This is a genomic window from Qipengyuania algicola (assembly GCF_042492175.1).
Taxonomy (GTDB): Bacteria; Pseudomonadota; Alphaproteobacteria; order Sphingomonadales; family Sphingomonadaceae; genus CAJXSN01.
In genome coordinates this window covers 337,807-568,492 of record NZ_CP170453.1, presented here as the reverse complement: position 1 = coordinate 568,492, position 230,686 = coordinate 337,807, and the positions used below count along the sequence as shown (strand labels likewise).

At 62.7% G+C, this 230,686-nt stretch carries 203 protein-coding genes, 2 tRNA genes and 1 other RNA gene (2 of these 206 running past the window's edge); 119 read left to right on the top strand and 87 right to left on the bottom strand.

All coding sequences use genetic code 11. From position 1 onward, the window contains the following. The 5 genes from ACFCW2_RS02755 to ACFCW2_RS02735 form a co-directional block, all read right to left on the bottom strand. Positions 1-1,104, bottom strand: the 5' portion of a protein-coding gene (locus ACFCW2_RS02755) for a sulfotransferase (RefSeq protein WP_379548014.1). The gene continues 870 nt to the left of window position 1, outside the view; the window shows 1,104 of its 1,974 coding nt (coding positions 1-1,104); it begins with the start codon at positions 1,102-1,104; its stop codon lies off the left edge, out of view. Between the two features lie 93 nt (positions 1,105-1,197). Beyond that, positions 1,198-3,846 carry a TonB-dependent receptor gene (locus tag ACFCW2_RS02750; protein ID WP_379548013.1) on the bottom strand — a complete coding sequence of 883 codons (2,649 nt, stop codon included), beginning with the start codon at positions 3,844-3,846 and terminating at the stop codon, positions 1,198-1,200. Between the two features lie 395 nt (positions 3,847-4,241). Continuing rightward, entirely contained in the window at positions 4,242-5,960 is a 1,719-nt protein-coding gene (locus ACFCW2_RS02745) for a BCCT family transporter (protein WP_379548012.1), read from the bottom strand. A gap of 159 nt (positions 5,961-6,119) precedes the next feature. After that, the gene (locus ACFCW2_RS02740; RefSeq protein WP_379548011.1) at positions 6,120-6,800 is read right to left on the bottom strand and encodes a DUF4230 domain-containing protein; all 681 of its coding nucleotides are present in this window, start codon (positions 6,798-6,800) and stop codon (positions 6,120-6,122) included. Next, complete coding sequence (locus tag ACFCW2_RS02735) at positions 6,785-7,657, bottom strand: MBL fold metallo-hydrolase (RefSeq protein WP_379548010.1); 873 nt, start codon at positions 7,655-7,657, stop codon at positions 6,785-6,787. Before ACFCW2_RS02735 ends, ACFCW2_RS02740 begins: the two co-directional genes overlap by 16 nt. A gap of 70 nt (positions 7,658-7,727) precedes the next feature. On the opposite strand from ACFCW2_RS02735, the gene ACFCW2_RS02730 reads away from it, so the two are divergent. Next, positions 7,728-9,194, top strand: a complete 1,467-nt coding sequence (locus tag ACFCW2_RS02730; protein WP_379548008.1) for a glycerol kinase — start codon at positions 7,728-7,730, stop codon at positions 9,192-9,194. A gap of 7 nt (positions 9,195-9,201) precedes the next feature. Here the strand turns inward: ACFCW2_RS02730 and ACFCW2_RS02725 are convergent, their stop codons facing one another. Next, positions 9,202-9,675: a DUF1465 family protein gene (locus tag ACFCW2_RS02725; RefSeq protein WP_379548006.1), complete on the bottom strand. Its 474-nt coding sequence runs from the start codon at positions 9,673-9,675 to the stop codon at positions 9,202-9,204. 412 nt (positions 9,676-10,087) lie between these two features. After that, complete coding sequence (locus tag ACFCW2_RS02720) at positions 10,088-10,285, bottom strand: YdcH family protein (RefSeq protein ID WP_379548911.1); 198 nt, start codon at positions 10,283-10,285, stop codon at positions 10,088-10,090. A gap of 186 nt (positions 10,286-10,471) precedes the next feature. Between ACFCW2_RS02720 and ACFCW2_RS02715 the strand changes: the two genes are divergently transcribed. From ACFCW2_RS02715 to tilS, 5 genes are all read left to right on the top strand, one after another. After that, entirely contained in the window at positions 10,472-10,627 is a 156-nt protein-coding gene (locus ACFCW2_RS02715; RefSeq protein WP_379548004.1) for a YdcH family protein, read from the top strand. 98 nt (positions 10,628-10,725) lie between these two features. Then, positions 10,726-12,996 (top strand): phosphoenolpyruvate--protein phosphotransferase, encoded by a 2,271-nt coding sequence (gene ptsP / locus ACFCW2_RS02710; RefSeq protein ID WP_379548002.1) that lies wholly within the window; start codon positions 10,726-10,728, stop codon positions 12,994-12,996. Between the two features lie 136 nt (positions 12,997-13,132). Next, positions 13,133-14,062 carry a helix-turn-helix domain-containing protein gene (locus tag ACFCW2_RS02705; RefSeq protein WP_379548000.1) on the top strand — a complete coding sequence of 310 codons (930 nt, stop codon included), beginning with the start codon at positions 13,133-13,135 and terminating at the stop codon, positions 14,060-14,062. Positions 14,063-14,249: 187 nt separating this feature from the next. Next, positions 14,250-15,233: a tetratricopeptide repeat protein gene (locus ACFCW2_RS02700; protein WP_379547998.1), complete on the top strand. Its 984-nt coding sequence runs from the start codon at positions 14,250-14,252 to the stop codon at positions 15,231-15,233. A 1-nt stretch (position 15,234) separates the two neighbouring features. Then, positions 15,235-16,257 carry a tRNA lysidine(34) synthetase TilS gene (tilS, locus tag ACFCW2_RS02695; RefSeq protein ID WP_379547996.1) on the top strand — a complete coding sequence of 341 codons (1,023 nt, stop codon included), beginning with the start codon at positions 15,235-15,237 and terminating at the stop codon, positions 16,255-16,257. Between the two features lie 22 nt (positions 16,258-16,279). Here tilS and ACFCW2_RS02690 read toward each other — a convergent pair whose 3' ends face one another. The 3 genes from ACFCW2_RS02690 to ACFCW2_RS02680 form a co-directional block, all read right to left on the bottom strand. After that, entirely contained in the window at positions 16,280-17,089 is an 810-nt protein-coding gene (locus tag ACFCW2_RS02690; RefSeq protein ID WP_379547994.1) for a L,D-transpeptidase family protein, read from the bottom strand. A 93-nt stretch (positions 17,090-17,182) separates the two neighbouring features. Continuing rightward, entirely contained in the window at positions 17,183-17,842 is a 660-nt protein-coding gene (eda, locus tag ACFCW2_RS02685; protein ID WP_379547992.1) for a bifunctional 4-hydroxy-2-oxoglutarate aldolase/2-dehydro-3-deoxy-phosphogluconate aldolase, read from the bottom strand. A gap of 65 nt (positions 17,843-17,907) precedes the next feature. Further along, complete coding sequence (locus ACFCW2_RS02680; RefSeq protein WP_379547990.1) at positions 17,908-18,708, bottom strand: transglutaminase-like domain-containing protein; 801 nt, start codon at positions 18,706-18,708, stop codon at positions 17,908-17,910. A 170-nt stretch (positions 18,709-18,878) separates the two neighbouring features. Between ACFCW2_RS02680 and ACFCW2_RS02675 the strand changes: the two genes are divergently transcribed. From ACFCW2_RS02675 to ACFCW2_RS02665, 3 genes are all read left to right on the top strand, one after another. Next, positions 18,879-19,745 carry a hypothetical protein gene (locus ACFCW2_RS02675; protein WP_379547988.1) on the top strand — a complete coding sequence of 289 codons (867 nt, stop codon included), beginning with the start codon at positions 18,879-18,881 and terminating at the stop codon, positions 19,743-19,745. 129 nt (positions 19,746-19,874) lie between these two features. Beyond that, positions 19,875-20,180: a hypothetical protein gene (locus tag ACFCW2_RS02670; RefSeq protein WP_379547986.1), complete on the top strand. Its 306-nt coding sequence runs from the start codon at positions 19,875-19,877 to the stop codon at positions 20,178-20,180. Between the two features lie 175 nt (positions 20,181-20,355). Further along, positions 20,356-22,020, top strand: a complete 1,665-nt coding sequence (locus ACFCW2_RS02665; RefSeq protein ID WP_379547984.1) for a hypothetical protein — start codon at positions 20,356-20,358, stop codon at positions 22,018-22,020. A 12-nt stretch (positions 22,021-22,032) separates the two neighbouring features. On the opposite strand, the gene rimO is transcribed toward ACFCW2_RS02665, so the two are convergent. Next, entirely contained in the window at positions 22,033-23,418 is a 1,386-nt protein-coding gene (gene rimO, locus ACFCW2_RS02660; protein ID WP_379547982.1) for a 30S ribosomal protein S12 methylthiotransferase RimO, read from the bottom strand. A 68-nt stretch (positions 23,419-23,486) separates the two neighbouring features. Here rimO and ACFCW2_RS02655 point away from each other — a divergent pair, with 68 nt between their 5' ends. Then, complete coding sequence (locus ACFCW2_RS02655; RefSeq protein WP_379547980.1) at positions 23,487-23,885, top strand: DUF1761 domain-containing protein; 399 nt, start codon at positions 23,487-23,489, stop codon at positions 23,883-23,885. On the opposite strand, the gene ACFCW2_RS02650 is transcribed toward ACFCW2_RS02655, so the two are convergent. The 4 genes from ACFCW2_RS02650 to serS all read right to left on the bottom strand — a co-directional run bounded on the left by ACFCW2_RS02650 (position 23,882) and on the right by serS (position 27,990). After that, on the bottom strand, positions 23,882-24,997 hold the full coding sequence (locus ACFCW2_RS02650) for a potassium channel family protein (RefSeq protein WP_379547979.1): 1,116 nt from the start codon (positions 24,995-24,997) through the stop codon (positions 23,882-23,884). The two genes, ACFCW2_RS02655 and ACFCW2_RS02650, sit on opposite strands and share 4 nt — an antisense overlap. Before the next feature lie 47 nt (positions 24,998-25,044). Then, a complete protein-coding gene (locus ACFCW2_RS02645; protein ID WP_379547978.1) occupies positions 25,045-25,824 on the bottom strand; it encodes a LysM peptidoglycan-binding domain-containing protein in 780 nt (259 codons plus the stop codon). Next, positions 25,821-26,582 (bottom strand): 5'/3'-nucleotidase SurE, encoded by a 762-nt coding sequence (gene surE / locus ACFCW2_RS02640; RefSeq protein WP_379547976.1) that lies wholly within the window; start codon positions 26,580-26,582, stop codon positions 25,821-25,823. The genes ACFCW2_RS02645 and surE overlap by 4 nt, the downstream gene beginning before the upstream one ends. A 127-nt stretch (positions 26,583-26,709) precedes the next feature. After that, positions 26,710-27,990, bottom strand: coding sequence for a serine--tRNA ligase (serS, locus tag ACFCW2_RS02635; protein ID WP_379547974.1), 1,281 nt, complete (start codon positions 27,988-27,990; stop codon positions 26,710-26,712). A 113-nt stretch (positions 27,991-28,103) separates the two neighbouring features. Here serS and ACFCW2_RS02630 point away from each other — a divergent pair, with 113 nt between their 5' ends. The 7 genes from ACFCW2_RS02630 to ACFCW2_RS02600 all read left to right on the top strand — a co-directional run bounded on the left by ACFCW2_RS02630 (position 28,104) and on the right by ACFCW2_RS02600 (position 34,151). Then, entirely contained in the window at positions 28,104-29,417 is a 1,314-nt protein-coding gene (locus ACFCW2_RS02630; RefSeq protein ID WP_379547973.1) for a sulfotransferase family protein, read from the top strand. Beyond that, positions 29,389-29,709, top strand: a complete 321-nt coding sequence (locus ACFCW2_RS02625; protein WP_379547972.1) for a hypothetical protein — start codon at positions 29,389-29,391, stop codon at positions 29,707-29,709. Before ACFCW2_RS02630 ends, ACFCW2_RS02625 begins: the two co-directional genes overlap by 29 nt. 30 nt (positions 29,710-29,739) lie before the next feature. Continuing rightward, positions 29,740-29,991 (top strand): hypothetical protein, encoded by a 252-nt coding sequence (locus tag ACFCW2_RS02620; protein ID WP_379547971.1) that lies wholly within the window; start codon positions 29,740-29,742, stop codon positions 29,989-29,991. 242 nt (positions 29,992-30,233) lie between these two features. Continuing rightward, positions 30,234-30,605, top strand: a complete 372-nt coding sequence (locus ACFCW2_RS02615) for a response regulator transcription factor (RefSeq protein ID WP_379547970.1) — start codon at positions 30,234-30,236, stop codon at positions 30,603-30,605. Next, complete coding sequence (locus ACFCW2_RS02610; RefSeq protein ID WP_379547969.1) at positions 30,602-31,747, top strand: YaiO family outer membrane beta-barrel protein; 1,146 nt, start codon at positions 30,602-30,604, stop codon at positions 31,745-31,747. Before ACFCW2_RS02615 ends, ACFCW2_RS02610 begins: the two co-directional genes overlap by 4 nt. Beyond that, positions 31,747-32,724 carry a HEAT repeat domain-containing protein gene (locus ACFCW2_RS02605; protein WP_379547968.1) on the top strand — a complete coding sequence of 326 codons (978 nt, stop codon included), beginning with the start codon at positions 31,747-31,749 and terminating at the stop codon, positions 32,722-32,724. The genes ACFCW2_RS02610 and ACFCW2_RS02605 overlap by 1 nt, the downstream gene beginning before the upstream one ends. After that, entirely contained in the window at positions 32,721-34,151 is a 1,431-nt protein-coding gene (locus tag ACFCW2_RS02600; RefSeq protein ID WP_379547966.1) for a glycosyltransferase family 2 protein, read from the top strand. Before ACFCW2_RS02605 ends, ACFCW2_RS02600 begins: the two co-directional genes overlap by 4 nt. Before the next feature lie 58 nt (positions 34,152-34,209). Here the strand turns inward: ACFCW2_RS02600 and ACFCW2_RS02595 are convergent. Both ACFCW2_RS02595 and sppA read right to left on the bottom strand, forming a co-directional pair. Further along, positions 34,210-34,284, bottom strand: a tRNA-Val gene (locus tag ACFCW2_RS02595). A gap of 73 nt (positions 34,285-34,357) precedes the next feature. Further along, a complete protein-coding gene (gene sppA / locus ACFCW2_RS02590) occupies positions 34,358-36,232 on the bottom strand; it encodes a signal peptide peptidase SppA (protein WP_379547964.1) in 1,875 nt (624 codons plus the stop codon). A gap of 111 nt (positions 36,233-36,343) precedes the next feature. On the opposite strand from sppA, the gene ACFCW2_RS02585 reads away from it, so the two are divergent. Genes ACFCW2_RS02585 through ACFCW2_RS02575 form a run of 3 tightly spaced genes read left to right on the top strand, consistent with a single transcriptional unit; the run spans position 36,344 to position 38,970 of the window. Beyond that, positions 36,344-37,402, top strand: a complete 1,059-nt coding sequence (locus ACFCW2_RS02585) for an aspartate carbamoyltransferase catalytic subunit (RefSeq protein WP_379547963.1) — start codon at positions 36,344-36,346, stop codon at positions 37,400-37,402. Positions 37,403-37,412: 10 nt separating this feature from the next. Then, the gene (locus tag ACFCW2_RS02580) at positions 37,413-38,645 is read left to right on the top strand and encodes a dihydroorotase (RefSeq protein ID WP_379547962.1); all 1,233 of its coding nucleotides are present in this window, start codon (positions 37,413-37,415) and stop codon (positions 38,643-38,645) included. Continuing rightward, positions 38,632-38,970, top strand: coding sequence for a hypothetical protein (locus tag ACFCW2_RS02575; protein ID WP_379547961.1), 339 nt, complete (start codon positions 38,632-38,634; stop codon positions 38,968-38,970). The genes ACFCW2_RS02580 and ACFCW2_RS02575 overlap by 14 nt, the downstream gene beginning before the upstream one ends. A gap of 98 nt (positions 38,971-39,068) precedes the next feature. Here the strand turns inward: ACFCW2_RS02575 and ACFCW2_RS02570 are convergent, their stop codons facing one another. From ACFCW2_RS02570 to ACFCW2_RS02560, 3 genes are read right to left on the bottom strand one after another with little or no spacing between them, the layout of a single operon-like run. After that, entirely contained in the window at positions 39,069-40,436 is a 1,368-nt protein-coding gene (locus tag ACFCW2_RS02570) for an SPOR domain-containing protein (RefSeq protein ID WP_379547960.1), read from the bottom strand. A gap of 49 nt (positions 40,437-40,485) precedes the next feature. Continuing rightward, positions 40,486-41,067 carry a hypothetical protein gene (locus ACFCW2_RS02565; RefSeq protein WP_379547959.1) on the bottom strand — a complete coding sequence of 194 codons (582 nt, stop codon included), beginning with the start codon at positions 41,065-41,067 and terminating at the stop codon, positions 40,486-40,488. Positions 41,068-41,095: 28 nt separating this feature from the next. Beyond that, on the bottom strand, positions 41,096-41,812 hold the full coding sequence (locus tag ACFCW2_RS02560) for an AAA family ATPase (RefSeq protein ID WP_379547958.1): 717 nt from the start codon (positions 41,810-41,812) through the stop codon (positions 41,096-41,098). Between the two features lie 238 nt (positions 41,813-42,050). Here ACFCW2_RS02560 and ACFCW2_RS02555 point away from each other — a divergent pair, with 238 nt between their 5' ends. The 4 genes from ACFCW2_RS02555 (at position 42,051) to bfr (ending at position 45,691) form a co-directional block, all read left to right on the top strand. Then, positions 42,051-43,232 carry an SPOR domain-containing protein gene (locus ACFCW2_RS02555; protein ID WP_379547956.1) on the top strand — a complete coding sequence of 394 codons (1,182 nt, stop codon included), beginning with the start codon at positions 42,051-42,053 and terminating at the stop codon, positions 43,230-43,232. 128 nt (positions 43,233-43,360) lie between these two features. Continuing rightward, positions 43,361-44,656, top strand: coding sequence for a DUF418 domain-containing protein (locus tag ACFCW2_RS02550; RefSeq protein WP_379547954.1), 1,296 nt, complete (start codon positions 43,361-43,363; stop codon positions 44,654-44,656). Between the two features lie 226 nt (positions 44,657-44,882). Then, the gene (locus ACFCW2_RS02545) at positions 44,883-45,071 is read left to right on the top strand and encodes a (2Fe-2S)-binding protein (RefSeq protein WP_379547952.1); all 189 of its coding nucleotides are present in this window, start codon (positions 44,883-44,885) and stop codon (positions 45,069-45,071) included. Between the two features lie 131 nt (positions 45,072-45,202). Then, positions 45,203-45,691 carry a bacterioferritin gene (gene bfr, locus ACFCW2_RS02540; RefSeq protein ID WP_379547951.1) on the top strand — a complete coding sequence of 163 codons (489 nt, stop codon included), beginning with the start codon at positions 45,203-45,205 and terminating at the stop codon, positions 45,689-45,691. 39 nt (positions 45,692-45,730) lie between these two features. Here the strand turns inward: bfr and ACFCW2_RS02535 are convergent, their stop codons facing one another. Genes ACFCW2_RS02535 through der form a run of 3 tightly spaced genes read right to left on the bottom strand, consistent with a single transcriptional unit; the run spans position 45,731 to position 48,647 of the window. Next, positions 45,731-46,609, bottom strand: coding sequence for a hypothetical protein (locus tag ACFCW2_RS02535; protein ID WP_379547950.1), 879 nt, complete (start codon positions 46,607-46,609; stop codon positions 45,731-45,733). 45 nt (positions 46,610-46,654) lie between these two features. After that, positions 46,655-47,188 (bottom strand): DUF2721 domain-containing protein, encoded by a 534-nt coding sequence (locus ACFCW2_RS02530; RefSeq protein WP_379548910.1) that lies wholly within the window; start codon positions 47,186-47,188, stop codon positions 46,655-46,657. Positions 47,189-47,198: 10 nt separating this feature from the next. Beyond that, positions 47,199-48,647 carry a ribosome biogenesis GTPase Der gene (der, locus tag ACFCW2_RS02525; protein WP_379547949.1) on the bottom strand — a complete coding sequence of 483 codons (1,449 nt, stop codon included), beginning with the start codon at positions 48,645-48,647 and terminating at the stop codon, positions 47,199-47,201. Positions 48,648-48,787: 140 nt separating this feature from the next. Here der and ACFCW2_RS02520 point away from each other — a divergent pair, with 140 nt between their 5' ends. Beyond that, a complete protein-coding gene (locus tag ACFCW2_RS02520; RefSeq protein WP_379547948.1) occupies positions 48,788-49,564 on the top strand; it encodes a CHAP domain-containing protein in 777 nt (258 codons plus the stop codon). Positions 49,565-49,579: 15 nt separating this feature from the next. On the opposite strand, the gene ACFCW2_RS02515 is transcribed toward ACFCW2_RS02520, so the two are convergent. Beyond that, the gene (locus ACFCW2_RS02515) at positions 49,580-49,906 is read right to left on the bottom strand and encodes a DUF3297 family protein (RefSeq protein WP_379547947.1); all 327 of its coding nucleotides are present in this window, start codon (positions 49,904-49,906) and stop codon (positions 49,580-49,582) included. A gap of 240 nt (positions 49,907-50,146) precedes the next feature. Here ACFCW2_RS02515 and ACFCW2_RS02510 point away from each other — a divergent pair. The 3 genes from ACFCW2_RS02510 to ACFCW2_RS02500 all read left to right on the top strand — a co-directional run bounded on the left by ACFCW2_RS02510 (position 50,147) and on the right by ACFCW2_RS02500 (position 53,416). Continuing rightward, positions 50,147-50,231 (top strand) — tRNA-Leu (locus ACFCW2_RS02510). A 66-nt stretch (positions 50,232-50,297) separates the two neighbouring features. Beyond that, positions 50,298-51,932, top strand: coding sequence for a trigger factor (gene tig / locus ACFCW2_RS02505; RefSeq protein WP_379547946.1), 1,635 nt, complete (start codon positions 50,298-50,300; stop codon positions 51,930-51,932). A gap of 227 nt (positions 51,933-52,159) precedes the next feature. Further along, positions 52,160-53,416, top strand: coding sequence for an acyltransferase family protein (locus ACFCW2_RS02500; protein WP_379547945.1), 1,257 nt, complete (start codon positions 52,160-52,162; stop codon positions 53,414-53,416). Positions 53,417-53,421: 5 nt separating this feature from the next. On the opposite strand, the gene ACFCW2_RS02495 is transcribed toward ACFCW2_RS02500, so the two are convergent. Both ACFCW2_RS02495 and ACFCW2_RS02490 read right to left on the bottom strand, forming a co-directional pair. Continuing rightward, on the bottom strand, positions 53,422-54,813 hold the full coding sequence (locus ACFCW2_RS02495; RefSeq protein ID WP_379547944.1) for a cation:proton antiporter: 1,392 nt from the start codon (positions 54,811-54,813) through the stop codon (positions 53,422-53,424). Positions 54,814-54,891: 78 nt separating this feature from the next. After that, positions 54,892-57,009, bottom strand: a complete 2,118-nt coding sequence (locus ACFCW2_RS02490) for a TonB-dependent receptor plug domain-containing protein (protein ID WP_379547943.1) — start codon at positions 57,007-57,009, stop codon at positions 54,892-54,894. 271 nt (positions 57,010-57,280) lie between these two features. Here ACFCW2_RS02490 and ACFCW2_RS02485 point away from each other — a divergent pair, with 271 nt between their 5' ends. The 3 genes from ACFCW2_RS02485 (at position 57,281) to ACFCW2_RS02475 (ending at position 59,829) form a co-directional block, all read left to right on the top strand. Beyond that, a complete protein-coding gene (locus ACFCW2_RS02485; RefSeq protein WP_379547941.1) occupies positions 57,281-57,985 on the top strand; it encodes an ATP-dependent Clp protease proteolytic subunit in 705 nt (234 codons plus the stop codon). A gap of 223 nt (positions 57,986-58,208) precedes the next feature. Beyond that, positions 58,209-59,477 (top strand): ATP-dependent Clp protease ATP-binding subunit ClpX, encoded by a 1,269-nt coding sequence (gene clpX / locus ACFCW2_RS02480; RefSeq protein ID WP_379547940.1) that lies wholly within the window; start codon positions 58,209-58,211, stop codon positions 59,475-59,477. 4 nt (positions 59,478-59,481) lie between these two features. After that, a complete protein-coding gene (locus ACFCW2_RS02475; RefSeq protein ID WP_379547939.1) occupies positions 59,482-59,829 on the top strand; it encodes a hypothetical protein in 348 nt (115 codons plus the stop codon). A 119-nt stretch (positions 59,830-59,948) separates the two neighbouring features. On the opposite strand, the gene ACFCW2_RS02470 is transcribed toward ACFCW2_RS02475, so the two are convergent. The 5 genes from ACFCW2_RS02470 to mtgA form a co-directional block, all read right to left on the bottom strand. Further along, entirely contained in the window at positions 59,949-60,518 is a 570-nt protein-coding gene (locus ACFCW2_RS02470; RefSeq protein WP_379547937.1) for a fasciclin domain-containing protein, read from the bottom strand. Between the two features lie 98 nt (positions 60,519-60,616). Continuing rightward, a complete protein-coding gene (locus ACFCW2_RS02465) occupies positions 60,617-61,348 on the bottom strand; it encodes an anti-sigma factor (protein WP_379547936.1) in 732 nt (243 codons plus the stop codon). After that, positions 61,345-61,938 (bottom strand): sigma-70 family RNA polymerase sigma factor, encoded by a 594-nt coding sequence (locus ACFCW2_RS02460; RefSeq protein WP_379547935.1) that lies wholly within the window; start codon positions 61,936-61,938, stop codon positions 61,345-61,347. Before ACFCW2_RS02460 ends, ACFCW2_RS02465 begins: the two co-directional genes overlap by 4 nt. Then, complete coding sequence (locus ACFCW2_RS02455) at positions 61,932-62,852, bottom strand: cation diffusion facilitator family transporter (protein ID WP_379547934.1); 921 nt, start codon at positions 62,850-62,852, stop codon at positions 61,932-61,934. Before ACFCW2_RS02455 ends, ACFCW2_RS02460 begins: the two co-directional genes overlap by 7 nt. 4 nt (positions 62,853-62,856) lie before the next feature. Then, positions 62,857-63,525 (bottom strand): monofunctional biosynthetic peptidoglycan transglycosylase, encoded by a 669-nt coding sequence (gene mtgA / locus ACFCW2_RS02450; protein WP_379547932.1) that lies wholly within the window; start codon positions 63,523-63,525, stop codon positions 62,857-62,859. 107 nt (positions 63,526-63,632) lie between these two features. Between mtgA and ACFCW2_RS02445 the strand changes: the two genes are divergently transcribed. Then, a complete protein-coding gene (locus tag ACFCW2_RS02445; RefSeq protein WP_379547930.1) occupies positions 63,633-64,988 on the top strand; it encodes an amidohydrolase in 1,356 nt (451 codons plus the stop codon). Between the two features lie 16 nt (positions 64,989-65,004). On the opposite strand, the gene ACFCW2_RS02440 is transcribed toward ACFCW2_RS02445, so the two are convergent. The 3 genes from ACFCW2_RS02440 to ACFCW2_RS02430 all read right to left on the bottom strand — a co-directional run bounded on the left by ACFCW2_RS02440 (position 65,005) and on the right by ACFCW2_RS02430 (position 67,943). After that, positions 65,005-65,880: a toll/interleukin-1 receptor domain-containing protein gene (locus ACFCW2_RS02440; RefSeq protein WP_379547928.1), complete on the bottom strand. Its 876-nt coding sequence runs from the start codon at positions 65,878-65,880 to the stop codon at positions 65,005-65,007. 84 nt (positions 65,881-65,964) lie between these two features. Next, positions 65,965-66,876 (bottom strand): RNA polymerase sigma factor RpoH, encoded by a 912-nt coding sequence (gene rpoH, locus ACFCW2_RS02435; RefSeq protein ID WP_379547927.1) that lies wholly within the window; start codon positions 66,874-66,876, stop codon positions 65,965-65,967. A gap of 122 nt (positions 66,877-66,998) precedes the next feature. After that, positions 66,999-67,943 carry an RluA family pseudouridine synthase gene (locus tag ACFCW2_RS02430; RefSeq protein WP_379547925.1) on the bottom strand — a complete coding sequence of 315 codons (945 nt, stop codon included), beginning with the start codon at positions 67,941-67,943 and terminating at the stop codon, positions 66,999-67,001. Between the two features lie 17 nt (positions 67,944-67,960). Here ACFCW2_RS02430 and ACFCW2_RS02425 point away from each other — a divergent pair, with 17 nt between their 5' ends. The 7 genes from ACFCW2_RS02425 to ACFCW2_RS02395 all read left to right on the top strand — a co-directional run bounded on the left by ACFCW2_RS02425 (position 67,961) and on the right by ACFCW2_RS02395 (position 73,033). Then, positions 67,961-68,362: a Mov34/MPN/PAD-1 family protein gene (locus ACFCW2_RS02425; RefSeq protein WP_379547924.1), complete on the top strand. Its 402-nt coding sequence runs from the start codon at positions 67,961-67,963 to the stop codon at positions 68,360-68,362. A gap of 178 nt (positions 68,363-68,540) precedes the next feature. Then, entirely contained in the window at positions 68,541-69,200 is a 660-nt protein-coding gene (locus ACFCW2_RS02420) for a histidine phosphotransferase family protein (protein ID WP_379547923.1), read from the top strand. Continuing rightward, positions 69,200-69,928 carry an N-acetylmuramoyl-L-alanine amidase gene (locus ACFCW2_RS02415; protein ID WP_379547922.1) on the top strand — a complete coding sequence of 243 codons (729 nt, stop codon included), beginning with the start codon at positions 69,200-69,202 and terminating at the stop codon, positions 69,926-69,928. Before ACFCW2_RS02420 ends, ACFCW2_RS02415 begins: the two co-directional genes overlap by 1 nt. Then, positions 69,925-70,848: an alpha/beta hydrolase gene (locus ACFCW2_RS02410; protein ID WP_379547921.1), complete on the top strand. Its 924-nt coding sequence runs from the start codon at positions 69,925-69,927 to the stop codon at positions 70,846-70,848. The genes ACFCW2_RS02415 and ACFCW2_RS02410 overlap by 4 nt, the downstream gene beginning before the upstream one ends. 174 nt (positions 70,849-71,022) lie before the next feature. Further along, positions 71,023-71,745, top strand: a complete 723-nt coding sequence (gene aqpZ / locus ACFCW2_RS02405) for an aquaporin Z (protein WP_379547920.1) — start codon at positions 71,023-71,025, stop codon at positions 71,743-71,745. A 63-nt stretch (positions 71,746-71,808) separates the two neighbouring features. Continuing rightward, positions 71,809-72,203: RNase P RNA component class A (gene rnpB, locus ACFCW2_RS02400), an RNA gene on the top strand. Positions 72,204-72,244: 41 nt separating this feature from the next. Next, positions 72,245-73,033, top strand: coding sequence for a hypothetical protein (locus ACFCW2_RS02395; RefSeq protein ID WP_379547919.1), 789 nt, complete (start codon positions 72,245-72,247; stop codon positions 73,031-73,033). Between the two features lie 3 nt (positions 73,034-73,036). On the opposite strand, the gene ACFCW2_RS02390 is transcribed toward ACFCW2_RS02395, so the two are convergent. Further along, entirely contained in the window at positions 73,037-74,359 is a 1,323-nt protein-coding gene (locus tag ACFCW2_RS02390) for a UDP-glucose dehydrogenase family protein (RefSeq protein WP_379547918.1), read from the bottom strand. Between the two features lie 62 nt (positions 74,360-74,421). Then, positions 74,422-75,225: a metallophosphoesterase family protein gene (locus ACFCW2_RS02385; protein WP_379547917.1), complete on the bottom strand. Its 804-nt coding sequence runs from the start codon at positions 75,223-75,225 to the stop codon at positions 74,422-74,424. 262 nt (positions 75,226-75,487) lie between these two features. Between ACFCW2_RS02385 and ACFCW2_RS02380 the strand changes: the two genes are divergently transcribed. Both ACFCW2_RS02380 and ACFCW2_RS02375 read left to right on the top strand, forming a co-directional pair. Next, complete coding sequence (locus ACFCW2_RS02380; protein WP_379547916.1) at positions 75,488-76,243, top strand: TorF family putative porin; 756 nt, start codon at positions 75,488-75,490, stop codon at positions 76,241-76,243. Positions 76,244-76,315: 72 nt separating this feature from the next. Continuing rightward, positions 76,316-76,753: a VOC family protein gene (locus ACFCW2_RS02375; RefSeq protein ID WP_379547915.1), complete on the top strand. Its 438-nt coding sequence runs from the start codon at positions 76,316-76,318 to the stop codon at positions 76,751-76,753. Positions 76,754-76,793: 40 nt separating this feature from the next. Here ACFCW2_RS02375 and nhaA read toward each other — a convergent pair whose 3' ends face one another. Next, positions 76,794-78,011: a Na+/H+ antiporter NhaA gene (gene nhaA, locus ACFCW2_RS02370; RefSeq protein WP_379547914.1), complete on the bottom strand. Its 1,218-nt coding sequence runs from the start codon at positions 78,009-78,011 to the stop codon at positions 76,794-76,796. Positions 78,012-78,102: 91 nt separating this feature from the next. On the opposite strand from nhaA, the gene ACFCW2_RS02365 reads away from it, so the two are divergent. The 5 genes from ACFCW2_RS02365 to ACFCW2_RS02345 all read left to right on the top strand — a co-directional run bounded on the left by ACFCW2_RS02365 (position 78,103) and on the right by ACFCW2_RS02345 (position 84,200). After that, positions 78,103-79,515, top strand: a complete 1,413-nt coding sequence (locus tag ACFCW2_RS02365; RefSeq protein ID WP_379547913.1) for a glycosyl transferase family protein — start codon at positions 78,103-78,105, stop codon at positions 79,513-79,515. Further along, positions 79,512-80,675 (top strand): hypothetical protein, encoded by a 1,164-nt coding sequence (locus ACFCW2_RS02360; RefSeq protein ID WP_379547912.1) that lies wholly within the window; start codon positions 79,512-79,514, stop codon positions 80,673-80,675. Before ACFCW2_RS02365 ends, ACFCW2_RS02360 begins: the two co-directional genes overlap by 4 nt. Positions 80,676-80,728: 53 nt before the next feature. Next, entirely contained in the window at positions 80,729-81,643 is a 915-nt protein-coding gene (locus tag ACFCW2_RS02355; protein WP_379547911.1) for a sulfite exporter TauE/SafE family protein, read from the top strand. Between the two features lie 13 nt (positions 81,644-81,656). Next, on the top strand, positions 81,657-82,412 hold the full coding sequence (locus ACFCW2_RS02350) for a TIGR02186 family protein (protein WP_379547910.1): 756 nt from the start codon (positions 81,657-81,659) through the stop codon (positions 82,410-82,412). An 81-nt stretch (positions 82,413-82,493) separates the two neighbouring features. Beyond that, complete coding sequence (locus ACFCW2_RS02345; RefSeq protein ID WP_379547909.1) at positions 82,494-84,200, top strand: ATP-binding protein; 1,707 nt, start codon at positions 82,494-82,496, stop codon at positions 84,198-84,200. Here ACFCW2_RS02345 and ACFCW2_RS02340 read toward each other — a convergent pair. The 3 genes from ACFCW2_RS02340 to ACFCW2_RS02330 all read right to left on the bottom strand — a co-directional run bounded on the left by ACFCW2_RS02340 (position 84,197) and on the right by ACFCW2_RS02330 (position 88,771). Continuing rightward, on the bottom strand, positions 84,197-84,943 hold the full coding sequence (locus ACFCW2_RS02340) for a 7-carboxy-7-deazaguanine synthase QueE (RefSeq protein ID WP_379547907.1): 747 nt from the start codon (positions 84,941-84,943) through the stop codon (positions 84,197-84,199). The genes ACFCW2_RS02345 and ACFCW2_RS02340 overlap by 4 nt on opposite strands. A 157-nt stretch (positions 84,944-85,100) precedes the next feature. Beyond that, positions 85,101-85,916 (bottom strand): zinc-dependent peptidase, encoded by an 816-nt coding sequence (locus tag ACFCW2_RS02335; protein ID WP_379547906.1) that lies wholly within the window; start codon positions 85,914-85,916, stop codon positions 85,101-85,103. Between the two features lie 62 nt (positions 85,917-85,978). Next, positions 85,979-88,771 (bottom strand): valine--tRNA ligase, encoded by a 2,793-nt coding sequence (locus ACFCW2_RS02330; protein WP_379547903.1) that lies wholly within the window; start codon positions 88,769-88,771, stop codon positions 85,979-85,981. A gap of 92 nt (positions 88,772-88,863) precedes the next feature. Here ACFCW2_RS02330 and ACFCW2_RS02325 point away from each other — a divergent pair, with 92 nt between their 5' ends. The 4 genes from ACFCW2_RS02325 to ACFCW2_RS02310 all read left to right on the top strand — a co-directional run bounded on the left by ACFCW2_RS02325 (position 88,864) and on the right by ACFCW2_RS02310 (position 92,526). After that, positions 88,864-89,976 carry an ABC transporter permease gene (locus ACFCW2_RS02325; RefSeq protein ID WP_379547902.1) on the top strand — a complete coding sequence of 371 codons (1,113 nt, stop codon included), beginning with the start codon at positions 88,864-88,866 and terminating at the stop codon, positions 89,974-89,976. Beyond that, on the top strand, positions 89,976-90,839 hold the full coding sequence (locus tag ACFCW2_RS02320) for an ABC transporter ATP-binding protein (protein WP_379547901.1): 864 nt from the start codon (positions 89,976-89,978) through the stop codon (positions 90,837-90,839). The genes ACFCW2_RS02325 and ACFCW2_RS02320 overlap by 1 nt, the downstream gene beginning before the upstream one ends. A gap of 74 nt (positions 90,840-90,913) precedes the next feature. Next, positions 90,914-91,894: an MlaD family protein gene (locus tag ACFCW2_RS02315; protein WP_379547899.1), complete on the top strand. Its 981-nt coding sequence runs from the start codon at positions 90,914-90,916 to the stop codon at positions 91,892-91,894. Positions 91,895-91,902: 8 nt separating this feature from the next. Beyond that, complete coding sequence (locus ACFCW2_RS02310; RefSeq protein WP_379547898.1) at positions 91,903-92,526, top strand: ABC-type transport auxiliary lipoprotein family protein; 624 nt, start codon at positions 91,903-91,905, stop codon at positions 92,524-92,526. Positions 92,527-92,542: 16 nt separating this feature from the next. Here ACFCW2_RS02310 and ACFCW2_RS02305 read toward each other — a convergent pair whose 3' ends face one another. The 5 genes from ACFCW2_RS02305 to ACFCW2_RS02285 are packed head-to-tail and all read right to left on the bottom strand — an operon-like array spanning position 92,543 to position 95,787. Next, entirely contained in the window at positions 92,543-93,274 is a 732-nt protein-coding gene (locus ACFCW2_RS02305; RefSeq protein WP_379547896.1) for an ATP12 family chaperone protein, read from the bottom strand. Further along, positions 93,271-93,480, bottom strand: a complete 210-nt coding sequence (locus tag ACFCW2_RS02300; protein WP_379547894.1) for a hypothetical protein — start codon at positions 93,478-93,480, stop codon at positions 93,271-93,273. Before ACFCW2_RS02300 ends, ACFCW2_RS02305 begins: the two co-directional genes overlap by 4 nt. Further along, positions 93,477-94,151, bottom strand: a complete 675-nt coding sequence (locus tag ACFCW2_RS02295) for an HAD-IA family hydrolase (protein ID WP_379547893.1) — start codon at positions 94,149-94,151, stop codon at positions 93,477-93,479. Before ACFCW2_RS02295 ends, ACFCW2_RS02300 begins: the two co-directional genes overlap by 4 nt. After that, complete coding sequence (locus tag ACFCW2_RS02290) at positions 94,148-95,368, bottom strand: RluA family pseudouridine synthase (protein ID WP_379547891.1); 1,221 nt, start codon at positions 95,366-95,368, stop codon at positions 94,148-94,150. Before ACFCW2_RS02290 ends, ACFCW2_RS02295 begins: the two co-directional genes overlap by 4 nt. Beyond that, positions 95,365-95,787, bottom strand: a complete 423-nt coding sequence (locus ACFCW2_RS02285) for a CrcB family protein (RefSeq protein ID WP_379547890.1) — start codon at positions 95,785-95,787, stop codon at positions 95,365-95,367. Before ACFCW2_RS02285 ends, ACFCW2_RS02290 begins: the two co-directional genes overlap by 4 nt. A 214-nt stretch (positions 95,788-96,001) precedes the next feature. Here ACFCW2_RS02285 and rpsU point away from each other — a divergent pair, with 214 nt between their 5' ends. The 11 genes from rpsU to ACFCW2_RS02230 all read left to right on the top strand — a co-directional run bounded on the left by rpsU (position 96,002) and on the right by ACFCW2_RS02230 (position 104,913). Next, a complete protein-coding gene (rpsU, locus tag ACFCW2_RS02280) occupies positions 96,002-96,202 on the top strand; it encodes a 30S ribosomal protein S21 (protein ID WP_067611817.1) in 201 nt (66 codons plus the stop codon). Positions 96,203-96,346: 144 nt separating this feature from the next. Further along, the gene (locus ACFCW2_RS02275) at positions 96,347-96,937 is read left to right on the top strand and encodes an FKBP-type peptidyl-prolyl cis-trans isomerase (protein WP_379547888.1); all 591 of its coding nucleotides are present in this window, start codon (positions 96,347-96,349) and stop codon (positions 96,935-96,937) included. A gap of 26 nt (positions 96,938-96,963) precedes the next feature. Continuing rightward, complete coding sequence (gatC, locus tag ACFCW2_RS02270) at positions 96,964-97,266, top strand: Asp-tRNA(Asn)/Glu-tRNA(Gln) amidotransferase subunit GatC (protein WP_379547887.1); 303 nt, start codon at positions 96,964-96,966, stop codon at positions 97,264-97,266. Positions 97,267-97,393: 127 nt separating this feature from the next. Further along, positions 97,394-98,875 carry an Asp-tRNA(Asn)/Glu-tRNA(Gln) amidotransferase subunit GatA gene (gene gatA / locus ACFCW2_RS02265; protein ID WP_379547885.1) on the top strand — a complete coding sequence of 494 codons (1,482 nt, stop codon included), beginning with the start codon at positions 97,394-97,396 and terminating at the stop codon, positions 98,873-98,875. Beyond that, positions 98,875-99,678, top strand: a complete 804-nt coding sequence (locus tag ACFCW2_RS02260; RefSeq protein ID WP_379547883.1) for a hypothetical protein — start codon at positions 98,875-98,877, stop codon at positions 99,676-99,678. The genes gatA and ACFCW2_RS02260 overlap by 1 nt, the downstream gene beginning before the upstream one ends. Positions 99,679-99,717: 39 nt before the next feature. Further along, complete coding sequence (locus ACFCW2_RS02255; protein ID WP_379547882.1) at positions 99,718-99,858, top strand: hypothetical protein; 141 nt, start codon at positions 99,718-99,720, stop codon at positions 99,856-99,858. Positions 99,859-100,000: 142 nt separating this feature from the next. Beyond that, positions 100,001-100,792 (top strand): FkbM family methyltransferase, encoded by a 792-nt coding sequence (locus ACFCW2_RS02250; RefSeq protein ID WP_379547880.1) that lies wholly within the window; start codon positions 100,001-100,003, stop codon positions 100,790-100,792. After that, entirely contained in the window at positions 100,789-102,291 is a 1,503-nt protein-coding gene (gatB, locus tag ACFCW2_RS02245) for an Asp-tRNA(Asn)/Glu-tRNA(Gln) amidotransferase subunit GatB (RefSeq protein WP_379547878.1), read from the top strand. The genes ACFCW2_RS02250 and gatB overlap by 4 nt, the downstream gene beginning before the upstream one ends. A gap of 3 nt (positions 102,292-102,294) precedes the next feature. Next, on the top strand, positions 102,295-103,281 hold the full coding sequence (locus tag ACFCW2_RS02240; RefSeq protein WP_379547877.1) for an esterase-like activity of phytase family protein: 987 nt from the start codon (positions 102,295-102,297) through the stop codon (positions 103,279-103,281). 186 nt (positions 103,282-103,467) lie between these two features. Then, on the top strand, positions 103,468-104,220 hold the full coding sequence (locus ACFCW2_RS02235; protein WP_379547875.1) for an OmpA family protein: 753 nt from the start codon (positions 103,468-103,470) through the stop codon (positions 104,218-104,220). 111 nt (positions 104,221-104,331) lie between these two features. Next, complete coding sequence (locus ACFCW2_RS02230; RefSeq protein ID WP_379547873.1) at positions 104,332-104,913, top strand: hypothetical protein; 582 nt, start codon at positions 104,332-104,334, stop codon at positions 104,911-104,913. Positions 104,914-105,001: 88 nt separating this feature from the next. Here the strand turns inward: ACFCW2_RS02230 and ACFCW2_RS02225 are convergent, their stop codons facing one another. Beyond that, positions 105,002-105,304 carry a hypothetical protein gene (locus ACFCW2_RS02225; protein ID WP_379547872.1) on the bottom strand — a complete coding sequence of 101 codons (303 nt, stop codon included), beginning with the start codon at positions 105,302-105,304 and terminating at the stop codon, positions 105,002-105,004. A gap of 93 nt (positions 105,305-105,397) precedes the next feature. Beyond that, a complete protein-coding gene (locus tag ACFCW2_RS02220; protein ID WP_379547871.1) occupies positions 105,398-107,629 on the bottom strand; it encodes a penicillin acylase family protein in 2,232 nt (743 codons plus the stop codon). Positions 107,630-107,823: 194 nt separating this feature from the next. Here ACFCW2_RS02220 and clpB point away from each other — a divergent pair, with 194 nt between their 5' ends. Genes clpB through ACFCW2_RS02205 form a run of 3 tightly spaced genes read left to right on the top strand, consistent with a single transcriptional unit; the run spans position 107,824 to position 113,124 of the window. Further along, entirely contained in the window at positions 107,824-110,409 is a 2,586-nt protein-coding gene (clpB, locus tag ACFCW2_RS02215; protein ID WP_379547870.1) for an ATP-dependent chaperone ClpB, read from the top strand. A gap of 34 nt (positions 110,410-110,443) precedes the next feature. Continuing rightward, complete coding sequence (locus tag ACFCW2_RS02210; protein ID WP_379547868.1) at positions 110,444-111,301, top strand: class I SAM-dependent methyltransferase; 858 nt, start codon at positions 110,444-110,446, stop codon at positions 111,299-111,301. Between the two features lie 11 nt (positions 111,302-111,312). Further along, positions 111,313-113,124, top strand: a complete 1,812-nt coding sequence (locus tag ACFCW2_RS02205; RefSeq protein WP_379547866.1) for a tetratricopeptide repeat protein — start codon at positions 111,313-111,315, stop codon at positions 113,122-113,124. A 435-nt stretch (positions 113,125-113,559) separates the two neighbouring features. Here ACFCW2_RS02205 and ACFCW2_RS02200 read toward each other — a convergent pair whose 3' ends face one another. Continuing rightward, positions 113,560-116,460: a TonB-dependent receptor plug domain-containing protein gene (locus ACFCW2_RS02200; RefSeq protein ID WP_379547864.1), complete on the bottom strand. Its 2,901-nt coding sequence runs from the start codon at positions 116,458-116,460 to the stop codon at positions 113,560-113,562. Between the two features lie 390 nt (positions 116,461-116,850). On the opposite strand from ACFCW2_RS02200, the gene ACFCW2_RS02195 reads away from it, so the two are divergent. Next, complete coding sequence (locus ACFCW2_RS02195; RefSeq protein WP_379547862.1) at positions 116,851-118,023, top strand: acetyl-CoA C-acetyltransferase; 1,173 nt, start codon at positions 116,851-116,853, stop codon at positions 118,021-118,023. A 178-nt stretch (positions 118,024-118,201) separates the two neighbouring features. Further along, positions 118,202-118,987, top strand: coding sequence for an SDR family NAD(P)-dependent oxidoreductase (locus tag ACFCW2_RS02190; protein WP_379547861.1), 786 nt, complete (start codon positions 118,202-118,204; stop codon positions 118,985-118,987). A gap of 97 nt (positions 118,988-119,084) precedes the next feature. Here ACFCW2_RS02190 and ACFCW2_RS02185 read toward each other — a convergent pair whose 3' ends face one another. From ACFCW2_RS02185 to ACFCW2_RS02170, 4 genes are all read right to left on the bottom strand, one after another. Then, on the bottom strand, positions 119,085-119,456 hold the full coding sequence (locus tag ACFCW2_RS02185; protein ID WP_379547860.1) for a DUF6768 family protein: 372 nt from the start codon (positions 119,454-119,456) through the stop codon (positions 119,085-119,087). Then, positions 119,453-120,049 (bottom strand): RNA polymerase sigma factor, encoded by a 597-nt coding sequence (locus tag ACFCW2_RS02180; protein ID WP_379547859.1) that lies wholly within the window; start codon positions 120,047-120,049, stop codon positions 119,453-119,455. Before ACFCW2_RS02180 ends, ACFCW2_RS02185 begins: the two co-directional genes overlap by 4 nt. Before the next feature lie 130 nt (positions 120,050-120,179). Beyond that, positions 120,180-120,845 carry a potassium channel family protein gene (locus ACFCW2_RS02175; RefSeq protein ID WP_379547857.1) on the bottom strand — a complete coding sequence of 222 codons (666 nt, stop codon included), beginning with the start codon at positions 120,843-120,845 and terminating at the stop codon, positions 120,180-120,182. Next, positions 120,835-122,163 carry a TrkH family potassium uptake protein gene (locus ACFCW2_RS02170; protein ID WP_379547856.1) on the bottom strand — a complete coding sequence of 443 codons (1,329 nt, stop codon included), beginning with the start codon at positions 122,161-122,163 and terminating at the stop codon, positions 120,835-120,837. Before ACFCW2_RS02170 ends, ACFCW2_RS02175 begins: the two co-directional genes overlap by 11 nt. A gap of 243 nt (positions 122,164-122,406) precedes the next feature. Here ACFCW2_RS02170 and ACFCW2_RS02165 point away from each other — a divergent pair, with 243 nt between their 5' ends. From ACFCW2_RS02165 to ACFCW2_RS02155, 3 genes are read left to right on the top strand one after another with little or no spacing between them, the layout of a single operon-like run. Further along, positions 122,407-123,279: a crotonase/enoyl-CoA hydratase family protein gene (locus ACFCW2_RS02165; RefSeq protein ID WP_379548909.1), complete on the top strand. Its 873-nt coding sequence runs from the start codon at positions 122,407-122,409 to the stop codon at positions 123,277-123,279. Between the two features lie 8 nt (positions 123,280-123,287). Then, entirely contained in the window at positions 123,288-124,154 is an 867-nt protein-coding gene (mtnP, locus tag ACFCW2_RS02160; RefSeq protein ID WP_379547855.1) for an S-methyl-5'-thioadenosine phosphorylase, read from the top strand. Between the two features lie 4 nt (positions 124,155-124,158). Next, positions 124,159-124,614: a MarR family winged helix-turn-helix transcriptional regulator gene (locus tag ACFCW2_RS02155; protein WP_379547854.1), complete on the top strand. Its 456-nt coding sequence runs from the start codon at positions 124,159-124,161 to the stop codon at positions 124,612-124,614. 9 nt (positions 124,615-124,623) lie between these two features. Here ACFCW2_RS02155 and ACFCW2_RS02150 read toward each other — a convergent pair whose 3' ends face one another. The 7 genes from ACFCW2_RS02150 to ACFCW2_RS02120 form a co-directional block, all read right to left on the bottom strand. Next, entirely contained in the window at positions 124,624-125,655 is a 1,032-nt protein-coding gene (locus tag ACFCW2_RS02150) for a type II secretion system F family protein (protein ID WP_379547852.1), read from the bottom strand. Positions 125,656-125,669: 14 nt separating this feature from the next. Then, complete coding sequence (locus ACFCW2_RS02145) at positions 125,670-126,641, bottom strand: type II secretion system F family protein (RefSeq protein WP_379547850.1); 972 nt, start codon at positions 126,639-126,641, stop codon at positions 125,670-125,672. 74 nt (positions 126,642-126,715) lie between these two features. Then, on the bottom strand, positions 126,716-128,005 hold the full coding sequence (locus tag ACFCW2_RS02140; RefSeq protein ID WP_379547849.1) for a pilus assembly protein CpaE: 1,290 nt from the start codon (positions 128,003-128,005) through the stop codon (positions 126,716-126,718). A 3-nt stretch (positions 128,006-128,008) separates the two neighbouring features. Beyond that, positions 128,009-128,656, bottom strand: a complete 648-nt coding sequence (locus tag ACFCW2_RS02135) for a CpaD family pilus assembly protein (protein WP_379547848.1) — start codon at positions 128,654-128,656, stop codon at positions 128,009-128,011. A gap of 13 nt (positions 128,657-128,669) precedes the next feature. Continuing rightward, a complete protein-coding gene (locus ACFCW2_RS02130) occupies positions 128,670-130,238 on the bottom strand; it encodes a type II and III secretion system protein family protein (RefSeq protein ID WP_379547847.1) in 1,569 nt (522 codons plus the stop codon). Between the two features lie 79 nt (positions 130,239-130,317). Then, on the bottom strand, positions 130,318-131,349 hold the full coding sequence (gene cpaB / locus ACFCW2_RS02125) for a Flp pilus assembly protein CpaB (protein ID WP_379547846.1): 1,032 nt from the start codon (positions 131,347-131,349) through the stop codon (positions 130,318-130,320). A gap of 132 nt (positions 131,350-131,481) precedes the next feature. Continuing rightward, on the bottom strand, positions 131,482-131,970 hold the full coding sequence (locus tag ACFCW2_RS02120; RefSeq protein ID WP_379547845.1) for an A24 family peptidase: 489 nt from the start codon (positions 131,968-131,970) through the stop codon (positions 131,482-131,484). A gap of 25 nt (positions 131,971-131,995) precedes the next feature. Here ACFCW2_RS02120 and ACFCW2_RS02115 point away from each other — a divergent pair, with 25 nt between their 5' ends. From ACFCW2_RS02115 to ACFCW2_RS02105, 3 genes are read left to right on the top strand one after another with little or no spacing between them, the layout of a single operon-like run. Then, the gene (locus ACFCW2_RS02115; protein ID WP_379547844.1) at positions 131,996-133,033 is read left to right on the top strand and encodes an alpha/beta fold hydrolase; all 1,038 of its coding nucleotides are present in this window, start codon (positions 131,996-131,998) and stop codon (positions 133,031-133,033) included. Positions 133,034-133,051: 18 nt separating this feature from the next. Next, the gene (locus tag ACFCW2_RS02110; RefSeq protein ID WP_379548908.1) at positions 133,052-134,158 is read left to right on the top strand and encodes an NAD(P)/FAD-dependent oxidoreductase; all 1,107 of its coding nucleotides are present in this window, start codon (positions 133,052-133,054) and stop codon (positions 134,156-134,158) included. Positions 134,159-134,197: 39 nt separating this feature from the next. After that, positions 134,198-134,374 (top strand): YegP family protein, encoded by a 177-nt coding sequence (locus ACFCW2_RS02105; RefSeq protein ID WP_379547843.1) that lies wholly within the window; start codon positions 134,198-134,200, stop codon positions 134,372-134,374. 23 nt (positions 134,375-134,397) lie between these two features. Here ACFCW2_RS02105 and rnhA read toward each other — a convergent pair whose 3' ends face one another. From rnhA to ispH, 3 genes are read right to left on the bottom strand one after another with little or no spacing between them, the layout of a single operon-like run. Further along, positions 134,398-134,838: a ribonuclease HI gene (gene rnhA / locus ACFCW2_RS02100; RefSeq protein WP_379547841.1), complete on the bottom strand. Its 441-nt coding sequence runs from the start codon at positions 134,836-134,838 to the stop codon at positions 134,398-134,400. Between the two features lie 27 nt (positions 134,839-134,865). Continuing rightward, on the bottom strand, positions 134,866-135,837 hold the full coding sequence (gene thrB, locus ACFCW2_RS02095) for a homoserine kinase (RefSeq protein WP_379547840.1): 972 nt from the start codon (positions 135,835-135,837) through the stop codon (positions 134,866-134,868). Between the two features lie 13 nt (positions 135,838-135,850). After that, positions 135,851-136,840, bottom strand: a complete 990-nt coding sequence (gene ispH, locus ACFCW2_RS02090; RefSeq protein ID WP_379547839.1) for a 4-hydroxy-3-methylbut-2-enyl diphosphate reductase — start codon at positions 136,838-136,840, stop codon at positions 135,851-135,853. A gap of 101 nt (positions 136,841-136,941) precedes the next feature. Between ispH and ACFCW2_RS02085 the strand changes: the two genes are divergently transcribed. The 9 genes from ACFCW2_RS02085 to tatC all read left to right on the top strand — a co-directional run bounded on the left by ACFCW2_RS02085 (position 136,942) and on the right by tatC (position 144,488). Next, positions 136,942-137,592: a hypothetical protein gene (locus tag ACFCW2_RS02085; protein ID WP_379547838.1), complete on the top strand. Its 651-nt coding sequence runs from the start codon at positions 136,942-136,944 to the stop codon at positions 137,590-137,592. Between the two features lie 87 nt (positions 137,593-137,679). Further along, positions 137,680-139,449, top strand: coding sequence for an arginine--tRNA ligase (gene argS / locus ACFCW2_RS02080; protein ID WP_379547837.1), 1,770 nt, complete (start codon positions 137,680-137,682; stop codon positions 139,447-139,449). A 2-nt stretch (positions 139,450-139,451) separates the two neighbouring features. Beyond that, complete coding sequence (locus ACFCW2_RS02075; RefSeq protein WP_379547836.1) at positions 139,452-140,309, top strand: SPOR domain-containing protein; 858 nt, start codon at positions 139,452-139,454, stop codon at positions 140,307-140,309. Positions 140,310-140,410: 101 nt separating this feature from the next. Further along, positions 140,411-141,433, top strand: coding sequence for a beta-N-acetylhexosaminidase (nagZ, locus tag ACFCW2_RS02070; RefSeq protein WP_379547835.1), 1,023 nt, complete (start codon positions 140,411-140,413; stop codon positions 141,431-141,433). Next, positions 141,430-142,242, top strand: coding sequence for a segregation and condensation protein A (locus ACFCW2_RS02065; protein WP_379547834.1), 813 nt, complete (start codon positions 141,430-141,432; stop codon positions 142,240-142,242). Before nagZ ends, ACFCW2_RS02065 begins: the two co-directional genes overlap by 4 nt. Then, positions 142,239-142,889, top strand: coding sequence for an SMC-Scp complex subunit ScpB (gene scpB / locus ACFCW2_RS02060; RefSeq protein WP_379547833.1), 651 nt, complete (start codon positions 142,239-142,241; stop codon positions 142,887-142,889). The genes ACFCW2_RS02065 and scpB overlap by 4 nt, the downstream gene beginning before the upstream one ends. 81 nt (positions 142,890-142,970) lie before the next feature. Further along, positions 142,971-143,213 carry a twin-arginine translocase TatA/TatE family subunit gene (tatA, locus tag ACFCW2_RS02055; protein ID WP_379547831.1) on the top strand — a complete coding sequence of 81 codons (243 nt, stop codon included), beginning with the start codon at positions 142,971-142,973 and terminating at the stop codon, positions 143,211-143,213. Between the two features lie 23 nt (positions 143,214-143,236). Further along, on the top strand, positions 143,237-143,668 hold the full coding sequence (gene tatB / locus ACFCW2_RS02050) for a Sec-independent protein translocase protein TatB (RefSeq protein WP_379547830.1): 432 nt from the start codon (positions 143,237-143,239) through the stop codon (positions 143,666-143,668). Position 143,669: 1 nt separating this feature from the next. Beyond that, complete coding sequence (gene tatC / locus ACFCW2_RS02045) at positions 143,670-144,488, top strand: twin-arginine translocase subunit TatC (RefSeq protein WP_379547829.1); 819 nt, start codon at positions 143,670-143,672, stop codon at positions 144,486-144,488. Positions 144,489-144,636: 148 nt separating this feature from the next. On the opposite strand, the gene ACFCW2_RS02040 is transcribed toward tatC, so the two are convergent. From ACFCW2_RS02040 to ACFCW2_RS02025, 4 genes are all read right to left on the bottom strand, one after another. Continuing rightward, complete coding sequence (locus ACFCW2_RS02040) at positions 144,637-144,864, bottom strand: hypothetical protein (RefSeq protein WP_379547827.1); 228 nt, start codon at positions 144,862-144,864, stop codon at positions 144,637-144,639. A 209-nt stretch (positions 144,865-145,073) separates the two neighbouring features. After that, the gene (locus tag ACFCW2_RS02035) at positions 145,074-145,298 is read right to left on the bottom strand and encodes a hypothetical protein (RefSeq protein ID WP_379547826.1); all 225 of its coding nucleotides are present in this window, start codon (positions 145,296-145,298) and stop codon (positions 145,074-145,076) included. A gap of 196 nt (positions 145,299-145,494) precedes the next feature. Next, complete coding sequence (locus ACFCW2_RS02030; protein ID WP_379547824.1) at positions 145,495-147,147, bottom strand: amidohydrolase; 1,653 nt, start codon at positions 147,145-147,147, stop codon at positions 145,495-145,497. Beyond that, a complete protein-coding gene (locus tag ACFCW2_RS02025) occupies positions 147,144-148,040 on the bottom strand; it encodes an NAD(P)-dependent oxidoreductase (RefSeq protein ID WP_379547823.1) in 897 nt (298 codons plus the stop codon). Before ACFCW2_RS02025 ends, ACFCW2_RS02030 begins: the two co-directional genes overlap by 4 nt. A gap of 139 nt (positions 148,041-148,179) precedes the next feature. Here ACFCW2_RS02025 and ACFCW2_RS02020 point away from each other — a divergent pair, with 139 nt between their 5' ends. The 4 genes from ACFCW2_RS02020 (at position 148,180) to ACFCW2_RS02005 (ending at position 157,085) form a co-directional block, all read left to right on the top strand. Continuing rightward, positions 148,180-149,418, top strand: coding sequence for a threonine ammonia-lyase (locus tag ACFCW2_RS02020; protein WP_379547821.1), 1,239 nt, complete (start codon positions 148,180-148,182; stop codon positions 149,416-149,418). Positions 149,419-149,576: 158 nt separating this feature from the next. Then, positions 149,577-150,428 carry an arginyltransferase gene (locus ACFCW2_RS02015; RefSeq protein ID WP_379547819.1) on the top strand — a complete coding sequence of 284 codons (852 nt, stop codon included), beginning with the start codon at positions 149,577-149,579 and terminating at the stop codon, positions 150,426-150,428. Between the two features lie 13 nt (positions 150,429-150,441). Beyond that, positions 150,442-152,583, top strand: a complete 2,142-nt coding sequence (locus ACFCW2_RS02010; RefSeq protein ID WP_379547817.1) for an autotransporter assembly complex protein TamA — start codon at positions 150,442-150,444, stop codon at positions 152,581-152,583. Then, on the top strand, positions 152,583-157,085 hold the full coding sequence (locus ACFCW2_RS02005; RefSeq protein ID WP_379547815.1) for a translocation/assembly module TamB domain-containing protein: 4,503 nt from the start codon (positions 152,583-152,585) through the stop codon (positions 157,083-157,085). The genes ACFCW2_RS02010 and ACFCW2_RS02005 overlap by 1 nt, the downstream gene beginning before the upstream one ends. A gap of 108 nt (positions 157,086-157,193) precedes the next feature. On the opposite strand, the gene glnA is transcribed toward ACFCW2_RS02005, so the two are convergent. The 5 genes from glnA to ACFCW2_RS01980 form a co-directional block, all read right to left on the bottom strand. Further along, the gene (gene glnA / locus ACFCW2_RS02000) at positions 157,194-158,603 is read right to left on the bottom strand and encodes a type I glutamate--ammonia ligase (RefSeq protein ID WP_379547814.1); all 1,410 of its coding nucleotides are present in this window, start codon (positions 158,601-158,603) and stop codon (positions 157,194-157,196) included. A 55-nt stretch (positions 158,604-158,658) separates the two neighbouring features. Further along, positions 158,659-158,997 carry a P-II family nitrogen regulator gene (locus tag ACFCW2_RS01995; protein ID WP_379547812.1) on the bottom strand — a complete coding sequence of 113 codons (339 nt, stop codon included), beginning with the start codon at positions 158,995-158,997 and terminating at the stop codon, positions 158,659-158,661. Positions 158,998-159,230: 233 nt separating this feature from the next. Next, positions 159,231-160,166 carry an N-acetyl-gamma-glutamyl-phosphate reductase gene (gene argC, locus ACFCW2_RS01990; RefSeq protein WP_379547811.1) on the bottom strand — a complete coding sequence of 312 codons (936 nt, stop codon included), beginning with the start codon at positions 160,164-160,166 and terminating at the stop codon, positions 159,231-159,233. Positions 160,167-160,176: 10 nt separating this feature from the next. Next, positions 160,177-160,518 (bottom strand): hypothetical protein, encoded by a 342-nt coding sequence (locus ACFCW2_RS01985; RefSeq protein WP_379547809.1) that lies wholly within the window; start codon positions 160,516-160,518, stop codon positions 160,177-160,179. Positions 160,519-160,617: 99 nt separating this feature from the next. Continuing rightward, positions 160,618-162,021, bottom strand: coding sequence for a leucyl aminopeptidase family protein (locus tag ACFCW2_RS01980; RefSeq protein WP_379547807.1), 1,404 nt, complete (start codon positions 162,019-162,021; stop codon positions 160,618-160,620). Positions 162,022-162,116: 95 nt separating this feature from the next. Here ACFCW2_RS01980 and map point away from each other — a divergent pair, with 95 nt between their 5' ends. Then, entirely contained in the window at positions 162,117-162,944 is an 828-nt protein-coding gene (gene map / locus ACFCW2_RS01975; RefSeq protein WP_379547806.1) for a type I methionyl aminopeptidase, read from the top strand. Here the strand turns inward: map and ACFCW2_RS01970 are convergent, their stop codons facing one another. Together ACFCW2_RS01970 and ccmA are read right to left on the bottom strand one after the other, a co-directional pair. After that, the gene (locus ACFCW2_RS01970) at positions 162,945-163,604 is read right to left on the bottom strand and encodes a heme exporter protein CcmB (protein WP_379547804.1); all 660 of its coding nucleotides are present in this window, start codon (positions 163,602-163,604) and stop codon (positions 162,945-162,947) included. It lies immediately after the preceding gene. Then, positions 163,601-164,176, bottom strand: coding sequence for a heme ABC exporter ATP-binding protein CcmA (ccmA, locus tag ACFCW2_RS01965; RefSeq protein WP_379547803.1), 576 nt, complete (start codon positions 164,174-164,176; stop codon positions 163,601-163,603). Before ccmA ends, ACFCW2_RS01970 begins: the two co-directional genes overlap by 4 nt. A gap of 67 nt (positions 164,177-164,243) precedes the next feature. On the opposite strand from ccmA, the gene ACFCW2_RS01960 reads away from it, so the two are divergent. After that, positions 164,244-164,534 carry a 4a-hydroxytetrahydrobiopterin dehydratase gene (locus tag ACFCW2_RS01960; RefSeq protein ID WP_379547801.1) on the top strand — a complete coding sequence of 97 codons (291 nt, stop codon included), beginning with the start codon at positions 164,244-164,246 and terminating at the stop codon, positions 164,532-164,534. Between the two features lie 7 nt (positions 164,535-164,541). Here ACFCW2_RS01960 and ACFCW2_RS01955 read toward each other — a convergent pair whose 3' ends face one another. The 3 genes from ACFCW2_RS01955 to ACFCW2_RS01945 form a co-directional block, all read right to left on the bottom strand. Then, a complete protein-coding gene (locus ACFCW2_RS01955) occupies positions 164,542-165,348 on the bottom strand; it encodes an SDR family oxidoreductase (protein WP_379547799.1) in 807 nt (268 codons plus the stop codon). Positions 165,349-165,442: 94 nt separating this feature from the next. Beyond that, on the bottom strand, positions 165,443-167,524 hold the full coding sequence (locus ACFCW2_RS01950) for a S9 family peptidase (RefSeq protein WP_379547798.1): 2,082 nt from the start codon (positions 167,522-167,524) through the stop codon (positions 165,443-165,445). 98 nt (positions 167,525-167,622) lie between these two features. Continuing rightward, positions 167,623-168,243 (bottom strand): DNA-3-methyladenine glycosylase family protein, encoded by a 621-nt coding sequence (locus ACFCW2_RS01945; protein ID WP_379547797.1) that lies wholly within the window; start codon positions 168,241-168,243, stop codon positions 167,623-167,625. A 129-nt stretch (positions 168,244-168,372) separates the two neighbouring features. Here ACFCW2_RS01945 and ACFCW2_RS01940 point away from each other — a divergent pair, with 129 nt between their 5' ends. From ACFCW2_RS01940 to ACFCW2_RS01805, 28 genes are all read left to right on the top strand, one after another. Continuing rightward, positions 168,373-168,690, top strand: coding sequence for a 2Fe-2S iron-sulfur cluster-binding protein (locus ACFCW2_RS01940; protein ID WP_379547796.1), 318 nt, complete (start codon positions 168,373-168,375; stop codon positions 168,688-168,690). A 42-nt stretch (positions 168,691-168,732) separates the two neighbouring features. After that, positions 168,733-169,746 carry a cysteine synthase A gene (locus tag ACFCW2_RS01935; protein WP_379547795.1) on the top strand — a complete coding sequence of 338 codons (1,014 nt, stop codon included), beginning with the start codon at positions 168,733-168,735 and terminating at the stop codon, positions 169,744-169,746. Positions 169,747-169,887: 141 nt separating this feature from the next. Continuing rightward, positions 169,888-170,196 carry a hypothetical protein gene (locus ACFCW2_RS01930; RefSeq protein ID WP_379547794.1) on the top strand — a complete coding sequence of 103 codons (309 nt, stop codon included), beginning with the start codon at positions 169,888-169,890 and terminating at the stop codon, positions 170,194-170,196. 3 nt (positions 170,197-170,199) lie between these two features. Then, complete coding sequence (locus ACFCW2_RS01925; protein WP_379547792.1) at positions 170,200-171,003, top strand: Gldg family protein; 804 nt, start codon at positions 170,200-170,202, stop codon at positions 171,001-171,003. Between the two features lie 292 nt (positions 171,004-171,295). Next, positions 171,296-171,808, top strand: a complete 513-nt coding sequence (locus tag ACFCW2_RS01920) for a division/cell wall cluster transcriptional repressor MraZ (RefSeq protein ID WP_379547791.1) — start codon at positions 171,296-171,298, stop codon at positions 171,806-171,808. Beyond that, positions 171,805-172,752: a 16S rRNA (cytosine(1402)-N(4))-methyltransferase RsmH gene (gene rsmH / locus ACFCW2_RS01915; protein WP_379547790.1), complete on the top strand. Its 948-nt coding sequence runs from the start codon at positions 171,805-171,807 to the stop codon at positions 172,750-172,752. Before ACFCW2_RS01920 ends, rsmH begins: the two co-directional genes overlap by 4 nt. After that, on the top strand, positions 172,749-173,300 hold the full coding sequence (locus ACFCW2_RS01910; RefSeq protein ID WP_379547789.1) for a hypothetical protein: 552 nt from the start codon (positions 172,749-172,751) through the stop codon (positions 173,298-173,300). Before rsmH ends, ACFCW2_RS01910 begins: the two co-directional genes overlap by 4 nt. Further along, the gene (locus ACFCW2_RS01905) at positions 173,297-175,018 is read left to right on the top strand and encodes a peptidoglycan D,D-transpeptidase FtsI family protein (RefSeq protein ID WP_379547787.1); all 1,722 of its coding nucleotides are present in this window, start codon (positions 173,297-173,299) and stop codon (positions 175,016-175,018) included. Before ACFCW2_RS01910 ends, ACFCW2_RS01905 begins: the two co-directional genes overlap by 4 nt. Continuing rightward, a complete protein-coding gene (locus ACFCW2_RS01900; RefSeq protein ID WP_379547786.1) occupies positions 175,015-176,514 on the top strand; it encodes a UDP-N-acetylmuramoyl-L-alanyl-D-glutamate--2,6-diaminopimelate ligase in 1,500 nt (499 codons plus the stop codon). Before ACFCW2_RS01905 ends, ACFCW2_RS01900 begins: the two co-directional genes overlap by 4 nt. After that, the gene (locus tag ACFCW2_RS01895; RefSeq protein ID WP_379547785.1) at positions 176,511-177,989 is read left to right on the top strand and encodes a UDP-N-acetylmuramoyl-tripeptide--D-alanyl-D-alanine ligase; all 1,479 of its coding nucleotides are present in this window, start codon (positions 176,511-176,513) and stop codon (positions 177,987-177,989) included. Before ACFCW2_RS01900 ends, ACFCW2_RS01895 begins: the two co-directional genes overlap by 4 nt. A 33-nt stretch (positions 177,990-178,022) precedes the next feature. Beyond that, a complete protein-coding gene (gene mraY, locus ACFCW2_RS01890; protein WP_379547783.1) occupies positions 178,023-179,093 on the top strand; it encodes a phospho-N-acetylmuramoyl-pentapeptide-transferase in 1,071 nt (356 codons plus the stop codon). A gap of 7 nt (positions 179,094-179,100) precedes the next feature. After that, positions 179,101-180,510: a UDP-N-acetylmuramoyl-L-alanine--D-glutamate ligase gene (gene murD / locus ACFCW2_RS01885; protein WP_379547781.1), complete on the top strand. Its 1,410-nt coding sequence runs from the start codon at positions 179,101-179,103 to the stop codon at positions 180,508-180,510. After that, positions 180,507-181,733 (top strand): FtsW/RodA/SpoVE family cell cycle protein, encoded by a 1,227-nt coding sequence (locus ACFCW2_RS01880; protein WP_379547780.1) that lies wholly within the window; start codon positions 180,507-180,509, stop codon positions 181,731-181,733. Before murD ends, ACFCW2_RS01880 begins: the two co-directional genes overlap by 4 nt. Next, positions 181,730-183,043, top strand: coding sequence for a UDP-N-acetylglucosamine--N-acetylmuramyl-(pentapeptide) pyrophosphoryl-undecaprenol N-acetylglucosamine transferase (locus tag ACFCW2_RS01875; protein WP_379547778.1), 1,314 nt, complete (start codon positions 181,730-181,732; stop codon positions 183,041-183,043). Before ACFCW2_RS01880 ends, ACFCW2_RS01875 begins: the two co-directional genes overlap by 4 nt. Continuing rightward, on the top strand, positions 183,043-184,482 hold the full coding sequence (murC, locus tag ACFCW2_RS01870; protein ID WP_379547776.1) for a UDP-N-acetylmuramate--L-alanine ligase: 1,440 nt from the start codon (positions 183,043-183,045) through the stop codon (positions 184,480-184,482). Before ACFCW2_RS01875 ends, murC begins: the two co-directional genes overlap by 1 nt. Further along, complete coding sequence (gene murB / locus ACFCW2_RS01865) at positions 184,479-185,456, top strand: UDP-N-acetylmuramate dehydrogenase (RefSeq protein WP_379547774.1); 978 nt, start codon at positions 184,479-184,481, stop codon at positions 185,454-185,456. Before murC ends, murB begins: the two co-directional genes overlap by 4 nt. Beyond that, complete coding sequence (locus ACFCW2_RS01860) at positions 185,456-186,439, top strand: D-alanine--D-alanine ligase (RefSeq protein WP_379547772.1); 984 nt, start codon at positions 185,456-185,458, stop codon at positions 186,437-186,439. Before murB ends, ACFCW2_RS01860 begins: the two co-directional genes overlap by 1 nt. Next, positions 186,426-187,331, top strand: a complete 906-nt coding sequence (locus ACFCW2_RS01855; protein ID WP_379547771.1) for a cell division protein FtsQ/DivIB — start codon at positions 186,426-186,428, stop codon at positions 187,329-187,331. Before ACFCW2_RS01860 ends, ACFCW2_RS01855 begins: the two co-directional genes overlap by 14 nt. Beyond that, positions 187,331-188,587 (top strand): cell division protein FtsA, encoded by a 1,257-nt coding sequence (gene ftsA / locus ACFCW2_RS01850; protein ID WP_379547770.1) that lies wholly within the window; start codon positions 187,331-187,333, stop codon positions 188,585-188,587. The genes ACFCW2_RS01855 and ftsA overlap by 1 nt, the downstream gene beginning before the upstream one ends. A 134-nt stretch (positions 188,588-188,721) precedes the next feature. Next, positions 188,722-190,503: a cell division protein FtsZ gene (ftsZ, locus tag ACFCW2_RS01845; protein WP_379547769.1), complete on the top strand. Its 1,782-nt coding sequence runs from the start codon at positions 188,722-188,724 to the stop codon at positions 190,501-190,503. An 83-nt stretch (positions 190,504-190,586) separates the two neighbouring features. Next, entirely contained in the window at positions 190,587-192,806 is a 2,220-nt protein-coding gene (locus ACFCW2_RS01840; protein WP_379547768.1) for an SPOR domain-containing protein, read from the top strand. 180 nt (positions 192,807-192,986) lie between these two features. After that, positions 192,987-193,490 (top strand): YbjN domain-containing protein, encoded by a 504-nt coding sequence (locus ACFCW2_RS01835; protein WP_379547766.1) that lies wholly within the window; start codon positions 192,987-192,989, stop codon positions 193,488-193,490. A gap of 31 nt (positions 193,491-193,521) precedes the next feature. After that, positions 193,522-194,337 (top strand): pyrroline-5-carboxylate reductase family protein, encoded by an 816-nt coding sequence (locus tag ACFCW2_RS01830; protein ID WP_379547765.1) that lies wholly within the window; start codon positions 193,522-193,524, stop codon positions 194,335-194,337. 125 nt (positions 194,338-194,462) lie between these two features. Then, positions 194,463-195,206, top strand: coding sequence for a Bax inhibitor-1/YccA family protein (locus ACFCW2_RS01825; protein ID WP_379547764.1), 744 nt, complete (start codon positions 194,463-194,465; stop codon positions 195,204-195,206). A 163-nt stretch (positions 195,207-195,369) separates the two neighbouring features. Next, positions 195,370-196,248 (top strand): hypothetical protein, encoded by an 879-nt coding sequence (locus ACFCW2_RS01820; RefSeq protein ID WP_379547763.1) that lies wholly within the window; start codon positions 195,370-195,372, stop codon positions 196,246-196,248. 163 nt (positions 196,249-196,411) lie between these two features. Beyond that, the gene (gene obgE, locus ACFCW2_RS01815; RefSeq protein WP_379547761.1) at positions 196,412-197,467 is read left to right on the top strand and encodes a GTPase ObgE; all 1,056 of its coding nucleotides are present in this window, start codon (positions 196,412-196,414) and stop codon (positions 197,465-197,467) included. A gap of 21 nt (positions 197,468-197,488) precedes the next feature. Further along, a complete protein-coding gene (gene proB, locus ACFCW2_RS01810) occupies positions 197,489-198,622 on the top strand; it encodes a glutamate 5-kinase (RefSeq protein WP_379547760.1) in 1,134 nt (377 codons plus the stop codon). Next, on the top strand, positions 198,619-199,539 hold the full coding sequence (locus tag ACFCW2_RS01805) for an NAD-dependent epimerase/dehydratase family protein (RefSeq protein WP_379547759.1): 921 nt from the start codon (positions 198,619-198,621) through the stop codon (positions 199,537-199,539). The genes proB and ACFCW2_RS01805 overlap by 4 nt, the downstream gene beginning before the upstream one ends. Before the next feature lie 10 nt (positions 199,540-199,549). Here ACFCW2_RS01805 and ACFCW2_RS01800 read toward each other — a convergent pair whose 3' ends face one another. From ACFCW2_RS01800 to ACFCW2_RS01760, 9 genes are all read right to left on the bottom strand, one after another. After that, complete coding sequence (locus tag ACFCW2_RS01800; protein ID WP_379547758.1) at positions 199,550-200,341, bottom strand: phosphoadenylyl-sulfate reductase; 792 nt, start codon at positions 200,339-200,341, stop codon at positions 199,550-199,552. Then, a complete protein-coding gene (locus tag ACFCW2_RS01795) occupies positions 200,334-200,798 on the bottom strand; it encodes a DUF934 domain-containing protein (protein WP_379547757.1) in 465 nt (154 codons plus the stop codon). Before ACFCW2_RS01795 ends, ACFCW2_RS01800 begins: the two co-directional genes overlap by 8 nt. Further along, complete coding sequence (locus tag ACFCW2_RS01790) at positions 200,791-202,419, bottom strand: nitrite/sulfite reductase (RefSeq protein WP_379547756.1); 1,629 nt, start codon at positions 202,417-202,419, stop codon at positions 200,791-200,793. The genes ACFCW2_RS01795 and ACFCW2_RS01790 overlap by 8 nt, the downstream gene beginning before the upstream one ends. Beyond that, the gene (locus ACFCW2_RS01785) at positions 202,420-202,716 is read right to left on the bottom strand and encodes a DUF2849 domain-containing protein (protein ID WP_379547755.1); all 297 of its coding nucleotides are present in this window, start codon (positions 202,714-202,716) and stop codon (positions 202,420-202,422) included. After that, positions 202,713-203,471, bottom strand: a complete 759-nt coding sequence (gene cobA / locus ACFCW2_RS01780; RefSeq protein WP_379547754.1) for a uroporphyrinogen-III C-methyltransferase — start codon at positions 203,469-203,471, stop codon at positions 202,713-202,715. The genes ACFCW2_RS01785 and cobA overlap by 4 nt, the downstream gene beginning before the upstream one ends. Before the next feature lie 128 nt (positions 203,472-203,599). Further along, on the bottom strand, positions 203,600-204,826 hold the full coding sequence (locus tag ACFCW2_RS01775; protein ID WP_379547753.1) for a mechanosensitive ion channel family protein: 1,227 nt from the start codon (positions 204,824-204,826) through the stop codon (positions 203,600-203,602). Further along, positions 204,823-206,043: a cystathionine beta-lyase gene (metC, locus tag ACFCW2_RS01770; RefSeq protein ID WP_379547752.1), complete on the bottom strand. Its 1,221-nt coding sequence runs from the start codon at positions 206,041-206,043 to the stop codon at positions 204,823-204,825. The genes ACFCW2_RS01775 and metC overlap by 4 nt, the downstream gene beginning before the upstream one ends. Further along, positions 206,040-206,888: a sulfurtransferase gene (locus ACFCW2_RS01765; RefSeq protein WP_379547751.1), complete on the bottom strand. Its 849-nt coding sequence runs from the start codon at positions 206,886-206,888 to the stop codon at positions 206,040-206,042. Before ACFCW2_RS01765 ends, metC begins: the two co-directional genes overlap by 4 nt. A gap of 79 nt (positions 206,889-206,967) precedes the next feature. After that, on the bottom strand, positions 206,968-208,266 hold the full coding sequence (locus ACFCW2_RS01760) for a hypothetical protein (RefSeq protein WP_379547749.1): 1,299 nt from the start codon (positions 208,264-208,266) through the stop codon (positions 206,968-206,970). A gap of 122 nt (positions 208,267-208,388) precedes the next feature. Between ACFCW2_RS01760 and queF the strand changes: the two genes are divergently transcribed. The 4 genes from queF (at position 208,389) to ACFCW2_RS01740 (ending at position 227,759) form a co-directional block, all read left to right on the top strand. Next, the gene (queF, locus tag ACFCW2_RS01755) at positions 208,389-208,862 is read left to right on the top strand and encodes a preQ(1) synthase (protein ID WP_379547748.1); all 474 of its coding nucleotides are present in this window, start codon (positions 208,389-208,391) and stop codon (positions 208,860-208,862) included. 147 nt (positions 208,863-209,009) lie between these two features. Next, positions 209,010-225,587, top strand: a complete 16,578-nt coding sequence (locus ACFCW2_RS01750) for a leukotoxin LktA family filamentous adhesin (protein WP_379547747.1) — start codon at positions 209,010-209,012, stop codon at positions 225,585-225,587. A 145-nt stretch (positions 225,588-225,732) separates the two neighbouring features. After that, on the top strand, positions 225,733-227,334 hold the full coding sequence (locus tag ACFCW2_RS01745) for a ShlB/FhaC/HecB family hemolysin secretion/activation protein (protein ID WP_379547746.1): 1,602 nt from the start codon (positions 225,733-225,735) through the stop codon (positions 227,332-227,334). A gap of 11 nt (positions 227,335-227,345) precedes the next feature. After that, the gene (locus ACFCW2_RS01740; RefSeq protein WP_379547745.1) at positions 227,346-227,759 is read left to right on the top strand and encodes a YbjN domain-containing protein; all 414 of its coding nucleotides are present in this window, start codon (positions 227,346-227,348) and stop codon (positions 227,757-227,759) included. A gap of 9 nt (positions 227,760-227,768) precedes the next feature. Here ACFCW2_RS01740 and ACFCW2_RS01735 read toward each other — a convergent pair whose 3' ends face one another. Next, positions 227,769-230,069 (bottom strand): TonB-dependent receptor, encoded by a 2,301-nt coding sequence (locus ACFCW2_RS01735; protein ID WP_379547744.1) that lies wholly within the window; start codon positions 230,067-230,069, stop codon positions 227,769-227,771. Positions 230,070-230,100: 31 nt separating this feature from the next. Continuing rightward, on the bottom strand, positions 230,101-230,686 hold the final stretch of the coding sequence (locus ACFCW2_RS01730; RefSeq protein ID WP_379547742.1) for a winged helix-turn-helix domain-containing protein. 962 nt of this gene lie beyond the right edge of the window; 586 of the gene's 1,548 nt are visible here — the last part of the coding sequence; the start codon falls outside the window, past its right edge; its stop codon occupies positions 230,101-230,103.

Here is a 230,686-nt window from a genome sequence, read left to right as displayed (position 1 = left end):
GTAATGGGCGAAGCTGTCGGCGTATTCCTCGCGGTCCTCATACGCCTTGCCGAGGGCGAAGGAGAGATGAACCTTGTCCATGAAAGCCAGATCAGGCCTCTCCAGCTGGGCGCGCATGGCGGCGATTTCGTCATCGGTGAAGCGATAGGTCTTGAGATTGGCCAGCGCATACCACGCATCGCCGTGATCGGGCTTGGCGGCAAAGGCAGCGCGGTAGCTGGCGACGGCGTCCCCGGTCTGCCCCGTCGTCTTCAGCGCATGACCCCGGCTGGTCAGCGTTGCGGGATCTTCGGGCAGCTTTTCCAGCACGGCGTCGAACAGCGTGAAGGCGCGCTCGTAATCGCCCGTCTGCATGCTCTCGACCGCCAGATGCGACTGGAACAGCGGGCTGTCGGGGTCGCGGCTGTACAGCGCCTCGGCCTGCTCACGCGCCTGTTCGAATTTCTGGCGGCGGCGCAGCGCGTCAATATAGTCGAGCCGCAACTGCACATTGTCCGGCTCGAATGTGACGGCGCTTTCCAGCAGGAACTCGGCATCGTCCAGAATGCCCAGCTTGATCCCTATCTGTGCGAGCAGCCGCATGCCTTCCACATTGCGGGGATCTTTGAGCAAGAAGGCGCGGCAGATCTGCTCGGCATGGAGCACGCGCCCTTCGTGCAGATGATGGGTCACGGCGACCAGTTCGCGCGGCAGAGCGCGCAGGCGCTGGCTCTGGGCGGCAGCGGCCTCAGCCTCGGCAGTGTACCCGGCGGCGGCCAGCAATTCGCTCTGCGCGCGCCAGCTTGCCTCCAGCGCCGGATTGAATTTTACCGCACGGCCATAGGCGGCAATCGCGATATCGTTCTTGCCCTGATCTCGCGCGAGATGGCCGGCCTCCTGCCATGCGCGCCCGAATTCGGGCGATGCGGTGTGAAGCCGGGAAAGCACGGCATCGGCCTTTGCGTATTCCTTGCAATAACGATGCGCGACTGCGGCGATGTAGAGCGCCTCGATGTCATCGGGCGCGCTGGCCAGCACGTCCAGCGCGCGGTCGCGACCGGCCGCGAAATCGCCGCTCTGCAGCGCTTTTTGCGCCACTGCCAGATCATCGTCTCGTGTGCTCATGTCCGCCCCAGTGCCAGAACGTGCGCGAAACGCAAAACGGCGGGCAAGGCTGTTCGCCCGCCCGCCGCTTCGCGTGTTCCTTGCGGGAACCGATCAGTAGTCGAAGCCGACCCGGATGCCGACAGTCGCCGGACGGTTGGTCGTAATCCGCTCGCGGTCATTGATGAAGTTGCCGGCAATTTCGGCGCGTTCGTCAAAGATGTTGTCGGCGAACAGCTCGATGTTCCACTGGTCCTTCTTGACACCCATGGAGAGGCCAACCGTGGTGTAGCTGTCCAGCTCGATCGTGTTGATCGAGATGATGTCGGTCTTCTTGCTGGACGAATGCGTGGCCTGCGCTTGCAGGTGATATTCCAGCGGGCCGGAGAACCACTCGTAACGTGCGCGGGCATTGCCCTGGAAGCTGGGCGCATAGGCCAGATCGCTGCCCACGATCACATCGGTGGTCGGCGTCAGAACCTCGGTAATCTCGGTATCGAGGAAGCTGAACGCGCCAGTGACGGTCAGGCCGGGCACCGCATAGGGTGCGACCGTGAATTCCCCTTCGACGCCCTTGATCTCTGCATCGGCAGCGTTGTCGCTGAAGAACAGATTGGTGATGCTGGGGTCGAAGATCGTCGTCTGCAGGCGGCTGATATCGACATAGAAGGCTGACGCGTTGAAGCGCAGCTGGCCGTCCAGAAGGTCGAGCTTTGCACCCAGTTCGTAGTTCTTCACCTCGTCGGTTTCGAGCTCGAACGGAACGGTGAAGCCCGCGCCATTGGTCGCGCCACCCGGACGGTTGAGCAATCCGGGACGGAAGCCTTCCGAATAGGTGGCGTAGAACAGCGTGTCCGGCGTCGGCGTCAGGGTAATGGTACCCTTGTAAATCGCGCCTTCGGCCTTCGCCACGTCCGGTGCCTGCAGCGCGTTGAACACCTGCTGGGCCTGACCTGCCGACAGACCGGCGGCCTGAATGTCGGCAATCGTATCACCGGCATTGAACGTCTGGCGCAGGGCCGGGTTACAGCTACCGATAAAGGTGAACTGGCCGTCGCCATCATACAGATCGTTGATATCCGTACCGAACGCGTTCTGGTCGGTCGCGCTGAAGCTGTTGCAGAACGAGCCGTTGGCGCTGCCTTCGAAATCGACTTCGATGTTGTAATAGCGCGCGCCGAAAGTGAACGTCAGCAGATCGGGCACGATGTCGAAGCTGGCTTCACCGAACAGGCCGAACTGCTCGTCCGTCCGGCGGATATCGTTGCGGAAGATCGTGTCTGCCGGGAACGGGCCGGGCTCGGTGGTGAAACCTTCCTGCGGGAAGTTCGGTTTGAACGGGCCAAAGGGCTGCGCGATAACGTTGCCGGGATAGGCAAAATCGTTGCGCTCTTTCAGTTCCAGATCGGAATAGAATGCACCGGCGGTTACGCGGAAGCGCCCGTCGGCAGGCGTGTTGAAGCGCAGTTCCTGCGTGAACACGGTCGTCTCGCTGTCCGAGGTGACATACAGGTTCGGCGGTTGACACACGCCGGACGGTGCAACGCCCGTGCCGGGGTAGGTCACGCTGCCGTCACAGATGTAATAGGGCAGATACTGGCCGACAAACAGGTAGTCGGTATAATCGACGCGCTGCTCGGTCTGACGATCGGTGTAGGCGCCGGTGTAGACGATATCGAGCATCGCCAGTCGGCCTTCGACCGTCCAGCTGGTGTTCGAGAAGTCGTCTTCCAGATCATCGTCTTCGAAACGCTGGACATTCAGCCCGTCGAGACCACCGAGTTCCGGATCGGCAAAAAACACACCGTCGCTTTCGACGCTCTGGCGCGCGTGGCTGACGGTCAGCTGCCAGTCGGGCGTCATTTCCCAGCGCGCGCTGGCGCGGAAACCGGCATATTGTGTGTCGTTGAAATCTTCCTCGACCAGCCCGTCATTGCGGGTGCGCAGGAAGCGAACACCGCTAAGGTCCTGTCCGGCCTGGAAGCCGCCGCGAAGAGTGTTGACTGGTACGCCGTTGCGACGGACGGTTCCCGCGGGGCGGAAGCGAGCGCTACGGGCTGCGGAGCGGACGCCTGCGACATTGTCGATATAGCCGCCCTGATCGTCGAGATAGGCCACGAAACGCAGGCCGACACTGTCGGTCACCGGCACGTTGACCATGCCTTCGGCCTTGTAGCTGGCTTCGCCGCCTTTGGTGAAGGACGTTTCCAGATCGAAACCGGCATCGAAGCCGCTCAGGTCGGGCTTGGCAGTGATCAGGCGGACCACACCGGCCTGCGAGCTCGCGCCGAACAGCGTGCCTTGCGGACCTGCCAGAACTTCGATCCGCTCGAGGTCGGCAGCGTAGACATCGAGGTTACGTCCCGGCTGCGCCAGCGGCTGGTCGTCAAGATACAGCGCGACGTTGGGGGCGAGGCCCGCAACACCGGCGGTGGTCAGGTTGGGCGTAGTGGAGGCGAGGCCGCGCACATAGATTGTGCTTTGGCCCGGGCCGGAACCGCCAGCTGTGACGCTGGGCAGTTGCTCCAGGTAATCGTCGAACGTGGCAACGCCCAGCTCGTCGAGAGCTTCGGCACCAATGGCGTTTACCGAAATGGCAACGTCCTGCAGGTCTTCGCTGCGCTTGGTTGCGGTCACGACGATCGTCTGGACGCCGCCCTGACGAGCTTCGGTTGTTTCAGAAGCGGCGTCTTGGGCGAAGGCTGGCGTGGCAGTTACGGCTGCAAGCACGCCCAGCGAGACGCTGGCGCGGAGAGATTTCATGGATGTGTTCCCTGTGTGGACTGTGGCGGTCACGCGAAATTTGCGAACCAGGCCGTGCGACAAAATGAAAAGGCGGAATTTCTGACGATTCCGGTTCTGTGACACGGCAGCTAACAAGCAGAATCGGCGTAGGCCACCGCAGTTCTTAAGATTAGCGGCATCAATGCCAGTGTGTTGTAAAATGACAACAGGATTTCGGGCGGGCGTTGATTTTGTGTATCAGGCTTCTGTAATTTTGATGATCGCCAAGAGGGGGCGTATTGTCTTAAAAGCAGCCTTCAGAAGGTCTAGTAATATATAATAATGGCAAATCTTTATTTATATTAATCTAGTTGATCTGATGTAGCTCGGCAAGTGCGGGTCATGAAAAGAAAATTCGCGACTTGGCTTGGACTTCACGAGGCTTTGGCCGCGGCCTCTTCCAGAATCACGGGGCAGTGGGTTTCCACCCCGTCACGCTTGCGCCGCACGTCATAGATCACCGCTTTCAGGATAGAGACCGCCATCAGCGCGACTACTACAGAGAATGGCAGTGCGCCGATGATCATCGTGATGCGGATCGCATCGATCCCCCCGAGGATCAGCATACTGCCCACAACCAGCGCGATGGCAGCGCCCCAGAACAGAATGTGATGGCGCCGTTCGGTTCCTTCTTCCCCTTCGCCGCCCGCGCCGTTGATCGTGTTGACGATCAGGATCGCGCTGTCGGCCGAGGTGATGAGATAGGTCATCAGCAGTATGACCACGAGCCCCGACAGCAGGCTGGCAATGCCGGAGCTGAACAGGCTGGACAGCGTGGCGTAGAGCTGGTCCGAAATTGTGGCTGCCATGATCGCACCATCGTCCGCGCCCGAAAGAACCAGCTCGATGGCCGTTCCGCCAGCCAGCGCCATCCAGATGAAGCACATAAGGGAGGGCACCAGAACCACTCCGAAAACATACTCACGGATGGTCCGGCCCCGCGAGACACGGGCAATGAACATGCCCACGAATGGCGCAAAGGCGATCCACCAGGCCCAGTAGAAGACCGACCAGTCCAGCTGCCACTGGGCAAGCGCATCGCCGGTTTCGGTGCCATCGGCTGTCCACAAAGTGAGCGCGTCGCCCGGTAGAGAAACAAGGTAATCGGCGATCGAGGTGAACAGCAGCGTGACCCCGCCAATCCCCGATCCGAAAATGAGGAAGACGGACAGCAGGATGAAGCTGAGTGTCATGTTGAGATTGGAGAGCCATTTGATTCCGCGCCCCACGCCCGAAATCGCCGAGAGGGTCGAGGCCCCGACCAACACAATCAGCGCCACGATAATCGCCGCGACAGAAGCCGTGCCCGCTTCATTCAGCAGCCAGTCGCCTAGGCCCAGACGGCTGAGTCCAGCAACGAATTGCTCCACGCCCAGGCTCATCGTGACCGCGACACCCAGAATGGTCGCCACCACCGCCACCAGGTCGACCAGATGCCCCCAGAAGCCGGACATGCGCAGTCCGAACAGCGGAGCAAGACCCGAGCGGATGGTCAGCGGCAAGCCGCGGCGATAGGCGACGTACCCCACCGCGAGCCCGACCAGAGCGTAAGTCGCCCAGGCGGCAAAGCCCCAATGCAGGAAGGTGTAGCGATAGGCGGACTGGATAGTCTCTGCCGACATCGGCTCGACCACGCCGCGAATGGTGTCGGGATTGGTGCCGAAATGCGATAGCGGCTCGCCCGTGGCATATGTCAGCATACCGATGCCGATCCCGGCACCGAACAGCATGGCGAACCACGAGAAGCGGCCGAATTCGGGTTTTTCGCCGGGTGCTCCGATGCGCAAGGATCCCGATTGCGGGACGATAGCCAGCACTAGCGCGACCAACATCAGGAACGCGACCAGATAGACATACCACCCGGCAAATTCGCGGATCAGTGTAGCATTTGCGAGGGCCAGCGTGTCATTTGCATGGACTGGAAACAGGATCGCCCACAGGATCAATGCTGCGACGATCACCTTGGCGGAGATCGTCACAAGCTTATTGAACCCGTGGTAAAATCCGCTGTCTGCCGTATTGATTGGCAAATCGCACAGGGGCGGGACCATCGCATCGGTAGGGGCGACGTTATCAGCCGGTTGCGTACTCAAAATAGACCCTCTTTCCCGTCAGGCGCGCACGCCGCCGGGATGGCAACAGGCACGAATTCCTCGCAGCGTATGGCGTGCTGCGCCGGTTATCGTTGGCAAGCTGTTGCCAGATTAAGGGTAGGTAGGGCAACCCCGCCTTTGGTGACTGCCTGTTTCCGCTCAGTTTCCGGCTGGGGTGCTTTGCCCTTCAAAGCGCACGTCCACTTTGACATCGCCATAGCCCGCCACCTGCATCGGGATGGCTAGGTTTTGCTGCACCGCAGCCACCGCTGCCTCGCGTGCCATAGCCAGAATTTCCGGGTTCTTGGCAAAGGCGCTGGCCTTACGCTCTGCCTGCTGCGAATTGTTGCGCGCCAGATCGGTCGAGGCATCGCGGGTGACCCAAGCGCCCTCGGTAAAGACCCGCGCCTGTGCCTCGTCGATATTGGGCTTGCTGGTCTGGATCTGTGGCAGCGTCACTGTCAGCGTTTCGCCCTCGGCGTCCCATGCAAAATTATCGCGGTCCATACCGGACAGGTCGAGCCGGTATTCCACGCTTGCCGGGACAATGGTCGCTTGGCGCGACTGCAAAATCGGCACGCCCAAGACGCCGCGTGTATCTTCGCTTTCCGCCACGACCTCGAACCGCGAACTGAACACGGTGAGGGCATTCTGCTTCTCGAAAGCGAGCATGGCGCTGCCGACCGGATCGCCTTCCTCCTGATAATAGAAAGCGCGCCAGCCCAGCCATGCGACTGCCCCCATCAGCGCAATCACTATCAACCACGGCACTGCTTGCACGCGGGCTAGACTTGCGGATTTGGTGTCTGTCGGTTCGGAAGTCTTCAGATCGTTTGCCATGTTTCATCCGAACGGCTGACCATGCCGCGACGTTCCAGATCGATCAGATGTGCACTTACGCTCATCTGTGCGGCCTTGTCCAAACGGGGGTCCAGCCCTTTGTACATCAGCGGGATAAATTCAGGCAGAGTGCGCGGTGCCTCGCCCAGAAGGCGCAGGATCTGGTTCTCGCGCTGGCGGCGGTGGCCCATCATGCCGCGCACCAGCTGGCGCGGTTTTTCCATCGGTGCGCCGTGAGCTGCATAGTAGACGCGGTCTTCCCGCGCATAGAGCTTCTCCAGACTGGACATGTAATCACCCATATCGCCATCGGGCGGCACCACCACGCTGGTGGACCAGCCCATCACGTGGTCGCCGGTGAACAGCGCGCCGGTTTCCTCCAGCGCGAAGCACAGATGGTTCGACGTATGGCCGGGCGTGTGGACCGCGCGCAGGGTCCAGCCCGGACCGGTCATTGCCTCGCCATCCTCCAACACCCTGTCGGGCGCATAGGTGGTGTCAAAGCTTTCATCCAATCGCGGGCCCTCACCCTCCAGCACCAACGGTGCACAGCCGACAATGGGCGCGCCAGTGCGCTCTGCCAGCGGCGCGGCAGCGGGCGAGTGGTCGCGGTGGGTGTGGGTGCACATGATGGCGGCGATTTTGGCTTCGCCAACCCCGGCGATGATAGCGTCGATATGGTCCGGCTCGTCCGGCCCCGGATCGATTACGGCCACAGCGTCACCGGTGCCGACGATGTAGGTCTGGGTGCCGGTAAAGGTGTAGGGCGAAGGATTGGGCGCGAGCACGCGCCCGACCAGAGGCTCGGGGCGTTCGACAAGGCCGGTGGGCCACGGTTTGGGCGGTATTTCTGCCATGATCTTGCATATGGGGGCCAAGCTGCGCCATGTCACGCCGCGGACGGAATTGCGTGTTTTGGGGAGAGTTATGGCGGATCTCATTCTGGTGCTGGACGAGGGGACCACCTCCACCCGCGCCATCCTGTTCGGGGCCGATGGTAAGGTCCACGGCACTGCGCAGCAGGAACTGACGCAGCATTACCCGCAGCCCGGTTGGGTGGAACATGATGCGGGCGAGATATGGGAACGCACGCTGGCCTGCGCGAAGGAGCTGGTGGGCAAGGTCGGAGCTGACCGGGTCGCCTGCATCGGCATCACCAACCAGCGCGAGACTGTGGTAGCGTGGGATCGCGTTACGCTGGAGCCACTCGCACGCGCGATTGTCTGGCAGGACCGGCGCACGGCGGATTTCTGCGCAGAGCTGCGCGAAGCCGGTCATGAGGAGGCGGTGCAAGAGAGCACCGGCCTGCTGCTCGACCCGTATTTCTCCGGCACCAAGATGCGCTGGCTGATCGATCACGAGCCTGCTGTGGCGGAAGCGGCCAAGGCGGACCGGTTGGCGCTCGGCACCGTGGAAAGCTGGCTGGTCGCCAAGCTTTCCGGCGGCACGCATATTTCCGATGCCAGCAATGCCAGCCGCACGCTGCTGCTACCGCTGGAAGGGGCGGAGTTCGATCCCGCACTGTGCGATTTGCTCGGCGTGCCTGCGGACGCATTGCCGCGGGTCACCGATACCCATGGCCCGCTGGCAGAGACAGATGCGGCTCTGTTCGGGCGGGCAATTCCGATAACGGCCATGGTCGGCGACCAGCAATCGGCCACTATCGGGCAAGGCTGCTTCGCGCATGGCGAAACCAAGGCGACCTATGGCACTGGCGCCTTCGTGCTGGCGAATAACGGGCAGGTGCCGCCCCGATCCACCCACCGCATGCTGGGCACGGTTCTGTATCAGGAAGACGGCGCGCGGACCTATGCGATCGAGGGGTCGGTTTTTGTCGCGGGCAGTCTGGTCCAGTGGCTGCGCGATTCGCTGGGCATTATCGGCAGTGCGGCGGAGACGGAGGCGCTGGCCCGCTCGGTCGAGGATAGCGGCGAAGTGGTGATCGTGCCCGCGCTGGCGGGGCTGGGCGCGCCGCATTGGCGGGCCGATGCGCGCGGGGTGATTGCCGGGCTCAGCTTTGCCAGTGGCAAGGCGCAGATCGCGCGCGCGGCGCTGGAGGCGATGGCGCATCAGACGCATGATCTGGCGCAGGCCTTCGCCGCCGACGGAGCCGAGTGGAAGACCCTTCGTATCGATGGCGGGATGAGCGCGAATGACTGGATGGCGCAGGATCTGGCCAATATGCTGGGGCTAACCGTGGAGCGGCCTGACTTCGTCGAAACAACCGCACTGGGCGCGGCAATTGCCGCATCGGTGGGGGCCGGCCTGCATCCCGATTTGCCGAGCGCTGCTCAAGCCATGCGCGGCGGCGTACGCAGCTTTGAGCCGGCGATGGGGAATGCTGTGCGCGATGCCCGGCTCGCCCGCTGGAAGAAGGCGCTCGCGGCAGCCTGAACCGTGCTTAAAGCCGGGTGACAGCCTGACCGAGGCGCTCGCGCAGACGGTGGATTGCACTGGTCCCGTCGGGATTTTGCTGTGCGCGTTCCGCCTGCCAAGCGGCATCGAGACGTGCGACGCGCGTATGCAGCCGTGTCGTGTCGACAATCAGTTCGCGCGTCATCGGCTCCAGCATCATCAACGATTCGGGATCGGGCGCACGGTCGGGCGGCAAATGGCCGGTGCGCTGGAGCTGGAACTCGGACATATCGCCTTTCAGATAGGCCCGCTGGTTCAATAGCCATGCCAGGACATGCATCACGCGGGTGGTGGCCTTCAAACCCTCGCTCGACAGCGCAATGCGCCAGTGATCGCGCGGCAGGCCGGTTTCCTTTGCAGGCGCCAGATCGAACGCCGCACGCACATCATCGGCGAGCACCAGCGCCTCTCCGTAAAGCGATTCAATTATCGCTGGATTGATGTTGCCTACGCCCGTCATTTGTATCCGCCGCTAAGCCTGTGCAGCGATGCTGGAAAGGCCCGCGAACGGGATATCCCGCAACGGGACCGAGCCTGTCCCGCGTTGAAACGGTTTTGAAGGGAGTGGGGAGGGGGAGGTGTTTGAGCGCGGGTGTTTGTTTGTAGATTTTTCTCGTGCGGGAGATTTTGTTTCATGCGTCCACATCTGTGGGCGCGTCCTCGGGGCTGTTCCTCCGCTTCGCTACGGGCCCCTGTGGGCGGGCGGTCGCCCTTGCGGCCTGCTGGTCGCAGACCGTGCTCCGCAGCGATATCAATGGCTTGGAACGGACCGGGGCCGAGAGGCCCCGCAAAGGCCGACCGGCCGCCCGCAGCGACGCGCCTGAAAGGCGTGTGAGCGAGGAGATCGCACCCCGGATGGGGTGCGCAACAAACTACGCAATTATATCGGGGATCAGCTGATCTTCGACCATCGCGATCTTGTCACGCAATTGCAGTTTGCGCTTTTTCAGCCGGGCGATTTGCAGCTGATCGGTTGATCCGGTGGCCTGCAGAGCGGTGATGGCGGCATCCAGATCGCGGTGCTCCGTGCGCAGCGTGTCGAGCCATTTGCGCAGTTCTGCCTCGCCCATCATATCCGTTCCCTAACGTGCCCGCAGACAGCGCATATGCACGCAAAACACTTCGTCGCGCAAACGCCTTTAACCGCCGCATCCGTATTTGTCAGGGCTTCGCAAAGGCCCTGCTTTATGATTGTATGCAATTACGCGGCGCGCCCGCGATGGGCGAGTCGCTTTCACTTGAAGGAGAGCACATCCATGGCATCGTCACACGTCAACGCGCTTCAGTCCAAGCATGCCGGCCTCGAGGCCCAGATCGCTGCGGAAATGAACCGTCCGGCCCCTGACGAGACTGCCCTGCGAGAGCTCAAGCGAAAAAAGCTGCGCATCAAGGAAGCGATTGCCGCGCAATAGAGCGCCGTCTTAACACGGGTCTCAGGGGCTTTAGCTTTCAGCGCCGAAACAAACCGGCGTTTCCCAAAATTCGCGCGATGCGGTAGGTGCTTTGATCTATGAGCGCTGCCGCATCCGCCCGCGAGATTCTGACCCGCCTTCACGAGGTAATGGCCTCGCGCATGCACGCGCAAGGCAAGCTCGATCGCGTCGTCGATATCGTCGGGGAAACGCTCGATAGCGAAGTTTGCTCGATCTACCTTCTGCGCGAAGGCATGCTGGAACTGTATGCGACCCGCGGCCTCAACAAAGAGGCTGTGCACATCACCCGGATGGCGATGGGCGAGGGGCTGACCGGAACGCTCGTCAACAACAACGAAACGCTCAACCTTGCCGAGGCGACGGCGCACCCTGATTTCCAATACCGGCCCGAAACCGGCGAAGAGAAATTCCATTCCTTCGCCGGTGTGCCGATTGTTTACCGCGAACGGGCAGTCGGCGCGATCAATGTGCAGCATGTCGAACCACGCCGGTATGAGGACGTCGAGATCGAGGCGCTGCAGACATGCGCCATGGTCCTGTCGGAACTGATCGCCAATGCAGAGCTGGTGGACGGCGAGGCCGTGGCCGATCTGGATGACCGGCCCACCGGTCCGCAAACGGTCAACGGGCTCACTCTTGTGGGCGGATTGGCCAGCGGCGTGGCGGTCTTCCACCAGCCCCGTGTCACCATCGATCAGGTGGTGGCCGACGATATCGAAGTGGAGCGCCAGCGGGTCTACCGCGCCTTCGCCAAAATGCGCGACCAGATCGACGGCATGGCCCGCGATGTCGAATTCGGGGCGGGCGGGGAACACGAAGAGGTCCTGCAGACCTACAAGATGTTCGCCTATGACGAGGGGTGGGGCCGCCGCATCAATGAAGCGATCGACAGCGGCCTGACGGCGGAGGCCGCGATCGAGCGTGTCCAGCAGCGTACGCGGATGCGGATGCGCGAGATTGACGATCCGCTGCTGGCCGACCGGATGCATGATCTGGAGGACCTCTCCAATCGCCTGCTGCGGATCGTGTCGGGGCAGTTGGGCACCGCTGCGACGCAGGGCCTTCGCAAGGACGCCATTCTGATTGCTCGCAATCTGGGACCGGCGGAATTGCTGGAATATGACCGACGGCGCTTAAAAGGCGTGGTGCTGGAAGAAGGCTCGCTCACCGCGCATGTCGTGATCGTCGCACGGGCGATGGGTATTCCGGTGATTGGCCGTGTGCAGGGCCTTCGCGGAATTGTCGCAGAAGGCGATCAACTGCTGGTCGATGCCACAGTCGGTGTGGCGCATGTCCGCCCCGCACCATCATTGCTCGAGGCGTTCGAGGCGCGCTTTGCGAAAACGAAGGAGCGTCAGGCAACCTATGCTGGCCTGCGCGATGTGGAGCCTTTTACCCGCTGCGGAACGCGCATTCAGGTGATGATGAATGCCGGTTTGCGCGATGATATGGCCACACTGCCACTGGTCGGCGCCGACGGGGTTGGCCTGTTTCGCACGGAGTTTCAGTTTCTGGTGTCCGCCACTCTGCCCCAGCGCGAGCGGCAGACGCGGCTTTACCGCGATGTGCTGGATGCCGCGCAGGGCAAGCCGGTGATCTTCCGCACGGTCGATATCGGCGGCGATAAAGCCGTGCCCTATCTGATCGACCATACGGTGGACCCTGACGAGAACCCGGCCATGGGCTGGCGCGCCTTGCGGCTTGCGCTGGATCGCGGCGGGCTGCTGAAGGCGCAGGCGCGCGCATTGCTGGAGGCGAGCGCGGGCCGGCCCCTGTCGGTGATGTTCCCGATGGTGTCCGAGCCATGGGAATTCGACGCGGCGAAGGCGGTGTTCGAGGACCAGGTGGCGTATTTCCGCAAGTCGAAGAAAGTGCTGCCGGAAAGCATTTCCTACGGCGCGATGCTGGAGGTGCCTTCGCTCGCCGAAGTGCTCGACCTGCTGATGCCGAAACTGTCGTTCCTGTCCGTCGGCACCAATGATCTGACCCAGTTCCTGTTCGCTGCCGACCGGTCGAACCCGAAATTGGCGGAGCGCTACGATTGGCTGAGCCCTGCGGTCCTGCGGTTCCTGCAGCGGATTGCGCAATCGACGCTGGGCCACCCGGTGGATATCGGCGTGTGCGGTGAAATGGGCGGGCGGCGGCTGGAGGCTCTGGCGCTGCTGGGGCTGGGCTATCGCCGCCTGTCGATCACGCCTGTGTCCGTCGGCCCGATCAAGGAATTGATCCGGCGGGTGGATTTGAAAGAGATCGAGGCAGCCATGACCGGCTGGCTCGCCGCGCCGCCGGCTTCCATCCGCGACGAGTTGACCCATTGGGCGGCTGAACGCGAAATCGAGGTGGATTGAGGGTAGCCTGCTCAGGACTCCGACAGGTTTGACCTGTTACCGTATTAATTCCGACGCCGGACAAAATGCCCGCTTGACAGGGTGGCAGGCGGCGGCGGAGAACAGGGCAAAAGAATAACGGGTCCACGGGGAAAACATGGTTCAGGAAACCGACCACGGCGCTACGCCGGATGGTGAAGATATGGATGGTGACGTCAGTGGTGGTGACGTGATGGACGACGGCGATCCCGGTCCCGATGCCGTGCCGGACGAACCGCGCACAGCGGGTGAACGCCTGCATGCTGCCCGCGAAGCACAGGGCCTGACGCTCGCTCAAGTCTCCGCCAAAACCCGTATCCCGGAACGCCATCTGGAAACGGTTGAAGCGGGCGAATTTTCGCAGCTCCCCGGCAGAACCTACGCCGTTGGTTTCGCTCGTACTTACGCCAAGACTGTTGATCTCGATCAGCAGGAAATTGTCGAACTGGTACGTCAGGAAATGGGCGTCGAAGAGACCGGCCGCGTCGCGGAGACCCGTGAAGGCAAGCTGGAGCCGGGCGATCCCACCCGCGTTCCCTCGCGCGGCTTGGCGTTGCTTTCGGTGCTGGCTCTCGCGCTTTTGGTATCCGGTGGTTTCCTGTTTTACCGCACCTACTTCGTCGCCGGGTCCGGACCTGGCTCGCTGCTGACCGCAGAGCAACAGCGCGAGGCCGCTGCCGCTGCTTTGGAAGAACGTATGGCCGCACGCGGTGAGGGTGCAGGCACCGCTGCCGGCCCGACCGGCGGCGCTGTGGTCTTCACTGCGCTGGAAGAGGACACGTGGGTCAAATTCTACGACGCCAATGGCGATCAGTTGATGCAGAAGGAGATGGCCAAGGGAGAGCGCTACACAGTTCCTGCGGATGCCGAGGGGCCGCAAGTATGGACCGGGCGTCCGTTTGCATTGGCGATCACAGTCGGCGGGCAATCGGTGCCCAAGCTGTCGGAAGTGGACGAGATTGTGAAAGATGTGCCGGTCACGGCAGAGGCGCTGCTGGCGCGTGCGCAATCGGGCGGGGCAGGCGAGGCATCCGCAATCGGACAGTAATTCCCTGCAATCCCGCGCGGCGTGGCGGCTGACCCTTGGCCGCACGCATTTCCACGGATATCGGGCCATTAACCATAGACACGGGCGGCACGCTGCGTAATCCTGAAAGGGCATATCCGCCCATTCGTTCATTCGTGGTTCGACCGCGCCCGGGCATGGTCGAAAGATGAGTCACAGGAGCCCCCGCATGAAGATTGCCGCCCGTCACCTGATGTCCGCCGCTGTAGGGGCCGCATTGCTGGTGCCTGCGACCCCCAGCTTCGCGCAGAACGACGAACAGGCGCGCATCCGCAAATTGGAAGCGGAAGTGAGCGCGCTGCAACGGCGCGTGTTCCCGGGCGGGGATGGCCGCTATTTCGAGCCGGAAATCGGCGGCACCGCCGCGCCCAGCACTGCGGCAGCCGGAACGCCTTCGACCACCGCACTCACCGATATTCTGGCGCGGCTCGATGCCATGGAAGCCTCGCTGCAGAGCCTCACGGGTCAGGTCGAAGTGAACAACAATATGCTGCAGGGGCTGAATACCCGGATGGCTGCGCTGGAAGGTGGCGGCACGGCTGTCGCGGCCGCTGGCACTTCTGCTCCAACGCCGACACCGGCACCGGCCAGTTCGACTTCCACCACCACCGGATCTTCCTCAGGTAACAATCTTCTGGCGATGACTGGCGGTGCTTCCGCCGCTGCTCCCGCTCAGGCAGCTACGCCCGCCGCGGCAAGCAGTGGCCCCAGTGCAAGCCGGCTCGCCGCAGTGCAGGCCATCGCGAAACCCAAAACCGATGATGCAGCGGATGACGAATATTCCTACGGCTTCCGCCTCTGGAACGCCGGCTTCTACCCCGAAGCGCAGCAGCAGTTGACGATGTTCGTGGAGAAATATCCGAGCCATTGGCGCACCACCTATGGCCGCAATCTGCTGGGCCGGGCCTATCTCGACGATGGCAAGCCGCGCGAAGCGGCGCCGTGGTTCCTCAACAATTATCAGGCCGACCGCAATGCGGCCCGCTCGCCCGACAGCCTGCTTTATCTGGCCGAGGCGATGATCGCGATGAACGACACCAACCGCGCCTGCATCGCGCTCGCTGAATTTGGCGAGAGCTATCCGGCGGTCGCAGCAGGCCGCTTGCAGAGCCAGTACGAGGCCAACCGCGCCAAGGTGACCTGTTCCAATTGACGTGACTGCGCCCTCGGCCGGGCAGGTCGAGCGGTTTCGCGCCGACCTGCTGGACGTCTGGCCGCTGGAAGACCGCACTCCGGAGCATGACGGCACCCATCTGGGCCTCGCCGTATCGGGCGGGGCGGACAGCCTAGCGCTGCTGCTGCTGGCCCATGCCGCGCTGCCCGGACGGATTGTCGTGGCCAGTGTCGATCACCAATTGCGGCCCGAAAGCGCGGACGAAGTGGAGTTGGTGGCCGGCATATGCGCCGATCTCGGCATTCCCTGTCATAGGCTGACGGTCAATCTCGGCACCGGCAATCTGCAAGACCGGGCCCGGCGGGCACGCTACGATGCCATGTTTGCTGCACTGGCTGCCGAGAATATTGGCGCCATTGCCACGGCTCACCATGCTGATGATCAGGCGGAAACTTTGCTGATGCGCCTTAATCGCGGTGCGGGGCTGCAAGGTCTGGCGGGCGTGCGTCCGCGAAGCTGGTACGGCGTCAATGATCCCCCGCTGGAAGGAATACTGGTGCGCCCGCTATTGGGCTGGAGACGGGCCGAGCTGGCGCAGATTGTGTCGGGCGCAGGGCTGGCTCCAGCGCGCGATCCCTCGAACGAAGACGAGCATTACGACCGCGTGCGTATCCGCAAAGCGATTGCCGAAGCGGATTGGCTGGACCCGCTGGCCATGGCGCACAGCGCGCGGCATTTGGCCGATGCTGAGTATGCAATTAGGGAGACCGCGATCAGTGTCCGCAACCGGTTCACATTTCGGCAGGGCGACGGGAGCGTTTACTTCCACTGGGGCCATCCGGACCTGATCGAGATCGAGGTCGTCCGGATGATCCTGAAAGACTTTGGCGCAGCGCCCGATCGCTCGGCAGTGGCGCGCATGACCGCGCAATTGAAGGCAGGCAAAGCGGCGTCTCTAGGTGGAGTGCTGGCGAAGCGCGCCATGCATCACAAGGATGCTTCCACCTCGTGCGACGCGTGGCATTTCCAGACCGAACCGCCACGCAAAGCGGGCGAATTCTAGTGCCCGCCACCGTACGAGCGCCTTAGAGGATCTGCTCGCCCATGCTGAGCGTTTCGCCGCGGGTGATGATGACCTTGTCGCCCTTCTTCGCCACCGCGAAGACCTTGGCCGCAAAATCGTCAGGCATGCCCACACAGCCATGGCTGGCATAGCCGTTCTGAACGTCGGAGCCGTGCAGCGCGATGCCGTCCGATGTCAGAAACATGGAGTATGGCATCGGGGCATTGTCGTACTTCTCCGACACATTGTGCCGCATCTTGTAGCGGATTGGGAAGGTGCCCAGCGGGGTCGGGTGCTTGTCCGTGCCCAGCAGCACCGCAGATGCGCCGATTTCATGCCCGCCCTTAAAGACCGAGATGACCCGTGCATCGAGGTCCACGGTCATGACGATCTTGCCATTGGCCGGTGCGCGATCGGTGTTCCAGTGCCACTCGCCATATTTGATGGGGCCGTTGATCGGCAGAATGGATTTGACCCGGAATTCTTCGCTGTTCTGGCTTGCCTGCTGAAGGCGCGCCTGGCCGCTGGCCTGACCGGGTGCGGCGTCGGCTGATGCGGCGGTGGCCATATCCGCAGTGTCAGTGTCGGCCATGTCGCCAGTGTCGGCGTCCAGCGGCATTTCCTCGTCCGAGATCGCCTCGATTGTCGCGCCGTCTGCCGAAAGCATCGCCTCGTCGACCGGAATCGCAGTATCCATCGCCGCGATTGCAGGGGCCGTGTCCATCGGATCGGCCGCAATTGGGGCAGGTGTTTCCATCATAGATCCAGCAAGGGTTGCCCCGCCAAAGACCAGAAGCGTTGCGGCGGTCGCGCCGCCAATCCATTTGAGCATCGGTGTCATGCCCACGGATATGTCGCAATTTTCGGCCTCGCGCCAGTGTGCTGCAGGCCTGCGTCCCGTGGCGAGACGCCCAATCGCCAAAAGTTAACGCGCCAGATTGGCCGCCTGACGCGCGGTTTCGGCAATCGCGATGTAATCGGGCGATCCGCTGTCGGTTTTCGGAGCGCAGACCCAGCTGCCGCCCACGCACAGGACGGGATCGAAGGCGAGCCAGTCCGCCACATTGTCCGGCCCGATCCCGCCTGTGGGGCAGAACCGGCATTGGTGAAACGGCGCGGCGAGGGCTTTCAATGCGGGCAAGCCTCCTGCTGCCATCGCTGGAAAGAACTTGAAATGATCGAGCCCCAGATCCAGCCCGCGCATGATGTCACCGGCATTGGCGACGCCGGGGAGGAACGGTACGCCTTCGCGCACGGCTGCCTTGGCCAGTGGCTCGGTCAGTCCCGGGGAGACGATGAATTCGCTGCCGGCATCGAGCGCTGCTGCCAGATCGTGCTGGCCGGTCACCGTGCCGGCCCCGACAATCGCGCCCTCGACCGATTTCATGGCCCGGATCGCGTCCAGCGCGGCATCGGTGCGCAAGGTGACTTCCAGCACGCGCAGGCCGCCTTTCACCAGCGCCTCGGCCAGCGGGACCGCCTGCCGCACATCGTCGATCACAATGACCGGGATGACGGGCGCGTCCTGCATCAGGTCGGCGATGTTCCGATGCCCGGGCGTGGGGCTATTGTCGGTGGTGCTCATCAGGTTCGGATACCAGTGCAGGGCCATGTCCACCAGCCCGGCGGATAGCTATTCAGGCGGCGGTTTTAGCCGGTCTGTTTGACGCTGACGGTCTTCTCCAGAAATTCGGTCAGACCGAAACTGGTCATGAAGCTGACATCGGCGGCATCGCGGCCCACGCCGATCTTCACGATATCGGCCGGCTCGGCCATGCCCGTCGCATCCACCAGATACCACGCCCCGCCGCCCGGCGTGGTGGTGTCTTCCAGAAACACCTCGGCCACGGCGTGGAAATCCTGCGGAGTGACACCGGGTGCAAAGCAGCTGACAAACCGCGCGGGAATGCCCGATGCGCGGGCGAGGGTAACTATGACATGCGAATAATCGCGGCAAATGCCCCGCCGCTCCACAAAACTGTCCAGCGCGGTCGTATTGGGTCCGCTGGCCCCGGGCACATAGGTGAAATGGTCCGCAACCCAGTCATGGATCGCCAGTATCAGCTTGCCGCCCGTCAGGTCGCCAAATTCGTCATCCACGAACGAATGGAACTGGCCCGCCGCGCAATAGCGGCTGTCGAACAGATATTTGATCGTATCTTCGGGCAGAGTGTGCGGGTCCATCTGGCGTAGACCACCCAGGGGCGTAAGCAGGCGATCAACCGCGACCTCGGCGCTGTAGCCCACTTCAAAGCGGCCCTCCGCGCGAATCCACACGCGTTCGCCAATCGCATCCTGCGCCGGAAGCCGCGCGATATGCGGGCTTGGCGACAGGTCGGTGTGATGGCGCAGATGGTTCTGCTCGGGAATCATCGCCCCTTCGAAATGCAGCAGCACATCGGTTGGCTGGTCGGCCTGAAAGGCGAAGGAGACGTCAATGGCGAGAGGCATGGTGGGGATACGGTTGCCACCCGTGGAAGGTTTCCGCCCGTGGCAAGTTTAATCGCAACCGCAAAATAATCTGCTGATTTTGTATCCCTTTGTACCATGTGGGATATTCAGCGCCGCTGATGCCGCCCGTATCCGGTCCTTATTGCAACCTACAGTTCAAGGGATCGAACATGAAAAACCTGATTATCGCCGCCGCAGGCATTGCGCTTGCTTCCACCACAGTCACCCTCGGCACGAGCGCCCAGGCAGCCGAAGGACCGTTTAGCGGTCTCAAAAAAGCAGCTAAGAAAGTAGAAAATGCCGCCAAAGACGTGGAGCGCGCCGACCGCGCTGTGAAAGAAGCAAAGCGCACCAAGGGGCGCTCCGTGCTTCGCGGCGCAGCAAGCGCAGCAACTGGCGGCTATGTCGGAACAACAGCCGGATCGAACTACCCCAGAACGGCCAGCCGGGGGGACTATCTGGGGCGCCCCGGCGCGGCTCCGGCCAAATATGCCAGCATGACACAGTGCGCCAACACCGGTCTGGGTAACGCATTTGTTGCAGTTGCCCGCGACTACACCTTCTCCAAAGGGCTGAGCACCGAAACGCGCAGCGGCCTGATCGAGCGTGAGCCTGTCTCCCCGTCGAATGGCTGCGTGCTGCCGGGCATGGGCTCGGGCGAGGTGGTGTATCTCGAGGTCGATACGGCCAAATACAACAAATACGACTATGCACTCCAATGCATATCATTCGATGGCAGCGAGCAGCTCGACAACACCAACGCGCCCCGCACCAACAATTACAGCGGCCAGCACGTCATGCTCCATACCGGCCACTCGCTGGGCTACACACCCACCGCCAGCGGCCGCAATTCGGATCGCGGCGCGGCCTATGACAAGCATCTTGAATCGCGCGGCCGGTCGATGATCACCTTCAACATGCCCGAATTGCACACCGACAAGGGCGGTACGGATTTCTATTGTCAGCATTACAACGAGAAAACCGGCCAGAGCCTGGTGGCGTTCACCTATCGCCGCGGCCCGGTCGGCCGCCCGTAATTCCGCTCAACATCGCGTAGCGCCGGATAGCGATCCCTCCGGCGAGACAGGGCGCATCGGCACGACTGACCCCCGCCGGTGCGCCCCACCCAGTTTCCCGAAATCCGGGATCGATACGGAGAATTCCAGATGAAATACCGCATCCTCACGCTCGCCGCAGCCCTGACTGTCGGCACCATGCCGCAGGCCGCCATGGCCCAGTCCAGCAGCACGGAAGTGCCCAAGAACGGCTCCTGCCCGACAGGCTTCAAATCGAGCGGTTCCAGCTGCGTTTCGACCAATGGCGATGTCGCCATCGTCAAGGTCGGCAGCTGCCCCAGCGGCTTCAAATCCTCGCAGAAATACTGCGTCGGCGACAGCGGTGACTATGCCGAAGTGCGCAATGGCAGCTGCCCCAGCGGCCTGAAGACGTCGATGAAATACTGCATCAAGTAAGGTTGTCTGTCTGCGACCCAGGCGACCCCAAGGGAAGGGCGTGTCTCCATGGCACGCCCTTTTCCCGTTGAATTGCAGCGCTTTTCGCAGGCGATTATTGCCCCGCAAGTTCTAATCCCCCACAAGCAGCCCCGCATGCGCTGTATCTGCCGCACCCGCCCTTTGGAGATCTGCCATGTCAAGCAAGGCTGAACCCGATCTGGAAGCGGTGCTGGCGCGCGCTTATTCGGTTATTTCGCAGCCGGGAGACGCGGTCGATCTGCTGGAGGAATTGGCGCAAGTTGGCCGGGAAGCAGGCGCTTTGGGCGAGACGGCAGAGATGCATTTCAGCAATGCCGCCGACATTCTGGAAAACGTCTATCCCAACGACCAGGTCGATTACGGCACGCTGGACACCCAGCCATCGGACCGGCCCAATTGCGATCTGGCGCTGGATCGCAATTTTCGCGTTGTTTTCGCCAATCCCATGGTGTTCGAAAAGCACGTCCCGGCAAAGAACGAGGCAGCCCCGGAGTGGCTATTCGATCCCGCGACCTACTCCGCCGATCGTGAGCGCATGAAGGCACTGGAGGAGCAGAAGGACGGTGAGTTCATCCGGCTGTTCACCGATCCGGACGATGAAAGCGGGCGGTGGTTCACGGTCCGCGCGGCGCGGGCGCGAGAAAGAAATGTCATCGCGTTCGACGCGGTTCGTCTGCGCTGGAGCGAACGGAGCGGTAAGGCTTTCCGCGAGGCGCTGAACCTCACGGAAACGGAAATCGCGCTGGTCAAGCATATGGTCGGCGGCGGGACGGTGCGCCAGTTCGCCGATCTGCGCGGCCGGTCCCTCGGCACGGCGCGCAACCAGCTAAAGGCGCTCCAGCGCAAGCTATCGATCAATTCCAAGGAAGATCTGCTGCTGCTTTATGCGGGCTTCCTCCATTCGCTGGAATTGCCGCCGGAAAGCGTGTGGGTCGATGTGCATCGCTGTCAGAATCTGTGGCAATCGGGCGATGGTCAGGTCATCGGATGGGAGGAATACGGTGATCCGTCGGGCGCGCCGGTGCTGTTCTTCCATCCGATCGAAGGCGCGCTGCTGACCGAACCTCTGGCGCAAATTGCAGCCGAAAACGGCCTCAGGATAATCGTGCCGTGGAGGCCGTTTCACGGCGATACGACCGGAACCGTTCAAGGGCACAAGACGCCGGAAGATTTTGCCGACAGGCTGCCGGGATTTCTGGACCATCTGGATGTGGACCAATGCACCGCGGTCACCACCCATGCCGGTGCGCCCTATATGTTTGCCTTTGCCCAGGGGCATCCCGCGCGGCTGAAAGCGGCTGTCGGCCTAGGTGCCTTCGTGCCGATTTACGATGCCGAGGGGATGGTGATGCTGCGTAAGGCCCACAGGAAACAGTTGCGGCTTGTCCGCATCGCGCCGGCCTTTGCGAAAATCTATATGCGCGCCATGCTGGCGACCATCGGGACCGGCGAATTCCACCGGTTCGTGCAGGAGTTTTATCAGGGCTGCGAGCGGGAGCTGGCCAGTATGCAAAGCCCCGCAATGGTCAGTCTGCTGCGCAGTTCGGCCAGCTATGTCGTGCGCGGGCGGTTCACCGGCCTTGTCGATACGATGCTCAACTGGGCCGCCGACTGGAGCCCTTTGTGCAGGAACATTCAGGTGCCCGTGCACATGATCTACGGGTCCGAGGATGCCACCACGAGCGCTGAACTCGCGCACAAAGCGTGCGACGCATTCGGCTTTGCGGAGCCTGAATTCGTGCCCGATGCCGGCAGTTTCCTGCTGCTTGATCAGCCGGAGATTGCATGGGCGCGGGTGCGGGCGATTGCCGCCGAGTGATCCGGGGCGAGCTTAGACGGGCACGCCGAACAGATCGTGGGCGTCGGCGTCTTCGATCGTCACATCGATGATATCGCCAGCGGCCAGCGTGGCGGCGACATTGCGCAAATACACCGCTCCGTCGATTTCCGGCGCATCGGCTTGGCTGCGACCAGTCGCACCGATATCGCCATCTTCGTCGGGTTCGCCCACTTCGTCGATGATGACCGGCAGGGTCCGTCCCACCTTCGCTGCCAGTTTTTCGGCGCTGATCCGGGCGGTCAGTTCCATCAGCCGGGCGTATCGTTCTTCCTTCAGAGCCTCAGGCACGGGATCGGGCAGGGCATTGGCCTGCGCGCCCTCGACCGGCTCGAAGCGGAATGCGCCCACGCGGTCGAGCTGCGCTTCTTCCAGCCAGTCGCACAGATATTGGAAATCGTCCTCCGTCTCGCCGGGGAAGCCGACCACGAAGCTGGAGCGCACGGCGATGTCGGGGCAGATATCGCGCCAGCTCTTCAGGCGTTCGAGCACCTTGGCTTCATTTGCGGGCCGCTTCATGCGCTTGAGCACAGACGGGCTGGCATGCTGGAACGGGATATCGAGATAGGGTGTGAGCAGCCCCTCCGCCATCAACGGGATCACCGCATCGACATGCGGGTAGGGGTAGACATAGTGCAGGCGGACCCAGGGGGGCGAGCCGTTCCCGATGTCGAGCCGGCCCAGCTCACGCGCCAGATCGGTCATGTGAGCGCGGGTTTCGCGGCCCTTCCACATCCGCGTCTCGTGCCGAGTATCGACCCCGTAAGCGCTGGTGTCCTGACTGATCACCAGCAATTCGCGCGTGCCCGCCGCGACCAGCTTCTCCGCTTCGCGCAGCACCGCATCGATCCGCCGGCTGGCCAGCTTCCCGCGCAAGTCGGGAATGATGCAGAACGAACAGGAATGGTTGCAGCCCTCCGAAATTTTCAGATAGCTGTAATGGCGCGGGGTCAGCTTGATGTCGGGTTGTGGGATGAGGTCCACATATGGCCCCTGCGAAGGCGGCGCGTGCTCGTGCACCGCCTCGACCACCTGCTCGTATTGATGCGCACCGGTCACCGCCAGCACCTGCGGATGGGCGGCGCGGATGGCATCTGCTTCGTCGCCCATGCAGCCGGTCACGATGACGCGCCCGTTTTCGGCAATCGCCTCGCCAATCGCGGCAAGGCTCTCTTCCTTGGCAGAGTCGAGGAAACCGCATGTGTTGACCAGCACCACATCCGCACCTGCATAATCGGCGCTCATCGCATACCCGTCCGCCCGCAGCCGGGTGAGGATGCGTTCGGAATCGACCAGCGCCTTGGGGCAGCCGAGCGAGACCATGCCGACCTTCTTGGCGTCGGGGAGCGTTGTTGCCGGGGCTTGCGTTGCAGTGTTCATGATGGCCGCGCCCCTACACCTGCTTGGCTCTGCGCGCTATAGGGCAGGTTTGGATAGGGAGAGAGACGATGGGCGAGATGAGCCTTCTGACAATAGTTCTGGCGGCGCTGGCCTTCTTTGTGGTCGGCGCGCTGTGGTACGGCGTGATCTTCGGCAAGGCCTGGCAGAAGGCGGCGGGGATGAGCGACGAGCAGATCCAGTCCGGCAGCATGCTGAAAATCTTCGGGCTGACTTTCCTGTTCGAACTGCTGATCGCCACCGTGCTGGCGCATCAATTCGCCATGACCGGGGCGAGCGACCGCGCGATCATGATGATTTCGGTCGGCTTTGCCGTGGGCGTGATGATCCCCGCCATCGGGATCAATTACCTCTATCTGCGCAAGACAGCGGCGCATTTCTTTATCGATGCGGGCCATTTCATCGTCGGCATGACCGCGATGGGCAGTGTGTTTGCGCTGATGAACTAGTCGGAGCTGTCCGCGTGGCGGCCGTTATGCCCGTCGCCGCGTTCTTCGCCTGACGGGGTGGGGACGATTTCGACGATGATGTCGCCCTTTTGCAGGTTCTGGCAGGCGTCTTCCCAGAAGCCCAGCGCCTTGCCGCCGCGATAGACGCGAAGGCCCCGGCCACCCGACGGCAGATCGGAAATGGAGCAGCCGCATTCCTCGTCGGTGACTTCGCGCTCCACCAGCTGGACGCGGCCCGAAACGGAGGCAAGATCGGCAAGATATTCGGCGATATGCGCGCCCTTTGCGCTGCCTGCCAGCAGCAGGCCGGTAAAGCGCACCGGGTTGATGACATTGTTCGCGCCCGCCTGCCGGGCGATCTGCTCGTTATCGTCTGCGCGTACCACCATGCTGATCGGCACATTGGGGGCCAGCGCGCGCACGGTCAGCACGATCAGTATGGAGGTGTCGTCGCGCCCTGCCGAGACAAGCACGTTCTGCGCTCTCTCGATCCGCACCGCCTGCAATGTGCCATCGCGTGTGGCATCGGCGGTCATCACGTTGCAGCCTTGCGCTTCGGCCTCGATCAGGCGTTCCTCGCTGGGATCGACCACCACGATCTGCGCCGGATCGGTCCCGCGCTCGATCAATTCCGCCACCGCTTCGGAGCCGGAGATGCCGTAGCCCAGCACCACGATATGGTCCGAAAGCTGTTCCTGAATGCGAGCCATGCGGAAGCTCTCCCAACTGCGTTTGATGATGAAATTATAAGCGGTGCCGACGAAGATAAAGAACACGGCGAAACGGATCGGCGTGACGATCACGGCCTCCACCAGCCGTGCCCGGTCGGTGATCGGGGCGATATCGCCAAAGCCGGTGGTGGTGATCGAGATCATGGTGAAATAGATCACGTCGGTGAAGCTGACTTCACCGTCGAGATTGTCGACCAGCCCGCCGCGATCCCACCAGTGGATCATGACGACGATGGCAATCAGAAACAGCGCCAGCCCGATGCGGATCACCAGATCGCCCCAGACGGGTATATCGACCGCGCGGCGCAGCGGCTTGAATTTCGGCCCACGATAATGGCGCTCGCGCGGGCCGGTGCCGATCCTGTCTATCTGATCGCTCATTAAACTTTGCCCGCCCCTGGAAACGCCGTCCGGAAGAGGCGGTTAGCTCAATTCCCGCGTGCGGGCAATTTGGTTGCCGGATCGACGTCGCGGCCGTTGTGGCGGATTTCGAAGTGCAGTTCGGGGCGGGTGGCAATACCGGCATCGCCCGCCAGCCCGATCCGTTCGCCAACTTTCACGACCTCGCCCTTGCTCACCGTGATGCGCGACAGGTGGCCATAGCTGGTCTGCCAGCCATTGCCGTGGTCGATCAGCACCTGCCGGCCAAAGCGGGTTTTCTCCGGCGCGGCGAACACCACCGTGCCGCTGGCAGCCGCGCGCACCATGTCGCCCATGCCGGTTTCGATATCGATCCCGTCATGACCGCGCCCGAAGCCGAGCATCACGCGCCCATCATGCGGACGGCGGAAATAGGGCGTCGTCCGGGGCGTTTGCGGGCGGATGGTGGTGTTGATGACGGCGGGAATGATGACTTTCTGCCCCACGCGCAGCGAATAGGGCGCGGCAATATTGTTGGCCAGCGCCAGATTGGTCATCGCGACGCCATACCGGTTGGCAATTCCGCCCAGCGTGTCGCCCGATTTCACGGTGTGGACCCGCTGGCGGGGGATCGCCAAAGTCTGGCCCTTCTGGACGTAATATGGCTCCACCAGACCGTTGACTGCGGCAATCAGCGATGCGTCCACACCGGTGCGATTGGCGATGCCGCGCAGCGTATCGCCCTCTTTCACTGTGTAGGTGTTCGCGGTTGCCGGATTGGCGGCGGCGGGGCTGGCGATCAGTAGAGACGCGGCAGCGGCGGTGGCCATGGCAAGAAGGCGCGTCATGCGAACCGCTCCCCCAATTCGCCCAGAGATGCGTGGTGCGTCAGGTCCAGTTGCAAAGGTGTCACTGCGATATACCCCTCGTCGATGGCTTCCAGATCGGTGCCGTGATCCAGCGTGTGCTCGATCGCCTGCAAACCAAACCAGTAATAGGTGAAGCCGCGCGGGTCACGCCCCTCCACCACAGTTCCCCGCGAGTAATCGTGAAAACCCTGCCGTACAGCGCGAATTCCCTTCACCTCGGCGGAGGGAAGGGCGGGGAAATTGACATTGACCAGCGTGCGAGCTGGCAGCGGTGTGTCGAGCAGCGGCTGCAAAACCTTCGCGCCCCACCGGCGCGCCGCGTCGAAAGTGTCGGCATCGGCAGCCCCGTCGCGCGCGATGACCTGGCTCATGGCGATGGAGCGAATACCGGCCAGCGCGCCCTCGATGGCGGCAGACACAGTGCCCGAATAAGTGATGTCGTCCGCCAGATTGGCCCCGCGATTGACGCCGGACAGGATCAGATCGGGCGGGCCGTCCATCACCTGACGCAGGCCCATGGTCACGCTGTCCGTGGGCGTGCCGGTGACGGAGAACCGCCGCTCGTCGTGCTGGCGCAGCCGGACAGGCCGGGTCAGAGTGAGGGCGTGGCCCATGCCCGATTGCTCCTCGTCCGGCGCACAGATCCAGATGTCGTCGGAAAACTCGGCCGCGATGGCTTCCAGCACTTCGAGGCCGGGGGCGCGGATACCGTCATCATTGGTCAGGAGGATTTTCACGAATGCCTCCCCTCCCTTGAGGGAGGGGCCGGGGGTGGGGTTGCCGCGTTTGCCTGATGCGCCGAGCACCCCCACCCGGCCTCCCCCTCAAGGGGGAGGAGAATGGCGCAAAGCTTCATGACGGTGTTCATGGATGGGGCTCCAGCCGCGTCACCCCGCCCATATAGGGCGCGAGCACCTCGGGCACGTCCACACTGCCATCGGCCTGCTGATAATTCTCCAGCACGGCCACCAGCGTGCGGCCCACCGCGAGGCCGGAGCCGTTGAGCAGATGGAAGAACTCGGTCTTTTTCGCATCCTGCGGGCGATAGCGCGCATTCATTCGGCGCGGCTGGTAGGCCCCGCCATTGGAGCAGGAACTGATCTCGCGGTAAGCGCCTTGTCCCGGCAGCCAGACTTCAAGATCGTAGGTTTTCATCATCGTCGCGCCCAGATCGCCCGAGCACAGCTGCATAACGCGGTAATGCAATCCCAGCTTTTGAAGAATGCCCTCGGCATTGGCGGTGATCCGCTGCAGCTCCTCTTCGCTATCCTGCGGCAGCGCCGCGACAATCATTTCGACCTTTTCGAATTGGTGCTGCCTGATGAAACCGCGCGTGTCGCGCCCGGCGGCCCCGGCTTCCGAACGGAAACATGGCGTGAGAGCGGTGATCCGCATCGGAAAATCGCGTTCTTCGTAGATCGTCTCGCGGAAGGAATTGCCGAGCGACATTTCCGACGTGGAAATCAGATAACGGCCATCGGTGGTCTGAAACAGATCCTCGGAGAATTTCGGCAATTGCCCGGTGCCGTAACCGGCTTCTTCCCGAATGAGCAGAGGCGGGTTGCATTCGGTAAAGCCATACTCGCCAGTAACCGTATCGATCATGAATTGGCCCAGCGCCCGGTGCAGCCGGGCCATCTGTCCGCGCAAGAAGGTGAAGCGTGCGCCGGCAATGCGGGCACCGGTTTCGAAGTCCATGCCCAGATCGGGCGCGAGCTCGGCGTGTTCCTGCGGGTCGAACGCGAAATCGGGCTTTCTCCCCCATTCGCGCAGATAGACATTGTCTTCCTCGCCCTCTCCATCGGGGGTTTCGGCGGCAGGCAGATTGGGAAGAGCCAGCAGGATGTCCTGTAACCTGTTGGCGACCTCGCTCTCTTCTTTTTCCAGCGCGGGCATCGTCTGCTTCAACTCGGCCACTTCGGCCTTCAGCTTCTCGGCGGTTTCCGTGTCGCCCTTGCCCATCGCCTGCCCGATGGCCTTGGAGGCCTCGTTGCGGCGGGCCTGCGCTTCCTGTGCACGCGTGGTGAGCGCGCGGCGCTTCTCGTCCAGTTCCAGGATGGAGTTGGCAACAGGTTCCAGCCCCCGGCGGGCGAGGGCGGCATCGAAGGCGGCGGGATCGTCGCGGATCAGGCGAATGTCATGCATGCGGCCAGCCTATGCCGCCCCATTCGCGCCCGTGCAAGGAACCCGCACCGGTCTTGAACGCTGTGTTGTTTTCTTTAGAGCAAAATCTCTTCATGCGACCCGGGGGCAAATACTTGGCATTCAATCCGACAACGCCCCCACGCCGGACGCCATTCATCGATATTATGGACAAGGGACTGCGCGCTGGACGGCGTCTGGGTGCGATTGCGCCTGCCCGGCTGGACGCGGATTTCCTGAAAGAGCAGGCGATAGAGCAGGCTGGCGGGCTGGAGGATTTCGGCGATCCGTGGTTCGAACAGCCGCTGCAGAAGCTGCTCGACGCGATCGAAAGCGAAGCGCGGCTGAATGCGGCGGGCGATCTGTCGGCCATGCTGCAGTTCCGGCAGGTCCTGTTCCACCGTCTGCTGAGCGAATACTGGTTCAGACGGCATCCGGAAATCCTCGAGCGACCGATGCGCAGCCCCGTCGTGATTGTCGGCCCGATGCGGTCGGGTACAACGCGAATGCACCGGCTGTTGGCGAGCGACCGGCGCTTCAGCCACATGCGCAGCTTCGAGACGATCAGCCCGGTCCCGCGCCGCGATTTCGAGGCGGTGCTGGCAGGCGAGGCGGAGGATTTCCGCCCCGTATTGGCAAAACGGATCATGCGCGTCGCCCGGCTGGCCAATCCGCGCACCTTGTCGATCCACCCGACCGGCCCGATGGAGCCCGAAGAAGAGCTCGGCCTGCTGGTCGCCAGCATGTACGGGATGAAGCACGAGGCGCAGTGGCAGATTCCCAGCTATGGTCGCTGGAGCGAGGGCGTGGATGCCACCCCCGCCTATGCCTATATGGCCGACCAGCTGCGCCTGATCGGGTGGAGCCAGCAAGTCAGCAGCATCCGCCCGTGGATATTGAAAACGCCGCAGCATATGCTTGATCTGCCCGCATTGCTGAACGTCTTCCCGGATGCTCGCCTGATCTTCACCCACCGCGATCCGCAGCAGGTGACAGGCAGCGCGGCCAGCCTCGCCTGGAACCAGACGATCATCTATTCCGACGATGTCGATCCGAACGCGGTGGGGCAGGAATGGCTGCGCAAGACCCATTTGCAAGTCACCCGCATGATGGAGGCGCGCAAGACGATTGCGCCGGAGCGGATGATCGACGTCCAGTATGACGACATGGACCGCGACTGGCGCGGCACGATGGACCGGGTGTATGATTTCCTCGGCCTTGAGATCGAACCGGCGGTTCCGGCGATGGAGGACTATCTGGAGCGCAGCCGCGCCCTGAAGCGCAAGCCGCATCGCTACAGCCTGGAAATGTTCGGCCTGACACCGGGCGAAGTGCTGGAGCGGATGGGCGATTATATCCGCGCTTTCGATGTGCCGATGGAAAGCAATTTTGGCGGGGGCGATGGCAAGCGGGCCGCGCGCAGTCGGTAAGGGCTCCGCCACTCCATCTGGCAAGTCTCCTCCACGCCAAGCGCGACTGGTGCATTATGTCGGTTTTCGCGATGGTCCCGGCGGCATCCGCGCCGCCAATGCCGCCCGGATCTACGGCCCGCCCGACATGGTTCACTCCAATTGGGACGTATACGCCGCCAATGATGTCGCACCGGACGATATCGTGATCCATGCGGATGGCGAATGGGACCGTCCACCCCGCAGCTTCAGCACCGAAGCCGCGCGAAACCGCCGCGCACGAAAGGCAAACTCCGGAACCTCACACGGGTGAAGCCGTTGATTAGGCAAAGGAGATTTGAATATGATCGGCAAGATTATCACAAGCTATATCGGCGGCAAGGCGGCCCAGAAATCCAGCGCAATCGGCGGTCCCGCGGGCATGGCGCTGGGCTTTATCGCGCCCATGATCCTGCGCCGCATCAGCCTGCCCGCCATGGCGGCGATGGCAGCGGGCGGATATGTCATGAAAAAGGTGCTCGATAATGGCGAGCGCGAGAAGGCTCCCCAGCCGATGAAGCGCGCCAAACCCGTGACCACCGCGCCCGGCGCGTAAACGCCTTCAAACACTGCTTGAAACGACGGCCTGCTCTCATGCGAGAGCGGGCCGTTTTGCTTTCCGCGTTAAGCACAGATTGTAACCAGTTGTAACCAAGGCCTGCTGTCGGGACTCCCCGACTGCGATACCTCTGAAAATAGGCGATTTTTAATTCTGAGACTCGCGTGATTCCCTGAGGCCGGTCTTGTCGATGAATTAACTTAATTCCGGTAGTCAGAATACCAACTCCGGAGGCCCACTTGGCAAAGATACTGATCGCAGACGATGACGCGATCCTGACGGAAATGCTCCGTTTCAGGCTCGAAGGCGCTCGCCACCAGGTCGTCACGGCTGCAGACGGGATGGAAGCGCTGGAAAAGGCGGGATCGGAAGACCCCGACCTGATTATTCTCGATTCCATGATGCCCGTGGTCGCTGGCCCGGAGGTTCTCGCCCGGCTGAGGGACGATCCGCAGACCGCACGCACCCCCATCGTGATGCTGACCGCGCGCGATGGCGAGAAAGACGTGGTTGCGGCCCTGAAGAGCGGGGCGAACGAATATATGACCAAGCCCTTCATTCCCAAGGAACTGATGGTCCGGATCCAGAAATTGCTGGTGCGGGCGGCGTGATCGGCGTGAAATCCCGCGCTCCTGCGATGCTTGTCTGGCTCGCACTATTCGCTGCGCTGCCCGCGCAGGCGCAGGCACAGGCGCAGCCTGCTGCGGCTGATCGCGAGGCGGCACACCAGGCCTATGTGGCCGGTGATTTCGACCGGGCAGATGGTATATTGCGCAAGCTTTTGCAGGACAACCCGGGCGACGCAGACCTGCTTCGCCGCCATGCCGCTGTGCAGGCGGCCTTGGGCGATGTCGGCGCGGCACAAGGCACAATCGACCGCGCCATTGCCCTGTCACCCGGCGATCCCGACATCCAGCTTGCCCGTGCCAACATCCTGTTCTGGCGCGGTCAGCTTGCGGAAGCGCAGGCCCAGGCCGATCAGGTTTCGGCGCAATATCCCGGATATCCGGGGCTCGACCGTCTCTCCGCCTCGCTTGAGCAGGCCAGAAAGGACCGCAAACTCAGGCTGCGATCGATCAGTGTGGGCGGCTCTGTCTCGGACGCGACCTTTGCCTCGGGCCTTGATCAGACATGGTATGTCCAGCGCGGCGCGATTGCTGCCGGGTGGGGCAACGGGAATGTCGCGGCCTTCGGAATCGAGCGCGAGGAACGGTTGTCGACCGATACGCGGCTCTCGGCCCGGGTCGATTTGCCCGGCGGCACGAACCGGTATTTCATTGCCGGCGGGGTTACGCCCAATGCCGATTTCCGGGAGAACTGGAGTCTGGGGGGCGGCGCGGAATTCGGCGTCAGCCGGTCAACCACTCTGCTGGTCGACGGGCGGTTCGCCGAATATCGCAGCGATGATGTCGTGGCATTGGGTGCCGGATTGCGGCAGCGCTTCTCGCCGACGCTGGAACTGACAGCCAGCTCGATCCATCTGATCGGCGGCGGCGAGGACTACCGGCTGGGCGGAGCTCTGCGTGCGGATTATCGCCATCCCCGCCTGCCCGAGATGTTCGCCGTTCTTGCCAGCTACCCTGACGCAGAAGTCGACGGGACGCGGCAATTGCGCGCAATTGCCGCAGGTGCACGGTTCGATCTGTCCGACACCCTGATGCTGGGCCTTACTGGTGAATACGAGTCTCGGGAGGACAGCTATGAACGCTCTGCTCTCTCGCTCGATTTGCGCTGGCGTTTTGGGGAGCGATAGTGGGGGCGCAGTTCGTCTTTTTTGTTTCCGCGATGGTGGCGTTGGTGATGCTGGTTGCCTTCGCCATCCTGTTGCTGCGCCGGTGGTATCAGGAGCGGTGCAAACGGGCCGAGAAAGACAAACTTACCGCGATCACGCGAAGCTATATGCGCAGGGTCTCCGGGCAGGCGGATAACGAAGCGCCCGCAAAGTGGAGCGACGAGCTCAAACTGGAGGCTGTCAGCCATATCCATCTGCTGCTGCGTGGCGGAGAGCGCCACCGGCTGATGCAGATGGCCGAGCTCGACGGGCTGCTGAGAGCCACATTGCGGAAATCGGAAAGCTGGCGATCGGCCCGCCGGATCGACGCGATCCGTCTGCTTCAACAATTCGGTAGCGAGGCCTGCATCGCCCGGTTGCGGGAGATATTTGCGCGCGACCGCAACAAGGCGGTCCGGCTGGAAGCGGCCTTTGCACTGGCTGCCGTCCATGCCCTGCCGCCGCCGCGCGAGACAATCCGTATCCTCGGCATGTTCGAGCGCAAGATCAACCGGTTGGACAAGGCGCTGTTCCGGGCATCCGCGCCGCACTACTCCGAAGAATTGGCGCTCTTGCTTGAAGACGATATTTCTCATGACCACCGCGCCCTGATCATTGATGCACTCGGCTGGTCTGAAGACCCGGACGTGCTTCCGCTCCTCAGGAAGGCGAGCCGGATGAACCATGCCGAGCTGAGAAGCGCCGCGCTGCGGGCCGCAGGGCAGCTTGGCGTGCCAACTGTGGAGCCCTGGGTGCTCGAGCGCTTGCGCGACCCGGTGGAATTCGTGCGCATTCAGGCGGTCAATTGCTGTGCGGCTCTGGGTTTGCACGGCGCGATCCCGCATTTGCGGCTCTTGCTGGAGGATGAGGCCTTCTGGGTTCGCCTGCGGGCAGAGCACGCGCTGGAAGTGCTCGAAGAGCAATGGCCCGATCACGAGCAGCCGAGGCTTCGCGCATGACCTGGGCGGACCTTCAACTGGCGGCCGCTAATGCCGTTCTGTTTCTGGCTTTTGGCTGCTTTCTGGTGGTCGCGGCCCGCAACGGGATCAGCCTGTTGCAGCTCATCGTCGCGGGCTGGGTATTCGCCACGCGCACAAAGCCGGGGCGCAATGCGGTCGAGCTGTGGAACCGCTATGGCGACCTGGCATTTCCGGTGTCGGTGATTGCGCCAGCGTTTAACGAGGAGCTGTCGATCGTCGACAGCGTGAAGGCGCTTCTGGCGCTCGAATATCCGCATCACGAGGTGATCGTCGTCAATGACGGTTCGAAAGACGATACGCTGGGCGCGCTGATCCGGGGCTTCGAAATGGAGCCCTATGAGCGCGAGCAGATTGCGGAACTTCAAACGACTAAAATCCTCGGCACATACCGTTCCCGCCGCTTTCCAAATCTCTTTGTGGTCGACAAGGAAAATGGCCGGAAAGCCGATGCGGCCAATGCCGGGATCGGCTTTGCGCGCACTCCGCTGGTCTGCGTGATCGACGCGGATTCCATCATCGAGAGAGACGGACTGTTGCGCGCGGCCGAGCCTTTCATGCATGATGACGGGCGTCTGATTGCCGTGGGCGGGACCATCAGGATCGCCAATGGCTGCGAAATCGAAGGAGGCGCGCTGCGCAAGATCGGCGTGGACAAGAAATTGGTCCCTCGCTTTCAAGTTGTCGAATACTTGCGCGCCTTTCTTTCGAGCCGCGTTGCCAATGCGCATACCGACACGCTGTTGCTGATTTCCGGTGCTTTCGGGATGTTCCGGCGCGATGTGCTGATCGAAATCGGCGGGTATCGCCACGATACCGTCGGCGAAGACCTCGAGCTGGTCGTGCGCATGCACCGGTACATGCTTGAGCAGAAGCGCGACTACGCGATCAAATTCGTGCCCGACATCGTCTGCTGGACAGAGGCACCGGTTAACCTTGCCGGGATCAAGGGACAGCGCTCGCGCTGGCAGCAGGGTGCGCTCGAGACATTGCAAAGGCATCGCCGGATGATCTTCAATCCGCGCTATGGCCGCATCGGCATGATCGGGATGCCGCAACTGATACTGGAGGACATTATCGGTCCGCCCGCGGAGGTCATCGGCTATCTGGTCGTGCCTGCTGCAGTCCTGCTCGGCATTCTCGATCCGATGATGGCGCTGGCCTTTCTCGGCGTGACGGTGCTGTTCGGAACGGGGCTCAGCTTTGGCAGCCTTGTGCTTGAAGAAATCCAGTTGAGGCGGCTCCAGAGCGCCCGCGATCTCTACCGGATCGGCGAAGCTGCCCTGCTGGAGAATTTCGGCTTCCGCCAGATGAATCTGATCTACCGCCTGCGCGGCATCCGTAGCTTCTGGCGCAATGATACGAAATGGGAAGCCGTGCCTCGCATAGGCTTCGATCAGGCCAGCTGAGCGCGGCGATCTGCGCGCGGATGCGCGAATGCCGACTCTTTCAAGCCACGGGCATTTATGGTGGGCGCGGCAAGGATTGAACTTGCGACCCCACCCGTGTGAAGGGTGTGCTCTACCACTGAGCTACGCGCCCGTATGGCGGCCTGCGCGGCACACCTTACGAAGGGCCGCGCCTTTGCCACCTGGGCGGCGGGAAGGCAAGCGGGTTAGTCGAGCAGTTTGAAGAAACGCTCCAGCAGGCTCGCTTCGGAAGCCTTGGCGGATCGCTGCACCGGCGCCGGGCATTCGAGGCAATAGGCCTGCATTCCCCGTGTGGTCAGCAGGCGGCGGGCGTCGTCTTGCAGCCGCGCGATGGTGCGGCTCTGGCGGTTGGACATCAGCGCGAAGACGTCCTGCGAAGGAACCCGCGCAGCATCCGGCGTTATCAGCGAGCGCAATACAGTGTCATAGGTCGCATCGCTTTCGCCCAGATAGGTCAGGTGCCAGCCATCTTCGGCGACACCGGCCTTGGCTGCGACCCATTCGGCGGCCGCGTCCAGTCCGCCATATTGATCGACCAGACCGATCTGGCGTGCAGTGCCACCGTCCCACACGCGCCCTTGCGCGATGCGGTCGACTTGCTCGGTGGTCAGGTTGCGCGAGGCGGACACCCGCTCCAGAAAATCGGAATATCCATCGGCGATGGAGCTTTGCAGGATGGCGTCCACTTCGGGTGTGAAGCCGCCGATCAGGTCGGGCTGGCCCGACAGGGGCGTGGTGCGCACACCGTCCGAATTGACGCCGTATTCGGCAGCCAGATCCTCGAAGGTCGGGATGACGGCGAAAATCCCGATGGAGCCGGTGATGCTTTCCGGTTCGGCGAAGATACGGTCAGCGGGTGTCGCCACCCAGTATCCGCCGCTGGCCGCGACATTGGCCATGCTGACCGCCACCGGAATGCCCGCCTCGGAATGCCGCTCTATCGCTTCACGGATCAGTTCGCTGGCCAGAACCGATCCGCCCGGCGAATCCACCCGCACGATCAGCCCGGCCAGATCGGTGTCGAGCGCGTCGTCGATCAGCGCTGCGATCCGGTCTCCGCCGGCAAGCCCGGGGCCGGCATCACCGTCAACAATCTCGCCCGCGATGGTAACCACGCCGATGGCGCTGCCCGATGTGTCGGGCACATTGTCGGCCAGCCATGGCTCCAGCTCGGTATAGGCATAGCTGCCGGGGTAGGAGCCGTAGGAATCCTCGCCGACGATTTCTGCGACCCGGTCACCGAATTCGACATAGCTGCCCAGCTTGTCGACCAGCCCTGCTTCCAGGGCGGCGGTGGCCAGATCGCCGGACGCGCTTTCAATCCAGCCTGCCGGATCGGAAGTGACCGTGGCGATATCGGTATCGGGGCGGGCCTTCTTCACATTGGCCTGCCATTCTTCCCACAGAGCGCCATAGAGCGCCGTGTAGTTTTCGCGCGCGGGTTCTGACATGGCGCTTTCGAGATAGGGCTCGACGGCCGATTTGTAGGTGCCGACGCGGTAGACGCGGGCGTTGATGTTCAGCTGTTCCAGCAGCCCGGCATAATACAGCCGTTCCCCGCCCGGCCCGGCGATAATCGCGCCGCCCAGCGGGTCGAGCCACACTTCGCTGGCATGGGCAGCGAGCATCATCCCGTCATCGGCATAACCCACGGCATAGGCCAGCACCGGCTTTTCCGCCGCGCGCACCCGGTCGAGCGCCGCGCCGATGTCCTGCAAATGGGCCTGACCTGCGCCAAGGAAGCCCGACAGATCGAGCACAACCGCACCAATCCGGTCATCATCGACTGCGCTGTCGATCGCATGGACCAGATCCTGCACATCGTATTCGCCCACCGGCGCTTCGCCCGAAATCAGCGCGTCGATGGGATCGATGACCGCGCGTTCTTCCACCACATAGCCATTCAGCTCCAGCAGCAGCGCACCTTCGCGCACCTGTGCGGGCGAGGGGCGGGACGTGAGCACAGCGTAAAGCGCCATGAAAAACAGCAGCATGAAGATCAGGACCAGCGCGTCCTTGATGCCCCTCAGCAGGCGCCAAACCGATTTTGCGAATGCCATGCGTGTCCTTTGCGGGTTATCCTTCTGAAACCGACATAGGTGGCACGGGGCCGTCATGCCACCGCTTTCCCCTTGAGCGCCCCACGGGGCTCGACTAGAGGCGTGGGCTTAATGACATCGGCAGCATCTTCAGCAGGCGGGGCCGGGGGCGGAGGCAGCCGCTATCCGGCGGGCGGCCATGCATTCCCGCACCGCGATCTGACCGGCATTGCCCAACTGGAACGGCACGAAATCCTCTATCTGCTGGACGAAGCCGAACAATGGGTGGAACTGAACCGCAGCGCGAACAAGCGGGCGGAGCACCTTTCTGGCCTGACCATCATCAATGCGTTTTTCGAGAACTCCACGCGCACGCTGCTGAGCTTTGAAATTGCGGGCAAACGGCTGGGTGCGGATGTGGTCAATATGCACGCCGCGACCTCCAGCACGAAGAAGGGCGAAACGCTAATCGACACGGCGATCACGCTCAATGCGATGCGCGCCGATGCCATCGTGATCCGCCATCGCAGCAGCGGCGCAGTGGACCTGATCGCCAGCAAGGTGGACTGCCCGGTGCTGAACGCAGGCGATGGCAGCCATGAACACCCGACGCAGGCCCTGCTGGATGCATTGGCGCTGCGTCACGCGCTGGAAGAACGCGGCGAGGGGGCGGAGGACTTTACCGGCCTGACCGTCACGATCTGCGGCGATATCCTGCACAGCCGGGTCGCGCGCTCCAATATACTGTGCCTGCAGGCGATGGGGGCCAGCGTGCGCGTCTGCGCTCCGCCGGCGCTGATGCCTGCCGCGATCGAGCGGATGGGGGCCGAACCGTTTCATGATTTCGATGCGGCGCTCGCGGGCAGCGATGTGGTGATGATGCTGCGTCTGCAGAGCGAGCGGATGGCGGGGCAATTCATCCCCTCCGCGCGCGAATATCATCACCTTTACGGCCTGACGGCAGACCGGCTGGACCGCGCTGCGCCCGACGCGCTGGTGATGCATCCCGGCCCGATGAACCGGGGTGTGGAGATCGACAGCGATGTGGCCGACCGGCTCGACCGGTCGATCATCACCCGGCAGGTGGAAATGGGCGTCGCCATTCGCATGGCTTGTCTGGATATTCTGACCCGGCGGGCGCGCGGGATTGATGGCTGGTCGGGCGAGCTCGGCAAGGGCCAGTGGGTGTGAGGGCGCGGGAATGAAACAGCAGCGCGCTCTTACGATCACCAATGCACAATTGGTCACGCCCGGCGGCGTGGTCGATGGTTCGCTGCGCTGCGCCGATGGCGCACTTGTCGCGGTGGGCGATGTTGCTGCGGAAAGCAGTGATGAAACCGTCGACGCTAGGGGCAGACTGGTGCTGCCCGGCCTCGTCGATTTCGGCGTCTTCACCATCGACAAACCGGCGTTTCATTTTGGCGGGATCACCCGCGCGGCGCTGATGCCCGACCAGTCGCCGCCGCTCGATCTGCCGAGCCGGGTCAGCTATATTGCCAAGAGCGGGAAGCCGGATCTTTGGGTGCATCCGCTGGCCGCTGCAACGCGCGCTCTGGATGGTGAACAACTGGCTGAACTGGGCCTGATGCAGGCGGCGGGTGCGCGCGGCATTGCGACAGGCCGCCGCTGGATTGCCGATAGCGGAACGATGCTGCGCGTGCTGCAATATGCCGCCATGCTCGATCTGGTGGTGGTTGCCCATGCAGAGGATGCCGCGCTGGCCGGGAATGCTGCGGCCACGGCGGGCGAGATGGCCACCCGGATGGGGCTGCCGAGCGCGCCCCCCGAAGCAGAAGCTTTGGCCGTGGCCCGCGATATCGCGCTGGCCGAGATGGCCGGTGCACAGCTGCATTTCCGGCAAGTCACCACACGCGCCGCGCTCAATCTGGTGCGCTCGGCCAAGGCACGGGGGGTGGCCGTCACTGCTGGCGTTACACCGGCGCATTTCATGTTGTCCGATCTGGAAACCGGCGGCTTTCGCACCTTCGCCCGCCTGTCGCCGCCTTTGCGCAGCGAAGCAGACCGGCAGGCGGTCCGCGAGGCGATTGCCGACGGGACGATCGACGTTATTTCCAGCGGTCACGATCCGCGCGGGGTGGAGGACAAGCGCCTGCCCTTCGCCGATGCCGAGCCCGGTATGGCAGGCGCGGAAACCCTGCTCGCCCTGTCGCTGACACTGGTGCGTGACGGCGTGATCGACCACGCGCGGCTGGCCGACTTGCTCTGCGCTGCTCCGGCGCGGCTCTTAGGGATAAATGCGGGGTCCCTGGCACCCGGCACCGAAGCCGATATTGCTTTGGTCGATCCCGATAAGCCATGGATAGTGAGTAGCGCCCGCATGCAGGCAGCGGCCGGGAACACCCCGTTCGACGGCCAGCCGGTGCAGGGGCGGGTAACAGCATTGTGGAAAGGCGGCGTGCATGTCGGCGGATGAAGGCCACAAACCCCGTGCAGAACGCGCCACCGTCGGCGTTCAGGGCAAATACCGCCGTGGTTCCGGTGTTGCGCGCGATGTCTGGATCACCGATCTCTCGCAATCGGGCTGCCGTTTTTATGACCGTTTCGGCACCATGAAGCAGGGCACAGAAATTACTCTCCGGCTGGGCACATTCGGCCCGATCCCCGCGATAGTGCGGTGGTGGGACAACCAAGTTAACGGCGTGGAGTTCGTGGAGCCGCTGCACATCTCCGTGTTCGAGCATGTCTGCAAGCAATTGTCGGACAAGCCGGTCGACCGGCAGGATCTCAGCAGGCTCTAGGCCGCGCCGCTCCGCCCAGACAAAAAAGCCCCTCCCGGCATGTGGACCGGAAGGGGCATGGTGCGGGAGTGATCCGCTTTAGATGATCTGTTGCTGCCTTAGCGGCTGGCCATGCGAACGCCGGTTTCCACGGCACCGGGCAGAGGCGCATTCCTGGCCCAGGTGATGCAGCCCTGACCGCGGGTCTTCACAGAAGAGCACATGGAACGCGCGCTGCTGTTATCGAAACCGGCAGCCGAGACGCGGAAATAGGTCTTCCCGCGCACCACAGCCTTGGTGATGACCATCTGGTGGTCGGAAAGCTGCGAATAGCGCTTGGCGTAAATGCCCCAGGCGCGCTTTGCACCGGCTTCGGAACCGAAGCTGCCCAGCTGGACCAGATGGCTGCCATCGCTGCGCGAAACGGCTGCGCTGGAGGCGATGCTGCGCGTTTCGGGCTTGGCACCATTACGCACCGGCATCGTCTGGACGACCGGGTTAGAGACGAATTTGAGAGCGTTCGTGGCGACTTGCGCAACCGTGGCACCTTGCGGAGCCGGAGCGGCGAAGGCCTCTTCGAAGTCTGCCGGCGGCGCTACCGCCGGAGCCACATCGGCCACCTGCGGAACAGCGCGCGGTGCGGGAATGTCGGTCAGCGGCGGCAATTCACGCGGCGAAGACTGCGCAACGAAACCGGTCGGTGCCGGAGTAGCCTGTGCAGGCACTGCCGGGGCCATTGCGGCGGCTTCTGCGAAGCGCTGCTCTTCACCCGGAGCGATATTCAGCGCGAGTGCGGCGGGCTGGCCGGGATCGCGGGTCACAGGCACATTCAGCAGACCGGCAACCCGTTCCTGATGCGCGCCATCGGTGGCGGTGCGCGCCCAGTCGGACAGGCGTTTTTCCAGCATATCGCCGGGAACGTCCTCTGCGGCCATTACGCGGGCAGCACGCCAATTGCCCTGCAGGGCGTAAGCATAGGCCAGATTCTGGCGAACCTTGGCGTTGTTCTGGCCGCCGCGCAGGGCGTTGGCGAGAACATGGACACCGCGATCGGGATCGCCTGCCAATGCCAGCGCAAGGCCGCGATCAGCGGCCGGGATATCGTCGCGCCAGTCCGACAGCACGCCCAGAGCTGCGGTGCGATCACCCTTGCCGATCAGCGCGAGGGAATAGCCAAGCGCGGTGCGGGGCGAAGTGTCGCCGAGCGAAATCGCGTCCTGAAAGCTGGTCGCTGCCGAGGCGAAGCGGCCGGCGTCGAGATAGGCTGCGCCGAGCATTGCGCGGTAGGTCGCATTTCGCGCTTCCTGAGCCACGGCAGCTTCTGCATTGGCAACCGCGGAGGCCGATTTGCCTTGGGCAATCGCAACCCGTGCATCGCTGGCCGATGTATCCGCTCGCTTGCCGCCGGCTGCGGTGCAACCCGCGAGGGCCACTGTGGCGAGCGCGCTTGTCAGGGCAAGGCGGGTAAAGCTGTGCTTGCGGATCATTGGTATTCCCCTTGGGCGGTCATCATGCGTGCAAATGAGGGAGCGCGGGTCATTTGCCCGCGCCTTGATGTGGGACCTGTGCGGCCATGCTGTCGACTTCGGGCATGTCGCCCAGCAACTTGTCCAGCGCTTCGGTCACCAGTGCCTGAGCGCTGCGGCCGCGAATGGTGCTGGCCAGACGCAATTTCAGGTGGCGGTCGGAATCGAGCCGCAGGGTGAAGGCAGCACGCTTGCCGCGAGAGGCAGCGGACCGCCGCGGCTTTGCCGCCGGCGCATCCCGATTTTCTGGGCTGTCATTGGAAGCAATGCGGGTGGCCAGCTCCTCGATCTGTTGCTTTACCGGCGGAACAGGCATCGGGGCCTCCGCTGGCGAGACTGCGACCACAGAAGGTTTGGCTGGTTGCGGGGCGGGTTCCGGTGTCAGGCCAGCGTGGCCATCCGTCGGCTGGTCCGTTTCATGGGGCTCGCCCATGTCATTCCAGCCCAGATCTTCCAGATTGGCAGCCAAAGCAGCGCCGCCGTTCGGGCTTTCGCCGTGCACGGGAGCGATCTGCGGACGCATGGCAGGCTTCGCGCCGCCCTTGCGGGCCAGCAGCGTAGGGCTGAGAGAGGCGAAGCTCGTTTCTGTCATGGTGTTTCCTGTCCCCTGAAAGGCGCGCTTAGGACGCTACGCGGCGGCCGAAGCCACCTGCGGGACGGTAGCCGCCCGAGGGTTGCTGCGCCGCTTGCGGAGCAGCAAAGACGGTGCGGCGGAAATTCTTCTCCAGCCGGTCAGCGAGATAGCCCCACAGGGCGGTCACTTCGGCGGCGGAGCGGCTGTTCGGATCGACTTCCATCACGGTGCGGCCATCGATCATCGAGGCGGCAAAATCGGTGCGATGATGCAGCGTGATCGGTGCAACGGTGCCATGCTGGCTGAGCGCAACAGCGGCTTCGGAAGTAATCTTGGCCTTGGGCGTGGCGGCGTTGACGCAGAACACCAGCGGCTTGCCTGCACGTTCGCACAGATCGACCGTAGCGCCCACGGCGCGCAGATCGTGCGGGCTGGGGCGGGTGGGGACGACAATCAGTTCGGCCACACCGATAACCGACTGGATCGCCATCGTGATGGCAGGCGGTGTATCGATGACGGCCAGTTTGAAGCCCTGCTGGCGCAAGGCCTGGAGATCGGTTGCCAGCCGCGTGACAGTGGTCTGGGCGAAAGCGGGATATTCCGCCTCACGCTCGTTCCACCAATCGGCCAGAGAGCCTTGCGGATCGATATCGATCAGCACGACGGGTCCTGCTCCGGCGCGCTGCGCCTGAACCGCCAGATGGCCTGAAAGGGTGGTCTTACCCGATCCGCCTTTTTGCGAAGCTAATGCCAGTACACGCAAGGACTGGTCCCCCGTTAAATCCAAATGGTCCCCAGCGCCTGTCGCCGGAGGTCACTTACGGAAATCGCAGGATACCCCTAATTTTGGGTTAACACTGGCAGTCATGAATGCGCATGTGAGGCCCCTTAACGCTCTCGATTGCATGTTTTCAGCGACGATAAACCCTTTGCTAACGGGGTGTTCACTATGTCAGTCTACCAAGACATCGACTTTCACTGTGAACGAAAGGGCCACTCCCATGGCCAGATCCTCTGCCCTAGGTGCCGCACTGCTGGCGCTTTGTATCGCTGTCCCCACGCCTGCGCTCGCCGATGTGAAGGCAGGCGTCGATGCGTGGAGCGCGGGCAATTACGCCGCAGCCGTTGCGGAATGGCGCGGGCCAGCCGCCAGCGGTGATGCCGATGCGCAGTTCAATATGGCGCAGGCCTACCGGCTGGGCCGGGGGGTCGAAGCCAACGCCAAGCAGGCGGAGGTGTTTTACGCCAAGGCCGCAGCGCAGGGCCATCTGAAAGCGGCCGACAATCTGGGCCTGCTGATGTTTCAGGACGGTCGCCGTCAGGAAGCCATGCCCTATGTGCAAGCCGCAGCGGGACGCGGTGATCCGCGCGCGCAATATCTCCTGGGCATCGCCCACTTTAACGGCGATCTGGTGGAGAAGGACTGGGTCCGGGCATATGCCTTGCTGACACTGGCGAATTCCGCCGGCCTGCCGCAGGCCGCTCCCGCAATCGCGCAGATGGATGATTTCATTCCGCTCGCCCAGCGTGAGCAGGCGCAAATTGTCGCGGTTGACCTCAAACAAAAGGCCGATGCGCAGCGGGTGAGCCAGCTGGCCGCCGCCGATCTGAATGGCGGTGCAGCCACCAGTGTCGCGCCGCCTCCTGCGCCGGTTCGTTCTGTCGCTGCTGCGCCCGTCCGGCAAAATCCTGGCGGTGCCGCTGCCATCCCGCGCCCGATCCCGACGACATCTGTCGCTCCGTCCGTCGCTGCCGCTCAGGCTGCTGTGGCCGAGGCGCAGCGCGTCACCGGCACGGAAAGCCCGGCCGAGGCAGGCGCACCCTATACCCGTCCGACCAGCGCACCGCCGGTGCGCAGCGCTGCGGCTTCTCCCGTTCGGACGCCGGCTCCAGCACAGGCTCGGGCACCCGCGCCGCAGCCTCGACCTGCACCTGCCCCGGCGGCAACGGCGTCCTCCGGCCCTTGGAAAGTCCAGCTGGGTGCATTCTCGGTAAAGAGTAACGCCGAGCGCTTGTGGTCGCGTCTGGCATCGCGCAGCGAGTTGTCCGGCAGCAGCAAGCTGCTTGTCCCGTCGGGCCGCGTGACCCGATTGCTGGCCGCAGGCTTCGCTTCGCGCGGCGATGCGCAATCGGCTTGCACGGCGCTGAAACGCGGCGGGCAGGACTGCCTCGTTACCCGGTGATCTGCTCGGCTGATCGATAGTCTTCGGTCCGCCCACGCCAGCACTTCATCGACGGAATGTTCCCTTGTGCCGAGCGTGCCGATACAGCGCGGACTCCCGTATGGTGCGGGTGATAGGGGACGGGCATCATGACAAGCGACGCGCAGCTGGCCGGACTGGCGGACATTGCTCCGCCTGACGAGGCCAAGCCTCTTGCGGCGGGCACGAATGATCGCATCGCCAGCCTCGATTTTATTCGCGGCATCGCCGTGATGGGCATTCTGGCGGCCAATATCGTGATCTTCGGTCAGCCGTTTAACGCCTATATCTATCCGGAAGCCTTCCTCGTTCCGACCGGTGACCCCGGTGGCTGGCAGTGGATCGCGCAATTGGTGCTGATCGACGGCAAGATGCGGGCGCTCTTCACGCTGCTGTTTGGCGCGGGCATGGTTCTTTTCATGGAGCGTGTGTGGGCGCGGGGTGGATCGCGCGCGCTTCAGGCCAAACGGCTGGCAATCCTGGCCGTGTTCGGGCTGATCCATTTCTTCTTTATCTGGATCGGCGACATTCTGTTTTTCTACGGGTTGTTCGGCTTTCTCGCGCTGGCCTGCCTCAGGTGGAAAGCCAAAACCCAGCTCTATGCCGGGATTATCGGCTACGTCTTTGGCGCTCTGCTCTACGCAGCGACGATCACCTTTCCGTTTCTGGTCACGGATACCGCGATGGGTGATGCGCCCCAATTCGCCGAAATGCGTGGCGACATGCTCGCCGGTATCGATGAGGCGCTGGCCGACGATGCGGAGACGACGCAGCTGAAGCAGAGCGGCGATTATGCGGGCCTGGTCGAGAAACGGTTCAAGCAGGAATGGTTTCTGCCGCTGGCCAATGCGGGGTTCTTCATATTCGAAACTCTGCCTCTGATGCTGCTGGGCATGGCGCTTTATCGCTACGGGTTTTTCAGCGGAGCACTGGATAGGGGCCGGATGGTCCTGTGGGGCTGGATCGGATTGCTTGGCGGAGGCCTTGCGCATCTGGCGATCGGTCTGTTCGTACAGTCGGGCGGGTTCGCGTTCTACACCGCCACGGCCGCCTTTGTGGGATGGAGCCCGCTGCCCCGATTGGCGATGGCGCTGGGGCTGGCGGCGCTGCTGGTGGTCTATTCACCGGCATGGACGGGCTGGTTGGGGCAACGCATTTCCGCCGCGGGGCGGACGGCGTTCACCAATTATCTCGGCACATCGGTGGTGATGATGTTCGTCTTCCATGGCTGGGCATTGGGTCTCTACGGCGAATTGAACCGCCCGCAATTGTACGGCGTGACGGTTGCCGCGTGGGTGATGATGCTCGCTTGGTCCAAGCCGTGGCTGGACCGGTTCCGCTATGGCCCGCTGGAATGGCTGTGGCGCTGCCTGACCTATGGGAAGTTGTTCCCGATCCGGCGCTAGAGATTCGGACCTCGCTAACGCCCGTGTTTTTACGAGAAACCAAACGGCCCGTCAGGGCCGCAAGCGCGACCGCGCGCCCGCAGCGACGCGACCTTCTGGTCGCATGAGCGAGGAGGCTAGGGGCACGGACGTGCCCCGCCCGCAGCGTTCAACAAAAATCCACTTGCTATTGAGAATAATTCGCATAAATATGCTCTTGCGAATCAATCGCAGGAGACGCCGAAGCATGTATGTTTGCATCTGCAATGCCATCCGCGAAACAGAGCTGCGCCGCGTGGCGCGCCTCACGAATGGTGATGCCGAAGCGGCCTATGCCAAGCTGGGCAAGCGGCCCAATTGCGGTTCCTGCCTGAACGAGGCTGACGCCATCCTGTTCGAAGAGCGCGAAATGGGCCTTCAACCGGCCCCGGCCTGACGCATTTTCCCGCTACTGAAAACCATTCGCAAATGGCGGTTTTCTGCGGTTTTTTGACATTTTGACCCTTGCTTTCATGACTGTATGGCCCGCATAAGCGCGCCACATTCAGTCATCAGGAGCACACCGCCATGAAGGGCGATCCCAAGGTCATCGATTTTCTCAACCAGGCTCTCACCAACGAGCTGACGGCAATCAACCAGTATTGGCTGCATTACCGCGTTCTGGATGATTGGGGCGTTGCGAAACTGGCTGCTTACGAGCGCAAGGAATCCATCGAGGAGATGGAACATGCCGACAAGCTGGCCGAGCGGGTCCTGTTCCTCAACGGGCTGCCCAATTTTCAGGCGATCCACAAATTGCAGGTCGGTGAAACGGTCGAGGAAATCCTCAAGGCCGATATGGCGCTGGAAGAGAAAGCCATTCCGCTGCTGCGCGACGCGGTCGAATATTGCGAGAGCGTGCGCGACTATGTCAGCCGCGACCTGTTCGCCTACATCCTCGACAACGAGGAGGAGCATGTCGACTTCCTCGAAACGCAGTTCGACATGATCGAGCGGATGGGCCTGCAGAATTACGTCCAGCTACAAAGCAGCGCCGCAGGCGAGGGCGAGAAGTAGGGATGTCAAAAGGGGCCGGTACGCCGTGCGCGCCGCCCCCTATTCCCCCGAGATCATTGGTTGCAGTTTTTTCGCATCCATTATGACGGACACAGGCAGGCTTTCGGTAAATGCCGGAAGACTGGTGCCGTCCAGCAGATACGCAGCAGCCGTGTAGGCACCACCATCACCCCGATCATGCACGAAGCACAGGTTCTTCTCGCCGATCTGATCGAGGAAAGCGACAAACCCTGCATAAAACAGCAATTCGTCGGGAGACCATTGTGTATGCGGCCGTTTTACATGGAGGACAACGCCGAGGTCGCCAGTAACGCACCGCGCATTGCCGCGCCCCGCAACTTCCTGCACGGTTTGCAACCACACGCCCGGTAAGACGCTGAAAAATGCTCGCTCCGTGCTTTGGGCATCAGGCTCCGGCTGCAAGATGTAGCTCGTGAATCCGCTGAAGTCCGCGCGCGCCAGACCCGACGGATCGCCGACGGCATTAGAATCGGCTCTGGTGTCGCGGAGCAAAGCGGGGATTTGTCCGTCTCCCGCAGCCTGCAGCTCCGCAATGATGTCAACGCCCTGTTGCTCCCAGCCATCGACCTTGGGGCCTTCTGTAGACATCATCTCGATTATGGGAGCATTGCGTTCCCTTATCGCGATGTCTCCGCTTAGCGCCTTGAAATATTCTACGAATTCGTCGTTGGTAGCAGCGGTGAGCGCGCCGTTCACGGCTATCTCAATGGGTGTCGACGATCGCTGAGCTTGCTCACCGTCGGCAGACTGCTCGATCTGAGGATCATCCTGCGCCCTGAGCGGAGAAGTGAGCGCCAAACTCAGGCAAAGCACTGAGAGCGTTCCGCCAAGAAGTGCGCGGCGTATTCTCTTATCGCGAGAAGAGGGGGGCTGAGTGCAGTTCTGAATGCTCATCATCGTGTTGTCCTATCTGCGTCGGCCCTCACCGCGGGAAATCTCGCCTCAGCCCTTGTTCTGGTTGCTCTCCGCCCGTGCCATGCGCTGGCGCGTGCGCTCTTCCTTCAATCGCTCGCGGTTGCGGTGGGCGGCGGTGCGGGCCTCCAACGCGAACATCGACAGGCCGATCATCAGGAACACCATCGTGATGATCCAGACAATCGCGGTGAGATAGCCGATCTGCGGGGTGATGAAGGCCGACACGAACAGCACGGTAATCACCACGCTGATGCTGAGCGCGGCCAGCGTGCTGAACATCAGCGCCGATTGCGCATAGCCGCGGCGCTTTTCGAGCGCGGGCAGATCGTCCACCGCGCTGCCTGCGCGCCCTTCTTCGTCCATCATCGTGATCCGCTCGATCCGGTTCGCCACCCAGATCAGCCGATTGGTCATGACATTCATGATTGCCCCGATCCCGGCGAGCAGGAAGGCCGGGGCGAGCGAGAGCTGGACGATCGACTGGACGCGCGCGGTGCTGGAGGTCCGCTCGATCAGGTCTGTGGCGAGGCCGGTGGCGGCAAAGGCGAGCAGGTCTTCCATCACGCGCGTATTACCCCTTGTCCGAACCGCCGCTGTAATTCCCGCCTCCGCCTTTGTTGGCGTTGTAGGGGTTTTTCGGGCTCTTCAATGACACCCGCACGGGCACGGCATCGAAACCCAGTTTGGACCGGATGCCGTTGACCAGATAGCGTTCGTAACTGGTCGGCAGCGATTCCAGCCTGGTCCCGAAAATCACAAAGCGGGGCGGGCGGGTGCCGACCTGCGTGATATAGCGCAGTTTGACCCGTCGGCCCTTGGGCGCGGGCGGCGGGTTGGCCTCCATCGCATCGTCGAACCAGCGGTTGAGCGCGGCGGTGGGCACGCGCTTCGACCAGCTTTCGCGCAATTCGAATGCAGCGCTCAGCATCTGGTCGATGCCTTTGCCGGTCTTTGCGCTCACGGCCAGCAGCGGGAGCCCGCGCACCTGTGCCAACCCGTCATCCAGCGCGGCACGCACGCCGTTGAACAGTGCGCTGGCATCCTCGGCAATGTCCCACTTGTTGATTGCCACCATCAGCGCCCGGCCTTCTTCCAGCGCCATGGCCGCGATTTTCAGATCCTGATGCTCCAGACCCTGGGTGGCATCGAGCAGCAACACGACAACCTCTGCAAAATCGACTGCGCGGCGGGCATCGGCCACCGAAAGCTTTTCCAGCTTCTCGGTCACATTGCGTTTCTTGCGCATACCGGCGGTGTCGATCAGGCGGATGTCGCGCACGCCATCATCGTCGGGTTTCGCTTTGGGATCGGTCCATTGCCAGTCGATCGCAATCGAATCGCGGGTAATCCCCGCTTCCGGCCCGGTCAGCAGACGGTCCTCGCCCAGCATCTTGTTGATGAGGGTCGATTTGCCCGCATTGGGGCGGCCGACGATGGCCAGTTTCAGCGGACCGAGCGGGGCGTCTTCTTCAGGATCGTGATTGTCCAGCCGTTCCTGATGGGCCTCTTCCTCATCGTCGGCATCCTTGCCGATGATCGGCCACAGCCCTTCGAAAAGGTCGGCAATCCCCTCGCCATGTTCGGCAGAGATACCCGCCGGATCGCCCAGACCCAGCGCATAGCTTTCCAGCATACCCGCCTCGCCGGCTTTACCCTCGGCCTTGTTCGCCACCAGCACCACCGGCACCTCTACCGTGCGCAGCCAGCGCCCGATTTCCTCGTCCAGCGGGGTCAGGCCCGCGCGTGCATCGATCACGAACAGCACTGCGTCCGCGCCCTCGACGCTGACCTCGGTCTGCGCGCGCATCCGGCCCGGCAGCGATTCGGCGTCGTCATCCTCCCACCCGGCGGTATCGACGACGGTGAATTTCATCCCCGCCAGCTCGGCATCGCCCATCCGGCGATCGCGGGTAACGCCCGGCTGATCGTCCACCAGAGCGAGCTTTTTGCCCACCAGACGGTTGAACAAAGTGGACTTGCCGACATTGGGCCGGCCGATGATGATGACTGTAGGACGCATTTCACCCGCGCAGGTGGCCCCTGCCGCACGGATTGGCAAGCGTTGCGGCGTTTCTCGCGGGTTTCTGGCAAGTTATGGTGTATTTGCGTTAACCGTGATGCGAAGGGGGGCGTGAAGGTTACGCGGCCATTTAGGCCAATATGTTACAACGCTTTACACGCCCACTCGCCGCTCTCGCACTCCTTGCTTCGGGTGGTGTCGCCGCGATTGCCGCACCGTCCGCCGCACAGGCCAGCGAACTTCCCGCCTATCTGCAATGCGTGCCCTATGCGCGCGAAGTCAGCGGCATCCAGATTTTCGGCGATGCGCATACGTGGTGGGAGCAAGCTGCAGCGAAATACGAGCGGGGCAACACACCGCGTGTCGGCGCCGTCATGGCGTTTCGCCCGCATCGCAATATGCGGCTGGGCCATGTGGCGGCGGTCAGCAAAGTGATCGATTCGCGGACCGTCCTGCTCGACCACGCGAACTGGTCGCCGATCAACGGTCGCCGTGGCCAGATCGAGAAGGACGTGAAGGCCGTCGATGTCAGCCGGAACAATGACTGGAGCCAGGTGCGCGTGTGGTATCATCCGCAGGGCGGGCTGGGCGTATCGCAGTGGCCGATCCACGGGTTCATCTACGGCGATGGCAAGGCACGCCAGCAACCGCGCCGGATTGCACCGCCTACGCGGATGGCTGTGACCAAAGCGCCGTCAAAGACCTTTGCCAGCGCGTTCGCCGGCATGAAGCCCAAAGCCGCCCCGGCCAGCTATCGCAAGGCTCCGGCGCTTCAGCCGGTCCGTGGCCAGGTTCAGGCGCGGTCGGGATACCGCAAGGCCACGCCGCTCGCGCCCGTGCGCCGTCCGGCGCCAGCGTCCAAGGCGAACACCGGCGATCCGTTCGCGCAGGTCATCGCCCGCTACGATAGCAAATAGGGCGGTGCGCCCAGCTCAGTCCGCTTTGGCGACGGGCGCATCGTCGCCCAGATCCTCGAACCACGCCTCGACCGGGCCTTTCAACTTCAGCAGCAGTGGGTTGCCCTTGCGGTCCACCGTCTTGCCGGCCTGCACCCGCACATAGCCTTCAGGAATCGAATATTCCTCGATATCGGTGCGCTGACGCCCCTTGAACCGGATGCCGACACCGCGCTGCAGAACTTCCTGATTGAAATGCTTGCTGCGCGGATGGACCGAGAGGACCATCGGCGGCATATCGGGCGTGGCAGCTGCCTTTTCGGGCGTGCTTTCCGGGGTGGATTCGGTTTTTTCGTCGCTCATGCGCGCAGCCGATAGGCGCGGGAGGGGCATCTGACAATCGGCGTTCGCGTGTCCGCACACGGAGCATGGGGTCTCTATCGGGCCGGTAAGATGTCGCCCGTCGCCAAAGGCAGGCGCGCGGAGCGGTAAGAACGCGCGCGAAACACCCCTTCCATGCTTGCCCTTTGCCCCCTTGCATCCTACAGGCGCTCGTTCAACGCGTGCGGGCCTGCCGGTTCGCGCGCGAATTCGTTCAGGCTTGCGGGCGTGGCGGAATTGGTAGACGCGCTGGTTTTAGGTACCAGTATCGCAAGATGTGGGGGTTCGAGTCCCTTCGCCCGCACCAATCCGCCGCCTTGGGCAGGAGCGGAACAGATTCACACCGATTACCTTGAGGTTCAAAGGCACAGCCATGCAGATTACCGAGACCACAAACGAGGGCCTCAAGCGCGCCTATGCGCTGACCATTCCGGCTTCCGATATCGAGAAGAAAATCGATGCGGAGATCAAGAAGGTCGCTCCGCAGATGAACATGCCGGGTTTCCGCCCAGGCAAGGTTCCGGCCAATCTGGTCCGCAAGATGCACGGCGAGCAGCTGCACGCGCAGGTCATCAACGACACGATCCGCGATTCGGTCGATGCGCTGATGAAGGACAAGGAACTGCGTCCCGCAATGCAGCCCGCCATCGAGCTCGGCCAGGATTACGAGCAGGGCAAGGATGCGGTCGTTACCGTCAATCTGGAAGTCCTGCCCGAAGTCGAGGCCCCCGAAGTCGAGGGCATGAAGCTGGAGCGTCTGACCGTTCCGGTGGAAGATTCCGCTGTCGATGAAACCATCGGCCGGATCGCAGAAGGCAACAAGAGCTACAAAGACGCCGCCAAGACCCGCAAGGCGAAGGACGGCGACCAGCTGATCATTGATTTCGTCGGCCGTGTGGACGGCGTGGAATTCGAAGGCGGCAAGGCCGAAGACACTCCGCTGGTGATTGGCTCCGGCACGTTTATTCCCGGCTTTGAAGACCAGCTGACCGGCGCGAAGACGGGCGACGAGAAGACCATCACCGTCACCTTCCCCGCCGATTATCAAGCCAAGGATCTGGCCGGCAAAGAAGCCGAGTTCGACATCACGGTGAAGGCAGTCAAAGTCGAAACCGAAAGCAAGATCGACGACGATTTCGCCAAGGGTCTGGGCCTGGAAGGCATCGACAAGCTGAAGGAACTGGTGCGCGGCCAGCTGGAGCAGGAAACGGCCGGCCTCACCCGCACCCAGATGAAGCGCCAGCTGCTCGACACGCTGGCCGCCGGTCACGATTTCCCCGTGCCCGAAGGCATGGTAGACGCCGAATTCCAGCAGATCTGGGCCCAGCTGATGCAGGAAGCGCAGGGTGAAGAAGACACCGAAGCCGCGCTGAAGCAGATCGAAGAAGAAAAAGACGATTACCGCTCAATCGCCGAGCGTCGCGTGCGTCTGGGCCTCCTGCTGTCGGAAATCGGCCAGAAGAACGGCGTGGAAATTTCCGGTCAGGAAATGAACATGCTGATGCAGCAGGCCGCGCAGCAATATCGCGAGGAAGACCGCGAGCGGTTCCTGCAATATGTCCAGCAGGACCCGATGGCCGCAGCCCAGCTGCGCGCACCCTTGTACGAAGACAAGGTCGTCGACTTCCTGTTCGAGAAGGCCGAGATAACCGACCGCGAAGTGACGCGCGAGGAACTGGAAGCCGCGATCGAAGCGGATGCCGAGGAAGAAGCAAGCAAGGCCAAGAAGCCTGCTGCGAAGAAAGCTCCGGCGAAGAAAGCAGCGGCCAAGAAGGCACCGGCTAAGAAAGCTCCGGCCAAGAAGGCGGACGACGCTGAAGCCAAGCCGGCCGCGAAGAAGGCACCGGCCAAGAAGCCAGCCGCGAAGAAAGCTCCGGCGAAGAAGCCTGCTGCCAAAACCGCAGCAGCAAAGCCTGCAGCGGCCAAGAAGGCTCCCGCCAAGAAGGCTCCCGCCAAGAAGGCTCCCGCCAAGAAGGCTCCGGCAAAGAAGCCTGCTGCCAAGAAATAATCGGTCCCGCGAGAGCGGGTGAGCCGAACAAGAGGGCGGGGCTAGCCGGTTGGCTTGTCCCGCCCTTTCTGCGTCCGGGCCGCTCGCGGCATATTAACGTTTCGCGGTTAAGAAGTCCCCCTGCGAGACCGGCTGCGCCCTGCACTTGATCGTGCAGGCTGCATCTGTTCGCTGGAAAAGCACACGACCGACCGGACGGAAAATCCGGGAACGAACCGGGACCGATCATGACCGCAGAAGCTGGCCGCAAACATTATCATGATATCGACGGAGCGCGCTCGGTCCTGATGTTCCTTTCCGTCGCGCTGCATGCGGGGACGGTTTACGCGCCTGCGCGCCCGTGGATTACCGGCAATACGGAGCGGCATGATTTCTTCGACTGGCTGATTTTCGGCTTCCACCTGTTTGTGACGCCGACATTCTTCTTTGTCGGCGGGTTCTTTGCCGTCCTGCTGCTGTCGCGCCGGGCGGTGGGCGATTTCTTCACCAACCGTCTGCTGCGCACCGGAGTGCCGCTGGTCACCATCGCGCTCAGCCTGAATATGGTCGAGCATTATTTGCGCTATGTCGATGCGGCAGCGCCGGGCGCGGCGGCCAGCTTTTTCGGCTGGGTCGGCAGCCCCGAATTTGTCGCCATCTGGGCCGACGGGACATGGGCGCTGCATCTGTGGTTCCTGGTCAGCCTGATGCCGATGTTCCTGCTCGCAGGGCTGGTGCAGGCGGGGCTTCCGGCGAATTCCGGCCTGCGCAGCCTGTCGGTGAAATTCTCGGATCGGCTCGCAACATTGTTTGCGGGTAGCGCGGCTTTTGCGCTGTTCCTGCTGCTGCTGGCCGGAGCGAACACCGCCAATTACGTTGTCGCGGGCCAGATACCGGGCAGCTATCAACTGATCTTCCCCGGCTTCCAGAGCTGGTACAAGCTGGTCAGCGAATTCCCGTTCTTTGTGATTGGCGTGATGGCGGCGCTGTCCCCGACGCTTTTGAAAACGCTGGTGACGTGGCGGCCATGGATGCCCTTTGCCGCCGCTGCCGCGCTCTATTTCCAGCCCTATGCCAATCCCGATCAGGGAATGCTGGAAAGCCTCGCCATGCTGTTTGCAAACCAGCTATCGATCTGGGTGCTGGTGCTGTTCATTCTGCAATTCTTCCACCGCTTCTTCCTCGATGGCGGGCCCAAGACCAGCTGGCTCGCCGATTGCGCGCTGTCGATGTATCTGTTCCACCACTGCCTCGTGTATATTTACGGGCGCTGGCTGGTGCCGGTGGATTGGCCGATTGCGCTGGAGTTCACCCTGCTGACGATTGCAGCGGCAGGCACGGTGATCATGATCCACGAATTCGCCGTTCGCCGGATCGGCTGGGTCCGCCTGCTGTTCAACGGCAAGACGGATATCGAGGCCATCCGCGCACGGCGGGCGAAACAGGCGGGCAAGAACGCCCCTCTGCCTCCCGCCCCCGAACGACAGGCGGGCGCGCTGGGCTGAGCAGTTCAGCCCTGCTCCTGCCGACCTTCCACCTTTACCGGACGACGAACGCCGGGTGACAGCCCCTCCAGCGTGGGGTGCTGGCCGCGATGGATGTGCCCGCCGCGCCCTTCCACCATCCGCATCAGCGGGGCGCTCAGTACGCCGTGAATGACGATGGAGGCGAGGATGGCAAAGGCGGTCACGGCCCACAGCGCATCCAGATCGCTGAAGGTCGCATGGTTCTGGCCGTAGGCGAGATAATAGACCGACCCCATGCCGCGAATCCCCAGAAACGCGACGGTCAGCTTGCCGTGCCAGGGCAGGTTGCAATTCAGTTCGGCCAGAAAGCCGCCAATCGGGCGGATGATGAAGATCAGCGCCAAAGCCAGCATCGCACCCGGCCAGGTCAGCGCATCGAGCACGCCGCTCGCCAGCATCCCCCCGAATGCGAACAGCACACCGACCAGCACGATCTTCTCTATCTGGTCGATAAAGTGATGGCTGATCTTGTGATAGCGGCTGGCGTTCTCGCGCTGGCGGGCAGTGACTGCGCCGACGAACACGGCGAGGAAGCCATAGCCCTCGACCAGTTCTGCCGCGCCGTAGGCCAGCAGCAAGGTGCCGAGCACGACCAAGCCCTCTGAGGTCGAATATTTGAGCGCGACGGACGAAGGATGCCCGTCTTCATCGACGTCATCATCTTCACCCATTTCGGCCATGCCCGCATCGGCCTTGCGCTCGAACACGTACCATGCGCCCGCCCGGCCCACAGCCCAGCCCATCGCGATACCGGCGACAATCCGCCACACGAAATCCAGTGCAAACCATTCCAGCGTCCAGCCGCCGACCGCCGTCATCCCGACAGCGGCAATCGCCAGATAGGTGAAGGGGAAGGCCAGCCCGTCATTCAGCCCGGCCTCCACCGTCAGCGAGAAACGGATATCGTGCCGCTCGCTCTCGCCCGGCGGCCCGACTTGCACGCTGCGCGCCAGCACCGGATCGGTCGGAGCCAGCACAGCGCCCAGTAGAATGGCGCTGGCAGGCGCAAGGCCCAGACCCCACCAGCCCAGCACCGCCACCGCGACAATCGTGACCGGCATGGCAATGACCAGCAGCGGCCAGATTTGCGCCCAGTTCTTCCAGCTCACCGGGCGGTCAATCGCAATTCCGGCCCCAGCCAGAGAGGCGATCACGATGAATTCGGTGACATATTCCAGCGTAATCGCATCGAATTGACTGGCCGTAGGATTTATCCGCGGCAGACCGAGCGGCAGGGAAAACACCGCCCAACCGATGCCGACATAAAGCAGCGGCAAAGAGAGATATTTCCGGCTGAGCCAGCGCTCCAGCCCGACTGCGGCGATCAGGCCGAGGCCAAACAGCACGAAAAGCAGAATGCGCGGTTCGAAATCCATGGGAGCAGCGGGTAAAGCCCGAGGGGCCGCCCGTCAAAGCCGCGCAATCCAATCACGCCAAATGTCTGTTATCGCCGCCTAAAAACTGCCGCTGACGGAGAACCGGAAAATCGGCCCGATCCGGCGATCTTGCACTTCATTGAACAGCACCGGAGCATTCGGGCGGGAGCCATCGAACACGGTGCGCACGAAATCGTTGCGGGCATTCAGGACGTTCGCATAGGTTGCATTGACGGTCAGGCCGAACACGTCCTTGTGCTCGATGAATATGTCCGCGAACACCGGGCCCTCCGATCCACGCCCGGTTTCGAACCGGCGGGAATAGAACGCCTGATTGTTGGTGAAGATGCCCGCACCCCACGCCCAGTCGCTGCCCGGCACATCGTGGCGCAAATCCATTTCCAGCAGGTCGATCAGGTCGTTGGAGAACGGCCGGTCTTCTCCGGTGAACGGGTCGGTCACGCTCATCCAGCGCTTGATCGCCTGAACTTCCAGCCGCGCGCCGGTCCAGCCCAGCGGATCGAATTGCAGCGTCGTGTTGAGCTCGAGATGGGTGCGCGACGCATCGCCGATATTGCCGCGTGCCTCGCTGCCATTGGGAAGCGGGAAGAACTCGATGAAATCCTCGAACTCGGCGTGGCGCAGCTCCAGCTTTACCGAGCCCCATGCGCCCAGCCCCTTGTTGACCTCCAGATCGAAATTCCAGCTCTGGTTGGGGACCAGCTCGTTATTGCCGCCGCGTTCCTGTTCGTCGTTCAGGTCCACACTGGAGAGGAAATCGCCGAACGAGAGCTGGCCCACACTGCGGCGCACCTCTGCCGCGATGTCGAAATCGCTGCTGGGTTTCCACGAGAGGGAGAGCGACCCTTTGGGCCGTTGGAACGACCGGGAATTCGCCGCCACACCGGTTTGCGAAAGTTTGGAATATTCCGCGCCGCCGGTCGCCTGCAGGGCGAGGGTGGGGGTCAGCTGCTTGCCGAAGCTCAATATCGCTTCATAGCGATCCTCTGTCACGCCGCCCGTTCCGCCATCGAAGGGCAGGGCGACGAAAGTCTCGTTCGCATCCAGCTCCAGCAGGCTGGCGCGCCGGTTCAGCCGGTTGAAGGCCGCCTCGCCGGACAGCTGCCAATCCGCATCCCACAGGTTCCAGCCATATTCGAACCGGCCGATCCGCTCGCCTTCATTGCTGGTCTGGATGAAGCGCGATCCGATGGCCTGCGTGCCGTCATCGAAGCGGTCGATCAGCTGGGATTCGAAATTGTCCCGCTCGAACCGCTCCAGCCCGATCAGCTTCATGCTGCCGGGGCCGAGGGGAAATTCGATATCCGCGCCAACTTCGTATTCCGGGCCATCCGATCCGCGCGACGCGGCGCGGGTCCGCACGGGGCCAGTGGCGGGCATGCCGATCTCGCTGTCGGTCCGCTCGAAATAATCGATCTGGTAGCTCATATTGAGATTGGCGATCACATCGCCGCCAAAATCATAGGTGAAATTGGTGCTCAGATTGGGATTGTCATAGCGGCCGGAAAACTGGCTTTCCTGCAATTCTATCAGATCGCCAGCGGCATCGGTGATGAAGATCGGGCCATCCGCGCCGAACCGGTTGTTGTCGTTTGCCAGAGCGACTGTGTAGTCGAAATTCCCGCTGCTGCCGGTGACCGAAATCTCCCCGCCATAAAGCTGGGCAGAGGTATTGTAGGCGCGAAAGCCGCTGCGCCAGGTGAACTGGCCCGAAGTACCGCTGCTCTTGCGGATGATATTGGCAACCTGACCGTTCAGGCCCGGAATATCGAGCGCATTGCCCTCGACAATTTCGATCCGGATCACCGTGTCTGCAGGGATCCGGCGCAGCTGATCGCGCAGGCTGTCGGATTTGCTGGCGAGGCGCTCGCCATTGACAATCACGTTCTGGCTGGCCTGCCCGAGCCCCCGGCCATTGTCATCATCCGATATGGTGAAGCCCGGCACGCGCGAGAGCATATCGAGCGCATTGCGCGGCGCAAACTGGGTGAAATAATCCGGCTCGAACACGGTCGCGGAGGATTCCGGAGCATCGATCACGGTTTCATCGGCCACCTCGGCAGGGGCGCTTGGAGGGTCCGTTTCCTGCGCAAAGGCGGGCGCGCCGTGGGCAATCAGGGCGACAGACACGGCCAGTGCGCTGGCAGCCCGGTGGCGGGCGGTACGATTTTGCAACTTACTCTCCCCGCGCGAACCCCGCGCAAACCTTGCGCGACACTCGCCTTGCGCTTGGTCCAATGCTCTGGCTGCGTCACATCCTGTTCGACAGGCCGGTTGAAACCACCGACCAGCGGTGAGTTTCATTGTCTTGCGCAACTCATATAGCGTTCATCTTGTTGGACCTTCTGACCCGCGCTTCTAAGCGGGGAAGGTTAAGCCTCTTGAACATCGCGGGCAGAGCGCCGACATTGCCGGTCAACCAACGACAAATAGGAAAACACCGCCCATGATCGATCTGTTCGGCTCCGAAGCCTATGGCACCCAGGGACAATTCACCCGTGATCCGCTGACCGGCGCTCTGGTGCCCATGGTGGTGGAGCAGACCAGCCGGGGCGAGCGCAGTTTCGACATTTTCAGCCGCCTGCTGCGCGAACGCATCGTGTTCGTGACGGGTCAGGTGGAAGACGGCATGGCTTCGCTGATTCAGGCACAGCTGCTGTTCCTCGAGAGCGAAAACCCGTCCAAGCCGATCAGCATGTATATCAATTCGCCGGGCGGCGTGGTGACTGCCGGCCTCGCGATCCATGACACCATGCAGTACATCAAATCGAAGGTTTCGACCGTGTGTATGGGGCAGGCCGCATCGATGGGCAGCTTTCTGCTCGCTGCGGGTGAGCCCGGTATGCGGATTGCGCTGCCCAATGCGCGGATCATGGTCCACCAGCCCAGCGGCGGCGCACGCGGCATGGCCTCCGACATTGAAATTCAGGCGCGCGAGATCTTGCGGATCAAGAAGCGCATGAACGAGATGTATGTGAAGTTCACTGGGCGCACTCTGGAAGAAATCGAGAAGGCAATGGACCGCGACACCTTCCTCGAAGCCGAGGAAGCGATGGAATTCGGTCTGGTGGACAAGGTGTTTGCCTCGCGTCCGGAAGGCGATGAGCCGACCAAGGACGAGGACAAGGGCAGCGGCGGCGCACCCGAATAAGCCTCCACGCAAACCATTGGTGCAGCGTTTCGGGCCGGTTCTGCCCCCGGCCGGGACATTTGTGTCAAGCAATTGGCAACTGTGTGCTTTCAGGTGGGGCTAAGACGGCTCTGCTAGGCAACATTGCTTGTAATATGGAAATCCAGCGATAGGTTGGCCGAATCCGCAGTCCCCACGGGCTGCTTGGGGATCGCGACCAGCGCAATCGGGACGGACTTGGGATATGACGAAATTGAGCGGAACCGATAGCAAGAGCACGCTGTATTGCAGCTTCTGCGGCAAATCGCAGCACGAGGTGCGCAAGCTGATTGCCGGCCCCACCGTTTTCATCTGCGATGAATGCGTGGAGCTGTGCAACGACATCATCCGCGAGGAAACGAAGGCGGGCCTGACCGGCCGCAAGGAAGGCGAAGTGCCGCCTCCGTCCGAAATCTTCGGCACGCTGAACGATTACGTGATCGGTCAGGACCGCGCGAAACGCGTGCTGTCGGTCGCCGTGCACAACCATTACAAGCGCCTGAAGCATGCCGGGAAATCCGGTGATGTGGAGCTGGCGAAATCGAACATCCTGCTCGTCGGCCCGACCGGCTGCGGCAAGACGCTGCTCGCCCAGACGCTGGCGCGTACCTTTGATGTGCCGTTCACCATGGCCGACGCGACCACGCTGACCGAAGCTGGCTATGTGGGCGAGGATGTCGAGAACATCATCCTCAAGCTGCTGCAGGCGAGCGACTACAATGTCGACAAGGCGCAGCACGGCATCGTCTATATCGACGAGATCGACAAGATTACCCGCAAGGCGGAAAACCCCTCCATCACCCGCGACGTAAGCGGTGAAGGCGTTCAGCAGGCTCTGCTGAAGCTGATGGAAGGCACGACCGCCAGCGTTCCGCCGCAGGGCGGGCGCAAGCATCCGCAGCAGGAATTTCTGCAAGTCGACACGACGAATATCCTGTTCATCTGCGGCGGCGCGTTTGCCGGTCTGGACAAGATCATTGGTGACCGCCTGCAAAAGCGCAGCATCGGCTTCGGCGCGCATGTTGCCGATCCGGACAAGCGCCGCGTGGGCGAGCTGCTGGAGAAGAGCGAGCCGGAAGATCTGTTGAAATTCGGCCTGATCCCCGAATTTGTCGGCCGTCTGCCGGTGATCGCGACGCTGCATGACCTGGATGTCGACGCGCTGGTGACGATCCTTCAGGAACCCAAGAACGCCATCGTCAAACAGTACAGCAAGCTGTTCGAGCTCGAAGATGTTGAACTGACCTTCACCGACGACGCTCTGCGCGCAATTGCCGAGCGGGCGATCAAGCGCAAAACCGGCGCGCGTGGCCTGCGCTCTATCGTGGAGGGCATCCTGCTCGACACCATGTTCGACCTGCCCGATCTCGACGATGTGAGCGAGGTGGTGATCGACAAGGATGTGGTCGAAGGCCGTAAGGAACCCGTCCGCGTCGTCAGCGGCAAGGGCAAGACCGAGGAAGAGGCTGCCTGAGGCAATGCAGCAGTGGCTACCACTGCTCGTTTCGCTCCCCATCATCGCCGGACTTCTATGGTCCGGTTGGTGGACGAATAAGCGTTTTTCGAACCTCGACGAACTGCCCGGCCATTATGGCCTGAATGGAGAGGCGACTTATATGGCACCGCGCCGCGTGATGGCGTGGGCTTTACCGGTGCTCTACTCGATCTTCCTTCTTGTTCTTGCGCTCGCCGTTCTTCTGGTTCCGGCCGAGCATCAGGATGGCAGCGCGTTACCCGGTGTCGTCTTTGCTGGCATCGCATTCGGTGCCGCGCAATGCCTCGTCATCTGGCTGCACGGCCGGTGGGCCCGCAAGCAACGCCCCTGATCTGATCACACGAACAAAACCCCGCCCGGCCTCTGATGAGCGCCGGGCGGGGCCTGTTCGCATCGCCGGAAAATGGGGGAGAAACCGGCGACGCTGTGGGGGAGGGTATAGTGCGTGCCTTAACCGGGCAGGAACACGCCGTCGGTCACATGGACCACGCCGTTCGATGCCTGCACATCGGCCGCGGCGACCACGGTGGTGCGGCCCACCGCGTCGGTGATGGCCAGTGTATCGCCGAATTTGGAGACGGTCAGCTTCTGGCCGCCCAGCGTGTCCACGGTCACCGCGCCGCCTGCATCATCGATCATCTTGACCAGATCGCCGGCCGTCACGGCACCGGCCACGGCGTGGTAGGTGAGGACAGCGGTCAGCGTGCCCTTGTTTTCAGGCTTCAGCAGAGTGTCGACCGTGCCATCCGGCAGCTTGCCAAAGGCATCGTCGGTCGGGGCGAAGACAGTGATCGGCCCCTGCGTCGAAAGCGTGTCGGCCAGACCAGCTGCGGTCACGGCAGCGACCAGCGTATTGTGCACACCGGTGCTCTGGGCGACGCCTACGATGGAGGGCTGGGTTGCGGGCTGGGCGGCAGCGCTCCCGTGATGATGTGCGGCAACCGGGCCACCGGCGGCAAAAGCGAACGTGCCCATGGCAGCGGTAGCGGCGAGGGCGGCGGACTTGAACGTGATACGCATTGGGTATTCTCCTTGTTGTCAAACAAGCCCCGTCCTGCTTGCTCGTGAGGAGATACGCAGCGTGCCGGCCAGCGGATGCACATGGCCCGGAAAAAATTCTAAATCGTTGAAAATTCGCCGTTTGCCACCACCGGACCGGCCTCGGCCCCCGGAACTGCGCCGCCCAGCGGTTCGCGGGTGAGGACCAGATCGACCCCGTTGTCGATGGCATCGGCGAGCTGCAGCGGAATGTCGACGGCCTGCGTCGCGCCGGGTTCGATCACACCGAGTGAACGTGTCTGACCCGTCGGATCGACGAGCCACAATTCATGGTCATGCACCCCGTCCGGCTCCAGCCCTGCGGATGTCACATAGAGCCTGCGCGCACTCGGTTGGTAGATCAGGTCAATCGACAATTGTGTTTCGCCAATCGGGATCGAGGCGACGAGATCGGGCTCGGTCAATGGCAGACCGGGATCGACACGTCCTGCGGGCGCTGCGGGACCGGTGCCCGGCGGGAAAGCGAGGAACGCCAGCGCCAAGGCCGCAGCGGCAGAGGTGATGCCGGTGGCCCATTTCCAGCGCGTGACCTGTTGCTGCAATGGTACGACATTGGTTGCAGCATCCGGTCCTGCCTGCTGTTCCAATTTAGCTTCGATTTGCGGCCAGAGATCGGCGCGCGGGGTCGCTGCCGGAACCTCGTCCAGCAAGGGGGAGAGTTGCTCCTCCCAGCGGTTGACGGCATCGGCAAAGTGCGGATCGCTGGCGGCTAGCCCGCGCGCGCGCATCAGGTCTTCGCCTTCCAGCAGGCCCAGAGCGTATTCGGCGGCAAGATGGCTGTGATCGGTCATTTGGCTTCCAGATCGTCCTGTTCGAGACAGGCCTTCAATTTGGCGAGGCCGCGGCGGATGCGGCTCTTCATCGTGCCCAGCGGCGTGTCGCTTGCCTCCGCCAGCTCGGCATAGGTGCGCCCTTCGAAAAAGGCATTACGGATCGAAGACCCGGTGTCGGCGTCCAGCTGGCCGATGCAGTGGTGGATGCGGCTGGTCTGCTCGGCGTCTTCCAGCAGGGCATCGGCGGCGGGCGCATCATCGGCAATCTCGGCGGCTTCCTCCACCGGCACGGCCCCGCGCTGGACCTTGCCCGTGCGCAGGCGGTCAATCGCCCGGTTGCGTGCGAAGATTGCCAGCCAGCTGATCGGGCTCGCGCGGTCAGGGTCGTAACTGGCCGCGCGGCGCCAGAGAGAAATGTAAACGTCCTGCAATGCGTCCTCTGCTTCCTTGGGGTCCCCCAAGATACGCAGGCAAATGCCAAAAAGCTTCCGGTGTGTGGCGCGGTAGACCTGCTCCAGAGCCGCGCGGTCGCCCCGCGCCACGCGGGCGATGGCGGCTTTCAGCGCAGCGCGGGCCTCGGCGGCGTTCCGGTCAGCAGCGCTCAACATCCGCCTCCGCAACCCGCGGTCTGCTCGATCTGCACCGTTGCGTGGCCGATATGGAAGCGATCCTTCAGTTCTGCCGAGAGGGCCGAAAGGAACGCATCGCCCTCATGTCCGCCGGGCATCACCAGATGGGCGGTCAGGGCGGTTTCGGTCGTGCTCATCGGCCAGATGTGCAGATCGTGGACCGCTTCCACCCCGTCCAGATCGCTAAGGAAGTCGCTCACGGCGTGCTGGTCGATATTCTCGGGAACGGCGGCCAGGCCCATCTTCACGCTGTCCTTGGCGAGGCCCCATGTCCCCCATGCGATGACGGCGACGATCACGAGGCTGACCAGCGGATCGATCCAGACATAGCCTGTCGTGATGATCGCGAGGCCCGCCAGCACCACGCCGGCGGAGACCAGCGCATCGGCTGCCATGTGCAGATAGGCCCCGCGAATGTTCAGATCGTGCTTGCGCCCGCGCATGAACATCCATGCGGTGAAGGCATTGATCGCGATACCGATGCTGGCGACGATCACCACGGTCATGCCCTGCACCGGCTGGGGGTCGGTCAGGCGGTGGATCGTCTCGAACAGGATGGCCCCGATCGCGACCAACAGCAGCGCGGCATTGGCCAGCGCGGCGAGGATGGTGGAGCTTTTGAAGCCATAGGTGAAGCGGTCGGTGGGCGGTTTCTTTGCAGCCACGCTCGCACCCCAGGCCAGCAGCAGGGCCATCACATCGGAGAGATTGTGCCCCGCATCCGCGACCAGCGCCATGGAGCCGGACAAGAAGCCATAGGTCGCCTCAACCACCACGAAGCCAGTGTTGAGGATGATCCCGACAAGAAACGCGCGCCCGAAATCCGCCGGAGCGTGCGAATGCCCCGCGTGGTCATGGGAATGCCCTTGAGAGTGCGCGTGGGAGCCGTGCATGGCGCTATTCGTACACGCAGGCGTCCAGCGCGTCACGCCGGACCACGCCGATCCGTGCGGCGACGGTGTTGCCGTGGCGGCGCAGCCAGCCGGTCGGGTTCACCACGCTGCGTTTCTTGGGCAGGGGCAGGGCGACAATCATCCGCGCGGCTTCGGAGGGCGACAAGTCTGCAGCCGATTTCTGGAAATAGCGCTCGGCACCCGCTTCCACGCCATAGGTACCGATGCCCGTTTCCGCGACATTCAGATAGACTTCCATGATCCGCCGCTTGCCCCAGATCTTTTCGATCAGAAAGGCGAACCACGCCTCGAACCCTTTGCGCACATAACCGCCATCCTGCCACAGGAAGACGTTCTTCGCGGTCTGCTGCGTGATGGTGGAACCGCCCCTGATCCGCCCACCTTCGCGGTTCTGTTTGATCGCCTGTGCAATCGCCTCGCTGTCAAAGCCGTCATGGCTGCAGAACTTGCCGTCCTCCGCCGCAATCGCCGCGCGCACCAGATCGCGGTCGATCTCCGACAGCGGCTCCCAATCCTTGGTATAGCCATTGTCGTCCAGCAGCATTGTCGCGGTGACGGGCACGGGCACGAATTTGAACAGCACAACCAGAAACAGGCTGAGCGCGATGAAGCCAATGATGATCTTGGCGAGGAATTTCAGCAGCCGCAGCATAGGGGAGCGGTTTAGCTTGCGTGCCCCGTGCAAGCAATCGGGCACACAGCTTGCGGACAGGGGGCCTCGCGTGCTTTGGTGTGCGCAAAGAACAAAGGGGATCGGTTATGGCGTTCGGGACAGGTTTCAGGAATAGGGCCAGCATGGCCGTGATGGCCACTGCGGCGATGATGCTGGGCAGCGCAGGCCCGCTCGCCGCGCAGGACGGCCCCTTCGCAGCGGAAGTCTCCGCCGATTACGACAACCATCTGGAAGACCTGTTCGTCCATTTCCACCAGAACCCCGAACTGTCCTATCTGGAAAGCAACACCGCCGCGCGGATGGCGGTGGAATTGCGCGCTGCCGGGCTGGACGTGACTGAGGGTGTGGGCGGCACCGGCGTGGTCGGGATGCTGAAAAACGGCGAGGGGCCGCTGCTGCTGCTGCGCGCCGATATGGACGGGCTGCCGGTGGAGGAGAAATCGGGCCTCGATTACGCGTCCACTGCCACGCAGGTGGGTCAGGATGGCAAGGAATACCCCGTGATGCATGCCTGCGGGCACGATGTGCACATCACCTCGCTGGTCGGCACAGCGCGGCGGCTGGCGGCGATGAAGGACCAGTGGTCGGGCACGCTGATGTTTATCGTCCAGCCGGCAGAGGAACGCGTTGGCGGGGCGAAGGCGATGATGGCGGACGGCCTGTATGATCGCTTCGGCAAGCCCGATTATGCGCTGGCCTTCCACGTCACGTCACTGATGCCCACGGGCAAGCTCTCGGCGGCGGAGGGCATCCAGTATTCCAGCTCCGACTCGCTCGATATCATGGTGCCGGGCATCGGCGCGCATGGCGCTGCGCCGCATATGGGGCGCGACCCGGTCTATATCGCCTCGCAGATCGTGGTGGCGCTGCAATCCATTGTCAGCCGCGAGATCATGCCGCTGTCGCCCGCCGTCATCACGGTGGGGTCGTTCCAGGCCGGATCGAAGCACAACATCATTTCCGACCGCGCCGATCTGCAAGTGACCGTGCGCTCCAATGACGAGGATACGCGGGCGCAGCTGCTTTCCACCATCGAGCGGGTCGCGGTGAATGTCGGGCGCACGCACGGCCTGCCGGACGACAAGCTGCCGACCGTGACCCACATCGCGGGCACGCCGGTGACCAACAACGATCCCGATCTGGCCCGCAGGCTGAACGGCACCATGGCGGCGACCTTCGGCGAGGGGGCGTTTGTGCCGTTCCAGCAGACGACGATGGGCGCGGAGGACTTCGCCTATTTCGTGACGCGCGAGCAGGGCGTGCCGGGCTACTACTTCGCCGTCGGCGGCACCCCGCCCGAGGCCTTCGAAGCCGCAGCCAATGGCGGCCCGCCCGTCCCCAGCCACCACTCGCCGCTGTTCAAGGTGTCCCCGCGCGAAAGCGTAACACTGGGCACCCAGGCGATGATTGCGGCAGTGCTGGAATTGGCGGGGCCGGAGTAGAGTAAGGGGAGCCAGCCTAGCTAGGCCGCTGTTTTATAAGTTCGGCGACTCTTTCTGGTACACCCCATGAATCCTTAATCTGACCGTTGTCCCTAACTGCTTTTTCAAGACGTGGAGTATACGACGCATCCCAAACTTTAAGGCTTTCTACTGCGTTTATACGTGATTTAGCCGCAGAAAAACTGCCGCTATTGATGAATCTTTCGACCACGATGTCGGCCATCTTGAATTGAAGTTTTTTGTGGTTGATGGCTGCCTCGAATAATTCGTTGGCAATCTGTAAAGGTTCTTTTCCAGTTCCCTTGAATGCTTGAAAACGACTGACGAAACCGTGCGGGTCAGCGCCAAAACGTACAGCAAAAACAGGCACCCCGCGCCCTAAGGCATAGCCAATTTCTTGGTCACACCATTTGCTCTCATGGAATTTCGGATGAATTGTAGCTATCAATAAGTCGCAGGTGGCTAGTGCGTTCTCGATTTCAATTGCCCACTCGGCAGTCGGGTTAATGTCGTTGTGAGCGACAAAAGCACTCATTCCCTTAAGGGATAGGGCATTCTTCAACTCAGACACGGCCTCGCGGTGGTCTGAAAGGTGTGACATAAAGACGCGCAGTTGGCCATCGTGCCAGTATGGAGTTTCTGGTTCTGTACCGGTAGGCTCCTGTTGGCTTTCGATATCGATGCCTAGATGCTGCCCAAGCTCTATCAATTCCAAGTCTGAGCCGTCGCTGATCATCTCGACAACGTAAGCCTCGGTAGTCGATGACCATTGACTGCTTATTGGAAAGCCAAATTGCTTCAATGTCAAATCAATGGTCGTCCACTCATCAGCGGCAAGCCGCTGCGAGATTTCTTTGATGAGCTTGACTCTGTTTGATTTGGACAGCTTCATTTTCTTATTCCCTTTAGGCGAAAGAAAAGGCCCTCCCCAGAATACTCTAGGGAAGGCCTTTCAATTCAGAGCTATCGTTTTTGTTTATACCGCAGCAGGCGCACCCAGCAGCCGCTCGCCAGCAATCGTCTTCATCGCCTTCTGCAGCTTCTCAAACGCGCGCACTTCGATCTGGCGGATGCGTTCGCGGCTGACGTCGTAGACCTTGGAGAGTTCTTCCAGCGTCTGCGGCTTTTCCGTCAGGCGGCGTTCGGTCAGGATGTGCTGTTCGCGCTCGTTCAGCGCGTCCATCGCCTCGGTTAGCATCTCATGCCGCACTTCGGCTTCCTGCGCCTCGGCCACCGTTTCATCCTGCAGCGGGCGATCATCGGTCAGCCAGTCGAGCCATTCGCCCGAGCCTTCCTCGCCATTGCGCATGCTGACATTCAGCGACCCGTCGCCGCCCATCATCATCCGGCGGTTCATGTTGATCACTTCCTGCTCGGGCACGCCGAGGTCGGTGGCGATCTTGGTCACATCGTCGGGATGAAGATCGGAATCCTCATACGCGTCGAGGTTCTTCTTCATGCGGCGCAGGTTGAAGAACAACTTCTTCTGCGCGGCGGTGGTGCCCATTTTGACGAGGCTCCAGCTGCGCAGGATAAATTCCTGCATGCTCGCCTTGATCCACCACATGGCATAGGTCGCGAGGCGGAAGCCGCGATCGGCTTCGAACTTCTTCACGCCCTGCATCAGGCCGACATTGCCTTCGGAAATGAGATCGCTGACCGGCAGGCCATAGCCGCGGTATCCCATGGCGATTTTCGCCACGAGCCGCAGATGCGATGTGACGAGCTGCGCCGCCGCATCGGGATCTTCATGCTCCTCGTACCGCTTGGCGAGCATGTATTCCTGCTCTGCCGTCAGTACAGGGTATTTCTTGATTTCGGAGAGATAGCGGTTGAGGCTCTGCTCCCCGCCCAGAGCGGGGATCGAAACTGCTTTGGATTTACTCACGTCGTTTTGACCTTTCTAGCGTCGACCACTCGGCCCGGACCCCTGATGGGCATCCGGACAATCGGGCCACTTGGTTACATATAGAGAGAACCAACGCCGATTTGCAGTGTTCTTCGTCGATTTCAACGTGCGGTTTCGTCGATTAGTTCCGCCATGTCGGGCGGTAAGGGGGCCTCGAAACTCACCTGTTTGCCAGTGGCGGGGTGAACAAAGCCCAAAGTGGCGGCGTGCAAGGCCTGCCGGGCGAAACCCAAACGTTGGAGAAGAGGGCGCAAACCCTTGGGATCCTTTCCATAAGTTGGATCTCCTAATAGCGGATGACCGATTGACGCACAGTGAACACGCACCTGGTGTGTGCGCCCCGTTTCCAGCCGACATTCAATGAGTGTACAGTGGGCAAGCAATTCTATTGTCTTGAAATGGGTCACCGCATGTTTGCCGCGCGTCGAATCTTCACGCAGCACGGCCATTTTCTTGCGATTGCCCGCGCTGCGGCCCAGAATTGTGTCGATGGTGCCCGATGGAGGATTCGGCCTGCCTGCGCACACAGCGAGATAGCGCCGCTCTATCGAATGCTCGGCAAATTGCACCGCCAGCCCCTCATGCGCGGCGTCGGTCTTGGCGACCACCAGCAGGCCGGATGTATCCTTGTCGATCCGGTGGACGATCCCGGGGCGGGCGACGCCGTTAATGCCCGACAGGCTGTCGCCACAATGATGCAGCAGCGCATTGACCAGCGTGCCGTCCATATTGCCCGCTGCCGGGTGGACGACCATTCCGGCGGGCTTGTTGACCACCAGCAGATGCGCATCCTCGAACACGATATCGAGCGGGATGTCCTGCGGCTGGGCTTCCGGCGCGGAGAGGGCGGGCAGGGTGATGGCAAAATGCGCCCCCGCCTGCATCTTGGCGGACGGGTTGGTGACTACTTTCTTGCCCACCACTACCGCGCCCGCCGCCATCAGCGTCTTGACCCGCTCGCGCGACAATCCACTCGCCTCGGCCAGCGATTTATCGATCCGGCCAGCGGAGGGGAGGGTTCCGGTGATGGTTTCAGGCGCGGACATGCTAAGGGTCTTGGGCAATGTCAGTCGAAGTCACAAGCGTCCTTATCGCCCAATTGATTGCGGAGGCCCGCTCCGCCGACCCCAACGAATGCTGCGGGATGTTGCTGGGCGAGGGCGAGGGGGATCGCGTCACCGCCATCCAGCCCGCCGCCAACGTGCATTCCTCGCCCGCCAGCCACTTCGAGATCGATCCGCAGGCGCTAATCGATGCGCACCGCGCGGCGCGGGCGGGCGGGCCGCAGGTTTTGGGCTATTACCACTCGCATCCGTCCGGCCCGCCGGAGCCTTCCGCGACCGACCGTCGCAGCGCATCGGGCGACGGGCGGATATGGGCAATCATTGCGGGCGAGGAGGTGCGGTTCTGGCGCGATATGCCCGGTCGCTTCGAAGCGCTTTCCTACTCCATTCAGGACGGCTAGTGTCACGTTCCAGCAATTGGTCGGGGGGCGGATTCCGGTGTTTTCCAATTTAATGTGTCAACCTGTCGTGGCCATATTATTCTTTATTAAATCAACGACTTGACGCAAATTCGTTGCTTGACACTGTGTCAAAAACGTCAAGCAAATCCAACACTCAAAAGGGCTTAAATCGATCGTCATGACCCAACCCGATCCCGTCGAACTGGCCAGCATGCTGTGTTCCCGCCTGTGTCACGATCTGCTTAGCCCGGTTGGCGCGATGACCAACGGGCTGGAATTGCTGGCCGACGAAACCGACCCGGAAATGCGCGACCGGTGTCTCGAACTGCTGGCCCAGAGCGCCAAGACAAGCGCCGACAAGCTGAAATTCTTCCGGCTGGCTTTCGGCGCGGCGGGCGGATTTGGCGACCGCGTGCCGATGGAGGAACCCAAGGCGGCGATCGATGCGCTGGTGGGGGACAACAAGCGGATCGAGGTCAAATGGGCGCTGGCGGTCGACAGCCTGCCCAAACCGGCGGTGAAGGTGCTGCTCAACCTGTCGCATATTGCGCTCGACGCTTTGATGCGCGGCGGCACGCTGGATATCGGGGCGGAGCGCAACAATGGCGCGAGCGAAATCGTGGTGCGCGCGGCGGGCAAGAAGATCGCCTTCGACGACACGATCGGCCTCGCTCTGCAGGGCGATCTGAACCCTGCGGAACTCTCGGGCCGCACCGCGCCTGCGTGGATGGTGGGCGCTCTGGCGGAGAAGGTCGGCGGATCGATCCAGTTTCACCGCAGCGAAGAGACGCTGTTGCTTGGCGCAGTGCTGCCGGAAGGCGAAGGGATGATCGGCTGATGGCGGATGATGGGCAAGGGGATGGTGACGAGCTGGTCCACCGCGAATGCCTCTCCCCCAATTCCAACGAGCGCACGCTGCCGATTTCCATGCTGGTGATCCACTACACCGAGATGGAGAATGCGGCTGTAGCTATCGACCGGCTGTGTGACCCCGAGGCGCAGGTCAGCGCGCACTATCTGATTTCCGAAGAGGGCGAAGTCACCCGTCTGGTGCCCGAGGAAAAGCGCGCATGGCATGCGGGGCAAGCCTATTGGCGCGGGCACAAGGATGTGAATTCTGCCAGTATCGGGATCGAGCTGGATCACCCCGGCCACGCTCTGGGCTACCGCGAATTTGCCGATGCCCAGTTCGAGGCACTGGTCCCGCTGGTGGCGCGGATCGTGAAGGAGCACGATATTCCGCGCGCCAATGTGATCGGCCATTCCGACGTCGCGCCAGCGCGCAAAATCGATCCGGGCGAGCTGTTTCCGTGGGACCGTCTGGCGGAATATGGCCTGTGTCTGGCAAAGCCGGAGCATCTGGAGCAGGGCGACCCGTTCGATAATGACGCGGCGTTCTACCTCGCGCTGGAACGGTTCGGTTACGACATTACCGACGGGCACAAGGCGGTGGAGGCCTTCCAGCGCCGCTGGCGACCGGAACGGATCGACGGCGTGATCGACCTGCAAATCCGGGCGATCCTGTTCCAGCTACTGCTCGACCGCGACAGGGGCGTCACGCGGTGAGCGGCCTTGGCGATCTGCGCTTTGCCAAACCCAGCCTGCCCCTGCGGTTGGCAAGCTGGGTGGTGTCCAAGGGCAAGCCGATTTTCCCGGAGCGGATCGAGGATGTCGAGCGGTTTCTGCACAGTCGCCGTCAGCCGCGCCGGGCGGAAACGCCCGACAAGTTTGCGCGGCGGTTTCAGGTCGAAACCTCTGAGATCGAGGGACAGGAATGCATCACCCTGCACCCGTCCACCGGGCCGGGCGAGCGGCACATCCTCTATTTTCACGGCGGCGGTTTTGTCGTGTCGGCGGTGAAACAGCATTGGGATGTTATCGCGGCGCTGGTCGAGAATACCGGCGCGAGTGTGACGGCTGCGTTTTACAATGTCGTGCCGGAGCACCCTTATCGCGATGCGGAACGCATGGCCGATACGTTGTTCGCCTCTGCGGCGGAAAACCGGGAACCTGCTACCATCACTCTGGCAGGCGACAGCGCAGGCGCGCATATCGCGCTCAGCCTCGCCCTGCGCTTGCGCGACAAGGGTGGCCCTCAGGCGGGCAACCTAGTCCTGTTTTCTCCATGGCTCGACGTCACGTTGAAAGACGAAGCAGCGAAGGCAATCGAGCCGCACGACATCATGCTCAAGGTCGGCCCCATCCGCGAGCTGGGCCGCATCTGGGCAGACGATCGCGATCCGCTGAGCCCGCAATGCAGCCCGCTCTATGCCGATCTGACGGATCTGCCGCCAACAGCGATCTTTATCGGACACCATGACGTTTTCCTGCCCGATTGCCGGACATTCGCGGGCCGGATGAAACAGGCGGGCAGGCACGTCGAATTGTACGAATACGCTGGCGCGCCGCATGTCTTCATGGCTCTGGCAGCAACCCGTGAGGCGAAGGATGTGTTCTCTCTGGTTGCCCGTTTTGTGGATCGTTAGAACGGGAAAACCGGCGAGAGCCTGGGCAGAAACCGCACGGCACCGTTGAGCCGATGACACAAGATTTTACTTCGCCCCACAGTTGCAGTTAATCTTCTCTGCCGGAAACGGCGCCGAGCGACATCCGGCGGAATCGTGCCCGCCGGGTGCCGCACAAAATAAGGGGGAAGTATCATGTTTCGCAAATTGTCTGCCGAGTTGTTCGGCACATTCTGGTTGGTCTTCGGGGGCTGCGGTTCGGCTGTTTTGGCAGCCGCATTTCCGGAGCTCGGCATCGGCTTTGTCGGCGTATCGCTGGCCTTTGGCCTGACGGTCATGACCATGGCCTATGCGGTTGGCGGGATTTCCGGCGGCCATTTCAATCCGGCGGTGTCGCTGGGTCTGGCTGTTGGTGGCCGTTTCTCTTGGGCCGAGCTTGTGCCTTACTGGGTCGCGCAGGTGCTGGGCGCCTTTATCGCCTCGGGCATCCTGTTCGTCATCGCCAGCGGCGCACCCGATTTCAGCGCGGGCGGCTTTGCGTCCAACGGTTTTGGTGACCTTTCGCCGGGCGGCTATTCGATGACCGCCGTGCTGATTGCAGAAATCGTCCTGACGGCGATGTTCCTGATCATCATTCTGGGTTCAACCTCGCCGGTTGCCCCGGCAGGGTTTGCGCCGATTGCCATCGGTCTGGGCCTGACGCTGATCCACCTGATCTCTATTCCGGTCAGCAACACCTCGGTCAATCCGGCCCGCTCCACCGGTGTGGCGTTCTATGCAGAAACCGCAGCGGTCGGTCAGGTCTGGCTGTTCTGGGTCGCTCCGCTGATCGGCGCGGCGCTGGGCGCGATTATCTGGCGCTTCGTATTGTCGCCCGATGAATCGCTGGAAGGCATTGGCGGCGAAGGCGAAGCCTGAGCTTGCAACTCTTGCGCGGCACCGGCTTCCCAAGTGCCGGTGCCGCGCCTATATCGGGCCGTGCCAGGGGGCCGGGCAGTCGCGTTTCTCACGAAGCGAGGAAAGTCCGGGCTCCACGAAACATGGGTGGCGGGTAACGCCCGCCGTGGGTAACCACAGGGAAAGTGCCACAGAGAGCAAACCGCCTCCTTCTTGAAGGGGGTAAGGGTGAAAGGGTGCGGTAAGAGCGCACCGGCGGGCCGGTAACGGTTCGCGTCACGGCAAACCCCACCCGGAGCAAGGCCAAATAGGGGTCTCGCGCCCGTTAAACGGCAGGGGTGTTTCGCCCCGAGAGGCCCGGGTTGGCTGCTAGAGCTGCGGAGCAATCCGCAGAGCAGATGAATGACTGCCCATGGGGGGCTGGTGCGTCACGCATACCGCCCGCTGGACAGGACCCGGCTTACAGGCCCCCTGGCATTTCCTCTGTCCTACAGACCATCGATAGGGTTACAGGATAGCTATGAGCGATTTCGGACGGCCTCGATCCACATTCCAGATCATTGCCATCATTCTGGCGGTCATCGTCCAGATCGGCGCGACCTATCTGCCCTTGCTGGGCTTTGGCGAGAATATCGGTAGTCGTTCGGACGATATCCGCACACTGATTACGCCGTCCGGCTGGGCGTTCGCCATCTGGGGACCGCTGTTTTTCGGCTCTATCTGCTACGCCATCTGGCAGGCCTTGCCCGGCCCCCGCATGAGTGCGTTTCTCGGACGGATTGGCTGGTGGTCGGTCGGTGGTTTATCGGCGCAAGGCATCTGGGCTGTCTATACGCAAAGCGCAGCCCTGACCTTCGTCTCGGCGATCATTATCCTGTTCTCGCTGGTGTGCCTGCTCGCGATCATGCGCCAGATTGTTGCGCTGGACCGGCCCATGACCACGGGCGAGCGCTGGCTGGTGGGGCTGCTGTTCACCGCGCTGGCCGCGTGGCTGACGGCGGCGAGCATCGTCAATATCTCCGCCGCGCTGGTCTATCACGGGTTCGATCTGGGCGAGGCCGAAGCCGCCGCCACGGCGGGCGTGGTGATGGTGGGAGGCTGCATCGCCTCACTCGCCATTGCGCGCAGCCGGGGCGCACCGTGGTATGCAATGGTGTTCCTGTGGGCGCTGCTGGCGATCTATTACCGCGGCGGCCAGGAAGCCTCCGCAATCGCGTGGGCCTGCGCCGGAGCCGCTGCACTGGTCGCCGCCTCGGCGCTGATCCGGCTGACCGACCCTGCCAACCGAAAGTTTTGGTTGGGGTGGTAGCCGTCAGGCTCGCCCGATGCTCGAATATTCGAAGCCTGCATCGCGCACGTCTTGCGGGGAGTAGATGTTGCGCAGGTCCACCAGCACGGGGGCCTTGGCCAGCGCTTTGACCCGGTTCAGGTCGAGCGCGCGGAATGCGTCCCATTCGGTGACAATGGCCACCGCGTCGGCCCCGTCGATGGCTTCATAAGGGTCCGCGCACATGGTTACATCCGGCATCAGCGGCGCGGCGATTTCCATGCCTTCGGGATCATACGCCGCAACCTGCACTCCGGCATCGCCCAGCGCCTGCGCCACAGCAATCGCAGGCGAATCGCGCATATCGTCGGTGTTGGGTTTGAAGGTCAGTCCCAGCAGCGCGACCTTCTTGCCGCGCGCCGCGTCTGCTCCGCCCAGCGCGTCCAGCACCTTGCGACCCATGGCGCGTTTGCGGGTGTCGTTGACCTTGACCACTGCCTCGACGATCCGCGTGGGGCTTTCGTAATCCTCTGCCGTCTTCAGCAGCGCGAGCGTGTCTTTGGGGAAGCACGACCCGCCATAGCCCGGCCCGGCGTGGAGGAATTTGGACCCGATGCGGCCATCCATCCCGATGCCGCGCGATACGTCCTGCACATCCGCGCCGACTTTCTCGCACAGATCAGCCATCTCGTTGATGAAGGTGATTTTGGTCGCGAGGAAGGCGTTGGCGGCGTATTTGATCAGCTCGCTGGAACGGCGATTGACGAACAGCAGCGGCGACTGGTTGAGGAACAGCGGGCGATAGACCTCGCTCATCACGTCGCGCCCGAAGTCGTCCTCCGCCCCGATCACGATCCGGTCGGGGTGTTTGAAATCACCGATGGCTGCACCTTCGCGCAGGAATTCGGGATTGGAGACGACGGAGACTTTGAGGCCGCGATCCTTCACCGCCGCGCTGTCCGCAAGAATGCGCTCGACCTCATCGCCGGTGCCGACGGGCACGGTCGATTTGGTGACCACCACGGCGTCGTTCTCCAGCGCCTCGCCCACTTCGCGGGCCACGGCGTAGACGAAGGTCAGATCGGCATGCCCGTCACCCCGGCGGCTGGGCGTGCCGACCGCGATGAAGATGGCGGAGGCGTCCTTGATACCCTCGGCCAGATCCGTGGTAAAGGACAGGCGGCCTGCCTTCACATTGCTGTCGACCAGCGCATCCAGACCCGGCTCGTAGATCGGCATGATCCCGTCATGCAGCTTCTCGATTTTCGCCGGGTCCTTGTCGATGCAGACGACGTCGTGGCCGAAATCGGCGAAACACGCGCCGGACACCAGACCGACATAGCCAGAGCCAACCATCGCGATCTTCATTGCCCGGTTCCTTCAAAATCAAAATTTGCAGATATCATGGCGCGGCGCATAGCCGCTACCGGTTAAGGTAGCGTGTCGTAATGCTCGATATGGATTTTGCCATCTTTCTCCACCGACTGGATATAGCGGCGGGTATCGCCCTCCAGCACCACGGCGGTCAGGCGGCCATAGCGGAACGCGCCGGTATCCACGCCGATGCGGTTGGAGCGTTCGTCCACGTCTTCGAAAATCGTGTGGCCGTGGACGATGATGTGCGGATGCGGCTCGTCATGGGCGAGAAACCGCTCGCGGATCCACAGCAGGTCGCGGCGCTTCTGGTCTTCGATGGGGACGCCGGGCGTGATGCCGGCATGGACGAAGGCGAAATCGCCGATCACGATCCACTCTTCGAAGCTCTCCATGAACTTGCGGTGCTTCTTCGGAACCAGCTCGTGCAGACGCTCCTGCAGGCTTTCGATGGAGGCGTCGTTATATTCCTTCTTGGGAATACCGTAGCTCAGAATCGTCTCGCGCCCACCATGCTTCAGGAAATGGCGCAGTGTGCCTTTGTCAGTGAAGCTTTCGAGGAACATTTCCTCGTGATTGCCGGCCAGAATGCGGACCTTGCGACTTTTCTGCCAGTCGCGTGCGCCTTCGATGACCTTGCGGCTGTCCGGCCCCCGGTCGACCAGATCACCCAGCAGGATGACGGTGGTGTCTGCGGGGCCGCTCTTTTTGTCGTCTTTTTCGATCGCCTCGGCCAGGGCTTCGAACAGGTCGAAGCAGCCATGGATATCGCCAATCGCATAGACCCGCTGGCCTTCCGGCACGCTGGCGCCCTTCACGCGTTCGCGGGAGCGGAAAAGAGCTTTGAGTGGTTTGATCATGGGTGCGCGACAGGTCTTCCGAGTTCGTCAGATAGGCGCTGGACCACTGCAGCGCAAACGCTGAGCGGGCGCTGAACCCACACCTGTCACCATTTTGCAACGAAAGAGAAACTCCATTGCCAAGCAACTAATCCATTGTTGTGCAGCGCAGCGATGCTGTGCATGATTGCTTCGTATCGAGTGAGAATCACGCAGCAAAAACGCGTGGCCGCTCGGAACGCAGGCGGGACGAAGCAACACATTAAGCTCCAGGAGCCTGAATATGCTTACGTCCAATCGCGGTTTTGCCGCACTTCCCGTTTCGGCATTTGCAGTTGCAACTGCCCTTTTGTTTTCCACTCCCGCGGCGGCGCAGGACGGTGAAAGCTCCGTTTCCGTTTCGGCCAATACCACGCTGGCTTCCGAATACCGGTTCCGCGGTGTTGATCTGTCGGGCGGCGAATTCGCCATTCAGGGCGGTGTCGATGTCGAGCACGACAGCGGCTTCTATGTTGGCACATGGGCCTCCAGTCTGGATGAGCAGACGGTCGGCTATGGCAGCACCGAGCTGGACGTTTACGGCGGCTGGTCCGGCGATGTCGCCGAGGGCGTTTCGATCGATGTCGGTGTGATTGGCTATCTGTACCCGGATGCGGGCCCCGGCGATTTTGACTATATCGAGTTCTACGGTTCGGTCGGTTACGCGATCGGTCCGGTCGAAACCACAGTCGGCGTGGCCTACGCACCTGATCAGGATTCGCTCGGCAGCACGGACAACCTCTATCTCTATACCGATGTCGGCGTTGGCATTCCCGATACGCCAATCACCCTGACGGGCCATGTTGGATATACCGACGGTTTCCTGACCTTCACCAATGACGGCAAAGCCTTCGACTGGTCGATTGGCGCAGAGGCCGCGATTGGCGGTACACCGCTTAGCGTGGGCGTTGCCTATGTCGGGGCCGAGGGCGACATCCCCGCGGGTGCTTACGACTTTGTTGACGATGCCTTTGTGGTGACGATCAACGCCAGCTTCTGAGCCGGTTCAAACCTACCAAGCCAAGGGGCGGTCTCTTGAAGGAGAGGCCGCCCCCTGTTTATGGGCACGGATATGACCCGTTATCTCCACACCATGATCCGCGTGACCGACCCTCAAAAGACGGTCGATTTCTTCAAGCTGATCGGACTGGAGGAAACACGCCGGTTCGATTCCGAGAAGGGGCGTTACACCCTGATCTTTCTCGCTGCGCCGGGACAAGAGGGCGTAGCCGAACTGGAGCTGACCTACAATTGGCCGCCGGAGGATGGCAGCGCGCCGGAATCGTATGATGGCGGGCGCAATTTCGGGCACCTCGCTTACCGGGTCGACAATATTTACGAGACTTGCCAGCGCCTGATGGATGCCGGGGTGACGATCAACCGCCCTCCACGAGACGGGCATATGGCGTTCGTGCGTTCACCCGACGGAATCTCGATTGAATTGCTGCAAGAGGGCAATCTGGAACCGGAGGAGCCGTGGGCCAGCATGGAAAATACCGGCACCTGGTAATCCGGGTTTTGAACCTCTGTGCGCGGGGCCTGAACAGACTCTAGGGCGTTACAGGTTCCACTGGCCGCTCTTCCGGATGTTTCGTCGTCAGCCGCAGGACGGTGTAGCCAAGGATCGCTGAGACAAGCGAGCCGCCCAAGATTCCGATCTTCGCCTCGTCGATAAAGGTCCGGTTGCCGTCGAATGCCAGCCCGCTGATGAACAGCGACATCGTGAAACCGATGCCGCACAGGATCGTGATGCCCCAGATTTCCACCCAGTTGGCGTTTTCCGGAGCTTTGGCGATACCCAGCTTCACCGCAGCGAAAATGATGCCGAAGATGCCAAGCTGCTTGCCGAACACGAGCCCGGCGGCAATCGCGATGGGGAGTGGTGCGAGCACCTCGTCTATGCCCATACCCGACAGGTTCACACCGGCATTGGCGAAGCCGAAAATGGGCACCACCAGATAGGCGCTCCACGGGGCCAGCCCGTGTTCCATCTTCTCAAGCATCGAATGCCCGGTCGTATCGCGCATCGGGATCGTCAGCGCGGCCAGAACACCGGCAATGGTTGCATGGATACCGGTGAACAGAACGCAGACCCACAGGACCAGAGCGACAAGCACAAACGGCCAAATCCGGGCAACTCCGAAACGGTTCATTGCGACCATCACGCCGAACACGACTGCCGCGATGGCCAGCCACATCAGCTTGATATTGGCGGTGTAGAAGGCCGCGATCACAAGCACCGCGCCGATGTCGTCAACGATGGCCACGGTCAGCAGGAACAGGCGCAGCGAGGCCGGGACACGGCTTCCGAGCAGGCCCAGAACGCCCATCGCAAAGGCAATGTCGGTCGCGGCCGGAATAGCCCAACCGCGCAGCAATTCGGCATCGCCGCCAATTACGCCGACATAGACCAGCGCTGGAACCGCCATACCTGCAGCGGCTGCCATAATTGGAAGGCGGCGCTGCTCCGGGGAAGACAGCTGCCCGCAGATCAGCTCGCGCTTCACCTCCAGCCCGACGACGAAGAAGAATATCGCCATCAGGCCATCGTTGATCCACAAATGCAGATCATCCAGCTTGGCAATCGGTGTCCAGGACAGCTTGCCGTAGAACAGCTCTTCATACGCCCCGGCGAGCGGCGAATTGGCCACCAGCATCGCAGCGGCGGCGACCAGAATGAGCAAGACGCCGGCGGAGGCGTCCCCCACAAACAGGGCGCGAACAGGCGCGATTGCGCGGGCGATCGGTTTTCTAATGGGTGTCAGCATGATTGCCCCAGCCTTTCTCCCAATCTCGGCGGCGTTGCAAGGGCGACCTAGTATAGATACGTAGTCTTTGGGACATGACTGGGGGCGCCTGATGGAACTTGCCGGCTTCACTGCCGAGCAGTGGCTTGTGCTGGTGCAGCACGAATTGCTCCTGTTTACAGGGCTGATGTTCCTTGCGGGCGCGGTGGACGAGTGGGCGGTGGATCTGCTGTGGCTCTATTACCGCGCTACCGGCCGAACAAAGACGGCCCGGCTGCCGGACCAATTTGCCTCTTCCACACCGCTCCGGCGGCAGGCTGCGGTCTTCATCCCGACCTGGGCCGAAGCGCCGGTTATCGGGATGACCATCCGCCATATTCTGCGGGTCTGGCCGCAGGATGGCTTGCGGATTTATGTCGGCTGCTATCCAAACGACCCCGACACGATGTCCGCCGTGATCGAGGCAGCAGGGGGCGATCCACGGGTGAAACTGGTCATTGCCGATGAACCCGGTCCGACCACCAAGGCCGGATGCCTCAACCGCCTGTATCGCGCGCTGCGCGATGATGAGCAGCGCGGCCATGCGAGGATCGGCACAATTATCCTGCACGATGCAGAAGATCTGGTCGATCAATCCGCGCTCACCCTTATCGATGCGGCGATGCAGACGGCGGACTTTGTCCAGCTTCCCGTCCTGCCGGCGCCGCAGCCCGCCTCCCGCTGGATCGGTAGCCATTACTGTGAAGAGTTTGCCGAGCAGCATGGCAAGGCGATGTTGGTGCGCGATACGATCGGCGCTTCCATCCCTTCGGCCGGGGTCGGCTGCGCGGTCGATCGTGGATGGCTCGACCGGGTGGCACGCCGCAATGCATCCGGCATGCCATTCGCGGCAGACAGCCTGACCGAGGATTACGAGCTGGGCCTCACTTTGGACGAGCTGGGCGCACAGTCCCGGTTCCTGAGGGCGCGCGGAGCGGACGGGCATCTGGTGGCAACCCGCGCCTGTTTCCCGTCTGACCTCACCGATGCGGTCCGCCAGAAGACCCGCTGGGTCAACGGGATTGCCTTGCATGGGTGGGACCGTACTGGCTGGAGCGCCAGGCCGCTGGAGATTTGGATGCGCCTGCGCGACCGGCGCGGGCCGTTGACAGCCTTCGTCCTTGCGCTCGCCTATGCGCTGCTGTTCTTCGCAGGCGGTTTGCAGATCGCGCATTGGCTTGGCTGGGGCGAGCCTTTCCAGCTGACGCCGGCGCTGCGCGCTGTCTTGCTCGCCAATGCCTTCGCCCTTGCCTGGAGGGCCGCATGGCGCTTTGCCTTCACCGCGCGCGAATATGGCGCGTTGGAAGGGGCGAGGGCAGTTCTGCGTATTCCGCTGGCGAATGTCATCGCGATCATGGCCGGGCGCAGAGCGTTGGTCGCCTATTGGCGTGCATTGCGCGGTGCACAGGTCACATGGGACAAGACATCGCACAGCGCGCATCCCGTGCTCGATGCGCAAGGGCGCTTCGTGAAGGTTGCAGTATGAGCGAGACGGCACCGCGCCGGGCCGGAGCACCGCTGACTGCTTTGATGGTGCTTCTGGGTGTCTGGGTCTTGGCGCGCGCTGTCCTGTGGCAGTCGCCTTTCCCCGTGCCGTTACCCGAACTGGGACTGCCGGGGTTTGCGGGCGCGGTACCGGTCGGCAAGCAGGACAAGGTCACGACCGATCTGACGCCAAGCGAGCGTCCTGCAGAGATTAGCGAGCTGGGTCTCGTGTCAGAAAGGCCACCGAGGATCGCAGCTGCATCCATTACAGTGCCTTTAACTGTGAACCGCGCCGGCCCCCTGTCCGCCAACGCATCGCGCCTTCAGGCCAACCATCAATTGCTGTTTGCCGCGGGCATGGCCTACGCCCCTTCGGTGGAAGAGTTTCGCCGCCTTGTGGCCGGACGTCACATTGGCGTACCGTCGCCCGCCCGTCCCGTGATGGCCGCGGCATCCGGCTGGCCGCCGCCGTCCTCAGGCGGGGCAGGAAGCAATGACCGCAAAGCCAGCCGCTGGAGTTTTGATGGCTGGGCATTGTGGCGCGATGGCTCCCGCCAATCGGCAGCCGCAGCTGCCCCCTCGCCAAGCTACGGGCAAAGTCAGGCGGGCGCTGTGCTGCGCTACCGGATCGCGCCCGAAATCGGCCAAAGCCCGCAGGCTTTTGTGCGGGCCACTCGCTCGCTGGTGAGCCGCCCGGAAAGCGAAGTCGCCGCGGGTCTCAGTGCGCGGCCTATCGCAGCGCTGCCTCTTAGAGCGCATGGAGAGATCAGGATGACCGAACGTCCGAGCGGCCAGGAAATCCGCCCCGCTGCTTTCGTAGCGACCGAGATCCCGCCTCAGGATTTGCCCCTCGGACTGCGTGCCGATGTCTACGCTCAGGGCGGCTATGTCGGCGGTGATTTCGCCACCGCGTTTGCCGACGGACAAGTGAAGATCGACCGCGATGTTGCCCGGTTCGACCTTGGCACTCTGCGCGCCGGAGCAGGCGTCTGGGGCGGCGCGCAGAAGGGAGCGGCGCGATTGGACGCCGGCCCCAGTGTGGCGCTTGCATTGGACAAGACGCCAGTCCCCGCCCGACTTTCGGTGGATTACCGGGTGAGGGTGACGGGCGATGCGCGGCCCGGATCGGGCGTTGCAGTCACCCTTACCACCGGCTTTTAGAAAAGGCGGCGCTTCCAAGGGCGCGCGCCCTCGTATAGTCACCATGGCCAGTCATGGACGTCTATCTTCCCATCGCGAACCTCTCGGTCGACGGATTTGTTATCGTCGCTCTCGGTGCGCTCACCGGCGTTTTGTCCGGTCTGTTCGGGGTCGGCGGTGGTTTCCTGACGACACCACTACTCATTTTCTACGGTATCCCGCCAACGGTCGCGGCGGCTTCTGCGGCCACGCAGGTGACGGGTGCCAGCGTGTCCGGCGTTCTGGCCCATACCAAGCATGACGGGGTCGATTACCGGATGGGCGGCGTTCTGGTGGCGGGAGGTCTGCTGGGCGCGGTGCTGGGGGCGCTGCTGTTCCGGTTCTTCCAGTCGGTCGGGCAGATCGATGTGGTGATCAATGTCCTTTATGTCCTGATGCTGGGGACAATCGGCGGGCTGATGCTGCGCGAGTCGCTGGAATCCATCGTTGCGCGGCGGCAGGGGCAGGCCCCTGTGGCAAAGCGGCGCAGGCATCATCCGCTGGTCGCGGCGCTGCCCTATCGCTGGAGGTTCTACCGGTCGGGCCTTTATATTTCGCCGCTTGCTCCGCTGATCCTGGGCACTCTGATCGGCATTCTGACCATGCTGATGGGGGTGGGCGGCGGCTTCATGCTGGTCCCTGCCATGCTGTATATTTTGGGAATGAGCGGGCAGGTGGTGGTTGGCACCAGCCTCTATAACATCCTGTTCGTGACCATCGCTGCGACCATGATCCATGCCCTGACAACGCAGGCCGTCGATCTGGTGCTGGCGGCATTGCTTCTGCTGGGATCGGTGCTCGGCGCGCAGTTCGGGACCAAGATCGCCTTCCGGCTGAAGCCCGATCTGCTGCGGGTGACGCTGGCGACCATTGTCCTGCTGGTCGCCCTGCGGATGCTGTATGGCCTCGGTATCCAGCCGGACGAAATCTACACGGTGGCACCGCTGTGATCGGGGCTGAACAATGAGGCGGGTGCTGCTGGTCCTCGCGCTGTTCTTCGCTCTTTCGGCGCAGCGCGATCCCATCCTTGTTCCGGAGGTCTCTCAGGACGAAGTGCAGGTGCGGCAGGGCTTTACCGGCACGGAATTGCTGCTGTTCGGCGCTGTTCTCGATCCCTCTGGCCGCCGCGCGGCGCGCGATTACGATATTGTCGTGGTGCTGAAAGGGCCTTCCTTCCCCATTCAGGTACGCGAGAAAGAGCAGATCGGCGGCATCTGGATGAATGCCGACAATGTTCCCTTTCGCTCCGCCCCCAGTTTCTTCGCCGTCGCATCTTCCTCTCCCATCGGCATGATTGTCGACGAGCGAACGGCAGCGATTTTCGAGTTCGGCACGAATTTCATCCAGCTTTCGCCCACCGGGGCAATCGACCCGGAGGAGCAATTGCGCTTTCGCAACGGGCTGGTCGATCTGCGCACGCGGCAGGGGCTCTACAAGCAGGATGACGGCGGCGTCGAAGTCAGCGAGGGCGTGCTGTATCAGGCGCGGATCGATCTGCCTTCCAGCGTTCAGACCGGCACCTACACTGCCGAGACATTCGCGGTGAACGATGGCCGTGTCGTCGCCTCCGCCATTGCCAAGGTCGAGGTGCGCAAAGTCGGCTTCGAGCGGTTGGTGGAGACGTTCTCGCAGGTCCAGCCGTTCTTTTACGGGCTGGTCGCTATCATTCTGTCGGTCGGAATGGGCTGGCTTGCCGGGCGGCTTTTCGCTTTGATTTAGAGGACTTCGCGTCTTCCTTAGCGCAATCTTAACCCTGACTGGTCTAGCCCTGCTGCCATATAACAGACGGGGCACTTCCGAATGACCGATATGGCAAAACAGGATTTCACACCGGCGCAGGGCGGCGGCAATGGGCAGGCGAGCGGACAAAGCGCGCCCTCGGATGCCCCATCGAATGCCCCATCCAACGCCATGCAACCCATCGGCGTTGTGCTGGAAATCGCCGGTTCGGGTTCGCAAATTGCGCTCGATCTGGAACGCCTGAATGAATGTATGGCGGATGATGATCCGTCGATCGGCCTCGCCGGTCAGGTCGGCAGCCAGGTCAAAATCCGCGTCGGCAACAGCTGGCTGCTCGCCAGTGTACGCAACCAGAAACAGGATCGCCGTCAGGGCGGCGGCGTGCTGGCCAATATCGATTTCCTCGGCGAAGGCATGGAAGAAAAGCTGACCGGGCGGATCCATTCTTTCCGCCGCGGTGTTACCCGCTACCCTGTGCCCGGCGCCTTCATCTACCCCGCCACAACCGCCGATTTGCGCCAGATCTACGCCAGCGATGGGCGCTCCAACATCCAGATCGGCACCGTCTACCCGACCAAGGATATCCGTGCCGGGGTCTATATCGATGCCATGCTGGGCAAACATTTTGCCCTGCTCGGTTCCACCGGTACCGGTAAATCGACCAGTGCCGCGCTGATCCTGCACCGTATCTGCGAGGCAGCACCGCAGGGCCATGTGGTGATGATCGATCCGCATGGCGAATACTCTGCAGCGTTCAAGAACACTGGCGTCATCCTGGACGTGTCGAACCTCCAGATGCCGTACTGGCTGCTCAATTTCGAAGAGCATTGCGAAGTCTTGCTGACCAGCCAGGGCAACGAACGCCAGGTCGATGCCGACATTCTTGCCAAGTGCCTGCTGAAGGCGCGCTACAAGAACCGGCTGGCCGAACAGATGGGCAAGATCACGGTGGATTCGCCGATCCCCTATTTGCTGTCCGATCTCAGCACCGCCATCAAGGACGAGATGGGCAAGCTGGACAAGGCGACCGATACAGCGCCGTTCATGCGCCTCAGCACCAAGCTGGAGGAACTGAAAGGCGATCCGCGCTACCAGTTCATGTTCTCCGGCATGCTGGTCGGCGATACGATGGCCGATTTCCTGTCGAAGATTTTCCGCATGCCGGGCGATGGCAAACCGATTGCGATCATCGATGTGTCGGGTGTGCCGTCCGATATTACCTCCACCGTGGTGGCGGTGCTCAGCCGCCTGACCTTCGATTTTGCCATCTGGGGCCGCGAAGAGAAGACGCGGCCGATCCTGCTGGTGTGCGAAGAGGCCCACCGCTACGTGCCGAGCGAGAAGAACGCCGATGGCTCCAGCGTCGGAAACATCCTGTCGCGCATCGCCAAGGAAGGCCGGAAATACGGCATCAGTCTCGGCTTGATTACCCAGCGCCCGTCCGATCTCGCCGAGGGCGTGTTGTCGCAATGCGGCACGATTATCTCGATGCGCCTCAACAACGACCGCGACCAAGCATTCGTGAAGGCCGCCATGCCCGAAGGGGCGCGCGGTTTCCTCGATTCAATTCCCGCGCTGCGCAACCGCGAATGCATCATTTGCGGTGAAGGTGTGGCGATCCCGATCCGCGTGTCGTTCGACAACCTGGAAGAATCCAAACGGCCAGCATCGGAAGATCCGAGCTTTGTAGAACTGTGGCGCGAATCCGGCGACGAGGAAGAGGCGGTCCATCGCGTCGTCCAGCGCTGGCGCAGCCAGGGTAGCTAAGTCCCCCGCGTATCCCCGAACAGGTGGATATGCAGCCGGTCGCTCAGGCGGTAGCCGTGCTTCAGGCATAGCGGGACCAGCCATTCCTCACGTTTCCGCAGCGTCTCGCTGTCGGTCCCTTCCGGCATCAGAAAGATGCGAGCCGGCGGGATGGCGTGGGCACGCTGGAGGGCGAGCACTTCGTCCACATCCTGCGGCGATGCGATCACGAATTTGAAGAAGGCGCGGCTGTCCAGCGCATAGGCATCCAGCCGCGCGCCGATCAGCGCCAGTTCGGCCGGATTACCGGAATGCGCCAGCTTTGGGCTGACATTGTACTGATCGATATGAATATCGAGCCGAGCCGGGGCCTCGACCGTGCCATTGGTCTCGATCTCGAATGTCATGTCGGGCAGCGCGGCGACTAGTTCGGCGAGGGCGGGGGCCTGCAACAGCGGTTCACCGCCCGTGATGACGAGGCGTTTCTGCCCCAGCGCAGCGATCCGCTCCGCCGCATCGGCCACGTCCAGAGTGATCTGGTTGGCCTTCCGCTCGAACGAAACCCCGTCACGGTGCTCGCGTCCCGGTCTTCTGGCATCACCCTCAAAATACCAAGTATAAGCCGTGTCGCACCACATGCAGGCAAGGTTGCAGCGCGACAGGCGCACAAACGCGACCGGCGTGCCTGCGCTTGGCCCTTCGCCTTGCACGCTTGCGAAGATTTCCGGGCCGCCTGTATCGTCTGTGGCGAGAACTATAGCCATCGGTAATCCGGCCCGAAATTGACGCAGAAATCATGCGGGAATGCGCTTGCCGTTAGAAGACAAACCATCGGTTGAAGTTGGGCAGCAACAGTCACGCGCACCCCTTGCCAGAAAACAGCTCGAGAGGAAATTTCAGCATCAAGCGCAAAGGACAAAATTATGTCCATTCGGCTGGATCGAGCGCCAGCAACTGCGCAAGTTGGTCATAGAGCGCCGGGTCCTCGCTGCGCAGGGCACGGGGTTTCTCGAAAAACGTGACGATTGCTTCGGCGAAAAATTCCTCGTGGTTGGTCGCGCCGTAGGGGTCAATCAAGGTTCGCTCACCGCGCCCCAGCTGCTCGATGTGATCGTTATAGGCCTGCAGCATCGCCTTCTCCCAGCCCGCATAGGTTTGCCCCTTGCGCAGGATAGGGATGCCGTTGGTATGGCCGCTGAGGGCATCGAATTGATGGGCAAATTCATGGACCACGACATTGTGTCCATCCTCTGCATCAAGACCGCCCCGTAGCGCATCGTCCCATGAAAGGACCACCGGGCCCCGTGCCCAGCTTTCGCCAAGCGTCGCGTGGCTCTTCTCGTGGACGAAATGACCATCATGCGCATTGCGGTTGGTCAGGAATGCCGAGGGATAAATCAGCACGTTGCGCAGCGTGTCATACCAGGCTGGGCTGTTCACGATCAGCAGGCACGCTTGCGCAGCGATGGAGAGCTTCATCTCCTCGCTGACTTCAAGTTCGTTGAGGCCGCGGAAGGTGATCTGATCGAGAAACAGGTTCATTTTCCCTTCCAGCTTAAGCCGCAAGGGTTGGGGCAGGCGCCGCACAAGCGGGACCAACCGTTCGACCACTGCACGCTGCTGAGGCGTGAGCGGCTTCGCCAAAAGCTCTTGGCGATTCAGCCGCCGCGCATACCACCGGTATAGCAGGGCGCCAGCGGCGAGCAGCGCAGCGCAAAGAATGAGCCAGGGCGTCATTGTCAGCAGATAATAGCGCGCAGGCCGTTTTTACAGGGTGGAGGGGGCGCTGGGCTGGTAGTCTATCCCAGCCGTGCCAGCGCCGCTGTCAGTCTTTCGACCTCTCCGGAATGATGCGCGAAATCAGCTTTGGCCTTTTCTACGGCTTCTGGCTTTGCACGGTCGACAAAGTTGGCGTTGGATAGCCTGCCTCCGAGCGACTTGGCTTCCTTCTTCGAAAGTTCCAGCGCCTTTGTCAGGCGTGCTTTCTCCGCCTCGATGTCGATGACCCCGGCCAAGTCGACCAGAACCACATCATCGCCAACTGCGATTTCCATCGCTGGTTTGGGGATTGGGCCGGGAACGTTGGAGTCGCCAATTTGGCCCGTCAGTGCGAATGGGCCGACGCGCGACAGTCGCTCCGCCGCGGCGGCACCGTTACCGCCAAGAACCTTTTGCGCCAGATCAGACGGGTCTTGAATGACCGCCCGCAACTTGGTTCTAGGCGGAATACCGATCTCGTTGCGAGCGGTTCGGGCATTGGCGACAAATTCGATCGTCCAATCAATCGCATCAGTGGCGTCTTTCGACACCTGCGCACGCGGGTCGGGCCATTTGGCGGTGATCAGCGGATAGTTGCTGCGATCAGTCCCGCCCAATTCGGCCTGTGCAAGCCACAATTCCTCCGTGATAAACGGCATGAAGGGGTGCAGCATGACAAGGATCTGATCGAGTGCCCATCCGGCCACTTCGCGCGTCTCGGCAATGGCGGCTTCCGGTGCCGACGGCTGGCTGTCGTCTTTCACCAAAACCGGCTTGATTAGTTCAATATACCAATCGCAAAACCGGCTCCAGGTGAACTGGTAGATCGTATTGGCAGCGGCATCAAATCGCAGATCCGCCATCGCCTTGTCCAAGGTTTCCAGCGTTTGCTGCACTTCGCCGATGATCCATTGATTGACGGCGAGCTTGGCCTTCGGTGCTTTTACTGTTGTCGAGGCGCCGATGCCGTTGGACTGGCAGAAACGTGTCGCATTCCAGAGCTTTGTTGCGAAGTTGCGGTATCCCTCGACCCGCTTGTCATCCATCTTGATGTCGCGGCCCTGGCTTTCCATCGCTGCCATGAAGAAGCGCAGCGCATCCGCGCCATACTGGTCGATCAGGCCCAGCGGATCGACGACATTGCCCTTCGACTTGGACATTTTGGAGCCATCGGCGGCGCGCACCAGCCCGTGCAGATACAGCCGCGGCCACGGGGCCTGACCGGTGTTGTAATTGCCCATCATCATCATCCGCGCATCCCAGAAAAACAGGATATCGAAGCCGGAGATCAGCAGGCTGTTAGGGTGGTGCTTCTCAAGCAGATCGGTCTTTTCCGGCCAGCCGAGCGTGGCAGATGGCCACAGCGCGCTGGAGAACCATGTGTCGAGGACGTCGCTGTCGCGGGTGAGGGTAACGCCGTCGCCCGCCTGCGCCTGCGCCGCTTCCTCGCTCTCGGCAACATAGGCCTTGCCGTCGCCGTCATACCAAGCAGGGATCCGGTGTCCCCACCACAGTTGCCGCGAAACGCACCACGGCTGGATGTTCTCCATCCAGTTGAAGAAGGTCTTTTCCCACGTCTTGGGGACAATCTCGACTTCGCCTGATTTTACCTGCTCGATGGGTTTGACGGCCAGTTTCTCGGCATCGACATACCACTGGTCGGTCAGCCAAGGCTCGATCACCACGCCGCCACGGTCGCCGAAGGGGGTGGCGATCTGGCGCGGTTCAGCGTCATGCTCGACTTCCTCGCCCTTCTTGGTCTTGGCGATATGCGGGATGAGGTAGCCCTGTTCTTTCAGGCGCTGAACCACCAGCTCGCGCGCGCCATCGGTGCCGTCGCGCTTGAAGCGGTGCAGGCCGAGATATTCTTTCGGCACCAGACCGTCTGCGGTCTGGCAAACATTGGCCTCGGCATCCAACATATTGAGCATTTCGCCCGCCGCAAATCCGGCCCGCTTGCCCACGTCGAAGTCGTTGAAATCGTGCCCCGGCGTGATCTTCACCGCGCCGCTGCCCAGTTCGGGATCGGCATGCTCGTCTGCGACGATGGGCACGCGGCGGCCGGTAATCGGCAGGACAACATGCTTGCCGACAACGCTGGCATAGCGCTCGTCCGACGGGTGAACCGCCACCGCCATATCGGCGAGCATTGTCTCGGGCCGGGTGGTCGCGACCTCGATGTAATCGCGGCCATCAGGCAGCGTCACGCCGTCTTCCAGCGGATATTTGAAGTGCCAGAAATGGCCGGGAATGGTCTGCGTTTCCACTTCCAGATCGCTGATTGCCGTCTTCAGCTTCGGGTCCCAGTTCACCAGTCGCTTGTCGCGGTAGATGAGGCCATCGTTATAGAGGTCGACGAAGGTCTTCAGCACCGCGCCGCTGAAATGCTCGTCCATCGTGAACTGCTCTCGGCTCCAGTCCATCGAGCAACCGAGCCGCCGCAGCTGGCGGGTAATGGTGCCGCCGCTTTCCTCTTTCCACTCCCACACCTTCTTCACGAAATCTTCGCGGGAATAGTTGGTGCGCTTGTCCTGTTTCGCCTCCAGCTGGCGTTCGACCACCATCTGCGTCGCGATGCCGGCATGGTCGGTGCCGACCACCCACAGCGCATCCTTGCCGCGCATCCGCTCGTACCGGATCACGATGTCCTGCAGCGTGTTGTCCAGCGCGTGGCCGATATGCAGCGACCCCGTCACGTTCGGCGGCGGGTTGACGATGGTGTAGGGTTCGGCATCCGGGCGCTCGGGCCGGAAACAGCCGTTTTCCTCCCAATAGGAGTACCAGCGCGCCTCGATTTCGGCGGGATCGAATGTGGTGGAGAGTTCGCTTGTCATATCGCCCGCCGCCTTGCCAGCGGAGGCCTTGAAGGCCAAGCCCAATTAAGCCCCCTTGTCGTGCCGCGCAAAGAAACGCATAGCTACAGGCGATGCGAGAATGGGCTGATCTGGACGTTGAGGTCGATGCGGACGGCACGCAGCGTGTGGCCGTCAAAGGCCCGCTGACCATTTCCTCAATCGGCGTGATCGACCACCAGTTCCGCGAGCTGGAGGGCAATGTCGCGCATTTCGATCTGTCGGGCGTGACCGATATGGACACCGCCGGAGCATGGACCGTGTTCCGCGCCACGCGGCGGCTGGGCTCCCCCATCGTCGGGGCCAGCGCCAAATCGCATGACCTCATTGAAACCGTTGCTTCGGCGGCCAGCGAAGCGCCGATGCGGCCCGAAGACAAGCCACTGTTGCACCGCGTTTTCGGCGAGGCGGGCGAAACGGTGCTCGAAATGCTTGCGGGGGCAAAAAACGTCATCGCGTTTCTGGGTGCGGTGCTGATCTCTGTGGGCGATATCATCCGCCATCCCAGCCGGTTTCGCCTGAAGGCGGTGGTGCGGCAGTTCGAGCTGGTCGGTGTTACTGCTTTGATGATTATCGGGCTGATGAGCTTCCTGATCGGCATCGTGGTCGCCCAGCAGGGGGCCGCGCAATTGGCGCAGTTCGGGGCGGAGGCGCTGACCATCAATCTGACCGGGCGGCTGGCCACGCGCGAGCTGGGCGTGCTGATGACGGCGATCATGGTTGCGGGCCGTTCGGGCAGCGCCTTTGCCGCGCAAATCGGCACCATGAACCTGACCGAGGAAATCGACGCGATGCGCACCATCGGGGTCGATCCGGTGGAAGCGCTGGTGATTCCGCGCATTCTGGCGGCGGTGGTGATGATGGTCCTGCTGGGCTTCTACTCCATCGTGCTGACCATCATCGGCGGGGCGACCATTTCCTCGCTCACGCTGGGCATTCCGTTCGGATCGTTCCTGATGCGCATTCAGGAAGTCGTGCCGACCTATGATTTGTGGGTCGCGCTGATCAAGGCACCGGTCTTCGGGCTGATCGTCGCAGTGGCGGGCTGCTATCAAGGCATGCAGGTGCGCGGCAATTCCGAAGAGGTCGGCAAGCGTACGACAATGGCGGTGGTGCAGGCGATCTTTGCGGTGATCGTGCTCGATGCGTTTTTCGCGGTGTTCTTCACAGAGCTGGGCTGGGCGTGATGGACGAACAGGACCTAATCGGGGATATCGAGGAGGAGGCACACGATAACCTCCCCGAAGCGTTTCGGGGCGAGTATCCGATTGTCGTCGAGGGGCTGGTCAACCAGTTCGGCGATTTCCGCATCCACGACGATCTCGATCTGAAGGTCAAGCGCGGCGAAATTCTCGGCGTGGTCGGCGGATCGGGCACCGGCAAATCGGTTTTGATGCGCTCGATCATCGGATTGCAGACGCCTCGCGCTGGCGAAATCCATGTGCTGGGGCGCGACGTGGCCAAGGCGCAGGATGATGACGATATCGACATTCGCAGCCGCTGGGGTGTGCTGTTTCAGGGCGGGGCGCTGTTCTCTACGCTGACCGTGGGCGAAAATGTCGAAGTGCCGCTGAAACAGTTCTATCCGGAACTGGACGACACACTCCGCAAGGAAATCGCCCGCTACAAGGTGCTGCTCTCCGGCCTGCCCGAAGAAGCGATCAGCAAGTTTCCCAGCGAGCTTTCGGGCGGAATGAAAAAACGCGCCGGCCTCGCCCGGGCGCTGGCGCTCGATCCGCAATTGCTGTTTCTGGACGAACCGACGGCGGGTCTAGATCCGATTGGCGCGGCCAAATTCGACCGGCTGACCCGCGAGCTGACCGATACGATGGGGCTGACCGTGTTCCTGATCACCCATGATCTGGATACGCTGCACGCCATTTGCGACCGCGTGGCGGTGCTGGCGGACAAGCAGGTGATTGCCGTGGGCACGATACCGGAATTGATCGCCACCGATCATCCGTGGATCGAAGAATATTTCAACGGCCCCCGCGGGCGCGCTGCCACGGCAGGGCATGCGGGCAGCAATCCCGGCGAGCAGGCCGAATGATCATCCGTGCAAAACCCCTCATTTGTTCCAAGGTAATGGACAAGTCGACGCACGAAAGGGCATAGACAGAAGCGATGGAAACCCGTGCAAATCATTTGTGGGTCGGTGCAGTCACGCTGGCATTGCTGGCGATGCTGGCCGCCGGCATCGTCTGGCTGGCCAGACTGAACGAGACAAGCCGCGAGGAATACACGATCTTTTTCGAGCAATCGGTCGAAGGACTGGTGAACGGCTCGACGGTTACCTATTCCGGCGTGCCGGTGGGTCAGGTGACCGAGATTTCGCTGGCCCCGACGCAGGGGCAGGAGAAAGACCGCGTCAGGGTCGAGATTGAAATCGACGAGAAGGTGCGGATTTTCACCGACACTTTTGCCGAATTGCGCGGCAGCCTGACCGGCGTTTCCACGATCCAGCTGGGCCGGGTGACAGACGAGAATCCGGAAATGGCCCGCACCGCCCGTCTGGTGGAGCGCAAACCGAATGGCGAGATGCCTCCGATACCCGCGCGCGAAGGGGGGATCGGGGCCATCCTGGCCAGCGTGCCCGATATTCTGGACAAGGTGGACACCACGGTGGGCCAGCTCAACAAGCTGATGGCGGATGACAATCAGGACCGGATCATGGGCCTGATCGACAATACCAGCCAGTTGACCCGCGATCTGTCGGGCGGGGTGAATGACACCGTGCCTGCGCTGCGCTCGACGCTGGCGCAGATGCAGGGAACGCTGGCCGAGGCGGAGACATCGCTGGCCCAGTTCGAGACGGTGATGGCCTCTGCCGACCGCCTGATGAATGAAGAGGGCGTGGCGCTGTCGAAACAATTACGCGCGACATTGGGCAAGGCGAGCACGGCTGCGGACAGCCTGTCGACCACGCTGGCTCAGGCCGATCCGGCACTGGAGCAGCTCAACAGTTCCACCTTGCCGGCAGCCAATGCCACATTGCGCGATTTGCAATCGACCAGCCGCGCGCTGCGTCAAGTGACCGAACGGCTAGAGAATGAGGGCGCAACCAGCCTGATCGGTACACCCCCACTGCCAGATTACGAACCTTGAGAGTGCCGATGAGCCTGACCCTGCCCCCCTTCGCGAAATTCCCTTTCGCCATCACCTTGCGCGCCACTGCAATCGGTGCGGCCTCTCTGGCTCTGACGGGCTGCATAAGCCTTGGCTCCGAACCGCCCGACATGATGCTGACGCTGACCCCTGCCTCCAGTGCTAGTGTCGGTCAGGCGACGAATGGAATGCAGGTCAATGCCCTGCTGATCGAGGAACCCGATGCGCCGCAGCGGCTGGCCGTGACGCGGGTGCCTGTGCAGGTCGACAGTTCCAGCATTGCGTATTTGAAAGACGCCGTCTGGGTGGAGCGGCCCTCGCGCCTCTTCCGCCGCCTGCTGGCCGAAACGGTGCGCGCGAAATCGGGCCGGCTGGTGATGGAACGCGACGATCCGGCGGTCGCGCCCCACGAAACGCTGCGCGGAACCCTGCGCGAATTTGGCTATGACGCGGTGCGCGGGGATGCCACCGTTACCTTCGATGCCATCCGCAAACGGTCTGACGGTACGCTGGAAACCCGGCGCTTCAGCAGCAGCATCGCCAATGTCGCGCCTTTGGGAGCGGATGTGGGCCGTGCGCTGAATCTGGCGGCGAACAAGGTTGCGGAAGAGGTCGCCGACTGGGTCGGCTGAGGCGGCTGGTGGCTTGCTAGGCGCGGATAGCTTCCGGCTCGCCCGAACGCCCGTTTTCATCCAGCAGGGAGAGAAACTCGAAAGCGGTGAGGAAAGCCGCGCGCTTTTCTTCCTGCGCGGCCTTCGCTTCCATATCGACGCCCCACAGCTCGTGCTGCACGGTTTCCTCCAGATGGGAGGTCTGCCACAGCGCGCCCGCATCGGCGTCCTTCTCCAGAGCCGTTAGCCCGAGGCACAGCGACGCAGATAGCGAGGCGAGGGTGTAGACGCCCGCCAGCGTGAAGGGATCGAGACCTTCAAGACGTGTCCGGAGTGCAGCAATTGTTTCGGCGGGCTGCTCGACATGCAGGATACTGTCGACCCGTGTCAGCTGGACGCCTTCGCGCGCCTCGAATGCCGCCAGCAGCGGCTCCCATTCGACATCCTGCCGGCGGGAAAGGGCAGTGCCGGCTTCTGCGCGGTAACACAGCGTATCGGTCTCGGCGAAGGCCAGCGTCTTGGTCACCAGATCGTCCTCGCCCGTGGCCACCCGATCGATCGTGAAATCGGTCAGATCGCGCATCGGGAAGCTGCGCGGGTCCAGCGTCTCGCCCTGCATGTTCCATTCCGCCGCCATCGCCATTGCCAGCGCGCGGGAGGGCACGATTTGCGCGCGGCCCCCTTGGGTCTTCACCGCCCTTCCATCGAGCGCAACCTGCCACCCGCCGCTGGTTTCCAGCAGCGCCGCTTCCTTCCAAAACCGCTTCATTTGTCCTGATTTTTCCATTGCTTGACCAGCCATTGAGGCAGGACAAAAAACTCGACCACGCCGATCAAGAACAGCGCGTAGCCAATCATCGGTTCGCTGATCCAGCGGCCCGAGATAATCACCACGCCCACGCCTGCCGTGAGTATCGCCAGAATGCGGATACCGAACAATTGCAGATGGCGGTGGCGGGCTTCCTGATCATTCATGGCACCGCCCCATGTATCAGCGCCCGCAATTCCTCTGCGGTGTCGGCAATGGCGCTTGCCCCTGCTTCGGTCAGGGTCGCATTGTCGTGATAGCCCCAGGATACACCGATAGGGCGAACACCCGCCGCGACAGCCATTTCCATATCGTACAGCGTATCGCCGATCATCACGGTGTTGGCGGGGATGGCCAGCGCCTCCGCCATGGCGACTTCCAGCATGGCGGGGTGCGGCTTGGAGGGATGCCCGTCTGCGCCCTGCAGGCTGGCGAAGCTGTCGGTCAGGCCGTGCGTGGCGAGACAATGCATCAGGCCGCGCTGCGATTTGCCGGTCGCCACGGCAAGGCTCCATCCATCGGCACGCAAGGCGCTAATCAGATCGGCCATGCCCTCGAACAGGGGCTCGGCCACTTCGCCCCGCTCGCGGGCCGTGCGGAACGAGTCCTTATAGGCCGTGACCATCTGGCCGACCGTTTCCTCCGCCGCATCGGGCGCGAGATAGCGGATCGCCTGCGGCAGGCTCAGCCCGACAATCTGGCGGATCGCATGGCGCGGCGGAGCGGCCAGCCCGGCGCTGGCAAAGGCCGCCTCCATCGCATCGCACACCGGCGCCTGCCCATCGACCAGCGTACCGTCGCAATCGAACACGGCGAGTTTGACGGGGCTCTGCGTCATTTGCGCCCGCGCCCCTTGGGCTTCGGACCGGCCTTCGCCGGGCGTCCGCCGCTCTTCTTGCCGAGCTTTTTCTTCGGCGCGCTCTTGCCCCCCGGCGCCCCGCCGCGCGAACGGCGTTCGCCGCGCTGGCTCTTCCGGTATTGCTTGGCGTGTTGGCGCGCGGCCTGCTTTTTCTCCGACGGGCTGCGTGCATTGATGTCTTCGCGCAAAGGTGCAGCGTCGGACAGCGACGGGTCGAAGCCCAGCTGCTCCATCGTCGCCGCGAAATGCTCGGGCAGATCGGCGGTCACGTCCAGCTTGCCGCCCGTGCCATCGGCACCCTTGGGTTCGCCGATTACCAGACGGCGGGCATGGAGGTGCATCTTGCGGCTGATGCTGCCGGTGAGAAACGCGTCCTGACCGCCATATTTGCCATCGCCCACTATGGGATGGCCGATCGCCAGCATGTGCACGCGAAGCTGATGGGTGCGGCCGGTCATCGGCTCCAGCTCTACCCAGCAGGCGCGGTTGCCGGCCTTTTCCACGACGCGGTAGCGGGTGACGGCGGGCGCACCCTCTTCCTCGTCGACGTGCATTTTCTCGCCGCCGCTGCCGGGCTGCTTGGCCAAAGGAGCGTCAATCGTCCCCTCGCGCACATCGGGCACGCCGACGACAAGCGCCCAATAGACCTTCTTGGCACTGCGACCGGCGAACCGCTTCGAATAGGCAGAGGCCGCACCTGGAGTGCGGGCGACCAGCAGAACGCCGCTGGTATCCTTGTCCAGTCGGTGGACCAGTCGCGGGCGGATGTCGTCTGCGCCCGGCGCAAACGCATCGAGCAACCCGTCGACATGCTTGGTCGTCTTGCTGCCGCCCTGCGTGGCGAGGCCGGGGGGCTTGTTCAGCACGATGGCGCTGGGCGTCTCGCGGATCACCATATCGTGCGCCTGCGCGATCTGTTCCGGAGTCAGCGCGCGCTTGGCAGGCGCGGCGCGGCGAGGATCGTCGCCGCCCGGCGGGACGCGGAGAACCTGCCCGGTGGAGAGGCGGTCATCCGGCTTCGCCCGCGCGCCATCGACCCGCACCTGCCCCGTGCGCGCCCAGCGGCTGACCGTGTTGAAGCCGATTTGCGGCAGATTGCGTTTGAACCAGCGGTCCAGCCGGATGCCGTCATCATCCGCCTCGACGGTGAATTGCCGAACATTGTCCGACGACTTTTTGGCAGGCCGCTCGCTCATGTCACTGCCCGCATAAATGTAAGCCCGAACAACAGCCCGCTAATGCCGAGCGAGAAGGAGAGAATCGCATAGAGCGCCGCGATGGTGAATTGGCCGCGCTCGATCAGCAAGACCATCTCCAGGCTGAATGCGCTAAACGTAGTGAACCCGCCCAGCAAGCCGACGCCCAGCAGCAGGCGCAGATTTTCTCCGCTGCCGCCCGCCGCATTCGCCCCGCTGCGCACCAGCCAACCGGCCAGCAGGCCCATCAGCACGCTGCCGATTGCATTGACCGCCAGCGTCGCCCACGGGAACACGCCCATGGCAGGCGCGCCCAGCCAGCCAGTCATCCAGCGGCCTGTCTGGTATCGCAGTACAGCGCCCGCCGCGCCGCCAGCGGCGACATGCAGGATTGCGGAAAGAGTGGGGAGGGTGGACATGGTTCGCTGCCCATAGCGGGGCGATCACAGGCTTACCACTGTTTGCGCGCAATCTCTTGGTGCATCGGCCCTTGCCCGGATCGGCAATTTATCTTATACGATCACCCATGTGTGCCGGTCCGCGTGCGGATTCGGCTCTTTTTCATTTGCGAAAGCGGCATACTCCGCGCGGCGTGCGCGGCTCTGGCCCTTGGCTCGAAAGGTTTTGAATTCAATGCAGATCATGGTTCGCGATAACAATGTCGATCAGGCTCTCCGTGCGCTCAAGAAGAAGCTGCAGCGTGAAGGCGTGTACCGCGAAATGAAACTGCGTCGTCACTACGAAAAGCCGAGCGAGAAGCGCGCCCGTGAAAAGGCCGCAGCCGTGCGCCGCGCCCGCAAGATGGACCGCAAGCGTATGGAACGCGACGGTTAAGCGAAAAATACCACTGTTTCACATCGTCTAACGGCTTGAAGCAGACACGATAGACAGATTAGAGGGCGTGGAAGCAATTTCCGCGCCCTCTTGCTGTCCGCCCGATTGGCAGGCCGCTGGCAGGGCACAATTCAGGAAACCCATATGACCGAAGTCACCCGCGTTCCGCTCAAACCTGTTGCCAAGGGCTCGCTCGCCAAGATCTGGATCGGTGTGATACTCGCCGCCCTGCTCGGCGTGGGCATTGCATGGGCCGCTGTCCCGGCCAGCACCAGCGTCGATACGGTCACCGCAGGCACCGGCCCCGCTCCCAGCGATGGCGACGTGGTGTTTGTGGAATATACCGGCAAGCTGACCGACGGCACGGTGTTCGACAAGAACGAAGGCCAGGCCGCACCGATCCAGGGCGTGTTCCCCGATGGCGTGCCGTTCGTGCTGGAAGAAGGCGCGGCGATCCCCGGCTTTCTCAAAGGCCTGAAGCAGACCCGAACGGGCGGCGAATATGTCCTGAACATCCCCGCCGACGAAGCCTATGGCGATGAACCGCCTCCGGGCTCCTCCATCCCCGCCGGTGCCGATCTGGTCTTCGAAGTGAAGGTGGTCGAGTTTATGAGCCGTCAGGATTTCGAGCGCCGTTTGCAGGCATTGCAGCAGGTGATGGCTGCTCAGCAGGGCGGTGAGGGTGCAGAAGGCGGCCCGGCAACCGGCGCACCGCCGCCGCCTCCGCAGAACTAAGTTCGCTAACCAAGAAAGCGCACCCGATGTCCGTCGATAAACAGACCGTCGCCAAGATCGCCAGCCTTGCCCGCATCGAAATGAGCGATGCGGAGTGCGAGCGTATGGTGCCCGAGCTCAACAACATCCTCGATTGGGTGGACCAATTGGGCGAGGTCGACACTTCGGGTGTTGAGCCGATGACTGCCGTGATGCCCATGGCCCAGCGCCTGCGCGACGATGTGGTCGATCCCGATCCGCTGACCGGCGGCGGCGTGCGCGACAAGGTGCTGGCCAATGCGCCGGCGGCCGAGCACGGTTTCTTTGGTGTGCCCAAGGTGATTGAGTAATGGGCTGCACGCGCTACGCGCGCCCTTCGACAGGCTCAGGGCGAACGGGTCTTGGTCTGAATTTCGCACCCCCCTCCGTTCGTGCTGAGCTTGTCGAAGCACGCGCGCCAACATTGCGGTAAACAGCATGACAGACCTTACCAATCTCGGTGTTCGCGAAATCCGCGACGGTATCGCCAACGGCGAGTTCACCGCGCGCGAAGTCGCAAGCCAGTTCAACGCTGCGGTCGAAGCCGCCGCCGCGCTCAACACCTTCATCGTCACCACGCCGGAAAAAGCGCTGGAAGCTGCCGATGCGACCGACGCCGCGCGCGCTGCGGGCAAGCCGCTGGGCAGGATGGGCGGCGTGCCGATTGGGATGAAGGACCTGTTCTGCACCCACGGCACGCAGACCACCGCCGCCAGCCACATTCTGGAGGGCTTCGTGCCCCAATATGAAAGCACCGTGTCGGCCAATCTGTGGAACGCGGGCGCAGGCATGCTGGGCAAGCTGAACCTTGACCAGTTCGCCATGGGTTCCTCCAACGAGACGAGCTTTTTCGGCCCTGCGAAAAGCCCGTGGCGCAAGGAGGGCTCCAACATGGCGCTGACCGCAGGCGGTTCGTCGGGCGGGTCCAGTTCTGCCGTGGCCGCGCGGCTGTGCCCGGCAGCGACCGGCACCGATACCGGCGGATCGATCCGACAGCCTGCCGCTGTCACCGGCATTGTCGGGATCAAGCCGACCTATGGGCGCTGCTCGCGCTGGGGCGTGGTGGCGTTTGCCTCCTCGCTCGATCAGGCGGGGCCGATGGCCCGCTCGGTCGAGGATTGCGCCATCATGCTGGGCGCGATGGCGGGTTACGATCCGAAGGATTCGACGTCGCTCGATATGCCCGTACCCGACTGGGAGGCGGCTCTGGATGCAGACCTGAAAGGCAAAAAGGTCGGCATTCCGCGCGAATACCGCATGGAAGGCACGCCGCAGGACATCCTCGATAGCTGGAAACAGGGCGAGGAATGGCTGAAGGATGCAGGCGCGGAAATCGTCGAGATTTCGCTGCCGCACACCAAGTACGCGCTGCCCGCCTATTACATCATCGCGCCCGCCGAGGCGTCTTCCAACCTCGCCCGCTATGACGGTGTGCGGTACGGTTTGCGCGATCTGCCTGAGGGTTCCGGCCTGCAGGATATGTACGCCGCGACGCGCGCCGATGGCTTTGGCGACGAGGTGAAGCGGCGCATCCTGATCGGCACTTATGTGCTGAGCGCGGGCTTCTACGATGCCTATTACACGCAGGCGCAGAAGATCCGCACGCTGGTGGCGCAGGACTTCGAGAAGGCTTGGGGCGAATGCGACGTGATCCTCGCCCCGACCACGCCCAACGCGGCGTTCGGGCTGGGCGAAATGCAGTCGGACCCGCTGGCGATGTATCTCAACGATGTGTTCGCCGTGCCCGCCAGTCTCGCCGGCCTGCCCGCGATGAGCGTGCCTGCGGGCCTCAACTCCGACGGCCTGCCGCTGGGCCTGCAAATCGTCGGCAAGCCCTTCGACGAGCAGGGTGTACTTAATGCGGGCCTTGCTATAGAAAGACGCGCATCGTTCGAAGAAAAACCGGAGAAATGGTGGTAATGAAGACCGGATTCAGTCGTATCGCCGAATTTAAGAATGCTTTGTTCGCCCTTACTGTCGGCCTTTTAGTTGGTTGTGCTCAGCCACATGGGGTCGGACAAGAGAAAGTATCGCTGCTATCCGTCGATCCTGTTTCTGACATCAATTTGAGCGTCCATCCAGTTGTAACCGGACGAGACCGCGCCGATCTTCAGGTTGTTCTAGACCAGACAAAAGCAGTAATGCGATCCCCTGAATTTCTGGAAAATGCGCGCTCATTGAATTCCGCCTACCCGACAATTTTCATGCGCAAAGGATGGGCGGCATGGAGCATAAGCGACGTAGCAGCAGCTATTCAAAATCCGACAAATGGCATTCGATATGCTGCGACACCGGTATGGATTAAGCCGAGAGATGGAGGTGCAACTACGGGTAGTAATGTTGGCCCAAATCGTGAATGGGCGATGAGCATTAACTCGTCACCACTGGCGAATTGGCGTGCAGATGATACTGTTCAGAAAAGCTGTGCAATCAACACATTATCACATGAGGTGATGCACACTATGCTAGACAGCCAGGGGTGGATGATTTCGATTGATGGCGGCAGGGCAGCCAAATCTTCGCGCAGAAGCGGAACGACTGCGTCCTATGTCGTTGGTCAGCTCGCTCAATGCACATGGCTGCAGAAAGAGGGGCGTATTTCTAGCGATGAGATCGCGATGTGTATGCCGGTATTCTATTATCAAAAGAAGCCGAACTCGGTTGGCAAGTTCGCAGTCGATCGCTGCGACGATTTTCCAGCTGGGACACCTGTGAAGCTATGAGCGGATATCGCTCTCAGCATAGAGACGCGCAATCATGACATGACTGAGGAGCACTTCACGCTGATCGCAGGTGCCGCAGTTACTGTCTGCGCGTTTTGGATCCCTGCTTACCTGTCGCGCAAGATCAAGCATGGCGAGGCGCGCTTCGACGACAACGGGAAGCCAATCGACAACGAGTGATTGCGCGAGCGGCATGCGGGCGGCAAGCTGTGGGGCTAATATCTGAGGAACCACGCCCATCTTCCGCTCCGCCCTGATCCATTTCCTGAAGGACCTGATCAAGGTCGGCCCCGGTTTTGCTCTGGCAGGGCTGCGGCAGGGGATGACGGCTAAGACAGTCACCTTCCCATGGCGCGGCAAACGCTGGACCGTGCGCGGGAAGGACACCGATTTCGCCACCATGCGCGAGGCGCTGCGTGACGGAGCCTTTGCCATCCACGCGCCGATGATCGCGGAGCAGTTGCAGCGCCGCTACCGCGCCATTCTGGAGGTCGGGCAAGTGCCGGTGATCCTCGATCTGGGGGCCAATGCAGGCGCTGCGTCGATCTGGTTTGCGCAAGGCTATCCGCAGGCCGCCATCGCCGCTGTCGAGCCTCTGCCTGCGACCTGCGACGTGCTGGCCCGCAATCTGGCGCATATTCCGGGATCGCTGCTGGTGGCCGCCGCCATCGGATCGAGTCCGGGCACAGCATGGCTCGACACCAAATGGCTGGCCGAGGGCAGCTGGGGCGTTTCCACAATGCGCGCCGATGGCGAGGCGGGTGAGGTGCCGATCCGCACAATTGCCAGTATTCTGGCCGACATTCCGGGCGGCGTGCCCTTCATCGTCAAATGCAATATCGAAGGGGCCGAGGCCGACCTGTTCGCCGGCGCACTGGAATGGCTGGACGAGGCGGAGCTAGTGTTCATGGCCACCCATGACGACTTCATTCCCGATGCCCGCCCCAGTGCCGGGTTCCAGCAGGCGATGGCGCAGCGGCCCTTCCGTATCCTCCCGCTGGGCGACCAGATTGCCTATGTGCGGGACGAGGGCGCATCTGGCGCTTACTCACTTCTCACGCACCGCGTTCGGGACTTTCCATCGCCCGCGTTGGGCGGTATCGGGCAGGCATGAGCACATCGACATATCGCATCCAGGGCGCAACCGGCGAGTGGGAGGTCGTGATCGGCCTCGAGGTCCATGCGCAGGTTTCCTCCAAAGCCAAACTGTTTAGCGGGGCCAACACCGAATTCGGGGCCGAGCCGAACACGCAGGTCAGCCTCGTCGATGCGGCGATGCCCGGCATGCTGCCTGTGCCCAATCGCGAATGCATCCGGCAGGCGGTGCGCACTGGCATGGCGATCGAAGCACAGATCAATGCGTGGAGCCGGTTCGACCGGAAGAACTACTTCTACGCCGATTTGCCGCAAGGGTACCAGATCAGCCAGTTGTACCACCCCATCGTGGGCGAGGGGAAACTGCTGATCGAGAAGGACGAGAAGGCCGGTATTCCCGAAGACAAATGGATCGGGATCGAGCGCATTCATGTGGAGCAGGACGCGGGCAAGCTGATGCATGACCAGCATCCGACCATGTCCTATGTCGATCTCAACCGCAGCGGCGTCGCGCTGATGGAAATCGTCAGCATGGCCGATATGCGCAGCCCGGCAGAGGCCGGGGCCTATGTCCGTAAGCTGCGCTCCATCCTGCGCTATGTTGGATCGTGCGACGGCAATATGGAGCAGGGCTCCATGCGCGCCGACGTGAACGTGAGCGTCCGCAAGCCGGGTGAGGAACTGGGCACGCGCACGGAGACGAAGAACGTCAACTCCGTCCGCTTCGTGATGGCGGTGATCGAGGGCGAGGCGCGCCGTCAGGTCGATCTGATCGAGGATGGCGGCACGGTGGTGCAGGAAACGCGTCTGTACGATCCCGACAAGGGCGAGACGCGCAGCATGCGGAGCAAGGAAGACGCGCATGATTATCGCTACTTCCCCGATCCCGACCTGCTGCCGGTCGAGCTGGACGAGGCCTTCCTGACCGAATGCCGCGAAAGCCTGCCCGAATTGCCCGATGCCAAGCGCGAACGCTATATGGGCGAGCTGGGGATGAACGCCTACAACGCCGCACAGCTGACCGCCGAAGTGGAAACCTTCGCCCGGTTCGAAACGCTGCTGGCCGAAACCGCCAGCGCGTTGGGCAAGCCGGAAAGCAAGGTCGCCACGCAGGTGGCCAACTGGACGCTGTCCGTCGCGCCGGGCGTGGTCAAGATGCTGGGCGACGAGGCCAATCTGGAATACGCCACCTCGGCTGCGCAGGCCGCGATCCTGAAAATGGTCGATGCCGGTGAGGTCTCCGGCGGTCAGTCCAAGGAAATCTACGAGATCGTCCTGAAAACAGGCCGCGACCCTGCCGAAATCGCCGAGACAGAGGGCCTGAAGCAAGTCAGCGACGATGGCGCGATCGAGGCGGAGATCGATAAAATCCTCGCCGCGAATGCCGACAAGGTCGAGCAGTACAAGGCGGGCAAGGACAAGCTGTTCGGCTTCTTCGTCGGCCAGACGATGAAGGCGATGCAGGGCAAGGCCAACCCGCAGGTGGTGAACGAGCTGCTGAAGGCGAAACTGGGCTAGAGCATGCCGCTCTGGCTCAAGCGCGCGGCAATTTGGGGGCCATTGTTTCTCGCGGCGGCGCTGGCGGTTGCCTATTATCTGATCCATCGGCCCGGAGCACCCGACGGGTCGGACTTGCTTACTGTTGCGCTGTCGGAGCAAGACCCTTCGCTGGCGCAGGTCGGTGATCTCGTCTTCATGGGCGGAATCGACATCCCCCGCAGCGGCATTGATCTGGGAGGGTTGTCTGGTCTGCGATGGGACGAGGCAGGCGGCCATCTGGTCGCGCTGACAGACGATGCGCGGTGGGCGGTCCTCGATCCGGTTGAACCGGACGGCCTGCTGCAATCGGTCGATATTACTGCGTCTGGCGAGCTGACAGGGCTTTCGGGCGAAACACTCACGGGCAAGGAAGCGGGCGACTCCGAGGGCCTGACCCGCAGCCGCGAAGGCGGTTGGCTGGTCAGTTTCGAGCGCAGCCACCGTGTATGGCGCTACCCCGCGCTCGACCAGCGGCCCGTCCCCACCGAGATCGACCCCGCCGCGATCTTCGGAAAGCTAGGCGACAATCAGGGGCTGGAAACTCTGGCCGGTGACGAGGATGATCTCCTCGCTTGCGCAGAGCGACAGCCGCGCGGCACAGATGCCAATTGTCGGCGGTTGGCGGCAGGCTCTGCCATAAAGCCCCTCAGCCTGCTGCCGCCAAAATCGCTTATCGAATTGGGCGCAGTGCCGACTGATGGCGACCGGGCCAGCGACGGGACCTTCTACGTCCTGTTCCGCAGCTACTCCCCGACCGACGGCAACACTGCCGCCATCACCGCGCTGGCCCCCGATGGCACCCGCCGCGACCTCGCCGTGCTGCGCGCGCCGCTCACCGTCGACAATTTCGAAGGGCTGGCCGTGCGCGAGGAAGGCGGCAAGACCTTCCTCTACATCGTCAGCGACGACAATTTCTCCGGCAGCCAGCGCACCCTGCTGATGAAATTCGCGGTGCCTGGCGGACCATAGTCGCCTGCTCGGCCGCACCGCCCGAATATCCCGTTCCGGGACATGGTAAATTTTCGTTCAGCTTCACGATAGCGCATCTCTGCTAGAGCCATCGGCAGGCATCCAAGGGGGAGTGCCTTGCAGTTCAATCCTGTCCGCATGAACGGTTAGGGTCGCAGATTGCATGATGAAAAACTGGGGGAAAGCATGACAGGATTTGGAAAATTCCTCGTCGGCACCGCCGCGACGTCGCTCCTTGCGTGGGGCGCACATTCGCTGGCCGGGGCCGACTATATTGACGGCATAGAAGGCAACGCCAAGGCGGCGTTCGACACGCTGGAATTGGGCGAGGGTGCAGGCGTTGCCATGGCCCGCGATCCGCTGGCGCGTATTGCCGTGGTCAGCGGCGAGCATGACGAGATCGCCAAGAAGGCCATCCGCGAGAAGCTGCTGGCTGTTCCGGGGGTGTCGGGGGTGCGCTTTGCCTCCGGTGACGCTGAAACCGCCGATGACGGCGCGGCTGATGCCAATGCCGGTCCGGTGGCCAGCGAAGAAGAAGTCGCCTCCTGCCAGACCGATGTCGACGCGGTGATGGATGGACAGACGATCAATTTCCAGAGCGGCAGTGCCTATCTCGCGCCCGCTTCGCTGCGGATTATCGACAGCCTGGCCGAAACGCTGGGCCGCTGTGACGGAATGACTGTGGCTGTGGCCGGGCATACCGACGCCACTGGCAGTGCAGAGATCAACCAGACCCTGAGCACCGCGCGTGCGGAAAGTGTCGCCGCTGCTCTCGCCGAGCGCGGGATCGACGCAGGCCGGATCACCTCGGCCGGGTTCGGATCGAGCCAGCCCAAGGTGGATGGCACCGGAGCGGAGGCCAACGCCGCCAACCGCCGGATCGAGTTCACATTAACCGCGGGCGCTGGCGACAGCACAGCCGCGCCAGAAGGGGAGTAAGCGCCATGCCATTACTTTTGGAAAGCTGGATTTTGCTCGTCATTATTTTCCTGATCGGGCTGGGCATTGGCTGGCTGATCTGGGGCCGGAACTGAGAAAGGGGGAAGAGACATGTTTCATTTGATTGCAGAGAACCCCATCCGGTTCATCCTTGCGCTGATTATCGGCATCGCCACCGCGTGGTGGATTTGGGGCCGTCTGGGGCGCACCGAAGCCGCCGCCAGCGACGAGACGTCCTATCGGCGCTACGAGGATCCCGATTACGATCCCAACGCGACGGCGCCAGAGCCCGAGCCTACGCCCGAGCCGGAACCAACTCCGGAACCTGCGCCTGAGCCCGAGCCAGTTGCACCCGTTGCCGCTGCTGCGGTCGCTGCCGGGGCTGCTGCGAACGATGCGGAGCCTGCCGAGGCCAAGCCCGATATTGCCGCCGCCGTGGGCGAGCCTGACGATCTGAAAAAGATCAATGGCATCGGCCCCAAACTGGCCACGCTGTGCAATTCTCTGGGCGTCAGCCGGTTCGACCAGATTGCCGCGTGGGACGCTGGCGATGTGGCCAAGGTCAACGCGCATCTGGGCACGTTCAAAGGCCGGATCGACCGCGACAATTGGGTCGAACAGGCAAAGCTACTGGCCAAGGGCGACATGGCCACCTGGGAACGCCGCTTCGGCTACAAGGGCAAGCCCGGCTAAGGGCCGACCCCGAACCCGCACAAAAGAAAAGCCCCGCCTCCCGGTACCGGGGGGCGGGGCTTTCTCTTTGCCGTGAGGCGCGCGGGGCTTAGCCCTGACGTTCGCCGGTCAGCGGCATAGCGCCAAATGCGCCTGCATTGACATTGCCGGTCAGCTGGTCGCCTTCGACGGTCGCTTCGCATTCCAGCTTCATCGGCATGGGCACAGTCATGTTCATGTCCCAGGTCAGCTTGTCGCCATCGACCTTGCCGTTCTCGACATCCATGGAACCCATGCCGCCCTGCATGGAACCGGTGAAGGTGCCGTCGTCGCCGGGGACCACGGTGAACGTGCCCTTCTGGTCGCCCATGGGGCTCTTCACGACGGTTTCGTAGGTACCTGCTACGGACATAATATTCTCCTTAGGTTGAATTCTGCGAGCGGCTTTCGCCGGTGCTTACATTGATGTCAACAAATGGCGCTGGCGTGTGTTCCAAAAACGCGTTTAACGGGCACTGGTGACAGTCTTGCGGCTGGCAGCGTTGGCCAGCACGTCGTCTCGCCAGAAATGCACCGGCTTCAACTCGTGGCGGATAAACAGCGCCGCCTGATCGGTGTGGTGCGGGCTGGCAGGCCGTGTGGTCGCCGCACCGAAGGGCTGGATGGAGCGGCTGAAGACGGGTTTCCCGTCTGTCCATTCGACCCACTGGATGAAGCTGTCACCATGGCGCACCGACAGGCGACCATCATCGTCCACATCCCATAACGTGCTGGCGCGCAGCGTGTCCGATCCGCCATCCAGCGGCAGGTCCACATCACCCTGCCTCAGCCGCAACACGTCGCCCATTGGCGGGTCGAGCCTGCCGAAATGTTCCATCAGGTGCTCGGCAGACCGCTCAAGCTCTGCTGCCGCATCGGGCCATTCGCCGTTCTGGTAATCGGACGACATGAAGGGCCGGATCATCAGCAGCGCCAGCGCATCGGCAGGGCCCACACCGTCCGCTGTCATGTCCCATTCGCCTAGCATCCGGCGCGCCTTCTTGGCTTCCGGACTGCGCGGCTTGGCCTTGGCGACCTCCTCAAGCATCCGCGCGACATATCCGCCGGGTTCATACGCGGTGTCGTATTTGATCCGCTCCAGATTGGCCCGGTCGAGCAGATTGGCCTCACTCATCAGCTTGTAACCGCGCGACCCGCGATTGGTGTTCTTGGTCTCGATCCCCATTTCCGGCGCGAAGGCATCGGCGGACAAATCGCTGCCGGGCCCTGCATCCAGGAACGGATTGTTGTTCGCCTCGAACACCCAGCCGCTGGCGGGGTTGGTGTAGCGCGGCAGACGTTCGTACTCGACCGTGCCGGACCAGATCAGGCGGCTGTCATCGCCCGGCAGGATGGTGCGCCAATTGACCGGCTTGCCATCCACCTGCGCCACCCGGTCAGGGATCGCGGCGTTGTAGATATTGGCGATGTTCCCTTCCTTGTCGGCATAGATGAAGTTGGTGGAGGGGATGTCCATCCGCGCCAGAATGCCTTCCCACTCCTCGAACGTAGTCGCCTTGTTGAGGCGGTAATACGCATCGAGCGTGCCCAGATTGCCGATGCCGCCATAGCGCACGGCGAAGAAGCCATCGTCGTTGCGGATCACCGGGCCGTGGATGCTGCGATGCACGTCTTGGGGATAGGGCACGACCAGCGGGCCGAATTTGACCGCCAGAGTGACAGAGGTGGTCTCCAGATCGCGCCACTCGCCATCGAGTTTGTAGCGCTTGCCGGTGTCGTCCATTTCCAGTTTGTAGACGTCGATCATGTCGGGCGTATTGACCGTGTTGGTCCATCCCAGATGCTCGTTATGGCCTAGGAACGGGAAAGGGCTGCCGGGGAAATTTGCACCCGCATAGTGCCAGCCTTCCTCGCTCTCCACGACCAGTTCGTACCACGCGACCCCGCCGCGCCATGGCTGGTGCGAATTGGAAATGAGGGTGGTGGGGCCGCCTGATTTGGCCGGAGCGACGGCAAAGGCGTTGGAGCCGGAATGCGCGCCATCCTCGCCCATATGCAGTGGAAGGGGAGCGCGGGCGACGGGCGCCGCTTCCTCGCCCTCCATAATCGGCGGGGCATCGCCGGGTTCGTTGTCTTCTGTGCCGGGAATGGGCGGACCCTGCTCGCGGTTCAGCGGCTTTCCTTCCACCAGCGGGCCGATGACATTGGCGAGACCGAAGAAGAACGGCTGGCGCAGCGCGAAACCGGCGGCAATGTCCTCGCCATTCACAGGGAACAGATTGTCGAGCTTGATTTCATCGGGATGCCCGGCGGCGTAATCGTTTAGGCCCGTGGCATAGGCTTCGAACAAAGCGCGCGTCTCGGCGGGCAGCTTGGGAAACTCCTCCTGCGCCGTCTCGCGGCTGCCGAGCAGGTGGTACATGTAATCCACCTGCGCGCCTTCCGGCCCGGCAATCGCGCCATACCGGCCGCGCGCCATCGCGGCGACATCCTGCAGGGTGAAGAAATCATCTTCCGCATGCGCGATGGCGACCCCGTAAGCGACATCGGCATCGGTCTGCCCGTAAATATGCGGCACACCGAAGTCGTCGCGGATGATCTCTGCGGTATAGACCCGGTCGCCTGACGGAGCCTGTCCGGCGCGGGCCGCTAACGGCTCCCACACCATCGCGGCAACCAGCAGCATCAGGACCAGCGTCAGAACCACCCAGCCAATGCGCGCGGCGATCAATTTCATTGTGCAACTCTCCCTGCCTGGCTGCCTAGCGCGGCGGCACGGCTGCGCAAAGTATTTTGCGGGCAGGGTATCGCAGAGGCGCGCAGAGGTCCTATATGCGACTAACACACCCTGTGATTTGCAGGGTCAGGACTTGTGTTGCCAAAATGCAACATTATATGCGTCGGGTCATCGTTTGAAGGGCTGAAATCCGTATGAATCTCGAAAAATTCACCGACCGCGCAAAGGGCTTCCTGCAAGCCGCGCAAACCGTCGCCATCCGCATGAACCACCAGCGCATCACGCCTTCGCATCTGCTGAAGGCGATGATCGAGGACCCCGAGGGCATGGCCAGCGGACTGGTCGCGCGCGCCGGCGGCACGCCGCGCATGGTCGAGGACGAGGTCGACGCAGCGCTTGCGAAAATCCCGGCGGTCAGCGGGGGCGGGGCGCAGCAAACACCCGGCCTCGATAACGACGCCGTGCGCGTGCTGGATCAGGCCGAGACGGTGGCCGAGAAATCGGGCGATTCCTATGTGACGGTCGAGCGCCTGCTGGTCGCGCTGGCTCTGGCGACGACCACGGCAGCGGGTCAGGCGCTGAAGGCGGCCGGCGTCGATGCCAAGACGCTGGAAAGCGCCATCACCGAACTGCGCGGCGGCCGCACGGCAGATAGCGCCAGCGCCGAGGAATCCTACGACGCGATGAAGAAATACGCCCGCGACCTGACCGAGGCCGCGCGCGAGGGCAAGCTCGATCCCGTAATCGGCCGCGACGAGGAAATTCGCCGCACGGTGCAGATCCTCGCCCGCCGCACGAAGAACAACCCGGCGCTGATCGGCGAACCCGGTACCGGTAAAACCGCGATTGCCGAGGGGCTGGCGCTGCGCATTGCCAATGGCGATGTTCCCGATAGCCTGAAGGGCCGCACGCTCATGTCGCTCGACATGGGCGCGTTGATTGCGGGCGCGAAATATCGCGGCGAGTTCGAGGAGCGGCTGAAGGCTGTGCTCGACGAGGTGAAGGGCGCAGACGGCCAGATCATCCTGTTTATCGACGAAATGCACACGCTGATCGGGGCGGGCGCCAGCGAAGGCAGCATGGATGCCAGCAACCTGCTGAAGCCCGCTCTGTCGCGCGGCGAGCTGCATTGCATCGGCGCAACCACGCTCGATGAATATCAGAAATATGTCGAGAAGGATCCGGCGCTACAACGCCGCTTCCAGTCGGTCTATATCGACGAGCCGAGCGTGGAAGATACGATCAGCATCCTGCGCGGCATCAAGGACAAATACGAGCTGCACCACGGCGTGCGGATCACCGACGGCGCGATTGTCGCCGCAGCGACGCTGAGCCATCGCTACATCCAGAACCGCTTCCTGCCGGACAAAGCGATCGACCTGATGGACGAGGCCGCGAGCCGCATCCGGATGGAAGTGGAAAGCAAGCCGGAGGAGATCGAGAGTCTCGACCGCCGGATCATCCAGCTCAAGATCGAAGAAAGCGCACTGGGCAAGGAAAACGACGATGCCTCCAAGGACCGGCTGGATGCCTTGCGCAAGGAATTGTCGGAGCTGGAACAGCAATCGAGCGAGCTGACCACCCGCTGGCAGAATGAGCGCGACAAGATTCACGCCGAAAGCCGGGTGAAGGAGGAGCTGGACGCCGCCCGCATCGAGCTGGAGCAGGCCGAGCGTGCAGGCGATCTGGCGAAGGCCGGGGAGCTATCCTACGGCACGATCCCGGCGCTGGAGAAGCAGCTGGCCGAGGCCGCTGGTCAGACCGAAAACGCTCTTCTGCGCGAGGAAGTGACCGAGGACGATATCGCCAATGTCGTCAGCCGCGCGACCGGCATTCCGATGGACCGGATGCTGGAGGGTGAGCGCGAGAAGCTGCTGCAGATGGAGTCCATCATCGGCAAACGCGTGATCGGGCAGGAGAAAGCGGTTGTGTCCGTCTCCAAGGCCATTCGCCGTGCGCGGGCCGGATTGCAGGATCCTGGCCGTCCGCTGGGCAGCTTCCTGTTCCTCGGCCCCACCGGCGTCGGCAAGACGGAGCTGACCAAGGCGCTCGCGGGCTTCCTGTTCGATGATGACACCGCGATGGTCCGCATCGACATGAGCGAGTTCATGGAAAAACACGCGGTCGCCCGGCTGATCGGCGCGCCTCCGGGCTATGTCGGTTACGAAGAAGGCGGCGTGCTGACGGAAGCCGTGCGGCGGCGCCCCTATCAGGTGGTGCTGTTCGACGAGGTCGAGAAGGCACACAGCGACGTATTCAACGTGCTGTTGCAGGTTTTGGACGATGGCCGTCTGACCGACGGGCAGGGCCGCGTGGTGGATTTCAGCAACACGCTGATCATCCTCACCTCCAACCTCGGCAGCACGCATCTGGCCAATATGACCGACGATCAGAAGGTCGAGGATGTCGAGCCGCAGGTGATGGATGTGGTGCGCGGGCATTTCCGCCCGGAATTCCTCAACCGGCTGGACGAGATCATCCTGTTCCACCGCCTGAGCATGGAGCACATGGCCCCGATCGTGAAAATTCAGGTCGGCCGGGTGCAGAAACTGCTGAAGGATCGCAAGATCACGCTCGACCTGACCGAGGCCGCGCTGCGCTGGCTGGGCCGGGTTGGCTATGATCCTGTTTACGGCGCGCGCCCGCTGAAACGGGCGGTCCAGCGCTATCTGCAGGATCCGCTGGCCGACAAGCTTCTTGCAGGCGAAGTGCCCGATGGCAGCACGGTTGCGATTGACGAAGGTGACGGAGCGCTGGAAATGGTGGTCGCCTCAGGCTAACGCCGCCGCTCAGATCCAAAGGAACCTTCTTGGCATGAGCACGCGCGAACACTGGACCAGCTATTGGGAAGCGACGGACACGAAGGCCGCGTGCCTGCCCAGTCCCGAAAGCCCGGCGGCGCTGGTGATGGATGCCCGCTGGGCCGATCTGGCGGCCAGCCTGCCCGAAGGCGCGAAAGTCGTCGATTTGGCGTGCGGCATGGGTGCCGCGGGCAAGGCGATGCTGTCTGCCGCTCCGCATCTGGATATGACCGGCGTCGATTATGCCGAGATCGCTAATCCGGACGAGGTTGGCTTTCCTGTACAGGGCGGCGTCGATCTTGAAGATTTGCCGCTGGACGATGCTGCGGTCGATTGTGCGGTCAGCCAGTACGGGTTTGAATATGCGGGCGAGGCGGCGACCGGCGAACTGGTGCGCATCCTGAAACCGGGCGCGCCATGCCGCCTGCTGGTCCATCATCGCGGCAGCGCCGTGGTCCGCGTCAACTTTGTGCGGGCCTCTATTCTGGCCAGCCTGATCGCCCGCCGGGTGGATGGTCTGGTCGAAGAGCACAATCCGGCAGGCCTGCAAACCGTGTTCGACCACATGATCGAGACCTATGGCGAGCATCCGCTGGTGCTGGAGATCGCCACCGTGTGCCGCGACAGCCTGCGCCTGCCGGATGACAAGCGGGCCGAGGTCTCGCAGCGTCTGGGTGCCGGGATGCGGCGCGAGCGGGCGCTGCTGGATGCGCTGGCCGATGCGGCGATGGATGAAGGCGATATCGCTGCCCTGAAAGCGGCCACTTCGGGCGAGATGACCTGGGAAGAGCCGCGCGTGCTCCACGCGAGCGAGGAAGAGAACGCGCCGATCCTGTGCTGGGAGCTGGACGGCCAGCGCAAGGCGTCCTGAGAGGACCGACAATGACCGAGACTCCTGCCGCCCTCGCACAATCGGCCCAGATGGCGATGCAGGAGGGGCGCTATGACGATGCGCATCCCATTCTGGCCACCCTGCACGCAATGCTGCCGGAAGATCCGATGGTCCTGCTGATGCAGGCCTATACCTATCGTGCGCAGGGCAAGGGGCCGGAGGCGCATGCGCATTTCCAGAAGGCCGTTGCGCTGCAGCCCGCCAATCTGGCGCTGCGTGGTCCCTATGCCGAATGGCTGAACGCCCTTGGCGAGTTCGAAGCAGCCATCGAGCAATATGATGCGATGCTGGCCCATCATCCCGATCTGCCGGATGCGGAGGTTGACCGGTTGCTGGCGCTGGCCAGAACAGCGCACCGCGCAGAGGCCCTGGAAGGGCTTGCCGGGTTCGTCAGCAGTCATCCCGATCACACACGTGCGGCCAACAATCTGGCGCTGCTGCTGCGCGAGGATGACCGGCTGGACGAGGCAGGAGCGGTGGCCAAGGGTGTGCTTGCCCGCGATTCGCACAATGGCCGGGCGGCGCATATCATCGCGCAATGCCGTCAGGAGGCCGGGAAGCCCGCCGGAGCCGCGTTGCAGAAAGCGGCCAGCCTGGCGCCCGATGCGCTGCAAATCCAGTCCGCGCTGGCCCAATCGCTGGTCGATGAAGGGCGAGCTGAGGACGGGATCGCTTTGCTGGAGCGCGCAGTGGCGGCGAACCCGCTATGGCTGGAGGGTCATCATTCGCTGGCCGATATCAAACGGCAATATCGCGGCGTGGACGGCTTCGCAGCGCACTTCGAGACTACACTGGCGGAGAGCGCGGACAATCCCGCACTGTGGGCGACCTATTCGTCGCTTGTCGCCCGGGTGGAAGGGCACGAAGCGGCCCTGTCCATTGTCGAACGGGCGGAGAAGGCTCTAGGATCGCCGGAGCTGATGGCGCTCGCGCGGGCCAACAGCCTGTCGGAACTGGGCCGCTTTGACGAGGCGGAATCGGCTTTTGCCAAGCTCGATGTGCGGCAGGATACCGACCAGGCGTCGAGCTATTTGCGCTTTCTCACACGGGCTAAACGGTTCGAGGAGGCGCGCGATCTGGGCATGGCTCTGGCCGATGAGGGGAGGGCTGACGGGGAAACCTGGCCCTATACCGCCATCGCTCTGCGCAAGACTGACGATCCGCGCTGGGAGTGGCTTGAGGGGCATGACGCTTTCATCCGGACCTTCGATCTTGCCGATTTCGCGCCCAGTCTGCCCGAATTGCGCGAGGCGCTGAACGCCTTGCATGTCTTCAAGCATCAACCGATCACCCAATCGGTGCGCGGCGGGACGCAGACGGCCAGCATTCTGTTCCGCAACCAGACGCCGGTCATCCAGGAACTGGTGGCGGGCCTTCGGGACTGCGTGCGGGACTATGTCGATGGCTTGCCGCCCTTCGATGCGCGCCATCCGCTGCTGCGATTGCCGCGCGAGGGCTTTCGCTTCTCCGGCAGCTGGTCGATCCGGCTGACCGAGGGCGGCTTCCACGCCAGCCATATCCACACTCATGGCGATATCAGCTCTGCGTTCTATGTGACGCTGCCGGATGATTTGAGCGACGGGGAGGGGACTGCAAACGGCACCGATCCCAAGGCCGGTTGGCTGACACTGGGCGAACCTGCAGCGGAGCTCGACACCGGTCTGCCGCCAATCCGGATGGTGAAGCCCGAGCCGGCCCGATTGGCGCTGTTTCCTTCGACCATGTGGCACGGCACACGTGCTTTCCGCGAAGGCGAGCGGATGACCTGTGCCTTTGATGTCCAGTTGAAGCCCTACCTCTAGGGCGCAGGGCGCGCGAGCTATGCGCTGCGTGGCGATGCGGACTGGCTTTGCAGGATTACTGAAGCGTGCGTGAAGGTTCTGCGGCTGCCTTGCCGGTGGATTTTAAGATTTAACAGCGCTGCTACCGAGCCAGCTTTCGGGCAATTCGATGCATGCGGGCAGGGCGTGTGCGGGCCTGAAGCTCCATAGACAGCCGACACCCGGTCCGATCGATAGGGCTCAAGCGCTCAAGCGAGCGCAGCCCACGATGTCGCTGTTCGTGACGAAGCTGAGAGTTGGAAGATTGGGGAAGTCTACGGGTGTTCCCGTGTTTGCCTCGCCCTGCATGCTGAGGCGATCACGCCTGCTCTTATTGGCCCCAAACATTACGATTCTGGGGCAAAAACAAAAACGGCGGGCCGAAGCCCGCCGTTCTCGTTTCAAACTCGCTGTCGCTTAGAAATCGAGCGAAGCGCGCAGGAAGATCTGACGACCCACCGGATCGTAGATACCCGGGTAGGTGTTGCCGTTCGACGGGCTGTAAGCCGAACCGATCAACGGCGGCTTCTTGTCGAAGATGTTGTTCACACCTGCAGTCAGGGTGAGCGTATCTGCAACAGTCGTCGAACCCGACAGATCGAAGTAGCTGTAGCTATCGATCGTGTCGAACTGGTCGTCACCGGTTACAGCAACGTCGCCTTCGACGCCGCCGGTGTAACGCCAGCTGAAGGTGAACGACGTACCGCTATCGGCACGGTACCCGACGCGGGCAACGTGGCCGTATTCCGGCTGCGGCGAACCACAGGTGGAACCGAAGAACCCGGCACAATCAATGAAGGGCTCGCCCGGAAGGGGCTGGAACCGGTTGTTGAAGGTGTAAACACCGGCGTAGTTGAAGGTCAACGCGCCGTTGCCGAGCGGGTAGTTGAAGGCAGCGGTGATATCGATACCTTCGGTTTCCAGGCTACCAATGTTCTGCACGGTGTTCACGACGAAGCCGTCGTTCGCATCGCTACCGAGCCAGAGGTCGCCGGTGCCTGCATTACGGTTGATCAGGCTACAGAAGGCCGGATCGCCCGTGGCAATGCAGTTGTCGATGGCTGTCTGGGCGCCAACGCCGCCGATCGTACCTTCAACGGAGATGTTGAAGTAGTCGACGGTGAGAGCGAACCCGCGCAGACCCAGAGCATCGCCCGTGATAACCACACCGCCGGTGTAGCTGTCAGCAACTTCAGGCAGGAGGCCCGGGTTACCACCACCAAGCTGGTTATACTGGCCAGCCGGGTTTGCAGGGATGTTGCCGTACTGTGCAGCCGTCACACCGGTGTTGGCACACTGTGCCGCCGTTGCGGTAGGCGTTGCAGTCGCGCAAGGGTCGGTACCACCGAACAGGCCGATGTTCTGCGGCGAGAACAGGCTCGTGATGTTCGGCGAACGAACGGCACGGCTGTAAACAGCGCGGAACTTGACCCAGTCGACCGGAGCGAAGTTCACACCAACCTTGTAGGTCTCGGAACCGCCCGACGTGTTGTAGTCGGAGTAACGGAAGCCACCCAGAAGGCCGAGGTAATCGATGAAGCCGCCGTCAACGAGCGGGATATCGATTTCCGTGAAGAATTCCTTCACGTTGAACGAACCGGCGACCGGAGCGGTCGGACCGCCCTGACCGGACAGGTTACCCTGTGCGAAGTTTTCGTCGACGCGCAGTTCGTAGTCTTCACGGCGGTATTCGGTACCGAACACAACCTGGATGTCGCCAGCGCCGAACCAGTCACCGATCGGGCCGGTGATGTAGCCGGAAGCAACCGTGGTTTCGAGATCGGCGTTCTGCAGAGCAGGAACAGCGATGTAATCGAACTGTGCACGCGTAACGCCGCCAATCTGGAAGACGTTGAGCGGGATACAACCAGCGGGTTCACCGGTACCCGGGCAACCGCTGATCGCCGCGTTGATGCGGCTGACCGAAAGGTCGTTCAGGTAGGTGTTCTGGTAGATCGTGTTACCACGCAGAGCGTACACATCGTAGCTCCAGTCGTCCCACAGATCGCCGCGCATACCCAGCACACCGCGGTAGCTGGTGTGACGCAGGTCGTTCTGACGCGGAGCACCTTCGACGAGACGCTTACCGATCAGGATACCAACCGAGTCGGTCGGGCCGGAGCAACCCAGAGCGGTGCGCTGCTGGTCGGACAGCAGGTTGTTGCCGCACGACAGGGTGTTCGGGCCGTTGAAGAACGTACCGGAGAACGCGATCTGAGCAACCGAACGGTCATCCATGAACTGGAATTCCGCATACGGGTTGAGCGACTCGTTGATTTCGTAATCAGCGAAGAAGCCAGCCGTCCAACGCTTATCGGGGCGCTGGTAGTAGTTGGTCGGAGCGTAGTTGTACGTGTCGGCACCCGTGCCCGAGAAAGCGAGCGAGTCGCGGAACGTGTTGCCCGGGCCGTTTTCGTCCAGGGTAAGAACGTTCGAACCGGTCAGACCGTTTGCACCCGGCGAGAACACGAAGAACGTGCCGTTCGGGGTGGTCGACGAACCGGCGCAGGTGAAGCCTGTCGGATCGCTGGAGCGGAACGAGAGAGCACAAGCGCTTTCGTCGTAGTTGGCCTGAACGATCGCGTCGATTTCACGATAGCCGAGGTAGCCCGTTACGTGGCCACGGCCGTCATCGAAGCCGGCACCGAAAGTGGCGGTGATGTCGTAGGTGAAGCCAGCGTTCTGCGAGTCGTTGGGAACAGGGTTGTTCGTGCGACGCAGCAGATCCTGGATCGAGTCGTTGCCGTTGCTTGCGTTGTAGAAGCTGACCTGACTTTCGAGCGAGAAGCCCTCGTAGTCGCGGTCCATGATGAAGTTCACAACACCAGCCACAGCGTCGGCACCGTAGGTGGACGAAGCGCCGCCGGTCACCAGTTCGATGCGCTCAACAAGCTGCGCAGGGATCTGGTTAAGGTCAGGGGCGGTTGCGAAGGGGTCACCGGAAGGCATCCGGCGGCCGTCGATCAGGACCAGCGTACGGGTCGAGCCCAGGTTACGCAGGTTGACGGTGGCGGTACCCGATGCGCCGTTCGAAACGAACGCGGTCTGGCCGGCAACAGTCTGCGGCAGGTCGTTGAGGAGGTCCTCGACGCGAACCGTACCGGTTTCGTCGATCAACTCAGCACCAACGGTCGTAACCGGCGAGATGCTTTCCACTTCGGGGCGAACAATACGCGACCCGGTAACGACGATCGGTGCGCCGACAGCTTCGTCGGCTGTTGCTTCGTCGGCATCCTGCGCCATGGCGGGCGTCGCGGCAAGTGCCACGCCGAGCGCCACAGGTGCAGTAGCCAGCTTCAGCTTGCTTTGCATTTTCATGTTGCTTCAGTCCTTTGTATTCGTTCGTGGCCATGAAACATGTGGCCCAGAACATTCTCAGATCTGTATAAGCCGCTGCGGACAATAGATGCACGCCCCCCGCGGATGGGTCCGTTTGCACGCACCACGCTGCCCAATGCAAAGCAAATGTGGGCCGTTTCCACGGTTGACCAAGCGGTGTGGCAGTTTTGTCACAAGGCTTGCGGGGTGACGTTCAGGAGCGCCAAAACGGCAGAAATCCGCGCGTTTCAGTGCCTTTCGGCAATATTAACGACAGAACCTGCTGCAATTGCAGGGCTCCCTTATTTGCTTGGTTGACGCAAACGTAAGGCCATCCTACCGCCGCACACACATTACCAGAGCCCCAATTGCTTTCAGGAGACCGAATCCATGGCTGCTGCCTATATTGTCGAAGCTGTTCGTACCGCCGGAGGCCGCCGTGGCGGCCGCCTTGCCGGGGTCCATCCGGTCGATCTGGCCGCGAAGTCGCTGGATGCCGTGATGGAGCGCAGCGGGATCGATCCCAAGGCGGTGGACGATGTGATCATGGGCTGCGTCAGCCAGGGCGGGGAGCAGGCCATGCAGGTCGGCCGCAACGCCGTTCTCGCGACCAAGCATCTGGGCGAGTCGACTCCGGCTGTCACCATCGACCGGCAATGCGGTTCTTCGCAGCAATCCATCCAGTTCGCCGCGCAGGCGGTGATGTCGGGCACGCAGGACGTCGTGATTGCAGCCGGGATCGAAAGCATGAGCCGCGTGCCGATGGGCTCCACCGCGACGTTCCATATGAAAGAGGGTCTGGGGAACTACAAATCGCCCGGTCTGGAAGAGAAATATCCCGGCATCCAGTGGTCCCAGTTCATGGGCGCCGAAATGATTGCGGAAAAGCACGGCTTTTCCAAAGACCAGCTCGACGCCTTCTCGCTGGGCAGCCATGCCAAGGCGATCAAGGCGACCGAGGCCGGTCTGTTCAACGATGAGATTGTGCCCGTCGAGATCGAGACGCCGGAAGGCACCGAGATGCACACGGTGGACGAGGGCATCCGCTTCGACGCCACGCTGGAAAGCATTGCCGGCGTCAAGCTGCTGAGCCCGGAAGGCAAGATCACGGCCGCAAGCGCGAGCCAGATTTGCGACGGCTCCAGCGCGGTGCTGGTCGTCAGCGAGGAAATGCTGAAAACGCACAACCTCACCCCGCTGGCGCGCATCCATAATCTGACCGTCACGGCAGGCGATCCGGTCATCATGCTGGAAGAGCCGCTGTTCGCCACCGACCGCGCTCTGGAGCGCGCGGGCATGAAGATCGACGATATTGATCTTTACGAGGTCAACGAAGCCTTCGCCCCCGTGCCGATGGCCTGGCTGAAGCACACCGGTGCCGATCCAGACAAGCTCAACGTCAATGGCGGTGCGATTGCGCTGGGTCACCCGTTGGGCGCATCGGGCACGAAGCTGATGGCGACGCTGGTCCACGCTCTGCGCGCACGCGGCAAGAAATATGGCCTGCAGACAATGTGCGAAGGCGGCGGTGTCGCCAACGTCACGATTATCGAGGCGCTGTAGACCACGCACACACCTCAAAATTTCCCGTTCGTGCTGAGCCTGTCGGAAGCGAAGCTGGCCAAAGGCCAACCACTGCTCTTTCTTCGGGCGCGGGAACCAGAAGTGAAGAACAGCCCTTCGACAGGCTCAGGGCGAACGGATTTCTATTTTCAGGTTATTGAATTTCAGGAGAGAACACATGGAAGTATCCGCAAACACCCCCGCCGTCGTCACCGGCGGCGCATCCGGCCTCGGCGCGGCCACCGCGCGCGCTCTGGCAACGAAGGGCGCGAGAGTCGCCATTTTCGACATGAACGAAGAAACCGGGAACGCCGTCGCCAGCGAAATCGGCGGCGTGTTCTGCAAGGTCAATGTCACCAGCGATGAAGACGTCGACGCAGGTTTTGCCAAGGCCCGTGAAGCCCACGGGCAGGAGCGCATTCTGGTCAACTGCGCGGGTATCGGCAATGCGATCAAGACCGCGAGCCGCGACAAGCAGACGGGCGAGATCAAGCACTTCCCGATCAGCGCGTTCGATTTCGTGATTCAGGTCAACCTGATCGGCACGTTCCGCTGCATCGCCAAGTCGGCAGCGGGCATGATGAGCCTCGATCCGCTCACCGACGAAGGGGATCGCGGCGCAATCGTGAACACCGCATCCGTCGCGGCCGAAGACGGCCAGATGGGCCAGGCGGCGTATTCCGCATCGAAGGGCGGCGTGGTTGGCATGACCCTGCCGATCGCGCGTGACCTGATGCGCGAAGGCATCCGCGTGAACACCATCCTGCCGGGCATCTTCAACACCCCGCTGATGAACGCCGCTCCGCCGCAGGTGAAGGAAGCGCTGGCCCAGTCGGTCCCGTTCCCCAAGCGCCTCGGCAACCCCGAAGAATATGCGCGTCTTGCCATGACGATGATCGAGACCGGCTATTTCAACGGCGAAGACGTCCGCCTCGACGGTGCCATCCGCATGGCTCCGCGTTGAGCGCTGTAGTATAGAAGATGACATCGCTGCCCGCGCCTTTGCGGGCGGGCAGCGACGTCCTTTTGCTTAAGGGGCGAGGCAAAGAACGCCCCCCATGCTACCCCATGTTCGAGCGGGCTATCTGCAGCTCCAGTCGCTTTACCTCGCGAATTACGCGATTGGCCTGCAGGCTTGGCCACAGGGTCAGCTTGATCAGCAGTGCCTGGATCAGCAGCACGGCAGAGGGCAGCCCCCATTTCAGTGCTTCCAGCGGTTCTTCCGCCTGAAAGAACCGCACCGCGAGATACACCGCAGCGGCGAACATCAGGATCTGCGCGGTCATCATGAGCCACGTGACCCAGCCCAGCTTCCCGCCAAACAGCCCGAAAGCCTGCGTGAAATAGCCCGGCTCATCGCCCAGCTGGTGCAGCAATTCGCGCTCTTCCGCGTTCAGCGCGGCGTCGATCATCTCGTCCAACTTGTCTGTCATGGCTGTTCTCCTTCCAATATCGCGCGCAATTTGCGGCGTGCATTCATGAGTCTGGTCTTCACTGTGCCGACCGGCACATCCAGCGCGACGCCCACCTCGGCCACGCGCATCTCTTCAAAATGATACAGCGCGATGGCCGCGCGTTCTCCGGCGGGCAATTGGCGGATGGCCGCTTGCAACCGGGCAAGCTGAGAGGGCGCATCGGGTTCGCTCGCCACGTCTCTTGGCTCGGCCGCGAAGTCCGATTTGAGCGCGCGATCCCTGACGGCGCGATCAATCTGCTTGGCACAGCAGCGCGACGTGATCCGGTAAGCCCAGGCGGGGAAGACACGCGCGTCCTGCAGGCCGGTCAGCCCCCTGACGATCTCGCCCCACGCCGATTGGGCCGCATCCCGCGCCGCCTCCTTGTCGCCCAGCAAGCGGTAGGCATGAGAGACCAGCTTCGCCTCCCACTTCTGCGCGAGCTGGTTCCACGCGGCACGGTCCCCGCTCTGGGCAGAAGCGACCAGAAATTCATCGACCAGAAGCGAGGCGGATTGCCGCTGTGTGATGGGTCGCCTCCTCCTCCGGTGTGCCTGTGCACGGGCCTGCATCTCTTCCGAGCCGCGCGGCTTTCATAGAGTAAGTGCGCCCGCCGACCCATCCGGTTCATTTGCGGGAGAAATTATTTGGGGTGGTTGTGATTGGGTGTGCGTTAGCCGTCCCGGCTGCCGGGCGCTTTCGCTAGTTTTCGAGGGCCGCGAACGTCTCGATATCGTCGACTTTTCCGGAGACGACCAGCACATCGCCGGGCATGATCAGCGTATCGGGCACGGCGTGGATAAAATCCTCGCCTTCACGCTTCACCCCGATGACCGTCACTGCGTATTTCTTGCGGCATTCGCTGGTTACCAGCGGGATGCCGATAATCGGACCTGGCGCGGCGAGGCGGGCGATGGAGAAATCGTCCCCGAAATCGATGAAATCGAGCAGCCGCTCGTTCAGCAGCCGGGCGACCCGCTCGCCCATACGCTCTTCGGGAAAGACGACATGACCCGCGCCGGTGCGCTCCAGAATGCGCGCGTGTTTTTCGTTTGTTGCCTTGGCCCAGATGCGCTCGATGCCCAGATCGCTCAGCGCGAGGACGGTCAGCACGCTGGCTTCGATATCGCTGCCGATGGCGACCACCGCCGATTCGAAATCGGCCACGCCGAGGCTCTGCAGGCACTGCATGTCGGTGCAATCGGCTTCGACCACCTGGGTGAGCTCGGATGCGAACTGCTGCACCAGCGCCGGGTCAGTATCTGCGCCCAGAACCTCGTGGCCCATCCGCTCCAAAGTGCGCGCGACGGAGCCGCCGAAACGGCCAAGGCCGATCACCAATACGGGTTTGTTTTGCTTAGCCGACAATGGGGTCCTCCTGAGGGTAACGATAGGGGCGCGGCTGGGCGCCCAAAGCAAGCGCTGTCGCCACAGTGATCGTGCCGACCCGGCCGACAAACATCAGTGCGATAATCACAAGCTGGCCTGACGGAGGCAGATCGCCAGTGACGCCAGTAGATAGGCCCACGGTCGAGAAGGCCGAGATCGCCTCGAACAAAAGGTCTTCGAAAGGTAACGGGCTCACAATGGAGAGGATCACGGTTGCGCCGAAAATCAGGCTGCCCGCCAGCACCACCACAGTCAGCGCCTGGCGCTCCACCGCCGGGCCGAACCGCCGCCCAAACAGGCCCGCATCGCGCCGCCGGGCGACTTCCGACATCACGATAGCCAGCACGACGAGGAAAGTCGTGATCTTGATCCCGCCTGCCGTACCCGCGCTGCCGCCGCCGATGAACATCAGGAAGTAATTCATCATCAGGGTCTCATCGCGAAACGCCCCGACATCCAGGCTGTTGAAGCCCGCCGTGCGCGGCATCACCGAATGGAAACCGGCATTGAGTACCTTGGCCCCCAGATCCATCGGCCCCAGAGTATCTCCATTGCTCCATTCCATCGCGAGGATCGAGACGAAGCCGATGACCAGCAGGCCGGCCGTGCCACTCATCGTGATCTTCGTATGCAAGCTCCAGTCGCTCCAAGTGAGGCGGTGCCGCCGCAAATCCTGCATCACGGGGAAGCCCAGCGCGGTCAGGATCACCGCCAGCATGATCGGGATGAGCATAACCGGGTCGCTCTGGAACCCCATGACGCTGTCGGAATAGCTGGAGAACCCGGCATTGTTGAACGCGCTGATGGAATGGAAAATGCCATGCCACACGGCGTCACCCAAGGCGTGATCGTAGAAGAAATAGAGCCGCGCGGTCAGGATTGCGGCGACCGTCGCCTCCACCGCGATGGTGATCTTCAGGACGAGCTTCAGCACCGAACGCGCATCCCCGCCTTCCAGCCGGTTGCGCTCGACCTGCGTCGCCATCCGGTCACGCAAACCAAAGCCGCGCCCGGCCATCAGGCCAAACAGCGTCGCCGCGGTCATGATCCCGAACCCGCCGATCTGGAACAGCAGCAGGATCACCACCTGCCCGAAGAATGACCAATAGGTTGCCGTATCCACTACAATTAGGCCGGTCACGGCGACCGCAGATGTCGATGTAAACAGCGCGGTCATCAGCGCTGTCGGTTCACCATCGGCGCTCGCTATAGGCAGGCTGAGCAATCCCGCGCCGACGAGGATGGCCAGAAGAAACAGCACGGGGATGAGCCGGATCGGATCACGAAAGACGCGCATTGCCGGTTAATACAGAGGCTTGCGCCGCGCGAAAGCGTTTTGTGGGTCGAGGAGGCACGAACGGACTTTCGCCGCTTTCCTCCGCTCCACCCGCCCGCTAGACCCCTCGGCATGACACGCACCGCGCCCCTCAACCTAACTGCTTTGGCACTTGGGTTCGGGGGCGCGGTGGTTTTTAAGCCTTGGACAGTCTGGAAAGCACTCCAAGTGTTCCGACCTGTGAATTGATCGAAGGGAAACCCGATAGTGTCCTACACCCAGATAACGCTCGAGAAGGCCGATGGCGTGGCCGTCATCACGCTGAGCCGGCCCGAGAAGATGAACGCCTATACCCGCACGATGGGCGAGGAGATCATGGCGGCGCTGGACGATACCGACGCCGATGACAGCGTGCGGGCGGTCATCTTCACAGGGGCGGGGGACAGGGCGTTCTGCGCCGGGGCCGATCTGACGCCGGATGACGGCGCGCGGCCCTTTGCCGACAACACCGAGGTGGAGAGCCTGTCCGACCCGCGCGTGCGCGATGGCGGCGGGCTGCTGACGCTGCGGCTGTTCCAATCGACCAAGCCGCTGATCAGCGCCTGCAACGGCGTGGCCGTGGGCGTGGGCGCGACGATGCAATGCGCGATGGACATAAGGCTTGCGGCGGACAGCGCGCGCTATGGCTTCGTGTTCGCCAAACGCGGCATCGTGCCGGAGGCGGCTTCCAGTTGGTTCCTGCCCAAGATCGTCGGCATCCAGCAGGCGCTGGAATGGTGCTTTACCGGCCGCATCTTCGACGCGGCCGAGGCGAAGGAGGGCGGGCTGGTCCGCTCCATCCATCCGCAGGCTGAGCTGATGGATGCAGCCCATGCGCTGGCGCGCGAGATTGCGGACAACACCTCCGCTGTCTCGGTCGCGATGACCCGCGCGATGCTCTACCGCCTGTCCACCGCCAACCACCCGATGGAAGCGCACAAGATCGACAGCCGCAGCATCTACCGTCTCAGCCGGGGCGGGGATGCGAAGGAAGGGATCGCCAGCTTCCTGGAGAAGCGCGCGCCCGAGTATCCCGACAAGGTGAGTGAGGACATGCCCGACTTCTACCCGTGGTGGGAGGAGCCGGAGTACGAATGAGCGCACCTATGAGCAATTGGCATATCGGGGTTCTGGGCGGCAGCGGCCTGTATGAAGGCATCGCGCTGGAGGACCAGCAGCAGATCGAAGTCAGCTCTCCGTTTGGGGAGCCTTCCGGTCCGGTTACCACCGGCCGCGTCGGCGGCGTCAAAGTGACCTTCATGGCGCGGCACGGGGCGGGGCACCGCGTGCCGCCGTCAGGGGTGAACTACCGCGCCAATGTGGACGTGATGAAGCGCTGCGGCGTGACCGACCTGCTGGCGATCAGCGCGATCGGTTCACTGCGCGAGGAGATGGCTCCTGGCCAGATGGTCGCGGTGGACCAGTTCATCGATCGCACGAGTGGCAGGCCCTCCAGCTTTTTCGGCGAGGGCATGGTGGCGCATGCCGGTCTCGCCGATCCGGTCTGCGCGCGGTTCGCCGCTCTGGCCGCTGACGCGGTGGAGGCCGCGAAGGGCACGGTGCACCGGGGTGGAACCTATGTGGCCATCGAAGGCCCGCAATTCTCGACCCGCGCGGAAAGCCGGATGTACCGCGAATGGGGCGGGGACGTGATCGGGATGACCGCCATGCCCGAGGCGCGGCTCGCCCGCGAGGCGGAGCTGCCCTACGCCCTTCTCGGAATGGTGACAGACTATGACAGCTGGCGCGATGCCGAGGCAGGCGTTGAGGCGCATGACATCATGGCGACGCTGGCCGCCAATGCCGATCTGGCGCGGGCCACGCTGGCGGCGCTGCTGGCGGCCTTGCCCGAGGAGCGCGAGGCGAGCCCGGTGGATACCGCGATGGAGTATGCCCTCATCACTGCGCCCGAAGCGCGCGATCCGGTGCTGATGGCCAAGCTGGATGCAGTGGCCGGAAGGCTGCTTGGCTGAGCCTATGAGCAAGACCGACCAGACGGCGCTGGCCGACTTCCTGCCTTACCGGCTCTCGGTCGCGTCCAACGCGGTCAGCGCGCGGATTGCGGAGCTGTATCGCAGCCGCTTCGGCCTGACGATTGGCGAGTGGCGGATCATGGCCGTGCTGGGGGAGGGCGAGGCCCTGACCCAGCGCGAGCTGGTCGGCGCGACACTGATGGACAAGGTGGCGGTCAACCGCGCGTGCAAAGTGCTGGAAAAGCGCGAGCTGGTCGCGCGCACGCCCAATCCGGAAGACGGCCGCTCGCATCGGCTGGACCTGACGCGCGAGGGTCGCGGGATCTACGGCGAGGTGATGCCGCTGGCTCGCGATATCGAGGCGCAGCTGCTGGCCGGGTTCACGGATGAAGAGTATGAAACGATGCGCGGCCTGCTGGCACGTTTGCGCCAGCAGGCCGAACATATCGGTTCAAACTAAGGGTTCGGCTTAGCCGCCGCCGTTTGCTCCGCTGCCCGGAGGCCCGTCGCCGGCAAAGGCGTCGGAGATCGAGCAGGCTGCCGGGCCGAGGATCACGATGAACAGCGTCGGCAGGATGAACAGGATCAGCGGCACGGTCATGATGGCCGGCAGACGCGCGGCCTTCTCTTCGGCGCGCATCATCCGCTCGTTGCGAAATTCCGCCGAAAGGACGCGCAGGGCAGAGGCCAGCGGCGTACCGTAGCGTTCGGTCTGAACCATGGTGGTCACCACGCCGCGCACCGATTCCAGATCGACGCGATAGGCCAGGTTGTTGAAAGCGTGACGGCGCTCGGACAGGAACGAAAGCTCGATCGCGGTCAGGGCAAACTCGTCGCCCAGTTCCGGATAGGCCCGGCCCAGCTCCTTCGCAACGCGGTTGAACGCGGCGTCGACCGTCAGACCGGCCTCGGCGCAGATAACCAGCAGGTCGAGCGCGTCGGGCAGGCCCTTGCGGATGGAATCGGTCCGTTTCTTGGCGCGGTTCTGCAGGAACAGCTCCGGTGCCTTGTAGCCCAGACCGGTTGCCCCGACGAGCGCGCCAAGCTGCTTGGCCTGCGACCAGTCGGGCACGACATCGAGCACATAGATGGCAAAGGCCGCGATCAGGCCGGTGACGACCGGCAGAATTGCGCGAACACCGATAACCACCACCGCGAGTTCTTCGTTGCGATAGCCTGCGTGAGCCAGTTTCTGGCGGATCGCCTTGACCTGGCTGTCCTGCAGCACCTTGAAGCTGGAGAGGGTGTCTTTCACCTTCTCCGTCGTGTCGGTCTTCTTGATCAGGCTCTGGCGTTTCTTGCCGGAGGCTGTGACGATGCCCGCCTTCAGTTCGTCGCGGCGATTGTTCAGCGCTTTGACGCGCTTCGCCATCGGATCCTTGACGGTGACAGCGGCGTAGATAGCCAGCATGACAGCCATCGCGGCCACCCCGGCCAGAATGGTTCCGACAAGGAGGACATCGACGCCGAGAAGCGTGGGGCCTGATGGAGTATCGAACATGCGTGTTTCTCCAATCAGATTTCGAAGCTGACCATTTTGGCCATGATGAACACACCGATCGACATCCACAGCATGCCGCCAAGGCCTGCCACGATCAGACGGTCTTCCTCGAAGAAGCCGGCGACGTAATCGGGATTGATCCACCAGATCAGGCCGAAGACGATAAAGGGCAGCGAGCCGACGATGTAGGCAGACGCCTTGGACTCGGAGCTCATCGCCCGGATCTTCAGCTTCATCTGCGTGCGTTTGCGCAGCACGTCTGCGAGGTTCGACAGGGTCTCTGCCAGGTTACCACCGGTCTCGCGCTGGATGGCCAGCGTGATGCAGAAGAAGTTGAATTCCGGAATGCCGAGCCTGTCGGCAGTGGTCTGGAGCGAATCCTCCATCGTGCGGCCAATCTTGATCCGCTCGGTAATGCCTTTGAATTCTTCGCCCACTGGTCCGGGAATTTCGCTGGAGACAATGCCCAGCGTTTCCGTCACCGGCAGGCCGGATCGCAGGCCGCGGACCAGCAATTCGATGGCATCGGCGAATTTCGCGTTGAACTGGGTAGTCCGGCGATTGATGAAGAAATTGACGACCAGATGCGGCAAGCCCAGGCCGATAATCAGCCCGACGATCGCCGCCAGCAGGAACGCACCCGAGCGCAGGTAAACCAGCACGGCCACGCCCAGAAAAACCCCGAGTGAAGCGTAGAAATACTGCTGGACAGTCCAGCCCTTACCGGTCCGCTCCAGCCGGATTGCCAGTGCCTCTATCCGCGATCCGGAGCCGGCCAGTTTCGTCGCCCGCGGCTTGCGCGATGCGATAGCCTTTTTCAGCTGGCTCTCGACCTTGGTGTCGGTGCTTTCCGAATGGCGGAACCGCACAGCCTGAAGGCGGCGCGTGCTTTCCTTGCCAGCGGACGGCCCCGACATCGCTGTATAACCTACGACCATAAGGGCCATGAGGCCGGCAGCGAATAGCAGGAGCTGGAATATGCTCATCGGTCGGGTCTTTCGTTCAATGTTCCGCGCAAGGCTTCAATCCGGCGTCCCGTCGCGGGGACGCCGGGATGAAGTTATTCTGCAGGAACGCTTTCCTTGGGTGCCTTGGCTTTCTTCGAAGGCAGCAACGATTTGAGATCGAAGCTTCCCAGAAGCGATTTCTTGCCATCGGCCTCCTCGTCGTCCTCTTCGACACTGGCGCCCACAACGCGGTCGGCCAGCTGCTTGATCGCATTGGTCGCCTTGCTGCTGGCGTTCGCGTCCACGAACACCTGGCCCAGCTTGGCGGCATTGGCAGCCGCCTTCGCATCGTAAGGAATGGTGATATCGATCTTGCGCTCGATAGAGGCTTCGAAATCGGCCTTGCTGATCTCGGCCACGCCCGATTGCACCTTGTTGGCCACGATGATGGCCTGTGCGTGCGGAGCGTTTGTCTTGAGCCACGACAGGATGCGGATGGTGTCACGGGCCGAAGCCAGCGTCATATCCGCCCCCAGCACGACGACATTCACATCGGCGAGCAATTGCGGGAAGTTGATCAGCATGTTGCGCGGCATGTCGATGACAGTCATCTCGAACGCCTGGCGGAACTCGTCCTCCAGCTGCACGAAAGCGCTGCCATCGGTCATCAGCGGCGAGTTGATCGGCGCCTCTGCGGACAGAATAGCCAGATTGTCGTTCGCGCGGATCATGGCGCGTTCGATAAACAGGCCGTCGATCCGGCTGGGATTGTCGATCGCATCGGTCAGACCGCGGCCCGGCTCCAGATCCAGCGCAAGAGCGCCGGTTCCGAAATGCACGTCGAGGTCCAGCAGCGCTGTCGGCATCTTCATGTCGTCGCTGAACAGCCATGCGAGCGAAGTCGCCATGGTCGAAGCGCCGACACCGCCGCGTGTGCCCACGATTGCGGTGGAGATATGGCGCTTGACCACATCACCATCGTTCGATTTCGGCTGGCTGAAAACAGCCTGCGCCTGATTGAGCGAGTCGCGCAGTTGACCGGCGGAAAGCGGTTTCAGCAGGTAATCGTGAATGCCGCTCGACAGCAGGTCGCGGTAGAGGCGCACATCATTGACCTGGCCAACCGCGATGACGATCGTGCCCGGCTCGCAGACTTCTGCCAGCGCGTTGATGTCGTTCAGCGGATCGCCGCTTTCCGACAGGTCCACCATCAGGATGTTCGGGCTGGCCGAAACGCTGAGCGACTGGACAGCATTGCGCAGGCCGCCTTTGTTGCACTTTTCCGGCTGCCAGCCCATTTCGATGACCACCGGGCGCAGGATATCCAGCGCGGTATCATCGCAAATATAGGCGGCGAAGGGATCACGATTGCCGGGCATTCCGGCACTCCAGGGAGCGTTCATGAGTTAGTCTCCTCCATTTTCGAGGCCGGAACCGGCAAGGCCCTCGGCACCGGTCAGCGGCTGCTCGACATAGCCCTGAATGGCTTTGTTCGAGGTGCGGATGACGGTTTCACCGGTTCCGCGCTGGCCGGAGATCAGGTCTTCCGGATTGGCGACCATCGCCGCCAGATTGCCGTTGACGCCGCAGCCGAAGCCCGGATGCGTGCCATTGTTGTAATTGATGTCCGATTTGATGTCCCAATCGGGGCATCCCGGTACACTCGCGGTGGAGCGGGTGATCACAATGCGGGCATTGCCCGGCTGGACGAAGCCCTGCGTGACAGGAGCCCCCTGGCTCACGAGAATGCCGTGGCGCCCGGCGAGAGCGGAAACGGCAGCTGCGACGGCAGGGCTGCGCATCGGATCCTCGATCGAGACCCGGTCACCGTAACCCAGCTCCATGGTTTCGAACCAACCGGCCAGCCGCTGTTCTTCGACAGAGCTGAGACCCGCCGCGCCCGAGCGGACGTCGAATGTATAGTTCGTGCGTTCCACCACCGGCTGCTTGGTGCTGTAAAGGCTGCGGTTCTCCGGCATCCCGCCGCACGCAGAGAGCGCGAGGCCGAGGGAGAGGGAGACAGCTCCTGCGAAAATTCGTTTCGATTTGGTCATCGTCTTCCCTCTCTTACTTCAGGCTGAAACCGGGAGCTGCCACTGCGGGCCGTTCCTCGCGTTTCGCTTTCTTGGATGTCTTGGCCACGCGTTCCGGATTGTTCTTGCCCGGCGCGGGCAGGACAGTATCGGGTGTGATTTGCGAAACGCCGGGAGGCGCCGCGCCGCGGTCAATGGCGGTCGGGCCGGGGCGCACAGCTCCGGTTTCGCCGTCATTTTCCTGATACCCGACCATCTGCTGGAATTCGTTGGCGGCCCGGAAGCCGTCGGTCGGCAATTTGATGTCGTTCGCATTGACTGGCTCGACCAGATACGGGGTCACCACGATCACCAGCTCCGTTTCACCGCGGCGGAAGCTGCGGCTGCGGAACAGGTTGCCGAGGATCGGAATGTCACCGGCACCCGGTGCCTTGTCGATCGTGTTCTGGGCGTTGTTGCTCATCAGGCCCGCGATCATGAAGCTCTGGCCGGAGCCGAGCTCGATCGTGGTTTCCGCCCGGCGAATTGTCAGCGCCGGGATCTGGAACCCGTTGAGGGTAACCGCGCCTTGCGAGGACAGCTCGGAAACTTCCGGACGCACCCGCATGGAGATGCGGCCATTGGCCAGAACAGTTGGCGTATAAGCCAGACTGACACCGAATTTGCGGTATTCCACCGTGGTCGTGCCCAGACCCTGACTGATCGGGATCGGGAACTCACCCCCTGCGAGGAAGTTCGCCGTTTCACCCGACAATGCGGTCAGATTGGGCTGCGACAGGGTGGTGGACAGGCCGTTGCGCTCTGCCAGATCCAGCGTTCCCGCCAGATCGAGGCCCAGCAATTTTCCGAGACCGGCAATCGTGGTGCCCGACCCTGTGCCGGTCACGATGGTGGTTCCTTCGGAGCCGCCTGTCACGCCGACACCTACGGGGCCGCCCGGAGAATATTGCGGGATGGGACCGCGCCCGGTGGTGACACCGAACTGGAAGCCACCGCTCGAATCGGCGGAAAGCAGGTTGGCCCCGATTTCGCGGACCAGCGAGCGGCTGACTTCGGCAAAGCGGACTTGCAGATTGACCTGCAGCGGCGTGGCCATTTTCAGACGGCTGATAATGTTGAACTCTTCGCCAACATAGGCCTGCACCAGGCGCTCGGCTTCGGCCGCATCTTCGGGTGCCGCGACGGTGCCCGTCAGCAGGATCGTATTGGTGCCAAGCGTGGAGTTGGCAATCTGCGCACCCGGCATGGCCAGGTTCAGCATCTGCGAGATGCTGGAGATGTTGTTGCCCACGCGGACATTGGCGGACCAGACGATATCGCCTGCCGCATTGCTAGCATAGACGGTGGTTTCACCGCCGCTTTTGCCGAACAGATACAGCTGGTTGCGCGATTTGATCTGCACATCCGCGATCTGGTCGTTCGCGATGAAGACGTCGGCCATATTGCCGGGCACGTTGATCAGTTCGCCGCGGCCGATCGACAGATCGACGCTTTGCGAAGGCTGGGTCACGCCCTGGGCCTGAGCCGTGGTCGCGACCATTCCGGTGAAGGGCGCGAAAGCAAACCCCGCGAGGAGCAGCGAAGCGAGTGCTTTACGTTTCATGGGGTTTCCTTTCGGAGTCCGTCCAGCGGAACTGCTGGGCCCGGACAGGGGCGTGGTTGGAGCGCTGGAAAATGCCATCTTACTTGCTCACTTCGACTTCGGTTGTGCTCTTGCCGCGGGTTACCCGGACAATCGGACCCTTCGGCTGTGGCGGCGGCATGTTGACGATGTTCCCACCCGACGATCCGCCGAAGGGTACCGTCACCTGCGGAGGCGAAGGCGGCGTGTCTGACTTTGGCTTGGGCAGAGTGGAGCGCTGGAAGCGCGAGACATCGCCGCCGGTCTGATAGGTGGTGGCGCCGTCATTGGGACGACCCATCGCCTGCGCCAGCAAACGCTCTTCTTCTTCCGGCGTTGCATCTTCGGGGATATTCACATCACCCGATGCAATCGCCCGCTCCAGTTCAGCCTGATTGTCCGCGATGGAGCGGAGCGAGAGGCTGAGCGTGCCGATGGTTTGTGCAACAGCGACCTTCTCGGCAATCTTGGGGGTCACTTCCAGCGTGACCGTGCGGAAGGCGCGGACAACCGTCTTGCCCTCGACAGTTTCCTGCGTGGTCGATTGGTCGGTGGCCAGAACCCGGATATTGCGAAGGATGGTTTCGGTAGCTTTCAAGGAGCCTTCATCGCCGCCTTCGATGGCCTGCGTCAGCATCAGGTCGACGCGGTCACCCGGGAAGACAAAGCCGCCCACACCGGTCTTGGCCGAAACAGGCACCGTGATGGCGCGCATTCCGGCGCCCAGTGCCGCAGCCAGGAAGCCGCGATCGCCCGGTGCAACCAGCGAACCCTGCGTTACAGGCTCGCCTGCAGTCACGGGATGACGCACAACGGTGCCGAGCAGCTGGGAGATGTCGCTTTCGCCATCGATGAAGTAGGCCTGCTGGACCATTTCTTCGGGCCATTGCTCGAACCCGATGGCATCCGCCGTGATGATCGTGCCGGTCGGCAGAGCACGCTGGGCGACGAGCACTTTGGGGCCCGTGGGCGCAACAGGTGCAGCGTTGGCAGCTGGCGCAGACGCATCAGCGAACAGGCTGCGTGCGGCAAGTGCAGTGCCTACCGCGATGATCAATGCTGCGAGCAGCAGTACAAGCTTCTTCCGGTCCATGGCTTTCTAAGCCCCCTAATTCGATCCCGAAAAATTTCCGGGACTGCTATGGTTGTCGTCGTTACGCTGCAGGTGGTTAAAATCGGGTTCACCCCGCCTGCGAAAATGCAGGAAACGGCTCGAAAGCCGCAGTTACAGGCCGATGCTGGCTCCGGCGGTGGGGAGGTGATGCGTGCCCAGAACCCACCATCCGCCGATTGCGATGGCCACGCCGTAGGGGATGGCCAGCTTGTCCTTCTGGCGGCGGATCATGTGCCAACCGCCCAGCACAATGCAGAGAGCACCGCCGGCCAGCGCCATCACCACCAGCAATTGCAGGAAGAACAGCGGCTGGATCCACAGGGCGAGCACGGTCAGCAATTTGACATCGCCTCCGCCCATCACGCGAAGCGCGAACAGTCCGCAAAGAATGGCAAAGGCCAGCAGCGCAACACCCACTTGCATGGCGACATCCGGCCAGAGGGCCAGCCCGCTGGACCACCAGAACACCGGCGCACCCAGCGCGATGGCGGCATTGAGCCAATTATCGATCTGTCGGCGGCGCAAATCGGTAAAGGCTGCAATCAGCAGCGCGATTGCAAGGGCGATAAGCAGCCCGTATTGGATATAGTCGCCCGGCATGATGAGCCCCCGTGGTCCTCGTTGAATGCCGCGTGCTACAGTTTATCGCTTACCAAAAAGTAACCAACGCGAGAGGCGCGCAATTATCCATCAGGACCAAACAGCAGCAGCCCCGTTCAACAGGCGGGCCATTCCTGACGCCGCGAGCGAGAGCCGGTGGCAGGCGGCCGATGGCCATGCCATCCGCAGGATCGACTGGGCGGTCCCGGGGGGCGATGCTCCGCCGCGCGGTTCGATCCTGTTCCTGCCGGGGCGGGGCGATCATTACGAAAAATATCTCGAGACTCTCGACGAGTGGCACCGGGACGGCTGGCGGGTGACCGCTTCGGACTGGCGCGGGCAGGGCGAATCCGGGCGTCTGGGCAAGGATGCGGTCACCGGCCACATTTCGGACTTCGCCATCTGGACGCGCGATCTCGCTCACCTGTGGGCGCAGTGGATTGCGGAAACGCCCGGCCCGCATGTCCTCGCCGGTCATTCGATGGGCGGACATCTGGTCTTGCGGACGGTTGCCGAGGGGCGGATCAAACCCGATGCGATGGTGCTGTCGGCTCCCATGCTTGGGTTTCCCGACAGCATCGTGCCGCAGGGTGTCACCCATGCGGCCGCGCGGCTGATGGCGGCAGTGGGCGATCCCGCGCGCCCGGCCTGGAAATGGAGCGAAAAACCCGGCGAGCCGCCTGCGGCACGCATTGCTTTGCTGACCCATGACGAGAAACGCTACGCCGACGAGCTGTGGTGGCGCGAGCAGCGGCCCGATCTGGTGATGGGGCCGGGCAGCTGGGGCTGGGTGGAACGCGCGCTTGCCTCGATCCGCTGGCTCGGCCGTCCGGACATTCTGGCTAAGATTGATATTCCGGTCCTGATTGTCGCCACCAGCAATGACCGGTTGGTGTCATGGAAAGCGGTGGGCCACGCGGTGCGCCATCTGCCCAAGGGCGAGCTGGCCGCCTTTGGCGACGAGGCGCATCACGAAATCCTGCGCGAATGCGATGCCGTGCGCGACCGCGCGATGATGGCGATTGCCCGCTTTCTGGACCGTGCCGCACCCGCAGAGAGCTAAAGATAGTACCGCGTGACGATGTATGACTTTGCCATCATCGGTGCTGGAATGGCCGGGGCCAGTCTGGCGGCGGAAATTGTCCGCAGCGGTAGCGGTGCGCGCGTGCTGTTGCTGGAGGGGGAAGACCAGCCGGGATACCATACGACCGGGCGCTCGGCGGCTTTCTGGTCGGAAACCTATGGCGGTCCGGGCGTGGTGCCGCTGTCGCTGGCGTCGGGCGATTATCTGCAAGAGCACGGGTTTTTGCACCGCCGCGGCGCGCTGCACATGGTCCGGTATGGCGACGAAGCCGATCTGCACGGGTTCATCGAAAGCTATGCGGGGACGGGAGCAAAGCTGGAGAAAGTTGGCCGCAGCCATCTCGAGAGCGTCGTTCCGGCCTTGCGCGAGGAGTGGGTTGGGGCCGTCCATGAGCCGGCTTGTGCGGATATCGATGTGGCAGGGCTCCACCAGCATTATCTGGCCATTGCCACGCGCGGCGGGGCGAAGCTCCAGTGCCGCGCGCACCTGGTTTCTGCTGGACACAGCGCTGATGGCTGGCAGCTGACGTGCGGTAACGGGCAAAGCTATCAAGCGCGCGTGCTGGTGAATGCGGCGGGCGCGTGGGCGGATAATATCGCTACGTTGGCTGGCGCAAAGCCGCTGGATATCCGTCCCTACAAACGCACAGTTGTGCAGCTCGCACTGGAGCAAGCGCCGCCGCCCGACTTGCCGCTGATTCTGGATATGGCGGGCAGTTTCTACTTCAAGCCGGACAATGGCCGCCTGTGGCTCAGCCCGCATGACGAGGATCTGTGTGATCCGTGCGATGCCGCAGCCGATGAACTGGCTGTTGCGCAGGCTATCGACCGGTTCCAGCGCGTGGTTGATTGGCCGATTGCTCGTGTCGAACGGCGCTGGGCGGGCCTGCGCAGTTTCGCACCCGACCGTTTGCCGGTGTACGGCTTCGCTACCGACATTCCGGATTTCTTCTGGTTTGCAGGGCAGGGCGGTTTTGGCATTCAGACAGCCCCCGCAGCGGCAAGCCTCGGCGCGTCGATCTTGCTCGGGGAAACGGAAAATCCGGCGTTCACCCGGGGTTTAGCGCGTGCTAGCTACAGCCCGGATCGGTTCAGCGGGGGTTAGCCCGGCCGACACAAACACACTAAAAACAGGGGAAGCCAAATGGCTCATCATTTCGAGATTTACAAAGACAAGGCCGGCGAGTTTCGCGTCCGCTTCAGCTACAACAGCGAAGTGATGTTCTCCACGCAGGGCTATTCCAGCAAGGAAAGCGCGAAGAACGCCATCGCTTCGATCCAGAAGAACGGCCCCGGCGCGGAGACCGTCGACAATTCCTGAGGGCTTTGAGCTCTAAGGGCTGATTACTCAGCCGCGATCTGGTCGGCCGCGTCGCTTGCGAGGCGGTCGGCCCGTTCGTTTTCGGGGTGCCCCGCATGCCCCTTCACCCAGCGCCATTCCATCCGATGGCGCGCCGATGCCTCGATCAGTTCATGCCATAGATCGGCATTGCGCACCGGCTTCTTGCTGGCATTGACCCAGCCGCGTTTCTTCCAGCCGTGGACCCACTTGGTGATCCCGTCGAGCACGTATTTGCTGTCGGAATGCAGGGTCACTTCGCACGGTTCGATCAGCGCTTCGAGCCCGCGAATGGCCGCCGTCAGCTCCATCCGGTTGTTGGTCGTATCCGCTTCGCCGCCGCTCAGCTCTTTTTCGTGCTTGCCCATGCGCAGCAGAACCCCCCAGCCGCCGGGGCCGGGGTTGCCCTTGCAGGCACCGTCGGTAAAGATTTCGACCTGTTTCATCAGTTTAAGTGTGCCACTGCCTTGCGATCACGCAAAGGCGGTGTGTCCCGCCTCATCGTAGAAATTCAGCCGCTGGACGAATTCCATCGGGTCCTTGCGGGTTACCAGTGCGTCGTCGGGTGTAAACAGCCAGTCATAGCTGCGTGTCGCAATGAACCGCATTGCCGCTGCCTTCGCCAGCAGCGGGAGGCTGGCCCTCTCTTCGTCCGATAGGGGGCGAACCCCCTCATACCCCGTGATCAGGGCTGCGCCGACATCGCGGCGAAAATCGCCGGTGCCGGGCTCGAAGGACCAAGCCAGATGCGTGACCGCCAGATCGTAGGCCATGGTTTCGTGCGCTGCGAAATAGAAATCGATCATTGCATTCACACGGTCGCCTTCGACCAGAACATTGTCGGGAAACAGATCGGTGTGGGCGATGGCTTTGGGCAGATCACCGGGCCAGCTTGCCCGAATGGCGGGCATATGGCGTGCGACGGTTTCCGTCAGTTCAGGGTCGATTTCGCCCAGCCGGCCTTCGCATTTTTCGAACAACGCAGCGACGCCGGCGGGCCCCAGATCATTGCTGCGGCGGCCGCCAAAATCCAGCGAGGCGCGATGCATGCCCGCCAATGCCTCGCCCGCCGAATGCGCTTGCGCAGGAGTGGGGCGATCGACCGAAAGGCCGGGGAGAAATTCGATCAGGGCGACGGCTTTACCATCGACCATGCGGTAGGCATCGCCGTTTCGATCATGGATCGTGCGCGGCACAGGGCAACCCTTAGCCGCCAGATGATCGAGCAGATCGAGGAAGAACGGCAAATCTTCCAGCGTGATGTGCCGCTCATACATGGTTAGAATGAACCGTGAGCCGGTGTCATCGCTGCCGGTGGTCTCGACCAGCCAATTGCTGTTGGAAACGCCCTCGGCAATGCCCTTGGCAGAAACCAGTTCTCCAACGTCGTATTGCGCGATCAATCCGGCCATGCGCTCGGCCGAGAGATGGGTGTAAACTGCCACGCTTGTCCGCGCTTTATTCGGTCAGTTGGCGGGGCAGTTTGAAGACCATTTTCTCTTCGGCTGCGACCAGAGTGTGCTCCTCGACCGTGCGCCATTCGGAAATCTTATCGACCACCTCGCGGACCAGAGTTTCCGGTGCCGACGCGCCCGCGGTCAGGCCCAGAGTGCCCACGCCGTCGAGCCATGCCGGGTCAATATCTTCGGCACGCTGCACTAGCCGGGCCTCTGTGCCGCAGCGCTGTGCGACCTCTACCAGACGAACGGAATTGGAACTGTTGGGTGCGCCAATGACCAGCACCAGATCGCTGCCCGGCGCGATTTCCTTGACCGAGGCCTGACGGTTGGACGTGGCATAGCAGATATCCTCCGCCTTCGGCCCAACGATCCACGGGAAACGGTCTTTCAAGGCATTGATGATGTCTGCCGTATCATCGACCGAGAGGGTGGTCTGGGTCAGGAAGGACAGCGGCGTGTCCTGTTCGAATTGCAGGGTGGCGACATCCTCGACGGTTTCGACCAGCGTCATCTGCCCTTCTTCGACCTGGCCCATTGTGCCGATCACCTCGGGATGGCCGGCATGGCCAACAAAGATGATGTGCTGGCCTTTCTCGATCTGGCGTTCGGCCTGGCGGTGGACTTTGCTGACCAGCGGGCAGGTGGCATCGACATACAGCAATTCGCGGCGCTCTGCCTCGGCAGGTACGGATTTGGGAACACCATGGGCGCTGAATACCACCGGGCGGTTGTCGGGCACTTCGTCCAGTTCCTCGACAAAAATCGCGCCTTTGGCTTTCAGCCCCTCCACCACGTAGCGGTTGTGCACGATTTCGTGGCGGACATAGACCGGCTTGCCGTATTTTTCGAGCGCGCGTTCCACGATCTCGATCGCCCGGTCTACCCCGGCACAAAAGCCGCGCGGAGCGGCGATCAGCAGGACCAGCGCGGGTTTTTCCGCAGTGCCCACGGGGCCTTCGGATTTCTGCATTTGCAATGAGGCGTTCATGCCTCTGCCTCTAGCGCTTTCGCCGAGTGGCCGCTAGAGCCTCGCCATTCGAATTTGCCAGTGCCGGTTTCTGTTCCGGCTTTACAAGGGCCCGATACGCCATGATTTCACGCCGCAGTCTGTTTTTGGCCGCCACCGCCGCTTTCGCGCTTGCCGGGTGCAGCCGCGAGGGCGACCTTGTTTTAAGCGAAGGCGTGGGTGTCACTGCCGTTCGCACGGCTTGCCCGGCAGTGGGCGTGCCCGATTACACCGGCGATATCACCACCTTCCGTTCGGCCGGATCGCGGCTGGCCAGCGATGTCGATCTGACCGCGGCGATCACCGATGTTGAAAGCACCTGCGCGGAAGATGGCGCGCGGATTTACTCTGTCGCCAATTTCAGCGTGAACGCTCGCCGCAGCGATGTGCGCGGCGCGCGCACGGTTCAGCTGCCCTATTTCTCCACCGTGCTGCGTGGCGGCACATCGGTGGTCAGCAAGCGGGTCGGCACCGTCACCCTGTCTTTTGCCGACGGTCAGGAACGTGCCAGTGCGACGGCGCAGGCGGCGGCCTATATCGACCGCGCCTCGGCAACTTTGCCTGAAGACATTCGCGAACGGATCACCCGCAAGCGCAAGCCGGGGGACCCCGATGCGGCAATCGATCCGCTTTCCGATCCGGCAGTGCAGGCCGCTGTCAGCCGGGCCACGTTCGAATTGCTGGTCGGCTTCCAGCTGACCGAAGCACAGCTGGGTTATAACGCAACACGGTAATTGGCTGGTAGGGGCCCGGCAACGGGCCGGTCACGAGATAGCCAGAGCGGCTTTGCGCGAGCGCACGGATAGGCTAGGCGCGCGGCCATGTCCGATAATGCACCTGATACCGATACCAATATGAAAACCTTGCACGCGGCTTTTGTCGCGAAGATCAATGCCGTCCTGTCGGCGCTGGAGATGGAAGGCGCTCTGCCGCCCGAAACCCCGCGCAGCAATGTGACGGTGGAGCCGCCGCGCGATCCCTCGCACGGCGATCTGGCGACCAATGCCGCCATGGTTCTGGCCAAGCAGGCGAAGACCAATCCGCGCGCGCTGGCCGAGAAGATCGTCGAGCATCTGGGACGCGATCCCGATATTATCGAGGCGTCGATTGCCGGTCCCGGCTTCATCAATCTGCGGCTGGCGGACACGGCGTGGCGGCGTGAATTGCAGGCGATTGCCGCGCTGGGCAGCGATTATGGCCGTTCCGCCATGGGCGCGGGCCAGTCGGTCAATGTCGAATATGTCTCTGCCAACCCGACCGGCCCGATGCATATGGGCCATGCGCGCGGCGCTGTGGTGGGCGATGCACTGGGCACTCTGCTCGCCTTTGCCGGGCACGAGGTGACGCGCGAATATTACGTCAATGACGCGGGCAGCCAGGTCGATACGCTCGCCCGGTCGGTGCATATCCGCTACCGTGAAGCGCTGGGCGATGAAGTCGGCGACATTCCCGAAGGCCTGTATCCCGGCGACTATCTGAAACCCGTCGGGGAAGCGGCCAAGGCCGAATTTGGCGCGCGTTTCAGGGACGAGCCGGAGAGCGAATGGCTGGACCTGTTCAAGGCTTTTGCTGTCGAGCGGATGATGGACCTTATCCGGTCCGATCTCTCCCTGATGGGCATCGAACACGATGTCTTCGCTTCGGAAGCCGCATTGCAGGCCGCCGGAAAGCCGGAAGAAGCCGAGGCTTGGCTGCGTCAGCATGATCTGGTGTATGATGGCGTGCTCGAGCCGCCCAAGGGCAAGACGCTGGAAGATTGGGAAGCAGTCGAATTGCCGCTGTTCCGCTCGACCAAATTTGGCGACGATCAGGACCGGCCCATTCGCAAGAGCGACGGCAGCTGGACCTATTTCGGGGCCGACCTCGCCTATCACATGCAGAAGGCGGAAAGCTCCGACGCGCTGATCGATATCTGGGGTGCGGATCACGCCGGCACGGTCAAGCGGATCAAGGCCGCCGTTGCCGCTTTGGCCCAGGGGCAGGACAAGACGATCCCCTTCGATGTGAAGCTGGTCCAGATGGTCCACCTGATGCGCGACGGCGAGCCCATCAAGATGTCCAAACGCGCGGGCAATTTTGTGACCATCGCCGAAATGGTCGAGGAAGTGGGCAAGGACGTCGTCCGCTTCACCATGCTGACTCGCAAGGCCGATGCGCAGATGGAGTTCGATTTCACCAAGGTCGTGGAAGCGAGCAAGGACAACCCTGTTTTCTATGTGCAATATGCCCATGCGCGCATCCGCTCCACCCTGCGCAAGGCTGCCGAGGAGGGCATCGCTCCATCCGATGCCGCGCTGGAGCGGCTGGGCTCTGGCGAATGGACGCTGGTCGCGCAGGCTGCGCAGTTCCCGCGCATTGTCGAAGCCGCAGCCTCCGCACGCGAACCGCACCGGATTGCGTTCTTCCTGTATGACCTCGCTTCGGCCTTTCATACCTACTGGCACGGCGGCAACGAGGATGCGTCAAAACGCGTCATCGTGGCACAGGACGATGAACTGACGTCGGCGAGGCTTTTCCTTGTTACCGCAATCGGGCAGGTTATCCGTAATGGCCTCGCCTTGTTGGGTGTCGAGGCGGTCGAGGAGATGTGACGATGTTCGGGGGTGAAAAAAACGGGTCAGATGATCTGAATGGGGACGGTGAGGAATACACCACCGCCTACGAAACGGTTCAGGATCAGGATGACGAGTGGGGCAATGGCGATCACACAGACGGTGACGCCGAGGAACACTCGCTCGATCTGGATGACGAAGACGAGGCCCTGCCGTGGCTGGAATCCAGCGATTATGCCGACGATGACAGTGTTGATACGGGCCGTTTGATCGGATTCGTTCTGCTCGGTCTGGTGGCGCTGGCGCTGCTGGTGGGCGGCATCTGGTATTTCTCGAATCGCGGCCCCGATCCGGAACTGGTCGCCGACGGCAGCACTATCGAAGCGCCCGAAGGCGACTACAAACGCCGTCCCGAAGATGAAGGGGGCAAGGAATTTCCCGGCACGGGCGACGTTGCTCCGGCCGTTGGCGAGGGCGAAACCCGCGAGGGCCGTCTCGCTGATGGGACTTCGGGTGGCAACACCGATGGGCCTGCCCGTCCGTCTGTCGATGCGCCCAGCGGAAACGACCGGCTGGCGCGCGACAATGCCGCTGCAGGCTCGGGCGAATCCGGATCAGGCGCAGCAACCGGTGGGGCAACAGGCGGCGCAACCGGATCGACCAGCGGTCCGGGCGTTCAGGTGGGGGCCTATTCCAGCCGCGATGCAGCCGAAACCGGCTGGCGGCAGCTCGGCAGCCAGACCAGCGCGCTGTCCGGCGTGCGCTACCGCATTGTCGAAGGCGAGGCCGATATCGGCAAGGTCTTCCGCTTGCAGGCGGTTCCGGGCGACATGGCGGCGGCCAATCGCCTGTGCACGGCGCTGAAAGCCGACGGGGTGGCCTGTCAGGTCAAACCGTAATCTGACCGAGCAATGCGCAGCGTGCCCGGCATGCCGCGTATCCACACACGAAACCCCGCGCCCTCTTGCAGGTCGCGGGGTTTCTTGCGACTCAGGCGGTCATGAAAACGCCCGCAATCTTCGGAGTTTCCGGCCCAGAACTGACGGCGGACGAGCGCGACTTTTTCCGCGACGCTGATCCTGCGGGCTATATCTATTTCGCGCGCAATTGCGAAAGCCGCGAACAGATGCGGCGGCTGAGCGATGACTTGCGCAGTATCCACGGGCGAGACCGGCTGATTATCTCGATCGATCAGGAGGGCGGACGCGTTGCGCGTATGAAACCGCCCGAATGGACCCGCTATCCTTCGGGCGAAGTGTTCTCAGGCCTGTATGACATTGCGCCTGCCAGCGCGATCGAAGCGGTGCGAGTAAACGCGCAGGCCATGGCGCTGGAATTGGCCGAGGTGGGCATCAGTGTGAATTATCATGCGCCCCTCGATGTTCGCCGCCCCGAAACCGATGATGCTATCGGGGACCGGGCCTTGGGCAGCGACCCGCAGCAGGTCGCGGCTCTGGGCCGGGCCTTGCTGAACGGGATGCAGCGCGGCGGCGTGATCGGCTGCCTTAAACATATGCCGGGCCATGGCCGGGCGACGTGCGATAGCCATCATGAAATGCCGGTGGTTGATGCTTTGCCAGAGGAACTGGAGATCGATATCGCGCCGTTCCGGGCTCTGTCCGATACGCCGGTGGGAATGAGCGCGCATATCGTCTTCAAGGCGTGGGATCCCGATCATCCGGCAACCCAGTCGCCCAAGGTCATCGGCGATATTATTCGCGGCGCAATCGGGTTCGACGGGCTGCTGCTGACCGACGATATCGATATGCAGGCGCTGGAAGGCTCGATTGCCGAGCGGTCGCAGCGCGCGCTGGCGGCAGGGTGCGATATCGCGCTCAATTGCTGGGCGAAAATGGACGATATGGTTGCGATTGCGGAAACCTGTCCGGTTCTGGATGGGGAAAGCCTCGCCCGGCTGGAACGGGTGCACGCAGCGATGGGTGCTCCCGACGCCGACGCGGAGCGCAACGAATTACTGGCCAAGCGCGATGCCCTGCTGGACGCTGCCGGGATCGCTGCATGAGCGAAGACGCTCTGATCCTCGGCCAGCCCGATACCGCGAAGGCTGGCGATGATTGGCAGGGCATTGCCGCGCCCGGCACCACGGATGAAGGCGCGCTCTATCTGGCGCTCGACGGGTGGGAAGGGCCGCTCGATCTGCTGCTCGATCTGGCGCGGCGGCAAAAGGTCGATCTGCGGCAGATTTCCATCCTCGCGCTGGTCGATCAATATCTCGGCTTTTTGGACCGGGCGAAAGAACTGAAGCTGGAGTTGGCGGCGGATTATCTCGTGATGGCGGCGTGGCTTGCCTATCTCAAATCCGCCATGCTCCTGCCGAAGGAAGAGCAGGAAGACCCAAGCCCCGAAGAGCTCGCTCTGCGGCTTCAATTGCGGCTTCAGCGGCTGGGCGCGATGCGCGAAGCGGCGGCGCGGCTGATGGCGCGGGACAGGCTGGGCCGCGATGTGTTCGTGCGCCCGTCGCCGGAGGGACTGCGGATCGACCGCAAAACGCAGTGGAAATGCGAATGGTTCGATGTGGTGCAGGCCTATGGGCAGGTGAAGGCACGCACTGCGCCGGCCGTCCATATGGTGCGGGATCGCCCGGTGATGACGCTCGACAGCGCGTTGGACCGCGTGTCCGCCATGCTGGGCGTCACGCTCGACTGGATTGCGCTGGAAGACTTCCTGCCCCCGCATGCCGAACCGCAGCTGCGCCGCTCCGCGATGGCATCCAGCTTTGTCGCAGCGCTGGAGCTGGCGCGGCTGGGCAAGGCAGAAATGGCGCAGGAAGAGATTTTCGGGCCCTTGAGGCTCAGGCGGATCAGGGCATGAGCGAGACCCCCGACGAGCTCCACCGCGCTATCGAAGCAACGCTGTTTGCCAGCGAGGAGCCGATGACTGTGGATGCATTGGCGGTGCATCTGGGCGGAGCGGCGGCTGGCGATGTGCGCGAAGGCTTGCGCGCCCTGACCGGCCATTACGAAAAACGCGGCATATCGCTGGTGGAGCGGGCGGGACGCTGGCATTTCCAGACGGCCCCCGATCTAGCGCATATTCTCCGGCGTGAGCAGGAACAGGTCCGCCGCCTGAGCCGTGCTGGCACCGAAGTGCTGGCCATTATCGCCTATCATGAACCTGTCAGCCGGGCCGAAATCGAGGCGATACGCGGGGTGCAGACAGCGAAGGGCACGCTCGATGTGCTGATGGAGGCAGGCTGGGTGCGCGCTGCCGGACGGCGCGAAGTGCCGGGGCGCCCGGTGATCTATGCGACCACGCCCGATTTTCTTGCGCATTTCGGGCTGGCCAGTCGCCGCGATCTGCCGGGGATCGATGAGCTGCGCGCTTCGGGCCTGCTCGATCCGGTGGATGATGCCTATGACGCGCTGACAGGCGAAGCGGACGATCCGGATGCGGCATCCGATTCTGTAACATCGGGCGAACTCGCGCCGAATGACGAGCAGGCGGACGACGCGCTCTGATACGCGTCTGCCACTTGCGAGACTGGCGCAAGAGCGGCGGAGCGCCTATGTTACTTCCGCAATCTTATTTGGAGACGTCCCATGGGACAAATCGGCATCTGGCAAATCGTTATCGTGGCAATCGTGATCCTCGTCCTGTTCGGGCGCGGACGTATTTCCGAAATGATGGGCGATTTCGGCAAGGGCGTGAGCAGCTTTAAAAAGGGGCTGAATGACGACGAGAAGCCGGCAGACGACACTTCCGCCCGCATCACCGGGCCCGGCGTCGATACTCCTGCGGTCAACGAAACCAAACCGGCCGAGCCTGCCGACAAGAACGCCTGAGGCGCGCCTGAAAGGCTGATCCCATGTTCGATATCGGCGCGACCGAGCTGTTGGTGATCGCCATCGTTGCCGTGTTGGTGATCGGGCCGAAGGATCTGCCTCTGGCGATGCGCACAGCGGGCCGCTGGATTGGCAAGTTCCGCCGCACCACCGCCCATTTCCGCACCGGGATAGACGCCATGGTGCGCGAGGCGGAGATGGAAGATCTGGACAAGAAATGGCGCGAGCAGAACGCCAAGATCATGGCCCAGTATCCCGATGACCAGTATCCTGACGACCAGCATTCCGAAGACCAACATGCCGATCAGGAGATGGTCCCGTTGAACGAGCAGCCCGGTGCCATGTCGGCCGCCGAAGCGCGGGAAGCGCAGGTGAAGCTGAAGGAAGAACCGGCGACCGATGGCGCAAAGACGCCGGAAGCCCCGGACGCACCATCTGCCGCGAAGCAGAGCTGAAATGATGGCCGACAAACAGATCGCGGATGACGGGCTCGACGCAACGCAGGCACCGCTGCTCGATCATCTGATCGAATTGCGAACGCGTCTGGTGCGGGCCGTCGCCGCGCTGGCCGTGGCATTCGGCATCTGCTTCTATTTTGCCGACAATATTCTGGCGTTTCTGGCCAAGCCGCTGACCGATGCCTTTCCGGCAGGCGAGGGGCGGCTGATCTATACCAAGCTTTATGAAGTGTTTTTCGTCGAGCTGAAGGTGGCCCTGTTTGCCGCGTTCTGTTTCAGCTTTCCGATCATCGCAAACCAGCTCTGGGCGTTCATTGCGCCCGGCCTCTATGCCCGCGAGAAGCGCGCTTTCCTGCCGTTCTTGTTTGCAACCCCGATCCTGTTCACCGCTGGGGCCTCGCTCGCCTACTTCGTGGTTATGCCCACGGCGTTCCGATGGTTTCTCGGTTTCGAGGGGCAATCGGGCGGGCTGGATATTCAGGCTTTGCCTGCGGCGGGCGATTATCTGAGCCTGGTGATGCAGTTCATTCTGGCATTCGGGATCAGTTTCCTGCTGCCCGTCCTGCTGTTGCTTCTGAACCGCGCAGGCATTGTCAGCCGTGCGCAACTGGCGAAGGCCCGGCGGTATGTGATTGTCGGTGTGGTGGCGGTTGCGGCGATTGTCACACCGCCGGATCCGGGCTCGCAGCTGATCCTCGCGCTGCCGCTTTATATCCTCTTCGAGGGCTCGTTGCTGCTGATGCGGATGGGTGAGCGCAAGCGGGCGAAAGAGGAAGCCTCCGACCAGACGACAGAAGCTAACGCCGAAAAGGCCTGATCGATATCGAGGTGATGGGGCGGAGGCGATAGGTCTCGCACCCGGCACTGCGCTTCAAGGGGCTGGCGCGCCACCCTGCGGATCGAGCGCACAAAAAAAGCGGAGCCCGAAGGCCCCGCTTTCTTTAAACTTCGAAACTGTTTGAGGCTTACGCGCTCAGCGAGTCGTCGTCGTCGCCGCCGGCTGCGATCAGAATGCCGCCGATCACAGCTGCTGCTGCGAGGATAGCGAGGATGATGCCGCCGCCGTCGCTGTCATCGCCGAAAGCGCTGGCTTCGGTGACAGGTGCGGAACGCTCGAATGCAACTTCAGCAGCAACCGGTGCGGTTGCCAGCGAAATTGCCGCAGCAGCTGCTGCAAGAGTGCGAATCTTCATTTTGGTACTCTCCATGGACTCAATAAACTCGTGAATTACAGCGCTTCTTTAATGTCGTGCGCGATACCCTGCAACCCCGATATGGCGATTAACCGTGACCTTCCTGCCACAGGTCGCCGAAATTGGCGCGGGTCGGGCAAAACGACAACGGGGACCCGCACAGTTTGCGCGAGCCCCCGTCGGTGTATCAATCGATTCTGTCTGTGCGCTTAAGCGCTCAGGGCGTCATCGTCATCGCCGTCTGCAATCAGGATCACACCGGCGATAACCGCCGCCAAACCGAGAATGTAAAAAATTGCATTGCCGCCGGCAAAGTCACCGACTTCGCTGGATGCGGCGACCGGCTGGGTGCGCTCGGCAGAGGCTTCAGCCATTACGGGGGACGCTGCAAGGCCGATTGCGGCGGTTGCGAGCGCGAGTTTACGGAATGCCATCGGGGTATTCTCCAATTCAAAATTAAAGGGCAGGGGTGCCCGGAATGTCGTTAGGCGACCGGAAAAGGAAGTTTCGCATCGGTTTACGCCGACGCGATACGTCCCGTCACATACCTTGCTAAACATGGAGTTAAAGCGGACGTTCCCGCTTATCGGTGGATTGGTGTGCTAATCCGACCAACTGCATCATTTGCGTCTATTCGGCGGAAAATACCTTTTCACCGGCGATCCACGTTTCCAGCACGCGTGTCGCCCGCAGTTCGGCGGGCGAGGCGAACAGGGGATCGCGGTCCACGAAGAGGAAGTCGGCCCGCTCGCCTTCGACCAGCCGGCCAAAGCGACCCTCGGCAAAGCCGGCATAGGCGGCGTCCTGCGTGAATGCCTTCAGCGCATCTTCGCGTGATACGGCCTCCATCGGCAGCCAGCCGCCGAATGGCTGGCCGTTCGCGTCTTCTCTGGTGAAGGCCGTCGCCAGTCCGGCTTGCGGATCGGGCGATTCGACCGGAGCGTCCGACCCGAAGGCCAACCGTGCGCCGGTCCTGGAAATGCTGTTCCATGCATAGGCGCCGCCCAGCCGGTCTGGACCAAGCCGTGCCTCTGCCATCAGACGGTCAGAAGTCTGGTGCACGGGCTGCATCGACGCGATGATGCCGTGCTCGCCAAACCGCGCCAGATCGGCGGGGGACACGATCTGGGCATGCTCGATCCGCCAGCGCCGGTCGCCGTCATAGGTGTCGCTCAGCTCTTCGATGGCGCTCAGCAGCTCGGCATTGGCAGCATCGCCGATGGCGTGCGCGGCAACCTGAAAATTGTCCATCGCCGCGCGGCTCATCAGGTTCCTGACTTGCGAGGGCGAGAGGAACGGCAGCCCGGTATTGCCTGGATCATCGGCATAAGGCGCCTTCAGCCAAGCCCCGCGCGAGCCCAGCGCCCCGTCGAGATAGAGCTTTACGCCGCCCAGACGCAGGCGGTCATCATAGAGCCACGGCGTCGGGCGCGGGCCGGCAATGGCCTCCATCGCTTCCACCCCGGCCGCATAGGCCATGATGCGCAGTTTGAGGCGACCTTCATCGCCCGCGCGCCGCATGGTCTGCCAGTCTTCCAGAGTGGTGCCCATATCGGCAGCCGCCGTGATCCCGAAGGAGAGCAGCCTTTCCTGCGCCTTGGCCAGCGCGGCGTCGCGATCCTTTGGGCGCGGTTCGGGGATGATTTTCGTCACCAGACCGCCAGCGGCGTCGATGAACACGCCGGATGGCGCGCCCGAGGGCAGGCGCTCGATCCGTCCGCCGGACACTTCCTCGGTCTGCGCCGAAACGCCCGCACGCTCCATCGCCAGCGAATTGGCCCAGCCCGCATGGCCATCAACGCGCTCCAGATAGACGGGCCGGTCCGAAACGACCTGATCCAGATCGGCGGCCGTTGGAAAGCGCCCGAGACCCCATTTTTCCTGATTCCAGCCGCCACCCAATATCCACGGGCGACCGGGGTTTTCTTCGGCATAGGCGGCAATCTTCGCTTGGGCTTCGGCCAGTGATGTGGTGTCGGAAAGGTCCAGCGTCAGCGCGCCGAAGCCGACGCCCATGACATGGAGATGCGCATCGATCAGGCCCGGCATCAGCACGCGGCCTTCTCCGTCCAACCGGAAATCGGTGTCGGGCCGATCGTCGCGCCGGTCCAGCACTTCCTTCACCCGGCCATCATCGTCGATCCACAGCCCTGTGAACCGGTCGACTTTGCCGTCGGCATCGATGCGAATTCCGTCGACATTATCGACCAGCAAATCGGCCAGCGCAGGGCTGGGCAGAGCCAGCGCAGCGAGGGCAGCAAGCGAAACAGGAATACGGTTCATGTCGGCGTGTTTCCTTTGGGAAGGCGGCGGATGAGGGCGCTGGTGTCTTGCCGTGCGCCGCCCATGGCCTGAATTTCTGCGTAGAATTGATCGACCAGCGCGCTGACCGGGGAAGACAGGCCGAGCCGCTTCGCTTCATCGAGCGCGTAGCCCAAATCCTTGCGCATCCAGTCGATGGCGAAGCCGAAATCGAACTCGTCCTGCGCCATGGTCGCCCAGCGATTGTCCATCTGCCAGCTTTGCGCTGCACCGCCGCTGATCGCTTCGAAGACCTTGTCCGTGTCCAAACCGGAGGCCTGCGACAGGCGGATGGCTTCGGACAATCCGGCAAGTGTTCCCGCGATACACATCTGGTTCGCCATCTTGGCCGTCTGTCCGGCCCCGACGTCGCCGACATGCACGATCCGCGCGGCGTAGCTTTGCATCACCGGCTCGGCGCGCGTGAAATCGTCGGCGGAGGCCCCGCACATGATCGCTAGCTTGCCGTTCTCGGCCCCCGCTTGCCCGCCTGAGACAGGGGCGTCGACGAAGCCGATTTCCCTGCCTGCCGCCTCGCCGGCCACCCGTCGGGCCATGGCAGCCGAGGTGGTGGTGTGGTCGATCAGCAGAGCGCCGCTGGACATAGCGGCCAAGGCACCTTTCGGGCCGAGGACCACCTGCGCCAGATCATCGTCATTGCCGACACAGGCCGCCACAATGTGCGCGCCTTCCACGGCTTCCGCGATGGTTGCAAAGGCCTGCGCGTCCGTGCTTTGCCGGTCCGCCCAATCGCTGCGCCGTTGCTCCGAACGGTTCCACGCTGTCACCGTATATCCGGCCGCTGCAAGGTGCCCGGCCATCGGCCCACCCATCACGCCAAGGCCGAGGAAAGCAATCGTTCTCTCTTGTGTCATCGGCGAAGGCGGTAATGGCTTCCTGCTTGCCTGCCAATGACCAAGCGGCCTGACCCCACCATAAAGGGGCCGCGATAATCCACCGCAGTGCAGTCTGGACATTGCGCGCATCCGCCCCCGCGCCTAGGGCGCTTGCTCTATGAGCACTCCGGACCAAGACGCGCTGAAGGCGCTGACTCTCGACGATGTGAAAGCCGCTGCCGAGCGAATCAAGGGCGCGGTCGTGCACACGCCGACCATGCATTCGATCACGCTGTCCAATATCAGCGGCGCTGACATCTGGCTGAAGTTTGAAAACCTTCAATTCACGGCGGCCTATAAGGAGCGCGGGGCGCTCAATGCGTTGCTCCAGCTGAGTGACGATCAACGCAATAGGGGCGTGATCGCGGCATCGGCCGGCAATCACAGCCAGGGCCTTTCCTATCACGGTACCCGCCTCGGCGTTCCGGTCACGATTGTCATGCCCCGGCCCACCCCGGTGGTGAAGGTGATGCAGACCGAAAGCGTCGGCGGTGAAGTTCTGCTGGAAGGAGAAACCTTCGACGAGGCCTATGCCTATGCGCGGCAGCTGGAGAAGGAGCGCGGGCTGACCTTCGTGCACCCGTTCGATGATCCGCACGTGGCGGCGGGCGCGGGCACTGTGGCGCTGGAAATGTTCGAGGACATGCCGGATCTGGACTGTATCGTCACGCCGATTGGCGGGGGCGGTCTGATGTCCGGCATGGCAACGGTTGCCCGTGCGCTCAAGCCGGAGATGGAAGTGGTGGGCGTTGAAGCGGCGCTCTATCCCTCCATGCGCAACAAGCTGGAGCAAGAGGGCTCCCCGTGCGGCGGAGACACTTTGGCCGAGGGCATCGCGGTTAAAGAGCCGGGCGTTTTCACTTCGAAGATCATTGCCGACCGGGTCGATGAAATTCTGCTGGTTGACGAAGCCGCTCTGGAGAATGCTGTCTCGCTGTTATTGCAGATCGAGAAGACGGTGGTCGAGGGGGCGGGTGCCGCCGGTCTCGCTGCCGTGCTGGCTAATCCGGAGCGGTTTGCCGGACGGAAAATCGGGCTCGTGCTATGCGGCGGCAATATCGATTCCCGCCTGCTGGCCAATGTGCTGCTGCGCGATCTGGCGCGCGCCGGACGGCTCGCCCGCTTGCGGATCACTCTGCAGGACCGGCCCGGTGCCCTGTACAAGGTGATGGGCGAATTCGATGCGCACAATGTCAATATTATCGAGATTTATCATCAGCGTATCTTCACCAACCTACCCGCCAAGGGGCTGATCACCGATATCGAATGCGAGGCCCGCGATGCCGAGCAGCTCGATTTGCTGGTCCAGTCGCTGCGCGCAAAAGGGTATACAGTCAGCCCCGTCGAACTGGCCTGACGCGCGGGGCAAGAGAATCGTAATTGTTGAAAGTAATCAATCGTTAACCGCGTTTCGTGGTTAAGAACCTTTTACCGGCGCTCTCGCTTTGCAATAAGGTTGGCCAAGTCGGCGAAACGATTCTGTGAACCGGCGTAGAGGATCAGACCCGCTCACCCGTGACCGCGCCCGTTCGCTTCCCCCGCTTTTTCGTGACCAGCCCGGCACCGTGCCCCTATCTTGAGGGGAAGACGGAGCGGAAGGTGTTCACCGAGCTTAAGGGCCCCCATGCGGAGCATCTGAACGAAGCACTGGGCCGCATCGGGTTTCGCCGCAGCCAGACGGTGGCCTATCGTCCCAGCTGCGCCGGGTGTCAGGCCTGCGTGTCGGTGCGGGTGGCGGCGGAGGCTTTCAGGCCATCGAATTCCCAGAAGCGCAATGTGAAGCGCAACAGCGATCTGGTGGCGACCGAATGCCGCCCCTGGGCGACCGACGAGCAGTTCGATCTGCTGCGCCGCTATCTTTCCCATCGGCATCCCGAAGGCGGGATGAGCGCCATGGAGGAGATGGATTATGCGGACATGGTGGAACATACTCCGGTTTCAAGTTATGTAGTAGAGTACAGGGAGCCATCGACAGATGGTCAACCGGGTCGTTTGGTTGGTGCTTGTCTCACGGATCGTCAGTCTGACGGTCTGTCGATGATCTACAGCTTCTTCGATCCCGCGCATGAACAACGATCGGGTCTAGGCAATTACATCATTCTTGATCACATTCGGCGGGCTGCGGCGGACGGGCTCCCGTTCGTCTACCTTGGCTATTGGGTCAAAGGATCGGGCCGGATGGAATACAAGATCCGCTATCGCCCGATCGAAACTCTCGGCCCCGAAGGATGGCAGCGGATGGACACTGCCGAGCAAGACTCTCTCATCCGCGCTTCGCTGGCCACCAAAGACACTCCGACAACAGCACCTGACGAAGCTGGCGAGCCTGTGCGACAGGACAGCTTCGTCTTCAGCACCGCGGGCTAAATCTGCTGAATCCTTGCGATTGTCGCTTACGGCGGCGTGGGGCGGTTCGCTTGCGCTGCTGATGCAGTCGGCTCCCTCGTCTGCGCAAAGTCTCGAAGATCTCATACCCGACAGCGCTGTCGAAAACCCTGAAGAATGGGCGAGCGACGGCACTGGTCCCGAGCCTGTTACTGCCAATGGCGAAGCCTTCGCTCCGCCGGAACCCGACACACCGCTGGCCGATCTGCCGCAAATGACAGTGGGCTGGCCCGACGCGCTGGACATTCCTGACCTCGAGCCGTTGAAGCCTGATGATGATGTCCGTTTCGCCGATCTGGGCGAGGACCCCGTCTTCACCCCGCCGCAAGGGCCGGTGATCGATCTCACGGACTCGCTGGCCATCAGCTTCCCGCGCGAACGGGCGCTGTTTCCGGTTCAGGACGAATTCCTCGACCGCTTCCGCGCGCTGTCGGCGATCGAGGCCTATGACGATGGCGACGGCAACAGCAATGTCGCCCAGCTGACCGCACGCGCCCGCTCCGACGAAGAATTGCTGCGCACGATGCTGCGCGTTTACGGCTATTACGATGCGCAAATTGTCCGCTCGGTTGTCGTTGTAGACGGTGACAGCGACGGAGACGGTGTCAGCGAAGCACCGCCCAAAGTGCGCTTCGATATCATTCCCAGCACCCGCTACCGGTTCGGCGCGATCGATCTGGGGCAGCTGGATCAGGCGCCGGACTTTACCGAATTGCGCGCCGCGTTTGAAATCCAGTCGGGCGATTACCTCTCCAGCGACAAAATAGTGCAGGAGCAATTCGATCTCGATCTGGCATTGGGCGAGCTCGGCTATCCCTTCGCGGCGATTGATGCGCCCGAATTGCTGATCGACCATGCGCGGGTCGAGGGCGATCTGACCATGCCGGTGCAGCCAAACGGCAAATACGAATTTGGCGGGGTGACTTCCAGCCTGCCCGATTTCCTGTCCGGCAAGCACTTGCAAACCATCGCAAGGTTCGATCCCGGCGACACGTACAAGCGCTCTATCGAGCAGGATTTGCGCCGGGCCATTACAGCCACCGGGCTGGTGTCTTCGGTCAGCATAACCCCGCGCGAGACAGAGGCACCCACGCCGGGCAATCCGGGGACGGTGGAGCTGGATGTCGAACTGACCAAGGCGGAGCTGCGGACGATTGCGGGCGCGATTGGCTACGGGTCGGAAGAAGGCTTCCGGGTCGAGGCGAGCTGGGAACATCGCAATCTGTTCCCACCGGAAGGCTCCCTCAAAATCCGCGGAATTGCCGGAACGCAGGAGCAGCTGGCAGGCATCACTTTCCGGCGAAACAATTTCCTCGGGCGCGACCGCATATTGAGCGTCGACGCCTATGCCAGCACCATCGACAGCCCGGCTTTCGACGCGCGCACCATCGCGTTTCTGGCGACCTATGAGCGTATTTCGACCTTGCTGTTCCAGAAGCCGCTCAGCTGGAGCGCGGGTCTCGAACTGGTCGCAACGCAGGAGCGTCCGCCTGTTGTCGAGGGCGAGATTGCCCAGCCGCGCGAGACATTCTTCGTGGCCGCTCTGCCGCTGTTTGCGCAGATCGATACCAGCGACGATCTGCTCGACCCGACCGAGGGTTTCCGCCTGTCTGGCCGCCTGTCGCCGGAAGTGTCGCGCAACAACGGCGTGCAGAGCTTCTACCTGCGCGGGCGGGCTGATGCGTCCCATTATCAGCGGGTCAATGACAAGGTCGTGCTCGCCGGACGCGCCGCCTATGGTGCCATCCCGGGCACAAATATCGACAATATCGCGCCCTCGCGCCGCTATTACGCAGGCGGTGGCGGCTCGGTGCGCGGCTACGGATTCCGCCAGATCGGCCCGCGTGACGAGGATGACGAGCCGACCGGCGGACGGTCCGTGCTGGAGGTGGCAGCAGAAGCGCGCATCCGCACCGGCTTCCTCGACGGGGCGGTGTCGGTTGTCCCATTTGTCGATGCCGGAACGGTGGGCACCGGGCTGACGCCGGACCTTGACGAGTTCCGTATCGGGGTGGGCGTAGGGGTGCGCTACCACACCGGCTTCGGACCGGTGCGCGTGGATGTGGGCGTGCCGCTCAATCCCGGCCCCGATGACAATCCTGTCGCTGTCTATGTCTCGCTGGGTCAGGCCTTCTGATGGCGCAGGACGCGGATACGCCGCAAGATGACGGGAAGAACGAGAAATCCGGCGGGCCGGATATCGCTGCAGCGCTCGGCATCGATATCCATCCCAACTTCGTCACCCGCCGGTGGAAGCGCATTCTTGTTATCGGCTTTGCACTGATCCTCTTGGTCGGGGCAGGCTTCATGGCGTTTCTGAACACCGCGCCGGGCACGGACTTTGTGCGCGACACGGTCAATCGTCAGGATTTCGGCACGCTGGATGTGGAAATCGGCGACATCGAGGGCAGCCTCTACGGCACACCGGTTTTCACCGATGTCGTATTGAAAACCTACGATCCGGTCATTGATCCGGAGACACAGGAACCGGTTGACGGCGAACGTGGCAAGCTCGCTCTGCACGTCGTGATCGATGAGATGGAGGCCGATGCCGACCTGCTGCTGTATCTGCGCAGCAGCCTGCCCGACGTCATTGTCAGTGGCCTGGACCCGGGCATCGCGCGGCTGATTGGTCTGGATCACCGCGAAACCAGCTCCGAACTGCGCCTGCGCGAAGTGGACATCAAGAGTGGCCGCCTGGTCAATCTGGTGTCGGGCGAGGAGGTCGCGTCCGAAGGGTCTCCCATTCCCGATCTGCCGGTGACGATCGAGACATTGAAAGTCGCCAATTTCGATATCCTGCCCGGCGTGCTCGACCCCGAAGGGAACCTGCCAGAAGAGGCGATCCGCGTCGCGCTTGATACCAATATCATCCTGCGCGACGGGCGCGCGCTTGCGAAAGGCAGCGGCGCACTGGGCGACGATCGCTTCGCAATGGATATCAATTTCAAGCCTGCAGTGGAGGAAAGCGACCCGACCGAGTTCGATCTGTTCCTCGATGTGACGGCCACGCAGGGCGGGCCGATCACGGCACTGGCTGGCTTGGACGGTGACTTCCGCCTGCAGATCAAGGGCGACGGGCAGACAAGAGATGGCGGCGCGCGAGATAACTGGCTCGGCCACGCGCTTGCCAGCAGGGGCGATGACAGGATTGGCGCGTTCCGGATCGTCAAGCGGGGCGAGCGGTTCGAGATTGCGGGCCTCGCCGATCCCACACCCTTCGTTGAAGGTATTCCGGCTGAGGCTTTGGGCAGTCAGGTAGCGGTCGGCCTTGCCGGGACATTGAGCACTACGCCAATTGCCAATCCGCAAAGCTGCGGAGAGGGCAATTCGGCAGAGGGTGGCAGAGGCGATGCGATATGCCAGCTGTTCAATGGCGGGATAGCCCTGCGCGGCCAGGGCCTGCGCGCGAGCGGCGATGGCGCGTTCGATCTCACCAATTTGCGGTTTCAGGACTTTGCCGTGACGGCCGATTTGCTGGACCCGAACCTGCTGGGCGAGACAGCCACACTCGAAGGGCTGGCGCTGAGCGGTACGGTCAATGGAGCTCTCAGCGAAATAGACTTCGATCACGTGCTGGAAGCGCAGCGTATCGCGGCGGGCACCACCCTGCTCGAAAATGTCCGGCAAGAAGGCGTGGCGCGGGTTCGCGGCGGGGACATCACATTGCTGGTCGATGCCGATTTCGGCCAAATCGTGACTGGCAATCCGATGGCGGACGAACGGCTGGCCAATGGCACAGTTGCGGGCGAATTCCGCTATTCCGGCGACAGCGTGGTTTCGGACGCCATCGACATCGCTTTCCCCGGAGCGACTGCGCGGCTCAGTCTCGATGCCAATCTCGCCAGCCAGTCGCTACGCTTGCGCGGGCCGGCGGCAATCAACCGCGTGCCGGTCGAAACGCTTGGCGTGGTCAATGGCGGCGGACAGATCGATTTCGCCTATGCGGGAACCGGCGGATGGACGCTGGATGCGGATTTCGACGCGGCAGTCCCGCTGGTGACCAATGATACCATCGCCAATCTGGCGGGGCCGCGTCTGGATCTCGCAGGCGGGGTCAGTCTTGGCAGCGCCGGGCCGATCACTTTCCGGCAGGTCCGGCTGGATTCGCGTGATCTCGATCTGGTGCTGGATGGCCGGGTCGACGAGGGCTCGACCTCCGTCGCGGGCAGGGGACGCCACACGCAATATGGCGCGTTCACCGTCGATGCGGCGCTGCGCGATAACGGGCCGGAAGCCACATTGGTGTTCGCAGATCCGTTGCCCGCTGCGGGCCTCAAAGATGTGCGGGTGGCCCTCTCGCCGACCGTCGAAGGTTTCGCGATCGCGACCGAGGGCCAGTCGATGCTCGGCGCGTTCGAGGGCCAGCTTGGCCTCGTGTCTCCCGCCGATGGTCCCACAGTGATCGCCATCGAGCAGTTGACTGTTTCGGAGACGCTGGTGACGGGCGATCTGCAATTGGCGGATGGCGGAGCGCTGGGCGAACTGGCGCTGGTGGGCGGCGGCGTCGACGGCACCATTATTCTCGCACCGCGCGGCGGCGGGCAGGGCTTCGACGTCAGTCTGAACGCCGACAATGCGCGCTTCGGCGGTGCAACACCGATTAGCATCGCCCGCGCTCGCCTGAATGGCAGCGGCGTGTTTGCCGGAGGCATCTCCGATAGCAACACGACCGCCGAAGCGACGATGACCGCGCAAGGGGTAAGCTACGGCTCAATCTTCATCGGACGCATGGCGGCCAATGCGCAGCTGAGGAACGGGCAGGGCGAAGTGACCGCCTCGCTCAGTGGCCGCCGGGGTAGCCGGTTTGCACTGCAATTGAACGGCCAGATCGCGCCCGAGCGGATCGCTGTGGCCGCGCGCGGGGAATATGGCGGGGAGCGGATTTCCATGCCGCGCCGCGCAGTGCTGACGCCTGACGGTGATGGCTGGGCATTGGCCCCTACGCAGGTGAATTTCGATGGCGGCACCGCGATGGTGGAGGGCAACTTTGGCGGGCCGAGGACCCGCTTCGCATTGGGTCTGGATGATGTGCCGCTCTCGCTTGTCGATGTGGCCGTGGCCGATCTGGGCCTTGGCGGGACCATTTCCGGCTCGGTCGTTTATGACGCCCCCGCAAGAGGACTGCCCAGCGGCGAAGCAGAGGTGAAAATCGATGACCTGACCCGCTCTGGCCTTGTGTTGGCATCGCGCCCGATAGACCTCTCGCTGGTCGGAAAACTGACGGCAGACCGGCTTGAAGCCCGCGCGGTGCTCGACGATGATGGCGGACAGCGGGGCCGGGTGCAGATGCTGGTCAGCAATATGCCGTCCAGCGGCGATATCGTCTCGCGTTTGCAGAGCGGCGATCTGCTGGCGCAGCTGCGCTACCAAGGCCCTGCCGCCGCTCTGTGGCGTCTCGCAGCTATTGACGCGTTCGACTTCACCGGCCCGACTTCTGTCGCGGCGGATGTGACCGGCACATTGGCTGATCCCCAATTGCGCGGCTCGCTCGCCAGCGACGGCTTGCGTGTGCAGAGCGCGCTGTCGGGTACCGATATTCGTGACGTTTCCGTGCGCGGCAATTTCGCCGGATCGCGCCTGCGCCTCACCCGCTTTGCCGGCACCGCATCCAATGGCGGGGCTGTCAGCGGCAGCGGATTTATCGATCTTGCCAATCTGGGTGCGGGCAAAGGGCCCGAGATCGACCTGCGGGTCGCGGCAAGGAATGCCAAACTGCTCGATGCGCAGGGCCTCAGCGCCACGCTCACCGGACCGCTGCGGATCGTCTCCAATGGTGTCGGCGGGACCATTGCCGGGCGCGTCCAGATCGACCGGGCGAGCTGGAAATTCGGCACGGCGGCAGAGGACGTCTCTCTCCCGGTCATCGCCACGCGCGAAGTCAATTTGCCGTTCGACATTGCTCCTGCCGCTGCGCCCAGTGCGCCATGGCGCTATCTGATCAATGCCACCGCGCCCAGCCGGGTCGATGTGGACGGGATGGGGCTGGATACCGAATGGAGCGCCGATATCCGCCTGCGCGGCACCACGGACGATCCGCGTATCGGCGGCGAAGCGCGGGTGGTGCGCGGATTCTACACCTTCGCCGGGACGCGTTTCGAGCTGACGCGCGGGCGGATCGATTTCGATGAGAATGGCCCGATCGACCCGCAGCTTGATATCATTGCAGAAACCGAAAGCGCGGGCGTCGATGTCGAGGTCTCGGTGCAGGGTAATGGCCTAAATCCGGAAATCAGCTTCAGCTCCAATCCCGCTCTGCCGGAGGAGGAAATCCTTGCGCGCTTGCTGTTTGGCGGCTCGATCACCGATCTGTCGGCCACCGATGCGGTGCAACTGGGCGCGGCTCTGGCCTCGTTGCGCGGTGGGGGAGGCGGGCTCGACCCGATCAACCAGCTGCGCACGGCGATCGGGCTAGACCGTCTGCGCATTGTCGGGGCCGACCCCGCGCTCAATCGCGGCACCGGCGTGGCGCTGGGCAAGAATTTCGGACGCCGGTTCTATGTCGAGCTGATTACCGACGGGCGCGGATACACCGCAACCGAGGTGGAGTTCCGGGTGAGCAGCTGGCTCTCGCTGTTGGCAGCGGTTTCGAGCATCGGGCGCGAAAGCGCAGTGGTCGAGGTCAGCCGCGACTACTAGGCAGCGGCGGCGAGAAGGACGTCTGGCTGCCCCATGTTCTGCAGGCACAAAAAAGGGCGCCCGGTTTCCCGGACGCCCCTTGTTGTTTGTCGATTGCAGTCCTGAGAATCAGGCGCTGTAATACATGTCGAACTCGACCGGGCTGGGCGTGTGCTCCAGACGGTACACTTCTTCCCACTTCAGTTCCATGTAGGCCTCGAGCTGGTCCTTGGAGAACACGTCGCCCTTGAGCAGGAACTCGTGGTCGGCTTCCAGTGCCTCGAGGGCTTCGCGCAAGGAACCGCACACGGTCGGCACGTCGGCCAGTTCGGACGGCGGCAGATCGTACAGGTTCTTGTCCATCGCGTCGCCCGGGTGGATCTTGTTCTCAATCCCGTCGAGACCAGCCATCAAAAGCGAAGCGAAGGACAGATACGGGTTGGCCAGCGCATCGGGGAAACGGAATTCCACGCGCTTCGCCTTATCGCCCGCGCCGTAAGGGATACGGCACGATGCCGAACGGTTGCGCGCCGAATAGGCGAGCAGGACCGGCGCTTCAAAGCCCGGCACCAGACGCTTGTAGCTGTTGGTGGTCGGGTTGGTGAAGGCGTTGCAGGCCTTCGCATGCTTGATCACGCCGCCGATGTAATGGAGGCAGGTTTCCGACAGGCCGGCATATTCATTGCCTGCGAACGTCGGCTTGCCATCTTTCCAGATCGACATGTGGGTGTGCATGCCGCTGCCGTTATCGTCCTTGATCGGCTTGGGCATGAACGTCGCCGTCTTGCCGTAAGCATGGGCGACCTGGTGCACGACATACTTGTAGATCTGCACGCGGTCGGCGGTCTGGGTCAACTCGCCAAAGGTGATGCCCAGCTCGTGCTGCGCGGCGGCAACTTCGTGGTGATGCTTGTCCATGGGCAGGCCCATTTCCAGCATGGTGGTGACCATCTCGGCGCGGATATCCATGGCGCTGTCGACCGGCGCGACGGGAAAGTACCCGCCCTTGGCGCGCGGACGGTGGCCCATATTGCCGCCTTCATATTCCTTGCCGGTGTTGGTCGGCAGCTCGACATCGTCGATTGCGTAGCCCGATCCGGCATAGCCGTCTTCGAAGCGGACATCGTCGAACATGAAGAATTCGGGCTCCGGCCCGACATAGACGGTGTCACCGATCCCGGTGGACTTCAGATAGGCTTCGGCGCGTTTCGCGGTCGAGCGCGGGTCGCGGGCATAGAGCTGGCCGTCGGAAGGCTCCACGATGTCGCAGAACAGCACCAGCATCGGCGTGGCGGAGAACGGATCGATGTAGCTGGTGCCCAGATCGGGCTTCAGGATCATGTCGCTTTCATTGATGACCTTCCAGCCTTCGATGGAAGAGCCATCGAACATCAGGCCGTCTTCAAGGGCATCTTCGTCCATGACACCCGCATGCATCTGCAGATGCTGCCATTTGCCCTTGGGATCGGTGAAGCGCAGGTCGACCCACTCGATCTCGTTATCCTTGATGGTCTTCAGAACGTCTTTAACATTGGACATGGACGGGTCTTCCTATTGGTGTTGATTGTGAATTGGTTACATGGATCGTGATGCGTCAGACGGCATCGTCTCCGGTTTCTCCGGTACGAATGCGCAGGGCATTTTCGATTGCGGTGACGAAAATCTTGCCGTCGCCGATCCGGCCGGTTTGCGCGGCGGCAGCGATGGCCTCCACAACAGCCTCGGCAGCGGCGTCGGGAACGACGACTTCCAGCTTAACCTTGGGCAGGAAATCGACGACATATTCGGCGCCGCGATAGAGCTCTGTGTGGCCCTTCTGACGGCCAAAGCCCTTGGCCTCGGTCACTGTGATGCCGGACACGCCCACTTCGTGCAGCGCCTCCTTCACTTCGTCGAGCTTGAACGGTTTGATGATCGCTTCGATCTTTTTCACCGCGGCGTTTCCCCTGCACATTGGGCCGGCGCCATACGGAGCAAGGATAGCTCCGCCGGAACCGGCTGTTTAACAATGTCTCGTCGCGGACACACGTTCCAAGAATCGTGCCAAAAAAGCCCGCACGCGACTGCGAAGGGCGAACGCTAGGGCAAAGGCGGGATTCGGGGAAGGGGGCGGATTGCATCACCGGTAATGACGCCGGTCGCTGCCTGTTTGCACGGCGGGTGTGCCTAATTATCAGGCAGAACTAGTCCTTCGGTTTCCGGCTGGCCGGTCATCAGGTTGAGCGATTGCACGGCGGCACCGCTCGCGCCCTTGCCCAGATTGTCCAAGGTCGCAATCAGCCGGACCTGCGTTTCATCCGGTGATACCGCTACATACAGGTCCAGTCCGTCATTCGCAGGCTCGTCCCGGCGGACCAGCAGTTCCGCCGGCAAGCTATCATGGACCCGCACGAGCGGCGTGTCGGCATAGTATTCCTGTAGAGCAGCCATGATCTTGCCCGCACTGGTGGAGTGCCGCATCGCGGCCAGCGACAGGGGCACCTCGACCAGCATTCCGCGATAGGCGGGGATGACCGACGGTGCGAAGACCGGCGGAAATTCGAGGCCCGCCTGCTGCTGCATTTCCGGCAGGTGTTTGTGCGCCAGGTCCAGCCCGTAAGTGCGAAATGCAATGCCGCGATCATTTTCATATCGCTCGATCATCGCATTGCCGCCGCCCGAAAAGCCGGAGACCGCATTGACGCTGTAAGGCGCATTCGCCGGCAAGAGCCGCGCACGAATGAGCGGGGCGAGCAGGGCGAGAAACCCGGTCGGGTAGCAGCCCGGGTTGCTGACCCGCGTGGCATTGGCAATCGACTTCCGGCCGACGAGTTCAGGGAATCCGTAGGTCCATCCCTGCGCCGTGCGGTGGGCGCTGGATGCGTCGATGATGCGGGTATCGGCGCTCTCGCCGAGCAGGGTGACGGCCTCGCGCGCCGCGTCATCGGGCAGGCACAGTATGGCGATATCGGCTGCGTCCAGCGCCTCGGCGCGCGCGCCGGTATCCTTGCGCTGGGCATCGTCGAGCACGGTGACTTCAAAGGCATCGCGCCCGGCCAGCCGCTCGTGGATTTCGAGGCCGGTGGTGCCCGCCGCCCCGTCGATGAAGACATTTGTTGCCATCAGATCGGATTTACGAAGCGAGTGCGGAGCGGCGGATATAGCCGGTCGGCCCGTCCGGTCCGCAGCAGCCCCAGGCCCACTCGCTGGTCATGTCGAGTGCTTCAAACATCGAGCCGCTTTTCAATTCGACCACAATCTCGGCATCATCGCTGGGAGCGCCAAGCAAAGCGGCATCGGCGCTTCCCACATGCTTGACGTCGGGGACCGCATAATGGGCCACGAAATGGGTCCCTGCGAGAGCGATATGTGCCAGATCGCCGCGCACCGGCAGGCCGCCCTGTTCGGGAGGCGTGACCGGACCCGACAGCGGAAGCTGTCCTTCGGGTGCAGTGTAGCGAGGCTGATCGGTCACTGGACGGGTTACAATTCAATTCGGTTGTGCGGAAAGCAGCCGCTTAGCCATAGGTTGCCTGTCGGGCAAGTTTGCGTGAACGTTGCCTGCTTGCGGGTCTCACTTCGGGCCATACCGGGCGCGCAGCATATGCCAGCTTGCGCGCAGGCCATAGGCCGCGCCGCCCTTGGGCCGGCCGGGCTTGGCGTAGGGCCGCCAGCCAAACGTATCGAAATGCGCCCAGTCGATGCCCTCACCGACGAATTTGTCGAGGAACAGACCCGCTACACTCGCCCCGGCATAGGGGTTGGACTGTGCGTTGTTCATGTCGGCAATGTCGCTGGCGAGATACTCGCGGTAGGCCTCGGGTAGCGGCAGGCGCCACGGTTCGTCATCATGCGCCTTGCCCGCTGCAATCAGATCGGCGGCGGTCTCGTCGCGCCGTGTCATCATGGCCGGCAGATCGGGGCCGAGCGCGATGCGGGCCGCGCCTGTCAGTGTGGCGAAGTCGATGATCAGCTCGGGTTTTTCCTCGCTCGCCCGGGTCAGCGCGTCGCCCAGAATCAAGCGCCCTTCCGCGTCGGTATTACCGATCTCGACCGTCAGCCCTTTGCGCGTCTGCAGCACATCGCCGGGCCGGAAGGCATTGCCGGAAATCGCATTCTCGACCGCTGGCACCAGCAGATGCAGGCGCACCGGCAGGTTGCCGCCCATAATCAGGCCCGCCAGCGCGATGGCATGGGCACTCCCGCCCATATCCTTCTTCATCAGCTTCATACCGACAGCAGATTTCACATCCAGCCCGCCGGAATCGAAGCTGACGCCTTTGCCGACCACGGCGATGACGGGATTGCCTTCTTTGCCCCACGTAAGATGCATCAGTCGCGGCGCATGATGGCGGGCTGCGGCCCGTCCGACCGCGTGGACCATGGGATAGCCTTGTTCCAGCGCATCGCCCTTGATCGTTTCCATCTTTGCGCCATGCGCTTTGACCAGTGCCTCGCACTCGGCCTCGATTGCGGCGGGGCCCATATCTTCTGCGGGTGTGTCGACCATCCGCATCACCAGCATGACGGCCTCTGCCTCGGCGATCAATGGTTCGATGGCCTTGACCTGTTTGGTCAGCAGCACACGCGGGCCGGTGGCCTTCGGATCGTCCTTGTATTTTGTGAAGCGGTATTGCGCCGTCAGCCAGCCATGCATCGCCGGGCCGGGATCCGCAATGCCGCCCTCCTTGGGAGCGAGACGATATGTCCCCTCCGGCAGGTCCTCGGCCAATTTGGCAAGGCACCAGCTGGACAGTTCGTCCGGATTGGCCACACCGCCAACGGCGAACCAATCATCGCCATCGGGCACGATTCCGACCTGATAGCCCTTGCCGGTGAACTTCTGCCCCGCCAGAGCCGCGCGCTGTCCGCCGGTCAGGGTCTTGGACCACGTCTCAAAGCCGTCTTCATTGACGAGGTGGATGGCAACCGCGTCCTGGTCGCGGTCGGGCTGGATCAAATCGATTGTCTTACTCATCCGGCCCAATTGGGGGCGATAGCGGCGGCTGGCAATCCCTAGGATTGCTAACCGTCATCTCGCAATTTGACGTCGGAGCCGCTACATGCCCCGTCATGACCGAATATCAGACCATCACCGCCGCCGACGACGTACAGCGCGACGGGACCATCAAGCTGCACGACGAAAGCGGATTTGCAGGGATGCGCGCCGCCGGGAAACTGGCGGCGGAAATCCTCGACGAAGTGACCACCATGGTGGAGCCGGGCGTTACGACGCTGGAGCTGGATACCGCGATCCGGAGCATGATGCTGGATGCGGGGGCAGTGCCTGCGACCTTGGGCTATCGCGGATACACGCATAGCAGCTGTATCTCGCTCAACCATGTTATCTGCCACGGCATCCCTTCGGACAAGGCACTGAAAGATGGCGATATTCTCAATATCGACATTACGCCGCTGCTGGATGGTTGGCATGGCGACACCAGCCGGATGTTCTTTGCAGGCGAACCTTCGCTCAAAGCCAAACGTCTGGTCGAGGTGACCTATGAGTGCCTGATGCTGGGCATCGAAGCGGCCAGCCAGCCGGGCGCGCGGCTGGGCGATATCGGCGCGGCGATTGCGGCCCATGCGCGGCAGTACCGTTACGGCGTGGTGCGCGAGTTTTGCGGGCACGGTCTGGGGCGGATGTTCCATGACGAGCCCGAAGTGGTGCATCAGGCCGAGGCCGGGACGGGGCCGGAGCTAAAGCCGGGTATGTTCTTCACTATCGAGCCGATGATCAATCTGGGCCGTCCATGGGCGAAAATTCTGAAGGACGGCTGGACAGCGGTGACGCGCGACAAGTCGCTGTCGGCACAGTTCGAGCACTCGATCGGGCTGACCGGCAACGGCGTGGAGATTTTCACGGCGAGCCCCAAGGGGCTGGACAAGCCGCCTTATTGATCAGTTTTCCCGCGCTGCTCTTATCGCCGCGCCCGCTGCGAAGGGGGCGAGGGCACACAGCGCCAGACTGATTGCACCGGCCAAGGCCAGACCGGCGCTGTCCGGGCGCGCAATGGCACCAGCCCCGAAAATAAGCACCGGCGCGGCGAGGGGAAGCAGCAGCAACCCGGCCAGCGCCGTTCCTGCTCTAAGCGATGCCATTACGGCGGAGACCATCAGTCCGATGGCAGCAAGCCCCGGCGTTCCGGCGAGGAGACCCAGCACAACCTGACGCAAGCTATCGCCGCTCAGCCCCAACAGGGCGGCGGCAGGAAGGCAGGCAAGCAGCAACAGCGGCGCGAAGGCGAGCCAATGCGCCAGCAGCCGCGCTGCCATCGCGCTCTCTTCGGCAATGCCGCGCAGCGCGAACTGGTCGAATACGCCGGATTCCAGATCATCTTTCACCAGCCGGTCCAGCGGCAGGATCGCGGCGAGCAAGGCGGCAATCCACAGCACGCCGCCACCGGTGCGGGCGAGCAGCGCAGGCTCCGGCCCCACCGCAAAGGGAAAAAGCATCGCGACAGCCAGAAAGAACACCAGTGGCAGCAGTGCACCTCCGCGCGATCCGCCCGGCAGGAGCAAGCCAAGATCGCGCCTGAGCAGAGTCCAGAACGCGCTCATCGCATCGGTTCCAGCGCCAATTGCGGTATATCGAGACCGGTCGGCTGGTGCGAGGCAATGACGCAAATGCCCCCTTGCGCCCGGTGGGCGGCAATCAGTCCCGCCACGCTCGCCTGTGCATCGGTATCCAGCCCGTTCAACGGCTCATCGAGCAGCCAGATATCGGCGTTCTGACCGGCCATCCGCGCCAATCCCGCGCGCTTGCGCTGGCCGGTCGAGAGATAGCGCACGGGTATGTCGAGCAGCGACAGCAGACCAAGCGCCGCGCGCATCTGCGCAGCGTTGCAGGCTCCGTCCAGCCTTTCCCAAAAGGCCAGCGCATCGCGCAATGTGTGATCCGTATCAAGCGCCAGTCGCTCGTCCAGCATTGCAATGCTGCCTGTGCACTCCACGCTTCCTGTAAATGGCCGCGCGAGGCCTGCCAGTATCCGCATCAGGCTGGTTTTGCCCACACCGTTGGGGCCGGTCACATGCAGCGCGTCGCCTGCCTCCAACGACAGTGACAGGCCGCTAAACAGCAATCGCTCGCCGCGCCGGCAGGCCAGATCATTTGCGGAGAGATGCGCTTGCATGGGCGAGGGCGATAAGCGAAAGCCATCAGGTAAACAACGTCCTGCCAGCAATCGAGGAATGCGCACCATGTCCGTGGAAAAATTGACCGAGCAAGAACGCGAGACGTGGCTCACCGCACTCGCAGACTGGCAGATGGCGGACGGCAAGGACGCGATCCAGCGGACCTTCAAATTCGCCGATTTCAGCGAGGCATGGGGCTTTATGAACCGGGTCGCCTTGCTGGCGGAAACGCAGGAGCATCACCCCGAGTGGTTCAACGTCTACAACACGGTCGACATTACCCTGACCACGCATGATGCGGACGGTCTGTCCCAGCGCGATGTAAAGATGGCGAAGGCGATCGACGCGCTGCTCTAGAGGGAGCTTACCGCCCCAGCGGGCGGCTGTTGTCGCGCGACATTTTGCGCACGCGGCCCGGCATCCAGCGCGCGGCAAAGGCCATGCTTTTCGCCGTCTTGCCCACTTTCACGTGCAGTTCTTTGCCGTGCACGGCCCGCCATGCGGCTTCGCCAACTTCTTCCACCGGCGTAATTTCCAAGCCGCCATCCTTCACCCGCTGGCGGATTTGCTCGTTCGCCTTGGCATTGGGGGAATGGTCGAGCAGCGGCGTGTCGATAAAGCTGGGCATCAGCGAGCGAACTTCGATCCCGTGCTCGGCCCATTCCGCGTCCAGACTTTCGGTCAGCGCGCGCACGCCGAACTTGGTAGCGGAATAGACGCTCGCGCCGCCTGTACCATAAAGGCCCGCAGCGCTGGCCGTGTTGAGCAGGCAGGATCCCGGCGCGGTTTTCATCAGATGAGGCATCACAGCTTGCGCGCCGAAGAATGCGCCTTTCAGATTGATATCGAGGCACCGCTCGATTTCCTCGACGCTGTTTTCTTCCAGCGATCCGCCGAGCGGAATTCCAGCATTGTTGGCCATCACATCGATGCGCCCTCCGGCGGCCATGCTGAATGCTTCCAGCGCGACATCCCACGCTTCCCGGTCCCGCACGTCGAACACATGGGCGTAAGTGAACCCGTTGCCGATCAGGGCCTCGGTTTCGCGCATCCCGCCTTCATTCACATCGCCCAGACCGATGAACCAGCCTTCGCGGGCGAAGCGCAGCGCGATGGCGCGGCCGATGCCCGATGCGCCGCCTGTGATGAAGATCGATTTGCGTGTTGCCATGTCCGTCAGTCTCTCCCGCACCCCTGCGTAAAAAAGGGGCCGCATCGCCATAAGACGATGCGGCCCCGATTGTCAGCCATAAAGGCGTTTTCGTTTACCGGAGCGCTTCGGAGAGGCCCTTCACGAAATCCGCGCCCTCGACCACTTCGGCGGTGGAGGCCTTGACCGTGTCGCCAATCGGCTCCGCGCGCCCGCCGAGGCAGGTGGCGAGGAAGTTTTCGGTCACGGCATTGAACGCGATGTTGTTCTCCGGCTTGGCGAAGCCGTGGCCTTCGTCAGGGTAAAGGACGTAGGTGACGGGAATGCCATTCGCCTTCATCGCCTCGACAATCTGGTCGCTTTCCGCCTGATTGACGCGCGGGTCATTGGCGCCTTGGCCGATCAGCAGCGGCTTGGTGATGTTCTGCGCGGAATAGAGCGGGCTGCGCTCCTTCAGCATCGCGAGACCTTCGGGCGTGTTGGGATTGCCCATCCGCTCGTGGAACTGGGCAATCACCGGCTCCCAATAAGGCGGGATGGTGGCCAGCAGCGTTTCCAAATTGGACGGGCCGACAATGTCGACGCCGCAGGCGAATTCTTCCGGCGTGAAGGTCAGGCCTGCCAGTGTGGCATAGCCGCCATAGGATCCGCCCATGATCGCGACCTTGTCCTGCGAGGTGACGCCGCGATCAACAGCCCACTGGACCGCGTCCAGCAGGTCGTCATGCATCTTGCGGCCCCATTCCAGATCGCCGGCGGAGATGAAATTCTTGCCGAAGCCGGTCGACCCGCGGAAATTGGTGCTCAGCACGGCATAGCCGCGATTGGCGAGCCATTGGTGATAGCTGTTATAGCCGTAGCCATCGCGCGCCCACGGGCCGCCATGGACCAGCAGAACCATCGGTACCGGCGCTTCGGGCACGCCGTCCGCGTCCGTGTCGGTGCCCGGCGGCAGGGTGAGGTAGCTGGTCAGCGTCAGCCCGTCGCGGCTGGTGATTTCCAGCGCCTGCATCGGCTGCAGCGGTGCGCCTTCCAGATCGGGGCGCGAGGTGTAGAGCTCGGTCAGCGTTTCGGCGTCGCGGTCGAACATGTAGACTCTGGTGGGGCTGGTCAGCGGGTCGTTCCAGACGATCCATTTGCGATCATCATCGGTGCGCGAATTGATGCCGTATTGGCCCTCCAGCCGCTCACCCAGCCAATCGAGCGCTGCGCCGATTTCAGCGTCCAGCGCGGTCCATTCGGTTTTCAGGTAGTTGACCGAGTAGGCCTCTACTTCGCCGGTTTCCTGATCGCGGATGGTGCCGCCGATATCGGCTCGCGCATCCTCGGCAACGACAGTGACTTCGCCTGTCGCCATATCGGTGGCGGTGAGGGCGGCGGTGTCGCGGCCCCGGCTATCCGTCCAATACAGGATGCTGCCATCGCGGGTAAAACCGGCAGGATTGGTGGTCAGCGAATCCGCTAGATCGGTGCTGCTGAAGGGCTCGTCGGCGGGCACATTATCGGTGACTTTGAAGTAATCCATGCCGCCTGCGGCATTGGGGCGCAGGGCCATGCGGACATCCAGATTGTCGTCCGCGACGAAACCGGCATAGCCATCGTTCTGGATCATCAGTTCCAGCGCGCCGGTGTTGAGATCGAGCAGGTGGACATCGTGAAAACGCGGATCGCGATTGTTGAGCCCGACGAGCACCTTGTCCTTGTACTGGTCCGACGCCCCGACGATCTGCACGCGGGTGTTCTCGAAATCGGTCAGCGTGGTTTCTACGCCGCTTTCGATATTCACGCCGTACATCAGGAAGTTTTCATCGCCGCCCTTGTCCTGAATATACAGGATGCTTTGGCTGTCCGGGGCGAAGAAATATTGCCGGATCGGGCGGTCGGTCGCCTTGGTCAGTACGCGGGCTTCGTCCGGTGCATCGGCGGGCGCGACCCAGACATTCAGAACGCCATCGACCGGTGCCAGCCAGCCGAGCCATTGGCCATCGGGGCTTATCTGGCCGCCGGCACGGGTCGGATTGCCGAACAGCGCCTCACGAGAAATGAGCGGGGCTGCTTCACTTGTTTTGGTCATGTCTGCTCCGGATTGGGCGTGGTTGCCGCCATGATGATCGGCCAGGGCGGCTTGCGGCATGGCGGTAAGGGCCAATGCCGAGGCAGCGGCCAAGAATACGATAGATTTGGTGCGGATGGTCATGAGTGCAAGCTCCGGTTCCTGAAAATGGCAATGCATCATATATCAAGTGAGCTTGCTACAAAGTCAAGTTAGCTTTCCATCGCACTCTTGGTGATCATTCATAGCGCGTCCATATTGTAGGTATGCCACGCGAACACGGCCATGGCCCCGCGATGGGGGCTCCAAGGCTCGGCAATAGCGCGAACCTCCTTCTCGGTCGGCAGCTTTTCGCTCAACTGCATGATCCGCCCGACAGCCTTCTGCACGGCCAGATCACCGGCGGGCCAGATATCGGGACGGCCTTCGGCGAAGAGCAAATAGATTTCAGCCGACCAGCGCCCGATGCCCTTGATCTTGATGAGTTCGGCAATTGCCTCTTCATCATCCGGTGGCAGGTTATCCAGATCTAGGACGCCGCCATCGACCAGTTCGCACAAAGAGCGGGCATAGCCTTGCTTCTGGCGCGACAGTCCGCAGGCGCGCAGCGTGTCGAAATCGCGCGCCAGCAGCTCGCTTGCCTCCATCGCCTCTCCCAGCTCCGCCTCCAGCTTGCGCCATACGCTGGCGGCGGCGGCCACGCTCACCTGCTGGCCGACAATCGTTCTGAGCAGGGTGATATAGCCGGTAGGGCGGCTTCGCGGCTCCGGATATCCCGCGATTTTCAGGCTGCCGGCGATGTTCGGCTCGCGCGCCGCGAGGTCATCCAGCCCGTCTTTGATCTGCTGCGCCGTCAAACCCATGTTGTGTTCCTATCAGAATTGGTGCGGCCCATAGGCCTCTCTTGCGTAATGCCGCCGCACCGCTTAGCAGCCGCCCTTCATACCCCGATAGGGGCTTAGGTGAACGCAGAAGACAGGAAGACACGCATTATGCCCAAGCTGGTAGTCGTCACGCGCGAAGGTGAAGAATCCACAATCGATGTGGATGATGGCGTAACTGTGATGGAAGCGATCCGCGACAATGGCTTCGACGAGCTGCTGGCACTCTGCGGTGGCTGCTGCTCTTGCGCGACCTGCCACGTGGTGGTGGACCCGGCCTTCACCGACAAACTGCCCGAAATGAGCGAAGACGAGGATGATCTGCTGGAATCCTCCGACCATCGCACCGAAACATCGCGCCTGTCGTGCCAGATCCCGTTCACCGATAAGCTGGACGGCCTCAAAGTGACTATCGCCCCTGAAGATTAAGTTTGGTTGGCGGCGCGCAGCGGGCGGGCTAACCCACCTCCCATGAACATTACCGCGCCCTTTGCAAATACGCTCGACCTGATCGGCAACACTCCACTGGTGCGGCTTGCCGGGCCGAGCGAGGCGGCTGGCTGCGACATTTACGGCAAGTGCGAATTCGCCAATCCCGGCGGATCGGTGAAGGACCGCGCCGCGCTCGGCATTATTCGCGATGCCGAGGCTTCCGGCGATTTGCAGGCTGGTGGGACGGTCGTAGAGGGAACGGCAGGCAATACCGGTATTGGCATTGCGCTGGTGGCAAACGCGCTGGGCTACAAGACGATCATCGTCATGCCCGACAATCAGAGCCGCGAGAAAATGGATACGCTGCGGGCCCTGGGCGCGCAGCTGGTCACCGTTCCGCCCACCAAATATGCCGACGCCAATCACTTCGTACACACTTCGCGGCGTCTGGCGGAGGAAACCGACGGGGCAGTGTGGGCGAACCAGTTCGACAATATCGCCAATCGCAAGGTTCACATCGAAGGCACCGCAGCGGAACTCTGGGAGCAGCTGGAAGGCCGGATCGACGGGTTCACCTGCGCCGCGGGCACTGGGGGGACTATCGCCGGCGTAGGGATGGGCCTGAAAGAACGCGACGAGAATTGCGTCATCGCGCTGACTGACCCGCATGGCGCGGCGCTCTACAGCTATTTCAAAGATGGCGAGCTGGCTTCGGCTGGAACATCGGTCGCCGAGGGAATCGGACAGGGCCGGATCACCGCCAATCTGGAGGGCGCGCCGATCGATTCGCAATACCGTATCGGCGATCCCGAAGGCCTGGAATGGGTCGCGCGTCTGCTGCGCGAGGAAGGGCTGTGCCTGGGTCTTTCCAGCGGAATCAATGTGGCGGGCGCAGTGGCTCTGGGCCGCGAACTGGTGGCGCAGGGGCGCAAAGACGCGCGGGTCGCGACGATCCTGTGCGACAGCGGGTTCCGCTATCTCTCCACGCTCTACAATGCCGATTGGCTGCGTGAGAAGGACCTGCCGGTTTTCGAATGGCTGGAGCAAACCTAACGCGGCAGCCGTCCAGAGGCGGTAACGCAAGACGATTGACGGGCTGCCGCGTCGCGGGCAGAATCCCGCGTCATGGCTTTGATCCCCTTAAGCAGATTGATCCGCGGCAGCGAAGCCGGGGACAGCGCAGCGGAATCCGGCATGCGTGCCCGGGCGCCGCTCGGCGGTTCACGCAGCGAGGCGATCCAGCGTTTGCAGATCGGCGTCGGGGGGCTTGTTTCCATGGTGTTGCTGGTCGGCGTCGCCAATATCGTGATCGACAGCGCGCGCGAGACAGAAGCGACGACGGTCCCCGAAGCAGCAGCAACCGTTGAAGCAGACGCTCCGCAGAATGATCCATTGGCCGATGCCGGTATCGTGCCCGATTTGCCTGCCGAGGCGGAGGAGGAGCCCTTGCCCGAGGGACCGGTCGTGCCAGAGCAGGGCGAAGGCTTGCCGCCTGCAGAATAGGCCGTGAGCAAGCTTGCACTTTCAGCCGTGATTGCGCCGGTCGCGCTGTCTTTGATGGCGGCCTGCACCGAGCATGACAGCCGCACGGTGGATGCTCCCGAACAGGCAATTGCCACCGAAGGAGTGTCAGATCGGCTGGGGCTGATGACGACCTTGCCGATCCTGTGGTCGGAAGGCGATGATTTCACCGCATTGCTCGCTCCCGATGCGCAGGCCCATTGGGCGCTGGACGCGCTGGGCCAGAACCACGAGGTGGCGGCCATCGACATCCTGACGCCCGATGCGCTGGCCGGGCTCGAGCTGCTGGTGCTGGCGCAGCCCCGCATGCTGTCGCCGGAAGAGAATGTGGCGCTGGATGATTGGGTGCGGGGCGGGGGGCATGCGCTTGTCTTCGCCGACCCCATGCTGACCGGCCATTCGGAATACGGTGTGGGCGACAAACGCCGCCCGCAGGATGTGGCGCTGCTCGATACGCTTCTGGCGCGGTGGGGATTGGCTCTGGAAGCGGCTCCGCCATCGGCGGAAACCCGTTTTGTGGCTTTCGGTGGCGGCGAGTTGCCGCTGGCTGCTCATGGCGAGCTGACCCGCCGCGAACCGGCCGGCGGCGCACAAAGCGATTGCACCGACCGACTCGGGCGTGTTCTAACAATGTGTGCAATCGGGAAGGGCCGCGCCGTCATACTCGCCGATGCGGCCATTCTGGAGGCCGAGGAAGCGCCGGACGCGGCGGTATTGGTGGCCTTCGAAGAGTTGATCGGCATGGCAAAGGAAGGTCCAGCAGCCGCATCCGGGAAAAGTGGGGAATGATGGTTTGGAGCGTGGAGAAGGTCATCGATCACCTGGGAAAGCGGATGATGGCGCGAAAAATGCCTGACTAAAATATGTTTTAAAACAGACACTTTCCGGGAATTCCCGAAAAAAAGCGTCTTTTCCCCTTTTCACCCACCCCTGCTGGGAGTAGGACCTCCTTTCATTGGATATGAGGATTCCGCTGCGCCGTGCCTGACAGGTCGGCGGGTTGCCGGTGCTCGCGCGCTGGCGACTGCGGGAAAGCTGTGTCCACGAGGGTTAGAGGCGCTTTGTCGGGGACGCGCGGGGAGTGGAAAGCGAATTTCAAGGGTATTCGGGAACAGCCTTTTCGCCTGCGGGCGATAAGGGCCGTTTCTCTTTGCCCCCCGCATTCCGCAAAGAAGTGCGTGCCGCCAGCGGCGATAATCGCCTGCTGTGCATCGACAAGCACGACCGCTGGAACTGCCTGATCGGCTTTGGCACTTCGCGCCGCGCAGAACTGAAAAGCAATCTCAAGCGCGAGAAAAAGCTCGCCGAGAAACGCGGCCATGATTTCGATTATGACGAGCGGTCGAGCGAGCTGTTCGGGTTCGAGACGATCCCGTTCGACGATAGCGGGCGCTTCGTGATGCCCAGCCATCTGGGTGAACTGGCCAACATCACCGGCGGCCTGTTCTTCCGCGGGGCGGATGATTTCTTCACCATGTGGGACCCGGAAGAGCTCTACAAAATGGGCCCGTCCTGGCGCGCTGCGCAGGCATCTTGCAAGAATATGGTCGAGCAGGCCCAGGCCAAGCTGGCCGGGAAGGGTGGTGCAAAATGAGCGCGCCTTCCAAAACCGCACCACACATTCCTGTCCTCCTCGATGAAGTCGTCGCCGCACTGGACCCGCAGCCCGGCGATGTGCTGGTGGATGCAACCTTCGGCGCTGGCGGCTATACCCGCGCGCTTTTGGAGCGCGGCGCCCGGGTCTACGCGTTCGATCGCGATCCCGACGCCATCAAGAATGGGGCGGCTATGGAGGCCGAGTTCGACGGGCGCCTGTCTTTGCACCCGCATCGCTTCTCACAGATGGCTTCGGAGATGGGGCGCATGGGCATCGCGCGGGTCGATGGCGTTGTCATGGATATCGGCGTGTCCTCCATGCAGCTGGATCAGGCGGAGCGCGGCTTTGCATTCTCCACCGACGGCCCGCTGGATATGCGGATGGAGCAGGACGGCCCCAGCGCCGCCGATTTCCTCAACACCGCAGAAGCGGACCAGATCGCCGATGTGCTGTATCGCTATGGCGAGGAACGCCAGTCGCGCCGGGTCGCCCGCGCAATTATCGCCGCACGCCCGCTGGAAACAACCGGTGAGCTGGCCCGTGTCATTCGCAAGGCGCTGGGTCATCGTCCCGGTGCGCCCAAGGACCCGGCGACCCGCTCGTTTCAGGCCATCCGCATCCATGTGAATGGCGAATTGGATGAACTGGAGCAGGGCCTGTTCGCAGCAGAACGCTTGCTCAAATCGGGTGGCAAGCTGGCCGTTGTCAGCTTCCACTCTCTTGAAGACCGCATTGTGAAGCGCTTTTTCAAAAGCGCTTCTCAGGCGGCCGGCGGTGGCTCTCGTCACCTTCCCCACACCGACGCCCCGCCGGCCGTTTTCTCTCAGGTTTCCAAGGCCATCCGGCCCGGTGAAGCCGAAATTACCCGCAATCCCCGCTCGCGTTCCTCGGTCCTGCGCCACGCTGTGCGGACAGATATCGCCCCAAGAGAAGCCGCATGACGCCTCCTGCATCCCGCATCCGCCAGATTGGCTGGCTCGCCTTACTCGCAGTGTGTCTCGCACTGTTTGTGGCGCTGACATTTCGGGTCAATGCCGTGAAGAGCGAAGTCGTTCGGGCAGAGCGGACGATTGTTGCGCTGGAGCGCGAGACACGGCGGCTGGAAACGGAATATCAGACCCGAGCCAACCAGCAGCAATTGGCGACCTGGAACAAGGTCGAATTTGGCTATGATACGCCGCGTGCCGACCAGTTCATGGAAACAGAACGCCAGCTTGCCGAATTGGGTGAAGGCCGCGCGCCGGGCGCTCCCGCCCCGATCCGCGTAGCGCGCGCACCCGATCCACGCGCGGATGATGCTGGCGATGAAAATCCGATCATCGCGATGGTTTCGCCGCTGACGGGTCTGCCGGAAACGGCGCCCGCCGAAGACGCAAACCGCGAAGAAATGGGCGCCCGGGCAGCTCGCGAGGAAGCCGCTTCGTCGCTCGCCGACAGGCTTCAGTCGACGATGGATGCGCCGTCTGTTCAAACGGAACTGGCCGAATGACCGCGCTGGGTATCGATACCGCAATTTCTATCGGCAGGGTCCGGCCCGTAACGCAGCGGCACGAGGCGGTGCTGGTGGCTCGCCTGCGCGTGCTGCTGGTGGCGCTGCTGTTTGCTCTGGTGGCCTTGGCGGCGCTGTCCCGCATCGTGTTTCTCGGCATTGGTGGTGGCGCGTCCGGCCCGGCTTCGCTGGAGGAAGCGCTGCTTCCCGATCGCGGCGAGATCGTTGATCGCAACGGCACTCCGATGGCGCGCAATTTCCCGGCCCGTGCGCTGTGGTTCAATCCCAAGGCGATGGGCGATGGCGGCACGCCGCTCACCCGCTCGGCGGAAGAGGTAGCGACCAGGATCGCGGCCATCTTCCCCGAGGCTGACAAGGCCATCATCCTGCGGCGCCTGACCAGCGGCAAGGCAGGCTATCTGCGCCGCCGCGTTCTGCCGGAGCAGGCCAACCAGATACACGCGCTGGGGGAGCTGGCGCTGGAATTGCCGGAGGAAACCGACCGGCACTATCCGCAAGGATCGCTGGGCGCGCATGTGCTGGGCTATGTCACCCATGATGGCGACGGCAAGGTGGGCATGGAACAGGTGCTGCAATCGCGCCTGACCGATCCGGCCCTGCGCGGCGAGCCGATGGCGCTGTCCATCGATATGCGGGTGCAGGGCGCGCTGGAAGATGAATTGCGCAGCGGCATGCTGGCGACCAATGCCATGGGCGCGGCTGGCATCGTGCTGGATGTCGATACCGGCGAAGTGATGGCGCTGGCTTCGCTGCCCGAGTTCGATCCCAACGTGATGGATCGCCGGGTGGTGGATTACGAATTCAACCGCGTGACCAATCAGGTCTACGAGCTGGGCTCTACCTTCAAACCTTTGAGCGTGGCAGCGGCGATCGATGCCGGCGTGGTGCGCGATTTCTCGAAGCGCTGGAATGCGCGCGATGTCGAGATCAGCAATGCCGTGCTGGCCGACAGCCATTTTCTGGGCAATCATCTGAATGTGCCGGAAGCGCTTATCCAGTCTTCCAACACCGTCACCGCGCGCATTGCCGACGAGCTTGGCGCCGAACGTTTGCGCCGCACGATGATCGATCTGGGCATGAACGAGCGCCCCTATATCGAGCTGCCCGCACGCGGCCATCCGATCTGGCCGAAGGGCAAATGGCCGCGCCTGCGCAATATGACGATCAGCTATGGCCACGGCATCGCGGTTACCCCGCTGCATCTCGCGAGTGCCTATGCGGCGATGGTTAATGGCGGTGTCTGGCGTCCGGCAACGCTGCAGAAGCTGGAGGCAGGCGAGGTCCCGCGCGGACGGCGGGTGTTCAAGGAATCCACCAGCTCGCGGATGCGGCAATTGCTCCGGATGATTGCGATTTACGGCACGGGTAAGAACGCGGATGCAAAGGGCTACCGCGTCGGCGGCAAGACGGGCTCGGCAGAGAAGCCGGGCAAGCGCGGCTACCGCGAGACCAGCCTTGTTTCGACCTTCGCCGCCGCGTTCCCGATGGACAATCCGCGCTATGTCGTGGTGGCCATGCTGGACGAGCCAAAGGGCACGCATGCCAGTTCTTTCCAGCGCACGGCGGCGTGGAATGCAGCGCCCATCGTCGGCAAGCTGGTCCCGCGTATCGGCCCGCTGATGGGCGTGCGCCCTGATATGTCGCGCGATGTCGACATTTCGGACCTCAAGCCGCTGATCCCCGGGGGCGGAACATGAAGCTGGGCAAGCTGGCAGACGCTGCCGGGATTGACGCAGGGTTCGATACCGGGGCGAGCGGCGACCTCAATGTAACCGGATTTGCTATCGATCACCGCAAGGTTGCACCGGGCACGGTGTTCGGTGCCTTTCAGGGCGCTGCTGTGAATGGCGAAGACTTTATCGCATCGGCAGTTGAAGCAGGCGCCATCGCCATCGTCGCGCGGCCCGAAGCCGGCGTGTCCGGCGCAGTGCATATTGCCGATGACACGCCGCGCCGGGCCTTTGCGCGGCTGGCAGCGCGCTATTTCACGCCGGTGCCCGATACAATTGTCGCGGTGACCGGCACCAATGGCAAAACGTCCTGCGTGGAGATGACCCGGCAGCTATGGCGCATGTCGGGCCAGCGCGCGGCGAGCATCGGGACGCTGGGTGTGACGACGCCTGACGAGAGCATTTCGACAGGATTGACGACGCCCGATATTGTCACTTTTCTCAGCAATGTCAGCGGTCTGGCGCGCGAGGGCGTGACCCATGTCGCCTACGAGGCGAGCAGCCACGGCCTCTCGCAATATCGCAATGAAGGGCTGCCGGTTGCCGCTGGGGCCTTCACCAATTTCAGCCGTGATCACCTCGATTATCACGCCACCATGGAAGACTATTTCGACGCCAAGATGCAGCTGCTCGATGAAGTCGTCGTGGCGGGCGGGAAAGCGGTCATCTGGACCGGCGGTGACGACTGGACTGCGCAGGCAATTGCGCGGGCAAAGGCGCGCGGGCTCGAAGTCCTGACCGTTGGCGAGCAGGGTGATTTCATCCGGCTCACCGCGCGCACCCCCACACAGCTGGGGCAGGATCTGGAAATCACCCACGCCGGTGAGACGCGCAAGCTGCGCCTGCCACTGATCGGGGCCTATCAGGTGGCCAATGCGCTCACCTCGGCGGCTCTTGTGCTGGCTACCGGCGGTGATCCGGCGCAGGTGTGGGACGGCGTGTCGCGTCTTCAGCCTGTTCGCGGACGACTGGAGCGCGCTGTCATCGCGCCCAGCGGTGCGCCGGTCTATATCGATTACGCCCACACGCCCGACGCGCTGGAAGCCGCGATAGAGGCTCTGCGGCCCCATGTGGCGGGCCAGCTGATTACGGTGTTCGGCGCAGGTGGAGACCGCGACCACGGCAAGCGCGAGCCGATGGGCGAGGCGGCTTCGCGGCTGTCCGACCAGGTCATCGTGACCGACGACAATCCGCGCGGCGAGGCTCCGGAAGCCATTCGCGCTGCCGTGCTCGAAGGGGCAGGGGATAACGCGGTGGAAGTGGGTGACCGGCGCGCCGCTATCGCGCAGGCGATTCAGCAGGCGGGCAAGGACGATATCGTCCTGATCGCTGGCAAAGGACATGAACGCGGCCAGATCGTCGGGAGCGGGGAGCAAATGCGCGTCTTGCCGTTCGACGACGTCGAGGTCGCCCGGGAATGCAGCGCCGAAATCGGCCAAACCGCTTGGGGACACGATCAATGACTGCCAGCTCGCTCCTCAAAAAGACCCGCCATCCTGCCATCCGGTCCTGGCCGCGCACGGCCCGTGATGCTCTGCCGCTGGCGCTGTGGTCGGCGCAGGAAATCGCGGCGGCTACCGGCGGTGTGGCAAGCGGCGACTTCCAGTGTGCAGGCGTTGAAATGGACAGCCGCGATGTCCGGCCCGGTGACCTGTTTGTCGCGCTGAAGGGCGAGGCGATGGACGGGCACAAGTTTGTCGAGAAAGCCTTTGCCGCGGGCGCCTCTGCTGCGCTGGTTGACCGGCCTGTCGACGGCCCGCATGTGCTGGTGGAAGACACGACGGCCGCTTTGCATGCTTTGGCCCACGCCGCCCGCGACCGGGCTGCGGCAAAGCGGATTGCCGTCACCGGATCGGTCGGCAAAACTGGCGTAAAAGAAGCTATTTTCAACGCCTTGGACCGTTCCAGCCGGGGGCAGGCGCATCGCTCTGTCCGCAGCTACAACAACCATGTCGGCGTGCCGCTCAGCCTCGCCCGGATGCCCGCGCGCAGCCGTTACGGCGTGTTCGAGATGGGGATGAACCACGCGGGCGAGATTGCGGAACTGACGCAGCATGCTGCACCTCATGTCGCGGTGGTCACGACCATCGCGCCCGCGCATATCGAGAATCTAGGCAGCATGGAGGCGATCGCCGACGCCAAGGGCGAGATCTTTGGCGGGCTGGTGAAGGGCGGCGTGGCGATCATCCCGGCGGACAGCGAATACACTGCGCGGCTGGTCGAACATGCCAAAAAGTGCAACGCCCAAGTCATAACATTCGGTCGCCATGCATCGGCCAATGTGCGTCTGCTGGACGCTATCCCCGCGGCAAACGGCGGCTCGCTGGTCACTGCGCAGGTTGGCGAGACCCGGCTGTGCTATTCCGTTGCCGAACCGGGCGAGCACTGGATTTCCAACTCGCTTTGCGTGCTCGCTGCGGTGCAGGCAGCGGGCGGCGATCTGGGAGCGGCCGGACTGGCATTGGCCGAGCTCGGCGGTCTCAAAGGACGCGGCGCGCGCCACCAGATTTCTGTGCCGGGCGGCAAGGCCTTGCTGGTCGACGAAAGTTACAACGCCAACCCGGCTTCGATGCGGGCCACCCTGCGCCAATTGGGGCAGACTCCGGCGACGCGGCGGATCGCGGTGCTGGGCGCCATGAAGGAGCTCGGCGATTTTGCCCCCGCCATGCATTCCGCGCTGATCGAACCGCTGACCGAGGCGGCAATCGATCATGTCATCCTGGTGGGTGAAGAGATGGAGTCTCTGGCGCAGGATTTGGGGAAAGCTGGCGCAGGAACGCTTGGCAACACCATGAGCTTCGCGCATTGCCAAGGGCCTGCCGAGGCAATAGCTGCGGTGGAAGAATACGGGCTCGCAGCCGGAGACGCATTATTGGTCAAGGGGTCCAACTCGGTTGGCCTTGGCCGGCTTGTCGATCACTGGACCGCGCGCCAGTGATAATGCCGCGAATAAGGGGGCCGGGAAGCCGCAATGCTGTATCTGCTAGCTGAATGGATGGAATTCGAGGGGTTGTTCAACCTCGTGCGATACCAGACGTTCCGCGCCGGCGCGACGCTGATGACCGCGCTGATCATCGGTCTGATTATCGGACCGCGCCTGATCGATATGCTGCGCGTGCGGCAGGGCAAGGGGCAGCCGATCCGGGAGGACGGGCCGCAAACCCATCTCGCCAAGGTCGGCACGCCCACAATGGGCGGTCTGATGATTCTGATCGCACTAGCGCTCAGTCTGATGCTGTGGATGGATCCGCGCAATCCGTTTGTCTGGGCCTGTCTGGCGGTCACCGCCGGTTTCGGCCTGATCGGGTTCCTCGACGATTACGACAAGGTCTCGAAGGGCAGTCACAAGGGCGTTTCGGGCAAGGTTCGCCTGCTGCTGGAATTTATCGTCGCGGGCATCGCCAGTTACATCATCGTCAGCCAGATCAACACATGGCTCTATGTGCCGTTCGTGTCGGACCGCGCCATTCCGCTGGGCTGGGGCTATTACATCTTTGCCGCCTTCGTGATTGTCGGCGCAGGAAACGCCGTGAACCTGACCGACGGGCTGGACGGGCTGGCGATCATGCCGGTGATTATCGCGGCGGGCACCTTTGCGATCATCTGTTATCTGGCCGGCCGCGTCGATTACTCCGAATATCTCGGAATTCCCTATGTCGAGGGGGCAGGGGAGCTGGCGATATTCTGCGCCGCCATCATGGGGGCGGGGTTGGCCTTCCTGTGGTTCAACGCCCCGCCTGCGGCTGTGTTCATGGGCGATACCGGCAGTCTGGCACTGGGCGGCGCGCTGGGCGCCATCGCGGTGGCCAGCCATCACGAGATCGTTCTGGCGATTGTCGGCGGGCTGTTTGTGTTCGAAGCGCTCAGCGTCATCATTCAGGTCTTCTGGTTCAAACGGACCGGAAAGCGCGTGTTCCGCATGGCCCCCATCCACCACCATTTCGAGCAGCTGGGCTGGAGCGAAAGCAAGGTCGTGATCCGCTTCTGGATTGTCGCCATCGTGCTGGCCCTGCTCGGCCTCGCGACATTGAAACTGCGGTGAGGCTGCGATGATCACCTCCCCCGCCTTTTCCGGGAAGCGTTACGCCATTCTTGGCCTCGCCCGCTCGGGAATGGCGGCGGCTGAGGCCTTGCTGGCCAGCGGTGCGCATGTCACCGCTTGGGACCGGCAGGAAGAACCGCGCGAGGCGCTGGCCGGACGGGCGGAAATCGCCGATCCGCTAACTATCGATTTGACCGGATATGACGGAATTGTCGTCTCCCCGGGTGTGCCGCTCAACACCCATCCCATTGCCGATCGGGCCGCAGAATTTGGCGTGCCGGTGATCGGGGATATCGAACTGTTTGCCCAGGCGCGCGCCGATCTGCCGCCGCACCGCGTGATCGGCATCACCGGCACCAATGGCAAATCGACAACCACCGCGCTGACCGCGCATATTCTGGAACAGGCGGGTCTGCCCTGCCGGATGGGCGGCAATATCGGCTTGCCGGTTCTGGGCGAAGATCCGCTGGAGCCCAATGCGAAGGGCACCGGCGTGTATGTGCTGGAGCTGTCCAGTTACCAGCTCGACCTCACCCGCTCGCTGGCCTGCGAGGCGGCGGTGCTGCTGAATGTGACGCCCGATCATCTCGACCGGTATAACGGTTTCGAGGGCTACGCCCTTTCCAAAGGCCGCCTGATGGCGATGCAGGGCAGCGGGCAGTTTGCCGCCTATGGCTGTCAGGACGACACCACGCGCACCATGCGCGAGGCCGAAGCAGCGCGGCGGCCGCGCGGTCTGGCCGTGTGTCTGGAGCCGCACCAGCTGGCCGATCTGCAAGCGGATTGGCCCGCGCTGCAGGGGCCGCACAATCTCCAGAACGCCGCTGCCGCGATCACTCTGGCAGAGGTGATGGGCGTCACCCGCGCGCAGTGGGAACCGGCCATGAAGTCCTTCACCGGCCTGCCGCACCGGATGGAAGTGGTCTGCACGCATGACGATGTGCTGTTCATCAATGATAGCAAGGCCACCAACACTGCCTCTGCCGCTCCCGCTCTGGCCGCGTGGCCTGCCGGTGACGGCCCGCGCATCCACTGGATTGTCGGCGGCTTGGCGAAGGAAGACGGGTTGGGCGAGTGCGAGGCGCAGCTCGGCAATGTGGCCCGCGCCTATACGATTGGCGAGGCTGGTCCGCGCTTTGCCGAATTGCTGGAAGGCCGCGTTCCCGTCGAACGATCCGAATTGATTTGCGAGGCGGTGAAGCAGGCGGTCGAAGCCGCAAAGCCCGGCGACGTGGTGCTGCTCTCGCCCGCCTGTGCCAGTTTCGACCAGTTCCGCGATTTCGAAAAGCGCGGAGAGCATTTCCGCCAGATTGTCGGCGCGATTACCGGCTGCGAATTGCCCGCCGGTAACGAGCCCAGCCTTTCCAGCGCCAGCCTTTCCAGCGCCAGTCTTTCCAGCGGTGGAGGAAACAAGTGACCGCCTCGACTTCGACATCAACCGGCAGCACGCGCCCCATTGGCGCGGGCGAACCCTTTGCCGGTTCGCGGACATCGGATTTCAAGATCTGGTGGCGCGAGGTAGACCGTGTCCTGTTGCTTCTGGTGCTGTTGCTGGTCGCCATCGGCGCGGCAGCGGTTGCCGCTGCGTCCCCGGCGACAGCCCGGCGTCTCTCGACCAGTGAAGTGACCCTGCCGGACCTCTATTTTTACTGGGCGCATATGCGCTGGCTGGTGGTCGGCCTCGCCGTGATGCTGGGCGCATCCTTCCTTTCGCGCGACAATGCCCGCCGCGTGGGCGTGTTGCTGGCGGTTGCAATGATCGGCGCGCTGATGCTGGTCCCGCTGGTCGGGCACGAAGTGAACGGGGCGAAGCGGTGGATCAAATTCGGCATCGGCTTCCAGCCGTCGGAATTTCTGAAACCGGGCTTCGCCATCCTGCTGGCATGGGTGCTCAGCTGGCGGCTGCGCGATCCCAACCTGCCGGTTCTCGCTGTGGTGTCGGCTGTCGCGGCGCTGGTCGGTGTGCTGCTGATGCTGCAGCCCAATCTGGGCGCGACGATCCTGTTTGGCGGGGTCTGGTTCGTGCTGGTGATGCTGTCGGGCGTATCGTTCAAGAAAATCGCCGGTCTTGTGGTGGGCAGCGTGGCGGGGGTCGTCGCGGCCTATTTCTTCTACGGAAACGCGCGCAACCGGATCGACGCGTTCTTTGGCGGAGGCACGGCGTTCGATCATGTCGATCTGGCAGAGCGCACTCTGCTGTCGGGCGGATGGACGGGCGCAGGTTTCTGGCTGGGCGAGCAGAAGATGCGGCTGCCCGAAGCACACACCGATTATATCTTCTCGGTCATTGGTGAGGAGTTCGGCCTGATCTGGTGCGCGCTCATCGTTATCGTTTACCTCGCCATCATCGGGCGCGCTCTGGTGCGGCTGGCGGATGAGGAAAATCTGTTCGCACTGCTGGCGGCGGCTGGGCTGACCGCGCAGATCGGCGGGCAGGCCTTTATCAACATCATGGTCAATTTGCAGCTGTTCCCCTCCAAAGGCATGACTTTGCCGCTGGTGAGCTATGGCGGTTCATCGACCATCGCGGTATGCTTGACGGTCGGATTGTTGCTCGCAATGACGCGGCGCAATCCGTTCCTCACCCGCGAGACCCCCGGTATCGCGGGCTTCGCGTCCAACAAGGAACCGCCACGATGAATACCCCTGCGCCCACTACCCCATCTCGGGCTGGCGCGAACCGCCATTATGTTCTCGCCGCTGGCGGGACCGGCGGCCATATGCTCCCCGCCTTCGCTTTGGCGACCGAACTGGAACGGCGCGGGCATCACGTTGCGCTGGTCACCGACGCACGCGGCGCGCAAATTCCTGGCAAGCCCGATTTTCTTCCCGCCCATGTCATTCCGGCAGGCCGGTTCGGCAAGAACCCGCTGCGCTGGCCTGGCGCAATCAAGGCGCTGATGGAAGGCCGCCGCATGGCGCTGCGTCTGTTTGAAAGTTTCGAGCCGAGCGCGGTGATCGGCTTTGGCGGCTATCCTGCTGCGCCTGCCTTGCTGGCGGCGACATCGGCGGAAATTCCCAGCCTGGTGCACGAACAGAACGCGGTGCTGGGCCGGGTCAACCGGATGCTGGCGGGCCGCGTGCAGGCGATTGCCACCGCCTATCCCGATGTCGAACGGCTGGCGGCGAAGCACAAGGGCAAGGTCCATCTGGTCGGCAATCCCGTCCGCCCCGAAGTGCGCGCGCTGCGTGAGGAAGACTTTGCCGCGCCGGGCGAGGATGGCCTGTTGAAGGTTCTCGTGACGGGCGGCAGTCAGGGCGCGCGCATATTAAGCGAAGTCGTGCCTGATGCGCTGGCCATGTTGCCCCCGCCGCTGCGCCAGCGTTTGCAGGTCACCCAGCAATGCCGTGCGGAGGATCTGGAAACCGTGCGTGGGCGCTATCGCAGGCATGACATCCCGGCAGAGCTGGGAACCTATTTTGAAGATATGGAAACACGGCTGGCCGACGCGCATCTGTTTATCGGGCGCGCTGGGGCCTCGACGATTGCCGAGCTGACCGCCGTGGGCCGTCCCGCGATATTGCTCCCCCTGCCGATCGCGACCGACGATCATCAGGCGGCGAACACGCGCGAGATCGTGAAAGCCGGCGGTGCGCGGATGATCCGGCAGCCGAAAGAAACGGTCGAGATTCCCAAGGGGGATGTCGATACCATCAGCCGGATGCAGAAAAAGCAGGGCGATCATTTTGCCCGGCTCGCCAAAGATATCTCCAAGCAGATACAGGCCATCGCCAAGAACCCCGCGACGCTGGCCAATGCGGCCCATGCGGCGTGGAATTGCGGTCGTCCGCGTGCGGTGGAGGACCTTGCCGACCTGCTCGAAAGCTTCGGCGGGGCGGAAATGATGGATGTCATCAAGGTCGGGGCCAACAACGCGCGCGGGGCGAGCCAGCCTGCCAAGGCGCGGCCAGCCTCGGCCAAAGGTGCGGCCAAAGAGAGCCATTCCTGATGCGCGGCGTTCCGACAGATATCGGCGTGGTGCACTTTGTGGGCATTGGCGGCATCGGCATGTCCGGCATTGCCGAGGTGATGGCCAATCTGGGCTACACGGTGCAGGGCAGCGACCTCAGCGAAAGCCCGACGGTCGAGCGGCTGCGGGCGCGCGGCATTGCGGTGAGGATCGGGCACGAACGCGAAAATGTGGAAGGGGCGGCAGTTGTCGTCACCTCCACCGCCGTGCGCCGGACCAACCCTGAAGTCGCCGCTGCGCTGGAAAATCGCACGCCGGTGGTGCGCCGCGCGGAAATGCTCGCCGAGCTGATGCGCCTCAAAAGCACGGTCGCGGTGGCGGGCACCCACGGCAAGACCACCACCACCAGCATGATCGCAGCTCTGCTGGACAAGGGCGGGGTCGACCCCACAGTCATCAATGGCGGTATCATCGAACAATACGGCTCCAACGCGCGGCTGGGCGACAGCGACTGGATGGTCGTGGAGGCCGACGAAAGCGACGGCAGCTTCCTGCGGCTCGACGGGACCATTGCGGTGGTCACCAATATCGATCCCGAGCATCTCGATCACTACGGCGATTTCGACGGCGTGAAGCGCGCCTTTGTCGAATTCATCCACAATGTCCCGTTCTACGGCGCGGCGATCCTGTGCATCGACCACCCCGAGGTTCAGGCGGTGATCGGCAGTGTCCGTGACCGGCGCGTGGTGACCTACGGCTTCTCTCTGCAAGCCGACATTTGCGGGGTGAATATCCGGCCCGACGAAGGCGGCAACACCTTCGATGTTATCATCCGCCAGCGCGGCGAGGAAGACCGGCGGATCGAAGGCGTGCGCCTGCCGATGCCCGGGCGGCACAATGTCCAGAACGCGCTGGCCGCGATTGCCGTCTCCATCGAAATGGGCTGCCCCGACGATGTTATCCGCGACGGCTTCGGATCGTTTGGCGGCGTGCGTCGCCGCTTCACCAAGACGGGCGAAGTCAGCGTGGAGGGCGGCACGGTCCGCATCATCGACGATTACGCGCACCACCCGGTGGAAATCACCGCCGTGCTCGGTGCCGCGCGCGAAAGCGCAGGGGCCAGCGGCGGGCGTGTGATCGCCGTGATGCAGCCGCACCGCTATTCGCGCTTGGGCGATCTGATGGATGATTTCCAAAGCTGCTTTAACGAGGCCGACACGGTCTATGTCACACCGGTCTACGCGGCAGGTGAGGATCCCATAGAGGGCGTCAGCAGTGAGGATCTGGTGTCTGGCATGACTTCGCGCGGGCACCGCAGTGCGGCAACAGTCGCCGACCAGTCAGAGCTCGCGGGCAAGCTGGCCAGCACGATTGCCGCAGGCGATATTGTCGTCTGTCTGGGTGCCGGTGACATTACCAAATGGGCGGCCACTTTGCCGTCCGCGGTGCAGTCCGCGCGGGAACAGAGTCAGACATGATGACCGATCCGAACCAGCCGGACGATTGGGCCATGTATGACACCGGCGAAGCCCCCGATGCGGAAGTCGAGGGCGCGCTCAATGCGCCTGTACCGATCGACAACATCCGGGGCCAGCTGACCAAGGACGCACCGCTCGCCAAACTGGTCTGGTTCAAAAGCGGAGGCAGTGCCGACTGGCTGTTCGAGCCCGCCGATATGGACGATCTGAAAGCGTTTCTGGGCGATCTGGCGGGCACGATGCCGGTCATGGCGCTGGGTCTCGGCTCCAACCTGATTATCCGCGATGGCGGCGTGCCCGGCGTGGTGATCCGGCTGGGCAAACCTTTTGCGAGCGTGGAAGTGGGCGACAATCACACTGTGACTTGCGGAGGAGGAGCGCACGGTATTCTGGTGTCCTCCACCGCGCGCGATGCGGGCGTTGCTGGGCTGGAGTTCCTGCGCGGTATTCCCGGCACGGTCGGCGGCTTCGTGCGGATGAATGGCGGGGCCTATGGCAAGGAAACCGCCGACATATTGATAGATTGCGATGTGATTATGCCCGGCGGGGATTTGATAACCCTGCCTGCCTCCGATCTCGAATACTCGTATCGCCATTCGGCTTTGCCGGAAGGCGCAGTGGTGGTGTCCGCGCGCTTTCAAGGCGAGCCGGGCGATCCCGCCGCCATCGGCGCGGAGATGGACCGGATTGCCGAAGCGCGCGAGAACTCGCAGCCGATCCGCAGCAAGACCGGCGGCTCCACTTTCAAGAACCCCGATGGCCACAAGGCCTGGCAACTGGTCGATGCAGCGGGTTGCCGCGGCCTCACCATGGGCGGCGCGCAAGTGAGCGAGAAACACACCAATTTCATGATCAACACGGGCGGCGCGACCAGCGCCGATATCGAAGGGCTGGGCGAAGAAGTCCGCGCCCGCGTCTACAAGAATTCCGGCGTCCAGCTGGAATGGGAAATCAAGCGGGTGGGGCGGCCCTGATGTCTGAAAATCGCGTTCTTGACCGCACTTATCATGTCGCCGTGCTGATGGGCGGATGGGCTAATGAGCGCCCGGTCTCGCTGATGTCGGGCAATGGCGTGGCCGATGCGCTGGAGGCGCGCGGGCACCGCGTGACGCGGATCGATATGGACCGCGATGTTGCCGCGCGCATTGCCGAGGCAAAGCCCGACGTGGTGTTCAACGCGCTGCACGGCGTGCCGGGAGAGGACGGGACGGTGCAGGGGATGCTCGATTTGATGGGCGTGCCCTATACACATTCCGGCCTCGCCACATCGGTGATCGCCATCGACAAGGAACTGACCAAGCAGGCGCTGGTCCCGCATGGTATCCCCATGCCCGGCGGGCGGATTGTCCGGTCGGAAGATCTCTATCAGGCCGATCCGCTGGCCCGGCCTTACGTGCTCAAACCCGTCAATGAAGGATCGTCGGTCGGTGTCGCCATCGTCACCGAGGAAAGCAATTACGGCAACCCGATCCGCCGCGATGCCGCAGGGCCGTGGCAGGAATTCGATAGTCTGCTGGCCGAGCCCTTCATTCGCGGGCGCGAGCTGACCACCGCTGTGGTGGGCGGCGAAGCGCTGGGAGTGACCGAACTGGTGCCCAAGAGCGGCTTCTATGATTTCGAGGCCAAATACACCGACGGGATGACCGATCACATCTGCCCCGCCGACATCCCCGAGAACATCGCGGCCCTATGCAAGCAATATGCGCTGGAAGCACACCGCGTGCTGGGCTGCAGGGGCACCAGCCGAACGGATTATCGCTGGGATGACGAGCAGGGCGAAGACGGCCTGTTCGTGCTGGAAACCAACACCCAGCCGGGGATGACACCGCTCAGCCTGGTGCCGGAACAGGCGCGATTTGCGGGCATGAGTTACGAAGATTTGGTCGAGACAATCGTCAAGGATGCGCTCGATTATTTTGCAGGGGCAGAAACGGGGGGCGAACATGGCAACGGTTAAGCGCAAGACGACAGGTGTCCGCCGCTCGGCTGCGGCCAAGTCCCGCGCGGCGAAGGCCCGGACAGCCCGGACGCGCACGCAGGGCGGGTTCAATCGCGCGCTGGCTTTGCTGCCGTTTGATGACGAGCAATTGCACCGCATTTTCCTCGCCATCATCATCGGGGGCGGGGCGGCACTGGCATGGTTTGTCGCCAGTCTGGCCGGTGTGCCGGCTTTGGCTCAGAACGAAGTGGCGAAGCTGGCCAGCGATGCCGGTTTCGAAGTGCGCCGCGTGCGGGTGACGGGCGTGCAGCGGATGAACGAGCTGAAAATTTACGAGCGTGCGCTCGCCCAGCGCGACCGGCCGATGCCGCTGGTCGATCTGGAGGGTCTGCGCTCCGAACTGGTTGCGCTGCCGTGGGTCGAGGATGCCCGCGTTTCGCGCCAATTGCCTGATGTTCTGGTGATCGACGTGGTTGAACGCACGCCGCATGCGGTGCTGCGCAAGCCCGATCATCTCGTCCTGATCGATGCCACCGGTGAAGAGCTGGAGCCGATCTCGGCAGAGAATGCCAAGGGGATGCTGGCGGTCGAAGGCCCCGGCGCGGCCAAGCAAGTCGCCAATCTGGGCACGTTGCTGGATGCGGCACCCGCTATGCGCAGCAAGGTGGCGCATGCCGAATGGGTCGGCAATCGCCGGTGGAACCTGACATTTACCACCGATCAGGTCCTGGCTCTGCCGCAGGGCGAGAAAGATGCGGCGACGGCGCTGATCCAGTTCGCCCGGCTCGATGGGCAGAACCGTCTGCTGGGCGGGAAGGTGGCCACCTTCGACATGCGCGCGCCGGAGCGGATTTACATGCGCGTGCCGGGCCGCGCGGCGCAGGTGCTGGGCGAGGGAGGGACAAACTGATGGGTCTACCGCGTATTTCCCGCGTCTTTGGCGCAATCAATATCGGTTCGTTCCGCATCTCGGCGATGATTTTGGGGCAGTCCGAATCCGGCGAGATGATCGTGCTGGGGTCAGGCCACCGCGCCAGCCAGGGCGTGCGGGGCGGCTACATCGTGGATATGGCTGCGGCCACCTACGCCATCCGCGATGTGGTGGAGCGGGCGGAGAAAGCGGCGGGCACCGGCATCCAGAGCGTCTGGGTCGGATGCTCGGGCGCAGGGCTGGCGAACAGGGTCAGTCAGGTCGAGGTGCCCGTGGGCGGGCGGCGGATCGAGGAAGAGGATGTGCAGCACCTGCTGCTCTCGGCCCGCGAGACGATCCAGCCCGACGGCAAGATGGTCCTCCATGCCCAGCCGGCGCAATACACGCTGGACGGAGCGCATGGCGCGACCGATCCCAAGGGCCTGCACGCCGAGCGGCTGGGCGTCGATATCCATGTGATGCTGGCCGATGGCGCGCCGGTGAAGAATTTGCGCGATGCGGTGGAAGGCGCGCATCTGAATGTGGAGGCTGTGGTTGCCGCCCCGATTGCCTGCGCGGAGGCCTGCCTGACGCCGGAAGAGCGCGAGCTGGGCACTGCCGTGGTCGAGATTGGCGCGGAGCTGACCAATGTCACGATCTTCCAGAACGGCATGCTGCGCGCGCTCCATGCAATTCCCTTCGGCTCGGGCGATATCACCGATGCGATTGCCAGCGATTTCGGCATCCGCCGGTTTCAGGCCGAGCGGCTGAAATGCGTGGCGGGCTCTGCCATTGCCAGCCCGTCGGACCACCGCGAGATGGTCCCGCTGGCAGCGCAGGCGGAAGGCGCGCCGGAAGCCGAGAGGATCAGCCGGGCCGAACTGGTGTCCGTTGTCACCACGCAGGTCTCGCGGTTGACCGACGAAATCAACCGCGTGTTCAAGGCCATGGATTTCGGCGGGCAGCGTGGCGGGCAGGTGGTCCTGACCGGCGGCGGTGCCGAGCTGGCAGGGATTGCGGAGTTTGCCCAAGGCGCGCTCGGCCGCCCGGTGCGGATCGGCAAACCGGCGGGCCTGCGGGGCCTGCCCGATGCGCATGCAACGCCCGGTTTCACCACTCTGGCGGGCCTGTGCCTCTATGCCGCGCGCGATCCGGTGGATATCCGCTCGATCGAAAACAACGTTCAGGACACAGTGCGCTATACGGGGCTGGGGCTGATCAAGCGCGTCCTGACCGCGTCACGCGAATACTTCTAGCTCTCCGGAGGAATACCGACCTGTGGCCAGTGCTGTGGAAAAGACGTGGACAAACAGTGCATAGTGTGACTCTGTTGTGACACACTGAAATTCGAGCGGGGGCAACTGCCCTCCGCACGTGGAGTAAAGTTGAAATGAGTATCAATATCGGCCCCGCGACCAGCGACCAGCTTCGCCCCCGGATCACCGTCATCGGTGTCGGCGGCGCGGGCGGTAACGCCATCGGCAATATGATCGAGAACGGCATCGAAGGTGTCGATTTCGTCGTCGCCAACACCGATGCTCAGGCGCTGAGCAATTCGGCGGCGGAGGCGCGGGTGCAGCTCGGGCCGGAGATTACCGGCGGGCTAGGCGCAGGCTCGCGTCCCGAGGTCGGCAAGGCCGCAGCCGAGGAAACCGCGCAGGAAATCGAAGATCTGCTCGACGGGGTGAACATGTGCTTCATCGCCGCAGGCATGGGCGGGGGCACCGGCACAGGTGCTGCGCCGGTCATCGCAGAGGCAGCGCGCAACAAGGGCGTGCTGACCGTGGGCGTGGTGACCAAGCCGTTCCTGTTCGAGGGCACGCGCCGGATGCGCGCTGCCGAAGCGGGGATCGAGGAGCTGCAGAAGCATGTCGATACGCTGATCGTCATTCCCAACCAGAACCTGTTCCTGATCGCCAAGGCTGACACGACTTTCAAACAGGCATTCCAGCTGGCCGACGAAGTGCTGCAGCAGGGTGTCCGCTCGATCACCGATCTGATGGTGATGCCGGGCCTGATCAATCTCGACTTTGCCGATGTGAAATCGGTGATGGAGGAAATGGGCAAGGCGATGATGGGCACCGGCGAGGGCGAGGGCGAGAACCGCGCGCTCGAGGCAGCCGAACGGGCGATTGCCAATCCGCTGCTCGACGGCGTGAGTATGGCCGGCGCAAAGGGCGTGATTATCTCGATCATCGGCGGCGACGATATGAAGCTGCTCGAAGTGGATGAGGCCGCGAACCATATCCGCGAGCTGGTCGACGAAGAGGCGAACATCATCTGGGGTTCGGCATTCAACCCCGATCTGGACGGCAAGATCCGCGTTTCGGTGGTGGCCACGGGTATAGAGGGCAGCGAAGGCAGCTCTGCCGGCGCCAATCGCTCCATGTCTTTGGGTTCGGGACAGGCCCCGCGCCGCCCGGTCCTCGACCTGCCGGATGACGAGCCGGAAGATGATGAAGATTTCGAGGAGGCAGGCGACAGCGCGTCCAGCGCTCCGACCGGCATGGCGGCTCTGGGTCTCAGCGCGGCTTCGGCTGGCTCTGACGACGACGAGAGCTATGAAGATTTCGACGACGAGGATGTTGACGGGATTGTCGATCCTCTCGCCGGGCTGCGCGGTGCGCAGGAAGACGATACAGCGGAAGATACCGGCCTGACCGATCCTGCCGACGATGCCGCCTTCGGGGCGAGCGAAGACGACGGGTTCGGCGATAGCGACAAGCCGCTCGATCTCGGCGATGCGGACAATTGGGACAATGTCGGCGACAATGCGGCAGCCGATGACGAACCGCTCGATCTGGGCGGGTCCGAGGCGCCAGCGGAAACCGGCGATTCCGGTGACAGCGGGTCCGGCGGTGACGAGCTCTTGCTCAATGCTGACCGGCTGGCCAGTGAAGACCAACCCGTTCAGGGCGGACGCCGGCGGCAATTGCTCGCAGGCGGTGCGGATGCAGAGGCGAAGGCCGGGGGCGATTCAGACAGCGCGCCCGAAGCGGCTGCTCCGGCTGCTCCGGCGAAGAAAGACGGCGACGGCGGCAGCACACTGTTCGAGCGGATGGCCAATCTGTCCCGCGGCAGTTCAGCCAAAGACGACGATGACGAGGACGACGAGGATGATGGTGGCTCGCTCAGCATCCCGCGCTTCCTCGGGCGTCAGAACAACCAGTAACGCCGCACCGGCGTAACGCTGGGCCAACAGGGCTTCCTTCTCCGCTCCATGGAGATTAGTGCAAGGTTCAGGGCGCGCCCTTCATGGGTGTGACCGCACATATTATGCGATCATCGAACCACACCCTCTTGCTGATCGGTGCTGCCATGCTGGGCGGCCTGATTGCTGTGCCCGGCGCTCCCGCTTCGGCGCAGGGGCGTGCGGTCGTGCAACCTCTCCCGCCCGCCGCGACGAATGAGCTCAATCGGGCGCTGCGCAGGCTCGCGAGCAATCCGCGTGATGTCGATGCGCTTATTCTGGCGGGCAATGCCTCGCTGGAGCTGGACGATGTGGATGCGGCCATTGGCTTTTTCGGCCGGGCCGAGGAACTTTCGCCCAACAATCCGCGCGTCAAATCCGGCACGGCAGCCGCCTATGTCCGCGTGCGCCGCCCGGTAGAGGCCCTGCGTCTCTTTGCCGAAGCGGAACGCGCCGGTGTGCGCCCCACGGCGGTGGCTGGCGACAAGGGGTTAGCGCACGATCTGGTGGGCAACAATCTCGATGCGCAATTTGCCTATCGCCAATCGCTGGCCTTTGAAGACAATAGCGAAATTCGCCGCCGCATGGCGCTGAGCTACGCGATTTCCGGCGATAGCGAGGGGTTTGAATCGACTCTGCTGCCGCTGCTGGAACAGCGCGATTTTGCCGCCTATCGCACCCGCGCATTCGGGCTCGCCATTCTGGGCAAGCCGGACGAAGCGGTTGCGATTGCCGATGCCGTGATGCCCGAAGAGATGGCCGACCGGCTGGAGCCTTATTTGCGCTATATGCGCCGCCTCACCCCCGCGCAGCAGGCCGCGGCGGCCAATCTGGGAATCTTCCCGCGTGCCTCTGCCATTGGCCGCGACGATCCGCGCATCGCCGCCGCCCGCAGCGCAGGGTCTGCGCCGACAATTGCCGGGGTGGATGCGGGGCTCACGCCATCGGGCCAGCCGCTGGGGCAGGCTGCTGGAAGTTCTGCCGGGACAGCGGGTGCGGACGAAGCGGGGTCCTCCTCGTCGGGCGCTTTGACAGCGGCCCAGCGCAGGGCGTTGCTGGCGCAGCGGCGGCAACGGGGCCAATTGCGTCGCGGTCGCCCGGAAGAGCGCCGGGTCCGGGTCGCGCAGACGCAGCCTGCCGAGGCGGCGACACAGCAAGCTGCCCCGACTCCGGCCGCCACTTCGCCGACCCCCACTGCGGCCGATGCGGCGAGAACAGAGCGCGGCGAGCTTCCCGCTCTTGCCCGGGCAGATGTGCCAGCGGTTGTTCCTGAGAGCACGCCCGCGACTGAATTGCCGCCCGCATCGGATACCGCTGTGCAGGTAGCGCAGGCTGAGCAGGCCGCGCCCCCCAGCCAAACCGCCGTGGCAGCCGAACCAGCCCAAGAGCTGGCTCAACAAACTCCCGAACCGGTGACGCAAGTCGCCGTGGCCCCTTCGAGCGTGGTGCCGGAACCGGCTCTGCCAGCGGTCGCGGATGAGGCGGTTGCAACGGCAACCACCATCGCGGGCGCTGCTCCAGCGGCTGCCAATCAGGACGAGCCCGTGACTGTCGCGGCGCTGGACCCCACCAGCCTGCCAACCGGGTCGGTTGCAGCGCCAGCGCCCGGCTTCGATTTGGGCGACATCGCCACTTCGCAAACCAGTCCGGCCATCACGGCGGAAGCGAGCACCGCATCAGCGTTTCCAGCAACCGACCCGGTGGCCAGCGCCGGCAGCGCCCCTTCCGCAGCGCTGACTGAAGCGACGCAGATCGCCTCCGCCGGGACCGCTACTGCTCCTTCTGCCTCCACCGCCCCTGAAACGGCAGCCCCAATTGCGACCGAGGTGGCCTCTGCACCGGAAGCAGCGCCCACGCCGAGCGTCTCGCAGGCTTTTGCCGACCTGATGGCCTTGCCGGACACCAGCGCCGTGACTCCTCCATCAAACGCCGTGGATATCACCGCAATCGATATCCCGCGCGAGGAAGAGGCCGCGCCCGAAGAGGAAGCGCCCGAACCCGCCGCGCCTGCCAATGCGAGCCGTATCTGGGTGCAGATCGCCACCGGGCGCGACCGGTCGGCCTTGCGGTTCGACTGGCGCAGATTTTCGCGTCAGGCGCCCGATGTGCTGGACGACAATGGCCCGTTCGTCGCGTCATGGGGCGACACCAACCGCCTGCTCGCTGGGCCTTTCGAGAATCGCACTGCTGCCAATACTGCTGTCAGCGCGCTGGCCGAGGCCGGTATAGGCGCATTCCGCTTCACCAGCGCGGACGGGCAGGAAATCGAAGAGCTGGGCCGCTAGCAGGCCGGAAGCGGTTAGATTTACGGCGACGCCAAACGTTCGCTGACCCGTTTTCCCCCAATCCTTATCCCCACGGTTTGAACAGGCGAAATCCTTTCTCCCCAGAAGTGGCGGGGGGTCCCGCTTGCGCTGGCGAGCGGGCACGGTGCATCTGACACACATGACCGGACTACCCACCCGATGAGCGCAATGGAACCGATGAACCCGGAGCTGGAAAGCCCTCCGGTCGAGATGCTGGCGGCGCTGTTCGACGCGCGCGGCTGGCTGGCGGAGCAGGTCAGCGAGCAGGAACTGACGGGCGAGATTCAGGGCAGCTGGGCGAAGTATCAGCTGCGCTGCATCTGGCGCGGGGAAGACAATGTTCTGCAGGTGATCTGCCTGCCCGATATCCGCGTGTCCGATGCCAAGCGCGCGCCTGCGCTGGAATTGCTGGCGCGGGTCAACGAGCAGATGTGGCTGGGCCATTTCGATATCTGGTCCACTGGCGGCATGCTGGTCTATCGCCACGGCGCACTGCTGGGCGATGATGGCCTGCTCAGCCTCAGCCAGGCGCAGGCGGTGGTCGAAACGGCGGTCGAAGAATGCGACCGGTTCTATCCCGCCTTCCAGTTTGTCCTGTGGGGCGACAAGGAGCCCGGCGCGGCGCTGGAAGCGGCGATGGTCGATGCCGCCGGAGAGGCTTGAAGCCTGTGACGCCGCAGGGCTAGGTGGCGCAATGACCGGTAAAACCTTCGAGACAATTCTGATTTGCGGCTTCGGCACGATGACCGGGGCAATGGTGGAAGGCTGGCTGCGCGCAGGCATTCCGGCAGAGCGATTCACGGTCTACAACCCGCGTGGCAAGGCTGTGCCCGAAGGCGTGGCGCTGGTGACAGAGTGGCCCACACAGCCGTTCGATGCCGTCTTGCTGGGTGTGAAGCCGCATATGCTCGATGATGTTGCGCCGGGCCTTCAGACCTCGGTCGGCCCCCAGACCGCAATCCTGTCTGTTCTTGCCGGGGTCGAGCTCGCCAGCCTGCGTGCGCGTTTTCCGGGCGCGGACGGTGTGGTTCGCTTCATGCCAAATCTCGCCTGCGCTCTGGGCAAATCGCCCAATGGCCTGATTACCGAAGGTCTGGACGCAGACGGCATGGCCAAGGTCACCGCGCTGGCAGAGGCGCTGGGCAGCGCCGAATGGCTGGAGGAAGAAGCGCAATTCGACCTCGTCACCGCACTGGCGGGATCGGGGCCGGGCTTTACCTATCGCTTCATCGACGCGCTGGCGGCAGCGGCGACGGGGCTGGGCCTGCCGCAGGATCAGGCGGAGCGGCTGGCGCTGCAAATGGTCGAAGGCGCAGGCGCTCTGGCGGCACAGTCTGAGCACACACCGGGCGAACTGGCGCAGCGCGTCGCGAGCCCCGGCGGGATGACGCAGAAAGGGCTGGATGTGCTCGATCAGGATGGCGCGCTGTTGGACCTTTTGACAAAGACTCTGCGCGCAGCGCGTGATCGCGGGCAGGAAATGGCTGAAAACGCACGCAAACAGGGTTAATCGGGGGGCAGGGATTGGCTTCCGATTTCCCTTGAAAATCGCCTGCTTTATCCCGATATTACACCTGATCCGGCGGCTATCTTGCGTGTCCGGAATGCAATCTCTTACGAGGAGTTTGAATCGAAATGGCAAATTGGAACGACCCCCGGCAGTCGCAGACGGGCTTCGGCTCTGTGCCGCGCGCAGGAGGCGACGTTGCATCGCGCACGACCTTCGACGCAGGCCTGCGCAGCTATATGCTGTCGATCTATAACTACATGTGCTCGGGCGTGCTGCTGACGGGCATCGTCGCGCTGATGACCGCGCAGTCCGGTCTGGCCTACACCTTCGCAAGCGGTCCGCTGATGTGGATCGTGGCGCTGTCGCCGCTGGCGATCGTGTTCGCAATGAGCTTCGGCATGCAGAAGTTCAGCAAGACAACGCTTCAGGCGATGTATTGGGGCTTTGCCTTCCTGATGGGCCTGTCGCTGTCCACGATCTTCCTCGTTTACACCGGCGGCTCCATCGCGACGACATTCTTCGCAACCGCCGGCGCATTCGCCGGGCTCAGCCTGTTTGGCTACACCACGAAGAAGGACCTGTCGGCATTCGGCCGGTTCCTGATCATGGGTGTGGTCGGCCTGATCATCGCGATGGTCCTGAACATCTTTATCGGCTCCAGCACGCTGGATCTGGCGATCAGCGCCATCGGTGTCCTGATCTTCGCCGGACTGACGGCCTATGACACGCAGAAGCTCAAGAATATGTACGAGCAGGTGCGCGGCACGCCGATGCAGAGCAAGGTCGTGATCATGGGGGCGCTGAACCTCTATCTCGACTTCATCAACATGTTCCTGTTCCTGCTGCGCTTCATGGGCAGCCGCGAGTAGAGACAACCGCAAACGGTCGCTCTGGCGACTCGCTTTACCGTGCCCGGGGTGCTTCGCTGCACCTCGGGCATTTTCTTTGCCCGATAAGCGGGTTAAGGCGTTCGGCCCTGCGCAAGGTTGCCTCCTGTAACGCTTGCTGTGAATGATAAAGAAAGTCGCACATATGGCTGGCGCTTCACGCTCCCCGATCCGCATTCTTACCGTCGCGGCCTCCGTCGCTGCACTGGCCGCCTGCGCGACGCCGCCGCCCCCTCCGCCGCCACCGCCACCGCCGCCGGAAGTTCAGGCAGTGCCCTATCGCCCGCTTCCGCCCAGCGGCGCGGCCTATGTCATGAACATCCCGCGCAAGGACGCGTTCGGCGTGCGCCAGACGGTGAATGCCAATCTGACTTCCGACGAGACGATCTGGCATGTCCGGTCCGGCTGGAACGTGGCCGCGCTCAATTGCACCGCGCCGCAATACCAGCCGATCCTCGATGGCTATGGCTCCTATATCAGCGGCAATAAGAGCGCGCTGTCGGCTGTGAATTCGCGGCTGGAGCAGGTCTATCGCGACAGGGCCGGCGCACGCCGTGCCGGCATCCAGCTGCGCGAGACGCAGTTTACATCGGTCTATAACTATTTCGCCCTGCCGCCCGCGCGCAGCCAGTTCTGCCGCACCATGCTGCAAATTGCGCAGGAAACGCAGCTGAATCCAGTGACCGATATCGGCATGTTCTCTGCCGGCGCGCTGCCCCGCATGGAGGCGGCGTTCGAGAGCTTCTTCACAGCCTATGAGCAATATGAGCGCGATTCTGCGGCATGGGATGCGGCCTATGGCGCGCAATACGGAGCCTCGCAGCCGGGCTATGTCGCCGTGCAGCGCGCGCGGATGACAATGGTGCCCGATGCCACCAGCGGCATCGATACGCTGGCCGTACCGCCGTCTTCGGCAGGCGCTGTTCCCGATCCGGATAGCGGAGCGAGCATTCCGGTCATCCAGGTCGATGAAGGCTTCTCCTCCACCCCCGTGGTGGAGCCGGTCCCCGACGAAGGCGGCTAGAGATCGACGTCCCAAGCAGGGTGGGTGAAATCATCCGCGCTTTCAGGTAATACCGGCACGAGGTCGAAAGGCCTCGCAAGCACGACTGTGCGCCATTAGGCGCATAGCGATAAAGGATAGCCCGATGCGCGGACGCGCACGCCGGCGTTTGAGGCCCAATTAAATGCATTTTCTCGACCAAGCCAAAATCCACCTGAAGTCCGGCGCGGGTGGCCCTGGCGGGGTCAGCTTCCGGCGCGAGAAATATGTCGAGTTCGGCGGCCCTGATGGCGGCAATGGCGGCAAGGGCGGTGACATCGTGTTCGAGGCTGTGCAGGGCCTCAATACGCTGATCGACTTCCGCTATGCGCAGCATTTTAAGGCGGCGCGCGGCGGGCACGGCATGGGCCGTGACCGGTTCGGCAAAGGGGCCGACGATCTGGTCATCAAAGTGCCCGTGGGCACCCAGATCCTGTCCGAAGACCGCGAGGAAGTGCTCGCCGATTTTACCGAAGTCGGCCAGCGGATTGTGTTTCTTGAAGGGGGCATGGGTGGACGCGGCAATGCGAGTTACAAGAGCAGCACAAACCGTGCCCCGCGTCAGCATCAGCCGGGCGAACCGTCACAGGAAATGTCGGTCTGGCTGCGACTGAAACTGCTCGCCGATGTGGGCCTGCTGGGCCTGCCCAATGCGGGCAAATCGACCTTCATCAATGCCGTGTCCAACGCGAAGGCGAAGGTCGGCCATTATGCCTTCACCACGCTGGTTCCGAAGCTGGGCGTGGTCCATCACAAGGGCCGCGAATTCGTGCTGGCCGATATTCCCGGCCTGATCGAGGGCGCAGCCGACGGGGCGGGTATTGGCGACCGCTTTCTGGGCCATATCGAGCGGTGCCGTGTGCTGATCCACCTGATCGATATTGCCGGAGAAGACCCGGCGCAGGCGATGAAGACGGTGGAAGAGGAGCTGGGCGCATACGGAGAAGGGCTAGCGGACAAGCCGCGCATCGTGGCTCTCAACAAGGTCGATCTGGCCGATGCCGAATTGGCGCAGGGCTTTGCCGAAGAGCTTCTGGACGCGGGCGCGGACGAGGTTTTCGCGCTGTCGGGCGCGACCGGGCAGGGGATTGAGAAATTGCTCGACGCGGTGCTGGGCTATTTGCCCGACCGGACATCGACCGAAACCAACGCCGCGCCGGTGGATGACGAAGCATGCGCGGCCGACTGGTCGCCGATCTAGGGGCGCCGCGGTTCACCTCGCATGGCGACAATCACCAAACTTTCCGATCTGGGCGATGCCCGCAGCTGTCCGCTGCTGGTGGTCAAGCTCGGCTCTGCCCTGCTGGTGGGCAGCGACGGCGCGCTGAGGCGTGAGTGGCTGGCCGGGCTGGTCGGGGAATTGGCCGCGTTGCAGCGGGCGGGGCAGAAAATTGTCATTGTCAGCTCGGGAGCCATCGCGCTGGGGGCCGCGCGCCTTGGTCTGCCGGGCGGGGGCCGGGCGAGCCTGCCCGATGCGCAGGCCGCCGCCTCGGTCGGGCAGGTGGAATTGGCGGGGCTCTATGCCGAGGTTCTCGCCGCCGAGGGACTTGTCGCGGCGCAAATCTTGCTGACGCTGGAAGATATGGAAGACCGGCGGCGCTATCTCAATGCCTCGGCCACGCTCGACCGGCTGCTGGAGCTGGGCGTGGTGCCGGTGGTGAACGAAAACGATAGCGTGGCGACCGAGGAAATCCGTTTCGGCGACAATGACCGGCTGGCCGCGCGCGTGGCGCAGGCGGCCCGGGCGGATGCGGTTCTGCTGCTGTCCGATGTCGATGGATTGTATGACCGCCCGCCCCATCACGAAGGCGCGGCGCTGGTACCCCATGTCGATGCCATCGGAGACACCGTGCGTGCTGCTGCGGGGCCTGCGCAGGATGGTCCGGGCACGGGCGGTATGGCCTCGAAGCTGGCGGCGGCAGAGATCGCGACGCGCGCCGGGATAGTCCTTGCGATTGCCAATGGCACGCATGATCGCCCGATCGCGCGCGCATTCGATCAGGACATCGGCACGGTCTTCGCTGCGCAAAGCGGGCCGGGTGCGCGCAAGAACTGGCTTGGCGGCCGCCTGAGTAAGGCTGGGACCGTGCAGGTCGATGCGGGATGCTGCGATGCTCTGGCCAGCGGGGCCAGTGTGCTCGCCGCAGGCATCACCGGCGTCGAGGGCGATTTCGCGCGCGGCGACTTTATCGGCATTGTCGATCCCTATGGCCGCGAAATCGCGCTGGGGCTGGCCGAATATGATGCAGCGACGTGCCGCGCTTTGATGGGCAAACGCAACGATGTGCAGGCAGAGATTCTCGGCTATGCGCCGCGCAGTGCAGTGATCCACCGCGACCATTTGGTGATGGTATGAAACAGACTCAATCGATGGCGATTACTGGGGGCACGGGCTTTGTCGGGCAGGCTCTGGTCGATCTGGTGGGCAGGCGCGATTTTGCCCTGCGTTCTCTGGCCCGGAAAGTTCCGGCGAAGCAGCGCGGAGTGGAGTGGATCAAGGGCGATCTGGGCAATCGCGCTTCGCTCGACCGGTTGATGGGCGATGCCGAATATGTCGTCCACATCGCCGGGCAGGTGCGCGCGCGCGATCCGGCGGAGTTCGAAATGTCCAACGTCACCGGCACGCTGAATGCGGTAGAAGCTGCAGTCGATGCGGGTGTGCGACGGTTCGTTTTCGTCTCGTCGCTGGCCGCGCGTGAACCGCATCTGTCGGCCTATGGTGCATCCAAGCTGAGGGCCGAGCGGATTGTTATGGCCAGCGGTCTCGATTGGACCATTGTCCGCCCGCCTGCGATTTACGGCCCCCGCGACAAGGAAATGCTCGACCTGTTCGAAATGGCGACCATGCGCGTTCTGCCGATGCCCAAGGATGGCGCGGCTTCGTTGATCCATGTCGGCGATCTGGCGCGGCTGCTGCTGGTCTTGGGGGAGACGGGCGAGGACATCACTTCCAAGATATTCGAGCCCGATGACGGCAAACCGGGCGGATGGGAGCACCGCGAGCTGGCGCAGGCGATCGGCGCGTCGGTCGGTACGAAGCCGTGGGTCCCGCGTCTGTCCGAGCGCACGATGATGTTCGCTGCGCGCATGGACCGCCTGCTGCGGCGCGACGGGGCCAAGCTGACCCCTGACCGCGTTGGCTATATGGCGCATCCCGATTGGGTTTCGAGCGCCGAGGCCAAGCCGCCATCCGCCCTCTGGGTGCCTAAAATTCCAACCCGCGACGGGCTGAAAGCAACCGCGCGCTGGTACCGCGAGCGCAAGTGGATTTGATCTGGCGGCGCTAAAACGCGGGATCGTAACCGGGCGGTAGATCGGTGTCTTCCGGTTCCTGACCCGGCAGGTGGATGCCGCATTCGGTTTTGTCCCAGCCCTTCCAACGGCCCGAGCGTGGGTCTTCCCCGGCAGCGACTTTGTGGGTGCAGGGGGAGCAGCCGATCGAGGGATAGCCGCGTTCCACCAGCGGGTGGCGGGGAAGGTCGTGCGCCTCGAAATAGGCGTCGATATCGTCCTGCGACCAGTCGATCAGCGGATTGATCTTCAGGCGGCCAGCGGTGTCGCTGGTGTCCAGCTCGAACCGGGGCAGGGCCGCGCGTGCGCTGTTCTGAAAGGCTTTGCGTCCCGTAAAGCTGGCGTCGTAATCTGCCAGCGCTTTCGCCAGCGGCTGGACCTTGCGCAGATCGCAGCAGCCATCGGGATCGTAGGACCAGCGCAGACCGTTCTCGTCCTTTGTCGCCAGCGTATCGGCATCGGGGGTCAGGTTGATCAGATTTGTCAGACCGAGGGTTTCGGCCACTGTGTCACGGTAAGCCAGCGTCTCGGGGAAATGCTTGCCGGTTTCCAGAAACAGCACCGGCAGGCCGGGATCGACCTGTGCGATCAAGTGCAGCAAAACAATGCTTTCCGCGCCGAAGCTGGAAACGGTTGCAATATCGCCAGCCAGCCCGCCTTCGATCACGCTATGCAGCATGGTGTGCGTGTCGGCATCGGCGAATTGCGCGTTCAACCGGTCCACATCGGCCTGTGTGAAGTGGGGCGCGGTGTCGAGCCGATCTATGGCGCGCAGCTCATTCATGGCGCAATTGGGCGATGGTGCGAAGCGTGTCGGCACCTGCCTGATAGTGCTGCGGCCAGCGCTCGAACGCGGCTTTTGCATCGGCCTCGTCCAGCGGTGTGTCAGGCGCGAAACTGTCAAAGCCGCAGCGGCGCATATTGCTCAGCTGGTCGATAAGCACGTCGCCTACTGCGCGCAGCTCACCAGTATAACCAGCCTCACGCAGGGTCCGGGCGGCCGAGTATCCGCGCCCGTCGCCGTATACGGGGAAGTTCACCTCGACCAATGCGATCCGGTCCAAATGCGGGATCAGCGCCTGCGCATCATCGCCCGGTTCAATGCGTACAGCGGAGGAATTGGACTGCTCCAGAAACGCATCGACCGTTACCTGCGCGTGATCCACCGGCTCGTCATCGCGGAAGCGGAACTGCACGTCGTCGGGGCTGGTGCCCAATGAACTGGTTTGCGGATCAACCATAAAGCGCCTCCTTGAACGGAGCCATGCCAATGCGGCGATAGGTATCGAGGAAACGCTCCCCCTCCTTCCTCTCGCGCAAGTACACATCGGCAGTAGTTTCAACCGCATCGACAATGCCTGCCTCGTCGAAACCGGGGCCGGTGATTTTGGCGAGCGAAGTGTCCTCCGCCTCGCTGCCGCCCAGCAGCAACTGGTAATTCTCGACGCCTTTCTTATCGACACCGAGGATGCCGATGTGCCCCGCATGGTGGTGCCCGCAGGCATTGATGCAGCCGCTGATTTTCAGCTTCAGCTCACCCAGCGTATCGCCCTTGCCATTGGCCGCGAAACGCTCCGAAATCTGCTGCGAAATCGGGATCGAGCGGGCATTGGCGAGGCTGCAATAGTCGAGACCGGGGCAGGCGATGATATCGCCCACCTGATCGAGATTTGGCTCGCCCAGACCGGCATCGTTCAGCGCGGTCCACAGGGCATACAGATCGGCGATTTTGACATGCGGCAGGACGATGTTCTGCGTGTGCATCACCCGGCATTCGTCGAAGCTGTATTGGCTCGCGAGATCAGCCATCAGATGCATCTGCGCCGAGGTCGCATCGCCTGGAATACCGCCGACGGGCTTTAGACTGATTACTGCACTGACGTAGCTGTCATGCTTGTGGCGCACCGTGTTGCGCTCCACCCAGAGGGCGAAGTCGGGGTCGGACTTGTCGACGGTCTTGGGGCCGTCCTCGAAGGCCGGGTCCTCGAAGAAGGTGCGGATGCGCTCCAGCTCGGCCAGCGGCGGTTCCACGCCCTGGTTCAGCAGATGGGCGAATTCCTCTTCAACCTGACGGGTATATTCTTCCGCGCCCATTTCGTGGACGAGGATCTTGATCCGCGCCTTGTACTTGTTGTCGCGCCGGCCGTGGCGGTTGTAGACCCGCAGGCAGGCCTCCGAATACGTCACCAGCTGATCGAGCGGCACGAAATCGCGGATGCGCGGGGCGATCATCGGGGTTCTGCCCATGCCGCCGCCGACGTAAAACGCCGCGCCCAGTTCGCCGTTTTGCTCGACAATCTGGATGCCGATATCATGCAGGCGCATGGCCGCGCGGTCGGTGTCCGATGCGATCACCGCAATCTTGAACTTGCGCGGCAGATACATGAATTCGGGATGGAAGCTCGACCATTGTCTCAGGAGCTCGGCGTAAGGCCTTGGATCGACGAGTTCGTCCGCCGCCGCGCCTGCAAAATGATCGCTGCTGATGTTGCGGATGCAATTGCCGCTGGTCTGGATGGCGTGCATCTCGACTTTGGCGAGATCGGCCATCAGGTCGGGCGCTTCTTCCAATTTGATCCAGTTGTACTGGATGTTCTGGCGGGTGGTGAAGTGGCCGTAACCGCGATCATACTTGTCGGCGATGTCGGCCAGAATATGCATCTGCGCGCCGGACAGCGTGCCATAGGGAATGGCGACCCGCAGCATGTAGGCGTGAAGTTGCAGATACAGCCCATTCATCAGCCGCAGCGGCTTGAACTGGTCCTCGGTCAGTTTGCCGGCGAGCCGGCGCTCTACCTGATCGCGAAACTCGTCCACGCGGGCGTCGACCATCTGCTGGTCGTAGGCATCATACTTGTACATCTAAATCACCCAGTCGATGGCTTGAGGGTCGGCAGGTTTGAGCGTGAGGTCGGGACGCACCGTGGGGCCGAGCGCGCGCACGCGGTCCTTGATATGAGCGGGGCGGGGGACGCCGTCTGCCAGTTCCGCCGCAATGGCGTAGGGCACATTCACCCGGCGCGCGGCCTCTTCACGGGCGAGAATGGTTTCGGCGTCGTCGCCTGCATCCACCGCGTCTTCGACATGGCGCGACCAGTTCTGGCCATCCCACCACACGACATCGCCGGTTTTCAGATCGTTTCCGGTAAGGATTTTCACAACGATTTCTCCAAGGCGAGCTGGGCAATTGCAGCGTCTTCTCGCGCCGTCACATCGCCGATCACGATCAGCGCCGGGCTGACGACATTCTCGCGCGTCACAAGATCGGGCAGCCCCGCCAGCATTCCGCGCAGCACCCGCATCTGGGGCCGTGCGCCATTCTCGACCACCGCCATGGGTGTCTCCGGCGCAAGGCCGTCTTCCATCAGTTTTTCAGCGATCTGCGGGGCGGTCTTCACACCCATATAGATCACCAGCGTGCGGCCCGGCCCGGCGAGGCCCGCCCAGTCCTGATTCTTCAGGCCTTTGCACTGGCCCGCCACAAAGGTGACGATGCTGGCCGCGTCGCGGTGGGTCAGCGCAATCTGCGCTGCCGCCGCCGCGCCATTGGCGGCGCTGATACCGGGGACGATTTCGACAGGAACACCATGCGCCTGTGCCGCTTCGGCCTCTTCGCCGCCGCGCCCGAAAACCAGCGGATCGCCACCTTTCAGCCGCACGACATCGCGCCCGGCCTGCGCCTCGCGCACCAGCAGAGCGTTGATATCCTCCTGCGGCAGAGTGTGTTTGCTGCGCTGCTTGGCGACCGACACCAGCGTGGCATCGGGGCGGGCGAGCGCGAGAACGGCCGGATCGACCAGACCGTCATGCACGATCAGTTCTGCGCGCTCGATCAGACGCGCGGCGCGCAATGTCAGCAGGTCGGGATCACCCGGGCCTGCTCCGACGAGATAGATAGTTCCGGTTTCTGCCATGAGGGGGCAGATGCGCCGCGCAGGTGCGCTTCGCCAGTGAGAATGCATGCCAGCGCGGGTAGCAGAAATTTTGAAAGACGCTGTTTGTGCCTGCGAAGAGGAACTTGGCAGACTGTCGTGCTTGCGCCTCAGCTGTCCGACTTGTTCCCCTGCTCAACGCGCTGCGAGATGGCCGCGACCAGTTGGTCGAACTGCTCGTTGCCGCGCAGATTAAGGTCGCGCTGCGGGAACGGAATTTCGATGTCGGATTCCTGAAACAGGTCCCACAGCTTCTTCAGCACTTCGGATTTGACGTTGCCCACGCCATCTTCGGGGTCGGAAATCCAGCAATGGATGATGAAGTTCACCGAGCTGTCGCCATATTCGTCCAGCCAGCAAGTCGGCGGAGGCGATTTCTTGACGCGTTTGCAGCTCTTCGCTGCTTCGAGCATCAGCTCCTCGGCTTTCTTGATATCGCAATTATAGCTGACGCCGACCGGCACCTGCATGCGGACATTGCGGCTGGAATAGGACCAGTTTTCCACCTGATTGATCATCAGGTTTTCGTTCGGGATCAGATATTCCTTCTGGTCGCGCGTGGTGATGGACACCGCGCGAATGCCGATCTTGCGGATTTGCCCGAAGGTGGAATTCCCCGCCTGATCGGCAACGGCAATCACGTCACCCGGCTTGATCGACTTATCCATTAACAGGATGATCCCGGCGATCAGATTACCGAAGGTTTTCTGCAGGCCGAAACCAATGGCGAGGCCGAAGGCGCCGGAGAACACGGCAAGGGCCGTCAGATCGATCCCCAGCAAATCGATGCCGAGGAAGAACGCGCCCGCCCAGATCGCGATGGTGATCAGTTTCTCGCCCAGCAGCCGCTGTGTTTCATCCAGCCGGGTGAAGCGGGCAAGCGCGGAGTGCACCAGTTTAGTCAGCACCCAAGCAAGCGCGATGACCAGAAAAATGACCCCGATCACGACCACGCCGTCCCACAGCGAGATGCGCATCGTGCCCACTTCGACCGCCATCGCGTCGAGCGATTCGACCATTCCGCCCACGGTCTCGCTGCGCTCTGAAACGGCTTCCTTGAGCTCTTCCGAAGAGCCAATTGCCTCTGACGGTTCTGGCTCGGCCGTTTCCACCGGAGAAGGGATCGCCATCAACGGTTCGCCGGTTTCCGGGTCGAGAATGGCTTCTCCGGTCTCCGGATCGATGATCGGGACGGGTTCCTGGCTTGGCACACCCATCATCTGTTCGCCGGTTTCCGGATCGATCAGCGGCTCGCCGGTGCGCGGGTCGAGCAATGGCTGCGCTTCCGGCGCCGCATCAGGGTCGGGTAAGGCAGTGGCTTGTGCGTTCGCAGTCATTCGGTATCCATTATAGCAAAGGCCTGTTCGCAATCCGCGATCAGGTCGTTTGTATCTTCCAGCCCGATTGATAGGCGAATGCCCAGCCTGTCGCCTTCGTTCCAACCGGCGGGTGGCCACGGGCTGTCAGTACGAATGCTTTCCGGGTCGAAGGGCAGGGCCAGGCTCTCATAGCCGCCCCAGCTGTAGCCGATGCCGAAATGCTCCAGCGCGTCGACAAAGCGGCTGCGATGCTGCGGGGTGCGTCCCTCGAGGATAAAGGTGAAAAGCCCGCATCCGCCGGTGAAATCGCGCGCCCATATTTCGTGGCCCGGCGATCCCGGCAGCGGGGGGCACAGCACATGCGCGACCTCGGGCCGCGCCTTCAACCATTCGGCGATGGCCAGCGCGCTGCGTGTGCTTTGCTCCAGCCGCACTTTCATCGTCCGCAAGCCCCGCAGTGCGAGTGCAGCATCGTCGGGCGAGACAACCTGCCCCAGCGCCTGAGCGGTGCGTTTCAGACGGGGGTAGTATTTCGCACCCGCGCTGGCCGAACCCAACAGCAAGTCTGAATGCCCGCCCACATGCTTGGTCAGCGACATGATCGCGATGTCGCAGCCGCGCTCCAGTGCGGGGAAACCGATGGGCGACGCCCAGGTGTTGTCGATGAGCGAAATGACACCATGCTCGCGGGCGATGGCGGTCAGCGCGGGCACGTCGCAGACTTCCATCGTCAGGCTGCCGGGGTTCTCGAACAGGACGGCTCTGGTCCGCTCGCAAATTGCCGCGGCAAATCCATCGGTGTCCATCGGATCAAAAAAGCGCGCCTCGACGCCGAAATCGGTTAGCAATCCGGTCGCCATCGCGCGGCTGGGATCATAGGCATTGTCGGTCACCAGCAGCACATCGCCGGGACGCAGCACCGCCATCAGCGCGCCCGCAATCGCGGCCACTCCGCTGGGATAGAGCACGGTGCCTGCCGCGCCTGGCTCTATCTCGGTCAAGGCTTCGGACAGCGCCCATTGGGTCGGCGAACCGTGCCGGCCATAAAAGAACTGCCCGTCGCCGATCTTGCCCAGCGCTTTCTCGCGCTCCGCATCATTGGCGAAAAGATGCGTCGATCCGCGCCAGACGGGCGGATTGACCACCGGCATGGTCCATTCGAGGCGGCGTCCGCCCTCCGCCAGCCGCGTGGCGATGCCCTTCGGCTTGCCGCTGTCCTTCCTGTCGCCGCTCACTGTGCTGGTCCCTGTTCCTTGGGTGTCGCGGGATCGCTACCCCATTCGGACCAGCTGCCGTCATACAGGGCATGTGTAGGCGCACCGAGCAGGGTGAGTGCGAAAGTCAGGACGGAGGCAGTCACTCCGCTGCCGCAGCTGGTGACCACAGGCCTTTGCAGATCGATCCCTGCCTCGCGGAAGGCTTCGGCCAATCGTGGCCGGGGCAGGAAGGTGCCATCCGGAGCAAACAGCTGCGTGAAGGGCAGGTTCTTCGCGCCCGGAATATGGCCTCCGGGGAGATTGTGCACGGTGTCCACCGTCTCGCCGGTAAAGCGCCCCGCATCGCGCGCATCGACGACTTGCTCCTGATGCGTGCTGACATTGTCGAGCATCTCGGCCTTGCTGCGGATGAATGCGCGATCCGCGCCCAGCGTCTGCGGCGCTGCGATTGGGGCAACCGCATCGCCTTTTTCAACAGGCCTGCCTTCAGCCCGCCATTTGCCCAGCCCGCCATCCAGCACCGACACATTGTCCACTCCGTGCACGGTCAGCAAATACCACGCGCGGCAGGCGCTGCGCAGGTCGCTGTCGTCATAAAGGACGATATGCGTGTCCGGCCCCGCACCCAATGTGCTGAGCCGCTCGGCCACGCGGGAGCTGTCGGGGACTTTGCCCGGCAGGCTGGAGGCCGGATCGTGCAGCGATGCCAGATCGAGGAAATGCGCGCCGGGAATATGCGCCGCCGCGAACTCTCCGCCTGCATCGCGGCCTGCACCGGGCAGATGCAGCGAGGCGTCGAGCACAAGGGTTTCCGCCTTGCCCAGCGCATCGGCCAGTTGCTGCGTCGAAATCAATCTATCCATCAGGCCCGTGCTAGCGGGGCTTCATCCTAAGGTCGAGACGCCCGTTGCGAACGGGCCCGGTTCGCTCATCCCGGCTCGCTCACCCCAAGGCACGGCCAACGACATCATTGTAATTCTGTGGCGGAGCATCGGCGAGGAATGGCGTGGGTTTGCCGCCACTGCGTTCCGGCGGATGGCCGACCAGCACGGTGGAGGCCAAAGGCTGCGCACCTTCGCCCGCAAAGCGCACCCGCAGCAGGGGGATAAAGACAATCGCCGAACCCTGCCTTATGCCTTCGATATTGGGCAATTCCTGCCGGACGGTGATGGTGATCTCGCGGCGCTCGCCCGCCGGGATGGTGCCCAGCTCTTCCAGCTCCTCCAGCGGCATGGCGGCACTGGCCAATTGCTCGCCCAATGGCTTGCCCTTGGACGCGCCGACAAGGTCGCCCTGAAGCACCGCGCCCTCGATCGGCTGCGTCCCGCGATTGGTGACGGCGACCTGCGCTGTAACGGTCACGGCGCGCAGGCTGCGCTGCAACCGCGTGACCTGTGTTTCCAGGCCGAGCGGCGCGATGGGGCGGCTCGCGGCTGGCGAAGGCGTGGTCGCGGCGACGGGCTTGTCCTGCACAAAATCGGGCGAGGGCAGCGGCTTGTCTTCTCCCGCGGCGCTTTCGGTGGGCGCTGGCTTTGGCGCGGCGGCCGGCATCAGGCCCGGTGAGGCTTTGGCTGGGGCAATGATCGGTGTCGCCGCCTGCTTCTTGCGGATGACCATCGCGGCCGCGACCAGAGCGACGGCCGCCGCCAAGGCCGCGACGATCCACCACCAGAACGGGGTCGTGGGCGCGGCTGGATTGGATGCACCTGCCACACCCGACTGCGCCTCGATTGGCCCCGCCTCGGTTGGCAGATTGGGCAGGGTCGATAGCACGTCACCGGTCCCGGTCTCGCTCTGCGCGGTGTTGTCTCCGGCCGGGATCGGATCGGTGATGGACGGGCCTTGCAGCGGCGTTTCTTCGGGCTGCGGTAAACGGACGGGCGATTGCAAGCGGGGGACGGGCGCGGGCGCGGTAGCCCTAGGCGCAGCGCGCGTCGCGGTGGGCTGCGGGGTTGGCGTCGGCTGGATCGTTGTTGTCGGCGCAGCAGTACGAGAGGGAGTGCCTGTGGGAAAAGCCGTCGGTGCTGGAGTCGGGCTCGCCGTCGGCGTCCCTGTCGGAGCGATCACCCGCGGCCCGACCGGCACGATCCCGCTGTCATCGACCGGTCCCTGAACCTGAGTCCCGGTTGCGGGCGCAGGCGTGCTGGTTTCCGGAAGCTCGAACTCGCCCTGCTGTTGGGCAAGCGCAGGCGCGGCGCAAAGGAGCGCGAGGAGCGGAAGGGAATGGCGGAGCATGGTCATGGATCGATAGTCGTTTGTTGGAGAGCCGCGGAGCGAGGCGCTAGGGGGTCTGAATAGGCACTGAAAGGCGTGCATCCAACCGGTGACTTGTGTCGGCTGCGCGATAAAGGCACATGCGCGGCATGAGCGACACACCCCAAACCGGAACACCAGACGTCCTGCATCTGGGCCAGCAAAGCGCCTTGCCCGCATCGCCGGACGAGGCGAAACTCGATTATCCCGCCAATCCGCGCCCGGGCGCGCTGTATCTGGTGCGCTTCGCCGCGCCGGAATTTACCTCCCTGTGCCCGGTGACGAGCGCCCCCGATTTCGCCCATCTGGTGATTGACTATGCGCCGGACAAAACCATCGTTGAATCAAAGAGCCTCAAGCTGTTCCTCGGTTCTTTCCGCAATCACAACGGCTTTCACGAGGATGTGACCGTCGGCATCGGCCAGCGTCTGGTGGAGGAAATGAAGCCGCGTTGGCTGCGTATCGGCGGATACTGGTACCCGCGCGGCGGCATACCGATTGATGTGTTCTGGCAAACCGGCGCGCCGCCCGAAGGCCTGTGGGTGCCGGATCAGGGCGTACAGGGCTATCGCGGACGGGGTTAATTCCGGCGCAATTTTCTGCGGCGGGTGGGTGCCGTTCCCCCATCGAGCATGAACCGGCGTGGTTAACGCGCCATCACCTTTCCCTCAGGTCTTTTCGCAGGGTCTCCTTATGCAGGAGATTCGAAAAGTTTACCTGAGGAAACAATAATGACGCGCACCCTTAGCCGCCAGCGGCGTCAGTTGGATACGTTTTCCGATTTATACGCGCGCCTCGGGAGCAAACGGACACGGCGGCTTGCCTATCTCACGACAAGTGCTCTCGTCCTCGGCGGGGCGCAGGGTGCGGCGATGGCGCAGACGGTCACGCAGGTCACAACAGACGGCCGGACCGACACCACCGTCACCAACCCGGCAGGCAGCAACACCACCACAGTCACCACCAATACGCGCAGCGGCGGCAATGCGCTGAACAGTTTCTCTGTCTTCGATGTCGGTGCGCCCGATACGGTCAATCTGATCGTGCCCGAAGATGTGAACGCCTTGGTCAATATCGTGCGGGACAAGGCAGTCACCATTGACGGGACAGTCAACAGCCTCGTCGGCGGAGATATTGGCGGCAATGTCTTCTTCGTCGACAGCCACGGATTCGTGGTCGGAGAAACCGGCACGATCAATGTCGGAAGTCTGACGGTTGTTACCCCGACCATTGGCTTTGTTGACGGAATTATCGATGCCACCGGCGGGATCAGCACGGCGGCCCTTGGCAGCCTGATGGCGGGCGATGTGCCGCTGTCATCGTCTGGCAATGTCGTTATTCGCGGGGCGGTGAATGCGGCCAATGGCGTTTCGCTGACCGCGCGCGATGTCACCGTAGGGGTGGGCGGATCGGTCAAAGCCGGGCTGAAAGGCAACAACCCGCTGTTCCAGTCCTCGGTCAATATCAACAATCTGCGCCCCGGTGCGCGCATGGTCGAGCTGCAGGGCCGGATCGAAATCGTTGCGGAAGACGTGACGCTGGGTGGCACTCTGGATGCCACCGGCACAGCCACGCCGGGCGCCATTTCGGTTGTCGCCGAACAGCAGAAATCCAGCGCCAGCGACACGCTGCTGACCAATACCAGCGCATCGGCTTCGATCAGGCAGGGCGCGCAAAGCGTCATTCGCGGCGGGGAGATCAGCCTTTCCGCGACCGCTGGCCGCACTGTAGTGCAGGGGTTGGCTGACGCCGATGCCAGCGTCAGCATCGCCGGCCGGATCGAAGGTACGGATGTTTCGATCACAGCCGATGCGGCGGCGACGGCAACCAAAGCGGCATCGCTGACCTCGATATTCACCGCCGGACTCGACACGGCAGAGGGCATCTTCGGTGACATGCAGCTGTTCGACGTGTTCGTGCCGCTGTTCGATACCGCAGCGGCCTTGCCTCTGCCGACCGAGAATATCGGCTACGCGTCGGTAGAGAGCAACGCTCTGGTCCATGTCGGCGCGACTGCGAATATTCGCACCACGCAGGGCGGCGACGTGCTGCTGCGCTCCAATGCGCTGCAATCGTTCAAGCAAGCGCCCATCAGCGGATCGTTGATTGGCCTGACATTTGCCAGTGTCGATGGCAGCGCGGCGACCAACATTGCGCGCGGAGCGACGGTCGCGTCTGCGGGCGATCTCGCCATTGCCAGCCACAATACCGCGATTGCCAATCTACAAGTCGCGACGTCCACAGACGCCACGCCCTTCGGTGTGACGCTGGCAGCGCTGGATGCCGACATTGCCGCCAATACCACCGTCGACCGGCTGGCCAATATCAATGTGCGCGGCGACCTGTCGGTTATCGGCCGCAACGACACCAGCTATTCGGTCAATTCCAAGGTCGAGGCGAAAGGCACCGGCAAGGTCGGCATCGCCGCCGCAGTGGCCGTGACGAATGCCGAGGCAACGGCACTGCTCGATGCAGATGTCGGGCAGGGCAATTTCCAGCCTGCAAACGTGCTGGTCGAGGCGAGTTCGGTCGGCGCGCTCAGCGACGTGTCCGCTTCGACAACCGTCGGGGGAAGTGCCGGACCGGAAATTGCCGGTGTTCGCGATCTCACTTCGGCGGTCAATTCGATCCAGAATACGCTGGTCAACAGGGCGGCTGGCAATCTGTTTGAAACCGCTTCCGCAGCAGGCGTGCTGCCCAAAATCGGCTCGGTCATTGCCTACCGCGATTCATCGGCGACCAGCGTTGCGCGGATTTCCGGAAACGTCACAGCCAGCGGCACAATTGCTGTTGTGGCCAACCGGATCGACGGGGGTGCGCGGACTTCAGCAACCAGCGCCGTTGCTTCCGATACGAAGGATAAAGAAGACAACACTCCGCTCGCCGTCAACGCCGCGATCGCGGTCAATCTGGGCGAAAACGAGACCCTGGCGCTGGTAGCGCCGAATGCCAATCTGGCGGCTGGCAAAGTTGGCGTGCAGGCGAATTACAGCCAGCCCCGGCCCTATCAGTGGGACAATCTGGCGGGCGCGTGGGAAACTGTGGGCAATATGGGCGATGATTTCGCCGGTAGTCTGGCAGGCCTGTTCGGGTCGCTGTCCGGCCTACGCAATACCGGCGCCTACGCGACCGGCAATGCTGAGGCGAAGGGCAGCGCCAGCAAAGACGTCAATATCAACGGCGTCGTCAATTATTTCGAGCTGGATAATGTCACCAGCGCATGGGTCGGCTCGGGCGCGAGCATCATAGCGACCGATCCAACCGGCGATGCCGGATGGAACGTAGAGGCGTCCGGCGGAGATGCGTCGCTGTTTATGGATCCAGCCGAATTGACCGCCGGGACGCCGGGCCTCAGTCTTGGGGACGGCGGCGCGATTCCGACCTTCGATTTCGATACGGCGCTGTCGATTGGTGCCAATTCGGTCATCGAAACGCTGTTCCTCTCGGGCAGCAAAGCCGGCTTGCGCAGTGAACCCAGCGATCCGGGGACCGGTGGCGGAACCGGTGGCGGCACGGGCGGAACCGGCGATGATGCGGGCGTCGCAGTCGGCGGCGTATTCACGATGACCGACATCGAGAACAGCACGCTTTCCGGCGTCGCTGCAGGGGCAAACCTGCAAAGCGCTGGCGAGATTGCCGTTGGTGCCGATGCTGACACGACAGGTTATGTCATTGCGCCGGGTTCGGGCAAAGGCGGCGATGCCGGGGCGACGGGCGTCGTCGCGGTCTCGCTTCTGGACGAGGCGACCCATGCCAGCATCGCCAATACCGCCTTCGTCTCTGCTCCTACTGTCAGCGTGGATGCCAATCAGGGCGTCAATATCTGGTCGCTGACCGGTGCGCTGGCCGGTGCGGACAAGGTGGGCGTGGGCGTATCGGTAGCGGTCAACGATCTGAACACCGACACCAGCGCTGTCATCGGCGACAATTCCGCCGATGCAGCTCTGGCAGCAGGCATCGATGCGAGTGCGGGGGACAGCGTAGCTTCTACGGCACAGGGCGTGTTCAACGCGGATACTCTGTCGGTGACCGCCGCCACGCGCGGGCAAGCGGGGGCGCTGTCCATCGGGCTGGCCAGTGCCGGGACGAGTGAACCACCGAGCGGCGATTCCCAGAGTGGGGGCCTGTCGGGCTTGGTCGGCGGCGCAAAGGGCAAGCTGAAACAGATCAGCGGGACCATCGATAGTGTGAAGGGAGCGCTCGATCCGCTGCTCAATCCAGTCGGTAACCTCCTCAATTCAGGCGCAAATACCGCTGCCGATAGCGGCCAAACCCAGATGGCCAGCACCGATGCGACCACGCCGCCGCCAGCCGATGCGGTCGGCGGAGCGGATGCCATCGATTTCAGCAAGATTTCGGAGCCTGCGAAACAGGGCTTCGCCATCGGTGTCGCAGGCAGTGGGTCGGTGGGCCTGTATGATGCGACCACGACCGCCGATGTCGCCAATATCACGCGCGGCACCTTCAGCACGGACGGTTCGTCGGCTGCGGATACGACCGTGCAGGCGGTGCGCAATGCCTCCTATTTCACCCTCAGCGGCGCGGTCGCGCGGATCAAGGGCGGCCCGGATTCCAAAGGCGTGGGCATTGCCGGGGCCTTGGCGCTGACGGAGGATTCAGGCGACACCCTGGCGCGCATGGTCAATGTGGATGCGCCCAATGCGGGCGATACCAGTGTCGAGGCATTGTCCGGCGGCTTCACGGTCGGGGTGGGCATCGGCGCTGCGGTCACCAGCGGGCAGCAAAGCTCGGCGATTGCCGCATCTGGGACCCTTTCCTTCCTGCATGGCGCGACCAACGCGATCGTTGCGAACAGCGCTCTGACGGGTGCGCCCGGAGCCAATCTGGCTGTGCGCGGCTACAACAACACCCAGATCGGCCTAGGCGGTGGTTCGTTCTACAAAGGCGGCTCCGCCGGTGTCGGTGCCACGGTCACTTTGAGCCTGGTGGGCGATAGCCAGACAATCAACCCGCTGACCGGACAGGCTTATGACTTCGTTGGTGCGCATGTGTCGGATACGCAGGCCGATTTCGAACGTCTCGCGGTCGAAGCCCAGGCTCCCATTCGCCTGATTACCGCAGCGGCCACCGGCGGGGTTTCGGGCAATGATGGCACCGCTATATCCATCGGCGCAGCCTATTCGGAAATTTCCCGCACCGTCGCCGCCTCGGTCACGGGCAGCGTCATCACGGCGCGGGCCAATGATAGCGGGCTGGACGCTTGCGAAGACGAAACGTGCGGGCTCTTGGTGTCAGCCGGGACCGAGGGCAGCCTTGCTCTCGACCAGGCCATTGGCGCAGCGACAGCGCGCGATGCCGGTTTTGATTTCACCGCTGATGTTCTCAATGGTGCCTTCTCCAATCAGCCAAACGGCGCGGCAATCTACACCGTCGCGGGTCTGTTCCAGAGCGGCAAGAATGCCGCCGGGCTCGGCTTTGCAGGCGGCAATATTACCGACACTTACGCAGCGACAATTGCCGCCTCGCGAGTCGATGCGGCGGAAAGCGGCGTGGCGGTTGTCACCAAAGACACAGCCACTGTAGCCGCCCTTTCTGCCGGCGCGTCTATTTCGCGCGGCAATGGCGGGCTGGCCTTCATGGGATCGGCCACCGCCAATCTCGTGCGCAATACGGACCGCGCCAGCATCACCGGGGGCACCGCCTTCGACGGGACAACAGCCGGGATTGCCGCCCGCGATGTGACGGTTTTGGCCGATGCGGATGCCAGCATCGCCAGTCTTGCCGGCAATATTGCCGCCGGGCAGGGCACCTCGGCTGGCGTTTCCGTCGCATTCAACCAGATCGACCGCGCGATCGATGCAAGCATTAGCGGGATCGACATTACGCCCACGGGCGATGTTTCCGTTTCGGCCAGTGCCGATGGCCAGATTCGCACCTTGTCCGTCTCCGGTGCGGGCGGGTCGGACACGGCTCTGACGGGCTCCTTCACGATTAACAATATCGCCGATGATGTGGCAGCCTCGATTGCAGGCGGCGCCAATATCGCTGGTGCTGGCGCAGATTATGTGACCGTGCAATCGGTCAACGCCTCCGATGTGGAAGCGATTGCGGGTTCGCTCGCCGTTTCTGCCAACGGGTCGGGCGCAGGTATCGCTGTGGCGGTAAACGTCATGGAAGGGACCAACGCGGCACGCATTTCCGGCGCGAATATCACGGCAAACGATGTCGATGTGCTGGGCGTTTCCACCGGAGATATCGGGGTCGCCTCGGTCGGCGGTGCAGTGGGTGCAGGATCGGCAGGCATCGGCGGTTCGATCACCACCAATATTCTGAACAGCGCGACCTCTGCGCGGATCAATGGCGGTTCGGTCATCACGGCCGCGAACAACGCATCGGTGCACGCCACCAATCTGGGCCGCATTTTCGCTGCATCGGGCGCAATCGGCATCGGCAATTCCGCGGGCGTCGGGGTGGGGGTTACCACCAATGTCCTGAACGCGCAGACGATCGCCACTGTCGACAATTCCACGATCACCGCGCGGGGTGAAGGCGCAGGCCGGGTCGTTAGCGACGGGATCGCGGGCGGAGGGCTCGACACTTCGAGCCTGGTCTGTCTGACCGACGAATGTGTCGATCAGGGAACCAACAACACACGCTTCGAAAACACCTTCCTGGTGGGCGGGGCAGGCTCCGGCCTGCTTCCCGACCAGCAAGTCCCGACTTTCGGAACGAAGACGGTCAAAGGGTTGTCCGTCGGTGCGAGCTCCGCCCAGAACGTCGCGGTTCTGTCGGCGGCAGCCGGTGTTTCCGGTGGCAGTGCGGGCGTGGGCGTCGATGTCGGGGTCAGCGTTCTGAGCGGCAATACATCCTCGCGGATCTATCGCTCCGATGTGGTTGGCAATGCCGACGTTGTGGCGGGCGCCTATGGCACGGTCGGGCAGGCTGTTGCAGGCATTGGCGGCGCATCCAGCGTGGGCATCGGCGCGGCGGCCAGTGCCACTAAGTTCACCCAGAATGTCTCGGCCAAAATCGATGGCGGCACCGTAACCGGCGATGCATCGAAAGGCGAAGGTGCCAGCGTTCAGGCCTATAACAACCAGCAGGCCTTCGCCCTGACGGCAGGTTTCGCCGGCAGCGGCTCGGCCAGTGTGGCAGGGTCGGTCAACGTCAACCTGTTCGATTCCGATACCTCTGCCACAATCGATAACGGCGCAGTGGTGAATACCGGCGCAGTCACCGTCGATGCAGAGACATTCAATGCGGTGGGCGGCGTGACCGGGGCCATCGGTATTGGCGGCTCGGTCGGTGCGTCGGGCGCGTTCAATGTCACAACCATGAAAGACCGCACCGTGGCGAGGATCGGCAATCTGTCCGATCCGCAGCGCACCAGCATCACAGCCGGCGGCGATGTGTCTGTTTCAGCCAGCGGGATCGGGAAATATTCCGGTCTGGCGGTCAGCGGTGCAGGCGGCGGGAATGTCGGCGTTGGCGGCATCGTCAATGTCATCCAGATCGAAAGCGATGTGCAGTCCGGCCTCTACAATACGAATGTGCGTGCGGGCGCCAACGACGTCGATGTTACGGCCGATCTCGACACACAGTTGAACCAGATTTCCGGCGGTATCGGGATCGGCGGATTTGCCGGTCTGGGTGTTGCCGTCAATGTCGGGATCATTCGTGACAAAGCCAGCGCAGAGGTCATTGGCGGCGATATCGTGTCAGGCGGATTGACTGTCGATGCGTCCAAGACCCGCAGAGCCGACTCCCTTACGCTGAGCGCCGGTGGCGGGATTGGCGGCGTGGCCGGTGTAGTCAATGTGCTGATCGTAGGCTCGGCACCGAATGTCGATGACGACGGCGATGATGACGGCCTTTCCTCCGGCGACACGCAGGAAGTTCTCGGCCGGGTGGATACCGTCAGCAACACCGATTTCCTGTCTGGCAATCCCAGCCTTTCCGCCGGACAACGCACGGCGGCATCCACTGCGGGGACCGGACGGGTCACCAATGCGCTGGACAGCACCGCCAATGCCAACACCGTTGCACGCATCAGCCAATCGACCGTCGTCAGCGACACGGTCTCGGTCTCAGGCACGGACAAGACAGCCAGTGATGCGCAGTTGGGCGCGATTGCCGGCGGCGCAGGCGCACTGGCCGGATTGGTCGGCTACACACGGATCAACGGGTCAGTCGAGGCGCTGGCAAGCGGCGATATCACGGCGTCGGAAATCAGCGTGAATGCCGCCAGCGATGACATCGAAGGCACCAATATCTTCGGCGAGGAACTCGTCGCAGGTCGAGTGCGCGGTGTTGCCGGTGCGGTTGGCGGGGTTGGCGCTGCGGGTGTGGTGGCCAATGTGTCGATCGGCACCAGCGTCGGGGCAAGCGCCGAGGGAAATCTCGCAGGTGACAATGGCGGTACCCTGGGGGTCAGCGCATCGGATTCGAGCAGCGGCATTGCCGACGGCAATGGAGCCGCAGCAGGTGGGGTCGGGGTCGGGGTTTCGGTCGCCATTGCGGAGCGAACCGGGTCCATCTCGGCGACCTTGGCTCAGAACACTCTGGCGACAAACTTCACAGGCATCGCTGTCGATGCTGCTAGTGCGGGCAGTATCAGTGCGAGCACAATCGCTCTGTCCGGAGGCATTTTGGGGTCGGGCAGCGGCTCGCTTGCGACGGCCAATGACGAGACGGTCGTTTTGGCAGCAGTGGAGGACGGGGTCGAAACGGTGTTCGGCGCGGGCGGCCTGACTATTGATGCGCGCTCTGCCAGCGATACCTCAGCAACTGCGCTGGGCGCGTCGGTCGCAGGATCGGTTGCCATCGGCGCGTCGATTGCCCTGGCGACAAACAATGCGCAGGTTTCCGCGACCGATGATGCTCTGATGCATGTCGGCACCGGCACCCTCGCGGTGCGCGCCGCGTTGAATGGCGTTGGTACATCGGCAGAGGCCGGTGCAGCAGCGGGCGGTGTCCTGGGCGGCGCCCAGGCCTCTGTCGCCACAGCGCGCAACAATGGCACGATATTGGCCCGCATGAGCAGCGATGCGCTGGTCGGCGCGGTGGATGTGGCCGCGATCAACGATTCGCGTGTTTCTTCCGATGCCAAGGGTATCTCGGCCGGGATTGTAGCGGTGGGCGCGGTCGTCTCGGTTGCGGAATCGAACAGCAATACACGGGCGCTGATCGGCGATTTCAGCCCCGGTAGTGCGGGCCTTCTTGTGCAGGCGGGATCCGTTTCCGTGCGGGCAGACAGCACCGATACGACCACGCCTTATGCGCTGGCGGGGAGCGGCGGCCTAGTGTCAGGTTCGGCTGCCCGCGCAGACAATATCAACACCTCGGTCACCAGCGCGGAGATCCTGTCTGGTGACGTAATCTCTGCCGGCAATCTGACCCTATCTGCGCAGCACACCGCCGGAATTGGCAGCGTAGCCGATGCGCGTCAGGCCTCAGCCGTGGGGTTCAGCGGGGCGGAAGTGAACAACACAATCGCCGCGACCACCGCCGCTACGGTCGGCAATTCGGTCCGTCTTGCAGCGCTCAATATCGACATCGATTCCAACAACAATTTTGTGTCAACGCGCTTGCCGAACGGGGCCGCCATCTCCGCCTATGGCGGCGGAGGCGGGGCCATTAATGGCAGCGCGGTCACTATCGACACCGATGTGACTGGCAGCAGCAATGTGATCATCAGCGACAATGCGACATTGCTGGTCGATGGCAATCCGGTGGACATTCTGAAAAACGGGCTGACCGATGTTCGCGCTCTGAATATCGATGCGTCCTCTACGCTCGCGCTGACCGACTTTGGACAGCTGGAGCTGGGTGCGGGAATCGCCATTCCGATCGTGAGCCTTTCGGCGGATGCCAATCTGGGCAATCTGGTCCTGATCGGCGAAAACACCACGCTGCAAAGCAGCGGCGCGATCGGTATCGGATCATGGACGCGGGGCAATCTGGTCAATGATGCCAAAGTAAAGGTCTACGGTTTCGCAGGCGCTGGCGGCGCGGAAACCGAGGCGACGCTCAACACCTCGCAGTTCGTTACGATTGGCGCGAATGCCGATTTGCTTGCCTATGGCAATTTGCGGCTGGGCGCGGGCCGCGCGAGCAGCGGCGCGGAAACCAACACTATCGACGCTACGGCGGGGACGCGGGTCTACAACAATACGGCGATCCCGATCACCGCGCTGCTCGATGCAGACGGAAAGGCCAATTCGGCAAACGCGCTAGTGATCAACGATGGCGCACGTATTCGCACGGTGCTGGATGCCGATCTGGTCGCCGATCAGGGCACCGTCAATGCCAGCGGCGTCGCTATTGGCACCAACCCCTATCTCGATCTGTTCTCCTCTGAAACCCGCGCTGGCAGCGCTTCTTCAACCGGAACCGGGACCATCCAGCTGGGCGGAAGTGTGGAGGCCGGCGTTGCGCATAATCAGAGCGTGATTGTCGACGAGGATGGCGGAGTTACTACGAGTTCCACCCTTGGCGACACAGGCGGGCTGCCCAACTTCAGCGTTGCTGCGCAATATCAGCGGTTTGGGCAGGACCCGCGTTCGGCGGCGGTGGTGGTTTCACCGATCTACGCGGCGGCTGGCGACATCAACGTCATCGCCGACAGCATTGCCGAGATTGGCGGCACAACGGCTTCGCTTACTGCCAATGGCGATGTTGACGTCCTGATCGACAACGCGTCGCAAGCCGCGCTTATTCCGGGCGAAATCTACATCCCCAATGCGGGCAGCGGATTGGTCAATTTTGCGGGTAATGCATCCCCGACCGGCAGCGGCATCTCCATTACGCAAAGCCCCACAACGGATGTTCCCGCGATCACAATCCGCAACAGCTATGATGCATTTGCTGTGGGCGGGAATGGCTTGGGATCACCGATTTCCATCAGTCAGCCGATCTTTAATCCGGGCGGCTCGGTCGCGATCGAGAATGTGTCTGGCGATATCGCGCAGACCGGCCAGATCACCGCCAGCCAGGTCCGCATCCTTGCCCCCAATGGCTCGTTCGTAGTGTCGCAATCGGGCATTTACAGCCCGGTCGATCCCACCGGCCAGTGGGATGCAACCGCTATCAGACTCGCCGATGAATGGGACGTCGTCACCTATATGGCGAACTTTCTTTTGTCACCGGGATCGCTGACCAGCCCGACCTTCATCCCGGGGGAATACGACAGTGTTCTGAGATCGATCATCCGTCAGACCGTCGGTACCGTTACCGGTATCACTTCAAGCAATCAGCAGTTTGGTTTTGCCCAGGTTTTCGGCAGACTGCCATTTCAGGAAAATGATCAGAAGACCGAGCGTGTGCCCTTTGCACCTTGGTTGATCACAAGCTCGATTCCCGGCTTTACACAGGCGTTCCTGGTGCCGGAGGTGAACGCTGGCCTACGGTTTACGCTGCAGCCCGGCAGACGCGGATATGTCGCTGACTCCACCTTCAACTGGTGGGGGCCGTATAGCTATGCCGGAAAAGATGATTTCAACGACGGCTTCATTCACAAATACTCTACCATTGTTCCTGTCGCTCAAGCGATTGAAGCGAGCGCCGCCCGTCAAAACACCTCGGGTGCTGCAGCCAGCGGTATCTCGGCCAAATCGATCGAAATCTCCGCCGATGCGATCAACATAAACGCCACATTGTCGGCGGGTGCCCTGACAGAGCGATCGGTCACGATTGACCCAAGTGCGCAGGCTCATATCGACAGGTACGTGGCCGCCGGTTCGCCGACCTCCAGCGGCAACGGTTTCACCGTCGTCAACGGATACCTTTCGCTCGACAGCTTTACCTCCAGCCAAGGCACTCCCCTTGGTGCGCCGGTTTCAGGTGACGACACCGTCGGCCCTCCGGGACAAGCGGTCTCCAATCCCAATTTCGGAAAAATCGCGACCGGCTATGATGGACGCCGCACCATTTCGGCGGCCGATGGCAGCCAGATTGCGAACCCGGACTTCGGGAAGATTGTTGTGGCAGATGTCACCGCTGCGGGTGGCGGTTCGATTACGCTGGATGGCGGAATCATCAACACTGATGGACAGGGCAATGGCAATCTCATTGTCCGCAATGGCTTTGGTGAAGTCGACATCAACAATCAGACCCAAACGGCGATTGTTCTTGGCGATATCTCCACCGGCACCGGCGATCAGACTGGCATCATCAAGATCACCGATCATTACAAGGAAAACGGCCTCGGGAGCAATCTGACGACCTGGTATGTTAGCGAGCAGGGCGGTGGGCCGGTGACAACTTATGATAACCGCAATGGTGCGACCGAGTTCGCCACAGCCAGAGTTGTGAGCCAAACCGCTGATGGCGACAGCGTCAGCTATGATCCTTTTGCCAATATCCGATACGGCTGGAACGACCAGTACACCGTACGAAGGAATGTCAATTTCACCGATAACATCAACACGGCGACGGTGACGCCATGGCTATTCACCGGTGGGACCAATAACGAGAATTTCGCGCGCGGCCCGTCCTATGTGTTTTTCGGCAATCCGAGCGATCCATTCTTCCGTTCGGAAATTATCGCCAGCCAGCAATCATCTGTGAATTACGGTATCCGGTGGCGCAATTTCGCATTCATCAACCGGCCCGATTATCACAATCCTGAGTCTGTGGTGTGGAATTACAGGATCTACACCCGAGCCGGGGTGACGATCCGGAATTCGGTCCGGGCCGACAATGCAATCGGTATCGGTTTCGATGGTGCGTCCAGCGGGCGTGTCAGCGTGATTTCAGATGCCGACGTGGCTCTGGCCGGGGATGTCAGCAATACCTCCGGTTACACATTTATCGGCACCGACGGCGCTATCGTCGATGCCGGAGGTTCGATTCAGTCGGGACCGCGTACGCTGCTAAGCGCATTGGGTGACATTGGTTCGGCTGATGCCCCCATCAACCTCATTTCCGGCGTTCCCGGGGGAGGCCGCACTAACCTTCTCGGAGCCAATATCTACGTCTCCAACGAAGGCGATTTGGCGCTTGGTGTCGTCGATGCCAATTTCGGGGCGGGTACTGTCGATCTGACGGCAACGGGAGACATCCTGAGTGTCGATAATTTGCCCACCAGCACCCCGGCAATCGTCGCGAGCGAACTCAGCCTGACATCGACCGGCGGAGCCATTGGCGATGCCGACAAGCCGCTGACCTTCGTGGCCGACCGGGTCAGTGCGCAGGCTGAGGGGGACATCACGCTGACCCAGTCCTTCGGCAATATTGTGGTCGACCGCATCCGCTCGACCAATGGTGGCATCACGCTGGAAGCGCGCGACGGCACGATCACCGGCGCGCTCCCTACAGAAGCGGAACGCGCCGCTTTCGAGACCGAGAACCAGCAAGCGTGGCAGCAATTGGGTCTGCTCGATCAGGATTCGGGCGCGCTGGCCGTTTCCCGCTACGAGGGAAGCATCAACAGCGCCTATGCCCTCTATTGGCAGATCGACGGCTTGATCGATCCGGGCAATTCCAATCGCCTGAGTGACGAAGGCCGCACCCTGTTCGGGGCGCAGGCCGCATCAGCATTGGGTGTGGCGAACCCCACCAATGCGCAGATCGATAGCTATGTGCTGGGTCTCTATAGTGAGGCCGGAACAACGGTGTCGGACGCTCCCGGTGTCGATCCGGCTGCGCTGGCTACACGGGATGACGCGTTCGATTTCATGCTGGACGAAGCCGATCCACTGTTCACCGAGCTGACCAGCGGAGCGCAGTGGGAAGAGGGGGCCTTGTCGACCGTGATCGGCACGACCCGTCTGATCGATACCCGCTCGAACGATACGCAGACCGCCGCAACAGGCACAAACCTGCAAGCGCAAACCGGGATTAGCCTGACGAGCAATGGCAGCCCGGATATCCCGCGTGTGACCGTGCAGGTCACATCGAATGGCGATAGTTCCAGTTATTTTGTCGTGACCGGCCCGGGCACGGGTTACACCCCGACAGCTAACACCAACGCCCCCGGCCAGTTCACATTGTCCGAAATCAAGGAATTGCTCGCCACTGCACGCAATCCCATGCCGACGCAGATCTCCGACAGCACCTATGAATTCGAGCTCGGGGGTTTCAAGCCAGTCAGCGCCAACACCGAAGACGGCATGATCGAGGTGACCTCGAACAATGATTTCACGCTGGATATCGAAGGCGATATTCTGCTGAGCACGATTACTGCAGACGTGGGCGGAACTCTGTTCCTGCGCACGACCAATGGCAATGTGCTGAATGGCACGCCCAGCACGCTGACGTTGGCCGGCAAATTGTCGCTGGAAGCGGCAGGCTTTGCGGGAACCGTCGCCGACCCGCTGCGGTTCTCGGCCTTCGATCCCTCGCAGCCCTTCAGCATTCTGGACATCACCACGGGCCAGGGCTTCAATATCGACGTGATCGGCAGTGCCGCAACCATCGGCAATCTCAGCTTTAGCGGGCTGGGATCGATTTCGGCCGATGGCGGTATAACGCGCTCTTCCGATGTGCCGGGCAGCGCCTTGATCGCTGGCAATGGGGGAACGCTGGTTCTGGATGCCGGAAGCAGCGCTATCGGTCTCGCGCTGCAGCCGCTCGACCTCGATGTTGCAAGCGATACGCGCCTCTCGCTGAACGCTGCGGCGGCCTATCTCAGCACTCAGGCTGGTGGCCAATCCGGCGGCGACCTGACGCTGGCCGATGTGACCATCGATGGCGCATTGTCCATTAATGCAGGCGGCGCAATTGCGCAGTCGGCTGGCGTTTCGGCTCCGATCCGCGCAGGCACGGTTTCGTTGCTTGCGGGCAGCACGATAGGCGGTGGGGCGCCGCTCAATCTCGACACGGCGGGCGGCGAAGTGCGCTCTGTCGGCACGGGCGACGTCAATCTGTCGATCACCAATTCCGCCAACGCCGACCCGATTAATCTGGTCGCAGGCGCGGCAGGTGGCAGCTTGACCATTGCCGCCGATGGCAGCCTGATACTGGGTGACACAGGTGCGCAAGGCAGCATCGATTTGCAAACCGCCTCGGGCAATCTGACGGTTGGCGATGTAACCTCGGACGATGGCGACATATCCTTTGCCAGCGCGGGCGATTTCGCGGGCGGCAATCTGGCAGCGGTGAATGGGGCCATTTCGGGCAACGCCAATGGCGCTTTGGAATTTGGCGGTTCCGCATCCGATGGAGCCACCAGCCTGACGGCCAATGGCCCGATTGCCTTTACGGGCGTCATGACCTCGAACACCGACATCGCTCTTTCCACCCCTGGAGATATTTCGGGTGGCAGTATCGAAGCGGGCGGCAGCGTCGCGGTACAAGGTGGCGGTGTGAACCTCACCGGCGTGCTGGGCGATAATCTGGCCCTGCAAGCCGCAAACGGGATGCGCATTGCGGAGCTGGAATCCGTTGGCGATGCCAATTTGCAGGCGGCTTCGGCAAATATCGGCAATGTTGCTGTCGGAGGCCAACTGGTGGTCACCACGACGGGCGAGCTGGCGATTGCGAGTGGCCTCGCCTTTGGCGCTGCGCTGGATTCAGGAGGCGATATTACTATCGGCTCGCTGAACGGGGATGGCGGCGATCTGACGGTGAATGCCGCTGGCGCGTTGACAGCTGAAAGCCTGATTGAATTTGAGCAAATCGATCTGAATGCAGCGCAGATCGATGTCCAAAGCCTGGTTGGCAACGCGATCAACACCGCGTCCACCGGGGCGAGCAGTTTCGGCCTGTTCTTTGCCAATAATGCAGCGACCATTGACGCACGCAGTTTGCAGACAACCACGCTCTTCGCCCAGTCGCTCAATGCCCGTACCGACGATGAATTGTTCGTCGATGAGCTGCAGGTGGCTGACACTTCGAATATCGACGCGGGCTCAATGACTATCCGCCTTGCTGCGGCTGGCACATTCCTTTCACGCACCATCGGCGACACGATTATCGAAGAGCTGCGGACGAGCGATCTTGCCGACCTGCAAGCGGCCAATCTGCAGATCGCCTTGCTCGAAAGTGGCGGCTCGATTGATCTGGATGTCGGGTCGGCACAAATCGACTCGATTGTCGCTGGCGCGGATCTGGATATTCTTGCCCAGACGGACATCGTATTCGGCACCGCGGAGAGCGGCGGTTCGACCACGATGGACGCCGGTCAATTGATCGAAGGAGACACGTTGACCGCAGGCGGAGACGTCAATCTGTCGGCAGAGACCATCCGTATCGGGAACATCTCCGGAGAGAACATCGGGATTGCCGTGACCGGCGATCTGGCATTCGACTCGATTGGCAGTCGCAACGATCTTGATCTTCAGGCTCGCAATATCGCCATCGGTACAGCGAGTGTCGGCGGCGATTTCGCGGCCCGCGCGGTTCAGACTATCGACGTGGACACAGCAGAGGTCGGCGGCGATCTGCGGTTCATTGCAGGCGAGGACGTCATCAGCTCTCAGCTTTTGCAAGTCGCTGGCACTGCCATCATCCGCGCGGGCGACGATATCGTTATCGAGGCAATAGACAGCGCGGGAACGCAGGCTCTGGTGGCAGGCGGCGATATCACCGCCACCACGCTAACCAGCGGAGGCGATGTCGCCCTTCGCGCCGGGGGGGACATTTCCACTACGAGCATCGCTGCCATCAACGACATTCGCCTCACCGGTCGCCGGATCAATTTCGGAACGATCACGGGCGAGAATTTCTACGCAGTGAACCGGCTCAGCCTGATTGGCGATCAGTTGTTCGTGACCGGCGATGTCAGCATCAGGCCGCCACGCGGTGCACCATTCTCGACCGTGAAGATCGGCGAGTTGTCGGCGGAGAACGCCACGATCAAGGCCAGCGGAACGGCCAAATGGGGCTCGGCAATCCAGTTGGGTTCGGCCCGGATCGGCAACTCTCTGTCGCTCTATGGGGAATCGGCTACGGCGACCGTGTTCGGGACCGGACCAACCCTGTCGATCTCGCTCGACGGGTTCAGAGCGCCGGTCATGACCTATGCCGATATCGATGTGACCAGCCTTGGCCCGGTCGATTTTGAACAGTTCGAAGTCGCGCGCGCCTCCATCGATCTGGCGGGCCGCGATGTGACGATATTCGATGGCTGGACGGAGCGTCTGGAGCTTTCGACCGCAGACCTGACCCTGCTAATCAACAATCTGTCGGGCAAGCGGGAGCGCGCATTCGACCATCAACGCTACTTCAGCAAATATCGCTTTGACCTGACCATTGAAGGGCTGGAGCCTGCCGGAGATAGTGGCAAGCCACGGTACAAATTGCACGCGGTCCCCGCTCAGGCGCAGGGTGTCGAGAAGGACAAGAAAGCTGGCGAGGATTTGGACGAAGAGCAGTTGGTCGCCGATGGAAAAGGCGATACGCGGTAACATGGCGGCGAAAGCTACGGCGTTAGAAGGGGCTATGCGCACCTTGGCAACGCATGCGACACCAGACGAGACTTCGGGTTCCGGCCTGCAATGGCCGAGCGCGTTCAGGCGTGCGTATCGGCATGGCCAAGCCCCGGTTTTGTCCTTGTCCTTGCTGCTTCTGCTCGCAGCCCCATCTACGGCGCAGGCGCAAACGCAGGCAGCGCCTCCCGATCCGGGTGTTATCAGCAGCCAGACCCTGAATCAGCAGCGCCGCGCGCTGGAGGAAGCGCCCGCTCCGCAAGAGGATGAAGCGGCGGTCACAGGCACGCGCGAAGAAAGCGCGTCCTCGATGCCGGACAGCGCCGTGCGGTTCGAATTGCGGGCTGTGGAATTCGATCCATCAGAGTTCCTGACCAGCGACGAGCTGGCCGGGGTGGCTGAGCCCTATATCGGCACAGAGGTCGGTTTCCCCAATCTGAACGCCATCGCCCAAGGGGTGAATGCGCTGTATGACGAATTGGGTCTCGTGACGGCGCGGGCAGTCCTGCTGCCGCAAACGATCGAGGGCGGCACAGTGCGCATCTCTCTGATCGAAGGGGCTGTCGGGGCGGTCGAGGTCGATACCGCAGACCAGTTGAGCGCAGAGGAGGCCATTCGTCGCTCCGGTCTCGAAGCTGGTGAAATTCTCGACACGCGGAAGCTTGAGCGCCGCTTGTCGCTGATCAACCGGACCAACCCGGTGCAAATCCGTGCAGGCCTGAAGCCGGGCGAGCAATTCGGACTCACCGATATCCAGCTGGCTGTCATCGCGCCCGAGGCAAACCTGCTGCAAGTGTTCGCGGACAATCACGGTTTCGACACGGTGGGCCAGTGGCAGGGCGGCGGATACTACCGCCGCACCGGTCTGATTGGCGCGTCCGACAGGCTGTCGGCCTATGTCGCTGCATCAGAAGGCGCGCTGTCTGGGACCGTTGCCTATGACGCTGCCATTCTTGGGCCCACGACCCGCCTGGGGCTGTCCTATGGGCGCAGCCGGTCGGAAATCGTCAACGGGCCCTTTGCCGTTGTCGGCAGCGTAGGGAAGACCGAGAATGTAGCGCTCAATTACTCGCAGCCGATTGCCTCCAGCAGCACGGAATTGCTCCTCGCCAGTCTAACCGCAGGCACCAGCAACACCCGCAATTTCGCGTCGGGCGTGTTCGTGAACGCAGTGCGGACGAACAAGGCGGGGGCGGGGCTGTCTTACAGCTATCTCGCGCCCGGTGTCAGCGTGCAGGCGAACGTGAACACGCTGATTGCCCGCGCATCGCTGATCGGGAATGCGGACAAGACCACATTCGGCGTTTTCTCGGGCACCGTCTTTGCCGAGAAACGGCTGGATGCGACATTCGGCATTCGCGGATTTGCAGGCTGGCAGGCGATCAGCTCCAACGGCGTCCCCGGCGATATCCTGTTCCAGATCGGCGGAGCATCCACCGTCCGTGGTTACGAACAAAGCGCCCTGTCGGGTGACGGCGGATATTACTTGAATGCGGAGGTCGATGCGAAAGTTGCCGATGGCTTCAACCTTTTCGCTTTTGCCGATCACGGGCGAATCTTCACGCAGCGCGTGCAGGAAAAGACGATCACGGCGGTGGGGGCGGGGCTGAGCCTGTCGTTGCTGAAGCACCTGTCGATCCGCGCAACCGGCGGCCTCCCGCTGCGCCGGTTGGCGGGGCAATCGCGCGATCCCCAATTCTTCCTGCGCGCACAATTGCAATTTTAGGAGCACTTTCAGTGGCGAAGAAGAAAAAGCTCGATACGGTAGCCGAAGTGTTGCGCGATATGGGCTTTCGCGCAGAGCACACCGAACTGGCCGGGGGACGCGAGGGACTGCGCAGCGCCACGGGCGGCGTTACCTTCGATATTGTCGCAGGCAACGAGACCGAGAAGGGCGTGTTGCGCGATGTGACATTCTTCACCAGCTTCGATTTGCCGGGAGAGGTTGGCGACCTTGCCAGCGAGTGGAACCAGCAGAAGCGTTTTGCCCGTGTGTTTCATCGCGACAAGAACCTTGTGATGGAAATGGATCTGGTGCTGCCCGCTCAGGCGGCTCCGGCGAAATCCATCGTCCGCGAAGGCACGGACAATTGGAACCGCTTGCTTCAGGATCTAGTCGCGACGCTGCGCACCCAATTGGCGCAGGCCTAAAACCCGGCCTTAGAACCCGGCTTGCAATCGCAGGCCATAAAGGCGCGGCCTGCGCAGCGAAAATAGCGAGACATTGGTAATCGGCCGGGTCAATCCGGCATTGATCACGGTGCTGTCTTCTATGTTGTCGACAAAGGCAGTGACGCGCCATTGCCCGGCCGGATGCGACAGTGCCACAGAGGCTCCGCTGACCGTGTTAGCGCCCCGCTTTTGCTCTGGCAGGTAATCCAGATTGATGAAGCTGGAACTCTCAACCCGCGTGTTTGCCGCCAGCTCCAGATTGAATGTGTTGCCCAGCGGAAATGTATGGCGATAGCCCAGATTGGCGGTCCATGTCGGCGTGTTGAGAGCGGGCCTGCCCGAGCAGTCGACAGTGAACAACCGGATCGGCGGCTGCGCGGTGCGCGGATCGTCGGCAATGCCGCAAGGCGTCAGCAGCGGTGCTCCGCTGGCCGAAATCGCATCGTAGGTTAGCGAGCCATAACGGCTGTTCAGATACTGGACGTCGGCCCGCAGCAGAATATTTTCCGTGGGCCGCCACTGCATATCGGCTTCGATTCCGAAGATGCGGGACCGTCCGGCATTGACCGTAACCCCAGCCTGACCGAAATTGCCCGGCGTGGTTTCCACCGGCCCGATATAGCTGATCTGCTGGTCGCGATATTGCCAATAGAAAGCCTCCAGATTGAAGGTCAGCCGGCCACCCAGCAGCCTGTTTTTCGCGCCGAGCGTGAAGGCGGTCAGCGTTTCCGGCGCGTAGAGGTTGTTGTTGGCGGACGGAAAGAACCCGCCCGATTTGAAGCCCGTTGCGGCGCTGGCATAGATCAGCGAATTGTCCGACGCGTCCCATTCGGCCCCTGCATTCCATGTGAAGCGCCGGTCCGTGCGCTCCGCGATCAAAGGAATATCGGGCGAATTCGGCGCGAAGGCAGTGCGGTTGGATATCGTGCCGGATACGGATTTGTCCTCATGCGTATACCTTGCGCCGCCGATCAGGCGGAACTTCGCGCTGCGGTGCCAGATGAAAGACCCATATCCGGCGATGCTCTCCGTGCGCAGGTTTGGCTGATATTCGGGGTTCGCCAGTGCGCCCTGATTGTAGTTGTTGAAGCTGCGCGTGCTGTCATCGAACAGGTACAGGCCGACCGAATATTCCAGCGTATCCGAGGGCGCGCTGACGAGCCGTATATCCGCAGTCAGCTGATCGGAGCTCTCCTCGATCCGCGAGGGGAAGCCGGGGTTGTAGGTGAGCAGATCGGGGCGGGATTTGCGGTAAGCCAGAATGGCGGTCAGCTGGGCAAAATCGACGTCTGCCCGTGCCTTGACCGATACCCCCCAGAAACGGCTGTCCTGAAATCCGTCGCCCAGCGGCACGCTGACCAGATTGCGGATCTGGTCATCGGTGAAACTGGCAAAGGGCGGGGCACCGCGAAATTGCAGGAAGGCGCGGTCCTGCAGGATTTGGGTAATTCGCGGGTCGGATGCGCCAATGCGCTGGCCCGGGTCGGGCGCATCGGGTGTGCGCGGTGATGCTATCAAGACCGCCCCGGTCCCTCGTCCGCCAATATGCGCATAATCGCCGGATATCGTGAGGGAAAACCCGTCTTTGGGTTGGAGGAGCAGTGTCAGCCTTCCCGCGCTGATATCCTCGTCGTCATATCCGTCCGAGAGATAGCCATCATGGCGCGCGTGCTGTCCGGCGACCCGCACTGCAGCCTTGTCGCCCAGCGGCAGGGTTAGCCCGCCCTGCAACTTGCGGGAGGAAAAATTGCCGATTTCGGCCAGCATATCGGCGCTCGTCTCACCCAATTGGGGTTGTCGCGTGACTACGTTGATGGCTCCGGCGGTTGCATTACGGCCATAGAGCGTGCCCTGCGGCCCCTTCAGCACCTCGATCCGGTCAATGTCGAACAGCGACCCGGCAGGCGATGACGGTCGGCCAAAAACCACATCGTCGACATTGTAGGCTATCGCGTTCTCTTGAAATGCATTCACCGCCAGCGCGCCCACGCCGCGAAAGGTGAAGCTGGTCGAGATATCCACCGGCTGGACGGTCAGGCCGGGCACCAGAGCTGTCAGATCACGCGGGTCAGTTACGCCGCGCGCCTCCAGTTCCTCGGCGGTCAGGACCGATGCGGCGAGGCCGGTTTTCTGCAGCGGCTGGGCGCGCCTGCGCGCGGTGACGATAATATCGTCTGCTGCGGGCGCTCGCTGGCTTGCCTCATCCGTTTCAGGAGCCGGGCCTTGCATGGGCTGCGCCATCCCGGCGGTGCTCAGGCAGAGGCCCAGTGCGGTCACCGAGCTGCACATGATACCCCGCCATTGCATCTGCTGCATCTGCTCAGCCGGCTGCCCGCGCCGGAGCGGGCCGGGGCCATACTTCGTGCAAAGCGCTGATTGATCGATCCCGCGTTGTGCGATCAGCAAACCAGTATGCCATTGTAGAGACCAGCTGCTGGTAATCCTCGACAGTGTAATGCGGCGCCAGCATCAACAATCTTTCCACTGTGCCACGCGCATCATTTGCGCGGCCAGCCAGCGCCTGAGCCATAGCCAGCGCGACCAGATTGAGGCTGTAATTGGGATTGCGATCCGCGCAGTCATCATAGGCGGCGATGGCCTGATCAATCCGGCCCAGTTTGATCTCGCAGTGCCCGCGATAATGCGCCCACAGGCCAAAGCGCGGGTGATGCGGTGCGCGCGCCTCTGCAGTTTCGATCATCCGCTGCCCCGCTACGTCGCTGTTCAGCCAGCAATATTGCCACCCCAATACTGCGAGGGAGTGGGGATTGTTGGGATTGAGCTCTACCGAACGGGTCAAATGACGGACGGCCAAACGGGGATTGCCCCGCATGGTGGCGACGATACCCGCCGCGGCCAGAACTTCGGGGTCGAGCGGTGTCAAGCGCATCGCCGCATCGAGATAT

Coding starts and splice junctions, on each gene's coding strand:
- ACFCW2_RS01750 (WP_379547747.1), top strand. CDS start 209,010: ATGACGCGCACCCTTAGCCGCCAGCGGCGTCAGTTGGATACGTTTTCC.
- ACFCW2_RS02220 (WP_379547871.1), bottom strand. CDS start 107,629: ATGAAATTGATCGCCGCGCGCATTGGCTGGGTGGTTCTGACGCTGGTC.
- ftsA (WP_379547770.1), top strand. CDS start 187,331: ATGGGTCTACCGCGTATTTCCCGCGTCTTTGGCGCAATCAATATCGGT.
- ACFCW2_RS02445 (WP_379547930.1), top strand. CDS start 63,633: ATGGCGTTCGGGACAGGTTTCAGGAATAGGGCCAGCATGGCCGTGATG.
- ACFCW2_RS01945 (WP_379547797.1), bottom strand. CDS start 168,243: ATGGGTTTGACGGCGCAGCAGATCAAAGACGGGCTGGATGACCTCGCG.
- rpsU (WP_067611817.1), top strand. CDS start 96,002: ATGCAGATCATGGTTCGCGATAACAATGTCGATCAGGCTCTCCGTGCG.
- ACFCW2_RS02205 (WP_379547866.1), top strand. CDS start 111,313: ATGACCGAGACTCCTGCCGCCCTCGCACAATCGGCCCAGATGGCGATG.
- ACFCW2_RS02545 (WP_379547952.1), top strand. CDS start 44,883: ATGTATGTTTGCATCTGCAATGCCATCCGCGAAACAGAGCTGCGCCGC.
- ACFCW2_RS01800 (WP_379547758.1), bottom strand. CDS start 200,341: ATGAATGAGCTGCGCGCCATAGATCGGCTCGACACCGCGCCCCACTTC.
- ACFCW2_RS02530 (WP_379548910.1), bottom strand. CDS start 47,188: ATGGAAGACCTGCTCGCCTTTGCCGCCACCGGCCTCGCCACAGACCTG.
- ACFCW2_RS02735 (WP_379548010.1), bottom strand. CDS start 7,657: ATGGCAGAAATACCGCCCAAACCGTGGCCCACCGGCCTTGTCGAACGC.
- ACFCW2_RS02065 (WP_379547834.1), top strand. CDS start 141,430: ATGAGCGAAGACGCTCTGATCCTCGGCCAGCCCGATACCGCGAAGGCT.
- ACFCW2_RS02700 (WP_379547998.1), top strand. CDS start 14,250: ATGAAGATTGCCGCCCGTCACCTGATGTCCGCCGCTGTAGGGGCCGCA.
- ACFCW2_RS02290 (WP_379547891.1), bottom strand. CDS start 95,368: ATGAGCGAGCGGCCTGCCAAAAAGTCGTCGGACAATGTTCGGCAATTC.
- ACFCW2_RS01795 (WP_379547757.1), bottom strand. CDS start 200,798: ATGGTTGATCCGCAAACCAGTTCATTGGGCACCAGCCCCGACGACGTG.
- ACFCW2_RS02005 (WP_379547815.1), top strand. CDS start 152,583: ATGGCGCAGGACGCGGATACGCCGCAAGATGACGGGAAGAACGAGAAA.
- ACFCW2_RS02465 (WP_379547936.1), bottom strand. CDS start 61,348: ATGACCGATCACAGCCATCTTGCCGCCGAATACGCTCTGGGCCTGCTG.
- ACFCW2_RS02330 (WP_379547903.1), bottom strand. CDS start 88,771: ATGACAAGCGAACTCTCCACCACATTCGATCCCGCCGAAATCGAGGCG.
- ACFCW2_RS02180 (WP_379547859.1), bottom strand. CDS start 120,049: ATGCAGGCCCGTGCACAGGCACACCGGAGGAGGAGGCGACCCATCACA.
- ACFCW2_RS01790 (WP_379547756.1), bottom strand. CDS start 202,419: ATGTACAAGTATGATGCCTACGACCAGCAGATGGTCGACGCCCGCGTG.
- ACFCW2_RS02040 (WP_379547827.1), bottom strand. CDS start 144,864: ATGAAGATTCGCACTCTTGCAGCAGCTGCTGCGGCAATTTCGCTGGCA.
- ACFCW2_RS01805 (WP_379547759.1), top strand. CDS start 198,619: ATGAAACAGACTCAATCGATGGCGATTACTGGGGGCACGGGCTTTGTC.
- ACFCW2_RS02275 (WP_379547888.1), top strand. CDS start 96,347: ATGACCGAAGTCACCCGCGTTCCGCTCAAACCTGTTGCCAAGGGCTCG.
- ACFCW2_RS02430 (WP_379547925.1), bottom strand. CDS start 67,943: ATGTCCGCGCCTGAAACCATCACCGGAACCCTCCCCTCCGCTGGCCGG.
- ACFCW2_RS02665 (WP_379547984.1), top strand. CDS start 20,356: ATGTCAAGCAAGGCTGAACCCGATCTGGAAGCGGTGCTGGCGCGCGCT.
- ACFCW2_RS02240 (WP_379547877.1), top strand. CDS start 102,295: ATGCCGCTCTGGCTCAAGCGCGCGGCAATTTGGGGGCCATTGTTTCTC.
- murB (WP_379547774.1), top strand. CDS start 184,479: ATGATGACCGATCCGAACCAGCCGGACGATTGGGCCATGTATGACACC.
- tatB (WP_379547830.1), top strand. CDS start 143,237: ATGTTCGATATCGGCGCGACCGAGCTGTTGGTGATCGCCATCGTTGCC.
- ACFCW2_RS02195 (WP_379547862.1), top strand. CDS start 116,851: ATGGCTGCTGCCTATATTGTCGAAGCTGTTCGTACCGCCGGAGGCCGC.
- ACFCW2_RS02300 (WP_379547894.1), bottom strand. CDS start 93,480: ATGAATGATCAGGAAGCCCGCCACCGCCATCTGCAATTGTTCGGTATC.
- ACFCW2_RS02675 (WP_379547988.1), top strand. CDS start 18,879: ATGAAAAACCTGATTATCGCCGCCGCAGGCATTGCGCTTGCTTCCACC.
- ACFCW2_RS02210 (WP_379547868.1), top strand. CDS start 110,444: ATGAGCACGCGCGAACACTGGACCAGCTATTGGGAAGCGACGGACACG.
- ACFCW2_RS02235 (WP_379547875.1), top strand. CDS start 103,468: ATGACAGGATTTGGAAAATTCCTCGTCGGCACCGCCGCGACGTCGCTC.
- sppA (WP_379547964.1), bottom strand. CDS start 36,232: ATGGCATTCGCAAAATCGGTTTGGCGCCTGCTGAGGGGCATCAAGGAC.
- ACFCW2_RS02360 (WP_379547912.1), top strand. CDS start 79,512: ATGAGCGAGACGGCACCGCGCCGGGCCGGAGCACCGCTGACTGCTTTG.
- ACFCW2_RS01855 (WP_379547771.1), top strand. CDS start 186,426: ATGGCAACGGTTAAGCGCAAGACGACAGGTGTCCGCCGCTCGGCTGCG.
- proB (WP_379547760.1), top strand. CDS start 197,489: ATGGCGACAATCACCAAACTTTCCGATCTGGGCGATGCCCGCAGCTGT.
- tatA (WP_379547831.1), top strand. CDS start 142,971: ATGGGACAAATCGGCATCTGGCAAATCGTTATCGTGGCAATCGTGATC.
- ACFCW2_RS01830 (WP_379547765.1), top strand. CDS start 193,522: ATGACCGGTAAAACCTTCGAGACAATTCTGATTTGCGGCTTCGGCACG.
- ACFCW2_RS02395 (WP_379547919.1), top strand. CDS start 72,245: ATGAGCGATTTCGGACGGCCTCGATCCACATTCCAGATCATTGCCATC.
- mtgA (WP_379547932.1), bottom strand. CDS start 63,525: ATGCTGCGGCTGCTGAAATTCCTCGCCAAGATCATCATTGGCTTCATC.
- ACFCW2_RS02655 (WP_379547980.1), top strand. CDS start 23,487: ATGGGCGAGATGAGCCTTCTGACAATAGTTCTGGCGGCGCTGGCCTTC.
- ACFCW2_RS01835 (WP_379547766.1), top strand. CDS start 192,987: ATGAGCGCAATGGAACCGATGAACCCGGAGCTGGAAAGCCCTCCGGTC.
- ACFCW2_RS02135 (WP_379547848.1), bottom strand. CDS start 128,656: ATGACCAAATCGAAACGAATTTTCGCAGGAGCTGTCTCCCTCTCCCTC.
- ACFCW2_RS01960 (WP_379547801.1), top strand. CDS start 164,244: ATGTCCGTGGAAAAATTGACCGAGCAAGAACGCGAGACGTGGCTCACC.
- gatC (WP_379547887.1), top strand. CDS start 96,964: ATGTCCGTCGATAAACAGACCGTCGCCAAGATCGCCAGCCTTGCCCGC.
- ACFCW2_RS02250 (WP_379547880.1), top strand. CDS start 100,001: ATGACGGCTAAGACAGTCACCTTCCCATGGCGCGGCAAACGCTGGACC.
- ACFCW2_RS02500 (WP_379547945.1), top strand. CDS start 52,160: ATGACCGCAGAAGCTGGCCGCAAACATTATCATGATATCGACGGAGCG.
- ACFCW2_RS01950 (WP_379547798.1), bottom strand. CDS start 167,524: ATGACCATCCGCACCAAATCTATCGTATTCTTGGCCGCTGCCTCGGCA.
- ACFCW2_RS02120 (WP_379547845.1), bottom strand. CDS start 131,970: ATGCCGGGCGACTATATCCAATACGGGCTGCTTATCGCCCTTGCAATC.
- ACFCW2_RS01875 (WP_379547778.1), top strand. CDS start 181,730: ATGAATACCCCTGCGCCCACTACCCCATCTCGGGCTGGCGCGAACCGC.
- ACFCW2_RS02625 (WP_379547972.1), top strand. CDS start 29,389: ATGGCAAGCGGGCCGCGCGCAGTCGGTAAGGGCTCCGCCACTCCATCT.
- ACFCW2_RS02670 (WP_379547986.1), top strand. CDS start 19,875: ATGAAATACCGCATCCTCACGCTCGCCGCAGCCCTGACTGTCGGCACC.
- ACFCW2_RS02285 (WP_379547890.1), bottom strand. CDS start 95,787: ATGTCCACCCTCCCCACTCTTTCCGCAATCCTGCATGTCGCCGCTGGC.
- ACFCW2_RS01825 (WP_379547764.1), top strand. CDS start 194,463: ATGGCAAATTGGAACGACCCCCGGCAGTCGCAGACGGGCTTCGGCTCT.
- ACFCW2_RS01930 (WP_379547794.1), top strand. CDS start 169,888: ATGCGTGCCCGGGCGCCGCTCGGCGGTTCACGCAGCGAGGCGATCCAG.
- ACFCW2_RS02715 (WP_379548004.1), top strand. CDS start 10,472: ATGGCATCGTCACACGTCAACGCGCTTCAGTCCAAGCATGCCGGCCTC.
- der (WP_379547949.1), bottom strand. CDS start 48,647: ATGCGTCCTACAGTCATCATCATCGGCCGGCCCAATGTCGGCAAGTCC.
- ACFCW2_RS02535 (WP_379547950.1), bottom strand. CDS start 46,609: ATGATGAGCATTCAGAACTGCACTCAGCCCCCCTCTTCTCGCGATAAG.
- ACFCW2_RS02350 (WP_379547910.1), top strand. CDS start 81,657: ATGAGGCGGGTGCTGCTGGTCCTCGCGCTGTTCTTCGCTCTTTCGGCG.
- ACFCW2_RS02340 (WP_379547907.1), bottom strand. CDS start 84,943: ATGGCTATAGTTCTCGCCACAGACGATACAGGCGGCCCGGAAATCTTC.
- gatA (WP_379547885.1), top strand. CDS start 97,394: ATGACAGACCTTACCAATCTCGGTGTTCGCGAAATCCGCGACGGTATC.
- ACFCW2_RS02315 (WP_379547899.1), top strand. CDS start 90,914: ATGGAAACCCGTGCAAATCATTTGTGGGTCGGTGCAGTCACGCTGGCA.
- ACFCW2_RS02020 (WP_379547821.1), top strand. CDS start 148,180: ATGAGCACTCCGGACCAAGACGCGCTGAAGGCGCTGACTCTCGACGAT.
- ACFCW2_RS02035 (WP_379547826.1), bottom strand. CDS start 145,298: ATGGCATTCCGTAAACTCGCGCTCGCAACCGCCGCAATCGGCCTTGCA.
- ACFCW2_RS01905 (WP_379547787.1), top strand. CDS start 173,297: ATGACCGCGCTGGGTATCGATACCGCAATTTCTATCGGCAGGGTCCGG.
- ACFCW2_RS01935 (WP_379547795.1), top strand. CDS start 168,733: ATGAACATTACCGCGCCCTTTGCAAATACGCTCGACCTGATCGGCAAC.
- map (WP_379547806.1), top strand. CDS start 162,117: ATGACCGAATATCAGACCATCACCGCCGCCGACGACGTACAGCGCGAC.
- ACFCW2_RS02345 (WP_379547909.1), top strand. CDS start 82,494: ATGACCGATATGGCAAAACAGGATTTCACACCGGCGCAGGGCGGCGGC.
- glnA (WP_379547814.1), bottom strand. CDS start 158,603: ATGTCCAATGTTAAAGACGTTCTGAAGACCATCAAGGATAACGAGATC.
- ACFCW2_RS02385 (WP_379547917.1), bottom strand. CDS start 75,225: ATGATCAAACCACTCAAAGCTCTTTTCCGCTCCCGCGAACGCGTGAAG.
- murC (WP_379547776.1), top strand. CDS start 183,043: ATGCGCGGCGTTCCGACAGATATCGGCGTGGTGCACTTTGTGGGCATT.
- ACFCW2_RS02030 (WP_379547824.1), bottom strand. CDS start 147,147: ATGAACCGTATTCCTGTTTCGCTTGCTGCCCTCGCTGCGCTGGCTCTG.
- ACFCW2_RS02365 (WP_379547913.1), top strand. CDS start 78,103: ATGGAACTTGCCGGCTTCACTGCCGAGCAGTGGCTTGTGCTGGTGCAG.
- ACFCW2_RS01970 (WP_379547804.1), bottom strand. CDS start 163,604: ATGAGCGCGTTCTGGACTCTGCTCAGGCGCGATCTTGGCTTGCTCCTG.
- tig (WP_379547946.1), top strand. CDS start 50,298: ATGCAGATTACCGAGACCACAAACGAGGGCCTCAAGCGCGCCTATGCG.
- ACFCW2_RS01840 (WP_379547768.1), top strand. CDS start 190,587: ATGGGTGTGACCGCACATATTATGCGATCATCGAACCACACCCTCTTG.
- nhaA (WP_379547914.1), bottom strand. CDS start 78,011: ATGCTGACACCCATTAGAAAACCGATCGCCCGCGCAATCGCGCCTGTT.
- cobA (WP_379547754.1), bottom strand. CDS start 203,471: ATGGCAGAAACCGGAACTATCTATCTCGTCGGAGCAGGCCCGGGTGAT.
- ACFCW2_RS02075 (WP_379547836.1), top strand. CDS start 139,452: ATGTTCGGGGGTGAAAAAAACGGGTCAGATGATCTGAATGGGGACGGT.
- queF (WP_379547748.1), top strand. CDS start 208,389: ATGAGCGACACACCCCAAACCGGAACACCAGACGTCCTGCATCTGGGC.
- ACFCW2_RS02150 (WP_379547852.1), bottom strand. CDS start 125,655: ATGTTCGATACTCCATCAGGCCCCACGCTTCTCGGCGTCGATGTCCTC.
- ACFCW2_RS02130 (WP_379547847.1), bottom strand. CDS start 130,238: ATGAAACGTAAAGCACTCGCTTCGCTGCTCCTCGCGGGGTTTGCTTTC.
- ACFCW2_RS02720 (WP_379548911.1), bottom strand. CDS start 10,285: ATGGGCGAGGCAGAACTGCGCAAATGGCTCGACACGCTGCGCACGGAG.
- ACFCW2_RS02255 (WP_379547882.1), top strand. CDS start 99,718: ATGACTGAGGAGCACTTCACGCTGATCGCAGGTGCCGCAGTTACTGTC.
- ACFCW2_RS02550 (WP_379547954.1), top strand. CDS start 43,361: ATGACAAGCGACGCGCAGCTGGCCGGACTGGCGGACATTGCTCCGCCT.
- ACFCW2_RS02425 (WP_379547924.1), top strand. CDS start 67,961: ATGTCAGTCGAAGTCACAAGCGTCCTTATCGCCCAATTGATTGCGGAG.
- ACFCW2_RS02455 (WP_379547934.1), bottom strand. CDS start 62,852: ATGCACGGCTCCCACGCGCACTCTCAAGGGCATTCCCATGACCACGCG.
- ACFCW2_RS02190 (WP_379547861.1), top strand. CDS start 118,202: ATGGAAGTATCCGCAAACACCCCCGCCGTCGTCACCGGCGGCGCATCC.
- ptsP (WP_379548002.1), top strand. CDS start 10,726: ATGAGCGCTGCCGCATCCGCCCGCGAGATTCTGACCCGCCTTCACGAG.
- ACFCW2_RS02585 (WP_379547963.1), top strand. CDS start 36,344: ATGACATCGGCAGCATCTTCAGCAGGCGGGGCCGGGGGCGGAGGCAGC.
- ACFCW2_RS01910 (WP_379547789.1), top strand. CDS start 172,749: ATGACGCCTCCTGCATCCCGCATCCGCCAGATTGGCTGGCTCGCCTTA.
- ACFCW2_RS02730 (WP_379548008.1), top strand. CDS start 7,728: ATGGCGGATCTCATTCTGGTGCTGGACGAGGGGACCACCTCCACCCGC.
- ACFCW2_RS02335 (WP_379547906.1), bottom strand. CDS start 85,916: ATGACGCCCTGGCTCATTCTTTGCGCTGCGCTGCTCGCCGCTGGCGCC.
- gatB (WP_379547878.1), top strand. CDS start 100,789: ATGAGCACATCGACATATCGCATCCAGGGCGCAACCGGCGAGTGGGAG.
- ACFCW2_RS02620 (WP_379547971.1), top strand. CDS start 29,740: ATGATCGGCAAGATTATCACAAGCTATATCGGCGGCAAGGCGGCCCAG.
- ACFCW2_RS02415 (WP_379547922.1), top strand. CDS start 69,200: ATGGCGGATGATGGGCAAGGGGATGGTGACGAGCTGGTCCACCGCGAA.
- ACFCW2_RS02170 (WP_379547856.1), bottom strand. CDS start 122,163: ATGCGCGTCTTTCGTGATCCGATCCGGCTCATCCCCGTGCTGTTTCTT.
- ACFCW2_RS02750 (WP_379548013.1), bottom strand. CDS start 3,846: ATGAAATCTCTCCGCGCCAGCGTCTCGCTGGGCGTGCTTGCAGCCGTA.
- ACFCW2_RS01940 (WP_379547796.1), top strand. CDS start 168,373: ATGCCCAAGCTGGTAGTCGTCACGCGCGAAGGTGAAGAATCCACAATC.
- ACFCW2_RS02185 (WP_379547860.1), bottom strand. CDS start 119,456: ATGACAGACAAGTTGGACGAGATGATCGACGCCGCGCTGAACGCGGAA.
- ccmA (WP_379547803.1), bottom strand. CDS start 164,176: ATGCAAGCGCATCTCTCCGCAAATGATCTGGCCTGCCGGCGCGGCGAG.
- rsmH (WP_379547790.1), top strand. CDS start 171,805: ATGAGCGCGCCTTCCAAAACCGCACCACACATTCCTGTCCTCCTCGAT.
- ACFCW2_RS02105 (WP_379547843.1), top strand. CDS start 134,198: ATGGCTCATCATTTCGAGATTTACAAAGACAAGGCCGGCGAGTTTCGC.
- ACFCW2_RS02475 (WP_379547939.1), top strand. CDS start 59,482: ATGCAGCAGTGGCTACCACTGCTCGTTTCGCTCCCCATCATCGCCGGA.
- aqpZ (WP_379547920.1), top strand. CDS start 71,023: ATGTTTCGCAAATTGTCTGCCGAGTTGTTCGGCACATTCTGGTTGGTC.
- obgE (WP_379547761.1), top strand. CDS start 196,412: ATGCATTTTCTCGACCAAGCCAAAATCCACCTGAAGTCCGGCGCGGGT.
- mraY (WP_379547783.1), top strand. CDS start 178,023: ATGCTGTATCTGCTAGCTGAATGGATGGAATTCGAGGGGTTGTTCAAC.
- ACFCW2_RS02555 (WP_379547956.1), top strand. CDS start 42,051: ATGGCCAGATCCTCTGCCCTAGGTGCCGCACTGCTGGCGCTTTGTATC.
- ACFCW2_RS01765 (WP_379547751.1), bottom strand. CDS start 206,888: ATGGATAGATTGATTTCGACGCAGCAACTGGCCGATGCGCTGGGCAAG.
- ACFCW2_RS02325 (WP_379547902.1), top strand. CDS start 88,864: ATGCGAGAATGGGCTGATCTGGACGTTGAGGTCGATGCGGACGGCACG.
- rnhA (WP_379547841.1), bottom strand. CDS start 134,838: ATGAAACAGGTCGAAATCTTTACCGACGGTGCCTGCAAGGGCAACCCC.
- ACFCW2_RS01775 (WP_379547753.1), bottom strand. CDS start 204,826: ATGACTGCGAACGCACAAGCCACTGCCTTACCCGACCCTGATGCGGCG.
- ACFCW2_RS02740 (WP_379548011.1), bottom strand. CDS start 6,800: ATGGCAAACGATCTGAAGACTTCCGAACCGACAGACACCAAATCCGCA.
- ACFCW2_RS02310 (WP_379547898.1), top strand. CDS start 91,903: ATGAGCCTGACCCTGCCCCCCTTCGCGAAATTCCCTTTCGCCATCACC.
- ACFCW2_RS02145 (WP_379547850.1), bottom strand. CDS start 126,641: ATGAGCATATTCCAGCTCCTGCTATTCGCTGCCGGCCTCATGGCCCTT.
- ACFCW2_RS01820 (WP_379547763.1), top strand. CDS start 195,370: ATGGCTGGCGCTTCACGCTCCCCGATCCGCATTCTTACCGTCGCGGCC.
- ACFCW2_RS02110 (WP_379548908.1), top strand. CDS start 133,052: ATGTATGACTTTGCCATCATCGGTGCTGGAATGGCCGGGGCCAGTCTG.
- ACFCW2_RS02650 (WP_379547979.1), bottom strand. CDS start 24,997: ATGAGCGATCAGATAGACAGGATCGGCACCGGCCCGCGCGAGCGCCAT.
- ACFCW2_RS02575 (WP_379547961.1), top strand. CDS start 38,632: ATGTCGGCGGATGAAGGCCACAAACCCCGTGCAGAACGCGCCACCGTC.
- cpaB (WP_379547846.1), bottom strand. CDS start 131,349: ATGGACCGGAAGAAGCTTGTACTGCTGCTCGCAGCATTGATCATCGCG.
- ACFCW2_RS01860 (WP_379547772.1), top strand. CDS start 185,456: ATGTCTGAAAATCGCGTTCTTGACCGCACTTATCATGTCGCCGTGCTG.
- rimO (WP_379547982.1), bottom strand. CDS start 23,418: ATGAACACTGCAACGCAAGCCCCGGCAACAACGCTCCCCGACGCCAAG.
- clpB (WP_379547870.1), top strand. CDS start 107,824: ATGAATCTCGAAAAATTCACCGACCGCGCAAAGGGCTTCCTGCAAGCC.
- ACFCW2_RS02420 (WP_379547923.1), top strand. CDS start 68,541: ATGACCCAACCCGATCCCGTCGAACTGGCCAGCATGCTGTGTTCCCGC.
- clpX (WP_379547940.1), top strand. CDS start 58,209: ATGACGAAATTGAGCGGAACCGATAGCAAGAGCACGCTGTATTGCAGC.
- ACFCW2_RS02570 (WP_379547960.1), bottom strand. CDS start 40,436: ATGATCCGCAAGCACAGCTTTACCCGCCTTGCCCTGACAAGCGCGCTC.
- ACFCW2_RS02225 (WP_379547872.1), bottom strand. CDS start 105,304: ATGTCCGTAGCAGGTACCTACGAAACCGTCGTGAAGAGCCCCATGGGC.
- ACFCW2_RS02200 (WP_379547864.1), bottom strand. CDS start 116,460: ATGAAAATGCAAAGCAAGCTGAAGCTGGCTACTGCACCTGTGGCGCTC.
- murD (WP_379547781.1), top strand. CDS start 179,101: ATGATCACCTCCCCCGCCTTTTCCGGGAAGCGTTACGCCATTCTTGGC.
- ACFCW2_RS02600 (WP_379547966.1), top strand. CDS start 32,721: ATGACCTGGGCGGACCTTCAACTGGCGGCCGCTAATGCCGTTCTGTTT.
- ispH (WP_379547839.1), bottom strand. CDS start 136,840: ATGAACGCCTCATTGCAAATGCAGAAATCCGAAGGCCCCGTGGGCACT.
- ACFCW2_RS02725 (WP_379548006.1), bottom strand. CDS start 9,675: ATGACGGGCGTAGGCAACATCAATCCAGCGATAATTGAATCGCTTTAC.
- ACFCW2_RS02470 (WP_379547937.1), bottom strand. CDS start 60,518: ATGCGTATCACGTTCAAGTCCGCCGCCCTCGCCGCTACCGCTGCCATG.
- bfr (WP_379547951.1), top strand. CDS start 45,203: ATGAAGGGCGATCCCAAGGTCATCGATTTTCTCAACCAGGCTCTCACC.
- ACFCW2_RS02380 (WP_379547916.1), top strand. CDS start 75,488: ATGCTTACGTCCAATCGCGGTTTTGCCGCACTTCCCGTTTCGGCATTT.
- ACFCW2_RS02230 (WP_379547873.1), top strand. CDS start 104,332: ATGTTTCATTTGATTGCAGAGAACCCCATCCGGTTCATCCTTGCGCTG.
- ACFCW2_RS02390 (WP_379547918.1), bottom strand. CDS start 74,359: ATGAAGATCGCGATGGTTGGCTCTGGCTATGTCGGTCTGGTGTCCGGC.
- ACFCW2_RS02645 (WP_379547978.1), bottom strand. CDS start 25,824: ATGACGCGCCTTCTTGCCATGGCCACCGCCGCTGCCGCGTCTCTACTG.
- ACFCW2_RS02115 (WP_379547844.1), top strand. CDS start 131,996: ATGCCGCGTGCTACAGTTTATCGCTTACCAAAAAGTAACCAACGCGAG.
- nagZ (WP_379547835.1), top strand. CDS start 140,411: ATGAAAACGCCCGCAATCTTCGGAGTTTCCGGCCCAGAACTGACGGCG.
- ACFCW2_RS02085 (WP_379547838.1), top strand. CDS start 136,942: ATGATTTCACGCCGCAGTCTGTTTTTGGCCGCCACCGCCGCTTTCGCG.
- ACFCW2_RS01895 (WP_379547785.1), top strand. CDS start 176,511: ATGACTGCCAGCTCGCTCCTCAAAAAGACCCGCCATCCTGCCATCCGG.
- tatC (WP_379547829.1), top strand. CDS start 143,670: ATGATGGCCGACAAACAGATCGCGGATGACGGGCTCGACGCAACGCAG.
- ACFCW2_RS02440 (WP_379547928.1), bottom strand. CDS start 65,880: ATGAAGCTGTCCAAATCAAACAGAGTCAAGCTCATCAAAGAAATCTCG.
- ACFCW2_RS02680 (WP_379547990.1), bottom strand. CDS start 18,708: ATGCCTCTCGCCATTGACGTCTCCTTCGCCTTTCAGGCCGACCAGCCA.
- ACFCW2_RS02520 (WP_379547948.1), top strand. CDS start 48,788: ATGTTACAACGCTTTACACGCCCACTCGCCGCTCTCGCACTCCTTGCT.
- ACFCW2_RS01735 (WP_379547744.1), bottom strand. CDS start 230,069: ATGTGCAGCTCGGTGACCGCACTGGGCCTCTGCCTGAGCACCGCCGGG.
- ACFCW2_RS01955 (WP_379547799.1), bottom strand. CDS start 165,348: ATGGCAACACGCAAATCGATCTTCATCACAGGCGGCGCATCGGGCATC.
- argC (WP_379547811.1), bottom strand. CDS start 160,166: ATGGCAACAAATGTCTTCATCGACGGGGCGGCGGGCACCACCGGCCTC.
- ACFCW2_RS02155 (WP_379547854.1), top strand. CDS start 124,159: ATGAGCAAGACCGACCAGACGGCGCTGGCCGACTTCCTGCCTTACCGG.
- ftsZ (WP_379547769.1), top strand. CDS start 188,722: ATGAGTATCAATATCGGCCCCGCGACCAGCGACCAGCTTCGCCCCCGG.
- mtnP (WP_379547855.1), top strand. CDS start 123,288: ATGAGCAATTGGCATATCGGGGTTCTGGGCGGCAGCGGCCTGTATGAA.
- ACFCW2_RS02580 (WP_379547962.1), top strand. CDS start 37,413: ATGAAACAGCAGCGCGCTCTTACGATCACCAATGCACAATTGGTCACG.
- ACFCW2_RS02375 (WP_379547915.1), top strand. CDS start 76,316: ATGACCCGTTATCTCCACACCATGATCCGCGTGACCGACCCTCAAAAG.
- scpB (WP_379547833.1), top strand. CDS start 142,239: ATGAGCGAGACCCCCGACGAGCTCCACCGCGCTATCGAAGCAACGCTG.
- ACFCW2_RS01900 (WP_379547786.1), top strand. CDS start 175,015: ATGAAGCTGGGCAAGCTGGCAGACGCTGCCGGGATTGACGCAGGGTTC.
- ACFCW2_RS02460 (WP_379547935.1), bottom strand. CDS start 61,938: ATGTTGAGCGCTGCTGACCGGAACGCCGCCGAGGCCCGCGCTGCGCTG.
- ACFCW2_RS01980 (WP_379547807.1), bottom strand. CDS start 162,021: ATGAGTAAGACAATCGATTTGATCCAGCCCGACCGCGACCAGGACGCG.
- ACFCW2_RS01760 (WP_379547749.1), bottom strand. CDS start 208,266: ATGACCATGCTCCGCCATTCCCTTCCGCTCCTCGCGCTCCTTTGCGCC.
- ACFCW2_RS02485 (WP_379547941.1), top strand. CDS start 57,281: ATGATCGATCTGTTCGGCTCCGAAGCCTATGGCACCCAGGGACAATTC.
- ACFCW2_RS02690 (WP_379547994.1), bottom strand. CDS start 17,089: ATGCTCAAATGGATTGGCGGCGCGACCGCCGCAACGCTTCTGGTCTTT.
- ACFCW2_RS02495 (WP_379547944.1), bottom strand. CDS start 54,813: ATGGATTTCGAACCGCGCATTCTGCTTTTCGTGCTGTTTGGCCTCGGC.
- serS (WP_379547974.1), bottom strand. CDS start 27,990: ATGCATGACATTCGCCTGATCCGCGACGATCCCGCCGCCTTCGATGCC.
- ACFCW2_RS02705 (WP_379548000.1), top strand. CDS start 13,133: ATGGTTCAGGAAACCGACCACGGCGCTACGCCGGATGGTGAAGATATG.
- ACFCW2_RS02025 (WP_379547823.1), bottom strand. CDS start 148,040: ATGACACAAGAGAGAACGATTGCTTTCCTCGGCCTTGGCGTGATGGGT.
- argS (WP_379547837.1), top strand. CDS start 137,680: ATGTCCGATAATGCACCTGATACCGATACCAATATGAAAACCTTGCAC.
- eda (WP_379547992.1), bottom strand. CDS start 17,842: ATGAGCACCACCGACAATAGCCCCACGCCCGGGCATCGGAACATCGCC.
- ACFCW2_RS02355 (WP_379547911.1), top strand. CDS start 80,729: ATGGACGTCTATCTTCCCATCGCGAACCTCTCGGTCGACGGATTTGTT.
- ACFCW2_RS02260 (WP_379547883.1), top strand. CDS start 98,875: ATGAAGACCGGATTCAGTCGTATCGCCGAATTTAAGAATGCTTTGTTC.
- ACFCW2_RS02320 (WP_379547901.1), top strand. CDS start 89,976: ATGGACGAACAGGACCTAATCGGGGATATCGAGGAGGAGGCACACGAT.
- ACFCW2_RS02295 (WP_379547893.1), bottom strand. CDS start 94,151: ATGACGCAGAGCCCCGTCAAACTCGCCGTGTTCGATTGCGACGGTACG.
- ACFCW2_RS02140 (WP_379547849.1), bottom strand. CDS start 128,005: ATGAACGCTCCCTGGAGTGCCGGAATGCCCGGCAATCGTGATCCCTTC.
- ACFCW2_RS02305 (WP_379547896.1), bottom strand. CDS start 93,274: ATGAAGCGGTTTTGGAAGGAAGCGGCGCTGCTGGAAACCAGCGGCGGG.
- ACFCW2_RS02515 (WP_379547947.1), bottom strand. CDS start 49,906: ATGAGCGACGAAAAAACCGAATCCACCCCGGAAAGCACGCCCGAAAAG.
- ACFCW2_RS02565 (WP_379547959.1), bottom strand. CDS start 41,067: ATGACAGAAACGAGCTTCGCCTCTCTCAGCCCTACGCTGCTGGCCCGC.